General features: G+C 61.4%; 184 protein-coding genes, 5 tRNA genes, 3 rRNA genes, 2 pseudogenes and 2 riboswitches (1 of these 196 cut by a window edge). Of the genes and pseudogenes, 118 read left to right on the top strand and 76 right to left on the bottom strand.

Translation table 11 applies throughout. The annotated features are described in order from the left end of the window. The first annotated feature begins 636 nt into the window (after positions 1-636). The 41 genes from ACQ4LH_RS08525 to bfr all read left to right on the top strand — a co-directional run bounded on the left by ACQ4LH_RS08525 (position 637) and on the right by bfr (position 24,479). Positions 637-2,173: ribosomal RNA gene (locus ACQ4LH_RS08525) — 16S ribosomal RNA — on the top strand. Between the two features lie 65 nt (positions 2,174-2,238). After that, a tRNA-Ile gene (locus ACQ4LH_RS08520) sits at positions 2,239-2,315 on the top strand. 31 nt (positions 2,316-2,346) lie between these two features. Further along, positions 2,347-2,422 (top strand) — tRNA-Ala (locus tag ACQ4LH_RS08515). Positions 2,423-2,668: 246 nt separating this feature from the next. Next, positions 2,669-5,558 (top strand): 23S ribosomal RNA (locus tag ACQ4LH_RS08510). Between the two features lie 136 nt (positions 5,559-5,694). Further along, positions 5,695-5,810, top strand: a 5S ribosomal RNA gene (gene rrf / locus ACQ4LH_RS08505). The 16S, 23S and 5S rRNA genes sit together here with 2 tRNA genes alongside, the layout of an rRNA operon. A 141-nt stretch (positions 5,811-5,951) precedes the next feature. Continuing rightward, positions 5,952-6,917 (top strand): bifunctional biotin--[acetyl-CoA-carboxylase] ligase/biotin operon repressor BirA, encoded by a 966-nt coding sequence (birA, locus tag ACQ4LH_RS08500; RefSeq protein ID WP_430696770.1) that lies wholly within the window; start codon positions 5,952-5,954, stop codon positions 6,915-6,917. Next, positions 6,907-7,653 carry a pantothenate kinase gene (locus ACQ4LH_RS08495; RefSeq protein WP_430696783.1) on the top strand — a complete coding sequence of 249 codons (747 nt, stop codon included), beginning with the start codon at positions 6,907-6,909 and terminating at the stop codon, positions 7,651-7,653. Before birA ends, ACQ4LH_RS08495 begins: the two co-directional genes overlap by 11 nt. 8 nt (positions 7,654-7,661) lie before the next feature. Beyond that, the gene (locus ACQ4LH_RS08490) at positions 7,662-8,333 is read left to right on the top strand and encodes an SPOR domain-containing protein (RefSeq protein ID WP_090256316.1); all 672 of its coding nucleotides are present in this window, start codon (positions 7,662-7,664) and stop codon (positions 8,331-8,333) included. Between the two features lie 141 nt (positions 8,334-8,474). Then, positions 8,475-8,559: transfer RNA gene (locus ACQ4LH_RS08485), tRNA-Tyr, on the top strand. A gap of 24 nt (positions 8,560-8,583) precedes the next feature. Then, a tRNA-Gly gene (locus ACQ4LH_RS08480) sits at positions 8,584-8,657 on the top strand. Positions 8,658-8,682: 25 nt separating this feature from the next. Beyond that, a tRNA-Thr gene (locus tag ACQ4LH_RS08475) sits at positions 8,683-8,758 on the top strand. Between the two features lie 83 nt (positions 8,759-8,841). Beyond that, positions 8,842-10,035 carry an elongation factor Tu gene (gene tuf, locus ACQ4LH_RS08470; protein WP_275963612.1) on the top strand — a complete coding sequence of 398 codons (1,194 nt, stop codon included), beginning with the start codon at positions 8,842-8,844 and terminating at the stop codon, positions 10,033-10,035. 141 nt (positions 10,036-10,176) lie between these two features. After that, positions 10,177-10,488 (top strand): 30S ribosomal protein S10, encoded by a 312-nt coding sequence (gene rpsJ, locus ACQ4LH_RS08465; RefSeq protein ID WP_010486970.1) that lies wholly within the window; start codon positions 10,177-10,179, stop codon positions 10,486-10,488. An 84-nt stretch (positions 10,489-10,572) separates the two neighbouring features. Next, a complete protein-coding gene (gene rplC / locus ACQ4LH_RS08460) occupies positions 10,573-11,208 on the top strand; it encodes a 50S ribosomal protein L3 (RefSeq protein ID WP_090505796.1) in 636 nt (211 codons plus the stop codon). 12 nt (positions 11,209-11,220) lie between these two features. Continuing rightward, on the top strand, positions 11,221-11,823 hold the full coding sequence (rplD, locus tag ACQ4LH_RS08455; RefSeq protein ID WP_430696769.1) for a 50S ribosomal protein L4: 603 nt from the start codon (positions 11,221-11,223) through the stop codon (positions 11,821-11,823). Continuing rightward, a complete protein-coding gene (gene rplW / locus ACQ4LH_RS08450) occupies positions 11,820-12,119 on the top strand; it encodes a 50S ribosomal protein L23 (RefSeq protein WP_160089364.1) in 300 nt (99 codons plus the stop codon). The genes rplD and rplW overlap by 4 nt, the downstream gene beginning before the upstream one ends. 14 nt (positions 12,120-12,133) lie before the next feature. Beyond that, positions 12,134-12,958 (top strand): 50S ribosomal protein L2, encoded by an 825-nt coding sequence (gene rplB, locus ACQ4LH_RS08445; RefSeq protein WP_090255801.1) that lies wholly within the window; start codon positions 12,134-12,136, stop codon positions 12,956-12,958. Positions 12,959-12,974: 16 nt separating this feature from the next. Next, positions 12,975-13,250 carry a 30S ribosomal protein S19 gene (rpsS, locus tag ACQ4LH_RS08440; protein WP_010486981.1) on the top strand — a complete coding sequence of 92 codons (276 nt, stop codon included), beginning with the start codon at positions 12,975-12,977 and terminating at the stop codon, positions 13,248-13,250. Between the two features lie 11 nt (positions 13,251-13,261). Then, a complete protein-coding gene (gene rplV / locus ACQ4LH_RS08435) occupies positions 13,262-13,594 on the top strand; it encodes a 50S ribosomal protein L22 (protein ID WP_003210077.1) in 333 nt (110 codons plus the stop codon). Between the two features lie 13 nt (positions 13,595-13,607). After that, positions 13,608-14,294, top strand: a complete 687-nt coding sequence (gene rpsC, locus ACQ4LH_RS08430; RefSeq protein ID WP_069519907.1) for a 30S ribosomal protein S3 — start codon at positions 13,608-13,610, stop codon at positions 14,292-14,294. A 12-nt stretch (positions 14,295-14,306) separates the two neighbouring features. After that, positions 14,307-14,720: a 50S ribosomal protein L16 gene (gene rplP / locus ACQ4LH_RS08425; protein WP_090255798.1), complete on the top strand. Its 414-nt coding sequence runs from the start codon at positions 14,307-14,309 to the stop codon at positions 14,718-14,720. Further along, positions 14,720-14,911: a 50S ribosomal protein L29 gene (gene rpmC / locus ACQ4LH_RS08420; protein ID WP_002555481.1), complete on the top strand. Its 192-nt coding sequence runs from the start codon at positions 14,720-14,722 to the stop codon at positions 14,909-14,911. The genes rplP and rpmC overlap by 1 nt, the downstream gene beginning before the upstream one ends. A 2-nt stretch (positions 14,912-14,913) precedes the next feature. Further along, positions 14,914-15,180 (top strand): 30S ribosomal protein S17, encoded by a 267-nt coding sequence (gene rpsQ / locus ACQ4LH_RS08415; protein ID WP_090255823.1) that lies wholly within the window; start codon positions 14,914-14,916, stop codon positions 15,178-15,180. A 23-nt stretch (positions 15,181-15,203) separates the two neighbouring features. After that, entirely contained in the window at positions 15,204-15,572 is a 369-nt protein-coding gene (rplN, locus tag ACQ4LH_RS08410) for a 50S ribosomal protein L14 (RefSeq protein ID WP_003281831.1), read from the top strand. A gap of 11 nt (positions 15,573-15,583) precedes the next feature. Then, positions 15,584-15,898 carry a 50S ribosomal protein L24 gene (rplX, locus tag ACQ4LH_RS08405; RefSeq protein ID WP_167147115.1) on the top strand — a complete coding sequence of 105 codons (315 nt, stop codon included), beginning with the start codon at positions 15,584-15,586 and terminating at the stop codon, positions 15,896-15,898. Positions 15,899-15,918: 20 nt separating this feature from the next. Next, positions 15,919-16,458: a 50S ribosomal protein L5 gene (gene rplE / locus ACQ4LH_RS08400; RefSeq protein ID WP_090255796.1), complete on the top strand. Its 540-nt coding sequence runs from the start codon at positions 15,919-15,921 to the stop codon at positions 16,456-16,458. 13 nt (positions 16,459-16,471) lie between these two features. Further along, entirely contained in the window at positions 16,472-16,777 is a 306-nt protein-coding gene (rpsN, locus tag ACQ4LH_RS08395) for a 30S ribosomal protein S14 (protein WP_090243102.1), read from the top strand. Positions 16,778-16,960: 183 nt separating this feature from the next. Continuing rightward, positions 16,961-17,353, top strand: coding sequence for a 30S ribosomal protein S8 (gene rpsH, locus ACQ4LH_RS08390; protein WP_069519903.1), 393 nt, complete (start codon positions 16,961-16,963; stop codon positions 17,351-17,353). 12 nt (positions 17,354-17,365) lie between these two features. Continuing rightward, on the top strand, positions 17,366-17,899 hold the full coding sequence (gene rplF / locus ACQ4LH_RS08385) for a 50S ribosomal protein L6 (RefSeq protein ID WP_160089362.1): 534 nt from the start codon (positions 17,366-17,368) through the stop codon (positions 17,897-17,899). Positions 17,900-17,909: 10 nt separating this feature from the next. Beyond that, positions 17,910-18,260, top strand: a complete 351-nt coding sequence (rplR, locus tag ACQ4LH_RS08380) for a 50S ribosomal protein L18 (protein ID WP_003293038.1) — start codon at positions 17,910-17,912, stop codon at positions 18,258-18,260. A gap of 3 nt (positions 18,261-18,263) precedes the next feature. After that, positions 18,264-18,764, top strand: a complete 501-nt coding sequence (gene rpsE, locus ACQ4LH_RS08375; RefSeq protein WP_090255789.1) for a 30S ribosomal protein S5 — start codon at positions 18,264-18,266, stop codon at positions 18,762-18,764. Between the two features lie 2 nt (positions 18,765-18,766). After that, positions 18,767-18,946, top strand: coding sequence for a 50S ribosomal protein L30 (rpmD, locus tag ACQ4LH_RS08370; protein ID WP_079204534.1), 180 nt, complete (start codon positions 18,767-18,769; stop codon positions 18,944-18,946). A 3-nt stretch (positions 18,947-18,949) separates the two neighbouring features. Then, positions 18,950-19,384 carry a 50S ribosomal protein L15 gene (gene rplO / locus ACQ4LH_RS08365; protein WP_090243121.1) on the top strand — a complete coding sequence of 145 codons (435 nt, stop codon included), beginning with the start codon at positions 18,950-18,952 and terminating at the stop codon, positions 19,382-19,384. Further along, the gene (gene secY / locus ACQ4LH_RS08360) at positions 19,385-20,713 is read left to right on the top strand and encodes a preprotein translocase subunit SecY (protein WP_090255788.1); all 1,329 of its coding nucleotides are present in this window, start codon (positions 19,385-19,387) and stop codon (positions 20,711-20,713) included. 26 nt (positions 20,714-20,739) lie between these two features. Beyond that, positions 20,740-20,856 (top strand): 50S ribosomal protein L36, encoded by a 117-nt coding sequence (gene rpmJ, locus ACQ4LH_RS08355; protein ID WP_046788135.1) that lies wholly within the window; start codon positions 20,740-20,742, stop codon positions 20,854-20,856. Between the two features lie 131 nt (positions 20,857-20,987). Beyond that, positions 20,988-21,344 (top strand): 30S ribosomal protein S13, encoded by a 357-nt coding sequence (rpsM, locus tag ACQ4LH_RS08350; RefSeq protein WP_090377333.1) that lies wholly within the window; start codon positions 20,988-20,990, stop codon positions 21,342-21,344. Between the two features lie 30 nt (positions 21,345-21,374). After that, complete coding sequence (rpsK, locus tag ACQ4LH_RS08345) at positions 21,375-21,764, top strand: 30S ribosomal protein S11 (RefSeq protein WP_013789773.1); 390 nt, start codon at positions 21,375-21,377, stop codon at positions 21,762-21,764. Between the two features lie 17 nt (positions 21,765-21,781). Next, entirely contained in the window at positions 21,782-22,402 is a 621-nt protein-coding gene (rpsD, locus tag ACQ4LH_RS08340; RefSeq protein ID WP_160016246.1) for a 30S ribosomal protein S4, read from the top strand. A 22-nt stretch (positions 22,403-22,424) separates the two neighbouring features. Then, positions 22,425-23,426, top strand: coding sequence for a DNA-directed RNA polymerase subunit alpha (locus tag ACQ4LH_RS08335; protein ID WP_090255780.1), 1,002 nt, complete (start codon positions 22,425-22,427; stop codon positions 23,424-23,426). Positions 23,427-23,468: 42 nt separating this feature from the next. Beyond that, on the top strand, positions 23,469-23,855 hold the full coding sequence (gene rplQ, locus ACQ4LH_RS08330; RefSeq protein ID WP_069519894.1) for a 50S ribosomal protein L17: 387 nt from the start codon (positions 23,469-23,471) through the stop codon (positions 23,853-23,855). 159 nt (positions 23,856-24,014) lie between these two features. Then, entirely contained in the window at positions 24,015-24,479 is a 465-nt protein-coding gene (gene bfr, locus ACQ4LH_RS08325; RefSeq protein WP_430696767.1) for a bacterioferritin, read from the top strand. Between the two features lie 56 nt (positions 24,480-24,535). Here bfr and uvrA read toward each other — a convergent pair whose 3' ends face one another. Further along, positions 24,536-27,370, bottom strand: a complete 2,835-nt coding sequence (uvrA, locus tag ACQ4LH_RS08320) for an excinuclease ABC subunit UvrA (protein WP_430696766.1) — start codon at positions 27,368-27,370, stop codon at positions 24,536-24,538. Positions 27,371-27,504: 134 nt separating this feature from the next. Here uvrA and ACQ4LH_RS08315 point away from each other — a divergent pair, with 134 nt between their 5' ends. From ACQ4LH_RS08315 to ACQ4LH_RS08300, 4 genes are read left to right on the top strand one after another with little or no spacing between them, the layout of a single operon-like run. Beyond that, complete coding sequence (locus tag ACQ4LH_RS08315) at positions 27,505-28,893, top strand: MFS transporter (RefSeq protein WP_430696765.1); 1,389 nt, start codon at positions 27,505-27,507, stop codon at positions 28,891-28,893. Positions 28,894-28,910: 17 nt separating this feature from the next. After that, positions 28,911-29,405: a single-stranded DNA-binding protein gene (locus ACQ4LH_RS08310; protein WP_275962031.1), complete on the top strand. Its 495-nt coding sequence runs from the start codon at positions 28,911-28,913 to the stop codon at positions 29,403-29,405. A gap of 22 nt (positions 29,406-29,427) precedes the next feature. Then, positions 29,428-30,312, top strand: coding sequence for a sugar nucleotide-binding protein (locus ACQ4LH_RS08305; protein ID WP_430696764.1), 885 nt, complete (start codon positions 29,428-29,430; stop codon positions 30,310-30,312). Next, positions 30,305-31,240 (top strand): NAD-dependent epimerase/dehydratase family protein, encoded by a 936-nt coding sequence (locus ACQ4LH_RS08300; RefSeq protein ID WP_430696763.1) that lies wholly within the window; start codon positions 30,305-30,307, stop codon positions 31,238-31,240. Before ACQ4LH_RS08305 ends, ACQ4LH_RS08300 begins: the two co-directional genes overlap by 8 nt. 58 nt (positions 31,241-31,298) lie before the next feature. Here ACQ4LH_RS08300 and ACQ4LH_RS08295 read toward each other — a convergent pair whose 3' ends face one another. After that, positions 31,299-31,985 carry an OmpW/AlkL family protein gene (locus ACQ4LH_RS08295; RefSeq protein ID WP_430696762.1) on the bottom strand — a complete coding sequence of 229 codons (687 nt, stop codon included), beginning with the start codon at positions 31,983-31,985 and terminating at the stop codon, positions 31,299-31,301. A gap of 264 nt (positions 31,986-32,249) precedes the next feature. Between ACQ4LH_RS08295 and ACQ4LH_RS08290 the strand changes: the two genes are divergently transcribed. The 6 genes from ACQ4LH_RS08290 to ACQ4LH_RS08265 are packed head-to-tail and all read left to right on the top strand — an operon-like array spanning position 32,250 to position 37,107. Continuing rightward, complete coding sequence (locus ACQ4LH_RS08290; RefSeq protein WP_430696761.1) at positions 32,250-33,020, top strand: DUF3450 domain-containing protein; 771 nt, start codon at positions 32,250-32,252, stop codon at positions 33,018-33,020. Next, positions 33,017-34,363, top strand: coding sequence for a MotA/TolQ/ExbB proton channel family protein (locus ACQ4LH_RS08285; RefSeq protein ID WP_430696760.1), 1,347 nt, complete (start codon positions 33,017-33,019; stop codon positions 34,361-34,363). The genes ACQ4LH_RS08290 and ACQ4LH_RS08285 overlap by 4 nt, the downstream gene beginning before the upstream one ends. After that, complete coding sequence (locus ACQ4LH_RS08280; protein ID WP_430696759.1) at positions 34,356-34,904, top strand: MotA/TolQ/ExbB proton channel family protein; 549 nt, start codon at positions 34,356-34,358, stop codon at positions 34,902-34,904. Before ACQ4LH_RS08285 ends, ACQ4LH_RS08280 begins: the two co-directional genes overlap by 8 nt. 10 nt (positions 34,905-34,914) lie before the next feature. After that, entirely contained in the window at positions 34,915-35,325 is a 411-nt protein-coding gene (locus ACQ4LH_RS08275) for an ExbD/TolR family protein (protein ID WP_090255761.1), read from the top strand. Next, positions 35,325-36,008: an energy transducer TonB gene (locus ACQ4LH_RS08270; RefSeq protein WP_411177441.1), complete on the top strand. Its 684-nt coding sequence runs from the start codon at positions 35,325-35,327 to the stop codon at positions 36,006-36,008. Before ACQ4LH_RS08275 ends, ACQ4LH_RS08270 begins: the two co-directional genes overlap by 1 nt. Position 36,009: 1 nt before the next feature. Beyond that, positions 36,010-37,107, top strand: a complete 1,098-nt coding sequence (locus tag ACQ4LH_RS08265; RefSeq protein WP_430696758.1) for a hypothetical protein — start codon at positions 36,010-36,012, stop codon at positions 37,105-37,107. A gap of 78 nt (positions 37,108-37,185) precedes the next feature. On the opposite strand, the gene ACQ4LH_RS08260 is transcribed toward ACQ4LH_RS08265, so the two are convergent. From ACQ4LH_RS08260 to ACQ4LH_RS08245, 4 genes are read right to left on the bottom strand one after another with little or no spacing between them, the layout of a single operon-like run. Continuing rightward, positions 37,186-37,707 carry a DUF3299 domain-containing protein gene (locus tag ACQ4LH_RS08260; RefSeq protein WP_090255756.1) on the bottom strand — a complete coding sequence of 174 codons (522 nt, stop codon included), beginning with the start codon at positions 37,705-37,707 and terminating at the stop codon, positions 37,186-37,188. A 9-nt stretch (positions 37,708-37,716) separates the two neighbouring features. After that, entirely contained in the window at positions 37,717-38,982 is a 1,266-nt protein-coding gene (locus ACQ4LH_RS08255; protein WP_430696757.1) for an ABC transporter permease, read from the bottom strand. A 2-nt stretch (positions 38,983-38,984) separates the two neighbouring features. Further along, positions 38,985-39,695 carry an ABC transporter ATP-binding protein gene (locus ACQ4LH_RS08250; protein ID WP_430696756.1) on the bottom strand — a complete coding sequence of 237 codons (711 nt, stop codon included), beginning with the start codon at positions 39,693-39,695 and terminating at the stop codon, positions 38,985-38,987. 47 nt (positions 39,696-39,742) lie between these two features. Continuing rightward, positions 39,743-40,318 carry a DUF2796 domain-containing protein gene (locus ACQ4LH_RS08245; protein ID WP_430696755.1) on the bottom strand — a complete coding sequence of 192 codons (576 nt, stop codon included), beginning with the start codon at positions 40,316-40,318 and terminating at the stop codon, positions 39,743-39,745. Between the two features lie 125 nt (positions 40,319-40,443). Between ACQ4LH_RS08245 and ACQ4LH_RS08240 the strand changes: the two genes are divergently transcribed. Then, complete coding sequence (locus ACQ4LH_RS08240; protein WP_430696782.1) at positions 40,444-40,782, top strand: hypothetical protein; 339 nt, start codon at positions 40,444-40,446, stop codon at positions 40,780-40,782. 39 nt (positions 40,783-40,821) lie between these two features. Here ACQ4LH_RS08240 and trxA read toward each other — a convergent pair whose 3' ends face one another. The 3 genes from trxA to ACQ4LH_RS08225 form a co-directional block, all read right to left on the bottom strand. After that, positions 40,822-41,694, bottom strand: a complete 873-nt coding sequence (gene trxA / locus ACQ4LH_RS08235) for a thioredoxin (RefSeq protein WP_430696754.1) — start codon at positions 41,692-41,694, stop codon at positions 40,822-40,824. A 71-nt stretch (positions 41,695-41,765) separates the two neighbouring features. Beyond that, positions 41,766-42,422, bottom strand: coding sequence for a class I SAM-dependent methyltransferase (locus ACQ4LH_RS08230; RefSeq protein WP_430696753.1), 657 nt, complete (start codon positions 42,420-42,422; stop codon positions 41,766-41,768). Continuing rightward, positions 42,419-42,874, bottom strand: coding sequence for a YbaY family lipoprotein (locus tag ACQ4LH_RS08225; RefSeq protein ID WP_430696752.1), 456 nt, complete (start codon positions 42,872-42,874; stop codon positions 42,419-42,421). The genes ACQ4LH_RS08230 and ACQ4LH_RS08225 overlap by 4 nt, the downstream gene beginning before the upstream one ends. Before the next feature lie 116 nt (positions 42,875-42,990). Between ACQ4LH_RS08225 and nrdR the strand changes: the two genes are divergently transcribed. The 13 genes from nrdR (at position 42,991) to ACQ4LH_RS08160 (ending at position 52,836) form a co-directional block, all read left to right on the top strand. Beyond that, positions 42,991-43,455: a transcriptional regulator NrdR gene (nrdR, locus tag ACQ4LH_RS08220; RefSeq protein WP_275962057.1), complete on the top strand. Its 465-nt coding sequence runs from the start codon at positions 42,991-42,993 to the stop codon at positions 43,453-43,455. A 2-nt stretch (positions 43,456-43,457) separates the two neighbouring features. Further along, a complete protein-coding gene (ribD, locus tag ACQ4LH_RS08215) occupies positions 43,458-44,573 on the top strand; it encodes a bifunctional diaminohydroxyphosphoribosylaminopyrimidine deaminase/5-amino-6-(5-phosphoribosylamino)uracil reductase RibD (RefSeq protein ID WP_430696751.1) in 1,116 nt (371 codons plus the stop codon). Positions 44,574-44,690: 117 nt separating this feature from the next. After that, positions 44,691-44,850: riboswitch (FMN riboswitch) on the top strand. 167 nt (positions 44,851-45,017) lie between these two features. Then, the gene (locus ACQ4LH_RS08210; protein ID WP_430696750.1) at positions 45,018-45,680 is read left to right on the top strand and encodes a riboflavin synthase; all 663 of its coding nucleotides are present in this window, start codon (positions 45,018-45,020) and stop codon (positions 45,678-45,680) included. Between the two features lie 12 nt (positions 45,681-45,692). Further along, complete coding sequence (ribBA, locus tag ACQ4LH_RS08205; RefSeq protein WP_430696749.1) at positions 45,693-46,787, top strand: bifunctional 3,4-dihydroxy-2-butanone-4-phosphate synthase/GTP cyclohydrolase II; 1,095 nt, start codon at positions 45,693-45,695, stop codon at positions 46,785-46,787. A 51-nt stretch (positions 46,788-46,838) separates the two neighbouring features. Beyond that, on the top strand, positions 46,839-47,315 hold the full coding sequence (ribH, locus tag ACQ4LH_RS08200; protein ID WP_087515564.1) for a 6,7-dimethyl-8-ribityllumazine synthase: 477 nt from the start codon (positions 46,839-46,841) through the stop codon (positions 47,313-47,315). Then, positions 47,312-47,803, top strand: a complete 492-nt coding sequence (gene nusB, locus ACQ4LH_RS08195) for a transcription antitermination factor NusB (protein WP_424482167.1) — start codon at positions 47,312-47,314, stop codon at positions 47,801-47,803. The genes ribH and nusB overlap by 4 nt, the downstream gene beginning before the upstream one ends. 177 nt (positions 47,804-47,980) lie before the next feature. Then, positions 47,981-48,949, top strand: a complete 969-nt coding sequence (thiL, locus tag ACQ4LH_RS08190; RefSeq protein WP_430696748.1) for a thiamine-phosphate kinase — start codon at positions 47,981-47,983, stop codon at positions 48,947-48,949. Continuing rightward, positions 48,942-49,472: a phosphatidylglycerophosphatase A family protein gene (locus tag ACQ4LH_RS08185; RefSeq protein ID WP_430696747.1), complete on the top strand. Its 531-nt coding sequence runs from the start codon at positions 48,942-48,944 to the stop codon at positions 49,470-49,472. The genes thiL and ACQ4LH_RS08185 overlap by 8 nt, the downstream gene beginning before the upstream one ends. A gap of 18 nt (positions 49,473-49,490) precedes the next feature. Beyond that, positions 49,491-50,219, top strand: coding sequence for a substrate-binding periplasmic protein (locus tag ACQ4LH_RS08180; protein ID WP_430696746.1), 729 nt, complete (start codon positions 49,491-49,493; stop codon positions 50,217-50,219). Between the two features lie 17 nt (positions 50,220-50,236). Further along, positions 50,237-50,884, top strand: a complete 648-nt coding sequence (locus tag ACQ4LH_RS08175; RefSeq protein WP_430696745.1) for a retropepsin-like aspartic protease family protein — start codon at positions 50,237-50,239, stop codon at positions 50,882-50,884. 121 nt (positions 50,885-51,005) lie between these two features. Continuing rightward, on the top strand, positions 51,006-51,626 hold the full coding sequence (gene ribA / locus ACQ4LH_RS08170; protein WP_430696744.1) for a GTP cyclohydrolase II: 621 nt from the start codon (positions 51,006-51,008) through the stop codon (positions 51,624-51,626). Then, on the top strand, positions 51,623-52,039 hold the full coding sequence (locus ACQ4LH_RS08165; protein ID WP_430696743.1) for an MFS transporter: 417 nt from the start codon (positions 51,623-51,625) through the stop codon (positions 52,037-52,039). The genes ribA and ACQ4LH_RS08165 overlap by 4 nt, the downstream gene beginning before the upstream one ends. Next, entirely contained in the window at positions 52,039-52,836 is a 798-nt protein-coding gene (locus tag ACQ4LH_RS08160) for a cobalamin-binding protein (protein ID WP_430696742.1), read from the top strand. The genes ACQ4LH_RS08165 and ACQ4LH_RS08160 overlap by 1 nt, the downstream gene beginning before the upstream one ends. A gap of 40 nt (positions 52,837-52,876) precedes the next feature. On the opposite strand, the gene ACQ4LH_RS08155 is transcribed toward ACQ4LH_RS08160, so the two are convergent. From ACQ4LH_RS08155 to ACQ4LH_RS08120, 8 genes are all read right to left on the bottom strand, one after another. Then, complete coding sequence (locus ACQ4LH_RS08155; protein WP_430696741.1) at positions 52,877-54,787, bottom strand: TonB-dependent receptor; 1,911 nt, start codon at positions 54,785-54,787, stop codon at positions 52,877-52,879. A 100-nt stretch (positions 54,788-54,887) separates the two neighbouring features. Next, positions 54,888-55,101, bottom strand: a riboswitch (cobalamin riboswitch). A 66-nt stretch (positions 55,102-55,167) separates the two neighbouring features. Then, positions 55,168-57,066: a 1-deoxy-D-xylulose-5-phosphate synthase gene (gene dxs, locus ACQ4LH_RS08150; RefSeq protein ID WP_430696740.1), complete on the bottom strand. Its 1,899-nt coding sequence runs from the start codon at positions 57,064-57,066 to the stop codon at positions 55,168-55,170. 94 nt (positions 57,067-57,160) lie between these two features. Then, complete coding sequence (locus tag ACQ4LH_RS08145) at positions 57,161-60,448, bottom strand: carboxyl transferase domain-containing protein (protein ID WP_430696739.1); 3,288 nt, start codon at positions 60,446-60,448, stop codon at positions 57,161-57,163. A 191-nt stretch (positions 60,449-60,639) separates the two neighbouring features. After that, positions 60,640-61,527, bottom strand: a complete 888-nt coding sequence (gene ispA, locus ACQ4LH_RS08140; RefSeq protein ID WP_430696738.1) for a (2E,6E)-farnesyl diphosphate synthase — start codon at positions 61,525-61,527, stop codon at positions 60,640-60,642. Further along, the gene (locus ACQ4LH_RS08135) at positions 61,524-61,769 is read right to left on the bottom strand and encodes an exodeoxyribonuclease VII small subunit (RefSeq protein ID WP_160016186.1); all 246 of its coding nucleotides are present in this window, start codon (positions 61,767-61,769) and stop codon (positions 61,524-61,526) included. The genes ispA and ACQ4LH_RS08135 overlap by 4 nt, the downstream gene beginning before the upstream one ends. A 100-nt stretch (positions 61,770-61,869) precedes the next feature. Continuing rightward, positions 61,870-62,325, bottom strand: a complete 456-nt coding sequence (locus tag ACQ4LH_RS08130; RefSeq protein WP_430696737.1) for a DUF2214 family protein — start codon at positions 62,323-62,325, stop codon at positions 61,870-61,872. Positions 62,326-62,353: 28 nt separating this feature from the next. Further along, positions 62,354-63,382, bottom strand: a complete 1,029-nt coding sequence (locus ACQ4LH_RS08125; RefSeq protein WP_430696736.1) for a GGDEF domain-containing protein — start codon at positions 63,380-63,382, stop codon at positions 62,354-62,356. Then, complete coding sequence (locus tag ACQ4LH_RS08120; RefSeq protein WP_430696781.1) at positions 63,369-64,739, bottom strand: MATE family efflux transporter; 1,371 nt, start codon at positions 64,737-64,739, stop codon at positions 63,369-63,371. The genes ACQ4LH_RS08125 and ACQ4LH_RS08120 overlap by 14 nt, the downstream gene beginning before the upstream one ends. Positions 64,740-64,927: 188 nt before the next feature. Here ACQ4LH_RS08120 and ACQ4LH_RS08115 point away from each other — a divergent pair, with 188 nt between their 5' ends. After that, positions 64,928-69,850, top strand: a complete 4,923-nt coding sequence (locus ACQ4LH_RS08115) for an alpha-2-macroglobulin family protein (protein ID WP_430696735.1) — start codon at positions 64,928-64,930, stop codon at positions 69,848-69,850. Between the two features lie 51 nt (positions 69,851-69,901). On the opposite strand, the gene ACQ4LH_RS08110 is transcribed toward ACQ4LH_RS08115, so the two are convergent. Then, positions 69,902-70,195, bottom strand: coding sequence for a hypothetical protein (locus ACQ4LH_RS08110; protein WP_090377189.1), 294 nt, complete (start codon positions 70,193-70,195; stop codon positions 69,902-69,904). A 138-nt stretch (positions 70,196-70,333) separates the two neighbouring features. Between ACQ4LH_RS08110 and pbpC the strand changes: the two genes are divergently transcribed. From pbpC to ACQ4LH_RS08090, 4 genes and pseudogenes are all read left to right on the top strand, one after another. After that, a complete protein-coding gene (gene pbpC / locus ACQ4LH_RS08105; RefSeq protein WP_430696734.1) occupies positions 70,334-72,727 on the top strand; it encodes a peptidoglycan glycosyltransferase PbpC in 2,394 nt (797 codons plus the stop codon). A 94-nt stretch (positions 72,728-72,821) separates the two neighbouring features. Next, positions 72,822-73,850, top strand: a complete 1,029-nt coding sequence (locus ACQ4LH_RS08100; protein ID WP_430696733.1) for a substrate-binding domain-containing protein — start codon at positions 72,822-72,824, stop codon at positions 73,848-73,850. Positions 73,851-73,981: 131 nt separating this feature from the next. Next, a pseudogene (locus ACQ4LH_RS08095) lies at positions 73,982-75,043 on the top strand (HAMP domain-containing protein); the annotation flags it as partial. A gap of 132 nt (positions 75,044-75,175) precedes the next feature. After that, on the top strand, positions 75,176-75,913 hold the full coding sequence (locus tag ACQ4LH_RS08090) for a methyl-accepting chemotaxis protein (RefSeq protein ID WP_430696780.1): 738 nt from the start codon (positions 75,176-75,178) through the stop codon (positions 75,911-75,913). Positions 75,914-75,946: 33 nt separating this feature from the next. Here the strand turns inward: ACQ4LH_RS08090 and ACQ4LH_RS08085 are convergent, their stop codons facing one another. Further along, entirely contained in the window at positions 75,947-77,068 is a 1,122-nt protein-coding gene (locus ACQ4LH_RS08085; protein ID WP_430696732.1) for a GGDEF domain-containing protein, read from the bottom strand. A gap of 162 nt (positions 77,069-77,230) precedes the next feature. On the opposite strand from ACQ4LH_RS08085, the gene ACQ4LH_RS08080 reads away from it, so the two are divergent. The 4 genes from ACQ4LH_RS08080 (at position 77,231) to ACQ4LH_RS08065 (ending at position 83,174) form a co-directional block, all read left to right on the top strand. Next, a complete protein-coding gene (locus ACQ4LH_RS08080; protein WP_430696731.1) occupies positions 77,231-78,169 on the top strand; it encodes a Bug family tripartite tricarboxylate transporter substrate binding protein in 939 nt (312 codons plus the stop codon). A gap of 164 nt (positions 78,170-78,333) precedes the next feature. Continuing rightward, positions 78,334-79,278: a Bug family tripartite tricarboxylate transporter substrate binding protein gene (locus tag ACQ4LH_RS08075; protein WP_430696730.1), complete on the top strand. Its 945-nt coding sequence runs from the start codon at positions 78,334-78,336 to the stop codon at positions 79,276-79,278. A gap of 51 nt (positions 79,279-79,329) precedes the next feature. Further along, positions 79,330-82,062: an EAL domain-containing protein gene (locus tag ACQ4LH_RS08070; RefSeq protein WP_430696729.1), complete on the top strand. Its 2,733-nt coding sequence runs from the start codon at positions 79,330-79,332 to the stop codon at positions 82,060-82,062. Between the two features lie 158 nt (positions 82,063-82,220). Continuing rightward, a complete protein-coding gene (locus tag ACQ4LH_RS08065; RefSeq protein WP_430696728.1) occupies positions 82,221-83,174 on the top strand; it encodes an SdiA-regulated domain-containing protein in 954 nt (317 codons plus the stop codon). Here ACQ4LH_RS08065 and ACQ4LH_RS08060 read toward each other — a convergent pair. Beyond that, the gene (locus ACQ4LH_RS08060; protein WP_160089286.1) at positions 83,171-83,620 is read right to left on the bottom strand and encodes a DMT family transporter; all 450 of its coding nucleotides are present in this window, start codon (positions 83,618-83,620) and stop codon (positions 83,171-83,173) included. The two genes, ACQ4LH_RS08065 and ACQ4LH_RS08060, sit on opposite strands and share 4 nt — an antisense overlap. A 159-nt stretch (positions 83,621-83,779) precedes the next feature. After that, a complete protein-coding gene (locus tag ACQ4LH_RS08055) occupies positions 83,780-84,652 on the bottom strand; it encodes an MBL fold metallo-hydrolase (protein ID WP_430696727.1) in 873 nt (290 codons plus the stop codon). A 99-nt stretch (positions 84,653-84,751) separates the two neighbouring features. On the opposite strand from ACQ4LH_RS08055, the gene ACQ4LH_RS08050 reads away from it, so the two are divergent. Further along, positions 84,752-85,651: a LysR family transcriptional regulator gene (locus ACQ4LH_RS08050; protein WP_430696726.1), complete on the top strand. Its 900-nt coding sequence runs from the start codon at positions 84,752-84,754 to the stop codon at positions 85,649-85,651. Positions 85,652-85,658: 7 nt separating this feature from the next. On the opposite strand, the gene ACQ4LH_RS08045 is transcribed toward ACQ4LH_RS08050, so the two are convergent. From ACQ4LH_RS08045 to ACQ4LH_RS08020, 6 genes are all read right to left on the bottom strand, one after another. Continuing rightward, positions 85,659-86,147 (bottom strand): N-acetyltransferase family protein, encoded by a 489-nt coding sequence (locus ACQ4LH_RS08045; RefSeq protein WP_430696725.1) that lies wholly within the window; start codon positions 86,145-86,147, stop codon positions 85,659-85,661. 16 nt (positions 86,148-86,163) lie between these two features. Further along, the gene (locus ACQ4LH_RS08040; protein WP_430696724.1) at positions 86,164-86,727 is read right to left on the bottom strand and encodes a DUF4136 domain-containing protein; all 564 of its coding nucleotides are present in this window, start codon (positions 86,725-86,727) and stop codon (positions 86,164-86,166) included. A 24-nt stretch (positions 86,728-86,751) separates the two neighbouring features. Beyond that, the gene (locus tag ACQ4LH_RS08035) at positions 86,752-87,345 is read right to left on the bottom strand and encodes a DUF4136 domain-containing protein (protein ID WP_430696723.1); all 594 of its coding nucleotides are present in this window, start codon (positions 87,343-87,345) and stop codon (positions 86,752-86,754) included. A gap of 171 nt (positions 87,346-87,516) precedes the next feature. Next, a complete protein-coding gene (locus tag ACQ4LH_RS08030; protein ID WP_430696722.1) occupies positions 87,517-88,266 on the bottom strand; it encodes a methyltransferase in 750 nt (249 codons plus the stop codon). Then, entirely contained in the window at positions 88,263-88,577 is a 315-nt protein-coding gene (locus ACQ4LH_RS08025) for a nucleotide pyrophosphohydrolase (RefSeq protein ID WP_430696721.1), read from the bottom strand. The genes ACQ4LH_RS08030 and ACQ4LH_RS08025 overlap by 4 nt, the downstream gene beginning before the upstream one ends. Positions 88,578-88,682: 105 nt before the next feature. Then, positions 88,683-89,537, bottom strand: coding sequence for a MaoC/PaaZ C-terminal domain-containing protein (locus tag ACQ4LH_RS08020; protein ID WP_430696720.1), 855 nt, complete (start codon positions 89,535-89,537; stop codon positions 88,683-88,685). A gap of 181 nt (positions 89,538-89,718) precedes the next feature. Here ACQ4LH_RS08020 and ACQ4LH_RS08015 point away from each other — a divergent pair, with 181 nt between their 5' ends. Next, a complete protein-coding gene (locus ACQ4LH_RS08015; RefSeq protein ID WP_430696719.1) occupies positions 89,719-90,711 on the top strand; it encodes an AraC family transcriptional regulator in 993 nt (330 codons plus the stop codon). 6 nt (positions 90,712-90,717) lie between these two features. On the opposite strand, the gene ACQ4LH_RS08010 is transcribed toward ACQ4LH_RS08015, so the two are convergent. The 3 genes from ACQ4LH_RS08010 to ACQ4LH_RS08000 form a co-directional block, all read right to left on the bottom strand. Further along, entirely contained in the window at positions 90,718-91,488 is a 771-nt protein-coding gene (locus ACQ4LH_RS08010; RefSeq protein WP_430696718.1) for a sulfite exporter TauE/SafE family protein, read from the bottom strand. Positions 91,489-91,704: 216 nt separating this feature from the next. Then, positions 91,705-92,232, bottom strand: coding sequence for an inorganic diphosphatase (gene ppa / locus ACQ4LH_RS08005; RefSeq protein WP_305592579.1), 528 nt, complete (start codon positions 92,230-92,232; stop codon positions 91,705-91,707). Positions 92,233-92,310: 78 nt separating this feature from the next. Then, positions 92,311-93,150 (bottom strand): zinc-dependent peptidase, encoded by an 840-nt coding sequence (locus ACQ4LH_RS08000; protein ID WP_430696717.1) that lies wholly within the window; start codon positions 93,148-93,150, stop codon positions 92,311-92,313. 111 nt (positions 93,151-93,261) lie between these two features. Here ACQ4LH_RS08000 and ACQ4LH_RS07995 point away from each other — a divergent pair, with 111 nt between their 5' ends. Further along, on the top strand, positions 93,262-94,860 hold the full coding sequence (locus tag ACQ4LH_RS07995; RefSeq protein ID WP_430696716.1) for a protein kinase: 1,599 nt from the start codon (positions 93,262-93,264) through the stop codon (positions 94,858-94,860). 43 nt (positions 94,861-94,903) lie between these two features. On the opposite strand, the gene ACQ4LH_RS07990 is transcribed toward ACQ4LH_RS07995, so the two are convergent. The 5 genes from ACQ4LH_RS07990 to exaC all read right to left on the bottom strand — a co-directional run bounded on the left by ACQ4LH_RS07990 (position 94,904) and on the right by exaC (position 100,942). Further along, a complete protein-coding gene (locus tag ACQ4LH_RS07990; RefSeq protein ID WP_430696715.1) occupies positions 94,904-95,371 on the bottom strand; it encodes an N-acetyltransferase family protein in 468 nt (155 codons plus the stop codon). Positions 95,372-95,508: 137 nt separating this feature from the next. After that, on the bottom strand, positions 95,509-96,321 hold the full coding sequence (gene eutC, locus ACQ4LH_RS07985; RefSeq protein WP_430696714.1) for an ethanolamine ammonia-lyase subunit EutC: 813 nt from the start codon (positions 96,319-96,321) through the stop codon (positions 95,509-95,511). Between the two features lie 14 nt (positions 96,322-96,335). Further along, positions 96,336-97,730, bottom strand: a complete 1,395-nt coding sequence (locus tag ACQ4LH_RS07980; protein WP_430696713.1) for an ethanolamine ammonia-lyase subunit EutB — start codon at positions 97,728-97,730, stop codon at positions 96,336-96,338. A gap of 61 nt (positions 97,731-97,791) precedes the next feature. Then, positions 97,792-99,240: an ethanolamine permease gene (eat, locus tag ACQ4LH_RS07975; RefSeq protein WP_305592591.1), complete on the bottom strand. Its 1,449-nt coding sequence runs from the start codon at positions 99,238-99,240 to the stop codon at positions 97,792-97,794. Between the two features lie 181 nt (positions 99,241-99,421). Continuing rightward, positions 99,422-100,942 carry an acetaldehyde dehydrogenase ExaC gene (exaC, locus tag ACQ4LH_RS07970; protein WP_430696712.1) on the bottom strand — a complete coding sequence of 507 codons (1,521 nt, stop codon included), beginning with the start codon at positions 100,940-100,942 and terminating at the stop codon, positions 99,422-99,424. Between the two features lie 303 nt (positions 100,943-101,245). Between exaC and ACQ4LH_RS07965 the strand changes: the two genes are divergently transcribed. The 4 genes from ACQ4LH_RS07965 (at position 101,246) to ACQ4LH_RS07950 (ending at position 105,557) form a co-directional block, all read left to right on the top strand. After that, a complete protein-coding gene (locus ACQ4LH_RS07965) occupies positions 101,246-103,150 on the top strand; it encodes a sigma-54-dependent Fis family transcriptional regulator (protein WP_430696711.1) in 1,905 nt (634 codons plus the stop codon). Between the two features lie 129 nt (positions 103,151-103,279). Next, a complete protein-coding gene (mpl, locus tag ACQ4LH_RS07960) occupies positions 103,280-104,632 on the top strand; it encodes a UDP-N-acetylmuramate:L-alanyl-gamma-D-glutamyl-meso-diaminopimelate ligase (RefSeq protein ID WP_430696710.1) in 1,353 nt (450 codons plus the stop codon). Further along, positions 104,633-105,265 carry a flavin prenyltransferase UbiX gene (gene ubiX, locus ACQ4LH_RS07955; protein WP_430696709.1) on the top strand — a complete coding sequence of 211 codons (633 nt, stop codon included), beginning with the start codon at positions 104,633-104,635 and terminating at the stop codon, positions 105,263-105,265. Then, positions 105,258-105,557: a YceK/YidQ family lipoprotein gene (locus ACQ4LH_RS07950; RefSeq protein ID WP_430696708.1), complete on the top strand. Its 300-nt coding sequence runs from the start codon at positions 105,258-105,260 to the stop codon at positions 105,555-105,557. Before ubiX ends, ACQ4LH_RS07950 begins: the two co-directional genes overlap by 8 nt. Before the next feature lie 6 nt (positions 105,558-105,563). On the opposite strand, the gene ACQ4LH_RS07945 is transcribed toward ACQ4LH_RS07950, so the two are convergent. From ACQ4LH_RS07945 to ACQ4LH_RS07920, 6 genes are all read right to left on the bottom strand, one after another. Beyond that, positions 105,564-108,188 (bottom strand): EAL domain-containing protein, encoded by a 2,625-nt coding sequence (locus tag ACQ4LH_RS07945; RefSeq protein WP_430696707.1) that lies wholly within the window; start codon positions 108,186-108,188, stop codon positions 105,564-105,566. A 78-nt stretch (positions 108,189-108,266) separates the two neighbouring features. Further along, a complete protein-coding gene (locus ACQ4LH_RS07940; protein ID WP_430696706.1) occupies positions 108,267-108,878 on the bottom strand; it encodes a class I SAM-dependent methyltransferase in 612 nt (203 codons plus the stop codon). 15 nt (positions 108,879-108,893) lie between these two features. Continuing rightward, a complete protein-coding gene (locus ACQ4LH_RS07935) occupies positions 108,894-109,244 on the bottom strand; it encodes a DUF5629 family protein (RefSeq protein WP_430696705.1) in 351 nt (116 codons plus the stop codon). Positions 109,245-109,277: 33 nt separating this feature from the next. Beyond that, positions 109,278-109,919, bottom strand: coding sequence for an oxidoreductase (locus ACQ4LH_RS07930; protein WP_430696704.1), 642 nt, complete (start codon positions 109,917-109,919; stop codon positions 109,278-109,280). Between the two features lie 61 nt (positions 109,920-109,980). Continuing rightward, on the bottom strand, positions 109,981-111,708 hold the full coding sequence (locus ACQ4LH_RS07925) for a C13 family peptidase (protein WP_430696703.1): 1,728 nt from the start codon (positions 111,706-111,708) through the stop codon (positions 109,981-109,983). Between the two features lie 139 nt (positions 111,709-111,847). Continuing rightward, positions 111,848-112,303, bottom strand: coding sequence for a MaoC family dehydratase (locus tag ACQ4LH_RS07920; RefSeq protein ID WP_275961931.1), 456 nt, complete (start codon positions 112,301-112,303; stop codon positions 111,848-111,850). 218 nt (positions 112,304-112,521) lie between these two features. Here ACQ4LH_RS07920 and ACQ4LH_RS07915 point away from each other — a divergent pair, with 218 nt between their 5' ends. Genes ACQ4LH_RS07915 through ACQ4LH_RS07905 form a run of 3 tightly spaced genes read left to right on the top strand, consistent with a single transcriptional unit; the run spans position 112,522 to position 114,192 of the window. Then, positions 112,522-112,881, top strand: coding sequence for a CidA/LrgA family protein (locus tag ACQ4LH_RS07915; RefSeq protein ID WP_160016139.1), 360 nt, complete (start codon positions 112,522-112,524; stop codon positions 112,879-112,881). A 2-nt stretch (positions 112,882-112,883) separates the two neighbouring features. Continuing rightward, on the top strand, positions 112,884-113,594 hold the full coding sequence (locus ACQ4LH_RS07910) for an LrgB family protein (RefSeq protein WP_430696779.1): 711 nt from the start codon (positions 112,884-112,886) through the stop codon (positions 113,592-113,594). A gap of 10 nt (positions 113,595-113,604) precedes the next feature. Further along, positions 113,605-114,192, top strand: coding sequence for an LON peptidase substrate-binding domain-containing protein (locus ACQ4LH_RS07905; RefSeq protein WP_430696702.1), 588 nt, complete (start codon positions 113,605-113,607; stop codon positions 114,190-114,192). Here the strand turns inward: ACQ4LH_RS07905 and ACQ4LH_RS07900 are convergent. Beyond that, positions 114,186-115,502: a bifunctional DedA family/phosphatase PAP2 family protein gene (locus ACQ4LH_RS07900; RefSeq protein WP_430696701.1), complete on the bottom strand. Its 1,317-nt coding sequence runs from the start codon at positions 115,500-115,502 to the stop codon at positions 114,186-114,188. The two genes, ACQ4LH_RS07905 and ACQ4LH_RS07900, sit on opposite strands and share 7 nt — an antisense overlap. Beyond that, positions 115,499-116,201, bottom strand: a pseudogene (locus tag ACQ4LH_RS07895) (DNA-3-methyladenine glycosylase). Before ACQ4LH_RS07895 ends, ACQ4LH_RS07900 begins: the two are co-directional and overlap by 4 nt. Positions 116,202-116,264: 63 nt before the next feature. Here ACQ4LH_RS07895 and ACQ4LH_RS07890 point away from each other — a divergent pair. Then, positions 116,265-117,119, top strand: coding sequence for a class I SAM-dependent methyltransferase (locus ACQ4LH_RS07890; protein ID WP_430696699.1), 855 nt, complete (start codon positions 116,265-116,267; stop codon positions 117,117-117,119). On the opposite strand, the gene ACQ4LH_RS07885 is transcribed toward ACQ4LH_RS07890, so the two are convergent. Continuing rightward, complete coding sequence (locus ACQ4LH_RS07885) at positions 117,116-118,345, bottom strand: alpha/beta fold hydrolase (protein ID WP_430696698.1); 1,230 nt, start codon at positions 118,343-118,345, stop codon at positions 117,116-117,118. The genes ACQ4LH_RS07890 and ACQ4LH_RS07885 overlap by 4 nt on opposite strands. A 264-nt stretch (positions 118,346-118,609) precedes the next feature. On the opposite strand from ACQ4LH_RS07885, the gene ACQ4LH_RS07880 reads away from it, so the two are divergent. The 11 genes from ACQ4LH_RS07880 to lipB all read left to right on the top strand — a co-directional run bounded on the left by ACQ4LH_RS07880 (position 118,610) and on the right by lipB (position 128,836). Then, positions 118,610-119,875, top strand: a complete 1,266-nt coding sequence (locus ACQ4LH_RS07880; RefSeq protein WP_430696697.1) for a glutamate-5-semialdehyde dehydrogenase — start codon at positions 118,610-118,612, stop codon at positions 119,873-119,875. 13 nt (positions 119,876-119,888) lie between these two features. Continuing rightward, positions 119,889-120,563, top strand: coding sequence for a nicotinate-nucleotide adenylyltransferase (gene nadD / locus ACQ4LH_RS07875; RefSeq protein ID WP_430696696.1), 675 nt, complete (start codon positions 119,889-119,891; stop codon positions 120,561-120,563). A 37-nt stretch (positions 120,564-120,600) separates the two neighbouring features. Further along, positions 120,601-120,972, top strand: coding sequence for a ribosome silencing factor (gene rsfS, locus ACQ4LH_RS07870; RefSeq protein WP_160016433.1), 372 nt, complete (start codon positions 120,601-120,603; stop codon positions 120,970-120,972). Between the two features lie 12 nt (positions 120,973-120,984). Next, the gene (gene rlmH / locus ACQ4LH_RS07865; protein ID WP_160016131.1) at positions 120,985-121,452 is read left to right on the top strand and encodes a 23S rRNA (pseudouridine(1915)-N(3))-methyltransferase RlmH; all 468 of its coding nucleotides are present in this window, start codon (positions 120,985-120,987) and stop codon (positions 121,450-121,452) included. A gap of 24 nt (positions 121,453-121,476) precedes the next feature. Then, the gene (gene mrdA, locus ACQ4LH_RS07860; protein WP_430696695.1) at positions 121,477-123,366 is read left to right on the top strand and encodes a penicillin-binding protein 2; all 1,890 of its coding nucleotides are present in this window, start codon (positions 121,477-121,479) and stop codon (positions 123,364-123,366) included. Positions 123,367-123,404: 38 nt separating this feature from the next. After that, complete coding sequence (gene rodA, locus ACQ4LH_RS07855; protein ID WP_430696778.1) at positions 123,405-124,508, top strand: rod shape-determining protein RodA; 1,104 nt, start codon at positions 123,405-123,407, stop codon at positions 124,506-124,508. 17 nt (positions 124,509-124,525) lie between these two features. Next, positions 124,526-125,536 carry a lytic murein transglycosylase B gene (gene mltB / locus ACQ4LH_RS07850; RefSeq protein WP_430696777.1) on the top strand — a complete coding sequence of 337 codons (1,011 nt, stop codon included), beginning with the start codon at positions 124,526-124,528 and terminating at the stop codon, positions 125,534-125,536. Beyond that, positions 125,536-126,543: a septal ring lytic transglycosylase RlpA family protein gene (locus ACQ4LH_RS07845; RefSeq protein ID WP_430696694.1), complete on the top strand. Its 1,008-nt coding sequence runs from the start codon at positions 125,536-125,538 to the stop codon at positions 126,541-126,543. Before mltB ends, ACQ4LH_RS07845 begins: the two co-directional genes overlap by 1 nt. 121 nt (positions 126,544-126,664) lie before the next feature. Further along, positions 126,665-127,840 (top strand): D-alanyl-D-alanine carboxypeptidase family protein, encoded by a 1,176-nt coding sequence (locus tag ACQ4LH_RS07840; RefSeq protein ID WP_430696693.1) that lies wholly within the window; start codon positions 126,665-126,667, stop codon positions 127,838-127,840. Positions 127,841-127,913: 73 nt separating this feature from the next. Beyond that, positions 127,914-128,183: a DUF493 domain-containing protein gene (locus tag ACQ4LH_RS07835; protein ID WP_430696692.1), complete on the top strand. Its 270-nt coding sequence runs from the start codon at positions 127,914-127,916 to the stop codon at positions 128,181-128,183. Further along, entirely contained in the window at positions 128,183-128,836 is a 654-nt protein-coding gene (gene lipB, locus ACQ4LH_RS07830; protein ID WP_430696691.1) for a lipoyl(octanoyl) transferase LipB, read from the top strand. Before ACQ4LH_RS07835 ends, lipB begins: the two co-directional genes overlap by 1 nt. An 82-nt stretch (positions 128,837-128,918) precedes the next feature. On the opposite strand, the gene lipA is transcribed toward lipB, so the two are convergent. The 6 genes from lipA to leuS all read right to left on the bottom strand — a co-directional run bounded on the left by lipA (position 128,919) and on the right by leuS (position 136,092). Beyond that, complete coding sequence (lipA, locus tag ACQ4LH_RS07825; RefSeq protein WP_430696690.1) at positions 128,919-129,971, bottom strand: lipoyl synthase; 1,053 nt, start codon at positions 129,969-129,971, stop codon at positions 128,919-128,921. A 143-nt stretch (positions 129,972-130,114) separates the two neighbouring features. Continuing rightward, the gene (locus tag ACQ4LH_RS07820) at positions 130,115-131,398 is read right to left on the bottom strand and encodes a lytic murein transglycosylase (RefSeq protein WP_430696689.1); all 1,284 of its coding nucleotides are present in this window, start codon (positions 131,396-131,398) and stop codon (positions 130,115-130,117) included. Positions 131,399-131,480: 82 nt separating this feature from the next. Then, complete coding sequence (gene arfA, locus ACQ4LH_RS07815; RefSeq protein ID WP_090381403.1) at positions 131,481-131,639, bottom strand: alternative ribosome rescue factor ArfA; 159 nt, start codon at positions 131,637-131,639, stop codon at positions 131,481-131,483. An 82-nt stretch (positions 131,640-131,721) separates the two neighbouring features. Continuing rightward, entirely contained in the window at positions 131,722-132,756 is a 1,035-nt protein-coding gene (holA, locus tag ACQ4LH_RS07810) for a DNA polymerase III subunit delta (RefSeq protein WP_430696688.1), read from the bottom strand. Between the two features lie 39 nt (positions 132,757-132,795). Beyond that, positions 132,796-133,407, bottom strand: a complete 612-nt coding sequence (gene lptE, locus ACQ4LH_RS07805) for an LPS assembly lipoprotein LptE (protein WP_430696687.1) — start codon at positions 133,405-133,407, stop codon at positions 132,796-132,798. A gap of 72 nt (positions 133,408-133,479) precedes the next feature. Beyond that, entirely contained in the window at positions 133,480-136,092 is a 2,613-nt protein-coding gene (leuS, locus tag ACQ4LH_RS07800) for a leucine--tRNA ligase (RefSeq protein ID WP_430696686.1), read from the bottom strand. Positions 136,093-136,304: 212 nt separating this feature from the next. Here leuS and ACQ4LH_RS07795 point away from each other — a divergent pair, with 212 nt between their 5' ends. Together ACQ4LH_RS07795 and ACQ4LH_RS07790 are read left to right on the top strand one after the other, a co-directional pair. Then, a complete protein-coding gene (locus ACQ4LH_RS07795; RefSeq protein WP_430696685.1) occupies positions 136,305-136,748 on the top strand; it encodes a hypothetical protein in 444 nt (147 codons plus the stop codon). Positions 136,749-136,774: 26 nt separating this feature from the next. Next, positions 136,775-137,551, top strand: coding sequence for a YdcF family protein (locus ACQ4LH_RS07790; protein ID WP_430696684.1), 777 nt, complete (start codon positions 136,775-136,777; stop codon positions 137,549-137,551). Positions 137,552-137,581: 30 nt separating this feature from the next. On the opposite strand, the gene ACQ4LH_RS07785 is transcribed toward ACQ4LH_RS07790, so the two are convergent. The 7 genes from ACQ4LH_RS07785 to ACQ4LH_RS07755 form a co-directional block, all read right to left on the bottom strand. Beyond that, positions 137,582-138,553: a peptide ABC transporter ATP-binding protein gene (locus tag ACQ4LH_RS07785; protein WP_430696683.1), complete on the bottom strand. Its 972-nt coding sequence runs from the start codon at positions 138,551-138,553 to the stop codon at positions 137,582-137,584. Further along, complete coding sequence (locus tag ACQ4LH_RS07780; RefSeq protein ID WP_430696682.1) at positions 138,553-139,527, bottom strand: ABC transporter ATP-binding protein; 975 nt, start codon at positions 139,525-139,527, stop codon at positions 138,553-138,555. The genes ACQ4LH_RS07785 and ACQ4LH_RS07780 overlap by 1 nt, the downstream gene beginning before the upstream one ends. Before the next feature lie 10 nt (positions 139,528-139,537). After that, complete coding sequence (locus tag ACQ4LH_RS07775; protein ID WP_430696680.1) at positions 139,538-140,440, bottom strand: ABC transporter permease subunit; 903 nt, start codon at positions 140,438-140,440, stop codon at positions 139,538-139,540. 10 nt (positions 140,441-140,450) lie between these two features. Continuing rightward, complete coding sequence (locus ACQ4LH_RS07770; RefSeq protein ID WP_275961904.1) at positions 140,451-141,461, bottom strand: ABC transporter permease subunit; 1,011 nt, start codon at positions 141,459-141,461, stop codon at positions 140,451-140,453. Positions 141,462-141,591: 130 nt separating this feature from the next. Beyond that, positions 141,592-143,184, bottom strand: coding sequence for an ABC transporter substrate-binding protein (locus tag ACQ4LH_RS07765; RefSeq protein WP_430696678.1), 1,593 nt, complete (start codon positions 143,182-143,184; stop codon positions 141,592-141,594). A gap of 213 nt (positions 143,185-143,397) precedes the next feature. Beyond that, positions 143,398-144,969: an ABC transporter substrate-binding protein gene (locus ACQ4LH_RS07760; RefSeq protein WP_430696776.1), complete on the bottom strand. Its 1,572-nt coding sequence runs from the start codon at positions 144,967-144,969 to the stop codon at positions 143,398-143,400. 268 nt (positions 144,970-145,237) lie between these two features. Further along, a complete protein-coding gene (locus tag ACQ4LH_RS07755) occupies positions 145,238-145,801 on the bottom strand; it encodes a cupin domain-containing protein (protein WP_430696677.1) in 564 nt (187 codons plus the stop codon). A gap of 168 nt (positions 145,802-145,969) precedes the next feature. Between ACQ4LH_RS07755 and ACQ4LH_RS07750 the strand changes: the two genes are divergently transcribed. Further along, the gene (locus ACQ4LH_RS07750; RefSeq protein ID WP_430696676.1) at positions 145,970-147,196 is read left to right on the top strand and encodes a M24 family metallopeptidase; all 1,227 of its coding nucleotides are present in this window, start codon (positions 145,970-145,972) and stop codon (positions 147,194-147,196) included. 59 nt (positions 147,197-147,255) lie between these two features. On the opposite strand, the gene ACQ4LH_RS07745 is transcribed toward ACQ4LH_RS07750, so the two are convergent. Both ACQ4LH_RS07745 and ACQ4LH_RS07740 read right to left on the bottom strand, forming a co-directional pair. Beyond that, the gene (locus ACQ4LH_RS07745; protein WP_430696675.1) at positions 147,256-148,854 is read right to left on the bottom strand and encodes an ABC transporter substrate-binding protein; all 1,599 of its coding nucleotides are present in this window, start codon (positions 148,852-148,854) and stop codon (positions 147,256-147,258) included. A gap of 221 nt (positions 148,855-149,075) precedes the next feature. Continuing rightward, a complete protein-coding gene (locus ACQ4LH_RS07740; RefSeq protein ID WP_430696673.1) occupies positions 149,076-149,789 on the bottom strand; it encodes an SIMPL domain-containing protein in 714 nt (237 codons plus the stop codon). Between the two features lie 211 nt (positions 149,790-150,000). Here ACQ4LH_RS07740 and ACQ4LH_RS07735 point away from each other — a divergent pair, with 211 nt between their 5' ends. The 3 genes from ACQ4LH_RS07735 (at position 150,001) to ACQ4LH_RS07725 (ending at position 152,935) form a co-directional block, all read left to right on the top strand. After that, entirely contained in the window at positions 150,001-151,254 is a 1,254-nt protein-coding gene (locus ACQ4LH_RS07735; RefSeq protein WP_430696671.1) for an ATP-binding protein, read from the top strand. Positions 151,255-151,266: 12 nt separating this feature from the next. Further along, complete coding sequence (locus tag ACQ4LH_RS07730) at positions 151,267-151,827, top strand: response regulator transcription factor (RefSeq protein ID WP_090243369.1); 561 nt, start codon at positions 151,267-151,269, stop codon at positions 151,825-151,827. Positions 151,828-151,993: 166 nt separating this feature from the next. Beyond that, positions 151,994-152,935: an AEC family transporter gene (locus ACQ4LH_RS07725; RefSeq protein WP_430696669.1), complete on the top strand. Its 942-nt coding sequence runs from the start codon at positions 151,994-151,996 to the stop codon at positions 152,933-152,935. Positions 152,936-152,990: 55 nt separating this feature from the next. Here the strand turns inward: ACQ4LH_RS07725 and ACQ4LH_RS07720 are convergent, their stop codons facing one another. From ACQ4LH_RS07720 to gatC, 6 genes are all read right to left on the bottom strand, one after another. After that, complete coding sequence (locus tag ACQ4LH_RS07720; RefSeq protein WP_430696668.1) at positions 152,991-153,368, bottom strand: carboxymuconolactone decarboxylase family protein; 378 nt, start codon at positions 153,366-153,368, stop codon at positions 152,991-152,993. Positions 153,369-153,370: 2 nt separating this feature from the next. Continuing rightward, positions 153,371-154,468: a calcium/sodium antiporter gene (locus ACQ4LH_RS07715; RefSeq protein WP_430696667.1), complete on the bottom strand. Its 1,098-nt coding sequence runs from the start codon at positions 154,466-154,468 to the stop codon at positions 153,371-153,373. A 100-nt stretch (positions 154,469-154,568) separates the two neighbouring features. Then, the gene (locus ACQ4LH_RS07710; RefSeq protein WP_430696665.1) at positions 154,569-154,940 is read right to left on the bottom strand and encodes a septal ring lytic transglycosylase RlpA family protein; all 372 of its coding nucleotides are present in this window, start codon (positions 154,938-154,940) and stop codon (positions 154,569-154,571) included. Positions 154,941-155,012: 72 nt separating this feature from the next. Next, positions 155,013-156,461 carry an Asp-tRNA(Asn)/Glu-tRNA(Gln) amidotransferase subunit GatB gene (gatB, locus tag ACQ4LH_RS07705; protein ID WP_430696664.1) on the bottom strand — a complete coding sequence of 483 codons (1,449 nt, stop codon included), beginning with the start codon at positions 156,459-156,461 and terminating at the stop codon, positions 155,013-155,015. 11 nt (positions 156,462-156,472) lie between these two features. After that, positions 156,473-157,924 (bottom strand): Asp-tRNA(Asn)/Glu-tRNA(Gln) amidotransferase subunit GatA, encoded by a 1,452-nt coding sequence (gene gatA, locus ACQ4LH_RS07700; protein ID WP_430696663.1) that lies wholly within the window; start codon positions 157,922-157,924, stop codon positions 156,473-156,475. 16 nt (positions 157,925-157,940) lie between these two features. Then, positions 157,941-158,228 (bottom strand): Asp-tRNA(Asn)/Glu-tRNA(Gln) amidotransferase subunit GatC, encoded by a 288-nt coding sequence (gatC, locus tag ACQ4LH_RS07695; protein ID WP_160089142.1) that lies wholly within the window; start codon positions 158,226-158,228, stop codon positions 157,941-157,943. Between the two features lie 266 nt (positions 158,229-158,494). Between gatC and mreB the strand changes: the two genes are divergently transcribed. From mreB to tldD, 8 genes are all read left to right on the top strand, one after another. Further along, positions 158,495-159,532: a rod shape-determining protein MreB gene (mreB, locus tag ACQ4LH_RS07690; protein WP_090255536.1), complete on the top strand. Its 1,038-nt coding sequence runs from the start codon at positions 158,495-158,497 to the stop codon at positions 159,530-159,532. Positions 159,533-159,656: 124 nt separating this feature from the next. Then, positions 159,657-160,580 (top strand): rod shape-determining protein MreC, encoded by a 924-nt coding sequence (gene mreC / locus ACQ4LH_RS07685; RefSeq protein ID WP_430696662.1) that lies wholly within the window; start codon positions 159,657-159,659, stop codon positions 160,578-160,580. Further along, positions 160,580-161,065 (top strand): rod shape-determining protein MreD, encoded by a 486-nt coding sequence (gene mreD, locus ACQ4LH_RS07680; protein ID WP_430696661.1) that lies wholly within the window; start codon positions 160,580-160,582, stop codon positions 161,063-161,065. Before mreC ends, mreD begins: the two co-directional genes overlap by 1 nt. Positions 161,066-161,110: 45 nt before the next feature. Continuing rightward, positions 161,111-161,731 carry a Maf family protein gene (locus ACQ4LH_RS07675; protein WP_430696660.1) on the top strand — a complete coding sequence of 207 codons (621 nt, stop codon included), beginning with the start codon at positions 161,111-161,113 and terminating at the stop codon, positions 161,729-161,731. Between the two features lie 61 nt (positions 161,732-161,792). Further along, positions 161,793-163,250, top strand: coding sequence for a ribonuclease G (rng, locus tag ACQ4LH_RS07670; protein WP_430696659.1), 1,458 nt, complete (start codon positions 161,793-161,795; stop codon positions 163,248-163,250). 31 nt (positions 163,251-163,281) lie between these two features. Beyond that, a complete protein-coding gene (locus ACQ4LH_RS07665; RefSeq protein ID WP_430696658.1) occupies positions 163,282-167,115 on the top strand; it encodes a YhdP family protein in 3,834 nt (1,277 codons plus the stop codon). 85 nt (positions 167,116-167,200) lie between these two features. After that, positions 167,201-168,070 (top strand): carbon-nitrogen hydrolase family protein, encoded by an 870-nt coding sequence (locus ACQ4LH_RS07660; protein ID WP_430696657.1) that lies wholly within the window; start codon positions 167,201-167,203, stop codon positions 168,068-168,070. Then, complete coding sequence (gene tldD / locus ACQ4LH_RS07655; RefSeq protein ID WP_411179310.1) at positions 168,067-169,524, top strand: metalloprotease TldD; 1,458 nt, start codon at positions 168,067-168,069, stop codon at positions 169,522-169,524. Before ACQ4LH_RS07660 ends, tldD begins: the two co-directional genes overlap by 4 nt. 48 nt (positions 169,525-169,572) lie before the next feature. On the opposite strand, the gene yjgA is transcribed toward tldD, so the two are convergent. Continuing rightward, positions 169,573-170,091, bottom strand: coding sequence for a ribosome biogenesis factor YjgA (gene yjgA, locus ACQ4LH_RS07650; RefSeq protein ID WP_430696656.1), 519 nt, complete (start codon positions 170,089-170,091; stop codon positions 169,573-169,575). A gap of 103 nt (positions 170,092-170,194) precedes the next feature. Between yjgA and pmbA the strand changes: the two genes are divergently transcribed. After that, a complete protein-coding gene (gene pmbA / locus ACQ4LH_RS07645; protein WP_430696655.1) occupies positions 170,195-171,541 on the top strand; it encodes a metalloprotease PmbA in 1,347 nt (448 codons plus the stop codon). A 139-nt stretch (positions 171,542-171,680) separates the two neighbouring features. Here pmbA and ACQ4LH_RS07640 read toward each other — a convergent pair whose 3' ends face one another. The 10 genes from ACQ4LH_RS07640 to ACQ4LH_RS07595 all read right to left on the bottom strand — a co-directional run bounded on the left by ACQ4LH_RS07640 (position 171,681) and on the right by ACQ4LH_RS07595 (position 178,817). Further along, positions 171,681-171,953, bottom strand: a complete 273-nt coding sequence (locus ACQ4LH_RS07640; protein WP_430696654.1) for an HPr family phosphocarrier protein — start codon at positions 171,951-171,953, stop codon at positions 171,681-171,683. A gap of 12 nt (positions 171,954-171,965) precedes the next feature. Further along, complete coding sequence (gene rapZ, locus ACQ4LH_RS07635; protein WP_430696653.1) at positions 171,966-172,823, bottom strand: RNase adapter RapZ; 858 nt, start codon at positions 172,821-172,823, stop codon at positions 171,966-171,968. A gap of 2 nt (positions 172,824-172,825) precedes the next feature. Further along, positions 172,826-173,299, bottom strand: a complete 474-nt coding sequence (gene ptsN, locus ACQ4LH_RS07630; protein WP_160016093.1) for a PTS IIA-like nitrogen regulatory protein PtsN — start codon at positions 173,297-173,299, stop codon at positions 172,826-172,828. A 15-nt stretch (positions 173,300-173,314) separates the two neighbouring features. After that, positions 173,315-173,623 carry a ribosome hibernation-promoting factor, HPF/YfiA family gene (hpf, locus tag ACQ4LH_RS07625; protein ID WP_090255510.1) on the bottom strand — a complete coding sequence of 103 codons (309 nt, stop codon included), beginning with the start codon at positions 173,621-173,623 and terminating at the stop codon, positions 173,315-173,317. A 193-nt stretch (positions 173,624-173,816) separates the two neighbouring features. Further along, on the bottom strand, positions 173,817-175,331 hold the full coding sequence (locus tag ACQ4LH_RS07620; protein WP_397494780.1) for an RNA polymerase factor sigma-54: 1,515 nt from the start codon (positions 175,329-175,331) through the stop codon (positions 173,817-173,819). 138 nt (positions 175,332-175,469) lie between these two features. Then, positions 175,470-176,195 (bottom strand): LPS export ABC transporter ATP-binding protein, encoded by a 726-nt coding sequence (gene lptB, locus ACQ4LH_RS07615; protein ID WP_136665423.1) that lies wholly within the window; start codon positions 176,193-176,195, stop codon positions 175,470-175,472. Between the two features lie 2 nt (positions 176,196-176,197). After that, on the bottom strand, positions 176,198-176,740 hold the full coding sequence (gene lptA / locus ACQ4LH_RS07610; RefSeq protein ID WP_090255504.1) for a lipopolysaccharide transport periplasmic protein LptA: 543 nt from the start codon (positions 176,738-176,740) through the stop codon (positions 176,198-176,200). After that, complete coding sequence (gene lptC / locus ACQ4LH_RS07605; protein ID WP_430696652.1) at positions 176,727-177,296, bottom strand: LPS export ABC transporter periplasmic protein LptC; 570 nt, start codon at positions 177,294-177,296, stop codon at positions 176,727-176,729. The genes lptA and lptC overlap by 14 nt, the downstream gene beginning before the upstream one ends. Before the next feature lie 7 nt (positions 177,297-177,303). Next, positions 177,304-177,843, bottom strand: a complete 540-nt coding sequence (locus tag ACQ4LH_RS07600; RefSeq protein ID WP_430696651.1) for a KdsC family phosphatase — start codon at positions 177,841-177,843, stop codon at positions 177,304-177,306. Next, on the bottom strand, positions 177,843-178,817 hold the full coding sequence (locus tag ACQ4LH_RS07595) for a KpsF/GutQ family sugar-phosphate isomerase (RefSeq protein ID WP_430696650.1): 975 nt from the start codon (positions 178,815-178,817) through the stop codon (positions 177,843-177,845). The genes ACQ4LH_RS07600 and ACQ4LH_RS07595 overlap by 1 nt, the downstream gene beginning before the upstream one ends. 246 nt (positions 178,818-179,063) lie before the next feature. On the opposite strand from ACQ4LH_RS07595, the gene ACQ4LH_RS07590 reads away from it, so the two are divergent. The 7 genes from ACQ4LH_RS07590 to murA all read left to right on the top strand — a co-directional run. Continuing rightward, entirely contained in the window at positions 179,064-179,873 is an 810-nt protein-coding gene (locus ACQ4LH_RS07590; protein WP_430696649.1) for an ATP-binding cassette domain-containing protein, read from the top strand. After that, positions 179,873-180,670, top strand: a complete 798-nt coding sequence (mlaE, locus tag ACQ4LH_RS07585; RefSeq protein WP_160016087.1) for a lipid asymmetry maintenance ABC transporter permease subunit MlaE — start codon at positions 179,873-179,875, stop codon at positions 180,668-180,670. The genes ACQ4LH_RS07590 and mlaE overlap by 1 nt, the downstream gene beginning before the upstream one ends. After that, positions 180,670-181,140 carry an outer membrane lipid asymmetry maintenance protein MlaD gene (gene mlaD / locus ACQ4LH_RS07580; RefSeq protein WP_430696648.1) on the top strand — a complete coding sequence of 157 codons (471 nt, stop codon included), beginning with the start codon at positions 180,670-180,672 and terminating at the stop codon, positions 181,138-181,140. Before mlaE ends, mlaD begins: the two co-directional genes overlap by 1 nt. A gap of 14 nt (positions 181,141-181,154) precedes the next feature. Then, positions 181,155-181,787: an MlaC/ttg2D family ABC transporter substrate-binding protein gene (locus ACQ4LH_RS07575; RefSeq protein WP_430696647.1), complete on the top strand. Its 633-nt coding sequence runs from the start codon at positions 181,155-181,157 to the stop codon at positions 181,785-181,787. Further along, positions 181,784-182,092: an STAS domain-containing protein gene (locus tag ACQ4LH_RS07570; protein ID WP_430696646.1), complete on the top strand. Its 309-nt coding sequence runs from the start codon at positions 181,784-181,786 to the stop codon at positions 182,090-182,092. The genes ACQ4LH_RS07575 and ACQ4LH_RS07570 overlap by 4 nt, the downstream gene beginning before the upstream one ends. 121 nt (positions 182,093-182,213) lie before the next feature. Then, the gene (locus tag ACQ4LH_RS07565) at positions 182,214-182,453 is read left to right on the top strand and encodes a BolA family protein (RefSeq protein ID WP_430696645.1); all 240 of its coding nucleotides are present in this window, start codon (positions 182,214-182,216) and stop codon (positions 182,451-182,453) included. 12 nt (positions 182,454-182,465) lie between these two features. Continuing rightward, positions 182,466-182,805: the 5' end (the start) of a UDP-N-acetylglucosamine 1-carboxyvinyltransferase gene (gene murA / locus ACQ4LH_RS07560; protein ID WP_430696644.1), read on the top strand. 926 nt of this gene lie beyond the right edge of the window; only the first 340 of its 1,266 coding nucleotides appear in the window; its start codon is at positions 182,466-182,468; its stop codon lies off the right edge, out of view.

The following is a 182,805-nucleotide window of genomic DNA, read 5'->3' as shown; positions in this document are numbered from 1 at the left end:
GATAGAGCTTCAACGGCTTTGTCGTTTCTGCAGGCGGCGCGCTAGTGGTTCGTGTGGCTACAGCCCTTGAGTTCGTGGGTGTTGCAACAAAAGTATAACAATCGATTGACCTTCGTTCGGCAGTCCCTATAATGCGCAGCTCTTCAGGCGTATGTGGTCCTTTAAACTTCTTATAAAACAAGAAGTTAGATTTAAAAGAAGGGTTGCAAAGCAGCGAAAGCTGCGTAGAATGCGCCTCCTCTTCAGGAGGTGGTGTTTGAGTCTGAAGGAGTTCGGTCGGGTTGATCGGAGGCGGTAAAAGAGGCGGTTGACAGCGGTTTGAAACGCTGTAGAATTCGCCTCCCGCTGACGAGAAGCTTAAGGCTGAATGAAGGCGCAAGTGGTTGAGATTGAAAAGAAATTTTCGAAATCACTTGACGGAAGATGAGGCTGCTGTAGAATGCGCGCCTCGGTTGAGACGAAAGAATCAACCACCCGCTCTTTAACAACTGAATCAAGCAATTCGTGTGGGTGCTTGTGAGGTAAGACTGCTAGTCGCAAGATTATCAGCATCACAAGTTACTCCGCGAGAAATCAAAGATGTAACCAACGATTGCTGAGCTAAGTTTAGGGTTTTCTCAAAACCCAAGCAGTATTGAACTGAAGAGTTTGATCATGGCTCAGATTGAACGCTGGCGGCAGGCCTAACACATGCAAGTCGAGCGGTAGAGAGAAGCTTGCTTCTCTTGAGAGCGGCGGACGGGTGAGTAATGCCTAGGAATCTGCCTAGTGGTGGGGGATAACGTTCGGAAACGGACGCTAATACCGCATACGTCCTACGGGAGAAAGCGGGGGACCTTCGGGCCTCGCGCCATTAGATGAGCCTAGGTCGGATTAGCTAGTTGGTGAGGTAAAGGCTCACCAAGGCGACGATCCGTAACTGGTCTGAGAGGATGATCAGTCACACTGGAACTGAGACACGGTCCAGACTCCTACGGGAGGCAGCAGTGGGGAATATTGGACAATGGGCGAAAGCCTGATCCAGCCATGCCGCGTGTGTGAAGAAGGTCTTCGGATTGTAAAGCACTTTAAGTTGGGAGGAAGGGTAGTAACTTAATACGTTGCTACTTTGACGTTACCGACAGAATAAGCACCGGCTAACTTCGTGCCAGCAGCCGCGGTAATACGAAGGGTGCAAGCGTTAATCGGAATTACTGGGCGTAAAGCGCGCGTAGGTGGTTCAGTAAGTTGGATGTGAAATCCCCGGGCTCAACCTGGGAACTGCATCCAAAACTGCTGAGCTAGAGTACGGTAGAGGGTGGTGGAATTTCCTGTGTAGCGGTGAAATGCGTAGATATAGGAAGGAACACCAGTGGCGAAGGCGACCACCTGGACTGATACTGACACTGAGGTGCGAAAGCGTGGGGAGCAAACAGGATTAGATACCCTGGTAGTCCACGCCGTAAACGATGTCAACTAGCCGTTGGGAGTCTTGAACTCTTAGTGGCGCAGCTAACGCATTAAGTTGACCGCCTGGGGAGTACGGCCGCAAGGTTAAAACTCAAATGAATTGACGGGGGCCCGCACAAGCGGTGGAGCATGTGGTTTAATTCGAAGCAACGCGAAGAACCTTACCTGGCCTTGACATGCTGAGAACTTTCTAGAGATAGATTGGTGCCTTCGGGAACTCAGACACAGGTGCTGCATGGCTGTCGTCAGCTCGTGTCGTGAGATGTTGGGTTAAGTCCCGTAACGAGCGCAACCCTTGTCCTTAGTTACCAGCACGTAATGGTGGGAACTCTAAGGAGACTGCCGGTGACAAACCGGAGGAAGGTGGGGATGACGTCAAGTCATCATGGCCCTTACGGCCAGGGCTACACACGTGCTACAATGGTCGGTACAAAGGGTTGCCAAGCCGCGAGGTGGAGCTAATCCCATAAAACCGATCGTAGTCCGGATCGCAGTCTGCAACTCGACTGCGTGAAGTCGGAATCGCTAGTAATCGTGAATCAGAATGTCACGGTGAATACGTTCCCGGGCCTTGTACACACCGCCCGTCACACCATGGGAGTGGGTTGCACCAGAAGTAGCTAGTCTAACCGCAAGGGGGACGGTTACCACGGTGTGATTCATGACTGGGGTGAAGTCGTAACAAGGTAGCCGTAGGGGAACCTGCGGCTGGATCACCTCCTTAATCGAAGACTTCAGCTTCTTCATAAGTTCCCACACGAATTGCTTGATTCATTGCGAAAGACGATTGGGTCTGTAGCTCAGTTGGTTAGAGCGCACCCCTGATAAGGGTGAGGTCGGCAGTTCGAATCTGCCCAGACCCACCAATTGTTGTGGGGTTTGGCCTTGTAAGAATATGGGGCCATAGCTCAGCTGGGAGAGCGCCTGCCTTGCACGCAGGAGGTCAGCGGTTCGATCCCGCTTGGCTCCACCATATACAGCCTCGTTAAGAGTTCAGAAATGAGCGTTCCTACTACTGGTAGATGAATGTTGATTTCTGGTCTTTGACCAGTAAGAAAATCGTTCTTTAAAAATTTGGGTATGTGATAGAAGTGACTGATTAATTACTTTCACTGGTAATTAATTTGGTCAAGGTAAAATTTGTAGTTCTCAATTGCAAATTTTCGGCGAATGTCGTCTTCACGTTATTAGACAGTAACCAGATTGCTTGGGGTTATATGGTCAAGTGAAGAAGCGCATACGGTGGATGCCTTGGCAGTCAGAGGCGATGAAAGACGTTGTAGCCTGCGATAAGCTCCGGGGAGTCGGCAAACAGACTTTGATCCGGAGATCTCTGAATGGGGGAACCCAGCCAGCATAAGCTGGTTATTACACACTGAATACATAGGTGTGTAAGGCGAACCAGGGGAACTGAAACATCTAAGTACCCTGAGGAATAGAAATCAACCGAGATTCCCTTAGTAGTGGCGAGCGAACGGGGACTAGCCCTTAAGTTGATTTGAGAATAGTGGAAGGCTCTGGAAAGTGCCGCCGTAGTGGGTGATAGCCCCGTACACGAAATTCTCTTATCAATGAAATCGAGTAGGACGGAGCACGAGAAACTTTGTCTGAATATGGGGGGACCATCCTCCAAGGCTAAATACTACTGACTGACCGATAGTGAACTAGTACCGTGAGGGAAAGGCGAAAAGAACCCCGGAGAGGGGAGTGAAATAGATCCTGAAACCGTATGCGTACAAGCAGTGGGAGCCCACTTTGTTGGGTGACTGCGTACCTTTTGTATAATGGGTCAGCGACTTATATTCAGTGGCGAGCTTAACCGAATAGGGGAGGCGTAGCGAAAGCGAGTCTTAATAGGGCGACAGTCGCTGGGTATAGACCCGAAACCGGGCGATCTATCCATGGGCAGGTTGAAGGTTGGGTAACACTAACTGGAGGACCGAACCGACTACCGTTGAAAAGTTAGCGGATGACCTGTGGATCGGAGTGAAAGGCTAATCAAGCTCGGAGATAGCTGGTTCTCCTCGAAAGCTATTTAGGTAGCGCCTCGTGTATCACTGTTGGGGGTAGAGCACTGTTTCGGCTAGGGGGTCATCCCGACTTACCAAACCGATGCAAACTCCGAATACCAACAAGTGTCAGCACGGGAGACACACGGCGGGTGCTAACGTCCGTCGTGAAAAGGGAAACAACCCAGACCGTCAGCTAAGGTCCCAAAGTTATGGTTAAGTGGGAAACGATGTGGGAAGGCTTAGACAGCTAGGAGGTTGGCTTAGAAGCAGCCACCCTTTAAAGAAAGCGTAATAGCTCACTAGTCGAGTCGGCCTGCGCGGAAGATGTAACGGGGCTCAAACCATACACCGAAGCTACGGGTTCATCTTAGGATGAGCGGTAGAGGAGCGTTCTGTAAGCCTGTGAAGGTGAGTTGAGAAGCTTGCTGGAGGTATCAGAAGTGCGAATGCTGACATGAGTAACGACAATGGGAGTGAAAAACTCCCACGCCGAAAGACCAAGGTTTCCTGCGCAACGTTAATCGACGCAGGGTGAGTCGGCCCCTAAGGCGAGGCAGAAATGCGTAGTCGATGGGAAACGGGTTAATATTCCCGTACTTCTAATTACTGCGATGGAGGGACGGAGAAGGCTAGGCCAGCACGGCGTTGGTTGTCCGTGTTTAAGGTGGTAGGCTGATTTCTTAGGTAAATCCGGGAGATCAAGGCCGAGAACTGATGACGAGTTATCTTTTAGATGACGAAGTGGTTGATGCCATGCTTCCAGGAAAAGCTTCTAAGCTTCAGGTAATTAGGAACCGTACCCCAAACCGACACAGGTGGTTAGGTAGAGAATACCAAGGCGCTTGAGAGAACTCGGGTGAAGGAACTAGGCAAAATGGCACCGTAACTTCGGGAGAAGGTGCGCCGGTGAGGGTGAAGCATTTACTGCGTAAGCCCATGCCGGTCGAAGATACCAGGCCGCTGCGACTGTTTATTAAAAACACAGCACTCTGCAAACACGAAAGTGGACGTATAGGGTGTGACGCCTGCCCGGTGCCGGAAGGTTAATTGATGGGGTTAGCTAACGCGAAGCTCTTGATCGAAGCCCCGGTAAACGGCGGCCGTAACTATAACGGTCCTAAGGTAGCGAAATTCCTTGTCGGGTAAGTTCCGACCTGCACGAATGGCGTAACGATGGCGGCGCTGTCTCCACCCGAGACTCAGTGAAATTGAAATCGCTGTGAAGATGCAGTGTATCCGCGGCTAGACGGAAAGACCCCGTGAACCTTTACTATAGCTTTGCACTGGACTTTGAGTTTACTTGTGTAGGATAGGTGGGAGGCTTTGAAGCGTGGACGCCAGTTCGCGTGGAGCCAACCTTGAAATACCACCCTGGTAACCTTGAGGTTCTAACTCTGGTCCGTTATCCGGATCGAGGACAGTGTATGGTGGGTAGTTTGACTGGGGCGGTCTCCTCCTAAAGAGTAACGGAGGAGTACGAAGGTGCGCTCAGACCGGTCGGAAATCGGTCGTAGAGTATAAAGGCAAAAGCGCGCTTGACTGCGAGACAGACACGTCGAGCAGGTACGAAAGTAGGTCTTAGTGATCCGGTGGTTCTGTATGGAAGGGCCATCGCTCAACGGATAAAAGGTACTCCGGGGATAACAGGCTGATACCGCCCAAGAGTTCATATCGACGGCGGTGTTTGGCACCTCGATGTCGGCTCATCACATCCTGGGGCTGAAGCCGGTCCCAAGGGTATGGCTGTTCGCCATTTAAAGTGGTACGCGAGCTGGGTTTAGAACGTCGTGAGACAGTTCGGTCCCTATCTGCCGTGGACGTTTGAGATTTGAGAGGGGCTGCTCCTAGTACGAGAGGACCGGAGTGGACGAACCTCTGGTGTTCCGGTTGTCACGCCAGTGGCATTGCCGGGTAGCTATGTTCGGAAAAGATAACCGCTGAAAGCATCTAAGCGGGAAACTTGCCTCGAGATGAGATCTCACTGGAACCTTGAGTTCCCTAAAGGGCCGTCGAAGACTACGACGTTGATAGGTTGGGTGTGTAAGCGCTGTGAGGCGTTGAGCTAACCAATACTAATTGCCCGTGAGGCTTGACCATATAACACCCAAACAATTTGATGTTTGTGTGTCTAATACAGAAGACCGCAACAGCCGAAAATTTGTAAGCACTGCAAAACCCTTTATCACATACCCAATTCGGAGCAGCGTCTAACGACGATACTCCAGCTGAATCGCTTGACGACCATAGAGCATTGGAACCACCTGATCCCATCCCGAACTCAGTAGTGAAACGATGCATCGCCGATGGTAGTGTGGGGTTTCCCCATGTGAGAGTAGGTCATCGTCAAGCACCTATACCAAAACCCCCGATCGTGAAAACGGTCGGGGGTTTTACTTTGCGCTGCGAAAAAAAACCAAGCAGGTGAGCCTTTGATAGGCAACTAAACAGCGCGTCGTTATCATGCGTGCCTTATTGCTTGGCGGGACTCACATGCTTGCATTGTTAAAGCTTCTTCAAGACGGGCGTTTCCACTCCGGTGAGGCGCTTGGCGCGGCTTTGGGCGTAAGCCGCTCTGCTGTATGGAAGCAGCTGCAGGCTTTGCAGGCTGAATTGTCGTTACCGTTGCACAAGGTGCGCGGGCGCGGCTATCAGCTGGCGACGCCGCTGCAGTTGCTGGATGCTGACTGGCTAAATGCTCAAGTGGATGCTCCGCAGTGGCGAGCGAGCGTTATGCCAAGTGTGGACTCGACCAACGCGGAGGCATTGCGGCTGTTGCCTGCGGCGCAGACTCTTCCGTTCTATGTGATCGCTGAGCGGCAAACCAGTGGGCGAGGGCGGCGGGGGCGTAGTTGGGTAAGTCCCTTCGGCGAGAATCTGTATTACAGCTTGGTTGTTCGTGTGGAAGGTGGCATGCGACAGCTTGAAGGCATGAGCCTCGCTGTCGGCTTGGCGCTGCTGCAGGTTATTCGCGGCTTTGGCGTGGCTGAGGCCGGATTGAAGTGGCCCAACGATGTGCTGGTGGGTGAGCGCAAGCTGGCGGGTATCCTATTAGAGCTGTCTGGCGATCCGGCGGATGTGTGTCATGTGGTCATCGGGATTGGCTTGAATGTGAATATGCTCGCGGCCGATCAGGGGGCTATTGGTCAGCCCTGGACTTCGATGCGTGCTGAGTTGGGGCGTCTGTTAAATCGCAATGAGCTAGTCAGTGAGTTGAATCGGCAGCTGTCGCGCTATCTGGATATTCAGTTGCGTGATGGTTTCGCAGCTTTGCAGGATGAGTGGCAGGCTTGTCACCTTTGGCAGGGGCGGCCGGTTGCGTTAACGGCTGGCGGTGAGCCTATAGAAGGTGAGGTTTTAGGGGTGGATCGTTCTGGGGCCATTCGTCTTCGTGTTGATGGGGCTGAGCGAAGCTTTAGCGGCGGTGAGCTTAGCCTGAGGTTGCGTGATGATTCTTGAGCTCGACTGCGGTAATACCTTTATTAAGTGGCGCTTGCTGGGTGGTGGCAAGGCTACGGCAGACGTAGGCGGTGTCGTTGACTCGGATCAGGCGCTTATAGAGGTTGTCCGCGAGCAGGCTGTGCAGCTACGTGCCTGTCGTCTGGTGAGTGTGCGCAGCGACGAAGAGACTGCGCAGTTAATTTCGCTGCTTGAGCAGGCTTTTGCTGTCGAGTGTCGTGCGGCTCGCTCTGCTGTTTCCTTGTCCGGCGTGCGCAATGGCTATGAGCAGTACGAGCGCCTTGGGCTTGATCGCTGGCTTGCGGTGGTAGGGGCTTATCAGTTATCGGGCAAGGCTGCGCTGGTTATTGACCTGGGCACTGCGGTTACTTCGGATTTTGTGGGTGCAGATGGTGGGCACCAGGGCGGCTTTATTTGCCCGGGTGTGCCGCTGATGCGCACGCAGTTGCGAACCCACACCCGCAGAACGCGCTATGACAGCGATGAGGCGGCCAAGGCGCTTGAAGATTTGGTGCCGGGGCGGGCGACTGCCGAAGCTGTTGAGCGTGGATGCTTGTTGATGCTGCGCGGTTTTGTCAGTGGTCAGGTGGCGATGGCGTCAGAGCTGCTGGGCGGTGACTTTGATGTTTTCCTCACTGGCGGGGATGCCCCGCTGGTGATGGATGTTATTCCGGGTGCGCGGGTTGTGCCGGATCTGGTGTTTATCGGCTTGGCGATCGCTTGCCCCATAGATTGAGGTCATGCATGCGCTGGATGTTCTTGTGGTTGGTTGTACTGAATCTGTTCTATTACGTGTGGCATCAGCAGCAGGCCCCTCTGCGGGTTACTGAGATTGCACCGCTAAATATGGCGCAAGACAGTAAACGCGATATTCGCCTGCTCAGTGAGTCGAGCGCGCCGCCGCGGCGAGAGGTTGCTGTGGCGCAGCCTGCTGAGGCGGTGTGCTTGTTTCTCGGTAGTTTTGAGGTGATGGCGGATGCGTCGGCGGTTGAGCAGCGGTTGTTGAGCCTGGATATTCAGTCGCGCGTGCAAAGCATGGATGCGGCGGCGGGCGTCGATTACTGGGTGTATCTACCGCCGTTGGCTTCGCGGCAGGCTTCATTGCGCCAATTGCGTGAGCTGCAAGCACGCAAGATCGATAGCTACATCATTACTCAGGGCGATTTGGCCAACGGTATCTCCCTGGGTATCTTTCCGCGTAGCGATTCGGCGCAGAGTGTGATGCAGCGATTGCGTGATGCCGGGTACGAGCCGTCCCTGCGTGAGCTGACGCGTGCGCATCGCAGTTTCTGGGTGCGTATTTCGCCGCAAAGTAGGCGTCTGGCGGATGATTCTTTGCTGCAGCGTTTGGCTTTTGACTTCAAAGGCTTAGAGCAGCAATTAATGCCTTGCGAAGGGGTTGCAAGCCCTCAATAGAATGCATAGAATGGCGCCCGCTTCGCAGGGTGGCGCTAACAAGTGTTCTGCGAAGTTGCTGTCAATGTAGCTAACCTCAGGTTTTTTAATGAGAAATTGCTTGACAGTAGGTCGGCATCGAATGAGAATGCCGCCCCGTTTGGAGGGATTCCCGAGTGGCCAAAGGGATCAGACTGTAAATCTGACGTCATCGACTTCGAAGGTTCGAATCCTTCTCCCTCCACCAGATTTAGCGAGAGCTGCAGGCTCCGCGGGTATAGTTCAGTGGTAGAACCTCAGCCTTCCAAGCTGATGATGCGGGTTCGATTCCCGCTACCCGCTCCAGCATTGTTGTTTTCGCAATGTGTTTGCTCATGTAGCTCAGTTGGTAGAGCACACCCTTGGTAAGGGTGAGGTCAGCGGTTCGAGTCCGCTCATGAGCTCCATCTAATAAAGGCAGATATGCAAGTATCTGCCTTTGTTTTATGGCGGTGATACTGAGTCAATTCTTCTCTGGGAGGCAGTCAAAATGGCTAAAGAAAAGTTTGAGCGTAACAAGCCGCACGTCAACGTTGGCACTATCGGTCACGTTGACCACGGTAAAACCACTCTGACCGCTGCTCTGACCCGCGTCTGCTCCGAAGTATTCGGTTCGGCCAAGGTTGACTTCGACAAGATCGACAGCGCCCCAGAGGAAAAAGCTCGCGGTATCACCATCAACACCGCTCACGTTGAATACGATTCGGCCGTGCGTCACTACGCACACGTTGACTGCCCAGGTCACGCCGACTACGTAAAAAACATGATCACCGGTGCTGCGCAGATGGACGGCGCTATCCTGGTTTGCTCCGCTGCTGACGGCCCGATGCCGCAGACTCGCGAGCACATCCTGCTGTCCCGTCAGGTAGGTGTTCCGTACATCGTGGTCTTCCTGAACAAGGCTGACATGGTTGACGACGCCGAGCTGCTGGAGCTGGTGGAAATGGAAGTGCGTGACCTGCTCAGCACTTACGATTTCCCAGGCGACGACACTCCGATCATCATCGGTTCCGCTCTGATGGCTCTGAACGGTCAAGACGACAACGAGATGGGCACCACTGCCGTCAAGAAGCTGGTTGAGACTCTGGACAGCTACATCCCTGAGCCAGTTCGTGCTATCGACAAGCCGTTCCTGATGCCAATCGAAGACGTATTCTCGATCTCCGGTCGTGGCACCGTGGTAACTGGCCGTATCGAGCGCGGTATCGTCAAGATCCAGGAAGAAATCGAGATCGTTGGTCTGCGTGATACCACCAAGACCACCTGTACCGGTGTTGAAATGTTCCGCAAGCTGCTCGACGAAGGTCGTGCTGGTGAGAACTGCGGCGTTCTGCTGCGTGGCACCAAGCGTGATGACGTAGAGCGTGGCCAGGTTCTGGTCAAGCCAGGCTCGGTTAAGCCGCACACCACCTTCACTGCAGAAGTGTATGTGTTGAGCAAAGAAGAAGGCGGTCGTCACACTCCGTTCTTCAAAGGCTACCGTCCTCAGTTCTACTTCCGTACTACTGACGTAACTGGTAACTGCGAACTGCCGGAAGGCGTTGAGATGGTAATGCCAGGTGACAACATCCAGATGACTGTCACTCTGATCAAGACCATCGCAATGGAAGAAGGTCTGCGTTTCGCCATTCGTGAAGGCGGTCGTACCGTCGGCGCCGGCGTCGTAGCCAAAATCATCGCGTAAGTGATGGTTTAAGAAAAAGCCTCCGCTTGCGGGGGCTTTTTTATTGGGTTGACACCTGCTAGGGGCGTCTATAGAATCACGCCTCCTTTTAACGGGCGTATTGCGTCCGTTGGGAATAGCAGCTTGGAATCTGAGGTCAAAATGCAAAACCAACAAATCCGTATTCGGTTGAAGGCTTTTGACCATCGCCTGATCGATCAATCAACCCAGGAAATCGTGGAAACCGCGAAACGTACTGGTGCTCAGGTGCGTGGTCCTATTCCTCTGCCTACCCGCAAAGAGCGGTTCACCGTACTGACCTCGCCACACGTCAACAAAGACGCGCGTGATCAGTTCGAGATCCGTACTCATAAGCGTGTTCTGGACATCGTCCAGCCAACGGATAAAACCGTTGACGCGCTGATGAAGCTTGATCTTGCGGCTGGTGTGGAAGTGCAGATCAGCCTCGGCTAAGACCGCTTTAGGTTTTAGTCGTGTAACGCTCTGAAATGGGCGGCCATAGCGGGTGAAAGCCCCGTACACTCATGAGGTTACAACATGACTATTGGTGTAGTCGGTCGTAAGTGCGGTATGACCCGCATTTTCACCGAAGAAGGTGTCTCCATTCCGGTTACGGTCATTGAGATCGAGCCGAATCGCGTCACCCAGTTCAAAACTGAAGAGTCCGATGGCTATCGTGCAGTGCAAGTCACTGTCGGCGAGCGTCGTGCTTCACGTGTCAGCAAGGCGCAAGCCGGTCACTTCGCTAAGGCGAACGTCGCGGCAGGTCGCACTGTTATGGAATTCCGTCTTGAAGAAGGCGAGTACCAGGCAGGTGATCTGATCAACGCTGAAATATTCCAAGCTGGTCAACTGGTGGATGTCACCGGTCAGTCCAAAGGTAAAGGCTTTGCCGGTACCATCAAGCGTTGGAACTTCCGCGGCCAAGACAACACTCACGGTAACTCCGTGTCCCACCGTGTTCCGGGTTCCATTGGCCAGTGCCAGACTCCGGGTCGCGTATTCAAGGGCAAAAAAATGTCCGGTCATATGGGCGCTGAGCGCGTGACCGTGCAGTCCCTGGAAGTAGTGCGGGTTGACGCTGAACGCAATCTGTTGCTGGTCAAGGGTGCTGTTCCTGGCGCTACTGGCGGCAACCTGGTTGTACGTCCAGCGGCCAAGGCTCGCGGTTAAGGGGAAGCTGACATGCAATTAAATGTAAATGGCGCTCAAGCAATCGAAGTATCCGAAGCCACTTTTGGCGGCGCATACAACGAGACCCTGGTTCACCAAGCAGTTGTGGCCTACATGGCCGGCGGCCGTCAGGGCAGCAAGCAGCAGAAGACTCGTTCCGACGTATCCGGTGGCGGTAAGCGCCCGTGGCGTCAGAAGGGTACCGGTCGTGCTCGTGCAGGTACCACTCGTGGTCCGATCTGGCGTGGCGGTGGTGTGACCTTCGCGGCTCGTCCGCAGAATCACGATCAAAAGCTGAACAAGAAGATGTATCGCGCTGCATTGCGTTCGATTCTTGCCGAGCTGGTTCGTACTGATCGTTTGATCGTCGTCGAAGACTTCAGCGTTGAAGCTCCGAAGACCAAAGAACTGTTGGGCAAGTTGAATGGCATGGGTCTGACCGATGTGCTGATCGTGTCCGATGCTATTGATGAGAATCTGTACCTGGCTGCTCGCAACCTGCCACACGTTGATGTTCGTGACGTGCAAGGTTCCGACCCAGTTAGTCTGATCGCGTATGAAAAGGTGCTGGTCACCATTTCTGCCGTGAAGAAATTCGAGGAGCTGCTGGGATGAACCAGGAACGCGTATTTAAAGTGCTGCTTGGCCCGCACATCTCCGAGAAGGCCACGGTTCTCGCTGACAAGAAAAGTCAGTTCGTTTTCAAGGTTGCAACTGATGCAACCAAGCTGGAAATCAAGAAGGCCGTCGAAAGCCTGTTCAGCGTAAATGTTGCTGCTGTTAATACCGTGAATGTTCTCGGTAAGACCAAGCGCAACGCTCGCGGCCTGGGCAAGCGTAACGACTGGAAGAAAGCGATCATCTCGCTTCAGCCAGGCCAAGATCTCGATTTCGCCAGCAGTGCTGAGTAAGGAAGGGGTGCATCATGGCAATCGTTAAATGCAAACCGACTTCCCCTGGCCGCCGTTTTGTGGTCAAGGTGGTCAATCAGGAGCTGCATAAAGGCGCTCCTTACGCTCCGCTGCTTGAGAAGAAGTCGAAGACTGGCGGTCGTAACAACAATGGTCGTATCACCACCCGTCATATCGGTGGTGGCCACAAGCAGCATTACCGTCTGGTCGATTTCCGTCGCAACGACAAAGATGGCATTCCAGCCACTGTCGAGCGTATTGAATATGATCCGAACCGTACCGCACACATCGCTCTGCTGATGTATGCAGACGGCGAGCGTCGCTACATCATCGCCCCTAAAGGCGTGAGTGCTGGCGATCAGCTGGTAGCTGGCATCATGGCTCCGATCAAGCCGGGCAACAGTCTGCAACTGCGCAATATTCCAGTTGGTAGCACTGTTCACGGTATCGAACTGAAGCCGGGTAAAGGTGCTCAGATCGCTCGTTCCGCTGGTGCTTCGGCTCAGCTGATTGCGCGTGAAGGTGTCTACGTGACCCTGCGTCTGCGTTCCGGTGAGATGCGTAAAGTACTGGCTGAGTGCCGTGCGACCCTGGGCGAAGTCTCGAACTCCGAGCACAGCCTGCGTTCGCTGGGTAAAGCTGGTGCCAAACGCTGGCGTGGCGTTCGCCCAACCGTTCGTGGTGTTGCCATGAACCCGGTTGACCACCCACATGGTGGTGGTGAAGGTCGTACCTCTGGTGGTCGTCATCCGGTGTCTCCATGGGGCTTCCCGACGAAGGGCGCGAAGACTCGTGGTAACAAACGCACCGACAACATGATCGTCCGTCGTCGCAAGTAAATAGAGGGATACGACAGTGCCACGTTCTCTGAAAAAAGGTCCTTTTATTGATCTTCACCTACTGAAGAAGATCGAAGTGGCGGTGGAAAAGAATGATCGCAAGCCGGTGAAAACCTGGTCGCGCCGTTCGATGATCCTGCCACAAATGGTCGGTCTGACCATCGCTGTACATAACGGTCGTCAACATGTCCCAGTTCTCGTGAACGAAGATATGGTCGGTCACAAACTGGGCGAATTTGCCGGCACTCGTACCTATCGTGGGCACGTGGCTGACAAGAAAGCCAAGCGTTAAGGGGTTAGGAAATGGAAGTAGCCGCTAAGTTGTCGGGCGCTCGCATCTCCGCCCAAAAAGCCCGCTTGGTCGCCGACCAGATTCGTGGGAAGAAGGTGGGCGAAGCGCTCAACCTCCTGGCTTTCAGCAGTAAGAAAGCCGCCGAGATCATTAAGAAAGTGCTGGAGTCGGCTGTAGCCAACGCCGAGCACAACGAAGGCGCAGACGTTGATGACTTGAAGGTCAGCACCGTTTTCGTCAACGAAGGGCGTTCGCTGAAGCGCATCATGCCGCGTGCCAAAGGCCGCGCTGATCGCATCGTCAAGCGGTCTTGCCATATCACTGTCAAGGTTGCGGACAAGTAACGGAGTCGATCAGATGGGTCAGAAAGTACATCCCATTGGCATTCGCCTGGGAATCGTCAAGGAGCACACCTCCGTCTGGTACGCCAGCGGTCGGACTTATGCGGACTATTTGTTCGCTGATCTGAAGGTGCGTGAGTATCTCCAAGACAAACTAAAAAGCGCGTCCGTAAGCCGTATCGACATTGCTCGTCCGGCTCAAACCGCACGTATCACCATTCACACCGCTCGTCCCGGTATCGTTATCGGTAAGAAAGGTGAAGATGTTGAGAAACTGCGTCAGGACCTGACCAAGCAAATGGGTGTGCCTGTGCACATCAATATCGAAGAGATCCGCAAGCCGGAGCTCGACGGTATGCTGGTTGCGCAGAGCGTAGCTCAGCAGCTGGAGCGTCGTGTGATGTTCCGTCGCGCTATGAAACGCGCTGTACAGAACGCCATGCGCATTGGTGCCAAGGGCATCAAAATCCAAGTGAGCGGTCGTCTCGGCGGTGCTGAAATTGCACGTACCGAATGGTATCGCGAAGGTCGTGTGCCGTTGCACACCCTGCGTGCCGATATCGACTATGCCACGTACGAAGCGCACACCACTTACGGTGTGATCGGTGTCAAGGTTTGGATCTTCAAAGGCGAAGTTATTGGTGGCCTTAAAGAAGAACTGAAACCCCAAGCGCCTGCGCCTCGTAAAAAAGCTGCTAAGTAAGGAGTACGCAAAATGTTGCAACCAAAGCGTACGAAGTTCCGTAAGCAGATGACCGGCCACAACCGTGGTCTGGCTCAGCGCGGTAGCAAAGTCAGCTTCGGCGAATTTGCTCTGAAGTCTGTTGCCCGTGGTCGTCTCACCGCCCGTCAGATTGAGTCCGCTCGTCGTGCTCTGACTCGTCACGTTAAGCGTGGCGGGAAAATCTGGATTCGCGTCTTCCCGGACAAGCCGATCTCCAAGAAGCCTCTTGAAGTGCGGATGGGTAAAGGGAAGGGTAGCGTTGAATATTGGGTAGCCCAGATCCAGCCAGGCAAAGTCCTGTATGAGATCGAAGGCGTTTCCGAAGAGTTGGCGCGTGAGGCTTTCGCCCTGGCTGCTGCAAAGCTGCCACTCGCCACCACTTTTGTTAAGCGGACGGTGATGTGATGAAGGCGAATGAACTTCGTGAAAAATCAGCACAGCAGCTGAACGAGCAACTGCTCGGCCTGCTGCGCGACCAGTTCAATCTGCGTATGCAGAAAGCAACTGGCCAGTTGGGGCAGTCTCACCTGCTCTCGCAAGTTAAGCGCGACATCGCTCGTGTGAAAACTGTGCTCAACCAGCAGGCAGGTAAGTGATCATGGCTGAAGCCGAAAAAACAGTCCGTACGCTGACCGGCCGTGTCGTCAGCGACAAGATGGACAAGACCATCACCGTATTGATCGAGCGTCGCGTTAAGCACCCGATCTACGGCAAATATGTCAAGCGTTCGACCAAGCTGCACGCACACGACGAAACCAACCAGAGCAAGATCGGTGACAAAGTTTCCATTCGCGAAACTCGTCCCGTTGCCAAGACTAAGTCTTGGGCGCTGGTTGAGATCCTCGAACGCGCAGTGGACGTCTAAGGGCTAAGGGTCGGAGAAATTATATGATTCAGACTCAATCCATGCTCGACGTCGCTGACAACAGCGGTGCTCGTCGCGTTATGTGTATCAAGGTGCTGGGCGGTTCGCACCGCCGTTATGCTGGCATCGGCGACATCATCAAAGTCACCGTTAAGGAAGCAATTCCGCGCGGTAAAGTGAAGAAAGGCCAAGTGATGACTGCTGTTGTAGTCCGCACTCGTCACGGCGTTCGTCGCCCTGATGGCTCGATCATTCGCTTTGATGGCAACGCTGCTGTTCTGCTGAACAACAAGCAAGAGCCAATTGGCACTCGTATTTTTGGGCCAGTGACTCGTGAGCTTCGTACTGAGAAGTTCATGAAGATCGTCTCGCTCGCCCCTGAAGTGCTCTAAGGAGATCCGACATGCAAAAGATTCGTCGTGACGACGAGATCATCGTGATCGCCGGTAAAGACAAAGGTAAGCGTGGCAAGGTGCTCAAGGTTCTCGCTGACGACCGTTTGGTCGTTGGTGGGATCAACCTGGTGAAGCGCCATACCAAGCCGAACCCGATGTCGGGCGTTCAGGGCGGTATCGTCGAGAAAGAAGCGCCAATGCACGCTTCTAACGTGGCCATCTTCAATGGCGAAACCAACAAGGCTGATCGCGTTGGTTTCAAAGTAGAAGAAGGTAAAAAAATTCGTGTCTTCAAGTCGACCCAAAAAGCGGTTGATGCTTGAACACTGCTAGGTAGAAGACCATGGCACGACTAAAAGAGATTTATCGGAAAGAAATCGCTCCCAAGCTTAAGGAAGAACTTAAGCTTGCCAACGTGATGGAAGTTCCGCGTATCACCAAGATCACCCTTAACATGGGCCTGGGCGAAGCAATCGGTGACAAGAAAATCATCGAGCACGCTGTTGCCGACCTGGAAAAGATTACCGGTCAGAAAGTCGTTGTGACTCATGCTCGTAAGTCGATTGCAGGCTTCAAGGTTCGTGAGGGCTGGCCGATCGGCGTTAAAGTAACTCTGCGCCGTGAGCGTATGTACGAGTTCCTGGATCGTCTGCTGTCCATCTCCCTGCCGCGCGTGCGTGACTTCCGCGGCCTGAATGCCAAGTCCTTCGATGGTCGTGGCAACTACAGCATGGGCGTTAAAGAGCAGATCATCTTCCCGGAAATCGACTACGACAAGATCGATGCTCTGCGTGGTCTGGACATTACCCTGACCACCACTGCCCGTACGGATGATGAAGGTCGCGCCTTGCTGCGTGCTTTCAAATTCCCGTTCCGCAACTGATTGGAGTTGGATCATGGCCAAAACCAGCATGAAAAACCGCGAGCTGAAGCGTCAGCAAACGGTAGCCAAGTACGCTAAGAAGCGTGCCGAGCTGAAAGCTACCATCGCCGATCTGAACGCCAGTCCAGAAGCGCGTTGGGAAGCTCAAGTTGCACTGCAGAAGCAGCCGCGTGACGCCAGCGCTTCGCGCCTGCGTAATCGCTGCCGCATTACCGGTCGTCCGCACGGCGTTTATCGCAAGTTCGGTCTGTCCCGTATCAAGCTGCGTGAAGCTGCAATGCGTGGTGATGTACCAGGTCTGGTTAAAGCCAGCTGGTAAAAAACAAAGCCGGCCTAGTGCCGGCTTTGTCTTATCTGTGAATCAGGCCCCTTTGGGGCTTGATTCATTTTTGATCAGTCTCTAGAATGCTCGGCTCGCCTGAGCCTGGGTTCAATTTTTCTCAGAATTCTCAGCGACTGTAGCCGCAAGGCTAATTCTTTTTGTATCAGGAGCGTCTAGCCCATGAGTATGCAGGACCCGTTAGCGGACATGCTAACTCGTATCCGTAATGCCCAGATGGCTGAAAAGTCCGTCGTAAGCATGCCGTCTTCCACGTTGAAGGTGGCTGTAGCCAAAGTTTTGAAAGACGAAGGTTATATTGCGGGTTATCAGATCAGCGGTGAAGTTAAGCCGCAGCTGTCCATCGAGCTGAAATACTTCGAAGGCCGTCCGGTTATCGAAGAAGTTAAGCGCGTGAGCCGTCCAGGCCTTCGCCAATACAAATCCGTCGATGATCTGCCGAAAGTTCGTGGCGGTCTCGGTGTATCCATCGTCTCCACCAACAAGGGTGTGATGACGGACCGCGCTGCGCGCGCTGCCGGTGTCGGCGGCGAAGTGCTTTGCACAGTGTTCTAAGGGGGGATAAGCATGTCTCGCGTTGCTAAGAACCCCGTAAAGCTGCCCGCTGGTGTTGAGATCAAACTCGCCGGCCAACAGCTTTCGGTAAAGGGTGCCAAGGGCACTCTCGAACTGAACGTTCACTCGTCCGTTGAAGTTCTGCAAGAAGCTGGTGAGCTGCGTTTCGCTGCTCGCAATGGCGATCAGCAGACTCGTGCAATGGCCGGTACCACTCGCGCCCTGGTCAACAATATGGTGATCGGTGTTAGCACTGGCTTCGAGCGTAAGCTGCAGCTGGTTGGTGTTGGTTACAAAGCGCAAGCCAAAGGTCAGGTGCTGAACCTCGCTCTCGGCTTCTCCCATCCGATCGACTATGAGTTGCCGGACGGTGTAGTTGCTGAAACCCCGAACCAGACCGAGATCCTGATCAAGGGTGTCGACAAACAACTGGTTGGTCAGGTCGCTGCGGAGATTCGTGACTTCCGTCGTCCTGAACCTTATAAGGGCAAAGGTGTTCGTTACGCTGACGAAGTCGTCCGCCGTAAAGAAGCCAAGAAGAAGTAGGGCATAGCAAATGACCGACAAAAAAGTTACTCGACTGCGTCGCGCTCGCAAAGCACGCCTGAAAATGCACGAGCTCGAAGCCGTGCGTCTCTGCGTGTATCGCTCTTCGCAGCACATCTATGCCCAGGTCATTTCGGCCGACGGCAGCAAGGTTCTGGCCAGCGCCTCTACCTTGGACAAAGCACTGCGTGACGGCGCCACTGGCAACGTCGACGCGGCCAAGAAAGTTGGCGAACTGGTTGCCGAGCGTGCGAAAGCCGCTGGTGTAACTCAGGTTGCATTCGACCGTTCTGGCTTCAAGTACCACGGCCGCGTCAAGGCGCTGGCTGATGCTGCTCGTGAAGGCGGGCTGGAGTTCTAAGTTATGGCAAATAACGACCAAAAGCGCGACGAAGGCTATATCGAGAAGCTGGTACAGGTTAACCGCGTTGCCAAGACCGTTAAGGGTGGCCGTATCTTCACTTTCACCGCGTTGACCGTGGTTGGTGATGGTAAGGGTCGCGTCGGTTTCGGCCGTGGCAAATCCCGTGAAGTGCCTGCTGCTATCCAGAAAGCGATGGAAGCTGCTCGTCGCAATATGATCCAGGTAGACCTGAACGGTACCACCCTGCAGTACGCAATGAAGTCCGCCCATGGCGCTTCGAAGGTGTACATGCAGCCTGCTTCTGAAGGTACCGGCATCATCGCCGGCGGCGCAATGCGTGCCGTTCTGGAAGTAGCTGGCGTGCAGAACGTTCTGGCTAAATGCTACGGCTCGACTAACCCAGTGAACGTGGTTTACGCCACTTTCAAAGGTTTGAAAGCTATGCAGTCGCCAGGTTCTGTTGCGGCCAAGCGTGGCAAGAGCGTCGAGGAGATTCTCTAATCATGGCTAATACCGTAAAAGTCACGCTGATCAAAAGCATGACCGGCCGTATCCCCAACCATAAACTCTGCGTTAAGGGTCTGGGTCTGCGTCGCATCGGTCACACCGTAGAAGTACTGGATACTCCCGAGAATCGCGGGATGATCAACAAGGCTTACTACATGCTGCGAGTCGAGGGTTAATACATGTACCTGAACGATTTGAGTCCTGCGCCGGGTTCCCGTCGCGAGAAGCACCGTCCGGGCCGTGGTATCGGTAGCGGTTTGGGTAAGACTGGTGGCCGCGGCCACAAAGGTCAAACCTCCCGCTCTGGTGGCACCATTGCTCCGGGTTTCGAAGGCGGCCAGCAGCCTCTGCACCGCCGTCTGCCTAAGTTCGGTTTCGTTTCTTTGAAGGCTATGGATCGCGCACAAGTGCGTACTTCCGAGCTGAATAAAATCGAAGGCGGCATTGTTACTCTGCAGTCGCTGAAGGATGCCAACCTGATCAACCAAAACGTACAGCGTGTGAAAGTCATGCTGAGCGGTGAAGTTACTCAGGCAGTCACCCTTAAAGGTATCGCCGTCACCAAAGGTGCGCGTGCGGCTATCGAAGCAGCTGGCGGTAAGTTCGAGGAATAAATGGCTAAGCAAGGTGCTCTCTCAGCGCTCAGCAATGGCGGGTTGTCCGAACTCTGGGCTCGTTTGCGCTTTCTGTTCATGGCGATCATCGTCTATCGGATAGGTGCACACATCCCAGTTCCAGGTATCAACCCGGACCGGCTGGCGGACCTGTTTCGACAGAATGAGGGGACCATTCTTAGCTTGTTCAACATGTTTTCCGGCGGCGCGCTGGAGCGCATGAGCATTTTTGCACTGGGGATCATGCCGTACATTTCGGCGTCGATCATCATGCAGCTCATGACCGCTGTCAGCCCGCAGCTGGAACAGTTGAAGAAGGAAGGTGAAGCTGGCCGTCGCAAGATTAGCCAGTACACCCGCTACGGCACCCTAGTCCTGGCAATTGTCCAAGCAGTCGGCATGTCCGTCGGCCTGGCCAGTCAGGGCGTAGCGTTTACGGTCGATTTCGGCTTCCACTTCGTTGCAGTCACCACGTTTGTGGCGGGTGCGATGTTTATGATGTGGCTAGGCGAGCAAATCACCGAGCGTGGTGTTGGCAACGGTATTTCGATGCTGATCTTTGCAGGCATCGTGGCCGGTCTGCCGTCGGCGATTGGGCAGTCTTTCGAGTCTGCTCGCCAGGGTGATATCAATATCTTCGCCCTGATCGCCATCGGTTTGCTGGCAGTAGCGATTATCGGTTTCGTGGTGTTCATTGAGCGTGGTCAGCGTCGCATTGCGGTGCACTACGCCAAGCGTCAGCAGGGTCGTAAGGTCTTCGCTGCGCAGACTAGCCACTTGCCGTTGAAGGTGAACATGGCGGGGGTTATCCCGGCTATTTTCGCCAGCAGCCTTCTGTTATTCCCGGCTTCGCTGGGTGCCTGGTTTGGTCAGTCTGAAGGTATGGGCTGGCTGCAGGATATTTCACAGGCTATCGCTCCTGGTCAGCCGTTGAACATTTTGCTGTTTAGTGCAGGGATCGTTTTCTTCTGCTTCTTCTATACAGCGTTGATGTTCAACCCGAAAGACGTAGCGGAGAACCTGAAGAAGTCCGGTGCCTTTATTCCGGGTATCCGTCCCGGTGAGCAATCGGCGCGCTATATCGATGGCGTGTTGACTCGCTTGACCATGTTCGGTGCTCTGTACATGACGGCCGTATGCTTGTTGCCCCAGTTCCTGGTGGTGGCTGCCAACGTACCGTTCTATCTTGGCGGGACCTCGTTGCTGATCGTGGTAGTGGTTGTGATGGACTTTATGTCGCAAGTACAATCGCACCTCGTTTCGCACCAGTACGAATCCCTGATGAAGAAAGCCAACCTGAAGGGCTACGGCAGCGGCATGCTGCGCTGAAGTCCATAAGGTTCGAGGAGTTGGTGATGAAAGTTCGTGCATCGGTGAAAAAGCTGTGCCGTAACTGCAAGATTATCCGTCGCGAAGGTGTTGTTCGCGTGATTTGCAGCTCGGAACCGCGTCACAAACAGCGCCAAGGCTGAGTGTGAGTGAAGTTACAAGCCCGGCAGCTAGTGCGCTGCCGGGTTGATTATTTGTTTCTACAGCGTTAATATCTCGCGCCCTATTTCTTGGCTTCCGGGGCGTAGGTAGCTGTCAATTGGAGTTCCACTGAATGGCCCGTATTGCAGGCGTTAACATTCCGGATAACAAGCACACTGTTATCTCGTTGACCTACATCTATGGTGTTGGTCGCACTACTGCACAGAAAGTCTGTGCTGCCGCCGGCGTTAATCCGGCTGCAAAGATCAAAGATCTCTCTGACGAGCAGATCGAGCAGCTGCGTGGCGAAGTAGCCAAGGTGAATACCGAAGGCGACCTGCGTCGTGAAGTGAACATGAAAATCAAGCGCTTGATGGACCTGGGTTGCTACCGCGGCCTGCGTCATCGTCGTGGTCTGCCGGTTCGCGGTCAGCGTACCAAGACCAACGCGCGTACCCGTAAGGGCCCGCGTAAGCCGATCCGCAAGTAATCGCATTCGCGCATCGACAGGAATCTAGTCATGGCAAAACCTGCTGCTCGTACTCGTAAGAAAGTCAAAAAGACGGTGGTTGATGGCATCGCCCACATCCACGCTTCTTTCAACAACACAATCGTGACCATTACTGACCGTCAGGGCAATGCTCTGTCCTGGGCTACCTCTGGTGGTTCGGGTTTCCGCGGCTCGCGTAAAAGCACCCCGTTCGCCGCCCAGGTGGCTGCAGAACGTGCTGGTCAAGCTGCGCTGGAATACGGTCTGAAGAACCTCGACGTTAACGTCAAGGGTCCCGGTCCGGGTCGTGAGTCCGCTGTCCGTGCATTGAACGGCTGTGGCTATAAGATCGCCAGCATCACCGATGTGACGCCAATCCCGCATAACGGGTGCCGTCCTTCGAAGAAGCGTCGCGTGTAATCAGGAGACAGTGAGAAATGGCTCGTTACATTGGTCCCAAATGCAAACTGTCTCGTCGTGAAGGCACAGATCTTTTCCTGAAAAGCGGTGTACGCGCTCTGGAATCGAAGTGCAACATCGAAGCAGCCCCAGGTATTCACGGTCAGCGCCGTGGCCGTCAGTCCGACTACGGCACCCAGCTGCGTGAGAAGCAAAAAGTTCGTCGTATCTACGGTGTGCTTGAGCGTCAATTCAGCGGTTATTACAAAGAAGCTGCCGGCAAGAAAGGCGCTACTGGTGAGAACCTGCTGCAACTGCTCGAATGCCGTCTGGATAACGTGGTTTACCGCATGGGCTACGGCGCTACCCGCGCTGAATCCCGTCAGCTGGTATCGCACAAGTCGATCAGCGTAAACGGTAAAACTGTCAACGTACCGTCCTACCAGGTTAAAGCTGGTGACGTTGTTGCAGTCCGCGAGAAATCGAAGAATCAGCTGCGCATTGTTCAAGCTCTTGAGCTGTGTGCCCAGCGTGGCCGCGTTGAATGGGTAGAAGTAGACACTGAGAAGAAGTCTGGCGTGTTCAAAAACGTCCCGGCGCGCAGTGATCTCTCCGCTGACATCAACGAAAGCCTGATTGTCGAGCTCTACTCCAAGTAAGGGCTAGAAAATAGGTGCATCCATGCAGATTTCGGTAAATGAGTTCCTGACCCCCCGTCACATTGATGTGCAGGTGGTCAGTTCGACCCGCGCCAAGATCACTCTCGAGCCTCTCGAGCGTGGCTTTGGCCATACCCTGGGCAACGCGCTGCGTCGCATCCTGTTGTCCTCCATGCCTGGCTGTGCAGTAGTCGAGGCCGAGATTGACGGTGTACTCCATGAGTACAGCGCCATCGAAGGTGTTCAGGAAGACGTCATTGAAATCCTGCTCAACCTGAAAGGTCTGGCTGTCAAACTGCACGGTCGTGACGAAGTGACGTTGACTCTGGCGAAGAAGGGCTCGGGCGTAGTTACCGCTGCCGATATTCAGCTGGATCACGATGTCGAAATCGTCAATGGCGACCACGTAATCGCCAACCTGGCTTCCACTGGCGCGCTGAACATGAAGCTCACCATAGCTCGTGGTCGCGGCTATGAGCCGGCTGACGCTCGTCAGAGCGATGAAGACGAAAGCCGCAGCATTGGTCGCTTGCAGCTGGATGCTTCGTTCAGCCCGGTACGCCGTGTGTCGTACGTGGTGGAAAACGCTCGTGTTGAGCAGCGTACTAACCTGGACAAGCTGGTTATTGACCTGGAGACCAACGGTACTCTGGATCCTGAAGAGGCTATTCGCCGCGCTGCAACCATTCTGCAACAGCAGTTGGCTGCGTTCGTCGACCTCAAAGGTGACAGTGAGCCTGTTGTTATCGAGCAGGAAGATGAGATCGATCCGATCCTCCTCCGTCCGGTTGATGACCTGGAACTGACTGTACGTTCGGCTAACTGCCTCAAGGCAGAGAACATTTACTACATCGGCGATCTGATTCAGCGCACCGAAGTAGAACTGTTGAAAACGCCGAACCTGGGCAAGAAATCCCTGACCGAAATCAAGGATGTTCTGGCTTCTCGCGGTCTGTCCCTCGGTATGCGCCTCGACAACTGGCCGCCGGCAAGTCTGAAGAAAGACGATAAGGCGACTGCCTGATCGTCATCATCACCGAACGTGAGTTTGGTAAGGAATTGAACCATGCGTCATCGTAAAAGTGGCCGTCACCTCAGCCGCACCAGCGCACACCGCAAGGCCATGTTCCAGAACATGGCGGTATCGCTGTTCGAGCATGAGCTGATCAAAACTACTCTGCCGAAAGCCAAAGAGCTGCGTCGCGTTGCTGAGCCGCTGATTACTCTGGCTAAAGAAGACAGCGTTGCTAACCGTCGTCTGGCCTTCGACCGTACTCGTTCGAAAGCCATCGTCGGCAAGCTGTTCAACGACCTGGGCAAGCGCTACGCCACCCGTCAGGGCGGTTACCTGCGTATTCTCAAGTGCGGTTTCCGCACTGGCGACAATGCTCCAATGGCTTATGTTGAGCTGGTTGACCGTCCGGTCGCTGGTGCAGCTGTAGACGCTGAGTAAGTCGTAGGTTGTATAAGAAACCGGGCCTTGGCCCGGTTTTTTTATGGCTACGATCTAGCGTGCTTTGCTCTCACGCTATCGGCGTATGCATCGCGCTTGACCCATAGGCCGCATGCGGCCAGCATTGATCCTTGTTTGTCGCTTGCTAAGGAAATACCCATGAAAGGCCATATAGAAGTTATCGATTACCTGAAGGTGTTGCTCAAGGGCGAGCTGGCGGCCCGTGATCAGTACTTCGTGCATTCGCGTCTGTATGAGGATTGGGGTTTCAGCAAGCTGTACGAGCGGATCAACCATGAAATGGAAGAGGAGACTCAGCACGCCGATGCCATCCTCAAGCGCATTCTGTTTCTCGAAGGTGCGCCGGATATGGTTCCCGACAGCTTCCGCTTTGGCCAGACGGTACCGGAGATGCTCAAACTCGACCTGGCGCTGGAATATCACGTGCGCGCGGCCTTGAGCAAAGGCATTGCCTTGTGCGAGCAGCATCAGGACTACCAGACCCGCGACATTCTGCTGGTGCAACTCAAGGACACTGAAGAGGATCACGCCTATTGGCTGGAAGTTCAGCTGGGTTTGATCGACCGGATTGGTTTGCAGAACTACCTGCAGACGCAGATGTAAGATTCTGTAGCCAAGAAAAAGCCCCGCATGTGCGGGGCTTTTTCTTGGTCGCGGGCTTAGTCGCGATCACGTTCCAGCAGCGGTTTGAGGAAGTAGCCGGTGTGCGACTGCGGCATTTCGGCGACTTCTTCGGGCGTGCCGACGGCGATGATCTGGCCACCTTTGGAGCCACCTTCCGGGCCGAGATCCACCAGCCAGTCAGCAGTCTTGATCACGTCCAGGTTGTGCTCAATCACCACCACGGTGTTGCCGTGGTCGCGCAGGCGATGCAATACGTCGAGCAGTTGCTGGATATCGGCGAAGTGCAGGCCGGTGGTTGGCTCATCGAGGATATACAGTGTTTTGCCGGTGTCGCGCTTGCTCAGCTCGCGGCTCAGCTTGACTCGCTGCGCCTCGCCGCCGGACAGCGTCGTCGCGCTCTGCCCCAGCTTGATATAGGACAGGCCGACATCCATCAGCGTCTGCAGCTTGCGTGCCAGGGCTGGCACGGCATCGAAGAACACCCGCGCTTCCTCGATGGTCATGTCGAGCACTTCGGTGATGCTCTTGCCCTTGTACTTCACTTCCAGGGTTTCGCGGTTGTAGCGTTTGCTCTTGCACACGTCGCAGGGCACGTAGATGTCAGGCAGAAAGTGCATTTCCACCTTGATCAGGCCATCGCCCTGGCAGGCTTCGCAGCGCCCACCTTTGACATTGAAACTGAAGCGCCCCGGGCCGTAACCGCGCGAGCGCGACTCCGGCACGCCGGCGAACAGCTCGCGGATCGGGGTGAACAGCCCGGTGTAGGTCGCCGGGTTGGAGCGCGGCGTGCGGCCGATCGGGCTCTGGTCGATGTCGACCACCTTGTCCAGATGTTGCAGGCCGTCGATGCTGTCGTGGGCGGCGGCCTCCAGGGTGGTCGCGCCATTCAGCGCGGTGGCGCTGAGCGGAAACAGAGTGTTGTTGATCAGCGTCGATTTGCCCGAGCCGGACACGCCGGTCACGCAGGTGAGCAGGCCGATCGGGATTTCCAGGTCGACATTGCGCAGGTTGTTGCCGCGCGCGCCTTTGATCTTCAGCGAGAGCTTCTTGTCTCGTGGCGTGCGCTTGGCCGGCACTTTGATCTTCACGCGCCCGGAGAGGTATTTGCCGGTCAGCGAGTCCGGGTGAGCCATGACTTCGGCAGCGGTACCCTGGGCGACGATCTGCCCGCCGTGCACACCGGCACCCGGGCCGATATCCACCACGTAGTCGGCCATGCGAATGGCGTCTTCGTCGTGCTCGACCACGATCACCGTGTTACCGATATCGCGCAGGTGGCGCAGGGTGCCGAGCAGGCGCTCGTTGTCACGCTGATGCAGGCCGATGCTCGGCTCGTCGAGGATATACATCACCCCGACCAGCCCGGCGCCGATCTGGCTGGCCAGGCGAATACGTTGCGCTTCCCCGCCAGACAGAGTGTCGGCGCTGCGGTCGAGGGTCAGGTAGTCGAGGCCGACATTGACCAGAAACTGCAGGCGCTCGCGGATTTCCTTGAGGATCTTCTCGGCGATTTCGCCGCGCCGGCCAGGGAGCGCCAGGCTGCCGAAATACTCGGTGGCGTCGCCAATCGGCATGCCGCTAACCGCGGGCAGGGTTTTCTCGCCGACCCACACGTGGCGCGCTTCACGGCGCAGGCGGGTGCCGCGGCAATCCTGGCAGGCCTGGGTGCTGAGAAACTTGGCCAGCTCCTCGCGCACGCTGGTGGATTCGGTTTCGCGGTAACGCCGCTCCAGGTTCGGCACGATGCCTTCGAAAGGGTGCGAGCGCTTGACGATGTCGCCACGGTCGTTGAGGTACTTGAAGTCGACGTTCTGCGTGCCGCTGCCAAAAAGGATGCACTTCTGGTGTTCGGCGCTGAGCTCGTCGAACGGCACTTCCAAGCTGAAACCGTAATGCGCGGCCAAAGAGCCAAGCATTTGGAAGTAATAGACGTTGCGCCGGTCCCAGCCGCGGATCGCCCCCTCGGCCAGGGTCAGCTCGCCATTGACCAGGCGCTTGGTGTCGAAGAATTGCTTAACGCCCAGTCCGTCGCAAGTCGGGCAGGCGCCGGCCGGGTTGTTGAAGGAGAACAGCTTGGGTTCCAGCTCGCTGATCGAATGGCCGCACACCGGGCAGGCGAAGCGCGCGGAGAAAATGATTTCTTCGCCTTCCTCTCCTTCCATTGGCGCGATCAGGGCCAGGCCGTCAGCCAGCTTCAGCGCGGTCTCGAAAGATTCGGCCAGGCGCTGCTGCAGATCGCCGCGCGCCTTGAAGCGGTCGACCACCGCATCAATGCTGTGCTTCTTCTGCTTGTCGAGCTTGGGCAGCTCGTCCAGCTCGTAAATCTTGCCGTTGACCCGCACTCGGACGAAGCCCTGGGCGCGCAGTTCGTCGAAGATCGCCAGGTGTTCGCCTTTGCGTTCACGAATAACCGGGGCCAGCAGCATCAGCTTGCTGCCTTCGGGCAATGCCAGTACCTGATCGACCATCTGGCTGACTGTCTGCGCTTCCAGTGGCAGGTCGTGGTCCGGGCAGCGCGGAATACCGGCGCGGGCGTAGAGCAGGCGCAGGTAGTCGTAGATTTCGGTGATGGTGCCGACGGTGGAGCGCGGGTTGTGCGAGGTGGATTTCTGCTCGATGGAGATCGCCGGCGAGAGGCCTTCGATGGTGTCGACATCGGGCTTTTCCATCATCGACAGAAACTGCCGGGCGTAGGCCGACAGCGACTCGACATAGCGGCGCTGGCCCTCGGCGTAGAGGGTATCGAAGGCCAGGGACGACTTGCCGGAACCGGACAGGCCGGTGATCACGATCAGCTTGTCGCGTGGCAGGGTCAGGTCGATGTTTTTCAGGTTATGGGTGCGTGCACCCCGGATCAGAATCTTGTCCACAAACAACGGCCTCGCATGGCGGGCGGAAAACCACCGAGTATACGGCTCGGGAGGCGGGCGCGGCAAAGCGTCACTGCTGTGCCGTAAGCATGGGTGCTGCTAGAATCGCCGCCTATTTTCACAGAGCGTTTTCCATGCACGATCCGCACAACGAGCGCATGAGCGGCAGTGAAACCCGCGCGGCCGGTGGCCTGGCGCTGGTGTTCGCGTTCCGTATGCTCGGCATGTTTATGGTGCTCCCGGTGCTGGCGACCTATGGCATGGAGTTGCAGGGCAGCACGCCGGCACTGATCGGCCTGGCGATAGGCGCCTACGGTTTGACCCAGGCGTTTCTGCAAATTCCATTTGGCATGCTCAGTGACCGCATCGGCCGACGGCCGGTGATCTATGTCGGCCTGTTGATTTTCGCCGCCGGCAGCCTGTTAGCGGCCAATGCCGACTCCATCTATGGGGTGATTGCCGGGCGCATTCTGCAAGGTGCCGGAGCGATTTCTGCGGCGGTGATGGCGCTGCTCTCCGATCTGACCCGCGAGCAGCACCGAACCAAGGCCATGGCGATGATCGGCATGAGCATCGGTCTGTCGTTTGCCGTGGCGATGGTGGTCGGCCCGTTATTGACCCGTGCCTTTGGCCTATCCGGTCTGTTTCTCGCCACCGCTGCCATGGCGCTGCTCGGCATCGTTATCGTCGCTGGTCTGGTGCCGAGTTCTGCCGGGCCGTTGCAGCATCGCGAGTCCGGGGTGAACAAGCAGGCGTTGCTGCCGACGCTCAAGCATGCGGATCTACTGCGTCTGGATTTCGGCATTCTGGTGCTGCACGCGATTCTGATGGCCAGCTTTATCGCCTTGCCGTTGGCGCTGGTGGAGCAGGGTGGCCTGGCCAAGGAGGAGCACTGGTGGGTCTATCTCACCGCGCTGCTGGTGGGCTTCTTCGGCATGGTGCCGTTCATTATTTACGGCGAGAAAAAACGCCGGATGAAGCATGTGCTGCTCGGCGCGGTCAGCGTGCTGCTGCTGTGTGAGCTGTTCTTCTGGTGGTTCGGCACCAGCCTGCGCGCGCTGGTGCTTGGCACAGTGGTGTTCTTCACCGCATTCAACCTGCTGGAAGCCTCGTTGCCGTCGCTGATCAGCAAGGTCGCGCCGGCTGGCGGCAAAGGCACAGCGATGGGCGTGTATTCCACCAGCCAGTTCCTCGGCGCGGCCATCGGCGGCATTCTCGGTGGCTGGCTCTATCAGCACTACAGCCTGTCGGGAGTGTTTGCCGGCTGCGCGGTGCTGGCTCTTTTTTGGCTGGCCTTTGCTGTTACTATGCGCGAACCGCCGTATGTCACCAGCCTGCGTCTGCCGCTTTCAGCTGCGGCCTTGCAAGAGGTGGGGTTGGCCGAGCGTTTACAGGCTGTGCCCGGAGTGGCGGATGCCGTAGTGGTGCGCGACGAAGCGGCCATCTATATCAAAGTGGATACCCAACAATTGGACCGCACGTCCCTCGAGCGCCTCATAGAGCCGGTGCCGGTGGCGTGCTGAAAGCCTAGGAGAACGTTATGGCCCGTGGGGTTAACAAAGTCATTCTGGTCGGTACCTGCGGACAGGACCCGGAAACACGCTACCTGCCGAGCGGCAACGCGGTCACCAACCTGAGCCTGGCGACCAGCGAGCAGTGGACTGACAAGCAGACCGGTCAGAAGGTCGAGAAAACCGAGTGGCACCGTGTGTCGCTGTTCGGCAAGGTCGCCGAGATTGCCGGCGAATACCTGCGCAAAGGTTCGCAGGTGTATATCGAGGGCAAGCTACAGACCCGCGAGTGGGAAAAAGACGGCGTTAAGCGCTACACCACCGAAATCATCGTCGACATGCAGGGCACCATGCAGCTGCTTGGCGGCCGTCCGGACAACGCCGGTGGCGGCGACTCCGCTCCACGCCAGCAGCGCCCTGCGCCGCAGCGCGAGCCACAGCAGTCGGCACCACGCCCGGCTCCGCAACAAGCGCCTCAGCCAGCGGCGGATTTCGACAGCTTCGATGACGATATTCCTTTCTGATCAGCTGAGTTAGCGCTCGATCATGCGTATGCGGCTGATGCTGCTGGGTGGCGGTAATGCGCTGGGGCAGGCCCTGATCCGCCTCGGCGCCGAGGAAGATATTGGCTTTCTCGCGCCGAAACCGCCGGAGTCGGGCTGGGATCCTGCCAGCCTGACCCAGTTGCTTGATGACACCCGTCCCGATGCCCTGATCAACCTTGCCTACTACTTCGACTGGTTTCAGGCCGAAATGGTGAGCGAGGCGCATTTTGCTGCCCAAGAGCGTTCCGTTGAGCGTCTTGCCGAGCTCTGTCAGCACCATCAGATCCGCCTGCTGCAACCCTCCAGCTACCGCGTATTCGATGGTTCGCGGGCTACTGCCTACAGCGAGAAGGAAGAGCCGGTGCCGCTGGGCGTGCGCGGTCAGGCACTGTGGCGCTTCGAGCAGCGCGTGCGGGCGATCTGCCCACGCCACGTGCTGCTGCGTTTCGGCTGGTTGCTGGATGACAGCGCCAATGGTTTGCTCGGCCGCTTTCTGACTCGCGCTGCGCATGATGAGCCGTTGCTGCTGGCCGATGATCGGCGCGGTAATCCGACCCCGGTCGATGATGCCGCGCGGGTGATTCTCGCCGTGCTCAAGCAGCTGGATTGCCAGACGCCACTGTGGGGCACTTACCACTACGGCGGGCATGAGGCGACCACCTCGCTGGCGCTGGGGCAGGCGGTGTTGAGCGAAGCGCGCAACTTCCGCAGCAATCTGGTCGATGAGGTGAATCCGCAGGCGCACAGCGCGCGTCCGGATGCTGCCGAAGAGCCGCAGCATGCGGTGCTGTCCTGCAAGAAAATTCTGCACACCTTCGGCATCAAGCCGCGTGCCTGGCGCTCGGGCTTGCCGAGCCTATTGGATCGTTATTACCGCCATGTCTGATTCACGCCCTGTTCTGGTTACCGGCGGTGCCGGCTTTATCGGCTCACACCTGGTCGATGCGCTGCTGGCGCAGGGTTACCCCGTGCGGGTGCTGGACAACCTGTCGATGGGCAAGCTGGCCAATCTGCCGCTGAATAATCCGCAGGTGCAGTTTATTCAGGGCGATGTCGCTGATGCGGCGGTGGTGGCGCAGGCGGTTGCTGGTTGCGCGGCTGTGGCGCACCTGGCTGCAGTGGCCTCGGTGCAGGCCTCGGTGGATGATCCAGTGGCTACCCATCAGAGCAACTTCGTCGGCACCCTGAGTGTCTGCGAGGCCATGCGCCTGCATGGCGTCAAACGCGTGCTGTTTGCCTCCAGTGCGGCGGTGTATGGCAACAATGGCGAAGGTCTGGCGATTGATGAGGCCACGCCCAAGGCGCCGTTGACGCCCTATGCGGCGGACAAGCTGGCCAGCGAGCACTACCTGGATTTCTATCGCCGCCAGCATGGTCTGGAGCCGGCGATCTTTCGCTTCTTCAATATCTTCGGTCCGCGGCAGGATCCGTCCTCGCCGTACTCCGGGGTGATCAGCATCTTTACCCAGCGCGTCCAGCAGGGGCTGCCAATCAGCGTGTTCGGTGATGGCGAGCAGACCCGCGACTTCTTCTATATCGAGGACTTGCTGGCACTGCTGACCCAGGCGCTGACTGCGCCGCAGGTGGTGGACGGTGCGGTGAATGTGGGCTGGAGTCAGGCGGTCAGTCTGAATCAGTTACTGGCGCAGATTGGTGAGCTGTGCGGCGGTTTGCCTGCGGTCAATTACCAGGCTGCGCGTGCTGGCGATATTCGTCATTCGCGGGCGGATAACCAGCGCTTGCAGGCGCATTATCAATTGCCCGTTGCGACGCCGATGCGCGAAGGCTTGCGGCGCTTGCTGGCGCAGTCTTGAGTTTTCTCTAGACGACAAAAAACCGGCCATTTAGGCCGGTTTTTTTATTGCTGGGTTCTTAGAACTTGTAACCCAGGCCGACCATATAAACGAACGGATCTACGTCCACATCGACTTTGACCTTGTCGCCAAGGATGTGGGTAGTGCCGGTGGTTTCAATGTCGATATAACGCACCTGGGCGTTGAGCATGATGTTGTCAGTCAGCATGTAGTCCATGCCTACCTGCGCCGCCAGGCCCCAGGAGTCCTTCATGTCTAGGCCGCTAAAGCCTTTGTCTTCCGCATCGCTGCTCAGCTTGGTGTCGAAGAACCAGGTGTAGTTAATGCCTGCGCCGACATAGGGCTGGAAGGCCGAGCTGGCATCCAGCGGGTAATAAACCACGCTCAGGGTCGGCGGCAGGTGCTTGAGTTCGCCGAGTTTGCCGTTCAGGCCAGCAAAGCCGCCGGGCATGCCTTTTACGCCGACGTTATGGCTGAACGGGGTGGCCGCCAGCAGCTCGATGCCGATGTTGTTGGTCAGCATATAAGCGAAGTTCAGGCCCAGCTGGGTGTCGCTGTCCAGGGTCGCCTTGGTGCCGGCCACGTCGGTGCCGAGCGCGCCAACCCAGATGTCGCTGCTGCTTTCCTGTGGGTCAACGGTGATTGCACCGGCGCGCACGATGATGTCGCCAGCCTGGTGCGCGTGCGCCAGTGGGGCGGCAATGGCCAGGGCCAGCAGTGAGGCGGTAAACAGTGAGGTACGCATGGTGTGCTCCCATAAAGCATCGGTTCGTATTGGCTGAGTACGATGTTAGGGGCGCGGGAAAAACGACTGTTGATCCAGCTCAATAAAGTAGCTAGCTATCTAAGATTCGTCGGTTCTGCGCTGACATTGCTCACAGATCAATATGTTATATTGTTTCTTTTTTCGCCCGCATAGGTGAATAACTCTGCGGGCGGGTTGCCTGGAAGGTTGAATGCAGTTGATAATAGTTCTCTTTTTGACGTCTCTCAGTTCAAGGAATGCCCCATGATCCCTCTGCCGAAGCGCCTGCTGGCAGTCGCTCTGGTTCTGGCCAGTGCGCCGCTCGCGGCGACCCCTCTGGATGCCGCGCTGGATGAAAGTCAGCAACTGGCTGCCGATGCTAAGGCCTCGCAGGCGCGCGTCGAGCAACTCGATGACGCCAGCCGGGAGATGCTCACCGAGTACCGCAATGCCTTGCAGCAGGCCGAAGCTTTGCAAGGTTATAACGCTCAATTACGCGAACTGGTGGCGGCGCAGCGCAAGGAGCTGACCGGCTATCAGCAGCAGCTGGATGGCATCGAGCGCACCCAGGAGGCGGTAACGCCACAGATGCGCCGCATGGTCGAGGTGCTGGGTGAATTTATCGCCGCCGATCTGCCGTTCCTGCCGGATGAGCGCAGTGATCGCCTGGCCCAGCTGCAGGACTTGCTTCCGCGTGCGGATGTCAGCCTGGCCGAAAAATACCGACGCATCCTCGAGGCTTATCAAGTGGAGAGCGACTACGGCCGCACCCTGGAAGCCTGGCGCGGTGAGCTGCCGAGTGAAGGCACGTCGCGCAGCGTCGAATTCCTCCGTCTGGGCCGCGTGATGCTGTATTTCCAGACCCTCGATGGCCATGAAAGTGGCTGGTGGAACCCGCAAACTCGCAGCTGGCAGATCCTCGACGGCAGCGCTCGCCGCCCGTTGCGCCAAGCGATTGCGATTGCCCGCCAGGAGCAGGCCCCGGCCGTGCTTGACCTGCCCGTGAAGACCCTGGCGCTGGAGGCCAAGCCATGAATCGTCGCGTTCTCGCTTTTACCCTGGCCCTGCTGCCCGCCCTGGCTGGCGCTGCCGAACCGCTGAGCCCGGACCAACTGCTGCAACGTATTCGCAGCGAGCGCGCAGCGGAAGTCAGCGCCATGCAAAGCCGCGAGCAGGCCTTTATTGCCGAGCGTGGCGAGCGTGCCCAACTGCTGGCTAGCGCACGCAGTGTCCTGGCCACGCAAAAGGCTGAGGCCGAACAGTTGAAGGCCGAATTCGACCGTCAGGAAAGCCTGCTGGCCGAACAGGAAAAGCTCCTCAGCCAGCGCGCCGGTCACCTTGGCGAGTTGTTTGGCGTGGTCCGTCAGAGCGCTGGTGATGTCGCCGGCCAATGGCAGGACAGCCTGCTCAATGCTCAGTACCCCGAGCGCCTGGCGCGTCTCAAGGCGCTGGCCGAAAGCCGTACGCTGCCCTCGGCAGCCGACCTCGATGGCTACTGGATGCTGCTGCTCGAAGACCTGACTGCCAGCGGCCGGGTTGAGCAACTGCAACTGCCGGTAGTGGCTGCCGACGGCACGCGTAATCCGCAGGATGTGCTGCGGGTCGGCGCGTTCTCCGCTTACGGCGCCGATGCCTTCCTGCGTTATGACGCCGATGCCGGCGAGCTGCTGGCGCCGCCGCGTCAGCCGTCTGGTTTGGGCCAGGTTGCGGATTATCTGGATAGCGATGCAACGGTAGCCAGCCTGCCAATAGACCCAAGCCGTGGCACCTTGCTGGCACAGTTGCAGCGTGAGCCAGGCTTCTGGGATCGCCTGCAGCAAGGTGGCCTGGTGGGCTGGGTGATTGTTGCGTTGGGGATATTCGGCCTGCTGCTGGCAGCCTGGCGGATGATTTACCTGGCCCGCGTCGCCCGCAGTGTCAGTGCTCAGATGCATGACCTGAGTGCGCCGCGTGCCGACAACCCGCTGGGGCGGATCATCGGCGTACTGGGGCCGAAACCGCAGCTGGCGGATCTGGAAACCCTGGAGCTGAAGCTCGACGAGGCGATCCTGCAGGAGACCCCACCGCTGGAAACAGGCCAAGGCCTGCTCAAGTTACTGTGTGCCGTGGCGCCGCTGCTCGGTCTGCTCGGCACCGTGACCGGCATGATTGTCACCTTCCAGGCGATCACCCAGGGCGGTGGCGGCGATTCACGACTGATGGCCGACGGTATCTCGCAAGCGCTAGTGACCACGGTGCAGGGTCTGGTAGTAGCGATTCCGCTGCTGTTCCTGCACACCCTGCTGGCCAGCCGTAGCAAGGGCCTGATTCAGCTGCTCGAGCAGCAAAGCGCCGGGTTGATTGCCCTGCACCTGTCCGGGGTGCCGCGTCGTGACTGATTGGCTGGCGCTGTGGTTGCGCCTGGTCGATAGCAGCCATGCCTTGCTCGATTTTATGAGCGCCGGTGGGCTGGCGATGTGGGCGCTGGCGGGCCTATGCGTGGTGTTCTGGACCTTGGTATTCGAGCGTTTCTGGTACATGCGCCGGGTGTTCCCGGAGTGGGTTGCCGAGCGTCGCCAGGCCTGGCAGCAAGTGCTGAGCGACGACACCGGCAACTGGCAGCGCGCGGTGCGCAGTGCCTGGCTGGCGCAGGCGCAGCAGCACCTGCTCGGGCCCTTGCGCCTGAGCAAGACCCTGGTGGCGATGTACCCGCTGCTGGGCTTGCTTGGCACGGTCAGCGGCATGGTCGCGGTGTTCGACGTGCTGGCCATCAACGGCACCGGTAACCCGCGCGGCATGGCGGCTGGCGTCTGGCAGGCGACTCTGCCGACCATGGCCGGCATGGTATTGGCGATTAGTGGATTGTTCAGCCTGGCGCGCCTCGAACGCGATGCACGCCGGGCCCTAGAGCGGCTGGCTGACCAGCTGCGTCACGACTGAGACTCGACACATGAGAATGCGCCGTCACCACCAGCAAGACGAAGACACCGGCATCGACCTGACGCCGATGCTCGACGTGGTCTTTATCATGCTGATCTTCTTTATCGTCACCAGCTCCTTTATCAAGGAAGCCGGCGTCGAAGTGCAGCGGCCCCAGGCGGAAACCGCCAGCCCGCAGGACAAAGGCAATATCCTCATCGCCATCACTGCCGATGGGCAGGTGTGGATGGACAAGAAAGTCGTCGACGTGCGCAGCGTGCGTGCCCATGTCGAGCGCATGCGCGTCGACCAGCCGGACGGCGCCGTGGTGGTCCAGGCGGATCAGGATGCGCGCACCGGCCTGGTGGTGCAGGTGATGGATCAGGCGCGCCTGGCCGGTGTGCATGACGTGGCCCTGGCCGCTACGGCGGGAGCGCTTTGATGCGTTTGCCACTGTCCTTTGTCGCGGCCTGTGTGATGGCGCTGGCGCTGTTCGGCCTGATGCTTTACATGGTCGCGCCGCCCAGCAGCAAGCCGAGTGAGGAACCGCTGACGGTGGCCAATTTCGTCCGTCTCGACGGCGACTCCAGCGACACCGCGACGCGTACCCGCCAGCAGGCACCGCAACCGCCGCAAGCACAAACGCCGCAACCCCCGACACCGCCAACGCCGATGGCGGCTACCCCGAGCGCCAACCTGCCGGCACTGGATCTGCCGGTGCCGAGCCTGAGCAGCGGCATCGCCGTGAATAGCGCGCCGACGCCGAGTTTGACTGGTCTGGCGGCGGGTGCCTCGGCGCCAAGCGCACCGGCCCCGAGCGATGCCGGTGGTCAGCCAGGTGGCCCGGAAAGTGAAGTGATGCCGCTCAACGATGTCAGCCCGGATTACCCGCGCTACGCCTTGCAGCGCGGCATTGAAGGTCACGTGAAACTGGCGTTCACCATCAACCGCGCAGGTGCGGTGGAGAATGTGCGGGTTATCGAAGCCAGCCCGCAGAACGTGTTCGAACGCGAAGCCCGCCGCGCCGCTGTGCGCTGGCGTTTTGCGCCGCGTACCGAGGGCGGCCTGGCGGTAGCCCGTGAAGCGGTGAAAACCCTGTACTTCCGTTTGGAAGGAGCTCGCTGATATGTATCGTCTACTGTTGCTGATCGCGCTGTGTAGCGCTGGTGCCGTGCAGGCTGCTGGGCAGAGTGTTGATCCGGGCGTGTTTCGCGCGCTGGATACGGCGCAGACCGCACAGAAGAAGGGCGACTACGCGGCCGCGCGCCGAGCTCTGGATGCTGCCAAGGGCACGCCGGGTAGCCTGGAAGAGGCGCTGCTGTGGCGCAGCCGCGGTTATCTGGCCTGGGCCGAAGGGCAGAATGCCCAGGCCATCGAGCTGCTGGAAAAGGTACTGAAGAGCGGCAAGCTGGACGCCGAGCTGCAGGCCGCTGAAGAGCTGAACCTGGCCCGCCTAAACCTGGTCGAGCGCCGCTACGCCCAGGTGGTGACCCTGCTCGCACCAGGGCAGGCCAACGCCAATGAAGAGGTGCTGCAGATGCTGGTGCAGGCCTATCAGGGCCTCGGTCAGCCGGCCAAGGCGCTGCCGTTGGCCGAGCGTTATGTGCAGGCTAATCCGCAGGCCGCCGATAGCTGGCTGCAGTTTTTAGTCGCAATGAATGCTGACCTGAAGAAATACGCCGCCGCTGAGCGCTGGCAGCGCCAGTTGCTTGCGCGCCAGCCGAATAACGCCCAGGGCTGGCGTCAGCTGGCTGCCTTGCAGCAGCTGAGCGGCAGCCATGACAAGTCGCTGGCCACCTTGCGCGCGGCGTACCAGAAGGGCCTGCGCTTCAATGAAAGCGAACTGGACAACCTGGTGTTGCTGGCCGGGGCTGCCGATCAACCCTGGCAGGGCGCCAAGCTGCTCGCCGGGATGCTCGACCAAGGCCTGTTGCCGCGCACCGCTGCTCGTGAGGAGCGGCTGGGGCTGCTCTGGTGGCAAGCCCGTGAACGCAGCAAGTCAGCGTTGATCTTCCGTGAACTGGCGCAGCGCTCGGGCAGTGCCAAGCACTGGCTGCACCTGGCCCAGCTGGAGCTGGAACAGGCGCGCTGGCAGGCCGGGCTCGACGCCCTGGCCAAGGCCGAACGAGCTGGCGCTGAGCGCAGCAAAGTGCGCGCCTGGCGCCAGTGGGCGGAGAGTGAGCTGAGTTATCAGCGTGACAAGCGGATTGCCAGCGCCGGCTAATCGCTACCGGCTGGTTACGTCCAATAAAAAAGCCAGACCTTAGGTCTGGCTTTTTCTGCCTGGTTACTGCGCTGTGTCTTAGCTATCCGGCAGCTCATAGGCATAGATCTTTTCCGCCTCCATCTGATAACCGGCTTCGGCCAGCTCGCTGCTGGTCTGCTCGACCTTAAGCGGCCCTTCGATCCAGAAGGGCTGGTACAGCGCATCGAGCAGCACACCCAGCTCGCTGGTGACATGCACGATCTGATTCGATGGCGGTGGCGGCACATGGATGCATGCGCCGAAGTACGGCACCAACAGAAACTCGGTCACCCGGCCTTCATCGGTGACATCCAGCGGCACGATATAGCCCGGCAGTTTTACCGATTGGCCATCCAGCGCCTGCACCACCGGTGCTGCGGGTGATTGCTGCATGGCCGCCGGGCCGGATTCAGCGAGGGCGTCGGCCAGCTGCGAGAGATCATGGATCGGTGCGGGTTCAACGACTTGCGGCGGCGCATCGGCCGGGACCATTTCCGACCAGGTCAGCTCGCGCACCTCGGCAGCCGCCAGGGGCAGGGCCAGGGTGAGCAGCAGGGTGGCGAGCAGGGAGCGGTGCATGCAAAAGCCTCATAAGCGGATCGATAAGCCATCGGCCAGGGATTGGCGATACGCGCGCCAGGCCGGTACACAGCCCATCAACAGGGCGGCACTCAGGATAGCGCCGAGCAGCGTCCACTCATAGCGGGTCGGCAGATTCAGTGGTAGGTACAGGCCGTAATTCGCCTGCACATAGCCCTGCGACCCGGCAATGCCCAGGTACAGCAACAGCAAACCGAGCAGTACACCCGCCAGGGCCAGGGCAAAGGCCTCGACGATCAGCAGGCTGGCGATATGCCAGGGCCGCGCGCCCACCGAGCGCAGAATCGCCATTTCCCGGCGACGTTCGTTAAGGCTGGTGAGAATCGCCGTAAGCATGCCGATCAGTCCGGTCAGCACCACGAACAGCGAAACCACGAACAGCGCTTTTTCGGCGGTGCCCATCAGGCTCCACAGCTCCTGCAGGGCCACGCCGGGCAGGATCGCCAGCAGCGGTTCGCCGCGAAACTCGTTGATCTCCCGTTGCAGGCTAAAGGTGGCGATCTTGCTATTGAGGCCCAGCATAAAGGCGGTGATCTGCTTGGGTTGCAGGTCCATGGCCCGCGCTTGTTCGGCACTGACCTTGGCCGCGCCGCGCGCCGGCATGCCGTTCTGCCAGTCGACGTGCAGGGCCTCCATGCCGGCCAGGGAAATATGCAGGGTGCGGTCCACTGGGGTGCCGGTGCGTTTGAGTATGCCGACCACTTTGAACGGTTTATCGTCATGCTTGAGCAGGCTGATGGTGGCCACGCCATGGGCCAGCACCAGTTCCTGATCGAGCTGGTAGTTGAGGGCCTGGGCTACTTCGGCGCCGAGCACCACCTCGAACGGGTCATCGGCAAAGGCGCGGCCGCTGCTCAGCTGCAGTTGTTGGGTGCGGGCATAGCGATAGTGTTCGAAGTACGCTGGGCTGGTGCCCATCACCCGGTAGCCACGGTGTGAGTCGCCCAAGGAGATCGGGATTGCCCATTTGACCTGACGGTGGTTGGCAAACTGCTCGAAGCTTTCCCAGCGGATATTGTTGGTGGCATTGCCGATGCGAAACACCGAGTACAACAGCAGGTTCACGCTGCCTGAGCGCGCGCCGACAATCAGGTCGGTGCCGCTAATGGTGTTGGCAAAGCTGGCGCGGGCTTCGGTGCGCACCCGCTCGACCGCGAGTAACAAACACACAGAGAGCGCGATGGCGAACACCGTCAGCCACGCAGTAAAGCGGCGGTTGCCCAGGCTGGCCAGGGCGAGACGCAGTAGATACATCGTTAAATCTCCGCCAGACGGGTGGCTTTGTTCAGCTCGGCCAGCGACAGGCTGCGGTCGAACAGCCGCGCCAGGCTCTGGTCGTGGCTGACAAACAGCAGACTAGAGCCCGCCTCGCGGCACTCGGCGAACAGCAGTTCGAGAAAGGCTTCGCGGGCATCGGCATCCAGGGCCGAGGTGGGTTCGTCGGCGATCACCAGTTCAGGCTGACCGATCAGCGCGCGGGCTGCGGCTACACGCTGTTGCTGGCCGATCGACAGGTCGCCAGCGCGGCGTTGCAGCAGTTCCGGCGCCTGCAAACCCAGATGAGCGAGCAGGGCGCTGGTGGCCTTGGCCACGCTGCCATGGCGCTGCGCCGCGCGGCCGGCGCGTAGCGTTGAGAAGTGACAGGGCAGCTCGACGTTTTCGCGTACCGAGAGAAACGGCAGCAGGTTGAACTGTTGGAAAATATAGCCGGTGTGATCGACGCGAAAACGGTCGCGCGCGCTGGCGGACAGTGTGCTGAGGTCCTGTCCAAGCAGTTGAATGCTGCCGCGGTTGGGCTTCTGCACGCCGCCGAGCAGGCCCAGCAAGGTGGTCTTGCCGCTGCCGCTGGGGCCTTTGAGAAACAGGCTTTCGCCGCGTTGCAGGGTGAAACTGTCGATATCCAGTAGCTCGGGTTGGCCGGGCCAGGCAAAGCCGAGGTTGGACAGTTGAATCAGGGCTGAACTCATAAAGTAAGCGGCCGGGTTACCCCGGCCGTTCTGCTGCAAAGTTGTGGTTAGAAACTCAGGGTCGGTTGCGCGGGCGTCAGCTCCAGGCCCTGCTGGCCATTCGGGCCGATCAGTTGTACCTGAATTTTCTCGGTGGTGGGGAAGCGCTTGAACAGTTCGCCCAGGTCAAGTTGTTGCAATTCTTCAGGCTTCTGGCAGTCGAGGCTGTAGTGCGCATGGATATCGCTGTGCTCGCTGTCGTGGGCGTGGTGTTCTTCGTGCTTATGCTCAGCAAACAGCGGGCTTTCCAGCTCCTGCTTGCTGATATTGCAGTCGCCTGCGTTCAGGCCGAACAGCACTTGCGGTTGCGCCAGCTGGCTGCGGGCGGCGGCGACCTTGGCTTTGTCGGCGGCGCTCTTGGCGGCATGCTCGAAGCCCACCAGGTTCATCGCCGGGCTATCCAGTTGCAGGTGTAGCATCTTGCCGTCGAGCACCACATTGAGCTGCGCCGAGCCATGTTCATGGGCATCCAGGCTGCCGTGCTCGGCGTGATCATGCTCGTGGTCGTGTTCATGGCTGTGTTCAGCAGCAATGGCAGCAAAGGGCAGTAGGGCGAAAGGCAGGGCAAGTAGCAGGCGGCGCATGGTGGTCTCCGGTCAGAAATAATTACTTGTTACGTTATAACAACTTTATGGTGAACATGGCCAGCCTTCCTTGGCGACCCGCTGCGGACGTGGGAGCATGGCGGCTGATTAGGGAGGGCAGAATGATGGTGCGAATTCGTGGGCAGATCGGTGCCTGGCCGGTGGACCTGACGATTGAGCTGGATGCGCAGGACTGGGCGCAACTGGCCCAGCACATTCCCCTTGAGACGGCACCTGCGCCGGCAGCAGCTGCCGCGCCAGTGGCTAGCGATGCCTTGTGGCAGACCACGCTGGAGCTGTTGCGTCAGGCCGGGCAGATCGAAGGGCCGCAGTTGCTTGGGCAGCTCGCCGGGCTGGCGGGTGGGGATGCGGCAGGCAAGCGCCTGCTGGTGCGCCTGCGCCATTGTGTGCAGGTGCGGATGGAAACGGGCGCAGATGCGCCGATCTATCACTGGGTGGGATAAACCGCGTCGATGGGGGTTAGCCATCGACGGTTGTTGTGATCAGTAAATCGCCTGATACAACTTGCGCCGGTAGGCAGTGACCAGCGGGTGATCATTGCCGAGCAGATCGAAAACTTGCAGCAGGGTCTTGTGCGGCAGGCCGTCGGCATAGCTACGGTTGCGGATAAACAGCTTGAGCAGGGCGTCGAGCGCCGGCTCGTAGTGCTGGCGCGCCAGTTGCTGGATCGCGAGCTGGTAGCTCGCTTCATCGTCTTCGGCGTTCTGCGCCAGGCGGGTCTTCAGGCTGGCAACATCTGGCAGTTCGGCTGCCTGGCGTAGAAAGGTCAGCTGCGCGCGGGCACCGGCCAGGGCCTGTTTATGTTCATCGCCTTTTACCGCGCCCAGCACCGCTTCGGCTTCGCCCAGCTCACCGCGCTCGGCCAGGCAGCGCGCATAGAGAATCAGCGCGGCGGCGTGTTCATTGTTTTCTGTCAGCAGCACCTTGAGCACCGCTTCGGCATCGGCAAAGCTGCCTTCGCTGAACAGCGCTTGTGCGGCCTCCATCGGGTCGGCGGCCGCCGGTGCCGGTTCGGCCACATGGGGTTTGAGCATTTCGCGAATCGCCGACTCAGGCTGCGCGCCAGCAAAGCCGTCCACCGGCTGGCCATTCTTGAACAGCACCACGGTGGGCAGGCTGCGGATGCCGAAGCGCGCAACGATGTCCTGTTCGATATCGCAGTTGACCTTGGCCAGCAGCAGCTCGCCGTTGTATTCCTCGGTGATCTTCGCCAGCAGCGGCATCAGCGCCTTGCACGGCGCGCACCACTCGGCCCAGAAGTCCACCAGCACCGGCTTTTGGAACGAATTCTCGATCACCAGCTGTTCGAAGCTGGCGCTGCCTGCGATATCAACGATGTAAGGGGACGTGCTCATGATCGGTCTCGGCGATGCGAAAAATGGGATGGACTATAAATGCGGGCTAGGGCTGGCGGATACAAGGGCTGCTAGCTGCGTTCGGCGTGGTACAGGCTGACATGACGAAACTCAGCCGGCTCTGCCAGGTCCGGCCAGGTACAGGCCTCTAGCACGCCGAGGCGCTGATACAGCGGGTGCTGAAAGTCGCGCACGCGTGAATCTGCCACCAGCGCTTCACGTCCACGACTGAGGAACTGGTCGAGCAGCGGCAGGTTGGCGCGGTCGTATAGCACGTCGGCGACGATAATCAGGTCGAAGCGGTCAGCCTCGGCAAAGAAGTCTGCGGAGTAGCTCAGCTGCACATTGTTGAGTGCGGCATTAGCCTGACAGGATGCAAGCGCTAATGGATCAAGGTCACAGGCCACTACTTCCAGCGCGCCGGCTTTGGCTGCCGCAATCGCCGCCACACCTGAGCCCGCACCGAAATCCAGCACGCGCTTGCCGCGCACCCACTCAGGGTGCTCGGCCAGCCAGCGCGCCAGGACCAGCCCGCTGGCCCAGCAGAAGCTCCAGTAGGGCGGTTCTTCGAGGATCAGGCGAGTTTCTTCCGGGCTGAAGCAGCGGTCCATGTTCGCCGGATCGATCAGCCACAGCTTGATCTCCGTGCCGGGCAGGGTTTGCGCGCTGAGCTGGGCGTCACCCAGTAGTTCGCTGAGCGCAGCCTGCAGGGCGGCCGGTGCTGTCATGGCGCAGGTACCAGGCGCAACTCCCCGAGGTTCTGGGTTTCGCCGCGGGCAATCGGTTGCTCGGGCAGGCGCAGAATCAGCCGGCCAGCCTGATTGGCGCGGCCATGCAGCTCGATGCGGCTGTGTTTGTTGAAGGTTTCCGGGTTGAACGGCAGGCGGAACGCTAGCGGATTACCAGTGCCGCGCAGCTGGATATTGCCCAGCAGCGCCTGCGGCCGGCCGCGCTCGTCGACCGCCAGCAGGGCCAGCTCGACATCCGCCTCATTGGGCACATTCAACAAGCTGCCGCTCAGCTCGCGCTGATAGGCCGGCAGCGGCGCGGCTTCGGCCGGGGCCTGAACCGGTGCGGGCGGGGTGGGTTTGGCGGGCGGCGGGCTGTCGCTGGCGCAGGCGGTCAGCAGAGCGATCAGGCTCAGTAAAATCAGCGGTTGTAACGGCGTAGGGTTTTTCATCGTGGCTATCAACTCCGCTGGTTTGCATGGGCGCCTGTATACCGCAAACCCCTCGGCTTGTCTTGCCTGCGGGATGCGCTACCATGGCCTCTTTCGTTCTAAGGCTAGCTTTATTTATGCATTGCCCTTTTTGCGCCGCCAATGACACCAAAGTGATCGACTCGCGCCTGGTAGCCGAGGGTGAGCAGGTGCGTCGTCGGCGTGAATGCCTGGCCTGTGAAGAACGCTTCACCACCTTCGAGACCGCCGAGTTGGTGATGCCGCGTCTGATCAAGCAGGACGGCAGCCGCCAGCCCTTTGATGAAGACAAGCTGCGCGCCGGCATGCAACGTGCGCTGGAGAAGCGCCCGGTGAGCATTGAGCGGCTGGAAGCGGCCATCGCCCATATCAAACACAAGCTGCGCGCCACCGGTGAACGCGAGATCAAATCGCTGGTACTCGGTGAGTTGGTGATGGGCGAGCTGCAGAAGCTCGATGAAGTGGCCTATATCCGTTTCGCTTCGGTGTACAAACGCTTTCAGGACCTCAACGAGTTCCGCGAGGAAATCGACCGTCTGTCCCGCGAACCTGCCAAAGGTTGACGATGAATTCAGATCACGCCTTTATGGCTCGCGCGCTGGAGCTGGCCCGTAAAGGCCTGTACTCCACCCACCCCAATCCGCGCGTTGGCTGCGTGATCGTTCGTGATGGGCGCATCGTTGGCGAAGGCTGGCATGCCCGCGCAGGCGAGCCCCATGCCGAAGTACACGCGCTGCGCCAGGCCGGCGAAAAGGCCCGTGGCGCGACGGCCTACGTCACCCTGGAGCCCTGCAGCCATCACGGGCGCACGCCGCCGTGCGCCGATGCGCTGATCAATGCCGGGATCACTCGCGTCGTAGCCGCCATGCAGGACCCCAACCCGCAGGTTGGCGGTGATGGCCTGCTGCGTTTGATGCACGCGGGTATCGCGGTGCAGAGCGGCGTACTTGAAGCCGAGGCGCGCGCGCTGAATGCTGGGTTTATCAAACGAATGGAACAAGGCCTGCCGTTTGTGCGGGTCAAGCTGGCGATGAGCCTGGATGGGCGTACCGCCATGGCCAGTGGCGAAAGCCAGTGGATTACCGGGCCTGCCGCGCGTGCTGCTGTGCAACGCCTGCGTGCGCGCTCCAGTGTGGTGTTGACCGGTGCCGATACGGTGTTGGCCGATGATGCACGGCTGACCGTGCGCGCCGACGAACTCGGTCTGGGCGCCGAGCTGAGTGCCCTGGCCCAGGCCCGGCCGCCGCTGCGGGTGCTGGTCGATGGACGCTTGCGCGTGCCGCTCAGCGTGCCGTTCTTCCAGGCTGGTGCCGCCATGGTGGCGACCTGCGCGGCGGCCTCGGCACGTGATCGCTATCTGGACGATGGACATGAACTATTGGCCGTGCCGGGCAGCAACGGGCATGTTGACCTGCGTCGGTTGCTGGTCGAGCTGGCCAGTCGTGGCGCTAATGAGGTGCTGGTGGAAGCCGGGCCGCGTCTAGCCGGGGCGTTTGCTCGCCTGGGCCTGGTGGATGAGTACCAGCTGTTTGTTGCGCCCAAACTGCTTGGTTCCAGTGCGCGGCCGTTGCTCGACCTGCCGTTGGCGCGGATGGCCGATGCACCCGCGCTGAAAATCGTCGAGATGCGCGCAGTCGGTGATGACTGGCGGATTATCGCGGTGCCACAGCCGGCTGTTTGATGGGCGACTATGAGCGATGACGAGTCATTAGCGATGGCACGCCATTCATCCTGTCGTTTGCCGATGCAGGGCGTCGGCAATTTGTGGTAAAACGCGTCTCGGCTGCGCAAGTAGCCGTAACGTTCTCAGGGCGGGGTGTGATTCCCCACCGGCGGTAATGGCTGCAAGGCCTAGCCCGCGAGCGCTTGTCAGGGTGGTGTAAGCCGCTTGGCAAGGTCAGCAGACCCGGTGTGATTCCGGGGCCGACGGTTAAAGTCCGGATAAAGAGAGAGCGGGATTGCCTCAACAAGGCGCGTTCAGGCGTGCCTCGAAATCCCTATCGATCAAACGCGCCCTGTTTTTTATAAAACAGGAGTTGGTTTAGATGTCTGATTTTTATTCCGTGCCCCGGGCTTCTGGCGTTGTTCGCCAGTGCTTTGCCGTGGGCGCGACGCAGGGGGTGGCATGTTTACCGGCATAATCGAATCGATTGGCAGCATCCGCGCACTGACGCCCAAGGGTGGCGACGTGCGGGTGTATGTGGCGACCGGCAAGCTGGATCTCGCCGACGTCAAGCTCGGCGACAGCATTGCGGTCAACGGCGTATGCCTGACGGCCGTGGAGCTGCCGGGCGATGGTTTCTGGGCCGATGTCAGCCGCGAAACCCTGGCGCATACCGCTTTTATCAGCTTGAAAGCCGGCAGCAAGGTCAATCTGGAAAAGGCGCTGACGCCTACCAGTCGCCTCGGTGGCCACTTGGTCAGCGGCCATGTGGATGGTGTCGGTGAAGTCATCGCCCGCGCCGATAACGCCCGTGCCGTGCAGTTCACCATTCGCGCGCCGCGCGAGCTGGCCAAGTACATCGCCCACAAAGGCTCGATCACCGTTGATGGCACCAGCCTGACCGTCAATGCGGTCAACGGCGCTGAATTCGAGCTGACCATCGTGCCGCACACCCTGGCCGAGACCATCATGGTCGACTATCGCCCTGGCAGTCAGGTCAACCTCGAAGTGGACCTGCTGGCCCGTTACCTGGAGCGTCTGCTGCTCGGTGACAAGGCTGCCGAACCGAAAGCCTCGGGCATGACCGCAAGTTTTCTCGCCGAACACGGCTACCTGAACAAATAAGGAATCGCCAGCATGGCTCTTAACAGTATTGAAGAACTGGTCGAAGACATCCGCGCCGGCAAGATGGTCATCTTGATGGATGACGAGGACCGCGAGAACGAAGGCGATCTGATCATCGCCTCCGAGTGTGTGACCGCCGAACATATCAATTTTATGGCGCGCTTCGCCCGTGGCCTGATCTGCATGCCGATGACCCGCGAGCGCTGCGAAACCCTCAAGCTGCCGCTGATGGCGCCGCGTAACGGTTCCGGTTTCGGCACCAAGTTCACCGTCTCCATCGAAGCTGCAGAAGGGGTGACCACTGGCATCTCCGCTGCTGACCGCGCGCGTACCGTGCAGGCTGCTGCTGCGAAAAACGCCAAGGCCGACGATATCGTCAGCCCCGGTCATATCTTCCCGCTAATGGCCCAGCCTGGCGGCGTACTGGCGCGTGCCGGCCACACCGAAGCGGCCTGCGACCTGGCGCGCATGGGCGGTTTCGAGCCGAGTGGGGTGATCTGCGAGATCATGAACGACGACGGCACCATGTCGCGTCGCCCTGAGCTGGAAGTGTTCGCCGCCGAGCACGGCATCAAGATCGGTACCATCGCTGATCTGATCCACTACCGGCTGATCCACGAACGCACCGTTGAGCGCGTGAGCGAGCAGGTGCTCGACAGCGAACTGGGCCAGTTCAATCTGGTGACCTATCGTGATTCGGTGGAGAACGACGTGCACATGGCGCTGACCCTGGGCCAAATCTGTGCGGAACAGCCGACCCTGGTGCGGGTGCACAACATGGACCCGCTGCGTGACCTGTTTATGGTCAACCAGCCGGGGCGCTGGAGCCTGCGTGCGGCCATGGCCGAAGTGGCCAAGGATGGTAGCGGCGTGGTGCTGCTGTTGGGCAACCCGCTGACCGGCCCGGACCTGTTGGCCCACCTGGAGCGCCAGCTGGGCGGTGAGGCAAAAGTCGCCAATCCGACCACCTACAGCACCGTCGGTGCCGGTTCGCAGATTCTGCGTGACCTCGGCGTGCGCAAGATGCGCCTGATGAGTTCGCCAATGAAGTTCAATGCAATATCCGGTTTCGACCTGGAAGTTGTAGAATACCTGCCCTCCAAATAATCCCAAGGGTCGCCACTGGCGGCCCGGCTCTTTAAATAGACGAGACGCGTTATGACCCTGAAGACCATCGAAGGTACTTTTATCGCCCCCAAGGGCCGCTTTGCACTGGTCGTCGGCCGCTTTAACAGCTTCGTTGTCGAAAGCCTGGTAAGCGGCGCAGTTGACGCCCTGGTTCGCCACGGCGTGAGCGAAAGCGACATCACCATCATCCGCGCGCCGGGTGCCTTCGAAATCCCGTTGGTCGCGCAGAAAGTCGCTCAGCGTGGCGATTTCGACGCCATCATCGCCCTCGGTGCAGTGATCCGCGGCGGCACTCCGCACTTCGAATACGTTGCTGGCGAATGCACCAAGGGCCTGGCCCAGGTGTCCATGGAGTTCGGCGTACCGGTTGCGTTTGGCGTACTGACTGTCGATTCCATTGAGCAAGCCATTGAGCGTTCCGGCACCAAGGCCGGCAACAAGGGCGCGGAAGCTGCATTGTCCGCCCTGGAAATGGTCAGCCTGCTGGCGCAGTTGGAGGCCAAGTGAGCCAGAACGACGGTAACGGGCAGCAGCCACAAGCGCCGAAAAAAGGTCCCAGCACTAAGACCCTCGCGCGCCGTCAGGCGCGCACCCTGGCCATGCAGGCCCTGTACTCCTGGCACATGGCTGGGCAGCAGTTGAACGAGATCGAAGCGCAGTTCCGCGTCGATAACGATTTCACTGCAGTGGACGGTGCCTACTTCCACGAGATTCTGCACGGTGTGCCGCGGCAGAAGACCGAGATCGATGGCGCGTTCGAGTCGCTGCTTGACCGTCCGCTGGACGAGATCGACCCGGTTGAACTGTCGATCCTGCGTCTGTCGACCTACGAGCTGAAAAACCGCATCGATATTCCCTATCGCGTGGTGATCAACGAAGGTATCGAACTGGCCAAAGTGTTTGGCGCCACTGACGGGCACAAGTTCGTCAATGGTGTGCTGGACAAGCTGGCACCGCGTTTGCGCGCGGACGAAGTTCGCGCTAACAAGCGTTAAGGTCTTTTTGGATGCTTGATTTACGATCTTGCGAGCTAGAGTCCTGCAAGGCGCTACGTAGTAACAGCCTTCGGCTGGTCAAAGCAGGCGAGGAGGCGGAGTGTGCTGTAGCACATGAGCATTCCGAGTCTGCTTTTAACGCAGCAGGGCCGACGCGCAGCAGATCGTTGCCATCTCATGGGTGAGTTCGAGCTGATTAGTCACTACTTCGCCGCTGCGTCCTGTGCGCAGGCTGGCGAAGGCGTGGCATTGGGTATTGGCGACGACTGCGCCCTGCTGCAATTGCCGGCTGGCGAGCAGCTGGCAATTTCTACCGACACCCTGGTCGCTGGGGTGCATTTCCCCGAATCGCCTGATCCGTTTTTGCTGGGCCAACGCGCGCTCGGCGTTTCGGTCAGTGATTTGGCCGCCATGGGCGCTGCGCCTGTCGGCTTTACCCTTGCCTTGACCTTGCCCAGTGCCGAGCCGGATTGGCTGCAGGGCTTTGCCCGTGGCCTGGATCAGATGGCGCAGCACTGCGCGATTCGTCTGATCGGCGGCGATACTACCCGTGGTCCTCTAAGTTTGACCTTGACCGTTTTCGGCCGTGTGCCGACGGGTATGGCGCTGACTCGCAAAGGTGCGCAGGTCGGTGATCTGCTCTGTGTCGGCGGTGAGTTGGGCGATGCCGCAGGCGCTTTGTCGCTGGTGCTCGGGCAACGTCAAACCGAGCCAGCAGTGGCCGAGGCGCTGCTGGCGCGCTACTGGTCGCCTATGCCGCAGCTCGATCTGGGCCTGGCGCTGCGTGGCAAGGCCACAGCCGCGCTGGATATCTCCGATGGCTTGCTGGCTGACTGTGGCCATATCGCCGCAGCGTCTGGTGTGGCGCTGCTGATTGAGCAGGCGCAGGTGCCGATGTCTGCCGCCTTGCTGGCATTTGTCGGGGAGTCGGCGGCGCGCCAGTGCGCATTAAGTGGTGGCGATGATTACCGTCTGGCATTCACTCTGCCGGCAGCGAATCTGGCGGATTTGCAACAGGCGGGCTGGCCTGTGCGAGTTATTGGTCGTGTTGTGGCCGGCCAGGGCGTTACTCTGCTGGACTCGCAAGGCCAGCCCGTGCAGCTGCCACGCAGCGGCTATCAACATTTTGGAAGTGCCAGTGACTGATCATCCCAAGCAAGTCCCCGCCGAGTTCGTACCGCCTTCGGTATGGCGCAATCCCTGGCATTTCCTGGCCTTCGGCTTTGGCTCCGGCACCTTGCCGAAAGCCCCTGGCACCTGGGGGTCTCTGGTGGCGCTGCCGTTTATTCCGCTGTTGCAGATGCTGCCGGACTGGGGCTACTGGCTGATGCTCGGCATCACCATGCTGTTCGGCTTCTGGCTGTGCGGCAAGGTGGCGGATGATCTGCGGGTGCACGACCACGAAGGCATCGTCTGGGATGAAATGGTCGGTATGTGGATCACCCTCTGGCTGGTGCCGGACGGCTGGGGCTGGCTGCTGCTAGGCTTTGTATTGTTCCGTGTGTTCGACATCATCAAACCCTGGCCGATTAGCTGGGTTGATCGACACGTGCATGGCGGTGTCGGCATCATGCTCGATGACGTGCTCGCCGGGGTGTTCGCCTGGATGTCCCTGCAGCTGATTGTCTGGGGCTGGGCCAATGGGCTGGCTGCTGCGCTGGGCTGGTAACTCAGAAAGGGATCGCGAATGGGCCGCTGCTGTCGGTGGGTGCTGTGGTCGGTAATCAGCTTTGCCAGCGGTTTGGTTGGCGCGGCTGAGCTGACGCAGATCCGTATTGCCAGCGAAACCTGGGAAGGGCATACCCATGCCGATGGCAGTGGGATGGCCTGGGAGATTTTTCGCGCGGTATTCGAGCCTGCTGGCGTGCAACTGGATATCCAGAGCGTGCCTTACACTCGCTCCATTGGCCTGGTGCAGCGTGGCGCTGCTGATGCCTGGGCGGGCTCCTACCTTAATGAAGTCGAGCAGGGCGTGTTCTATCCGCGCTGGAACTACGACGCCGACCAGATTGCCGCCCTGGGCTTGCGGGATAAACCCATCCCCAGCCTGGATTCCCTCGGCGAGTACCGCTTGGCCTGGATGCGCGGCTATGAATACCAGCGTTATCTGCCAAATTTGCGCCAGTACCGCGAAGTGCTGCGCCGTAGCGGTATCCTCGGCATGCTGGACATGGGCCATGTCGATTTCTATCTCGATGCCCTGACCGAGGTCGAGGATGTGCTTAGCACGGCCAGTCAGCCTGATCGCTACCGTGTTACCCAGCTGACTAAGCTGCCGATCTACCTGGGCTTTGCCGACACCCCGCGAGGCCGAACTCTGGCTGAGCTGTTCGATAAGCGCATGGATAGCCTGGTGGCGAACGGCAGCCTGCGGCCGATTTTCCAGCGTTGGCAGCAACCTTATCCATTTGACTAACCTGTGCGAGACGTTCCATGTACGCCTTGAAAGTACTGTTATTGAGCCTGCCGCTGCTAATTAGCAGTGGGGCGATGGCGGCCACCCAGGTGCGGGTTGTCGGCCTGTTTCCTGGCGCTGCGGTGTTGAATGTTGACGGTCAGCGCAAGCTGGTTAAAGTCGGCCAGGTTGGCCCAGGCGGCGTGGTGGTGGTCAGTGCCGATAGCCGTGGTGCGGTATTGCGTGTCGATGGCGTGGAGCGCAGCTACAGCCTGAGCCGCGAGTACAGCGAAGGCTTTGCCGAGGCGCAGAAGAAGCAACTCAGTGTGGCCAAAGGCATCGGTGGTCATTACTGGGTGGCGGGCTCAGTCAATGGCCAGTCCATCCAGTTTCTGGTGGATACCGGCGCCACCTCGGTGGCCTTGAATGACGAGCATGCGCGTCGCCTCGGGATCGATTACCGAGTGATCGGCGCGCCCTTGCAGGTCAATACCGCCAGCGGTACCGCTCGCGGCTGGCGCGTAACGTTGGACCGGGTCAAGATCGGTGAACTGGAAGTGCTGGGTGTCGAGGCCGTGGTGCTGGAAGGCGGCTCGCCCACCGAGGCCTTGCTCGGCATGAGCTTCCTTAGCCGCGTTGGCTGGAAGGTCGAGCAGGATGTGCTGGTGCTGGAGTCCAAGTACTAGCGCCTGGGTAACCTCGCGTTGGCTCGATCTTTATCATCAATAATTCAGGCTAAGCGGCTGCCAGGGCCTGCTGTTACAATGCCGGCCTGATTTTCCCTGCCCATTTCTTTAGGAGCATCCGGTGTCCGTCGTGTTTGTCGCCGCCTCCCAGCTGCCTACGCCGTTTGGCGTATTCACCATGCATGGCTTTCTCGAAACGGCCACAGGCAAGGAACATGTAGCCCTGACCTTTGGTGATGTGGCCGATGGCGCCCCCGTGCTGGGCCGTTTGCATTCCGAATGCCTGACCGGCGATGCGCTGTTTAGCCTGCGTTGCGATTGCGGTTTCCAGCTTGAAGCGGCGTTGCGCGCGATTGCCAACGAAGGCCGCGGCGTTCTGCTCTATTTGCGTCAGGAAGGCCGTGGCATTGGCCTGCTGAACAAGATCCGCGCCTATGAGCTGCAGGACGGCGGCGCCGACACCGTTGAGGCCAATGAGCGTCTGGGTTTCGGTGCCGATCAGCGTGACTATGCGATCTGCTTGCCGATGCTCGATCACCTCGGCATCACCCAACTCAAGCTGATGACCAACAACCCGCGCAAGGTCAAGGCGCTGGGCGATATGGGCATCAATGTGGCGACCCGCGTGCCGCTGCAGATCGATCACAACCCGCATAACAAAAAATACCTCGCCACCAAGGCCGGCAAACTCGGGCATATGCTCGGCAGCCTGCACCAGGGCGAGGTTGAGGAAAGCCTGTGACGCGCGGCGAAGTGCGCCGGCGGTTGGCGCTAGAGTGGTGGCGGCAACTGGCCGTGACCCTGGTGCCGCTGTTTGTGCTCAACCTGCTGTTTGGTGCCGAGCAGAAAACCGGCCTGCTGACCATGCCGCTGTTTATCGCCGGCCTCGCCTCGATGTTTGTCAGTCTGCCGCTGTTCAGCGCCTACAAACGTGCGCTGGTGGCCACGGAGAAAGCCCTGGATACAGCAGATGAACACGATGCCTGGCTGGAACTGGCGCGTGTACGCCGCCTGGCCTTTCTCGGCGCGGCGCTGCCGGCCTGGATCGCTGCCATTGCAGTATTTGCCGGGCTGGAGGCGATTCCGCTGATCCTTCTGGCGATTTCCAGCATCGTTCTGCTTTATCTCTACCGCATTCCTCGCCAACTCGGTTGATGCGTACCGCCGCACTCTACCTGCTGCTGTTGCTGGCGTTGCCCGCAACAGCGGTCGAGCGGGTGGTGACCTTGGCACCCTCCCTGACTGAAATCATGCTGGAGCTGGAAGCGGGCGAGCTGCTGGTCGGCCTGCTCGATGGCGGTGAGCGCCCGGCAGCGGTCGCGCAGCTACCTTCTGTTGGCCGTTACGGCCAGCTTGAATTGGAAAGCCTGCTCGAACTGCAACCCGATCTGGTGCTGCTCTGGCCCGACAGCATCAGTGGTGCGCAACGCCAGCAGCTGCAGCGTCTGGGGATTCCCTTGTTGATCGCCGAACCACGCAAGCTTGCCGACCTGGCGGAGAACTTCGTCGAAATCGCCACGCGTATCGGCCGCGCCGAGCAGGGCCGGCAACTACAGCAGCAATTCAATAGCGGCCTGGCTGCGTTGCGTCAGCGCTATCAGCGTGAACAGCCGTTGCGTCTGTTCTATCAGGTCTGGGATACGCCGCTGTACACCATCGGTGGGCAGCAGATCATCAGCGACGCTCTGCGTGTCTGTGGCGCGGCAAATGTCTTTGCCGAGCTCAACTTGCCGGCGCCGCAGGTTAGCGTGGAGGCGGTGCTGCAAGCGAACCCTGAGGTGATACTGGCCGGCGTGCAAGGGCAGCTGGACGCCTGGCGCATCTGGCCGGGTGTTGCGGCGGTTGAGCGTAAGCAGCTGTGGCTGGTGCCGGATGCGGGGCTGGAGCGACCGAGTTTTCAGATGCTTGGGGCTGTGAAGAAACTCTGCCAGCAATTGCAGCGGGCACGCTGATTAAAAAGGGGGCCTATGGGCTAGGCCCCGCTCTTGATGGTCAGAAGCGATAACCCAGGCTGAGCTGTACGTCTTCTTCGGTGGCGGCATAGAGGCCTTTGCCACCCGGTAGCCAGTCGGCATAGGAGGCGTAGCTGTCGTAGCGCTTGCCGGTCAGGTTGTTGACGCGCAGCTTGGCGTTGAACTGCTGGTAGTCGTAGTTCAGGCCAAGATTGAACAGGGTGTAGCCACCTTCGCGGCCCAGGGCATGACCGTCGTCGCCAGCCAGGTAGCGCGGCCCGGTGTAGTTGCTCTCCACGTAGCCTGTCAGTCCTTTCAGCAGTTGATAGCTCAGGCTCATGCCGGCTGTATGTCGCGCGACCCAGGGCACGTCGTGGCCCTCGAATGCGCCGGCGCGGTAGCGGGCGTCGGTGAAGCTGTACTGTCCATTAAGGCTCAAACGCTCAGTGAGCTGGCGCTGGCCTTCCAGCAACAGGCCATCGCGGCGAGTCTGGTCCAGGTTGATGGTGACGAAATTGAGCGGGTCGAACAGCAGCTCATCCTCCAGGTCGAGGCGGTACAGGCTGAGTTGATAGCGTTGAACGCTGTCCTGCCATTCGGCCCCCGTTTCCCAGGATGTTCCGGTTTGTGGTTTGAGGAAGTCGACGTCCGGCAGGGTAAAGGCGTTGTCTTCAACATTGGCGAAGCGCAGTACGTCTTCGCGTTTGAGAAACAGCCGGACGTGGCGGGCGGCTTGCCAGTTGAGGCCGATGCTGCTGCTGTCTTCACGGTCGGTATGGGCGCGCGCCACCGCGCTGTCGCGGTCTTCCGCCTCACTGGTGCGGTAGCCCAGGGTCAGCGTGAGATCCCGATACAACGGTTGGCTCAGTTGGCTGTACCAGTCGCGCAGCGTCTGGCTGGAACGGGTGTCGCCAAACACTGAGCTGAGTTCGTAATCGCTGCTGATGTGGTCGTGGCCCAGCAGCCACTCACCACGGCCGAAGTCACTATTCCAGTGGCCGGTCAGGCGCGGGCTGAGGCTTTCCACCCGAGTGCCTTGGATAAAAGGTGAGGCGAACAGGGCGCCGACGCCATCGCTGTCGCGGTAGCTGTAGTCGAAGTCGGCGGTCCAGTGCGTGCCCAGACTCTGCTGGAAGGCCAGGCGCTGTACTTGGGTCTTGCTGTCGTTGAAATCCTGTGGCGAGCCTGCGGCTTTGCGGTCGGCGCGGCGTTGCGCCTCGGTCAGGCGGCCTGGGTAGCGCAACTCGTCATCGATGCTCTGCTGCTCGTACAGCGCCCAGCCATTGTCATGGTCGTAGCGCAGGCGGCCAAAGGCATTGCTGTAGCTGGCATTGTTGTTGTCGCGATATCCATCAGTATGTCGGGACTCGCCGCTGCCGTAGAGCGAGAAGCCGTGCCCCAGCTGTTGGTTGAAATGCCCACGGTAGGCTTCCAGATCGTGGCTGCCGCGACTGGTCTCAAGGTAGCCTTCATTCTCGCTGGGCTGACGGGTGATGATATTGATCACCCCGCCCACGGCCTGGTCGCCGTACAGCACGCTGCCGGCGCCGCGGATAATCTCGATTCGTTCGATATTGCTCAACGGCACGCTATTGAGGTTGGCGGCTTCCTGGCTGGGGTTGTTCAACCGGCGGCCATCCACCAATACCAGGGTGTTGTTCGCCGCATTGGCACCGAAGCCACGAAAGCTCAAAGAAACCCGATTGCCGTCACCGAGCGTGTCTTGAATCTGCAGCCCCGCCTGGGTGCGCAGCACATCCACCAAGCTGCTGGCAGCGCTGATTTCGATCTGCTCACGGCTGATCACGGCGACGCTGGCCGGTGCCGGGATTTGCAGCGGGGTGGCGCGTGTAATCACCAGCGGCTGGGCTTGATAGGGCTGCGTCGCTTCGGCAGCCAGCGCCAGGCCAGGGGCAAGCGCCACAGCCAGGGCAAGACGGGACAATTTCACGTAGAGAATCCTCAAAAGGTCGAACGACTTTTGAGAAGGGCAGGGGCAAGAACGGGCGCGCGGGCGCAGCCTGAGCTTGACGGTGATGCCCTCCGCAACACCAGTCACATCCAGCAAGGCCGGTCTCCGGGCTCTCGACGTGCGCCGCCTCGCCTTCCCGGGATAACCCAGTGGCGTTGAGGTGACGTGCAGAACGGCTCTGCGGTCGATTACCGTTGCGGGGGCAGCGCCGGGATGGTTCGTAAAGAACGCACCGGCTTCCCGTTTAACGCCGCTTCAACAGGAAGGGGCGCACCTTGGCGGAAGTAAAACGCCGCGCACCTTAATGCGCGGTTGGATGAATTACAAGCAAGCCTGACTCAGCTCTGGATGAGCGGTATTCACGCAGAAAGGCTGGCGAGGCGCGCGCGGATGGCGGCTTCTATGCCGGCGGCATCCAGCCCGCATTCGGCGAGCATTTGCGCCGGTTTGGCGTGTTCAACGTAGTAGTCCGGCAGACCCAGATGCAGCACTGGCTTGAGGATGCCGGCGTGAGCGAGAAACTCGCTGACCGCGCTGCCGGCACCGCCCATCACGCTGTTCTCTTCGATGGTCACCAGCAGCTCGTGGCTGGCGGCCAGCTGGCGTACCAGGGCCTCATCCAGCGGTTTGACAAAGCGCATGTCGACCACAGTGGCATCGAGTGCGTCGCCCACCTTGAACGCTTCACTCAGCTGGACGCCGAATACCAGCAGGGCCGCTTTGCTGCCTTGGCGACGGACGATGCCCTTGCCGATTTCCAGTGGCTCCAGCCCCGGCTCGATGGCCGCATTCGGGCCGCTGCCACGCGGATAGCGCACGGCGGCAGGGCCGTTGAACAGGTGGCCGGTGGTGAGCATACGGCGCAGCTCGTTTTCATCGCTGGGGGTCATCACCAGCATGTCGGGGATGCAGCGCAGGTAGGAAATATCAAAGCTGCCGGCGTGGGTCGGGCCGTCTTCGCCGACCAGGCCGGCGCGGTCAATGGCGAACAGTACGTCGAGGTGCTGCACCGCCACGTCGTGAATCAACTGGTCATAGGCGCGTTGCAGGAAGGTCGAATAGATCGCCACCACTGGCTTGGCGCCGTCGCAGGCCATGCCGGCGGCCAGGGTCACCGCATGCTGTTCGGCGATGGCGACGTCGAAATAGCGCTCGGGGTAACGTTCACTGAACGCCACCAGATCAGAGCCTTCCTTCATTGCCGGGGTAATACCGACCAAGCGCGGGTCCTGTGCGGCCATATCGCACAGCCATTGGCCGAACACGCTGGAGTATTTCGGGCCGCTGGCTTGCTTGGGTTGTGCAGCTGGCGCGTTGATCGGCTCCAGCTTGGTGATCGCGTGATAGCCAATCGGGTCGGCCTCGGCCGGGGCGAAGCCCTTGCCCTTCTTGGTCACCACATGCAGGAACTGTGGGCCGTCGAGGTCGCGCATATTGCGCAGGGTGGCGAGCAGGGTCGGCAGGTCGTGGCCGTCGATCGGGCCGATATAGTTCCAGCCCAGCTCCTCGAACAGGGTGCCCGGTACCAGCATGCCCTTGGCGTGTTCTTCGGTCTTGCGCGCGATTTCCCAGGCACCCGGCAGGCGCGAGAGGATCTTCTTGCTGCCCTCGCGCATGCTGGCGTAGGTGCGGCTGGAGAGGATCTTGGCCAGGTAGTTGGACAGGCCGCCGACGTTCTTGGAGATCGACATGTCGTTGTCGTTGAGGATCACCAGCATATTGGCGTTGACATCGCTGGCGTGGTTCAGGGCCTCGAAAGCCATGCCAGCGGTCAGTGCGCCGTCGCCGATCACCGCTACGCTCTTGCGCTTGCTGCCTTGGATACGTGCCGCGATAGCCATGCCCAGTGCCGCGCTGATGCTGGTGCTGGAGTGGCCGACGCCAAAGGTGTCGTACTCACTCTCGCTGCGTCGTGGGAAGGCGGCGATGCCGTCCTTCTGCCGCAGGCTGCCCATCTGTTCGCGGCGGCCAGTGAGGATCTTATGCGGGTAGGCCTGGTGGCCCACATCCCACACCAGGCGATCATCAGGGGTGTCGAAAACGTAATGCAGGGCCACGGTCAGCTCGATCACGCCGAGGCCCGCGCCGAAATGCCCGCCGGTCTGCCCGACCGTATACAGCAGGTACTGGCGCAGCTCGTCGGCCAGGGTTTCCAGCTCGGCTTCGCCCAGACGGCGCAGCTCGTCCGGCGTATTGGCACGGTCTAGAAGGGGCGTCAGCGGGCGCTCACGGGGAATCTCGTGGAAGGTCGTCGGCATCAGGCAGATCGTTATAGGTGTAAAAGATGCGGCAGTTTACCCGAAGCGCCGGAAACTGCCCAAACATGGTTCGGCCAGTCCAGCATCCTGCGGATTACCAGGTATCGACGCTGCGCTTTTTACCTTCACGCGGCGCGGGCTTGGGCGTGGCGTTGAGGCCGCGCAGCAGCCAGGCGCGGGTTTCCACGGGGTCGATCACCGCATCGATCTCGAGAAAGCTGGCCATATTGATGCCCTTGCCGTTCTGGTAGGCCTTGGCCACCAGCTTGTCGAACAGCTGCTGACGCGCGGCGGGCTCTTCGATGGCCGCCAGTTCCTTGGCAAAGCCTAGGCGAACCGCACCCTCCAGACCCATGGCGCCAAACTCGGCGCTGGGCCAGGCTATGGTAAACAGCGGCGAATGAAAGCTGCCGGCGGCCATGGCCTGGGCACCCAGGCCGTAGCCCTTGCGCAGCACCACGGTAAAGAACGGCACCGTCAGGCTGGCCGCGGCGACAAACATGCGCGACACATGGCGCACCGTGGCCTGTTTCTCCGCCTCTGGGCCGACCATAAAGCCGGGCGTGTCGGACAGCGACAGCAGCGGGATATCGAAGGCGTCGCACAGCTGCATAAAGCGGGCAGCCTTGTCGCCGGCCACTGCGTCGATGGCCCCGCCGAGGTGCGCGGGGTTGTTGGCCAGCAGGCCAAAGGGCTTGCCTTCGATGCGGACAAAGGCAGTGATCAGCCCTGGGGCGAACTGGCGGCGCAGCTCCAGCACCGAGTCGCGGTCGGCCAGGGTAGCGATCACCTGGCGGATGTCATACACGCGCAGGCGGTTTTCCGGAATCAAGTGGCGCAGCTGGCGTTGATCGGCGCAGTCCCACTCGCTTAGCGCGCCCTGGAAGTAGCTTAGGTACTGCTTGGCCACGCGCACCGCCTCGGCTTCGTCGGCCACCTGCACATCGATCACCCCGTTCGGCCCCTGCACGCTGACCGGGCCAACCTGCTCCGGGGTAAAGCTACCGAGGCCGCCGCCTTCGATCATCGCCGGGCCGGCCATGCCGATAGTCGCGTTGTCAGTGGCAATAACCACATCGCAGCAGCCAAGCAGGGCGGCGTTGCCGGCAAAGCAGCGGCCCGAAACCACGCCCACCAACGGCACCAGGCCGGAGAGCTTGGCCATGCCGACAAAGGTGTGGCAGTCCAGCCCGGCCACGCCGACGAAATCGGTATCGCCCGGTCGGCCGCCGCCACCTTCGGCGAACAGCACCAGTGGCAAGCGCCACTGCGCGGCGAGGCCGAGCATGCGGTCGGTCTTCTTATGGTTCATCACGCCCTGGGTGCCGGCGAATACCGTGTAGTCGTAGGCGATGGTCATGCAGCGCGCGGCCTGGCTGCCGAACGCCGCGGCGTTGACCGTGCCGGTGCCGGCAACCAGGCCATCGGCCGGGCTCTGTTCTATCAGCTCTTCCAGCGAACGCCGGCGCCGTTGCGCGGCAATCGCCAGGGCGCCGTACTCGTTGAAACTGCCGTCATCCAGCAAGTCCGCCAGGTTCTCGCGCACGGTGCGTTGGCCGGTCTTGCGTCGTTTGGCCACGGCCAGGGGGCGGCGCTCGTCGCGGGCCACGGCGTGGCGTTCGAGCACTTCGGCCAAGTCCGCACGGATATGATCGAGGTCCAGGCTCTGTTCGCTCTGGCTGGCGGCCGCGTCGACTTCGGCAGGTTCCATAAACAGCAGCGGCTGGCCTTCATTGAGCGCGCTGCCGACCTGCACGGCCAGTTGGCGGACGATGCCGCTATGACTGGCAGTGACGACAAACTCCATCTTCATCGCTTCCAGCACGGCGATGCTCTGGCCGATGGCCACGGCATCGCCTTCGACTACGTCCAGGCTGACCACCACGCCGGTGCTGTGGGTCAGCAGCGGAAGGCAGCCTGGCGGCGCGTCCGCTACCGGCTCGGCGTCTTGGCTGGCCGCCTGCGCACCGACAAAGAAGTGATGCGGGTGAGCCTGGGGCTGTGCGGCCAGCAGCTCGCTTAGCTGGCTTTCGACAAAGCGTGTGGTCAGCTGATAGCTCGCCACCTGCGGCAGGCGCAGCAGGTTCTGCAGCAGATGCAGATTGCTCGCCACACCTTCCAGGCGGAATTCGCAGAGCCCGCGGTAGGCGCGGCGCAGGGCGCTGGGGTAGTCCGGCGCATGGGCGATCAGCTTGGCCAGCAGCGAGTCGTAGCTGGGGCTGACCGGATAGCCGGCGTAGCCATAGCCGTCCACGCGCAGGCCGGGGCCGCTGGGCGGCTGGTAGGCCGTCAGGGTGCCGGCGGCCGGGCGGGTGCTGCCATCGCTGCTCATGCTTTCCAGATTGATCCGCAGTTGCACGGCGCAGCCATTAAGGGCCGGCGGCGTGAGCAAACCCAGCTCGCGCAGGGAGATGCCTGCGGCTAGTTTAAGCTGGGTGTGCAGCAGGTCGATGCCAGTGACCTGCTCGGTGACGGTATGTTCGACCTGAATACGCGGGTTGGCCTCCATAAAGTAGAAGCGCTCGGGCTGCTCGGCATCCAGCAGAAATTCGAAGGTGCCCAGGCCCTGGTACTGCGCCGCGCCGGCTAGCTTCAGCGCGGCCGCGATCATGCGTTCGCGGGTGGCGGCCGGCAGGTCCGGGCTGGGGGCGATTTCCACCAGTTTCTGCTGACGACGTTGCAGGCTGCAGTCGCGTTCCCATAGATGGCTGACCGCGCCTGTGCTGTCGCCCAGTACCTGAATCTCGATATGCCGGGCCTGGCTGACCAGCTGCTCGATATACAGCGCGTTATTGCCAAAGGCGCTGTGAGCCTCGGACTGGCAGCGGGCAAAGGCTTCATCCAGCTCACTGGCAGCGAATACCGGGCGCATGCCACGGCCACCGCCGCCGGCCAGGGCCTTGAGCATGACCGCGCCATGTTCGGCGAGAAAGCCGTGGGCTTCATCCAGGCTGATCGGCCGATTGATCCCCGCCACCAGCGGCACTGCGCAGCGCTCGGCCAGCTCTCGCGCTGCCGCCTTGTCGCCAAATAGCTGCAACACCTCGCTGCTGGGGCCGACGAAGCACAGCCCGGCGGCCTGGCAGCGGCGGGCGAATTCGGCGTTTTCCGCGAGAAAGCCATAGCCCGGATGCACGGCATCGCAGCCCTGAGCTTGAGCGATGGCGATCAGCTGATCCATATCCAGATAGGCCGCCACGCCGCGACCTTTGAGGGCGACGGCGCTATCTGCCTGACGCAGATGCAGGGAGGCGGCATCGTCCTCGGCATATACGGCGACCGAGCGAATACCCAACTCGGCTGCAGCGCGGGCAATACGGATGGCGATTTCGCCACGATTGGCGATCAGCAGGGCGGCAAAGGGCGCGGTAGTAGCGGGCATGGTGGCTCCAGATTTTTATTCTGCAGCCATCTTAGGCGCTCTGCGGGTGAGGTAAACCAAGCCTTAGCGGGTAAGTGTTGAGCTATTGATATGGGTGATAAGGGGCGGAGTGATCTCGGGCATGGCCCGCTCCTACGGAGTGCGGTGATTCGTGTAGAAGCGGGCTTGCCCTCAATGGGCATTGCGCTGCGTTAGCTGCGCCGTTCGACGATATAGCGCGCCAGATCACGCAGCGGTTCGGCGGCCTGGTCGAACGGCCGTAGGGCATGCAGGGCCTGGTCGCGCAGTTCCAGGGCGTAGGCCTTGGCAGCGTCGAGGCCGAGCAGAGCTGGGTAGGTCGGTTTGTCGTGGGCCTGGTCCTTACCTTGGGTTTTGCCCAGGGTGGCGGTGTCGCTTTCCACGTCGAGGATATCGTCCTGCACCTGGAACGCCAGGCCGATGGCGCGGGCGTAGGTGTGCAGGGCTTTGAGTGCGTGGTCGTCGGCCTGGCCGCTGGCCAATGCGCCAAGCTGTACGCTGGCTTCGATCAGCGCGCCGGTCTTGTGTCGGTGCATGATTTCCAGAGCGTTCTGGTCGAGTGTCTGGCCGACTGAGCCGAGGTCGATGGCCTGGCCGCCGACCATGCCGGCCGGGCCAGCCGCGCGGGCCAGGGCGCTGAGCATGGCCAGACGCAGCTCGGCGTCATGCGGGTTGTGCGTGACGTCGGCGAGTACTTCGAAGGCAAGGCTCTGCAGGCCATCGCCGGCGAGAATTGCGCAGGCTTCATCGAAGGCTTTGTGGGTGGTCGGCTGGCCACGGCGTAGGTCGTCATCGTCCATTGCCGGCAGGTCATCGTGAACCAGCGAGTAGGCGTGAATCAGCTCCACCGCGCAGGCCGCTGCATTGGCGCGATCCGGCTCGCCTCCGAGGGCTTCGCAAGCGGCGTAGGCGAGCAGCGGGCGCACGCGCTTGCCACCATTGAACAGGCTGTAGCGCATGGCGGCGTAGAGGCGTTCCAGCTCCGGGCGTGGGCTGCTCAGGAGGGCTTCCAGGGCGGTATCGACGCGGTTCTGGCAGCTGCTCTGGTAGGCCGCAATCATGCCTGCTGGTCCGCGTCGAAGGGGGCTTCCTCCAGCTCGCCGTCGCGCTCCATCAGGATCTGCACTTTCTGTTCGGCCTGGGCCAAGGCAGTCTGGCAATCGCGGGTCAGGCGCACGCCTTGTTCGAAGGCAGTCAGCGAGTCTTCCAGCGACAGCTCGCCGTTTTCCAGACGTTCGACCAGGTTCTGCAGATCGGTCAGGGATTGCTCGAAGTCGAGCGCGGCTTTTTTGCGGGCGGCCATGGCGGATATCTCGAGGTAGATCGGGGAATTGGAACCGGCGCGACACTAGCAGAGCCATGCCGTGCGGGCAAATCAGCGGGGCGTGTGGCAGGTCTGGCTGTCAGCCGATCACGCCATGACCGCGCGCCATCAGTACCGCTAGTAATGGGATGGCGAGCAGCAGCAACAGTTCCAGGCGAATCACCATGATCACCAGGCGCGCCTTGGCTGGGCTGACCTGTGGTACTTCGCCGGCCTTGAGGCTGTTGCGCCAGTTGAGGAAGACAAAGGTCGGCACCACGGAAATCAGCCCGACCAGGATAAACAGGCCGACTTTGGCGTGAAACAGGCTATTGCCCAGGTAGTAGTCCAGACCCTTGCCGTACCACAGCACCCGCGCCAGACCGGTAAACAGCACCACGCCGGCGCAGATGCCGTAGGCGATGTCGGTGATGATCAGGCTGCGTGCGCGGCGCAGGTCCAGCGGCAGTTTGAATTGCACATGCTCGATGCTGAGCAGGGCGAACAGCAGGAAGATCGACAGGTAATGCAGGTAGGCAGCAAGCGCTTGGCCCATGGTGGTGTCCCTTCACGTGGTTGGATGGTCAGTTGGCGAGTTCGACCCGATTGCGGCCATTGCCCTTGGCCTGATACAGCGCCTGGTCGGCGCGGTTCATGGTGGCGCTTGGTGGTTCCTGAGGGGCGCGCAAGGCAGCACCGATGCTGATGGTCAGGTTGAGTTGCAGTTCGTCGATGCTCACCGGCTCCTTGTTTAGCGCGCTGCGAATGCGTTCGGCAATCTGCAGCAGCTCATGCTCATCATGCACCTGCAGCAGCACCACGAACTCCTCGCCACCGCTGCGCGTCACCACATCCTGCGGGCGCACAGCGGCGCTGATGCGTCGTGCGGTTTCCCACAGCACCTGATCGCCCGCGGCGTGGCCGTGGCTGTCGTTGACCTTCTTGAAGTAGTCCAGGTCGCAGAACAGCACGCCGAGCTGCAGGCCCAGATCGTCGGCCTGCTCCTGCTGCCGGGGCAGAAAGTGGTTGAGGCCGGCGCGGTTCCACAGCTGGGTCAGCGGGTCGAGCATGGTCTTGCGCTGTTCACGGCTCAGCGCCGCGCGCAGCTGTGCGGTCTGCTCGCTGACATGGCGCAGTTTCAGGTAGCCCTCGACCAGGGTCGCCATGTCGATAAACAGGCGCACCTGCTGCTCGCTCAGGTGGCCGGGGCGCGGGTCGATCAGGCACAGGGTGCCCAGCGGCTGGCCTTCCTGGGAAAACAGCGGTTGCCCGGCGTAGAAGCGGATCTGCGGGTTGTTGACCACCACCGGGTTGTCGTGAAAACGCAGGTCGTTGTAGGTGTCTTCAACGATCAGTGGCTGGGTGCCGAGAATCGCATGGGCACAGAAGGAAATGGTGCGCGGGGTTTCGGTGATCTCCAGGCCGATGCGCGATTTGAACCACTGGCGGTCATGGTCGATCAGACTGATCAGCACGGTTTTTACCGCGAAGACTTCGCGCACCACGCGCACCAGGGTGTCCAGGTAGGGATCGGCGGGGGTATCGATCAGTTCGTTGTCATCGAGAATCTGCTGACGCAGGACTTCATCGCAGGGCATTTCAGGGCTGAGCATAAGGGGCTCCTGATTGGCTGGGGGCGAACCATTGATCGGCACGGGTCAGGCGGTAAGCATAGCCACCCAGGCAGAGGCTGCGCAGTCCCATAAAACTCAGAAAGGCCAGCCACAAACCCTGGTTGCCCAGCGGTTGCAACGCCCAGGCCAGCGGCAGGCTGAGCAGCAGCGCCAAAAGCATGGCATCGCGCATTTCGCGGGCGCGGGTGGCACCGATAAACAGGCCGTCGAGCAGGTAGCTCCACACGGCAATCAGCGGCAGCAGGGCGAGGTACGGCAGGTAGGCGAACGCCGCCTCGCGCACCACCTCAATGTTGGTCTGCAGGCTGATAAACCAGTGCCCGCCCAGCAGGAAGAACAGCGCAAAGCCCTGGCTGGTAAGCAGCGACCAGCCGCCGGCGACAATCAGCGTGCGGCGCAGCGCGCTGCGATCACGGGCGCCCAGCGCATGCCCGCACAAAGCCTCCAGAGCGTGGGCCAGGCCGTCGAGGGCGTGGGCGGCCAGCAGCAGTCCGTTGAGCAGCAGGGCGTTGGCCGCCACGGTGGCATCGCCCAGGCGGGTGCCCTGCACCGTGATAAGAAAGAACACCGCCTGCAGCGCCAGGGTGCGAATAAAGATGTCGCGGTTTACCGCCAGCAGCGGTCGCCAGTTCAGCCAGCGGCGTAGTGCGGCCCAGTCCAGTGTCCCGGCATAGGCGCGCAGGGCGCGACGGGCCAGGTACAGGCCCAGCAGCGCGCCGCTCCACTCGGCAATCACCGAGGCCCAGGCCGCGCCTGCCACGCCCCAGTGCAGGCCGAGGACAAATAGCAGGTCGAGGGCGACATTCAGCAGGTTGGTGGTCAGCAGAATGGCCAGCGGCCCGCGGGCGTTCTGCGTGCCCAGCAGCCAGCCAACCAGGGCGTAGGTGGCCAGCGCCGCGGGCAGGCCGAGCAGGCGGATATACAGATAGCTGCGCGCCAGTTCATCGAGCTGCGCCGAGGGCTGCATTAGCGCGAGTGCAGCGCTGCTCAGGGGGATGGCCAGACTGATCAGCACGATTGCCAGCAGCACGCCGAGCAGCAAACCCTGCAGCAGCACCTGGCGCAGCGCGCCGCCATCACCGCGCCCCGCCGCCTGGGCGCTAAAGCCGGTGGTGCCCATGCGCAGAAAGCCCACCGCCCAGGTCAGCAAGGTGTACAGGCTGCCGCCCACGGCCACGGCGGCCAATTGGTGGGCGTGCGGCAAGTGACCGATCACCGCGCTGTCGACCAGCGCCACCAGCGGCACCGAAAGGTTGCAGAGGATCATCGGCGCAGCCAGTGCCCACACCCGTTTATGGGTGGGCGTGTGCTGCCAGGCATCGCGTACGGCGTTTATCAAATGCGTTCTCAAACTTGATTAGCGGAGGCTGCAACGAAATGCGCGGGCGCGTGTCACAGGCGGGTTATTAAACACTGATCGACTGGCGTGCGCTGCCAAGCAATTTTGCGTGCGCACACTTAGTTGTCTGCAGGCGGCTCGACTATAGTGTCAGGCCTCTGCACCTACCCTTGTTGGAGCCCGCAATGCCGAAGAATGGACTGCTTCTGGCACTTGTCCTGAGCCTGCTCAGCGCCTGTGATTCATCCACCCCTGGGCCCGCCGAAGTGACGGCGACCCAAGCGACCCCCGTGAGCAGCGAGGCTGCCAAGCCGGCGGTCGACCGCAAGGCGCTGGCCGAGCGTTACGCCGGCCGCGAACTGACCGTGGTGGATGTCTCGGAAGTGCAGCTGGAGGGCGCCAGCACGCTCTCGATCAGCTTCTCGGTGCCGCTTGACCCTGAGCAGAAGCTCGCCGAGCGCCTGCACTTGGTCGATAGCAAAGACGGCAAGGTCGATGGCGCCTGGGAGCTGAGCGACAATCTGATGGAGGTGCGCCTGCGCCATCTGGAGCCGCAGCGCAAACTGGTACTGACCGTGGATGCTGGGTTGCTCGGGCTGAATGGCAAGAGCCTCGCCGCCGAGCAGGTCACCCGCCTGGAAACCCGCGACCTGCAAGCCAGCGTCGGCTTCGCCAGCCGTGGCTCCTTGTTGCCCACACGCCTCGCTGAAGGCCTGCCGGTGATCGCGCTGAACGTCGACAAGATCAATGTCGAGTTCTTCCGCATCAAGCCCGAGTCGCTGCCGGCCTTCCTTAATCGCTGGGGCCGTTCGAGCAATCTGGATAACTGGGAAGCCCGCAGCCTGCTGCCGATGGCTGATCTGGTTTACGGCGGCCGCTTCGACCTGAATCCGGCGCGTAATACCCGCGAAACCTTGCTGCTGCCGATTGCCGGCCTGGAGCCGTTCAAGCAGCCGGGGGTGTACCTGGCGGTAATGCGTGAAGCCGGCAGTTACAACTACGCGCAACCGGCCACGCTATTCACCCTGAGTGATATCGGCCTGTCCGCGCGGCGCTATCAGAACCGTATCGATGTCTTCACCCAGGCCCTGGCCGGCGGTGATGCTCTGGGCGATGTACGCCTGGAAATTCTTGATGCCGAAGGCCAGGTGCTGGCCGAAGGCAAGACCGACAGCGCCGGCCATGGCGAACTGCCGTTGCCGCCCAAAGCCGAAGTGCTGTTGGCCCACCAGGGCGAACAGACCAGCCTGCTGCGTCTGAATACTGCGGCGCTGGATCTGGCCGAGTTCGATATCGCCGGTCCCGTCGCCCACCCGCTGCAGTTCTTCGTGTTCGGCCCGCGTGATCTTTATCGTCCCGGCGAAACCGTGTTGCTCAACGGCCTGCTGCGCGATGCCGATGGCCGCGCGGTAAAAGCCCAGCCGGTGAATGTGGAAGTGCGCCGGCCGGATGAGCAGGTCAGCCGCAAATTCGTCTGGCAGGCCGATGACGCCGGCCTCTATCAGTACCAGCTGCAACTGGCCGATGAAGCGCCGACCGGGCGCTGGCAACTGCTGTTCGACCTCGGCGATGGCCGTCAGCAGCTATATGAATTCTCTGTGGAAGACTTCCTGCCGGAACGCATGGCGCTGGAACTCAAGGGCAGCGATGTGCCTTACAGTCCGGCAGAAAATGCCCAGTTCGACGTGACGGGGCGTTATCTGTATGGCGCGCCAGCGGCAGGCAATCGCCTCAGCGGGCAACTCTATGTGCGTCCGCTGCGTGAGGCGGTGGCGAGTTTGCCCGGCTATCAGTTCGGTTCGGTTACTGAAGAAGAGCTGAGCGAGGATATCGAGCTGGATGAAACCAGCCTCGACGAGCAGGGCAAGGCCAGCCTGGATATCGAAAGCCGCTGGGCTGATGCCAAATCGCCGCTGCGGCTGATCCTTCAGGCCAGCCTGCAGGAATCCGGCGGCCGTGCAATTACCCGGCGGATTATCCAGCCGGTATGGCCGGCTGAACGGCTGCCCGGTTTGCGCGGGCTGTTCGATGGCGAAGAAGTGGACGCCGACAGCCTGGCCGAGTTCGAAGTGCTGGTGGCCGATGCCGAGGGCAACAAGCTGGCCGCTGATCAGCTCAGCGTGCGCCTGATTCGTGAGCGCCGTGACTACTTCTGGAATTTCTCCGAGAGCGATGGCTGGAGCCATAACTACACCGAGAAATTCCTTACCCTCAATGAGGAAACCCTCAAGGTCGCAGCCGGCGGCACCGCCAAGATCAGCTTCCCGGTGGAGTGGGGCCCGTACCGCGTTGAAGTGATTGATGCGCAGACCGGCATGCTCAGCAGCATGCGCTTCTGGGCCGGCTACCGCTGGCAGGACAACGCCGATGGCGGCGCGGTGCGCCCGGATCAGGTCAAGCTGGCGCTGGATAAACCGGCGTACGTCGATGGCGACACCGCTCAGGTCACCGTTACCCCGCCTTCTGCGGGCAAGGGTTACCTGATGGTGGAGTCCAGCGAAGGGCCGTTGTGGTGGGAAGAGATCGACGTGCCGGCCGAGGGCAAGACCTTCGACATCCCGATTGCCAAGGACTGGGCGCGGCATGATCTGTATGTCAGCGCCCTGGTGATCCGCCCCGGCGAGCGCAAGAGCAATGCCACGCCTAAACGTGCGGTCGGCCTGCTGCATCTGCCGCTGGAACGTGCGCCGCGCAAACTGGCGCTGACCCTTACCGCTGCGGAAAAGATGCGTCCTAACCAGCCGCTGAAGGTCAAGGTGCAGGCGCGCAATGCTGACGGCAGTATCCCGAAACAGGCGCAGGTGCTGGTGGCGGCGGTGGATGTCGGCATCCTCAATATCACCGAGTACGCCACGCCCGATCCATTCGCCAACTTCTTCGGCCGTAAGGCCTATGGTGCGGATCAGCTGGATATCTACGGGCAACTGATCGAAGCCGGGCAAGGCCGGGTGGCCAAGCTGGCTTTCGGTGGTGACGCGGCGCTGGCCGGTGGCGGCAAGCGCCCGGATACCAGCGTGCTGATCGTCGCACTGCAGAGCCAACCGCTGGCGCTGAACGAGCAGGGTGAAGGCGAAGTCAGCCTGAATATCCCCGACTTCAACGGCGAGCTACGGCTGATGGCACAAGCCTGGACCGATGAGCATTACGGTATGGGCGAAGGCAAGACGGTGGTCGCTGCGCCGCTGATCGCCGAGCTGTCCGCGCCGCGCTTCCTCGCTGGCGGTGATGAAACCACCCTGGCCCTGGACCTGAGCAACCTGTCCGGGCGCGAGCAGAAACTCGATGTGCAACTGAGCGCCGAAGGCCAGCTGCGTCTGGCGCAGAACCCGGGTGCGGCAGTGGCGCCAATCACCCTGGCCGATGGTCAGCGCACCATTCTGCGTATTCCGGTCACCGCGCTGGGCGGTTACGGACAAGGGCGCTTCAAGGTCAGCGTCAATGGTCTGGCCCTGCCCGGTGAGGATCTACCGCCGTTTAGCCGTGAGTGGACCCTGGGCATTCGCCCGGCCTACCCGGCGCAGCTGCAGCACTTTCGCGCGGTGCTGAAAGACGAACCCTGGTTGCTGCCGGCCAATGCACTCAGTGTTTTTGAAGCTGCAGGCCTGGAGGCGCGTCTGGCGATTTCCAGCCGGCCACCTCTCAACCTGGGCGAGCAGATCCGTGCGCTTAAAGCCTATCCATACGGCTGTTTGGAGCAGACCACCAGTGGTCTATACCCGTCGCTGTACGCCGATGCGGCAACGCTGAAACGTCTGGGCGTGGAAGCCGAGCCGGATGAGCAGCGCAAGCGCTCCATCGAGCTGGGCATCGAGCGTCTGCTGAGCATGCAGCGCTACAACGGCAGCTTCGGTCTGTGGGGCGCGGACAGCGATGAGGAATACTGGCTGACCGCCTACGTCAGCGACTTCCTCCTGCGCGCCCGCGAGCAGGGCTTTGGCGTACCGGAAGAGGCGCTGAAAAAGGCCAACGAACGCCTGCTGCGCTATCTGCAGGAACGTCACCTGATCGAGGTCAACTACAGCGACAACGCCAACCACAGCCGCTTTGCCGTGCAGGCCTACGCCGGTTACGTGCTGGCGCGCAGCCAACAGGCGCCGCTGGGTGCCTTGCGCAGCCTGTACGAGCGGCGCAGCGATGCGCTGTCCGGCTTGCCGCTGGTGCACCTGGCCGTGGCCCTGCAGAAAATGGGCGACCAGCCGCGTGCCGATGAGCTGCTGACCGCCGGCCTGGCTCGTGGTCGTGAGAGCAATAACTGGCTGGCCGACTACGGCAGCCCGCTGCGCGACCAGGCGCTGATTCTGGCGCTGCTAGAGGAGCACGACCTGGCCGGCAACCGCCGTGAAGAGCGGCTGTTCAACCTGGCCGATGAAGTGGCCGGGCAGCAGTGGCTGTCGACCCAGGAACGCAACTCGCTGTACCTGGCCGGGCGCAACCTGCTGAGCAAACCGGAGCCGAGCTGGAGCGCGGCCCTGCAAAGCGGCAGCCTGGCCTTCGAGCTGAGCAATGCCCAGCCGGGACTCAAGCTCGATGGCAGTGATCTTGCTGCGCCGCTGACTATTCGCAACTCGGTGAGCAAGCCGGGCGATACGCCGCTGTATCAGCAGCTGACCCTCTCCGGCTACCCACGTCAGGCCCCTGCGGCCGGTGGCGAGAACCTCAGTATCTACCGTGAATATTTAGGCATGGATGGCCAGGCGCTGGATCTGAACAACCTGCAAAGCGGCGAGCTGGTGCTGGTGCACTTGGCCGTATCCGCCCACCAGCGGGTGCCGGATGCCCTGGTGGTTGATCTGCTGCCGGCGGGCCTGGAGTTGGAAAACCAGAACCTGGCGCAAAGCTCGGCCAGCCTGGACGATGCCAGCAGTGCAGTGAAAGAGTGGCGCGAGTCGATGCAGAACGCGGCGATCAAACACCAGGAGTTCCGTGGTGATCGCTACGTTGCCGCGCTGGATGTAAACGGTTACGACACCACCCACCTGCTGTACCTGGCCCGCGCCGTCACCCCCGGCAGCTACCGCGTGCCGCCACCGCAAGTGGAGTCGATGTACCGACCGAACTGGCAGGCCCTAGGCACCACGCCGGGGCGTCTGGTGGTCAAGGAGCGCTAGAACGCACAAGGCCCGCCAAATTGGCGGGCCTTGTTGTTTAGCCGGTGTGGCTTAGCTGATCAGACCGCTCAGCAACCACAAGCCGAGAACCAGCCAGATCACCCCGGCAATGATCGAGCGGCGGATAAAGGCGCGTACCGCCAGGTACAGCAGCCACAGACCTGCCAGCAAAACCACGATGCTGAGCAATGATGGCGTCACCCCCAAGGCCTTGGACATGCCCGTGATAAAGCTGCTGACCGCGCCGCCGAGCATGCCGAAAAAGCCGCTCAAGCCTTCGACGATAAAGCGGATCACCGAGCCGACTGCCTCGCCAAGGGATTCAAAAAAACCTTCTACACCCATAGTTCTCGTTCCACTCGACCCTGCGTTGATTGCTACTGCGCGCCAGTGTGCCAGTCATTTGGCAGAATGGCAGCGCTGTTGGCCGGTTGGGCCGTTAATTGGGGTTACAGCTCCGCGATGCAAGGAATGGATCAGCGCATGACCCGCGTTAAACAGTTGTATTGGTTGGCTCAGCGCGTGTGGCGTAACCGTCTGTGGCCGTTGCTATGGCGCCCTTGGTTGGGCTTTCCGCTGTGTCTGCTGCTGATTCTGCTAGTGGCCGACCGGCTGTTTCCGTTGCCCTTGCCGGGCGATGACCTGGCCCGGGTGGTGCTGGCCGAAGACGGTGCGCCACTGTGGCGTTTCGCCGACCGTGATGGCGTATGGCGTTATCCGGTCAGCCCCAGTGAGGTGTCGCCCTATTATCTGGAAGCGCTGCTGACCTATGAGGACCGCTGGTTCTATCAGCATCCCGGGGTCAACCCGCTGGCGCTGGGCCGCGCGGCCTGGCAGAACCTCAGCGGCGGGCGCGTGCTCTCTGGAGGCAGCACGCTGTCGATGCAGGTGGCGCGGCTGCTGGATCCGCATGCGCGCAGTTACAGCGGCAAGCTCAAGCAGCTATGGCGCACGCTGCAGCTGGAGTGGCACCTGTCCAAGGACGAAATCCTCACCCTTTACCTCAATCGCGCGCCGTTTGGCGGCACGCTGCAGGGGGTGGCGGCCGCCAGTTGGGCTTATCTGGGTAAGTCGCCGAGCCAGCTGACCCGCGCCGAAGCGGCGTTGCTCGCTGTGCTGCCGCAGGCGCCCAGTCGTTTGCGGCCGGATCGCCATCCTGAGCGGGCCCAAGCCGCGCGGGACAAGGTGCTCAAGCGTCTGGCCAGTTTCGAGGTGTGGCCGCAGTCGGCGATCAACGATGCGCTGGAGGAGCCGGTGTTGCTGGCTCCACGTCAGGAGCCTCGGCTGGCCCCGCTACTGGCGCGGCGCTTGAACACCCGCAGCAGTCCGCCGCTGATTCGCACGACTATCGATGCAGCGTTGCAGCGCCGCCTGGAAGATCTGCTGCTGGGCTGGCGGGCGCGGCTGCCGGAGCGCACCTCGGCGGCGATTCTGGTGGTCGAGCAGCCGAGCATGGCGGTGCGCGCCTACCTGGGCTCGGTGGATATCGGCGACGCCAAGCGCTTTGGCCATGTCGACATGATCAACGCCGTGCGCTCACCCGGCTCGACCCTGAAACCCTTTCTCTACGGCATGGCGCTGGACGAGGGGCTGATCCATTCCGAGTCGCTGCTGCAGGATGTACCGCGACGTTATGGCGATTATCGCCCGGGCAACTTCGCTGCCGGCTTCAGCGGCGCGGTGTCCGCCAGCGAGGCGCTGGCCACCTCACTCAATCTGCCCGCCGTGCAGCTGTTGGAGGCCTACGGGCCGAAGCGTTTTGCCGGCGAGTTGCGCAGTGCTGGCGTGCCGTTGCTGCTGCCACCGCTGGCCGAACCCAACCTGGCGCTGATTCTCGGCGGAGCCGGCAGCCGCCTGGAGGAACTGGTCAGTGGTTACAGCGCCTTTGCCCGTGGCGGCATGGCCGCGCGTCTGCGCTTTCAGCCGCAGGATGGGCTGCATGAGCGGCGGTTGTTATCGCCAGGCTCGGCGTGGATTGTGCGGCGCATTCTCAGCGGTCAGGCCCGACCGGACCGCGACCCGCGTGCGCAACTGGTGCAGCGCCCGAGCCTCGCCTGGAAGACCGGCACCAGTTACGGTTTTCGCGATGCCTGGGCGATTGGCGTAGCACCGCGTTACCTGATCGGCATCTGGATCGGTCGACCGGACGGCACCCCGGTGTCTGGGCAGTTCGGATTGGCCTCGGCCGCGCCGCTGCTGCTGCAGGTGCATGATCTGCTGGTTAACCGCGACAGCCAGCGTGGCATCGCCCTGCCGATTGACCCACAGCCTGCCGAAGTCGGCGTGGCGGCGATCTGCTGGCCGTTGGGCCAGCCGCTGGCCCCGCTATTGGCGGGGCGCGACCCCAACTGCCGGCGTCAGCGCTTTGCCTGGACGCTGGATGGCACCACGCCGCCGACCTTGCCGGCGCAGGATCAGCCGCTGGGTTTGGGGCTGCAGGAAAGCCTCTGGGTGAATGCCGCCGGGTTGCGCGTGGATGCCAGTTGCCCGGGGGCCACGGCACAGAGCCTGGCGTTGTGGCCGGCGCCGCTGGAACCCTGGTTGCCACGCCGTGAGCGGCGCAGTGCGCGTTTGCCGGCGGTTGATTCGCAGTGCCCGCCGCGGCATGTGCCGGTCGCCGCGCCGCTGTCGATTGTCGGCGTGCGTGAGGGAGATCATTTGCGACGCCCGGCTGGCAGTAGCGAAGCGCTGCGTTTGCGCCTGTCCGCACTGGGCGGCAGCGGTCGGCGCTGGTGGTTTGTCGACGGCCAGCCGATTGCCGAAACCAGCGCCGATGCGCTGTTCAATCACGCCTTTGCACGCAACGGGCAGTATCAGCTAAGCGTGCTGGACGAGAGCGGGCAGACCGCGCGGGTTGAGTTCAGCCTGTCGGACTAAGCTGCGGTTCGAGTACGGGCAAGGCCATGAGTGACTACGCTGTTAGACGAAGGTCGGTGCCATGATCTGCCGGCCAGCAGCGCAGGGATATGCGATGTCGAGATATAGCTACGCAACTGCTGTCTGCCTGTGTGGGCTGCTGTTCAGCGCGCTACTCGCAGCGGATCCGTGGACCGGGCCAAAGCAGGCACCGCCCGCGCGCAGTGGCATGCAGGTGAGCTTTATCGCGGCGGATTTTCGTAATGGCGGGGTGGTCGGCGTGTACCGCAGCTTTGAGCGTGCCGCCAAACTGTTGGGCTGGCGGGTGCACGCGGTGGACGGCCGTGGCGATCCGGCGGAGATCAAACGCCTGGCCGCTGAGGTGCTGGAGCGCAAGCCCGATGGCGTGGTGCTGGGCGGCTTCGAGCCGGATTACCTGGGCGAGCTGCACGAAGTCTTTCAGACCCGCGAGATTGCCTTGGTCGGTTGGCACGCCGGGGATCAGCCAGGGCCGACCGACGAACTGTTCAGCAATGTCACCAGCGACCCCTTGCAGGTGGCCGACCTGGCTGCCGAGTACGCCATGCGTGACGGCCAGATTGGCGTGGTGCTGTTCACCGACAGCCAGTTCGCCATCGCCACCGCCAAGACCCAGCGCATGGTGCAGCGCCTGGAAGAGTGTGCGCAGTGCAAGGTGCTGAGCGTCGAAGACCTGGCGATTGCCAATGCCGGCAAGGGCATGGATGAGCGCGTGCGTTCACTGCAGCGGCGCTTTGGCGGCGAATGGAGCCATACCCTGGCGATCAATGACGTGTACTTCGACCATATCAACGTGCCGCTCAATGCCCTGGGGCGTAAGGACATCCGCAATATTTCCGCTGGCGATGGCTCGGCCAAGGCGCTGGGACGCATCCACTCGGGGTTGTCCCAGCAGGTCGCGACCGTCGCCGAACCGCTGGGTATGCAGGGTTGGCAGCTGGTGGATGAGTTGAACCGGGCCTTTGCCGGCCAGCCGCCGAGCCTGTTTGTCACGCCGCCTCTGCTGATCACCACACAGGTGCTGCAGGAGTCGGACGACCTCAGCATCGAACTGGATTTCAGCCATGAAGATGCCTATCTGCGGCTGTGGCGGCAGATGGACTGAGGCATTTGCTGGGCGAGTTAAAGTCGGCAGCCGGGGCGGCCGATAGTTGTTATACGTCGGCGAGCAATTGAGTTTGTATACAAAATTGTATTCAATCGCTGTGTTCAAATAATAATTAGAAGGTAACCTCCATGGGCTTGTGGAAACGCAGCATTCAGTGGCAGCTGATTCTCAGCATGGGCGCAGCCCTGCTCGCCAGTATTCTGATCGTGGTGGGCGTCTACTCGGCGGTGGTCAATCGCCTGACCGAACGCTTTCTGGTTGAAGAGGCTTTGCCCGCCAGAGCGCTGGCGATCAGCAACGACCTGGAGCGGGTACTGACCGCGCCGATCACCGCCAACGCCGGGATTGCCGCTAATACCTTTATTCAGGACTGGCTGGCCGCTGGCGAAGATGAAGGCCAGCGCGACGCCGTGGCGCGTTACCTGGAAGGCGTGCGTGCGCAGCAGAACGCCATGACCACCTCGATTGCCGTGCTGGAAAGCGGCAACTACTTCACCGGCGAGGGCCTGGCCCGGGTGATCAGCCGTGATCAACCGGAAAACCAGTGGTTCTACAAGCTGGTCGACAGCAGCCGCGATCAGGTGCTGGAAATCGATATCGACAAGGGCACGCGCCTGCCAACCCTGTTTATCAATCAGCGGATCAAGCAGGGCGGCAAAACCCTGGGTGTTTCCGGCCTGGGTTTCAGCCTGAAAGCCATGTCGGAAATGATCCGCAATTTTCGCTTCGGCGAGCGCGGTCAGGTATTTCTGATCGATGCCCAGGGCGATATCAAGGTGCATCCGCAAGCCGAGCTGAGCGGCAGTGGTCGCCTCACTGAGTTGTTTGGCAAGGCGCCGGCCGATCAGCTGCTGAGCAGCGGTGGCAAGGCGGTGCGCTTCGAGCGTGATGGTGAAACCTACCTGGCGGTGGCGCAGAAGCTCTCCAGCCTGGACTGGCTGCTGGTCAGCGAGGTGCCGGAAGCGGAAATCTACGCTGAAGCGCGCCAGGCGCTGTTTATGACCAGCGCCATCGGTCTTGGCGTGGCCTTGTTGTTCCTCGGTCTGGTGGTGGTGTTGTCGCGCGGACTGGTGCGGCCGATCCGTCAGGTCACCGCCGCGCTGGTGGAAATTGGCGGTGGCGGTGGCGATCTAACCCGGCGGCTGGATGAGTCCCGCGCGGATGAGTTGGGCGATCTGGCGCGCGGCTTCAACCGCTTTATTGGCGGCCAGCGCAGCCTGATCAGCGATGTGCTGGCGACCAGCGAGCGCTTGCGCGCCTCGGTCAGCCAGGTGGCGCAGGTGGTGGACAACACCGCCGGGCGTTCCAGCCAGCAGCAGGAAATGACCGATATGGTCGCCACCGCGGTGCATGAGATGGGCCTGACCGTGCAGGAGATCGCGCGTAACGCCAGCAGCGCGGCGCAGTCATCGCAAAGCGCACGAGACGAGGCGCAAGGCGCGCGCAATGAGGTGCGCCAATCCATCGGGCATATCGAGAGTATGTCCACTGATATTGGCAATGCCGCCGCCGCAGTCAGCGAACTGGCCAATCAGGTGGCGTCGATCGATCAGGTACTGGCGGTGATTCGCGGTATTTCCGAGCAGACCAATCTGTTGGCGCTTAACGCGGCCATCGAGGCGGCGCGCGCTGGTGAGATGGGCCGTGGTTTTGCCGTGGTGGCCGACGAGGTGCGCACCCTGGCCAGCCGCACGCAGAGCTCTACTGATGAAATCCAGCAGATGATCCAGCGCCTCAAGCAGGGCGCGGAAACTGCTGTGAGCTCCATGCATGCCGGGCAACGTGCCACGGGTACTGGCGTCGAGGCTAGTCAGCGTACGGGGCAGTCGCTTAGCGCGATTACCGAGCAGATTGAACGCATCAGCGATATGAACACCCAGGTGGCCACCGCGACTGAGGAGCAGTCGTCGGTGACCGAAGAGATCAACCGCAACGTGCAGGGCATTGCCGACCTGGCGCATGCCACCGCCGGTGAGGTGCAGGTGTGTAAAGAGGACTGCCAGACCCTGCGCGGTCTGGCCGATGATCTGGCCAAGCAGATGGGCAGCTTCCGCCTTTAGGTGTTATCCGGCGGCACGTTTGTGCCGCCGCATTCAGGCCAGCTCCAGGCGATTGCGCCCGGCCGCCTTGGCTTGATACAGCGCATCGTCGACCCGCTTGAAGAACGCTTCGGCACTGCCGTCGCGCAGCATGTCATAGCAACCCACACCCAGGCTGGCGGTCAGCGGCAGGGTCGCCCCTGGCACGTTGAAGCTCTCACGTTCCAGCTCCAGACGAAACTGCTCGGCCAACAGGCGCGCCTGATCCAGCGGGGTATTGGGCATCAGAATGCCGAACTCCTCACCACCCAGACGCAGCAGGGCGTCGCTGTCGCGGCGGAAGTTCTGCCGCATGCGTTCGGCAAAGTCGCTCAGGCAGCTATCGCCACAGGCGTGCCCGTACTCGTCGTTGATCCGCTTGAAGAAGTCGATATCCAGCAGCACCAGTGACAGCGGCTGGCTCTCGCGCTGGGCATTGGCCACCATCACCGGGAACAGGCTGTTGAACTGATAACGGTTGCCCAGCTGGGTCAGGCTGTCGGTGCGGCTGAGGTGTTCGAGGCGCTCCTGCTGGTCGAGCAGTTGCAGCTCCAGGGCCAGGGTGTTGTGGTACTCGCGGTGGCTGCGGCTCAGCACCAGCAGCAGGTAGCTCAAGTAGAAGCTCAGGGTGATCAGGATGGCGTACTGCTCGCGCCACTCCAGTGCCAGAACCAGCAGCCCAGGCAGATAAATCAGCAGCAGTGCGACCATTGCGCGCTTCTTGCGCATGGCGAAATTGAACGCCAGTGCGGTGCTGAAGGCGATGGTGCTGAGGGTGGCGATAATCACCGAACTGCTGAACAGCGGGTTTTGCTGCGCCACGGCGTGGGCCAGCCCCCAGCTCAGCGCGGTGATCAGAATCAGGCTCCAGTGCAGGTTGAGCCAGCGTTTCAGCGACTCGCTGGTCTGCTCCTGCGGCAGGCGGTGCAGCACGCGTAAGGCCAGCAGCAGGGCAAACACGGCAATGCCGAGTACGCCAGGCACCACCAGTGCGCTTGGATCATTACTGAATAGCCAGGTGAGTAGCCACGCCAGCAGGTAATAAATGCCGCCGAGCGGCGAGCGGATGCGCGTGTCCTGCGCTTCGCGCCAGAGGGCGAAGGCGTGTGGCTGGCGGGGGACTTGGGCTTCAGTCATGGCCTGTGATCACAAAAAATAACGACTAATTGCAGCATAACCCTTTGCTTTTGAAAAAGCTGTCAGATTGCTATCGCGCCTCCGTAGGCTAAAACCAAATGACGGGCCTGCAGCTTTTGCGGCCCTGGGTTGTGGTTTTGCCGGGTGTGCGAGGTGGCGATCATGCGTAGGCGCGGATGTTGGGCAGTGCTGTGCACATTGCTTGCCTTGAGTAGCCAGGCGGCGACTTTCCCGGAGCGGCCGCTGACCATGGTGATCGGCTACGCCGCCGGTGGCAGCACCGATATCCAGGGGCGGGTGCTGGCCGAGGTGCTGGCGGAGCAACTCGGTCAGCCGGTCAAGGTGAGCAATATTCCCGGCGCGGGCGGTGCGGTGGCGGCGGCCATGCTCGCCAGCAGCACTGAGCAGGGCTACGTCTTTCAGTACGGTATCTCTTCGACCATCAGCATTTCGCCATTGCTGGCGCCTGCGTCCTACGACCTCGACAGCTTTACCTATGTGGCCGGCCTGTCGCTGGATCAGTCGGCCTATGTCACCAGCGGGCAGAGCGGCTTCAAGGACTGGCCGAGCCTGCTCCAGCACCTGCGCGACAATCCCGGCCAGGTGTATGTCACGCAAACCGCCGAGGACCGCTTGCTGACGCGCGCCATCGCCAAGCGCGAAGGCTTGCAGCTGCGCATCGTGCCGACTTCCGGTGGCGCGGGCATGGCCCCGCTGGTGATTTCCGGTGAGGTGTTCTTTGCCTACAGCGGTGGCACCCATACCGGCTATACCGACTCGGGGCAAATGCGCGTGCTGGCCAGCCTGGCTGAGGAGCGTCTGCTGGGTTACCCCGATGCGCCAACCCTGCGTGAGCTGGGGTATGACCTGGCCTTGCACGCCGTGCGGATTGTCACTGTGCCGGTCGACACACCGGCTGAGCAGGTGCGCATTCTGGCTGATGCCTTAGCGGCGGCGGTGCGTGACCCGCGTTTTATCGAAGTGACCGAAACGCGCATCCGCCAGCCCATCCGCTTTATGCCGGGCAACGAGATCAAAACCATGCTTAACCAGCAGGTGCAGGATTATCGGCAACTGATCGAGGAAGTTGGCGTGCAATAAGCGCCTGACTGAGCGGCGCGTAAGTTGCATCGCCAGATGAGCGGGTCGTACTCAAGTGATTCTGCCGGTGCTTGGCAGGTGTAAGGGCTGAAGGATGCGCCAAAAAGGTGCTTGCCGTTTACGCGGCCGGGTTTGCAGTGCGTGATCGTTGTATGAGGTGGACCATGGCATTACTGCGTTTTCTACTGTTGGGCTGCTGCCTGAGTTTTTTACCGTGGCAGGTTCAGGCGGCCACCTTTCCCGAGCGACCGCTGACCATGATCATCGGTTATGCCGCAGGCGGCAGCACCGATTTGCAGGGCCGCGTGCTGGCCACGCTGCTGGAGGAGCAGCTGGGGCAGAAGGTCACGGTCAGCAATATCCCCGGTGCCGGCGGCGCTGCCTCCGCGTCGATGCTGGCTAGCAGTATTGAGCAGGGTTATGTATTCCAGTTTGGTGGCTCGTCGGTGGTCAGTATTGCGCCGCTGCTGTCGCCAGCATCCTATGGTCCTGACAGTTTTACCTATGTGGCAGGGCTGTCGCTGGAGCAGCCGGCCTTTGTCACCGGTGCCACTCATGGCATTCAGGATTGGCCAGGGCTGCTGGCCTATCTGCGCGCCACGCCGGGGCAGGTCTATGTCAGCCAGGCAGCGGAGGACCGTCTGATTATCCGCGCCCTGGCCAAACGTGAAGGGCTGGAGCTGCGCACCGTGCCCACCTCGGGCGGCGCGGGCATGGCTCCGCTGGTGATCTCGGGCGATGCGGTGTTTGCCTACAGCGGCGGCACCCATACAGGCTACACCGCGTCCGGCGAAATGCGCGTGCTGGCCAGTCTGGCCGATACCCGCCTGCTGGGTTATCCCGACGCGCCGACCCTGCGTGAGCTCGGTTACGGCCTGGGCCTGCATACCATGCGCATCGTCATGGTGCCGGCCAATACTCCGGCCGAGCAGGTCGAGATACTGGCCGCCGCCCTGGCGGTCGCGGCCAAAGACCCGCGCTTTATCGAGGTGACCGAGCAGCGCATTCGCCAGCCGGTGCTGTTTATGCGCGGTGATGAGATCAAGCCTATGCTGATTAGGCAGATGCAAGAGTACCGAACACTGATTGATGACATCGGATTGCAGTAGGCACCGACAGGGATTAGCTGACTGTGTTGTGACCCTGAGGCGCGAAGGCCGATGAGCAGTAGCAAGAATCACATGCCGAAAGCGGCGCGTTGGGAGCTGAAGTTCTCGACGCGGATTGCTTTGCTATTTGGCATGCTCGGCATGGTGGCGATCACGGTGGTGATGGTTTATGCGCTGCGCACGGCCGAGGCCAACCTGCAAAGTGAAATCCGCAACAGCCTGGCGCAATACCAGCGCACCACCGAAAGCCTGATCAATAACCGCCTGCAACTGCTTGAGGTGTATCTGCACAGCGCCTCGGCGCGGCGCACCGTCAGCGCCTTGTCGGAACAGGTCATGCCGGTTGAGGAAATCGCCGCGGATGTGGCTTTCATGTTCCAGGACGCCAATATTGATGCGCGCCTGGAGGTGTTCTTCCTGCTGGATCCGGCCGGCAAGCTGGTGATGGATGCCGGCTTACCGCTGCATGACATCAAGCCTCTGGTGGCTTCACTGCGCTCGCCGATTCATTACGCCCACGGCTGGACGCTGGTGAAAACGGGGGCGCAGAGTGCCTTGATCAAGGCCACGCCGATCTTCGATCCCGCCACCGTGCAGCTGCGCGGCTACCTGTTCGTCGGCTTGGCCCTGGGGCAGAACCGCACGTTTATTCGCGAGCTGAGTGCCAGCACCAAGCTCGACCTGCTGGTGCTCGGGCATGCCCAGCAGCCGCTGGTCTGGCAGGGCGACAGCGAGCTTGGGCTTAAGGGTGATGCGGCGTTGGATAGCCTGGAGCGCGATGGCCAGGGGCTTTACCTGCAGCGCTTCCCGATCAGCCTGGCGGGCGTTGAAGAACCGTTCTGGCTGGTGCTGGGGGTTTCCGACAGCCGCTTTGCCTCGATCTACGACAGTTACCTGCAGTCGTTTCTGATCCTCAGCGGTGGTTTTCTATTGTTGCTGGCCGCAGCTGCCTGGCTGCTGCGCATCAGCCATGATCGGGCGATCAACCAGCTGCTTAGCTTTATCGAGGCCACCCAGGCCGGCGGCAGGGGGCTGCGCTTTCAGCCAACCGGCATCTATGAATACAACCGCGTTGGCGTGGCGATGCAGCACATGGTCGCGGACCTGCACATTGCCGCCACGGTGTTCGAGTCGGCTGAAGGCATGGTGGTTACCGATGCCCAGCATGTGGTGCTGCGCGCCAACCCGGCGTTTACTCGCATGACTGGCTACAGCGAAAGCGAGGTGGTCGGCAGCACCCTGGATTACATGCTGGCCCAGGGCAGTTTCGATATCGTGCGCGATGCCATGCTTGCGGCCCTGGCTCATCAGGGCGCCTGGCAAGGGGAAATGCCCGGGCGGCGCAAGAACGGTCAGGAATACCCGCAATGGGTGAGCATTGCCGCAGTGCGCGGTGGCGCCGATGGGCGGCTGATCAACTACGTGATCACCCTGACCGATACCACTCAGCGCAAGGCGGCCGAGCAGCGCATCGAACAGCTGGCCTATTACGACCCGCTGACCCATCTGCCCAATCGCCGTTTGCAACGCGAGCGGCTGGAGTGTGCCTTGCTGGCCAGCCAGGACAGCGAGCAACGCGGTGCGGTGCTGTTTATCGACCTGGATGACTTCAAGACGCTCAACGATGCCCGTGGCCATGATATCGGCGACCAGCTGTTGCAGCAGGTCGCCGAGCGCCTGACCAGTTGCGTGCGACAAAGCGACAGCGTGGCGCGCATCGGTGGTGATGAGTTTGTCATCCTGCTGGAAAACCTCGGGCAGGAGCCGGTCAATGCGGCCCAGCAAGCCGAGGCGATTGCCAGCAAGATTCTCCTGGCCCTGCGTCAGCCATTTCGCATGGGCGAGATTGAGCACTTCAGCACCCTGAGCGTCGGCATCGCCATGTTCAACGGCACCGGTGAGCCGCTGGACGATCTGATGAAACAGGCAGACCTGGCCATGTATCAGGCCAAGGCGCTGGGGCGCAACACCTGCTGTTTCTTCGAGCCGCAGATGCAGCAGCGGGTGCTGCAGCGCGCCAGCCTGGAAAGCGACCTGCGCCAGGGCCTGCTGAAAAGCGAGTTCGTGCTCTATTACCAGGCGCAGATTGATCAGCGTGACGGTTTGCAGGGCGCGGAAGTGTTATTGCGTTGGCAGCATCCGGAGCGCGGCCTGCTGGCGCCAGGGGAAATTATTCCGGTGGCCGAGGGCAGCGGGCTGATCCTGCCATTGGGCGAGTGGGTGCTGGAAACCGCCTGCGCCACCCTGGCGCAATGGGGGCGGAGGGCGCAAACCAGGCACCTCAGCCTGTCGGTGAATGTCAGTGCAAAACAGCTGCAGCAGGCCGATTTTGTCGAGCAGGTGCTGCATATCGTGCAGCGCAGCGGCTGCGACCCGAGCCGGCTGAAACTGGAGATTACCGAGAGCATGCTGCTCGATGGCCGCGCGGCAGTGATCGCCAAGATGGCGCGGCTCAAGGCCCACGGCGTGCGCTTTTCCCTGGACGACTTCGGCACCGGCTACTCGTCGCTGTCCTACCTCAAGACCCTGCCGCTGGATCAGCTGAAGATCGACCGCTCCTTTGTTTGCGACCTGTTGAACGATCCGCTGGATGCGGATATTGCCCGCACCATTGTCTCGTTGGCCCATGCGCTGAAACTGGATGTGATTGCCGAAGGCGTAGAAACCCTGGAGCAGTCCGAGCGCTTGAGCAGCTTTGGCTGCACGCGCTTTCAGGGCTACTACTTTGGCCGGCCGGTACCGCTGGAGCAGTTGTTTGCGGCGCAGCCGGTCAAAGCCAGCTAGGCAGGCATCACTGTCGCCATCCCCATTGAACTCATCCGCTGACCTGCACTCATAACCCCGCACCCCTGCTTCCGGCCCGATATCGGCGCCGGCATGCAGGGCTGTCATGTTCACGCAGCACACTGCTGTTTCCCGTAAGCACGCGAGTATGACTATTCATGATGTCCGCTGCGAAAGGGGTGCTAGGACGGCTACCTGATATCAGCCCATGGAAATGGGCGCTGTTGCTGCTGGCGCTGACCCTGGTTTACCAGATTGGCGTGCAGCATCTGGATAACCGCCTGTATTTCTGGATCAAGACCTCCTGGCATGAGACCGAATGGGAAAACCGCAGCCTGTGGTTGCCCGAATACCAAGTGCGCATTGATGCGCTGCCGGTCGCCGGGGTGAGCAACAACCTGTCCGGGCTGACCTACGACGAAGGGCGCGACCAGCTCTGGGCGGTGGTCAATAACCCCGAGGAACTGCTGGCCCTGAGCAAGGATGGCGAGTTGCTGGCGCGTTATCCGCTCAGCGGCTTTAGCGATGTCGAAGGCATCACCTACTTGGGCGATAACCTGCTGTTGCTGGCCGAGGAACGTGACCAGGCGCTGGTGGTGGTCGAGCTACCGGAAAAACCTGGTGCCCTGTTTCGTGAGGATTACCGAGCGCTGACCCTGGGCATCGCAGCCGGCGGTAACAAAGGCTTTGAAGGCGTGGGCTACGACCGTGCCGGCGACCGACTGTATGTGGTCAGGGAGCACTCACCGCGCAAGCTGTATGAGATACGCGGCCTGAAATCCAGCGTCCTCGGCGACTTCAACCTAGAGGTGATCGACCGCCAGGCGTGGATCGAGCACAAGGTTTTTGCCACGGATCTGTCGTCGGTGCACTACGACGAGCAGACCGGGCATTTGGCCCTGCTCAGTGATGAATCCAAGGTGCTGATCGAGCTGGATGCCGAGGATGGCAAGCTGATCAGCTTCCGCTCGCTGCTCAGCGGCTTCGCGGGATTGAAAGACAGCGTGCCGCAGGGCGAGGGCCTGACCCTGGATGATCAGGGCAATCTCTATCTGGTCAGCGAACCCAACCTGTTCTACCGCTTCGAGCGCGAAAGCCGACCGGGTGCTTAACCGCGCCTGATCAGCCAGATGCCGGCGACGATCAGCAGCAGACCGCCGACTTTGCCCGCCGTAATCGGTGCTTCGCGAAAGCCGGCCCAGCCGAAGTGGTCCAGGGTCAGGGCCATGCTCAGTTGCCCGGCGATCACCAGTGCCATAAACAGCACTGCGCCGACCTTGGGCCCGGCAAACGCGGCGGTGGCGATAAACATCACCCCCAGTAGGCCGCCGCTCCAGTGCCACCAGGTTAGGCCTTTGAGTGCGCCAAGGCTGGGAAACTCGCGTTGGGCCAATACCAGAATCAGCAGCGCCAGGGTGCCGACAGCGAAGGAAACCAGCGCTGCGGCCATCACGCTGGAAACCTGTTTAGCCAATTGACCGTTAATTCCCGCTTGCAGCGGCAGGCAGGCGCCGGCAACGAATGGCAGGGCCATCAACCACCAGATCGGGGCAGGCATGGGGCATCTCCAGAGCGGCAAGGGCGGATGAGTATGCCGTAAAAGCTGTCCACCTCGTCAGCCTCAACCAGGCCAGATTGTCGCTGGCCGAATGCAAAAGGCCTGGGTTTTTGACCCAGGCCTTTTGCATGTGAGGCGTTGCTAATCAGCGGCTGTGGCTTACGGCCACTGCATTTCACCCTTGAGCACCTTGGCGCTCAGTTCCAGGCTGCTGGCGTCGAGCAGGGCTGGGTACTTGGCCTTCATCGCTTCGATCAGCGCCTGGCTGTTCTTGGCGTTGGGCAACGCGGCTTCCAGATCATTGAGGTAGTTGCGGGTAAAGCGCAGGTCATCCAGGTTCAGCTTGGGCTGGCCCATAAAGTGGCCCGGCACTAGGGTTTTCGGCTCCAGCGCTTCCAGCTCATACAGGGATTTCAGCCAGGTCTGACGCGCTTGCGGTGTTTGTGCGTCGGCAATCCAGGGGTGGATGTTGGCGTAGGTCAGCACGCCGCCGACCACCGCCTTGATGCTCGGAATCCACAGGCTGGTGTGCTTGGGGTCATGGCCGATCAGTTGCAGGGTCTGGCCTTCCAGCGTCAGGTGGTCGCCTTGCAGCGCTTGCGGCACCAGAGTGCGGGCTGGCGCGGTGTCTTTGAGGATCGGGCCCCAATAAGCCAGCTTCGGTTCGCGGCTTTTCTCGATATAGGCGATGGTCTGCGGCGTGGCCAGGATCTTGGCCTTGGGGAAGGCGCGGGTCAGGGTGTCCAGGCCGAAGTAGAAGTCTGGGTCACCGTGGCTGATAAAAATGGTGGTGAGGTTTTTGCCGCTGGCTTGAATACGCTTGACCAGCTCCTGGGCTTCGCGGGTGGAGAACTGCGCATCGACCAGAATGGCATCGCGCTCGCCGCTGATCAGCGTCGAGGTCACCGGGAAAATCGCCTTTTCGCCTGGGTTGTAGACATCCAGGGTCAGCGGTTGGGCAATGGCGGTGGTGGCAAGGGTGAGCAGGCTGGCGCTGGTGAGCAGGCTGCGCATGTAACCGAGAATCGACATGGTGATCTCCTGTTGAGTAAGTGAGGCGATCTTAGTTGCTTTAAATCGATCAAAAAGCCCCTTAATCTGCGCATATTTGTTGCACTGAATGGGCTAATCATGGACCGGCTGATGGCTACTCGGGTATTTGTCGAAGTGGTGGAGCGCGGCAGCCAGACTGCTGCAGCCGAAGCGCTGGAGATGTCGCGGGCGATGGTTTCGCGCTACCTCGGCGAACTGGAGACCTGGGTCGGTGCGCGCCTGCTGCACCGCACCACGCGCAAGCTGAGCCTGACCGGTGCAGGCGAGCAGTTGCTCGGCCAGTGCCGCGAGATGCTGGCCATGGCCGACGCCATGCAGAGTGTTAGCCGCACCGATGAGGCCGCGCCGCGTGGCACCTTGCGCATCGCCTGCAGCCAGTCGTTGGCCCAGGCCTGGCTGGTGCATGCGTTGGATGACTTTATTCGCCTGTATCCGCAGGTCAGCGTCGATCTGCTGGTGGGCAGCCAGGCGGTCAATCTGGTGGAGGCGCGTATCGACCTGGCCCTGCGCATCACCAATCAGCTCGACCCCAACCTGATCGCCCGCCAGTTGGCGGTGTGCCGTTCGGTGGTGTGCGCCACTCCGGCTTATCTGGCCAAGCACGGCACGCCCCTGCGGCCCGAGGACCTGGCGCAGCACAATTGCCTGAGTTACGCCTATTTTGGCCGCAGCATCTGGGAGTTCACCCGCGCCGGTGAACCACATGCCGTGGCGGTCAGCGGCAACCTCAGCGCCAATGAATCCATGGTGCTGCTGGAAGCGGTGCTGGCCGATATCGGCATCAGCCTGCAGCCACGCTATTCGGTCAGCGCGCACCTGCGCTCCGGGGCGCTGATGCAGTTGCTGCCCGACTATCAGCCGCAGGAGCTGGGCATCCACGCCCTGTACGGCACGCGCCGGCAGATGCCACCCGCGCTGCGGGCGTTGCTGGATTTTCTGATCGAGCGGCTGGCGGATGCGCCGGACTGGGATATGTAGCTGGGGTTCAGAGCGTTTTGCTGAACTGAATCAGTGCCACGCGCTGGCCCTTGGGATCACGCCGCTCGACCACATCGTTCAGGGCATAGCCGAGCTTGGGGTAGAGCAGCAGGCCGGCGCTGTTGGCGTTGAAGCACGACACCTGCATGCGCTTGGCGTGGTAATGCTCGCGCGCCAGCTGCTCCATCACCGCCACCAGATAATGCGCCACGCCGTGGCCGCGGGCCCAGGGGGCGACCATCAGGTTGCCCAGGGCGCAGTGGTCGTCGTAATGCCACTGATAGAAGTTGGCAAAGCCGGCGACCCGGCCATCGAGCAGCACTACGGTACTGTCGCGGCGCTCGGCCATGGCTGCGGCCAGCTGACCGATGCTTAGCGGCCAATCGGCCTTGGGGTAGCAGAAGAACAGCTCGTCGGCGTTCTGCGGAAAGCCGACGATCTCGGCCAGATCAGCCGCCGCAGCGGGGCGATGGCTGAGGTGTGGGGTTGGGCTCATGCAACATTCTTGTCGGTCAGTGGGGCGGATACTGGCTTAGCACTTCGGCGACCGTACTGCGTATTGCTGCCTCGCGCTCGCTGGGGCTGGGTTGGCGGCTGCGCAGCACCTGTTCGGCACTGCCGCGCCAGACCAGCTTGCCGTCCTTGCCGTCGAGCAGGTCGATCTGCAGGGTGCCGACCTGATAGTCCAGGGTGCGGGTTTCCACATAACTTGGGCCACCCCAGAAACCGCCGCGCCACGGGTCGCCCCAGGCTCCGCCAAAGTGGGTGCTGACCTGCTGCTGGCGATTGTCGACGATCATCCACACCTGCACCTTGAGATCGCCCGCCGTGTTTGCCGCTGCCGCGCGCAGGCCACGTTGGTCGAGCTGTTCGCTGACGGCGCTGCGGATGCGCTGGCCGGTGAGGTCGCTGTTAATGCGCGGGTCATCGGGTTTGTACTGCACGGCGGGTTCCTGCCAGCTCCAGCTGCGGTAGGCGGCAAAATCGCGGTTGGGGTCGAAGTCGCGTTCCAGCTGCGGCGTCTGGCAGGCGCTGAGGATCAGCAGCAGGGGCAGTAACAGCAGTGATGCACGCATGGATGCTCTCCTCGGGTTCAGCAATCAGTTTGGCGGATACGCCGCCAGGGCCTGTTGTACCGCATTGCGCAGCGCGGCGGCGCGTTCACTCTGGCTGCCGCTGCTGAGGGTTTCGGCGCTGGCGCTCCAGATCGGCTGGCCATCCTGGCCGTCGAACAGTTCGATGCGCACCACCATGACTTCTTCGGTATAGCTGCGCACCAGCGGCGCGCTACCCCACATGCCGTACTCATCGCCATAGCGACTATGACCGTAATGGCTACCGTAGCGTTCGGTAACCTGGCGCAGGCGTTGCTCCAGCCGTAGCTCGGCGCTGACCTTCAGGTCGCTGGTTTTGCCGGCACGATGTGGGCGCAGGCCGCGTTGGTCGAGGGCATTGCTCAGGGCTTCCTGCACCTGCTCGGAGCTGGCCCAGGCGGTGCCGGCTGGCAGCTGCTGCCAGCTCCAGGTGCGATAGCTGCCATAGTCGCGCGGCGCTGCCGGGTAGGCGCTGCGGTCCAGTTGTTGCGGCGAGTGAGCGGGCGCCGGCGGCAGCGGTTTGCTGTCGGCGACATAAGGGTTCTGGCTCTGACAGGCCGTGAGGGTGGCCAGTAGCAGTAGAACCCAGAGCTGTTTCATGCACTTCTCCTGCTACTCGAATATAAGCGTGGCAGGCCGTTGAGAAACGTAGGCGAGGCCGGCAAGACAAGGCAAAAACAGGCGAGGAAGCGGAGTTTACTGTTGTAAATGAGCATTCCGAGCCTGTTTTTAACGCAGTATTGCCAACGTAGGTAGTTTTTCAACGGCCTGTCAGCGTGGCCGGCAGATCCAGTGTAAGTAACGGCCCAGACCGGCAAAGCTGGGGTGGCGGCGGTAGGCCAGTTCCATTTCCAGCAGGTCGAGCAGCTCGGCCTTGGCCTGGAAGGGTTGCGGCATATAGTCGTGAAACACCCGCACGCCACTCTGGCTTTCGACCTGCCAATTAGCCTCAAGTTGCGCCGCCAGCTCGCGCGGATCAAGCGGCATCTGCGGCGTCAGGCTCTGTTTCTCACCGGCGAACTCGGCCTTGCGCAGTTTGCGGAAGTGGCCCTTGAGCAGGTTGCGGTAGATCAGCGCGTCCTTGTTGTAGAACGCCAGCGACAACCAGCCGCCGGGTGCGCACAGCTGGTGCAGCACCGGCAGGATGCTGTGCGGTTCGGCCAGCCATTCCAGCACTGCGTGGCAGATCACCAGGTCATAGGGTTGCTCGAGCTGGCCGAGCAGGTCCTGCCAGGGCGCCTGGATAAAGGTGGCCTGCTGGCCGGCGGCAGCAAAGCGCTCGCGGGCGCCATTCAGCATCGGTTCAGCGGGTTCGGTCAGCGTCACCTGATGGCCGCGCTCGGCCAGCCACAGCGACATATGGCCAAGGCCCGCGCCAATATCCAGCACCCGCAGCGGGCGCTCGGGCAGGGCTTCGGCCAGGTCGGCCTGGAGCACGGCCAGGCGAATCGCGCCCTTGGCGCCGCCATAGATCTTCTCGGCAAAGCGCGTGGCCAACTCGTCAAAGTGCCGGTCAGTCATGGCGCGTCTCCGAGAAAGCGCCGTTCGTTGTCGGCCAGCTTGGCGCGCACCACCTGCTCCATATCCAGGCCAAGCTCGCCGCACAGCAGCACCAAGTAGAGGACGATATCGCCGATTTCCTGACCGGCATGGGCCAGTTGCTCGGCGGGTAGCTCGCGTGACTGCGCCTCGGTTAGCCACTGGAAGATTTCCACCAGCTCGGCCATTTCCACGCTGGCGGCCATGGCCAGGTTCTTCGGGCTGTGGAATTGCCGCCAGTCGTTGCGATCACGAATGGCGTGCATGCGGGTGGTCAGTTCGGCGAGGTTCATCGGGCGCTCCAGCAAAGAGGAGCATAGCTTCGAGGGTTCATCTGCACTGTGCAAGCAGCTGCCGGGTAGTTACCGGCAGCCGTCTGCTTTATTTCAGGCGAGATTTCACTCGAGTGGCCGCCAGCTGCCGCTCATATGCACCAGTTCATCCTGACCGAGCAGGCTGAACTGGCCGCTGCTGGCCGGCTCGCTGGCCAGCAGGCGCACCTCGGCCGGCAGCAGCACGGGCTTCTGGAAACGCACACTCACTGTATAACCGGCAGCGGGCAGGCGCGGGCCCAGTTCGGCCAGGGCGCGGCCCTTGTTCCACAGGCCATGGGCAATGGCGCGGGGGAAGCCGAACAGTTTGGCGGTGGCGGCAAACATATGGATTGGGTTGTAGTCGCCAGCGATGCGCGCATAACGGCGACCGATATCCGCCGGGGCTTGCCAGTGCGCCAGGGTGGTTTGATCAAGCGCGGTTTCGGCGTCGCGCTCGGCGGGCTGGCCGTCCAGGCGCAGGGCGCGGCAGAGGATGCGGCTATCGCCTTCCCAGAGCAGGCCAAGCTGGTCATGTAGTTGGGTGATCAGGCTAAAGGTCACGCCCTTGTCGTGGGGCTGCAGATCCTGCACTTGCACGCTGACGGTAAACGGCCCGAGGCCGCCGAGTGGACGCAGCACGCGGATATGGTTTTCCAGATGCACCAGGCCGAGCAGCGGGAAGGGGAAGCGCTTGTCGGTGAGCAACTGCATCTGCAGGGCAAACGCCAGGATGTGCGGGTAGGGTGCGGGCAGCAGATGATCATCGCTAAATCCGCAGATCTGTCGATAGCGCGCCAGGTGCTTGGGCTCGACCGTGACCTGGCAACGCACGCCCAGCTCGGGCAGGCTGCGGCCAGTCACACGCCGGCGCAGGGCTGCGCGCAGAAACAGGGCGGGTAGGGCAGGTGGTGCGGGCAGTTCGAGCCAGTCGATGGCCATGGGCAAACTCCTCAGAACGGTGGCAGCAGCTTAGTCGGCCAGCGCCGCCGTGCATTGGCCGCATCGCCTGGCAGTGCGGCAGGCCAGTCAATCGCTCAACCACGCGCGATTCACGCCTTGAGCGCAGGGCCTAAAGCTGCCTAAGATGGCCGCGCCTCGCAAACAATAAGAACTCTTCAATATGCGTGACCTGACTGACGACGTGGCGCTGATGCGCCCGGTGATCGACGCCTTGCGTGCCAGCGGTACCGATCCCGATCGAGTGCTGGCGCGTGTTGGCCTGCCGCCTGGTGGCTTGCCTGCCGGGCGCTTTCCCCATGCGGCCCAGGCACTGTTCTGGAAAGCCGCCATCGATGAGTGCGGCGAAGAGCATGTCGGTCTCTATCTGGCCCAGCACCTGCCGGCATTCCACGGCCTGCTGCTGGAATACCTGTTCCTTTCCAGTGAAACCTTCGGTGAAGGCCTGCGCCATGCCCTGCGCTATGTGCGCCTGCTCTCCGATACCCTGAATGCCAAGCTGGAAGTGCAGGGCGAGCGCGCCGTGCTGGTGCTCGGGCTGATTCCCGGTACGCCACGGCACTTCCCGGAAATGCTCGCCGGTGCGGTAATTCGCCTGTTTGATGCGCTGACCGAAGGCGATTTCACCCCCTATGAAGTGCAGTTTATGCATGCCGAGGGTGCGCCTGCCGAGCGCTATCAGCAGGTCTATGGCTGCCCGGCGCAACTGGGTGGCGAGCGCTACGCGCTGGTGTTCAATGCCTCGGTGCTGGACAAGACCTCACGGCATGCCGCGCCGGAACTGCTGCGCATGCACGAGTCGCTGGCGCGTCGGCAGCTGGCCGAAGTCGAGCGGCTGGACCTGGTGCGCAAGGTGCGCGAATTGATTGGCGAGTTGCTGGTCGACAGCGGCGCCACCCTGGAGCAGGTCGCTGCGCGGCTGAATATGCCGGCGCGGCGGTTGCGCGAGCGTCTGGCCATGGCCGGGGTGCGCTTTAACGACCTGGTCACCGACTACCGCTGCCGTTTGGCTAAGGACCTGCTGCTTAACACCGACGAGCGTATCGAAGTGATAGTCGAGCGCACCGGCTTCTCTGAGCCGAGCACCTTCTACCGCGCCTTCAAGCGCTGGGTCGGCGAGACCCCGGTGGAGTTTCGCAAGCGCGGGAAAAGTTAAGGGTTGTTACTGGGCGAAATAGGTCGCCCAGAAGTAATAAAGCGTCATGCCGCTACCCACGCCGATCACCAGCAGACGCAGAAATTTGGCTGGCAAGCGCTGGCCAAGCGCGCCGCCGACATAGCCGCCCAGGGTGGCACCCACCAGCAGAATCACCAGTTCATACCAACTGACTCGGCCGGCGATGATAAAAGTCGCCGTGGCGACGCTGTAGATCACTGCGGAAATCAGGTTCTTCAGGGCGTTGGCGCGGGCCAGCGGGTGCCCTTCGATGGAAAACGCCGCCAGTTGCAGAATGCCCATGCCGGCGCCGAAGTAACCGCCATAGATCGATACACCGACATGCGCGGCCAGTGACAATGGGCCGTGCGGCGGTTGTGCAGTCTCGGCACGGCGGGCGGCCAACCAGCGACTCAGCCTGGGGCTGGCGGCAAACAGCGCGGTGGCGGCCAGCAGCAGCCAGGGAATCAGCTTGGCAAACACCGCATCACCGCCAACCAGCAGCAACAGCCCACCCAGCAGCCCGCCAGCTAGCCCGGCCGCCAGCAACGGCAGCAGATAGCGTCCCAGCGGGCGCAGCGAATCCCGCGCCGCCCACGCTCCAGCCAGGCTGGCCGGCCACAATGCCACGGCATTGGTGGCATTGGCCGTCACCGGTGGCAGACCCGCAGCGAGCAACGCTGGAAAGGAGAAAAACGTGCCGCCACCGGCCAGGGCATTCATCCCGCCAGCGGCAAAACCGGCAAGTACCAGCAGCAGAATCTCGAACACAGGCATGGCAAAGGCTCGGGCAAAAGGTCAGCAGCTTAACCAGCGCGCGTGGTTGGGCCAAGTCGACCAAGGTCTCTTACTCAGCGCTAGTCAAATCGCAGACATAAAAAACTGTCTGGAGCAGTTTTTAACGTCGCGCAGCGACGGCCCGAAGGGTGGCTGCCATGGATGGCAGGCATAAAAAAACCGGCTTGTGGCCGGTTTTTAGGGGGTGGGCACTACTTATTTTTGGTAAGCAGCGACCGCCTTGATAATCAGGTTGCGGGCCTCGTCGGCGCCAGCCCAACCTTCAACCTTGACCCATTTGCCTTTCTCGAGATCTTTGTAGTTCTCAAAGAAGTGCTTGATCTGCTCGATCAGCAGCGGGGGCAGGTCGGTGTATTCCTGTACGTCTTTGTACAGCACGCTCAATTTGTCGTGCGGTACGGCAACCAGCTTGGCATCGCCACCGGCTTCGTCGCTCATCAGCAGTACGCCAACTGGACGGGCGCGGATAACTGAGCCAGGAGCCACTGGGTACGGGGTCACGACCAGTACGTCGAGGGGATCACCGTCGTCAGCCAGGGTGTGCGGGATAAAACCGTAGTTGGCCGGGTAGAACATCGGGGTGGCCATGAAGCGGTCGACCATCAGGCAATCGGTATCGTGGTCGATTTCGTATTTGATCGGCGCGTGGTTAGCCGGGATCTCGATGGCGACGTAGATGTCGTTTGGCAGGTCTTTACCAGCTGGGATCTTGCTGTAGCTCATGGGGCGACTCCCGAGGGGTGGGCCAAAAAAGTGGCGCGATTATAGGCATATTCCCCCGGGGTTGCTACGCCAGGATGCCTAGCCATTGGTCGCGAACTCACTGTCTTCGGTTCTGACCTGATAGTCCGGATTGCTGGCCTGCAACTGCTGCAGGCGCGCCAGCGGGTCTTGCCGGTAGAACAGTGCCAGCTGTGCGTACACCGCCGGGAAGGCTTCGGCGAGCAGGTCCGGGGCGCTGAAGAAGTATTCGCTGGTAACGGCGAAGAACTCCGCCGGGTTTTCCGCGGCATAAGGGTCGATGGCGGTTTCGGTCTCGGGATCGGCGTCCAGCTCTTGGTTTAGCTGATCGAAGGCGCTCTGCATGGCCTTGGCCCACTCCTGAACGGCCATATTGCTGTGCAGTGGCGGCAGGCCGTTGGCGTCGCCATTCAGCATGTCCAGCTTGTGTGCCAGCTCGTGGATCACCAGGTTGTAGCCATGCCACTGGCCGCTGGCCTGCACGCCGGGCCAGGCGAGAATCACCGGGCCTTGCTGCCAAGCTTCGCCACTGTGCTCGGCGTCCCATTCGTGGACCACGCCGCTGGCATCGCGGTGGCGCTGCGGGCTGACGAAGTCATCCGGGTAGAGGACGATTTCATGGAAGCCCTGATACCAGTTGAGGTCGGCCAGGTGCAGCAGCGGCAGCTCGGCCTGCACCGCCAACAACAGGCGTGCGTGACCGTCCAGTTCGACGCCGGGCAGGGCACTGAGGTGTTTGTGATGCAGAAACAGCACGGCGCGTTCGCGCAGGCGCTGCTGTTCGGCGTCATTCAGGCCGTCGAGGATCGGCAAGTGCTGCAATACGGCCTGCCACTGCGCGCTGCTCACGGGATGACGGGCAAGGATGCGCTGGCGACGCCAGGCGCGGAGCGACCACATGGACTCTGCTCGGACGGTGGAAAGCGCCCACCATAAGCCGGGTGCCAGTGCTGGGCAAGTCGGCACAAAGGCTGCAACGGCATGCTTATCCGCGACCTGGGAGGGCTGCCAATGTCGATCGAGCGTCTGCATCATCCCACCGTGCAATTGCTTTGCGGCCATGGCCTCGACCTGCCAAGTCAGGCTGCACGGGCCCGCGCGACTTGGTTGCCTGGTCGGGAAGGGCGACCGCCGGTGCTGCTGGTGGCGCTACTCTGGGCGCGCGAATGCACTGATGTGGTGCGCACTTTGGAGGCGTACCTGGACGGCCTGCTGGCTGATTGCTGTTGCACCCCCGGCGGCTGGAGCGAAGCCCAGGCGGCGCGGCAGGTGTTGGCGGCGTTCAATCAGCAGCTGTTTCGCCAGCGCCAGGCCGGGCGCAACCTTGCTCAACTGAATGCCGGGCTGCTGTTGCTGCAGAACGGCGATGCGCAGTTTCTCCAGGCTGGGGCCATCGGTTTACGGCGCTATCAGGGCGGCGCGGCACAGAGCCTGATCGGTCGCGATGGCCTGCAGCTGGGCGCGCAGGCCGAGCTGGCGCTGGTGCAGCACAGCCTGACCCTGAGCCCTGGCGAGCTGTTGCTGCTGGCGCCGCAGCCACTGCTGGATGTGGCGGACCTGCGAGGCTTTCGTGGCGCAGGCGAGGCGCTGCAGGGCGATCCATTGCCAGAGCTGCTTGCGCCATTGCTGCAGGCCCCTGGCGCAGCGGTGTTATTGCTGCCGGGTGAAGCCGACAGCTCACCGGCACTGGCCCCGCGTGAGCCCTGGCGGGCGGTGGCTAATGCGCAACCGGGCCTGCAGCTGGATGGCTGGAAGCTGCTCTCGACCTGTCCCTATGGTCCGCCTGGGCGGGTGTTTCGCGCCACTGATCGGCGTGGGCGTGAGGCCATGCTGTGGCTGGCCGAACAGGATGCGGATGAAGCCTTCTGGCAACGCGAGTGGGCGCTACGGCGCAGTCCGGTGGCCAGCCTGGCGCAGGTGATGTCTTCACATCAGTCGCGCGAGCATGCCTTCTGGCTGTTCGAGCCTGCGGGCAAGGGCATGCGCAGCCTGACCGGCTGGGTGGCGGCTCATGGCCCGATCAATGGGTTGACGGTGCTGGCTCTACTTGAACAGCTGATCGCTGCTGTGCGCGGCCTGCAGCGGCGCGGCATGCAGGGGCTGTGGCTGGACCCGCGCAATATTCTGCTGGATGACGGCGGCCGCCTGCTGTTGCTGCCCGAACATGCTGCGCTGTTGCCTGGGGTGCCGCAGCAGGCATTGCCCGCGCAGGCGGTGCCGCTGGCCCCCGAGGCGCGTGGCGGTAAGGTCGTGGATGGCCGAGCTGACCAATTCGCCCTGGCGGCGCTGGCCTACTGGCTATTTTGTGGGCGCTGGCCGGAAGTGGCGCAGGCGGATGCCGACAGCAACAGCCGCTATGTACCGCTGGCGCAGTTCAGTGTGCAGGTGCCTATGGGTTGGGATGGCGTGCTGGCGCGAGCTTTGGCGCCGAGGCCGGAGGCGCGCTTCGAGGCACTGTCGGAATTCGAGCAGGCGTTGCGCCAGCCATTACTGCAGCAGCCGGCAGCCACGCGCCGCACGCGGCACTATCGGCAGAGCTGGCAACTGGCCGCCTTGGGCTTGCTGGTTCTACAGCTTGGGATTGGTTTGTGGCTTAGCCTGGAAGGCTGAGGGGCTGAGCCAGCGGCGCATTGTGCGTCGCTGGCTGGGCAGATTACGGCGCGGTGAAATCTTCGGTGATCGGCAGGACAAAGCTCTTGAACTCGGTGTCTTCCTTGAAACCGATGGATTCGTAGAGCTTGTGCGCCACTTCGTTGTTGATGCTGGAGGCCACACGCAGGCGTACGGCGTTAGTGTCTTTGGCCATCTGCTTGGCGGTCTGGATCAGGCGGTCGGCCACCAGCTGGCGGCGCGCGTCCTGGCAGACGTAGATGTCGTTGAGAATCCACACGCGCTTGAGCGACAGCGAGGAGAAGCTCGAATAGAGCTGGCAGAAGCCGAGAATCTTCTCCTCATCGTCGGCCATGGCCAGGTAGATCACCGATTCCTTGCGGCTGATGCGCTTTTCCAGAAAGGCGCGCGAGGAGTCGGGGTAGGGCAGCTGGCCAAAGTGTTCGCGGTAATTGACGAACAGTGGCGTGAGTTGATCCAAATGCTCCAGGGTCGCTTGGACGATGCGCATGGTGAGCCTCTACTTCAGTCATGTGGATGGCTTCGGCAACACGGCAGCGCTGCCTGCGAACGACCCCGATGCTGCCTAAAGCTTTTGGAAAGTGCAATCCAAACAAGCGTTTGGTTGTAGTTTGCGGAAATTTCCCTTCATCCAAGAAGAAAGTTTTCGCGTTGCGCCCCGCCGGCTATCAGCGGCACTTCGGCCTCATCCTTCAGATTGACCCCCGACAGTTGGCGGCGGCAGGCCTCGCGCATCAGGTACCGCAGGCGATGGCTGGCCATGGCGTAGCTCAGGCCTTCCTGGCGCACATTGGAGATGCAGTTACGGTAGGCGTCTGTCAGGCCGACTTTGGGCGCGTAGGTGAAGTACAGCCCCAGGCTGTCTGGCGAACTCAGGCCTGGCCGTTCGCCGATCAGAATCACCACCATGCGCGCGCCGAGCAGTTCGGCTACTTCATCGGCCACGGCAACGCGACCCTGGCTGACCAGGGCCACGGGCGCCACGCTCCAGCCTTCGGCAGCGGCCTGTTCCTCGATATGCGCCGCCATGGGCAGGGCGTTACGGTGCACGGCCAAGGCAGACAGACCGTCGGCGATGACGATGGCCAGGTCGTAGCCATCCGGATTGTTTTCGCGGTGCTGACCCAGCAGCTCGGCGGATTCGTGACTTAAACGCCGCCCCAGGTCCGGGCGTTGCAGGTAGGTGTCGCGGTCCTTGGCGGCGCTGTGCAGCAGCAGGCTCTGCCGATGCTGGTGGGCCAGGCCAGCGGCCAATGCGCCGTGATCAAACGGCAGGTGCACGGCATCGCGAGCCTGGGCATGGGCGAACTGGAAATCCAGCTGGGCGCGGGTCGGTATGCTGGTGCCGGCGCGGCCCAGAGCAATGCGCGCCGGGGTGAGGTTGCGCAGTTGCTGCCAGGGATTTTCGCTGGCGCCGCTGAGTGGGCTGTCATCGTACATAAGTGACTCCTCTGCTAACCAAGCTGCGCCAGGGCCTGACGAAACGCCGGCGGCAGGCTGTTGCCCATGCGCGGGCGGCCATCGGCCTGGGTGAAGATACCCATGCGCTGCAGCCAGCCTTCGAACTCGGGGGCCGGTTTCAGCCCCAGGCTCTGCCGGGCATACAGCGCGTCGTGAAAGGAGGTGGTCTGGTAATTGAGCATCACATCGTCGGAGCCGGGGATGCCCATGATGAAGTTGATCCCGGCCACGCCCAGCAGCGTCAGCAGCACGTCCATGTCGTCCTGATCGGCTTCGGCGTGGTTGGTGTAGCAGATGTCGCAGCCCATCGGCAGGCCCAGCAGCTTGCCGCAGAAGTGGTCTTCCAGACCGGCGCGGATGATCTGCTTGCCGTTATACAGGTACTCCGGGCCGATAAATCCGACCACGGTATTCACCAGAAATGGTTTGAAATGCCGCGCCACTGCGTAGGCGCGGGTCTCGCAGGTTTGCTGGTCGAGGCCATGGTGGGCGCCGGCGGACAGCGCGCTGCCCTGGCCGGTTTCGAAATACATCAGGTTGTCGCCGAGGGTGCCGCGCTTGAGGCTCAGGCCGGCGTCGTAGCCTTCCTGGAGAATCTGCAGGCTGACGCCAAAGCTGGCGTTGGCTGCCTCGGTGCCAGCAATCGACTGGAACACCAGGTCCAGCGGTACGCCACGGTTGATCGCCTCGATCGAGGTGGTGACGTGGGTCAGCACGCAGGCCTGGGTGGGGATTTCATAACGCTGAATGATGCCGTCGAGCATCTTCAGCATGTCGCAGATCGAACTGATGCTGTCGGTGGCCGGGTTGATGCCGATCATGGCGTCGCCATTGCCGTACAGCAGGCCGTCGAGAATGCTTGCGGCGATGCCGGCCGGCTCATCGGTCGGGTGATTCGGCTGTAGGCGGGTGGACATGCGCCCGCGCAGGCCGACGGTATTGCGAAAACGGCTGACCACGCGGATTTTCTGCGCCACCAGCACCAGATCCTGCACGCGCATGATCTTCGATACCGCTGCGGCCATTTCTGGCGTCAGGCCGGGCGCAAGGGCGCGCAGGCTGGCTTCATCGGCGCTGTCGCCGAGCAGCCAGTCGCGAAAGTCGCCTACGGTGAGGTGGCTGACCGGGGCGAAGGCCGCCAGGTCATGGCTGTCGATGATCAGCCGGGTGACTTCATCGGCTTCGTAGGGAATCAGCGCTTCGCTAAGGAAATGCTTGAGCGGAATATCGGCCAGGGCCATCTGCGCTGCGACCCGTTCGCCGGCATTGCTCGCCGCCACACCGGCGAGAAAGTCGCCGGAGCGCGCCGGGCTGGCCTTGGCCATGACCTCGGCGAGGCTGTCGAAACGGTAGATTTCACCACCTACCGTATGCTGAAAACTGGACATCGCGTGTCTCCCAAACGCCACGCTGGCGCAGCACGATCATGCTGCGCCAGCGCGGCGGGTGTTACTTGAGCGCGGCCTCGGCTTTACCGATGGCGACGAATTCTTCTTCCGGCGTACCGGCCACCAGGTGATGGCGGCTGTACAGGGCGAAGTAGGCTATCAGCACGGCGTAGATAACCGCAGCGCCAATCACCACCCGTGGGTCTACCAGGAAACCAGCAACCACGGCCACGCAGGCCAGCACCAAGGCGATGCCTGAGGTAAGGATGCCGCCTGGGGTGCGATAGGGGCGATGCATCTCCGGACGGCGCACGCGCAGGGTGATGTGCGCGGCCATCATCAGCACGTAGGAGATGGTGGCGCCGAACACTGCCACCAGAATCAGCAGGTCACCCTGGCCAGTCAGCGACAGGGCAAAGCCGATCAGGCCGGGCACGATCAAGGCCAGAACCGGGGCCTTGTTCTTGTTGGTCAGCGACAGCGAACGCGGCAGGTAGCCGGCGCGCGACAGGGCGAAGATCTGCCGGGAGTAGGCGTAGATGATCGAGAAGAAGCTGGCAATCAAACCGGCCAGGCCGATCAGGTTGACGAAGCTGCTCATCCAGGTGGATTCGCCGTAGGCAATGGTCAGCGCTTCCACCAGCGGGTTGCCGGAGGCCATCAGCGCGTTGGCACCGGCGCCGCCTGGGCCCACGACCAGAATCAGCAGAGCAAAGGCCAGCAGCACCAGCATGGCGCCGATCAGCCCGCGCGGCATGTCGCGCTGCGGGTTGCGGGTTTCTTCAGCGGCCAGCGGCACGCCTTCAACTGCGAGGAAGAACCAGATTGCATAGGGGATCGCCGCCCACACGCCGACATAGCCGAACGGCAGGAAGCTGCTGGCGCCGGTGGCTTCGGTTACCGGGATATCGAGCAGGTTGGCCACCGAGAAGTGCGGCACCATCGCGACGATAAATACGCCCAGGGCAATCGCCGCCACGGCGGTGATGATAAACATCAGCTTCAGCGCCTCACCGACGCCGAAGATGTGGATGCCGATAAACAGTACATAGAAGGCCAGGTAGATCGCCCAGCCGCCAATGCCGAACAGCGACTCGCAGTAGGCGCCGATAAACACCGCAATCGCCGCCGGGGCAATGGCGTACTCGATGAGGATCGCCGTACCGGTGAGAAAACCGCCCAAGGGGCCGAAGGCGCTGCGGGCAAAGCCATAGCCACCACCAGCGGTGGGGATCATCGAGGACAGTTCTGCCAGGGAGAAGCACATGCACAGGTACATCAGCGCCATCAGCAGCGTGGCGAGAAACATGCCGCCCCAACCGCCCTGGGCTAGACCGAAGTTCCAGCCGGCGTAATCGCCGGAAATCACGTAGGCAACGCCCAGGCCGACCAGCAATACCCAGCCTGCTGCGCCCTTCTTCAATTGTCTGCTTTGGAAGTAATCGGCATCGACCTGCTCTAAATCGGTGCCTTGCGGTAGACCTACCGCACTGATTTGTTCTGCTGCCATGGGAATTCCTTATCAACAAGCTGGCCGCAGCGCACGCCCGGCCAGGCTTGTAGGTATTTGAGGGAAAAGTGTTACCCAGTGGATCAGCAACCGTTGTGCCAACTACGTCTCTGGTCTAGACCTGGTGCGCGGGCTGGCAGGCCGATGTCGTTTCCGGCATCGGCTGCGGTTGCGCAGGGGCTTAGAAAAAGCCGAGTGGGTTGATGTCGTAGCTGACCAGCAGGTTCTTGGTCTGCTGGTAGTGATCGAGCATCATCTTGTGGGTTTCGCGGCCGACACCGGACTTCTTGTAGCCACCGAAGGCGGCATGCGCCGGGTAGAGGTGGTAGCAGTTGGTCCACACGCGCCCGGCTTTGATCGCCCGGCCCATGCGGTAGGCGCGGTTGATGTCGCGGGTCCACAGGCCGGCGCCGAGGCCGAACTCGGTGTCGTTGGCAATCGCCAGGGCTTCGGCTTCATCCTTGAAGGTGGTGACGCTGACCACCGGGCCGAAGATTTCCTCCTGGAACACGCGCATCTTGTTGTGGCCCTTGAGCAGGGTCGGTTGGATGTAATAGCCGCCGTCCAGGGTGCCGCTGAGTTTTTCCACCGCGCCGCCGGTCAGCAGTTCAGCGCCTTCCTGTTTGGCGATTTCCAGGTAGCTCAAGATCTTGTCGAACTGTTGCTCGGACGCCTGGGCGCCGACCATGGTCTCGGTGTCCAGCGGGTCGCCGCGCTTGATCTGCTCGACCTTCTTCATCACCTCTTTCATAAAGGCTGGGTAGATCGACTCCTGCACCAGGGCGCGCGATGGGCAGGTGCACACCTCACCCTGGTTGAAGAAGGCCAGCACCAGACCTTCGGCGGCCTTTTCGATAAAGCTCGGCTCGGCCTGCATGATGTCTTCGAAGAAGATATTCGGCGATTTACCGCCCAGCTCCACGGTGCTCGGGATGATGTTCTCGGCGGCGCATTTCATGATATGCGCGCCAACCGGGGTGGAACCGGTAAAGGCGATCTTGGCGATACGTTTGCTGGTGGCCAACGCCTCGCCGGCTTCCTTGCCAAAACCTTGCACCACGTTGAGCACGCCCGGCGGCAGCAGGTCGCCGATCAGCTCCATCAGCACGCTGATGCCCAGCGGGGTTTGCTCGGCTGGTTTCAAGACCACGCAGTTGCCGGCGGCCAGGGCCGGGGCGAGTTTCCAGGCGGCCATCAGCAGTGGGAAGTTCCACGGGATGATCTGCCCGACCACGCCCAGCGGTTCATGGATGTGGTAGGCCACGGTGTTGCCGTCGATCTCGGCGGCGCTACCTTCCTGGGCGCGCAGGCAGCCGGCGAAGTAGCGAAAATGGTCGGCGGCCAGGGGAATATCGGCATTCAGGGTTTCGCGTACGGCCTTGCCGTTGTCCCAGGTTTCGGTGATGGCCAACACTTCCAGATTGGCTTCGATGCGGTCGGCGATCTTCAGCAGGGTCAGCGAGCGCTCCTGCACCGAAGTGCGGCCCCAGGCATCGGCGGCGGCATGGGCGGCGTCCAGGGCCTTGTCGATATCCTCGGCGCTGGAGCGCGGGAACTCGGCAATCGGCAGGCCGTTCACCGGCGAGGTATTGGTGAAGTACTGGCCTTTGACCGGCGCGACAAACTCGCCGCCGATGTAGTTGCCATAGCGGGATTTGAAGGAAACGAGGGCACCTTCGGTACCGGGATGGGCGTAACGCATGCTGAATATCTCCTGGTTCTTATGCTTGTTCTGGTGATGCAGCGAGAGGCGCGCTGTGGCGCTTGTCCAGAGACAGAGCAAGGGCTGGGCCAGGAGAGCGTAATGGCCGGGTTAGAGCGGTTACGTGGTGTATAGCGAGGGATTGTGGCTCGCGGGCTGTATCGGCCCTGATACAGGCCGCGTGACACTCTGTACCAGGGTCGATACAGCGCGGTGACTCGCCGGTCAGCGTGTCTTGCAATGGCCGGAAAGCTGGTAGATGCTCGGTCACCACGTGCACCTCCAACGCGGAGAACAATAACAATGCACAACCCTGCAAGCCGCCACGCCCAGCAGGTGCTGACCGTGGCCCAAGGGCGCGGTCAACTCGCCGGTCCGGCTGCCGATTCCTCGGTGGCGCGCTCCTGGCTGCGCTGCCTGCAGCAGCATCACCTCGACCCGGCGCAGAGCATGCCGCCGGCAGTGATCGAGCACGCGCACATGCTCGAGCGGCGCGAACAGCTGCAACAGGTGCTGGAGATTTCCAGTAACGAGATGAACAGCCTGCACCGCCAGTTGGCCGGCTCTGGCCATGCGGTGCTGCTGACTGATGCGCGTGGGGTGATCCTCAACTGCGTCACCGAACAGGCGGAAAAGCGCACCTTCGAGCAGGCCGGGCTGTGGCTGGGTGCCGACTGGAGCGAAGCCTGCGAAGGCACCAACGGCATCGGCACTTGCCTGGTCGAGCGCCAGCCGCTGACCATCCACCAGAACGAACATTTCCGCAGCCGGCATACCGGCCTGACCTGCTCGGCCAGCCCGGTGTTTGACCCGCATGGCGAGCTGCTGGCGGTACTGGATGTGTCCTCGGCGCGGCATGACGTATCGCGGCAGAGCCAGTTCCACACCATGGCCCTGGTCAACCTGTCGGCCAAGGCCATTGAGGGCTGCCACTTTCTGCGCAGCTATGAAGGCGAATGGCTGCTGCGTTTTCATGCCCAGGCTGAATACATCGGCCAGTTCAGCGAAGGGCTGTTGGCTTTCGATGGCGATGGCCGCGTGAGTGCGGTGAATCAGAGTGCGATCAACCTGCTGGGCCTGTCGCGTCGACAGCTGCTCGGGCGCACATTGATCGAGGTATTTGATTGCCGCCTGGATGACCTGCTCGGTCGTGCTTCGGCGCAGCCCAGCGCCAGTTGGCCGCTGTATACCCAGCGTGGCCAGTTACTGTTTGCCATGCTGCGTGGCCAGCCTCGGCGCAGTACTCAGGCACTGGCTGCCGCGAGCTTGGCAACGCCAGGGCTATGCCTGGCCGATCCCGGTTTACAGAGTGATTTTCGCCGTGCGCTGCGGGTTTACGAGCGTGATGTACCGCTGCTGATCGGCGGCGAAACCGGCACCGGCAAAGAAGCCTTTGCCAAGGCCCTGCATCAGGTCAGCTCGCGTGGCGGTAAGCCCTTTGTCGCGCTGAACTGCGCGGCAATTCCCGAGAGCCTGATCGAGAGCGAACTGTTCGGCTATCGCGGCGGCAGCTTTACCGGCGCGCGCAAGGAAGGCATGCGCGGCAAGTTGCAGCAGGCCGATGGCGGCACGCTGTTTCTCGATGAAATCGGCGATATGCCGCTGGCGCTGCAGACCCGTTTGCTGCGGGTATTGGAAGAGCGCCGGGTTGAACCAATTGGCGGCGAATCGCAAGCCATCGATGTGCGGGTGATCAGCGCCAGCCATCGCGACCTCACCCAGCGGGTAGCCAGCGGTGAGTTTCGTCAGGACCTGTTCTACCGCCTCAATGGCCTGGTGATCGAGCTACCGCCTTTGCGTGAACGCAGCGACAAGCTTGCGCTGCTGGAATTTCTGCTGGCCGAAGAGGCGCGTGGGCAATCTGCGCGGCTTGATGATGCGGCCCGCGAGGCGCTGCTTGCCTACCCTTGGCCAGGTAATGTGCGCCAGCTGCGCAATGTGCTGCGCACCCTATGCGCGTTGTGCGAAAACGGCGTGATCAGCCACTCCGAACTGCCCGCCGAGATTCGCCATGCACGCCCCGCGCTTGCCCTGTTGCCCGCCGCCAAACCCGACCAGTTGGGCGACGCCGAACGTCAGGCGCTGCTCGCGGTCCTAGAGGCGCAGCACTGGCAGATGAGCCGCAGCGCCGAACAACTGGGCATCAGCCGCAACACCCTGTACCGCAAGTTGCGTAAACACGGGATCAAGCTGCGCTCAACGCTTTGAACCGCACCTCTTGAACCACGGCCCGCAGCGCGCCGCCAGGCCTCTGCGGGGCGGCGGCGCTGTGCTAATCTGCGGCCAGTTTTTATCCCGCCTTATTCACCGGCTCTGACGACGCCTTCAAGGTAAATCATGCATATCCATATTCTCGGCATCTGCGGCACTTTTATGGGCTCGCTGGCCGTGCTGGCCAAGGAACTCGGCCACCGCGTGACCGGCTCCGACGCCAACGTTTACCCGCCCATGAGCACCCAGCTGGAGGCTCAGGGCATCGAACTGACCCAAGGCTATGACGCCGCCCAGCTCGACCCCGCACCGGATCTGGTGGTGGTCGGTAACGCCCTGTCGCGCGGCAACCCGGCGGTGGAATATGTGCTGAACAAGGGCCTGCCCTATGTCAGTGGCCCGCAGTGGCTGGCCGACCATGTGCTGCAGGGCCGCTGGGTGATGGCGGTGGCCGGCACCCACGGTAAAACCAGCAGCTCGAGCATGCTGGCCTGGGTGCTGGAGCATGCCGGCATGAGCCCGGGCTTTTTGATTGGCGGCGTGCCGCAGAACTTCGGTATCTCCGCGCGCTTGGGCGGTACGCCGTTCTTCGTGGTCGAGGCCGACGAATACGACAGCGCCTTCTTCGACAAGCGCAGCAAGTTTGTTCACTACCGCCCGCGTACCGCGATCCTGAATAACCTGGAGTTCGATCACGCAGATATCTTCCCGGATCTGGCGGCCATCGAGCGGCAATTCCACCATCTGGTGCGCACCATTCCGGGCGACGGCCTGATCATTCATCCGACCACCGAGCCTGCGCTTAAGCGGGTAATCGAGATGGGTTGCTGGACGCCGGTGCAAACCACAGGTGAGGGCGGTCAGTGGCAAGCGCGCCTCCTTAGCGCCGACGGCTCGCGCTTCGAGGTGAGTTTCGAGGGTAAAACCGCAGGCACCGTGGACTGGCAGCTGACCGGCCAGCACAACGTGGCCAATGCCCTGGCGGTACTGGCGGCGGCGCGGCATGTCGGCGTGGTGCCGGAGCTGGGCATCGCCGCGCTGTGCGGCTTTATCAATGCCAAGCGGCGCATGGAGAAGGTCGCCGAAGTGAAGGGCGTGACCATCTTCGACGACTTCGCCCATCACCCAACGGCGATTGCCACCACCCTGGATGGTCTGCGCAAGCGCATCGGCGATGCCAAGCTGATCGCCATCGTCGAGCCTCGCTCCAACTCGATGAAGCTCGGCGCGCACCGCGATGGCCTGTCGGAATCCGTGGTGCAGGCTGACTCTGTGTACTGGTACGCGCCGCCGAATCTCGGTTGGGATCTGGCTGGCACCGTGGCTACGTCGACCGTGCCGACTCAGGTCTGCGATTCCTTGGAAGCGATCATTGCAGGGGTCAAGGCAGAAGCGACACCGGGCACCCAGGTCGTGGTGATGAGCAACGGCGGCTTTGGCGGCTTGCATGGCAAGTTGGCTGCGGCCTTGGAGGCATAAATGTCCGGTCCTGAACGTATTACCTTGGCCATGACGGGTGCCTCCGGCGCTCAGTACGGCCTGCGCCTGCTCGACTGCCTGGTGCAGGAAGAGCGCGAGGTGCACTTTCTGATTTCCAAGGCCGCGCAGTTGGTCATGGCCACCGAAACGGATGTCAGTCTGCCGAGCAAACCGCAGGCCATGCAGGCATTCTTGAGCGAGTACACTGGCGCCGCGCCGGGGCAGATTCGCGTGTTTGGCAAAGAAGACTGGATGGCGCCGGCGGCCTCTGGCTCGGGTGCGCCCACTGCGATGGTGGTGGTGCCCTGCAGCACCGGCTCACTCTCTGCGATTGCCAATGGCGCCTGCAACAACCTTATTGAGCGCGCCGCCGACGTGGCCCTCAAGGAGCGTCGTCAATTGATTCTGGTGCCGCGTGAGGCGCCGTTCTCCAGCATTCATCTGGAGAACATGCTCAAACTGTCGAACATGGGCGCGATTATCCTGCCGGCCGCGCCGGGCTTCTATCACCAGCCGCAGACCATCGATGATCTGATCGACTTCGTCGTGGCGCGCATCCTCAACTGCCTGAATATCCCCCAGGACATGCTGCCGCGCTGGGGCGAGCACCATCAGATCACCCCGGATGAATAAGCCTCTGGCCCGCGCGGCCGTTTGCCTGGTGTTGGGCCTAACACTCAGCGGCTGCGCCACCGTGCGCACCCTGGATGCCGCCAAGCCAGGCGCGCCGGTGGTGTATGCGGGTACCCGATTGAACTTGTATGCGCTGCAGGGCGGTTGCTGCGCCAATGAGCGCTTCGGCGCCGAGGCGCCAGCTTACCCTGCCGCCGACCTGCCGGTTAGCGCGTTGCTGGATACCCTGTTGCTGCCGCTGTCTTTGGCTACTGCCATAGGCCTTAATCTGGGCGTCAGCGGCGGGTTGTAGCGGCGGTCAGGCATCCGGAATGCTGGTGGCCTTGTCCTGCCAGGTGGTCGCCAATGGCCAATGTTCGAGGATGTGCGCCGGCCCTGGCTTGGCAAATAGGTAGCCTTGAAAACGCCTGCAGCCCATGCGCTGCAGGGCATCGTACTGTTCCTGGGTTTCCACCCCTTCGGCGGTGACGGCCAGGTTGAGGTTGGCGCCCAGCGCCAGGATGGTGCGCACGATGGCGGCGTCGCTGGGTTGTTCGAGCAGGTCGCGGACAAAGGACTGGTCGATCTTCAGTTGGTCCAGCGGCAGCCGTTTGAGGTAGTTGAGCGAGGAGTAGCCCGCGCCGAAATCGTCCAGCGCCAGGTGTACGCCGCGGGCTTTCAGCTGGCTCATCTTGCCGATAAGCACTTCCACATCTTCTACCAGCTGGCTTTCGGTCAGCTCCAGTTCCAGGCGTTGCGGGTTGGCGCCGCTTTCCGCGAGGGAGGCGAATACATCTTCAATAAAGTCTGGATGGTGGAACTGCCTTGCACTGACATTGACCGCCAGGGTCAGCTGCGCCAGTTGTGGGTGCGCGGCCCAGGCCACCAGCTGCTGGCAAGCGCTGTGCAGGATCAGGCGACCCAGGGGCAGAATCAGCCCGGTGCTTTCTGCCAGCGGGATAAACTCTCCCGGCGGCACCAGCCCGCGCGTGGGGTGTTGCCAGCGCACCAGAGCCTCGGCGCCGACCAACTGCCCTTGGCCATCCACCTGGGGTTGGTAGTGCAGGATAAAGTCGCGCTGGCCGAGGCTCTGGCGCAGGTCGCTTTCCAGGCTGGCGCGGGCGCTGACTTCGGCCTGCATCTTCGGGTCGAAAAAGCGCATGGCGTTGCGGCCGGCGGCCTTGGCTTGATACATGGCCATGTCGGCGCGCTTGAGCACTTCATCGACCGTGCTTTGCTCGTTGGGAAATAGCGCGATGCCGATGCTGGCGGTGCTGATATGGCTGCGGCCCTGCAGGGCATAAGGCGCTGCCAGTGCCGCGACGATCTTTCTGCCGACGCTTTCGACCTGCTGACCGGCTTGCGCGGGATTCAGGCTGAGGGCTTCGAGCATCAGCACAAACTCATCGCCACCGAGGCGAGCTAGGGTGTCCTGGGCACGCACGTGGCTGCTCAGGCGTTCGGCGACTTGCTGCAACAGCTGGTCGCCCATGTCATGGCCAAGGGTGTCGTTGAGGTCCTTGAAGTTGTCCAGGTCGATAAACAGCAATGCGCCCTGTTGCAGGCCGCGCGCATGCTTGGCCAGTGCCTGTTGCAGGCGATCGAGCAACAGGCGGCGGTTGGGCAGGCCGGTGAGCGGGTCGTAGAAGGCCAGCTGGTTGATCCTTTCCAAGTTCTTCTTGTGTTCGGTGATGTCAGTGGAGATGCCGCACAGCGCGTAGATCTTGCCGTGGCCGTCGCGCAGCGGCAGCTTGACCGAGAGGAAGGCGTGCTGGGTGCTGCCATCCAGGCTGCGGTTGATTTCCTCGGTTTGCACGCGCTCGCCAAGCTTGAGCACGCGGCGGTCGTTCTCGTGCAGGTTGGTGGCGGTGTCGATATCGAAGAACTGCTCATCGGTCTTGCCGATGACCTGCTCGAGGTTCTGGCCGAACAGCTCGCAGACCTTGCGGTTGGCATACTGGTAACGCAGCTGCGCATCCTTGATGTAGATATAGGCCTCGACGCTGTCGAGGATGGTGTTCAGACGCTCTTCGCTGGCCAGCAGATGGCGGGTTTTCTCGCGTACCTGCTGGCGCAGCAGCAGTGCGCCACCCAGGGCGGCAATCAGCAGCAGGGCTAGAGTGGCCAGGCCCCACCAGACGCTGTTCGGGATCAGCAGGCGTGGCCGTTCACCGCCCCAGCGTTGCAGGCTCTGGTAGTAGATCGAGGAGGGCGAGTCCTGCCAGTTCGCCAGGTGCTTGTCGATGGTGGCCAGCAGGTCGGCGTTCTGTCCTTTGCGCGTGGCGTAGAACAGCTGCGCCGGCTGAAACATGATCGAGGAGCTTTGCAGTTGATAGCTCGGCGCATGGAAGTCGCCAAAACGCTGGTTGGCCACCACCGCGTCAGCCTGCCCGGCAGCCACCCGCTCAAAACCCTGGGGCAGGCTGGGTACGCCGATCAACTGGGCTTTCAGGCCAAAACTTGTGAGCAGTCCACGTAGGTATTCTTCCTGCACCGAGCCCTGCAACACGGCAATGCGTAGACCTTTGAGATCGAGTATCGACCTGAGCTGGAGGTCTTCGCTGCTGTAGACCTGCGACCAACTGACCAGTGACGGGACCTTGTGGAAGTCGAGCACTTGGGCGCGGCTGTCGTTGTAGGCCACGTCGGGCATCAGGTCGATTTCACCGCTCTGCGCCAGTTCCAGACACTCTTGCCACTCACAGGGTCTGGGGCGCAGTTGCCAGTCTTCCTGATGAGCGATTTCATTCAGCAGTTCGCCGAGGATGCCGGACAGTTTGCCGTCCTGGCCCAGGAGGATTTTCGGCTCGTTGGCGTAAACCCCCACGCGGACCTCGCGTGACTGCGCGCTGCTTGGCGAGGCAGCCGTAAGGCCCGCAGCAAATAGCAGAAGAGTGCTGAGGTGGCGAAATGACAGGCGCTTCATGCGTGGGCCAACTTCCATACGAGAATCCATGGCCTAACGATAGTCAGGATATGGTGCAGGTGCTGACCGCTAATGGCAATTGGCTATTTATGCGGGCTAATGAGCCCAGCCTTGATAGATATAAGTCATGGGCTTTGGACCTTTGAGATAGCGATTGCTTAGCTCGCCGATTTGAAAACCGCCCGCGGTGATCAGCGCCGTGATATCGCGGTTGAGGTGGCAGCCACCTGCCAGTGGTTTCCATAGCGGCGTCAGGCGGTTCTGCCAGCGCAGTACGGGCAGTTCCGGGGCCAGGCCGTGTTCGCAGAACAGCAGGCGGCCGCCGGGCTTGAGCACGCGGCGCATTTCTTTTAGCGCCGCCACGGCATCGGGGATGGTGCACAGGGTAAAGGTGCAGACGATGCTGTCGAAGCTGGCATCGTCGGCCTGGATCTGCCCCAGTTCGAGGGCAATCATCTCCACAGGGATGCTGATGGCTGCCGCGCGTTGCCGGGCCAGCTTCTGCATATCGGCGCTGGGGTCGACGCCGATAATTACGCTGACCTTTTCAGCATCGTAGAAGGCCAAGTTGAGGCCGCTGCCGATACCGATTTCTAGCACCCGGCCATGGGCCTGGGGCACCAGCTGCGAGCGGGCTTTCATCACCTCGCCCATGCCGCAGGCAAAATCGATCAGATGCGGCAGTAAATAGCGGTCATATAGTCCCACGCGCCTGTCCTCACGCTATTCAGCGTCGTTGCTGGCGTCTTCCGGCAGGTCGCTGTTGTCGCCGCTGACGGCGGCAAAGCACTTGATCAGATGAGTGTCGGCAACACCGCTGATGCTCCAGGCATCGGCTTCGCCGTCGAAACGCGCGGCGATTACCTGGGCCAGGCTGAAGTGCCATTTGCGCAGGGCGCGGCCGTCCATGCATTCGATGCTGAGCAGCGGTGTGTCGCCAGCAGGTGGGTTGCCGGCCTGGTGCTGGGCCAGTTGTTCGGCGTTGAGGCTGAACTGCCAGGCATGCAGCTCGTCGATTTCCAGCATGTCGGCGTTGCTCAGGGCGCTGATCAGGTCGTGCGGGGTGGTGCTCATAGGTCGATGGCTTCTGGTTGTGATTAACGGCAGTTAGCGGCCGAGACGGCGCAGTTGATCTGATTCGATTACCCGGGTGCCGGCGTCTTCTTCCAGCGCCAGACGCCACAGCGCGCGGGCCAGGACGGTGGCTTCGATGCCGCGGTATTTGCCCGGCAGCCAGCGCATAAAGGGCGCGGCCAGGCGCTCACCAAGGCGAAACTCCTGACGGGCGCCGAGCAGTAGCGAAGGACGCACGATGGTCAGCTGCGGCCAGTCCTGCGCACGCAGGGCCTGCTCCATTTCACCTTTGACCTTGTTGTAGAACACCGTGGAATTGGCGTCCGCACCGAGGGCGCTGATCACCAGCAGGTGGCGTGCGCCGAGGGCGCGGGCGCGTTCGGCGAAGGCGATCACCAGGTCATGATCGACCGCACGGAAGGCGTCTTGCGAGCCGGCCTGTTTGATCGTGGTGCCCAGGCAGCAGAAGGCGGTATCGACCTTGCCGGCCAATTGCGGCAGCAGGTCGAGCAGTTCGCCTTGCGGATTTTCCAGGTGCGCGTGGGCAGCCAGCGGTCGGCGGCTGGGGGCCAGTACGCGGGCGACCGTCGGCTCGTTCAGCAAACGGTCCAGCAGATGCTCGCCGGTCAGACCGGTGGCGCCTGCGAGAAGGATGTGCTGGGGCGTCAAATACATAGTGTGAAGTTCTCCGCTAATATCAATCAGCTTATCAGGCTGTCGGGTACGCGCATGGCTGTTATGGGTTGACCGCAGATTGCGCTTCAAGTGCATTATTCAGGGCGCGCTCGGCTTGCTGCTCGCGCAGCTTGCGCCACTGTGCGATCACTGCTTTAGCGGGCCAGATCTGCGGCTCTGACGGCTCGAAACCGTCGGCTTTTTCGCGTTCGGCGACGCTGGCCTGGGCCAGCTTGAAGGCGCGCTGCAGGTCGTCGGTCTGCTGCAGAGCTTCGGCGAACAGCGCGCGGCCGAAGTAGGTGAAGTCGTTCTCTTCCGAGCAGCCGAAGGACACTCGATCTGCCCGTGCGGCGGTGATCACCAGGGTCTTGTCATCCTGCAGTTTGGGGATAAAACCGCCGGAGTAGCAGGCCGAGATCACCAGCACCTTGTGCCGATCCTTCAGCGGTTCGAGCAGGGCTGCCAGTTCGCTGGCGGGCAGGTCGTCGAGTTGCAGGCGCGGCTGGTCGAGGTTCAGCTCATGCTGGGCCGAGCCGTGGCTGGTCAGGTAGATAAAGATCAGGTCTTCCTTGCCGCTGCGCTCGGCCAAAGCCTGAACGCTGCGACCGAGGCTGGCGCTGGTGGCCAGCGGGCGATCCGCCAGGTGATCGCGGTGATTGACCAGGGTAATCAGGCCGTGGGCGGCGAAGCGTTCCTGCAGCAGGTTGCCGACATAATCAGCCTCGCGCATAAACACGCTTTGCTTGCCGTCGCCGGCCAGGGTCAGGGCGTACAGCTCGATGGCTGGCGTCGAGGCGGGCAGCTTGGCGATGGCGGCATCGAGCAGGCGGCCTTGTTCCAGCAGGCCGGTGGCCAGGGCGTCGGGTATGGCTTTGCCTTGGGCGTCACGAATCAGTCGGCCGTTCTGCCAGGTGCCACTTTGCTGGCTGCCATCGACCAGGGTCAGGCTGCCGGTGCCCTGGTATTTGCCGTAGGCAAAGTTGCCCTGATAAACGCTGCCGTCGGCCAGGCTCAGGCGACCTTCGCCGTGGTAGCTCCAGTCGTCGAATTGGCCGGCGTAATGGCTGCCGTCGCTGCCCTTGAACTCACCTTTGCCGGTGAGGCTGCCATGGACGAAACGTCCGCTCCAGACTTCGCCATCGGCGCTCTGATAACGGCCCTTACCGTGGAACTGGTTGTCGCGGAACTGACCGCTGTAGAGGTCGCCGCCAAGGTTCTTGAAGCTGCCCTGGCCATTGAGCTGGCTGTTGTCGAAGGTGCCGGTGTACTCATTGCCTTCGGCGTCGGTCAGTACGCCCTGGCCGTCGGGTTCGCCCTTCTTGAACTGGCCCTGGAAGCTGGCGCCGTTGCTCCACTGCAGTTTGCCCAGACCGTTGTACAGCCCCTTACTGAACTCGCCGCGGTATTCCAGCTGGCTGCCCTTTAAGTGGCCTTCGCCGCTGGGCGATCCGTCAGCAAAGCCGCCTTGGTAATGGCTGCCATCGCTGTAGGTGAGGCTGCCCTGGCCGTGGAAATTACCGCCTTGGAATTCGCCGCTGTAGACCTCGCCATGCTCGCTGCGCCATTCGCCGGGGCCATTGAACAGGCCGTCTTTGAACTGCCCCTGGTAGTAGCTGCCGTTGCTGTAATCCAGACGGCCAGGGCCTTGCAGCAGGCCGTCGACCACTTCGCCACGGTAGCGCCCGCCATCGGGTAGCACGGCATCCGGTGGCAACAAGGGTTCGCCATCGCCACAGGCGACAAGCAGCAGGGCGAGGCTCAGTGGAGCCAGGAGTGAGAGGCGGCGCATGCAGAAAATCCAGGCTGGAAGGTCGTTGCCGAGTATGCCTTAAAGTGCTCGGAGTGCCGTGATTGAGCGCACCGGCGCAAGCATAAAAATAAAAAGGCGCACCGGCAGATGCCTGTGCGCCTTTGTCCGGCGGCTGCGATCAGACGAAGCAGAGCGTCAGCGGCTCGGCGATATAGGCGGGTTTTTCCGAACCTTCGATTTCCAGCACAACCTTGGCCTTGAGCAGCCATTGGCCAGGGTTCTTCTCGTGGGCGTCAGTCAGGCTGACCACCAGGCGGACTTTGGAGTTGACCTTCACCGGCTGGATAAAACGCACACTATCCAGGCCATAGTTGACGGCCATCTTCAGCCCTTTGGGCATGATCATGATGCCTTCCATCAGCTTGGGCACCAGCGACAGCGAGAGGAAGCCGTGGGCGATGGTGCTGCCGAAGGGGGTGAGCTTGGCTTTTTCCGGGTCGACGTGGATGAACTGGTGATCGCCTGTGCATTCGGCGAACTGGTTGATACGTTCCTGGTCGATGGTCAGCCATTCGGAACGACCGAGTTCTTTACCGATATAGCTGGGCAATTCGGCGGCGGGTACTGATGTCATGGTTTCTCCTTGAAGACGCAAGTGTTGTTTTTTTTGGGGCGTAAATCCTTCTGCCCTAAGATCATCATGGGTTTGCCGTAGGGTCAAGTGCCTATTGCGGCCTGCGTCTGTGCCCCGCCTGACTCTGCGCGACCGCTGTAAACCGGCCCTTGCCGGGCGCTTCTGCTTATAATGCGCGGCACTGCGTCTGGGATCATACGATTCGGAGATTACCCATCATGCTGCTACGCGGCCTTTCCTGGCTGGTGCTGTGCCAGTTGCTCGGCACTGCGCTGAACGTCCTGCTGATCCCGATCCTGCCGGGCCCGATCATCGGCATGCTGCTGTTGTTCGGCTTTCTGCTGCTGCGCGGCGAGGTGGGCGAGCCGCTGCACCTGGCCTCCACCAGCCTGTTGAAATACCTGCCGCTGCTGCTGGTGCCGCCGGCGGTCGGGGTGATGGCCTATGCCGAGGATATCTTTGCCGACTTCTGGGCGATTGCCGGGGCGCTGTTGCTGTCGCTGCTGATCTCCATCGTCTTCGCCGGCTGGCTGATGCAGAAGCTGATCGACCGTCAACAACGTCGGGAGGACGCATGACTCTGGAATGGCACGCCGCCTGGCAGGCGCTAATCCATCACCCGCTGTTTGGCGTGGGCATCACCCTCGGCGCCTACCAGCTGGCGATTGCCGCCTATGAGAAAACCCGCTGGGTGTTTCTGCAGCCGGTGCTGGTGTCGATGCTCGCGGTGATCGGCATTCTTCTGGCCTGCGGTTTGACCTTTGCCGAATACAAGGACAGCGCCGCCGCGCTGACGCTGTTTCTCGGGCCGACCACGGTGGCGTTGGCGGTACCGTTGTTCCTTAATCTGCGGCGCATTCGCCAGCTGTTCTGGCCCACTCTGATCACGTTGCTGGTGGCCGGCGTGGTCGCGACTGTGTTGGGGATTACCCTGGCCTGGGCCTTCGGTGCCGAGCAGATCATGCTGATGAGCATGGCGCCGAAATCGGTGACCTCGCCGATTGCCATGCTGGTGGCCAACCAGATTGGCGGGATTGCCGCCCTGGCGGCGGTGTTTGTGATGATCACCGGGATCATCGGCGCCATCATTGGCCCAGCGCTGCTCAAACGCTGTGGCGTGCATCATCCTGCCGCGTTGGGCATGGCCCTGGGCCTGACGGCGCATGCGGTGGGCACCGCCCGGGCGCTGCAGGAAGGCGAGGAATGCGGCGCGTTTTCTGCTCTGGCGATGAGCCTGATGGGCGTGTTCACCGCCGTGCTGCTGCCGCTGGCTATTCTGTTGTGGCTATAAGGAGGCGCCTGTGACCTTACCGCTATTTCCCCTCAATACCGTGCTGTTCCCCGGCTGCATGCTCGATCTGAAGATATTCGAGGCGCGCTACCTGGACATGATCAGTCGCTGCATGAAGCAGAGCCAAGGCTTTGGTGTGGTCTGCATCATCGACGGCGCTGAAGTGGGCGAGGCGGCTGGGCAGTTCTCGGCAATAGGTTGCGAGGCGCTGATTCGCGATTTTCAGCAGCTGCCCAATGGCCTGCTGGGCATTCGTGTGGAGGGCGGTCGGCGTTTTCGCGTGCAGCGCGCTCAGGTGCTGCCGGATCAACTGACCCTGGCCGAGGTCGAGTGGCTGGACGAGCAAACCGAGCGGCCGCTGGAGGCTGAGCATGCCGATCTGGCGGCTCTGCTCGGTGCGCTAAGCGCCCACCCGCTGGTGGCGTCGCTGGGTATGGCAAGTGCGCCGGCAGGTCAGGAAGCATTGGCCAATCAGCTGGCTTATCTGTTGCCGCTGGACGCCGAGCAGAAGCTGCAATTGCTCGAAACCCCCGAGGTGCAGCTGCGTTTGGAGCTGCTGCAACAGCTGCTGGAGCTGTTGCAGGGCGAGCGTCAGTAACGGTATAGCAGCACCCCGGCGGAATACTGCCAGGTGGTGATGCCGCCGAGCAGGGCGGTAACCGCCGGCAGCAACAACCACCAGACTTTTCCCGACAAAGCCGGCAGTGGCGTGCGCCATTGCACCAAGGCCAGGCTCAGCGCGCAGAAACAAGCGGCCAGCACGGCGCCGGCGATAATGTCGCTGGGCCAATGCACCCCCAGGTAAATCCGCGAGCCGGCAATCGCCGCGGCCGGCAGGCTGGCCAGCAGCAACCAGGTCAGGCGCATACGGGTCGGTTGCCCGCGACCGGCCAATACTCCGAGCAGCAGAAAGAAGGCAAAGGCTGCCGAGCTGTGCCCACTGGGAAAGCTGAAACTGTTCAGCGGCTCCAGCAGCACATCGGGGCGGCTACGGGCGAAGAATGCCTTCAGCGCGCCGTTGGCCAGCGCGGTGCCGAGCAGGGTGCCAATCGCCAGGCAGAGCGAGCGCCATTGCTGGGTTGCCAGCAGGATCAGGCACAGCAGCACGGCCGCGGCCAGCTGCGTGTGCATATCGCCGAGGCGGGTGATCAGCACCATCAGGGTGTCCAGCGTTGGGCTGCGATGCTCCTGCACCAGGGTCAACAGGCCTTGATCGAGCTGGCTCAGGTGTGGCCAGCTAAGCATCAGACCCATCAGCAGCGCCAGGCTTGCCGCCGCCGTCAGCAGGCTGGTGTGCCGTTGCCCACGCAGGCTGCCTTGCACGCTAATGCCCGCCACCAGTGCCACACCGGCAGCAATCGCCCCAGCCTGGGTCCAGAACCCTTCCGGCAGCGGCAGGCGCAGGGCTGCGCCCGTGGTCCAGCCGGGCAGCATATAAGCGATGGACCAACCAACCCCGGCCAGCAGGCTGACGGTGAAAAAGCGCACGAAGGGCATGTCGAACATGCCTGCGACCATCGGCAACATGGGCCGCAGTGGGCCGATAAAACGCCCGACCAGCAGGCTGGCGACGCCGTAACGCACAAAGTAACCGTGGGCGCTGTTCAGCCATTGCGGGTGATTACGCAGCACCGGCAGGCGGCCGATGTCCTGATGAAAATAGCGCCCTAGCGCATAGGACAGGCAATCGCCCAGCAGCCCGCCGCAAAACGCCAGCAGCAGGGTTTCACCCAGGCCCAGCGCGCCGTTGCCGGCCAGGGCGGCGACGGCGAATAGCAGCACGGTGCCAGGTACGAGAATGCCGACAATCGCCAGGCACTCGCCGCAAGCCAGCAAAAAAATCGCCAGGCCCAGCCATTCGGGATTGGCGCTCAGCCAGAGGGTCAGGGTGTCGAACCATTGGCTCATTGGTGGTCATCCATGGGCGTTAGCACGTGATAGTCCTGGTCGGCCAGCTGGCCGCGCCGTAAAGGGTTGCGGGTGCAGTGGCGGGCAAAGGTGGCGTCGACAAAACGGTAGGGCAGTTGCTCGTCGCGGCCGTGGGGGATGCCCAGGCGCGTGCATTGCACGATTTGTTGCGGGCGTTCGCCAAGGTCTTCAACAAACAGGTGCTGCTCATCGAATGCTTGCGCATCCCAATCCGGCACTTTCAAACCAAGCGATTTGCACAGCAGGGTCTGCCCGGCACAGAGGGTTTCGCGGCTGCGTATTCTGCCCTGGGCGCCGGGATTATTCCCCTGCATCTGCGCCACTGTGCGTGTCCTGCCAGGGGTAGGCGGATTTGATCAGCACCGCATTGCCGGGGCCCTGGGCGCTGAAGTTCAGCGAGTCGCCGCCCCGGGCGTAATACATATAGATATGCCCGCCATCCATAAACAGCGCGCGGCGTTTGTGGGTGTAGCCGAGGGAGGCATGGCTGCCTTTCTCGCTCAGGTAGTAGGCCTCGGTCTCGATAATTCGCACGCTCAACCAGCGCTCGCCCTGTCTATGACGGATCACCTTGCCGAGCAGCTCGCGGGCCAGCAGGCGCGCGTCGCGGTCGAAGAAGCTGGCCGGCAGTGCGCGGCCTTCGGGCCAGGGCAAACTAAGGTTGGGATCGGCTGACATGCGGTGTCACGTTCACTCGGCAGGGCATAGGCTGGGGCGATCATAACAATAAGAGTCTTAACCATGTCTGAACGTGCCCGCGTCAGCAGCGCCCATATCAGCCCCAGTGCCCATTACACCGGCTATATCTGGTATCGCCATCAGCTGGCGGATGCTGCCTTTGCTACTGGCTTCGGGCGTTTTGTGCATGGTTTGCTCAGCCCGATAACCTGGGGCGCGCGGGTCGGGTTCGGTCTGGATATCGAGCAATTTCTGCTGCAGCGGCATTTGCAGATTGATGCGCAGCTGACTGCCGCGATTGAGCAGGGCGGCGTGTGCCAGGTGGTGGAGATCGCCTGCGGCCTGTCGCCACGCGGTCGCCGTTTTACCGCGCGTTACCCGCAGTTGCGCTATATCGAGGCCGATCTGCCGGTGATGGCCGCGCGTAAACGCCTGCTGTTGAATGCCGAAGGCTGGTTGGGTAGCCAACATCAGGTGCGCGCGGTGGATATCCTCGCCGAGGAGGGCAGCAAAAGCTTGGCGGCGCTGTTCGCCGAGCTGGATCACAGCAAGCCGGTGGTGGTGATTACCGAAGGGCTGGTGAATTACTTCGAGCTGGCGCTGATCGAGTCGTTCTGGACGCGCCTGGCCGAGCAGCTGCGTGAGTTCCCCCAAGCCACCTACCTGACCGAGCTGTACCCCGATCTGCGCGAACACCCGCGTTACCGCCAGCTGCGCTGGGGCGTTGGCCTGATTGGCCGGCTGACCCGTGGCAACTACCCGCTGCATTACCGCAATGATCAGGCGATTGTGCAGGGCTTTGAGAAGTGCGGATTCAGTCAGGTTGCGGTGTTTGACCCGAGCCGAGGGGCCCAGGCGCTTGGTCTGGCGCCATCGCGTAATGCCGGGCTGGTGCGGGTAATCGAGGCGCGAATTTAGGCGCAGGCGGCTGCCGGTAGCGGCTGCATTTGAAATTGGGTGGCCAGCGCCTGGCTGGCCTGCTGATCGCTGTGCGGGAAGACAAAGGCCAGGCCGTTTGGATCCTGGCGCAGAGGTAGTAGAGGCTGGGCGGGCAGGTCCTTGCACAGTAGCTGCCAGCCGCGCACGCCGCGCATAGCCGGCAGATCGCCCCGTAACAGCCCGCCAAAGAAGCCCAGTTCACTGATCTCCACGGTCCATTCGCCGCCCTCGGCATGCTGCAGACGGGCGTTGCGCTGACTGGGCGGCAGGCGGGGCTCGTGGCGTTTTTCCATCTGTAGCAGTTGCGGGTTGGTCAGCAGGCTGCTGCCTGGGCTGCGGTTTGGCAGAGATTCACCGCGCAGAAACGGGCTGTACAGGCTTGCGCAGGCGTCGCGTTGTTCGAATTGCGCGAGGTGATCGGCGTTGTGAATCAGCGCGCAACTGGCCTGGGCGCAGGCAGCGGCAAAGTGCGCGTGCTCCCAGGGTTGGGTGAAATGGTCATATTCGCCGGCCAGCACCAGGGTCGGGCAGCTGGGGTGCACGTGAAAGCCCTGAAAATCTAGCAAGCGCTGGCTGTTCTGCCGGTAACGCTCGATATCGGCGGCTGACAGGCGCTGGATCTGCCGCAGCAGCGCCTTGCGAAAGACTGGGGCAACGCCGGTCTGTTCCAGGCGCAAAGGGTTGAGCAAGCCGGTCAGTGCGCCATGGGCAAAGGCCTCGCAGCGCCCTTCGGCCAACAGCGCCAAGCCTTCCTGCAGCAGCAGGCGCGCGCCGGGGCGGCCGAACGCGGTAATCCCGGCCAGCAGTACGCGGGCGCAGCGCTCTGGATGGCGGGCGGCAAACAGCGCGGCGAGGGCCGAGCCATAGGACAGGCCGATGGGCATCAGCGGCGGTAGATCGAGCTCCTCGGCGAAGGCGGCGATCAGGTCTGCCAGTTGTTCCAGGCTCAGGTCGGGCACCAGTTGCAGGTTGCCGCCCTGGCTGGGCAAGTCGAGCAGGATCACCGGATGTTCGCCGAGCAGCTCGCTGACCTCGGCGGCAAACGAGCGAAAGCTTTGAAATGCGCCGCCCAGCAGCAATACGGGTGGGCGCGGGTCGTGGCTGCGGCAGGCGTAGGCCTGGTAGTGCAGGCGCAGGTCGCCGAGATGCAGCACCTGTGGGGCTTCGCTGAGTTGTGCGGCGCAGTAGTCGGTACGGTAATGCATGCTGATCCCACCCCGGCGGTCGGCCGCCTGTCTTGCTTTTAATGGCAAGGTAAACATTCGGGCGGTTTTTGTTTACCTAACCTTCGGGCGGCAGAGTGGCGCTAGTGTCACTGTTTCTCGGGATGGCCTGCTGGTCGGCCCCTGGCGGCGTTACCGCAGGCTGCGGCGAACGCGCTGTATACCGTCCGCCGCGCAGCGCTGGGCGTGGAGCGGCGCGACCGTTATACTCAGCGACTTTTTTCAACCGCCAGACCTGCCAAGACCATGACTGAGTCCGTGCTCGACTATATGACCCGCCTGGGACAGGCCGCCCGCAGCGCTTCGCGCGTGCTGGCGCGTGCCAGTACTGCGCAGAAGAATCGTGCCCTGCAGGCCGCCGCGGCCGCGCTGGATGCGGCCCGCAGCGATTTGACTGCCGCCAACGAGCTGGATCTGGCCGCCGCTCGCGCCAATGGTCTGGAACCGGCCATGGTTGACCGTCTGGCGCTGACGCCGGCGGTGATCGACTCGATGATCGAAGGTCTGCGTCAGGTCGCGACCTTGCCCGATCCAATCGGCGAGATCCGCGATATGCGTTACCTGCCGTCGGGTATTCAGGTCGGCAAGATGCGCGTACCGCTGGGCGTGATCGGCATCATCTATGAGTCGCGGCCGAACGTGACCATCGACGCCGCCAGCCTGTGCCTGAAGTCCGGCAATGCCACCATCCTGCGTGGCGGATCCGAGGCAATTCATTCCAACCAGGCGATTGCTCGTTGCATTCAGCTCGGTCTGGCCGAAGCCGGTTTGCCTGCCAGCGCCGTGCAGGTGGTGGAAACCACTGATCGTGCCGCCGTTGGTGCGTTGATCACCATGCCGGAATTTGTTGACGTGATCGTGCCGCGCGGCGGCAAGGGCCTGATCGAGCGCATCAGTCGTGACGCCAAGGTGCCGGTGATCAAACACCTGGACGGCGTATGCCACGTCTATATCGACGTCGCCGCCGACCTCGACAAGGCGATTCGCGTTGCCGATAACGCCAAGACCCAGCGCTACTCGCCGTGCAACGCCATGGAAACGCTGCTGGTGCACACCGCCGTTGCCGACAAGGTGTTGCCGCCGCTGGCTGCGATCTACCGCGACAAAGGTGTTGAGCTGCGTGGCGACGCCGCGACCCGCGCGCTGCTGGGCAGCGATGTGCTGGAAGCGAGCGAAGACGACTGGTTTGCCGAGTACAACGCGCCGATCCTGGCGATTCGAATCGTCGATTCGCTGGATGCGGCCATCGAGCACATCAATCATTACGGCTCGCAGCACACCGACGCGATCATCACCGAGAACTTCAGTGATGCGCGGCGTTTCCTCACCGAAGTCGATTCCGCCTCGGTGATGGTCAACGCTTCGACTCGCTTTGCCGATGGTTTTGAATATGGCCTGGGCGCGGAGATCGGTATTTCTACCGACAAACTGCACGCCCGTGGCCCGGTCGGCCTGGATGGGCTGACCAGCGAGAAGTACGTGGTGTTTGGCGACGGGCACATTCGTACCTGATGGGGCGTACCTGATGGCCAAGCGCAGCGGCGCCCGACGTACCGACGCTCGACGCATCGGTCTGCTAGGCGGCACCTTTAATCCGGTGCATATCGGCCATCTGCGCAGCGCCGTGGAAGTGGCGGATGCGCTGCAGTTGGATGAATTGCGCCTGATCCCCAGCGCGCGGCCGCCACACCGCAGTGCGCCAGAGGTCAGTGCGCAGGATCGCCTGGCCATGGTTCGCCTGGCGGTAGCCGATGCCGGGGTGTTGCAGGTGGATGATCGCGAGCTGCAGCGCGACAAGCCGTCCTACAGCATCGACACCCTGGAATCGTTGCGCAGTGAGTTGGCAGTGGACGATCAGCTGTTTCTACTGCTGGGCTGGGATGCCTTCTGCGGTTTACCCAGTTGGCAGCGCTGGGATGAATTACTGCAGCACTGCCATATTCTGGTGTTGCAGCGGCCGGATGCCGACAGTGAAGCGCCCGAGGCGCTGCGTAATCTGTTGGCGGCGCGCAGTGTGAGTGACCCTTCGGCCCTGAGTGGGCCGAGTGGGCAGATTGCTTTTATCTGGCAGACACCCCTGGCGGTGTCGGCTACCCAGATCCGTTCGCTACTGGCGAGCGGAAAGTCGGCACGTTTTCTGGTGCCTGACGCGGTACTGGCCTATATCCATGCCCACGGACTGTACCGTGGCGCGAATTGAACACGAGGCAAATGAGTTACTTATGACTAAGGCAAAAATGCAGAGCGAAGAGTTGGTCAAACTGGCCATCGCAGCCCTGGAAGAGATCAAGGCGCAGGACATCACCACCATCGATGTGCGCGGCAAGACTAGCATCACCGATTTCATGCTTATCGCCAGCGGCACCTCCAGCCGTCACGTCAAGTCGCTGGTCGACAACGTGCTGGAGAAGGTCAAGGAGCAGGGCGTACGCCCAATCGGTACTGAAGGCATGGACACCGGCGAGTGGGCACTGCTCGACCTCGGCGACATCGTGGTTCACGTGATGCTGCCGACTGCCCGCCAGTTCTATGACCTTGAGCGTCTGTGGCAGGGTGCCGAGCAGAGCCGTGCGCAGTTCAGCGCCGAGCCGGGCCCAGAACAGGAATAAGGACGCGCAGCGGTGCGGATCAAACTGATCGCCGTCGGCTCGCGCATGCCGCGCTGGGTGGAAGAGGGCTGGCAGGAATACGCCAAGCGCATGCCCAGCGAGCTGTCCCTGGAACTGGTGGAGATTCCGTTGACCACCCGCGGCAAAAATGCCGATGTGGCGCGGATGATCCGCCAGGAAGGCGAGGCCATGCTGGCCAAGGTTGCACCAGGGGAACGCATCGTTACCCTGGAAGTCGAAGGGCGGCCCTGGAGCACCGAGCAGCTGGCGGTCGAACTGGACAAGTGGCGACTGGATGCACGAACCGTCAACCTGATGGTCGGCGGCCCGGAAGGGCTGGCGCCTGAGGTGCAGGCGCGCAGTGAGCAGCGCTGGTCGTTGTCGCCGCTGACCTTGCCGCACCCCTTGGTGCGGATTCTGATCGGCGAACAGATGTATCGTGCCTGGACTGTATTGTCCGGCCACCCTTACCACAAATAATCAGCCAGTAATCAGCAGCCACCGATGCCGCAACCAATCCGCCTCAAAGACCACGAGAAAGACGGCCGCCTGATCCGCAAACGCGCGGTGGTCGGTGCTGTGGTGGTTTTGTTGCTGACTTCGGTGCTCGTGGCACGCATGTATTACCTGCAGGTGGTGCAGTTCGAGCATCACACCACCCTGGCGGAAAACAACCGCATCCACGTGCAGCCGATCCCGCCGAACCGCGGGCTGATCTACGACCGCAACGGGGTGATCATCGCCGATAACCGGCCCAGCTTCAGCCTGACTCTGACCCGCGAGCGCGCCGGTGACTGGCCGCAGGTGCTGGATGTGATTGTCGAAGTGCTGGAGCTGGGTACGGATGAACGTGCGCTGTTCGAGCGACGTGTGCGTCAGGGGCGGCGGCCGTTTGAGCCGGTGCCGGTGCTGTTCGAGTTATCCGAGGAGCAGATCGCCCGTATCGCGATCAATCAGTTCCGGCTGCCAGGGGTGGAAGTCGTAGCGCAACTGGTGCGGCATTACCCGCTGGGCGAGCATTTTGCTCATTCGGTGGGCTATGTCGGGCGGATCAACGAGAAAGAACTGAAAGAACTCGACCCGGTGGCCTACAGCGGCACGCACCATATCGGCAAGACCGGTATCGAGCGCTTCTATGAAGACGAGCTGCACGGTGAAGTGGGTTACGAGGAAGTCGAAACCAACGCCCGTGGCCGCGTGCTGCGGGTGCTCAAACGCACCGATCCGTTGCCCGGCAAGGACATCGTGCTGAGCCTCGATATCCGCTTGCAGGAGGCCGCCGAAAAGGCCCTGGCTGGTCGCCGTGGCGCGATTGTGGCGATCCAGCCGCAGACCGGCGAGGTGCTGGCAATGGTCAGTCAGCCGAGTTTCGACCCTAACCCCTTCGTTACCGGTATCGGCTTCAAGGCCTACGCCGACCTGCGCGATTCTATCGACCGTCCTCTATACAACCGCGTATTGCGCGGTCTCTATCCGCCCGGCTCGACCATTAAGCCGATGGTCGCGGTGGCGGGATTGGATGCTGGCGTAGTCACGCCGCAGACTCGGGTGTTCGACCCCGGCTTCTATCAGTTGCCCGGTCACAGCCACAAATATCGCAACTGGAACCGCACGGGCGACGGCTCGGTGGATATGGATTACGCGATCATGCGCTCCAACGACACCTACTTTTACTCGCTGGCGCACAAGATGGGCATCGACCGCATGCATGACTACATGACCCGTTTCGGGCTGGGTCAGCGCGTGTCGCTGGACATGTTCGAAGAAACCGCCGGGCTGATGCCGTCGCGGGACTGGAAGCGCGCGCGTTACCGGCAGGCCTGGTACCCGGGCGAGACGCTGATTCTCGGTATCGGTCAGGGCTATATGCAGACCACGCCGCTGCAACTGGCACAGGCCACGGCACTGATGGCCACGCGCGGCAAGTGGATTCGCCCGCACCTGGCCAAGACCATCCAGGGGCTCATCCCCACAGACCCCAACCCAGTACCGGATATCGTGCTCCGTGATCCGAAGTTCTGGGACGCCGGTGTCCAGGGCATGGTGTCGGTCATGCACGGCCCGCGTGGCACCGCGCGCAAGGTGGGTGATGCTGCGCTGTACCGGATTGCCGGCAAGAGCGGTACCGCTCAGGTGGTGGCGATCAAGCAGGGCGAGAAGTACGACCGCAGCAAAGTCGCCGAGCGCCATCGCGACCACGCCTTGTTCGTTGCGTTTGCGCCGGCGGATAACCCGCAGATCGCCGTGTCGGTGATGGTCGAGAACGGCGAGTCCGGCTCCGGCGTTGCCGCGCCGGTGGTCAAGCAGGTGATCGATGCCTGGTTGCTGGATGAAAACGGTCAGTTGAAAGCCGAATATGCTCCGCCTGTGGCGGCTGAGGTCGCTGCGCCATGAACAGTAATTTCGACCGCAACCTGTCCTCCGAAGACCTGATGCGTCGCCGTGCAACCATCCTGCAGCGCCTGCATATCGATGGCATTCTGCTGCTGCTGTTGCTGATTCTGGCCACCGGCAGCCTGTTTATTCTGTATTCGGCCAGCGGCAAGAACGTCGATCTGCTGATGAAGCAGGCCAGCTCCTTCGGTATCGGCCTGGTCGGCATGTTTATCATCGCCCAGTTCGAACCGCGCTTTATGGCGCGCTGGGTGCCGTTGGCCTATGTCGGCGGGGTGGGCTTGCTGGTGGTGGTGGACGTCATGGGCCATAACGCCATGGGCGCCACGCGCTGGATCAATATCCCCGGGGTGATTCGCTTCCAGCCCTCGGAATTTATGAAAATCATCATGCCGGCGACCATCGCCTGGTACCTGTCCAACCGCAGTCTGCCGCCGCGGTTCAAACATATCTGCATCAGCCTGGCGATGATCATCGTGCCCTTTGTGCTGATTCTGCTGCAGCCGGACCTCGGCACTTCGCTACTGATCATCGCCTCGGGCGGCTTCGTGCTGTTTATCGCTGGCCTGCAGTGGCGCTGGGTGATTGGCGCGGTGGCGGCGGTGGTGCCGATTGCCATCGGCATGTGGTTCTTCGTTATGCACCAGTATCAGAAGCAGCGCGTGCTGACCTTCCTCAACCCGGAAAGCGACCCGCTGGGCAGCGGCTGGAACATCATCCAGTCCAAGGCGGCGATTGGTTCGGGCGGGGTGCTCGGTAAGGGCTGGCTGCAAGGCACCCAGTCGCACTTGGATTTTCTTCCTGAGAGCCACACCGACTTCATCATCGCGGTACTGGCCGAGGAATTCGGCCTGGTCGGCGTGTGTTTGTTACTGCTGGTGTACATGCTGTTGATCGCACGCGGCCTGGTGATTACCGTGCAAGCGCAGACGCTGTTCGGTAAGCTTCTCGCCGGCGCGCTGACCATGACCTTCTTCGTTTATGTCTTCGTCAATATCGGTATGGTCAGCGGCCTGCTGCCGGTGGTGGGCGTACCGCTGCCATTTATCAGCTACGGCGGCACCTCGCTGATCACCCTGCTGGCAGGGTTTGGAATTTTGATGTCGATCCACACTCATCGTAAGTGGATGACACAGGCTTGATTGGGATTATGAATTCAATGCAAAACGCGCGTGGTTGGATGGTACGTACTGCACCTTGGCTGGCGTTGGCCGGGGTGTGCGCAGTGGCTCAGCCCGTACTGGCCGGGGATTACCAGCAGTCGCCGCAGGTGGCTGAATTTATTGGCGAAATGACCCGTGATTACGGTTTTGCCGGCGAGCAGCTGGTCGAGTTGTTTGCCCAAGTCGAGCGCAAGCAGGCGATCCTCGATGCCATCTCGCGTCCGGCGGAGAAGGCCAAACCGTGGAAGGATTATCGTCCGATCTTTATCACCGACAAGCGCATCAGCAAGGGCGTCGAGTTCTGGAAGCAGCACGAGGAAACCCTGGCCCGCGCCGAAGCTGAGTACGGCGTGCCGGCCCAGGTAATCGTGGCGATCATCGGTGTGGAAACCTTCTACGGCGGCAATACCGGCAGCTGGCGGGTGATGGATGCACTGTCGACCCTGGCCTTCGATTATCCGCCGCGTGCGCCGTTCTTCCGCAAGGAACTGCGCGAGTTCCTGCTGCTGGCCCGTGAAGAGCAGGTCGAGCCGCTGAACATGACTGGTTCCTACGCCGGGGCCATGGGCCTTCCGCAATTTATGCCAAGCAGCTTCCGCGCCTACGCCGTGGACTTCGATGGCGACGGCCATATCAATATCTGGAACAACCCGGTCGATGCCATCGGCAGCGTCGCCAGTTACTTCAAGCGTCACCACTGGCAGCCTGGGCAGCCTGTGGTTAGCGCCGCTACTGTCACGGGTGAGCAGGCTGAGCAAGGCCTGACTGTGGGGCTGGACCCGGTGAAGAATGTTGCTGAGCTACGTGCGTTGGGCTGGACCAGTGCCGACCCGCTGGCTGACGATTTGCCGGTGACGGCCTTCCGTCTGGAAGGTGCCGACGGCGCCGAGTACTGGCTGGGCCAGCCTAACTTCTTTGTGATCACCCGCTACAATCGCAGTGTGATGTATGCCATGGCGGTCAATCAGCTGGCCGAGTTGCTGGTTGATGCACGGGGTAAGAATTAATGTCGCGTTTGCCTTTCAAATTGGCTGCTTATGGCAGCCTGGCGCTGCTGCTGGCCAGCTGCTCGTCCACCCGTGCGCCGCAGCCGGTTGCACCGGTGCAGCAGCCGGGTGGGGCGATTTCTGGACCGGGTGATTTCAACCGTCCGCACAAGGATGGCGCACCGTGGTGGGATGTTGATGTGTCGCGGATTCCTGATGCGATACCGATGCCGCATTACGGCCCGGTCAAAGCCAGTCCCTACACCGTGTTCGGCAAACAGTACTACCCGATTCCCGATGCACGTCGCTATCAGGCGGTCGGCCCGGCGTCCTGGTACGGCACCAAGTTCCACGGTCAGGCCACCGCTAACGGTGAAACCTACGACCTGTACGGCATGACCGCCGCACATAAGACCCTGCCGCTGCCGAGCTACGTGCGCGTAACCAACCTGGAAAACGGCAAGAGCGCGATTCTGCGGGTCAACGACCGTGGACCGTTCTATTCCGATCGGATTATCGATTTGTCCTTCGCTGCGGCGAAGAAACTCGGCTATGCCGAAAGCGGCACCGCACGGGTCAAGGTTGAAGGCATCGACCCGCACGAATGGTGGGCTCAGCAGGGCCGTCCGGTGCCGATGGTATTAGCTGCGCCGCAGCAAGTAGCCCAGGCCCAGCCGGTGGCACAGCCTATCGCGCAGCCGGTTGAGCAATATTCACCGCCACCGCAGCAGCATGCCGCCGCGGTGCTCCCCGTGCAGATTGACGCAAAAAAAAACGATTCAGTCGGAGCCTCTGGCCTGTATCTCCAAGTGGCCGCCTTCGCCAATCCGGACGCTGCGGAACTCCTCAAGGCCAAGTTGAGCGAGACAGTGGCTGCGCCAGTATTCGTCAGCTCAGTGGTGCGCAACCAACAGATATTGCACCGCGTGCGTCTGGGGCCAGTGAGCAGCCAAAGCGAGGCTGAGCAGCTGCAGAGCAGCGTGCGTCTGGCCAATCTCGGTGAGCCGACCCTGGTCAAGGCAGACTGACAGGGCACTTATGGTTTATCTGCGGGACTAAACAAACAACTCCGGCCAGCCAACGGTTGGCCGGGGGATCAGCAACTTATGCCCACTGGGCCTGTTCACCATCAGCAATCTAGAGAGACGGATGAATATCACCAGCTTTACGCAACGCGTTTTCCTATCACTTTGCCTACTCAGCGCATCGACCGCCTGGGCCAATCAGCCAGCCATTCCTTCGGCGCCAAAGTTGGCGGCCAAATCCTATGTGCTACTGGATGCCGCCAGCGGCAAGGTGCTGGTGGAAAACAATGGTGATCAGCGTCTGCCGCCGGCCAGCCTGACCAAACTGATGACCGCCTACATCGCCACCCTGGAAATCCGCAAGGGCAAGATCGGCGAGCAGGACCTGGTGCCAATCAGTGAGCACGCCTGGCGTACCGGTGGTGCCGCATCCGGTGGTTCGACCATGTTCCTGCCGCTGAACAGCCAGGCGACTGTGGATGACTTGCTGCACGGCGTAATCATCCAGTCCGGCAACGACGCCAGCATTGCCCTGGCCGAGTACATCGCCGGCAGCGAAGATGCCTTCGCCGACATGATGAACGAGACCGCTGCGCGTCTGGGCATGAGCAACAGCCACTTTATGAACGCCACTGGTCTGCCGCATCCGGAGCATTACTCCAGCGCCCATGACATGGCCATTCTGGCTCGCGCCATCATCAACGAAGACCAAGAGCACTATGCGATCTATGCGCAGAAGGAGTTTCTCTGGAACAACATCAAACAGGGCAACCGCAACTTGCTGCTGTGGCGTGACAAGACCGTCGACGGTCTGAAAACCGGCCACACCGAAGAAGCCGGTTACTGCCTGGTGGCTTCGGCCGTACGTGATGGCGCGCGGATGATCACCTCGGTATTCGGCACCGTCAGCGAGTCGGCCCGTGCTGCAGAAACCCAGAAGCTGCTGACCTATGGTTTCCGCTTCTTTGAAACCCGCACCTTCTACAAGCAAGGCCAGGAGCTGGCCCAGGCCCAGGTGTGGAAAGGCGCTGTGCGCCAGGTCAAAGCCGGCCTCGGTGCTGATCTGAGCCTGACTCTGCCGAAGGGGCAGCTGGAAAAATTGCAAGCCGGCATGATCCTCAACCCGCAGCTCACCGCCCCGATTGCTCAGGGTGAGGTGATCGGTAAAGTGGAAGTGAAGCTGGGTGAGGAAGTGGTGCACAGCGCCGATCTGATCGCCCTGGAGGCCGTTGAGGAAGGTAGTTTCTTCCGCCGCCTGTGGGATAGCGTCAGCCTGTTCTTCTTCGGATTGTTCAACTGATAGCGTGACCAGCACGCCCCCGCCGACCCGCAGGGGCGTTGTTGTTGCCACGGCTTACGAGGCCGTTACTGCCATGACCGACGTCAAATCGCACAAAATCGAATTCCCTTGCGCCGACTACCCGATCAAGGTGGTTGGCGACAGTGGTGCCAATTACAAAGACATGGTGATCGAAATCCTCAGCAAGCATGCCAAGGTCGATCTCAGTACCCTGGCCGAGCGCCAGAGCACTAATGGCAAGTACACCACTGTGCAGCTGCACATCGAGGCAACCGGTGAAGACCAGTTGCGCGATATCAATAGCGCCCTGCGCGCGACCGGCATCGTGCACATGGTGCTCTGATGAGCCTGCCGCTCGGCTTTCGTGAGCTGGGCCAGGTCGACTATCAGCCTACCTGGCATGCGATGCAGCGCTTTACCGATACCCGTGGCGCGGATACGCCGGACGAAATCTGGCTGCTCGAACACTCCCCCGTATTTACCCAGGGTCAGGCCGGCAAGGCCGAGCATGTGCTGTTTCCGGGCGATATTCCGGTGGTGCAGGTCGATCGCGGCGGTCAAGTGACCTACCACGGCCCCGGCCAGCTGGTGGCTTACTTGCTGTTGGATGTGCGTCGTAGTGGTATCGGCGTGCGTGAGCTGGTTAGCCGTATCGAGCGCAGTCTGATTGATCTGCTCGCCAGCTATGGCGTCAGCGCCAACGCCAAGCCGGATGCTCCGGGGGTTTATGTAGACGGCGCGAAGATCGCTTCGCTCGGCCTGCGTATCCGCAATGGTCGTAGCTTCCATGGTCTGGCGCTGAATGTGGATATGGACCTGCAGCCGTTCCAACGCATCAATCCCTGTGGCTATGCCGGCATGGCCATGACCCAGTTAGCCGATCAGGTGGCGGGGCCGATAGCGCTGTCCGAAGTCAGTGCGCGGCTGCGTGAGCAACTGGTCAAGCATCTCGACTACGCGCAGCAGCAGAGCCTGGCGGGCGCAATAGACTGCTAGAGCGGGCAGAGCAGATAGGCAGAGCAGATACACAAACGCCTGACCCCAGGCAAAGCCTAAGGTCAGGCGTTGTGTGGCTCAATCAGTTCAGATTGAGGGCAGGAATCAGACTGTTATCGAGTTGTTGGCCCGGCACGGGCACCGGGGCGGCCAGGCCCAGGTTGTTCTTCTCGAACACCTTGTCGGCGCGGTAGCTGGAGCGTACCAGCGGGCCGGCGGCGACCTCCATAAAGCCTTTCTGCAGACCAATTTCGCGGAAACGATTGAACTCTTCCGGGCTGACCCAGCGCTGCACCTTCAGGTGGTTGCGCGTGGGTTGCAGGTATTGGCCGAGGGTGAGGATGTCGACGTTGATGGCGCGCAGGTCATCCATGGTCTGGATAATCTCTTCGTCAGTCTCGCCCAGGCCGAGCATCAGGCTGGTCTTGGTCAACACGTCCGGGCGGTGGCGTTTGGCGTGGGCTAATACGTTCAGGGTCTTTTCATAGCCAGCACGTGGATCACGTACCACGTGAGTGAGGCGCTTGACCGTCTCGACGTTCTGCGCAAATACCTCAAGACCGGAATCCACCACACGCTCGATGGCCAGCAGGTCGCCGTCGAAGTCCGGGGTCAGGGCTTCTACCACCACCTGCGGGGTGTTGTCCTTGATCGCCCGTACGCAGGCGGCGTAGTGCGCGGCGCCGCCGTCGTCTAGGTCATCGCGGTCTACCGAGGTCAGCACGATATAGCGCAGCGCCATCAGCTCCACCGACTTTGCGGTGTTCTGCGGCTCTTCCAGGTCCAACCAGCCGTTGGGGTTGCCGGTGTCCACCGCGCAGAAGCGGCAGGCGCGGGTACATACCGAACCCATCAGCATGATGGTGGCAGTGCCGTTGGACCAGCATTCACCCATGTTCGGGCAGTGGGATTCCTGGCACACGGTGCTCAGGCGGTGTTCGCTGACATTGCGCTTAACCGCCTCGAAGCGACTGCCGCCAGGCGCCTTGACTCGCAGCCACTTGGGTTTGGGCTCGAACACCTGAGGCTCACTGGAGGCGCGGCGCTTTTGCCCGTCCTTGATCGCGGTGATGCCTTGGGTGGTGCGGAATTTTTCGCCGCTGGCGACGGTTTTAGGCGGGGAGATATCGGACATCGGCAATCTGGGCTCCGTGGACGAGGCGGCTTGTGGCCGCCGCGCAGTTTATCACAGGCGCTGACTGTTCAGTCCGGTTGGCGCCGTGCGGTCAGGCTGATCGCTGGAGTGAAACGCGCAGCGTTTGGGCGCTGCGCGGTCGCTCATCGGAGTTGCTGCAACAGCTCATGGCTGGGGTAGCCATCAGCAGGTTGGCCCAGGCTCTGCTGGAAGGCGCGTACGGCCTTGCGCGTGTTGGCACCGATGATGCCGTCCGCTGGACCTGGCTCGTAGCCTTTGCTGGCCAGCAGTTCCTGCAGTTCGATGCGCTCGCTGCGGCCTAGTTGGCGATCGCTGCGCGGCCATGCAGCCTGCACGCCAGGGTTGCCATCCAGCGCGTCGCTGAGCAGGCCGATGGCCAGGGCGTAGGCGGTGGAGTTGTTGTACTTGAGGATGCTGCGGAAATTGTTTAGCAGCAGGAACGCTGGGCCGCGATGGCCGGCGGGTAGAAACAGCGTCGCCAGGCTTTGCTCATTGGCATCGATGGCTCGGACCGGATTGATCCCGAGGATGCGCCACTGCGCCAGACTGCGGCGTACTTCCGGATCGGCCAAAGCGTAATCGAAGCCCTGCGGCAGATTCACTTCAAAGCCCCAGGGTTGGCCGTTTTCCCAGCCCGAGGCTTGCAGGTAATGCGCGGCAGAGGCGAGAGCGTCAGGCGTTGAGGCCCACAGGTCGCGGCGGCCATCGCCATCAAAATCCACAGCATGCTGATTGAAGGTGGTCGGCATAAATTGGGTCTGCCCCATGGCGCCCGCCCATGAGCCGATCAGCCCCTGCGCAGGGCCGTCACCGGCTTGCAGGATTTGCAGCGCGGCCAGCAACTGGCTGCGCCAGAACACCTGGCGGCGGCCATCGTAGGCCAGGGTGGCGAGGGAGCGGATGACGTTATGGTTGCCGATATTGCTGCCGTAATTGCTTTCCATGCCCCAGATCGCGATCAGCACTTCATGGTCGACAGCGTAGGTGCTGCGAATGGCTTTCAGGGTCGGCCGATGCTGCGCCTTGAGTAGGCGGCCCTGGGCGATGCGCGAGACGGAAACGGCGCCGTCAATGTATTCCCACACTGGGCGGGTGAACTCCGGTTGGCTGTTATCAGCCTTGACCACGTTCGGGTCCAGAGTGATGCCGGCAAAGGTGCGATCGAACAGCTCGGCATCGATACCTGCGGCGATGGCATCGCTGCGCAGCAGAATGCGCCATTCGTCGAAACTGATTAACGGGCTTGGATCGCTGACCACGCTGACGGCTGGGCTGGCGGGGGCGGTGCTGGCTGTGACGGGCGCAGCGGCAAGCGGCTGGGCAGGCGCTTCGGCGCAGGCAGTCAGAAGCAGCAGGAGGCAGGCGGTGGCGCTATGGGACAGGCCCCGAAGAAGCAGGTAAGGCATGGTGATCTCGGCACATTTTGCAGGCCGTAACCTTAGCATGATTGAGCTGGTGTGCGGGTGCTGGCGGGCTGTGGCGGGCTTTTCAGGCAGCCAGAAAGTATGAAGCCTCCCAGTTTTGCTGGGAGGCTTCGCGGCGGTAGCTGCCTTTGCCTTTGCTGGGTGTTTCCTGGCGTGAGCGAAACAGTGGCTGGGCTATCAGGGATTTGGCCTTGTTCGGGCCGCGTTTGGCTTTCTTCGCCATGACGTTTCCTCGGGAAATGACCTGCACGTCGCAGGCGGGCGAAGCATGATCCGCACTTGGTTAAAAGTCCAGAGTCTGGTGTCTATCGGGTCAGGCCTAAACGCTGGCCGCAAATGCTTAGAGTCAGCAGGCTCAGGCCGCTCCAGGGATCGCCGGCCGCTTGGCCTTTGATCTGCGCATCGATCTGCTGGGCATCCTGCAGCAGTGCTGCCCAGCGGGCGGCGGACAGGCGTTGCAGAGCTTTGCTGACCAGCGGGCGGCGCTTGTCCCAGACCGGCGGGCGGGCGGAGCTGAAGGCTTTTTCCAGTGGTGTGCCCTGGCTGTACTGCTGGGCGATGGTGGCCAGTAGGCGGATTTCCCGGGCCAGGGCCCAGAGAATCACCGGTGGCTCGACGCCTTCACCGCGCAGGCCTTCGAGCATGCGCAGGGCGTGGGCGGCTTCGCCATTGAGGGCCGCATCGATCAGGCCAAAGACATCGAAGCGCGCGCTATCGGCAACCGAGGCATGCACGGTGTCGACGTCGATCTGCGTGCCTTCGGCGAGCAGCTTGAGCTTTTCGATTTCCTGGGCAGCGGCGAGCAGGTTGCCTTCGACGCGCACGGCAATCATGTCAACGGCTTCGGCGCTGGCGCTGAGGCCCGATTGCGCCAGGCGCTGGCGAATCCATTGCGGCAGTTGGTTGGCATCGACTGGCCAGATCTGCACGAACTGTGTCTGCGTGCCGTCGATCAGCGCCTTGCCCCATTTGGTTTTCTGCGCGCTGCCGTCGAGTTTCGGCAGGCTGATCAGCAGCACGGTGTCTTCGGCGGGGCGGGCGAGGTATTCGAGCAATGCCGCAGCGCCCTTGTCGCCGGGCTTGCCGTTGGGCAGGCGCAGCTCCAGCAGGCGCTTGTCGGCAAACAGCGACAGGCTGGCACCGGCTTGCAACAGGTTACCCCAGTCGAAGTTGTTGTCGGCGTTGAATACCTGGCGCTCGCTGAAACCCTGCTGGCGGGTCGCGGCGCGAATGGCGTCGGTGGCTTCCTGGCAGAGCAGCGGCTCATCGCCACTGACCACATACACCGGGCTCAGGTTGCCCTGCAGGTGTTTGCCGAGTTGTGCAGAGTTAAGTTTCATGGGGTCGCAGAGCTGGGCCGCTGGCGCGGCCCGGCGAGCTTACTGGGCGGGAATCGGCAGCTGGATCGGCGACTGCTGCGGTTGCGCGGCCTGTTGCTGGCGGGCGGCTTCCAGCGCATCGGCTTCGGCCTGGGCCTTGGCTTCTGCGGTTTGCTGCAGTTGGTCCAGTTGCGCTGGGCTGATCTGCTGCAGGCGCTGGACTAGTTGCTGGATCAGTTCGCGGTTCATTTCCTGGCGGATCTGCGCGGCTTCCTGGTCACCACCAATCAGGTTGTTACCGTCCTGGGTGTAGAAACTCTGGGCTTCCAGCTTGTCGCTCATCAGCAGCAGGTCTTTGCTGCCACGGATCTCGTATTCCAGGGTCTTGGTCAGCTCGTACTCGGCGGTGCGGGCCGAGCTGGTAAAGCTGGCGGCGCGGCGATTTTCCTGCTCGTTGCTCAGTACCAGGCTGTACGGCGCGCCCGGATAGACCTTGACGCCGTTGTTCTGCAGCACTTCACGCACTTCGTTGACGGTTTCGCCATAGGCGTTGCGAGCGCTGACATCCAGTTCCTTGAGGGCGAACTGCACGTCACCGGTGCCGCGCAGCTGGAAGCCGCAAGCGCTGAGCAGGGTGGCCAGGCCAATTACCAACAGATTCCGTTTGATCATCTTTTATCCCCTTGGCGTGTCTTGCGGCGCGCCGTTGTGCGGTCGCGCCGAGCTTAATCAGTTGGCGACTAGTCAGTTGGCAACAATGTTGACCAGTTTGCCTGGCACCACGATGACCTTGCGAATGCTCAGGCCTTCGGTAAAGCGCAGCACATTCTCGTTGCTGCGGGCGCTGGCCTCGACATCTTCGCGGCTGGCGCTGGCCGGCACTTCAATCTGTCCGCGCAGCTTGCCGTTGACCTGGATCACCAGGGTCAGGCTGTCCTGTACTAAGGCAGACTCATCCACCTGTGGCCAGGATGCATCGATGATGGCTTCTTCATGGCCCAGTTCCTGCCACAGCTGATGGCTGATATGCGGCGTGATTGGCGCCAGCAGCAGCGCCACCGCTTCCAGACCTTCCTGCAACAGGGCGCGGTCTTGAGCTGTAGTTTGTGCGGCTTTTTCCAGCACGTTCATCAGCGTCATCACCTGGGCGATGGCGGTGTTGAATTTGTGGTGCTGGCCAATATCGAAGCTCGACTGCTTGATCGCCAGATGAATCGCGCGGCGCACGGTCTTCTGCTCGTCATCCAGGCTGGCCAGGTCAAGTGCGCCGGTGATGCCCTGGTTGACGTGGTTTTGCGCCAGGCGCCAGACGCGGCGCAGGAAGCGGTTGGCGCCTTCAACACCGGCGTCAGACCATTCGCAGCTCATGTCAGGCGGCGAGGCGAACATCATAAATAGGCGGCAAGTGTCGGCGCCGAACTGATCGATCATCGACTGTGGGTCGACGCCGTTGTTCTTCGACTTGGACATCTTCTCGGTGCCGCCGATTTCCACCAGCAGGCCGTCGCTTTTCAGTTTGGCGCTGATGACCTTGGCTTTCGCGTCACGCTCCAGCTCGACATCGGCTGGGTTGAACCAGTCCTTACCGCCGTTTTCCAAGGTGCGGTAGTAGGTATCTGCCACCACCATGCCCTGGGTCAGCAGGTTCTTGAATGGCTCATTCGATGACACCAGGCCTTCGTCACGCATCAGCTTGTGGAAGAAGCGTGCGTACAGCAGGTGCAGGATCGCGTGTTCGATACCGCCGATGTATTGATCCACCGGCAGCCAGTGGTTGGCTGCTTCAGGGTCGACCATGCCGCCGGTGTAATGTGGCGAGGCGTAACGGGCGTAATACCAGGACGACTCAACGAAGGTGTCCATGGTGTCGGTTTCGCGCTTGGCTGCGCCGCCGCATTTCGGGCAGCTGCATTGGTAGAACTCGGGCATGCGCGCCAATGGGCTGCCAGCGCCATCCGGCACCACGTCTTCCGGCAGCACGACGGGCAGCTGGTCTTCCGGCACCGGTACGTCGCCACAGCTATCGCAATGGATGATCGGGATCGGGCAGCCCCAGTAGCGCTGACGGCTGATGCCCCAGTCGCGCAGGCGGAACTGGGTTTTGCGCGCGCCATGGGCGTTGGCTTCCAGGTCCGCGACGATGGCGTCGAAGGCGGCGGTGAAATCCAGATTATCGTATTTGCCGGAGCCAATGGTGCTCAGGCCGGTTTTTTCGCCGTACCAGTCCTGCCATTGAGTGGCGTTGTATTCTTTGCCTTCGCCGGCGTAGACCTGCTTGATCGGCAGGTCGTACTTACTGGCGAATTCGAAATCACGCTCGTCGTGCGCAGGCACGGCCATCACTGCGCCTTCGCCGTAGCCCCACAACACGTAGTTGGCGACGAATACCGGCAGCTTGTCGCCGGAGAGCGGATGAATAACGAATTGTCCGGTGGCAACGCCCTTCTTCTCCATGGTGGCCATGTCGGCCTCGGCCACGGAGCCGGCTTTACATTCGGCGATAAACGCGGCGATAGCTGGATTGCTCGCAGCGGCGCGCTGCGCCAGCGGATGCTCGGCGGCGACGGCGACGTAGGTCGCGCCCATCAGGGTGTCGGGGCGGGTGGTGTAGACCTTGAGCTGGCCGTCGATACCGATGCTGGCCTGGTCATAGTCGAATACCACGTCGGCGCCGAAGCTCTTGCCGATCCAGTTGCGCTGCATGGTCTTGACCTGTTCCGGCCAGCCATCCAGTTCGTCCAGGCTACTCAGCAGCTCTTCCGCGTAGGCGGTGATCTTGAAGTAGTACATGGGGATTTCGCGCTTCTCGATGAGCGCGCCGGAACGCCAGCCGCGGCCGTCGATGACCTGCTCGTTGGCCAGTACGGTCTGGTCGACCGGGTCCCAGTTGACGGTACCGTTCTTGCGGTAGATCACGCCCTTCTCGAACAGCTTGGTGAACAGCCACTGTTCCCAGCGGTAGTAGTCCGGCTTGCAGGTGGTGACTTCACGGGTCCAGTCGATGGCCAGGCCCAGCGATTTCAGCTGGGTCTTCATGTAATCGATGTTTTCGTAGGTCCACTTGGCGGGCGCGACCTTGTTCTTCATCGCGGCGTTCTCGGCCGGCATGCCGAAGGCGTCCCAGCCCATCGGCTGCAGCACGTTCTTGCCCTGCATACGCTGGTAGCGGGCGATCACGTCACCGATGGTGTAGTTGCGCACGTGCCCCATGTGCAGCTTGCCGCTGGGGTAGGGGAACATCGACAGGCAATAGAAGGTTTCCTTGCCCGGCTGCTCACTCACGACAAAGGATTTCTGCGCGTCCCAGTGGGACTGCGCGGCGGCTTCGATTTCACGGGGCGAGTACTGTTCTTGCATGGCTACCGGCGCTGGGAATAAGGGCTTGCGGGAAACGCCGTAGCATACATGAGCCCCGCTTATTCAGGGAAACCCTGATTGCGCCGCGCTCCAGCTACTGCGGCGCGGCCACGCCTAGCGGCCGCGCCGTCTGTCGCCAGGTACTGCTGGTTAAAGCGCGAACGCTAAGCTTGCTATATGGAGCAGCAGCCTGCTCCGGCGCGAGGTGCAGGATGGCGGAGTTTCGGCGTGGTGCAGCTGGGGGCGGGCTCTATGAGCGGCTGCTGCAACGCCTCGCCATGGCGTTGGATGAGGCGGACAACCTCAGTGCGCTGTCTGCGCAGCCGCCACTGGAGCTGGAGTTGCGCGGCCTGACGGCGGCGGAAATGGAGCTGATTCGCGCCTACCTGGATCGCGACCTGGACTGGCTGCGCGGCTGGCATGCGGCGGCGCAGGAAATGGCGCAGATCGAGCAGCTACCAAGCTCACGCAAGGTCGGCCGCTCCGGCCACAAACCCACCGCGGCGCTGCCCGGCAAGATCAAACCGCTACTTAAACGCCGATTACAGCTGTGCTGCGCCCTGTGCGGCACCCTGGCGGGCTGGCAGTCCGGCAATGGCGTGCAGGCCTGCAAAGCCTGTGGCTCGCAGTTGTTTAGGGCGAGCAATCATCGGTAGGCTGCGCGCACCCAGGGAGGTGCCCAATGCCGATTCGCTACATCCTCAAACAGTTCTTCCTTCCGCCAGGCCTGTTCCTGCTTTTGCTGCTGGCCGCCTGGTGGCTGCGTCGGCGTTTTCCACGCTTGGCGGCGGGCTGCCTGGTTGCCGGGCTTGGCGGTATGTGGCTGTTTAGTCTGCCGGTGGTGGTCGAGTATTCGGCGCGAGTGTTGGAAAGCGAGTCCGCTTTGAGCGAGGCGCAGTGGGCCACCTTGGCGCAGCAGGCCGATGTAATCGTAGTTCTTGGTAATGGCAGTGAACTTGGCGATCCCGGCTGGGGCGCTGATCAGCCCAGCCTGATGGCGTTGGAACGGGTGCGTTTCGCTGCGCGGCTGGCCAAGGCCTCGGGTTTGCCGCTGCTAACCAGTGGTGGGTTGCACTATGGCGTACCGCCCAGCGAGGCGGCGTTGATGGCTGAGGTGCTGGCGCGTGATTACGACGTGCCGGTGCGTTGGCAGGAAGGCTTGAGCCGCACCACCTGGGAGAATGCGACCCACAGCGCTGAACTGCTGAAGCAAGCGGGGATTACCCGCGTGGTGCTGGTGACCCAGGCCTGGCATATGCCCAGGTCACGCTGGAGTTTCGAACAGGCCGGTTTACAGGTGGTCAGCGCGCCGATGGGCTTTCTCGGTACGCCCAATGGCCGGCCTGCTGGCGGCTGGTTGCCGGAAAGCAAGGCAGTCTGGCAGAACGGCCTGCTGCTTAACGAGGCCGTTGGCCTGCTGGGCTATCGGCTGTTCTACCCAGGTACGGCTGCGCCATAGCGAGCCCCAGCCGGCCGGGGCTCACATCCTTTAGCTATTGATCTGCTCTGCATGGTGGCAAGCCACTTGCCGCGCATCGAGCAGACGCAGCGCCGGCTGTTCAACCTGACAGCGTTCACTGGCATGCGGGCAGCGTTGATGGAAGGCGCAGCCACTGGGGGGCGACAGCGGGTTGGGCAGCTCGCCACTGATCTTGATCTTCGGTTTGCTCGGATCGGGATGAATGGTCGGCGTCGCCGACAGCAGCGCCTGGGTGTAAGGGTGCAGCGGGCGGTTGTAGATCAACTCGCTGGGTCCCATTTCCACCGGGCGGCCGAGGTACATCACCAGCACATCGTCGGCGACATGGCGCACCACCGAGAGGTTGTGCGATATAAATACGTAGCCGGTGTTGAACTGCTCCTGCAGGTCCATAAACAGGTTGAGCACCTGGGCCTGGATGGATACGTCCAGCGCCGAAGTTGGTTCGTCCGCCACCAGCACCTTGGGTTGCAGCATCATCGCCCGGGCCAGGGCGATGCGCTGGCGCTGGCCGCCGGAGAACATATGCGGGTAGCGCTGGTAATGCTCGGGGCGCAGACCTACCTGCTGCATCATTGCCTGCACCCGCTCGCGCCTTTCCAGGCGCGACAGACCGGTATTGATCAGCAGCGGCTCGCCCAGCTGATCGCCGACCTTCTGCCGCGGGTTGAGCGAGGCGTAGGGATTCTGAAAGACCATCTGTACATCACGGCGCAGCTGTTTGCGCTGCGCCTTGTTGGCGCCGGTCACTTCCTGTCCGGCGATCTGCAGCGAGCCTGAGCTGGGCTCCTCGATCAGCGTCAGGGCGCGGGCCAGGGTGGATTTGCCGCAGCCGGACTCGCCGACCACCGCCAGGGTCTTGCCCGCCTGTAAGTCAAAGGAAACGCCATTCAGCGCCTGCACCTGGGCATTGGGCTGAAACAGGCCACGGGAGATTTCGTAGTGACGGGTGAGGTCGCGAGCAGTCAGGACGGCGCTCATCAGGCCACCTCCGCAGTCAGGTTGAGCGGGTAGAAGCAGCGCGCCGCGCCACGTTCATGGGCATCCAGGGTCGGCCGTTGTTCACGGCAATGCGCCTGGGCGTAGGGGCAGCGTGGTGACAGCAGGCAGCCTGCCGGGCGGTCATAGCGCCCAGGAACGATGCCGGGCAGGGTGGTCAGGCGGCGCTGGCCCTGACTGTGCTCGGGAATCGCCTTGAGCAGCGCCTCGGTGTAGGGATGGCTGGGGGCGGTGAACAGCTGCGGCACGCTGCCTATCTCCACCGCTTGCCCGGCATACATCACGCAGACCCGTTGCGCGGTTTCGGCGACCACGGCCAGGTCATGGGTGATTAGCACCAGGCCCATGTTCTGTTCGCGTTGCAGGCCCACCAGCAAGTCCATGATCTGCGCCTGAATGGTCACATCCAGCGCCGTGGTTGGTTCGTCGGCGATCAGCAGTTTGGGTTCGGCGGCAATTGCCATGGCAATCGCCACCCGTTGGCTCATGCCACCGGACAGCTGGTGCGGGTAGGCATTCAGGCGGCTGGCGGCGGCGGGGATTTCCACCCGGTCGAGCAGTTGCAGCGCGCGTTGGCGGGCGGCCTGGCCTTTGAGGTTCAGGTGTTGGCGCAGCACTTCCTCAATCTGGAAACCCACGGTAAAGCTGGGGTTGAGTGCGGTCATCGGATCCTGAAAGACCATCGACAGGTCCTTGCCGACGATATGCCGCCGCTGGCGACCTTTGAGGCGTAGCATGTCGGTGCCGTCGAACTGCAGGCTGTCGGCCGTGACGATGCCGGGGGCGTCGATCAGACCCATCAGCGCCATCATGGTCACCGATTTACCGGAGCCGGATTCGCCGACAATCGCCAACACTTCGCCCTTTTCTACGCACAGGTCGAGGCCGTCGACTACCGGGATGGCGCTGGCGTCGCCGAAGCGCACGCTGAGGTTTTTGATATCCAACAGGCTCATGCGGGGTTCCTCACTGCGCATTCTTGAGTTTCGGGTCGAGTGCATCGCGCAGCCCGTCGCCCATCAGATTGATCGCCAGCACGCTGAGCAGAATGGTCAGGCCTGGCAAGCTGACCACCCACCAGGCGCGCTCGATATAGTCGCGCGCCGAGGCCAGCATGGTGCCCCACTCAGGCGTCGGCGGTTGTACGCCAAGGCCGAGAAAACCCAGGGCGGCGGCATCGAGAATCGCCGAGGAAAAGCTCAGGGTGGCCTGCACGATCAGCGGTGCCATGCAGTTGGGCAGTACGGTGATAAACATCAGCCGCGGCAGGCTGGCGCCTGCCAGGCGTGCGGCGGTGACGTAGTCGCGGTTCAGCTCGCCCATCACTGCGGCGCGGGTCAGGCGCACATAGGACGGCAGCGAGACGATGGCGATGGCGAAGATGGTGTTGATCAGGCCTGGGCCGAGGATGGCGACGATGGCCACCGCCAGCAGCAGCGAGGGCAGGGCCAGCATGATGTCCATCAGGCGCATGATCGACGGGCCGAGCAGGCGCGGAAAGAAGCCGGCGACCAGCCCCAGCAGGATGCCGGGAATCAACGACATCAGCACCGAGGCCAGACCGATCAGCAGCGACAGCCGCGCGCCATGGATTAATCGCGACAGCAGGTCGCGGCCCACTTCATCGGTGCCCAGCAAAAATTGCAGCTGGCCACCTTCCAGCCAGGCCGGTGGGGTGAGCAGAAACTCGCGGTATTGCTCGCTGGGGTCGTGCGGGGCGATCCACGGCGCAAACAGCGCGCAGATCACCAGCAGGATCATAAACGCCAGTCCGGCGACTGCGCCCTTGTTGTGGGCGAAGGCCTGCCAGAACTCCTTGAGCGGTGAGGGGTAGAACAGCGATTGGTCGAGTGTGGCGTGCGTGGTCATTGGGCTCTCCTTAGCGCTGATGGCGAATGCGTGGGTTGGCCAGGCCGTAGAGGATGTCCACCACGAAGTTGACCAGAATCACCAGGCAGGCGATCAGCAGAATGCCGTTCTGCACCACCGGGTAGTCACGCGCGCCGATCGACTCGATCAGCCATTTGCCGATACCCGGCCAGGAGAAGATGGTTTCGGTCAGTACCGCGCCCGCCAGCAGCGCGCCGACCTGCAGGCCGAACACCGTGAGCACCGGGATCAGTGCATTGCGCAGGCCGTGTACAAACACCACGCGGGCCGGCGACAGGCCCTTGGCGCGGGCGGTGCGCACATAGTCTTCGCGCAGCACTTCGAGCATCGCCGAGCGGGTCATCCGCGCGATCACCGCGAGTGGAATGGTGCCGAGCACGATGGCCGGCAGGATAAGGTGGCGCAGGGCGTCGACAAATGCGCCCTCTTCGCCGCTGAGCAAGGTGTCGATCAGCATAAAACCGGTGACTGGCGGGATGTCGTAGAGCAGATCGATGCGTCCGGACACTGGCGTCCAGCCCAGCCACACCGAGAAGAACATGATCAGCAGCAGGCCCCACCAGAAAATCGGCATCGAATAGCCGGCCAGCGAGATGCCCATCACCCCATGGTCGAACAGCGAGCCCCGTTTCAGTGCAGCAATCACCCCGGCGATCAGCCCCAGGGTGCCGGCGAACAGCAGGGCGGCGAGGGACAATTCCAGGGTGGCGGGAAACAGCGTGGTGAACTCATCCCAGACGCTGGTGCGGGTGCGCAGCGACTCACCCAGGTCGCCCTGGGCCAGCTTGCCGATATAGTCGAAATACTGTGCATACAGCGGCTTGTTCAACCCCAGGCGCTCCATGGCCTGGGCGTGCATTTCCGGGTCGACGCGGCGTTCGCCCATCATCACTTCCACCGGGTCGCCGGGGATCATGCGGATCAACGCAAAGGTCAGCAAGGTAACGCCGAAGAAGGTGGGAATCAGCAATCCCAGGCGGCGTGCGATAAAAGCAAACATGGGGTTTTGTTACTCCGCATCAGTTCATTCGCGCCACCGGCTACGTGGGCCGCTGGCATATTGTGTCGATCTGCCACTGGCGCGCGGCTGGTGCGCGGCAGTAGCCCTGTTTTGAGTGCTGCTTGCAGAATCAGTGCCGCTTTACCTTGGCGTAATTATTCGAGCCCATGGGGCTGAGGGTAAAACCCTCGACATCACGGCTGACTGCGCTGAACTGCTTGGGGTGGGCCTGGGGAATCCACGGCGCCTGCTCATGGAAAATCGCCAGCGCCTGGCGGTAGAGCACGGTGCGCTGCTGCGGGTCGGTGGTCTCCCTGGCTTGGGTGATCAGCCTGTCGAATGCCGCATCACACCAGCCAGCCTGGTTTTCGCCGCTCTGCGCAGCGGCGCAGGACAGGTTGGGGCTGAGGAAGTTATCCGGGTCACCGTTGTCGCCGGCCCAACCCATAAACACCAGGTCATGCTCGCCATTTTTCGCCCGTTTGATCAGCTCGCCCCACTCCATCACGCGGATGTCGGTTTTGATGCCGACCGCTGCCAGGTCGGCTTGCAGCATCTGTGCGCCGAGTGACGGATTTGGGTTGGTTGGGCCGCCGCCTGGTCGGGTCCAGATCGACAGATTGATGCCGTTTGCGTGGCCAGCTTCTGCGAGCAACTGACGGGCGCGCTGTGGGTCGTGGGGCCAGCCTTGCAGCTGACTGTCGTAGCCGAGCAGGGTTGACGGGTAGGGCGCGATGGCGGGGCTGGCACCGTCTGCGCCGAACTGCGCGCCGAGGTAGGCCTGCTTGTCGAACGCCAGGTTGATCGCCTGGCGCACGCGCACATCGTCCAGCGGTTTATGGCGCACGTTGAGGGCTACGTAGGCGGTCAGCAGCGAGTCGAGTTCCAGCACCTTCAGATGGTCATCGGCCTTGAGCGCCGGAATATCGAAGGGGCGTGGATACAGGGCAATGTTGCAGGCTCCGGAACGCAGTTTCTGGATACGCACATTGGGATCGGTGGTGATGGCAAACAGCAGTTTTTCCGATGCCGGCTCGCCATCCCAGTAGTCCGGGTGGCTGGTGTAGCGCACCTGGGCATCCTTGGCGTAGCGCTGCAGTACGAACGGCCCGGTGCCGACCGGTTGGCTGTTGAGCAGTTCCTGCTTGCCGGCCTTGAGCAGCTGCTCGGCATACTCGGCGGAATAGATCGAGGTAAAGCCCATGGCCATATCGGCGAGGAAGGGCGCCTGCGGCTGGTTGAGCACGAAGCGAACACGGTGGCTGTCGAGCTTTTCGATACGGGCTATCAGCTTGCCGAACTCCATGGCTTCGAAGTACGGGAAGCCGCGACCAGACTGGGCATGCCAGGGGTGTTTGGGGTCGTGCTGGCGCTGGATGCTCCAGAGCACGTCATCGGCATTCATTTCGCGGCTGGGGGTAAACCAGGGCGTGCTGTGGAATTTCACCCCTTTGCGCAGGTAGAAGGTGTAGCTCAGCCCATCGGGGCTGATGTCCCAGCGCTCGGCCAGGGCCGGTTCGATTTCGGTGGTGCCGGGTTTGAAACGCACCAGGCGATCAAACAGTGCTTCAGACGCCGCATCTGCGGTCACCGCTGTGGTGTATTGCACGATATCGAAGCCTTCCGGCGCCGCCTCGGTGCACACTACCAGTGGTTTTGCCTGGATGGCTGTGCAGCTGAAGGCGAGGCTCAAAACAATGCTGGCGCGAAGGGCGAAGGTCATCTGTTGGCTCCTGTAACGGCTTTATTATCAGGCAAGGAGTGCTTATACGGACTATTGCCGCCGGGGCTAAACAGCCTCGGCAACATTCGAAAAGCGCGTTCTTGCTAACGTTTTGGCAGCTACGAAACACTCAGCCGGTGGTTACCGGGGGAGGAATACAGTCGTTTTTATTAGGTGTTCGGCGGGCGCTCAGGCCCGCCGGTGATGCCGCTCTCAGCGTGTGTTGCTGACGCCGTAGAAGCTGTTGCGCCCGAAGGGGCTGATCTCGAAGCCTTTTACGCTGTTGCGCATGGGCTGGTAGACCGTTGAGTGCGCGATCGGGGAGATCGGCAGTTGTTGCTGGATGATCTGCTGCGCCTGCTGATACAGCTCGCTCCGGGCGTCGCGATCAGTAATCGCCTTGGCCTGTTTGACGATCTTGTCGTAGCCGGCATCGCACCATTTGGAGAAGTTGTTGCCGTTGACCGAGTCGCAGCCGTACAGGGTGCCCAGCCAGTTGTCCGGGTCGCCATTGTCGCCAGTCCAGCCAATCAGCATGGCGTCGTGCTCGCCGGCATGGGCGCGCTTGATGTACTCGCCCCACTCGTAGCTGACGATCTCTGCCTGAATGCCCACCTTGGCCCAGTCGGCCTGGAGCATTTCGGCCATCAGTTTGGCGTTGGGGTTATACGGGCGCTGTACGGGCATGGCCCACAGGGTGATCTTGGTGCCTTCGGCAACGCCAGCCTGCTTGAGCAGAGCCTTGGCTTTCTCGATGTCTTGCGGGATGGCGCTGATGCTTTCGTCATAGGACCACTGGGTCGGCGGCATGGCGTTGACCGCCAGTTGCCCGGCGCCCTGGTAGACCGCACTGATGATCGCCGGTTTATCGATGGCCATGTCCAGCGCCTGACGCACTTCGACTTTGTCGAAGGGGGCGCGGGTCACGTTGTAGGCGATGTAACCCAGGTTGAAGCCAGGCTGGCTGGGCACCTGCAGGTTAGGGTCTTTCTGCAGCGCGGCGAGATCAGCTGGGCGCGGGTTCAGGGTGATCTGGCATTCGCCGGCCTTGAGCTTCTGCGCGCGTACCGAGGCGTCGGTGTTGATGGCGAAGATCAGGTTGTCGATCTGCACATCTTCCGGCAGCCAGTAGTCCTTGTTGCCCTTGAAGCGAATCTGCGCATCTTTCTGGTAGCGGTTGAAGACAAAGGGGCCGGTGCCGATTGGCTTCTGGTTGATGTCGGCGGCTTTGCCGGTCTTGAGCAGGTGGTCTGCGTATTCGGCGGAGTGGATGGCGGCGAAGTTCATCGCCAGGTTCTGGATAAAGGCCGCGTCCACGCTATTGAGGGTGAAGCGCACGGTGAGGTCGTCGACCTTCTCCACCTTGGCAATGTTCTTGTCCAGGCCCATGTCGGTGAAGTAAGGGAACTCGGTCGGGTAGGCCTTGCGGAACGGGTGGTCCTTGTCGAGCATGCGCTGGAAGGTGAAAACCACGTCATCAGCGTTGAAGGTGCGGCTAGGGGTGAAGTACTCGGTGCTGTGGAATTTCACCCCGGGACGCAGTTTGAAGGTGTAGCTGAGGCCGTCTTCACTGGCCTGCCATTCAGTCGCCAGGGCCGGTACGGCCAGGGTGCTGCCGCGCTCGAACTGGGCGAGGCGGTTGAACAGGGTTTCCGAGGCTGCGTCAAAATCGGTGCCGGTGGTGTATTGGCCCGGGTCGAAGCCGCCGGGGCTGCCTTCGGAGCAGTACACGAGGTTGCTGGCGGATGCGTATGTCGAGCCAAGAAACAGTCCGGCGACGAGCATGGCCTGGATGGACGTGTGAGTGCGCATGAGTACCTCATTTATTCTTTTTTTGGGCGTCATTGAGGGTCAGCCTCGTGGGCTGTGATCAGCACCGCTGCGTTCCGGCCTGTCGGGTGAAGAGGCCGGCCCAGAGCTGTGGTGGAGCGAAAACGCTCAGCAACCTGTCGCGCTCGAAATTAAGTCATGCTGAAATTGAGGTCAACAAAAATTAAGCGCTACTAACATTGGTTGTCGCCGCATTGTGCTAAAGCAGTGCCGATGTACCAGGTCAGGGCGTGCTGTGGTCGTCGAACAGGCTCAGGGTGGTGATGGCCAGCATTTCCGCTACGTCGTTGCCGACATTGGCCAGGCGGTGGGCCTTGCCGGCATCGAAATGCACCGAGTCGCCGGCGCTCAATGGGTATTGGCGGCCGTCGATGGTGTAGAGAATCTTGCCGGATAACACGTAGGCAAATTCGGCACCTTCATGGGCGATCAGTTCGGATTGATAGCCGACCGGCATGCTCATTTTTACCGCGTTCAACTGGTTGCCCGGAAAGCTGCTGGACAGGCGCTCGTAGGCCAGGGGCTGGCCTTCGATGGTGTAGCGCACCCGCTCGCCCTGGTGGGAGTCGGGCTCAGGTTGCGGCGGTTGATCGAACAGCACGTTGAGCGGGATGTCGAGCGACTTGGCGATGCTGGCCAGTGAGGAAATCGAGATGCCGGTCAGGTTGCGCTCGGCCTGGGAGAGAAAGCTGGCGGTGAGCCCCGACTCGCTCGCGACTTCATTCAGGGTCTTCTTCGCGGCCCGCCGATAGCGGCGCAAACGTTCTCCGATGCGATCTGCGGTCATAACCCTGGCTCATGCTGAAAGAGCGCCAGTATACCGTTCGGCGTCGTGCAGAAAAGTCGTCGGACAATGCCTGTGAATTTAAGTATCACTAAAATAATCATTGCACTCTATTTAAGTCAGGCTTAAATTTCACGCAAGCAAATCACCAGCCATACAAAGGAGCGCGAGATGACTGTCGGTGTCGGAGGTTGTACGCCGCAACAGGCGCTTGCCGGGCTGCGCAATATGATGGACGGCGCGCAACCTATCGCGCTTGGCGAATACCAGGCGCGGGTGAGTCGCGCCCAGGCGCGGATGCAGGCCGAAGGTATTGCTGCGATGTTTATCAACGCCGGCAGCAACCTGCAGTATTTCACCGGCGTGCGCTGGCATCCCAGTGAACGCATGGTGGGGGCCATTCTCCCGGCTGATGGGCCGTTGGAATATCTCGCCCCGGCGTTCGAGGTCGGCACGATTCGCGATTTCCAGGTGCTCGCTGGCGCTATCAATACCTGGCAGGAACACGAAAGCCCCTATCAGTTGCTGCTCGATACCCTACAGCGGATGGGCATCACGGCCGATCCAGAGCAGCCAGTGAAAATCGGCCTCTGTCCGACGCTGGCGTTTTTTATGGTCGATGGCATACGCCGCCTGGCCCGGGGCTACGAGTTTGTCGATGGCGCGGTGATCAGCGCTTACTGCCGGCAGCGCAAATCAGCGGCGGAGCTGGCCCTGATGCAGCGCGCCAAGGACATGACCCTCGAGGTGCACAAGGCCGTCGCCAGTGTGCTGCACGAAGGCATCAGCACCACGGCGGTCGCCGAGTTTATCCAGCAGGCGCATCGCGCCGTCGGGGCTGCAGGCTCGACGTTCTGCATCGTGTTGTTTGGCCCAGCCAGTGCATTTCCCCATGGCGTCAAACACGCGCAGATCCTCAAACAGGGCGATATGGTGCTGATCGACACCGGTTGCCAGGTGCACGGCTATCTGTCGGACATCACCCGCAGCTATGTCTTCGGCGAGCCCAGTCAGCGTCAACGCGACTTCTGGAACATCGAGAAAGCCGCGCAGCTGGCTGCATTCGAGGCCGCACAACTCGGTCAGCCCTGCCAGGCGGTGGATGCTGCGGCGCGGCGCACTCTGGAAGCGGCGGGCCTGGGCCCGGATTACAAGTTGCCAGGTCTGCCGCATCGCACCGGCCACGGTATCGGTCTGGATATCCATGAGGGGCCGTATCTGGTGCGTGGCGATCTGACGCCGCTGGCCGAGGGCATGTGCTTCAGCAATGAGCCGATGATCTGCGTGCCGGGCGAGTTCGGCGTACGTCTGGAGGATCACTTCTACATGAGCGCCGATGGGCCGCGCTGGTTCACCGCGCCAAGCCATTCGCTGGACGATCCGTTCGGTCTGGGATAAGTGCTGTTGCAGTAAATAAAACGGCGGCCATTGGCCGCTGTTTTTTATTGCCAGGGTGGTTACTTGACGCCGACGCCGTAGAACGAGTTCAGCGCGAACGGGCTGATGCGGAAGTCTTCGACCTTCTTGCTCATTGGCTGGTAGACCGTGGAGTGGGCGATCGGGGTGATCGGCACTTCGCGCTTGAGTATCACCTGAGCCTGTTTGTACAGCTCGGTGCGTTCGGCGGTGTCGGTCACGCGCTTGGCGGCTTTCACCAGCTTGTCGTAGTCGGCATGGCACCACTTGGAGAAGTTGTTGCCGTCCACTGCGTCGCAGCCGTACAGGGTGCCCAACCAGTTGTCCGGGTCACCGTTGTCGCCGCTCCAGCCGATCAGCATCGCGTCGTGCTCGCCGGCCTTGGCGCGCTTGAGGTACTCGCCCCATTCGTAGCTGACGATCTTGGCCTTGATGCCGACCTTGGCCCAGTCGCTTTGCAGCATTTCGGCCATCAGCTTGGCGTTGGGGTTGTAGGGGCGCTGCACGGGCATGGCCCACAGGGTGATTTCGGTGCCTTCCTTGATGCCGGCGGCCTTGAGCAGTTCCTTGGCTTTTTCCGGGTTGTAGGCAGGGTCCTTGATGCTCTCGTCATACGACCACTGGGTTGGCGGCATGCCGTTGGTCGCCAGCTGACCGGCGCTCTGGTACACCGCGTCGATGATGCCTTGCTTGTTCACCGCCATGTCCAGCGCCTGGCGCACTTCGAGCTTGTCGAACGGCGGGTGGGTGACGTTGTAGGCGATATAGCCGACGTTGAAGCCGGCCTGCTCAGGCATGTCCAGGTTCGGGTCTTTTTTCAGTGCGTCCAGATCCGCCGGGCGCGGGAACAGGGTGACCTGGCATTCGCCGGCCTTGAGCTTCTGCATGCGCACCGAGGCGTCGGTGTTGATGGCGAAGATCAGGTTGTCGATCTTCACCTCATCGGGTTGCCAGTATTCCTTGTTGCCCTTGAAGCGGATCACCGCATCTTTTTGGTAGCGGCTGAACACGAATGGGCCGGTGCCGATGGGCTTCTGGTTGATATCGGCGGCCTTGCCGGCCTTGAGCAGGCTATCGGCGTATTCGGCGGACTGGATCGAGGCGAAGCTCATCGCCAGGTTCTGGATAAACGCTGCGTCGACTTCGTTGAGGCTGAACTTGACGGTCATGTCGTCGAGTTTGTCGATCTTGGCGATATTCGCGTCCATGCCCATGTCGGTGAAGTAGGGAAATTCCGACGGGTAGGCTTTGCGGAACGGATGCTCTTTATCGAGCATGCGCTGGAAGGTGAACAGCACGTCATCGGCGTTGAAGCTGCGGCTCGGCTTGAAGTATTCGGTGGTATGGAACTTCACGTTCGGGCGCAGGTGAAAGGTGTAGCTCAGACCGTCTTCGCTGATGTCCCACTTCTCGGCAAGGCCGGGGATCACTTTGGTGCCGCCACGTTCGAACTGGCTCAAACGGTTGAATACGGTTTCCGCAGCAGCATCGAAATCGGTGCCGGTGGTGTACAGACCCGGGTCGAACCCGGCGGGGCTGCCTTCGGAGCAGAACACCAGGTTGCCGGCGGCGCTGGCAAGTGGGGTGCTGGCGATCAGCCCTGCGGCGAGTAGAGCCTGGATGGCGGCGTTCTTACGCATAGTGACCTCATGTTTATTGTGGTTGTGATCCTGAGGGGCCTCTTATGGAGACCTTGGGAGAAGCTATGCAGGGCGTATGCCGTAGGCAAGTGGCATGTCGCAGAGAGAACAGGAATGACGATGCAGCTGTACGTGGTGTCGCATTTCTATAAGTGGGCGAGAAAACATGGCAAAACGCCGTTATCGTCGGATAACGGCGCTGCTTCTGTTTGTAGCAGTTTTTACGGCATCTGCACTTCGATCACGCCATCGGCGTTGATATTGACCTGGCTGGTGCCGGCTTCGATCTCCGGAGTCACGGCCGCATCCATCATCGCCGCGCCTTTCATGGCCTCCATGCGCATTGGCATCGGTGGCTGGAAGCCGCCGGTATTCAGGCTCAGGCTAACCAGCTTGTAACCGCTGCCGCCGAGGGCTTCGGTGGCCAGTTGTGCACGGGCCTTGAAGGCTGCCACGGCGTCCTTGAGCAGGGCGTCTTCGTGGGTCTTGCGGGTGTCTGAGGCGATGCTGAAGTTCATCCCGCCCATCTTCAGGGTTTGCAGCATTTCCCCGGTGAGCTTGGACAGCGCGCTGAAGTCGGCGCTTTCCAGACGCAGCTCGGCGCGCTCACGCCAGGCGGTGATTTTCTGGCCCTTGTCATCGTAAACCGGGTAGCTGTTACGGCTACCGGAGGCGACGCTGACGCCTTTAACCTTGCGCGCCTGGGCGATGCTGGCGTTGAGAGTCTTGCTGATCTGCGCGGCGAGGGCGGCTGGGTCGCTGTCCTGGGCTTCGCTGTAGAGGGTGACGTGCATCAGGTCGTGAGCGATTTCCTGATTGACCTCGGCGCGCAGCGCGACCTGGTTATAGCGAGCTTCTTCGGCTATGGCCGTGGCGCTCAACAGAGTGGTGGTGCTCAGCAGCAGGGCGGTGGCGAGGCGGGACAATGGCAGCATGACGATTCCTTTATATGTTGGGCGCATGGGGTATGCGCGGCTTTCCAGAGGGTAGACGTAGCGATCAGACTAAACGGGTTAAATCCGGTTCCAGAATTTATTCCAGGATCATTGATGAGGGTGACATTGGCTGCGGCGCGTTGCCGCAGTTGGCCGTACAGAGGCTTGGTTATACTCCTGCGGCTCGCTAAATGAGCATCTTGGAGATTCTATGCTCGCACCTGTGCAGCTACTGTCGGCGAGCCGGCAAAACCTCTGGCGCCTGACCCTGATCCGTATTCTGGTGCTGGCAGCGCAGGCTGGCTCCGTGGGCCTGGCGTACAAGTCTGGCGCGCTGCCGCTGCCCTGGCTGGAACTGAGCATCACCCTTGGGATTTCCCTGGTGCTGTGCCTGCTCACTGCGCTGCGCCTGCGCGGACCCTGGCCGGTGACCGAGCAGGAATATGCGGTGCAACTGGCCTGCGACCTGATTATCCATAGCCTGCTGCTGTATTACTCGGGCGGTTCGACCAACCCCTTTGTCTCTTATTACCTGGTGCCGCTGACTATCGCGGCGGCGACCTTGCCCTGGCTGTACACCATCACTCTGTCTGGCCTGGCGCTAGGCGGTTACACCTTTCTGCTGGTCTGGTCGCATCCGCTGGAGTTGCCGGCGGGGCCACGGGAAAGCCTGCTTATCTACGGCATGTGGCTGAGCTTTGCCCTGGCCGCCGGTTTGATCACCTTCTTCGTGGCGAAGATGGCCGAGGAGCTGCGCCATCAGGAAGAGCTGCGTGCCGAGCGTCGCGAAGAGGGCTTGCGTGACCAGCAGCTGCTCGCTGTGGCGACCCAGGCGGCTGGTGCTGCGCATGAGTTGGGTACACCGCTGGCGACCATGAGTGTGCTGATCAAGGAGCTGCGCCGCGAGCATCAGGAGCCGACCCTGCAAGAGGACCTGGCGGTGTTGCAGGAGCAGGTCAAGCTGTGCAAGGAAACCCTGCAGCATCTGGTGCGCGCCGCCGAAGCGGATCGCCGTCAGGCGGTGATCGAGCTGTCTTCGGTGGAATGGCTGGAAACCACTCTCAACCGCTGGCACCTGATGCGCCCCGAGGCCAGCTATCGCTATCAATGCCTGGGTCGTGGCGCGTCGCCCCGCATGATGCCGCCGGCCGACCTGACTCAGGCGCTGCTCAACCTGCTGAACAACGCCGCCGATGCCTGCCCGGACAAGCTGGATATCCGCCTGGACTGGGACCACCAGTGGCTACGCCTGAGCATTCGCGACTTCGGCGCGGGTGTGCCGCTGGCGATTGCCGAGCAGTTGGGGCGGCCGTTTTTCACCACCAAAGGCAAGGGTTTCGGCCTGGGTTTGTTCCTCAGCCAGGCCAGCGTCACCCGTGCCGGCGGCACGGTTAAACTGTATAACCACGAAGAAGGCGGCACGCTCACCGAGCTGAAGTTGCCGCGCGCCTATGGCCGAAGCTAAGGAAATACCCGAATGAGCGATGAAGTGCTGTTCGAAGGCGAAGAACAACCACACCTGCTGCTGGTCGATGACGATCCGACCTTCACCCGCGTGATGGCCCGAGCTATGAGCCGTCGTGGCCTGCGGGTTTCCACCGCTGGCTCGGCCGAAGAGGGCTTGGCCCTGGCTGAGCAGGATCTGCCGGACTACGCCGTGGTCGACCTGAAGATGGAAGGCGATTCCGGCCTGGTGTTGCTGCCCAAGTTGCTGGAGCTGGACGCCGAGATGCGGGTGGTGATTCTCACCGGCTATTCGAGCATTGCCACGGCGGTGGAGGCGATCAAGCGTGGTGCCTGCAACTACCTGTGCAAGCCGGCCGATGCCGATGATGTGCTGGCGGCGCTGCTAACCCAACATGCCGACCTGGATACCCTGGTGCCGGAAAACCCGATGTCGGTGGACCGCCTGCAGTGGGAGCACATCCAGCGCGTGCTCAGCGAGCATGAAGGCAATATCTCCGCCACGGCCCGCGCCTTGGGCATGCATCGGCGCACCTTGCAGCGCAAATTGCAGAAGCGCCCGGTACGCCGCTAACGGTTATTTTTATGGCCTGCCATCCGTGGCGGCCACCCTGCGGGCCGTCGCTGTGCGACGTTAAAAAACGCTCCCGGCGTTTTTTCCCGCATGAAAGGCTGCTGAAAGCTTTCCGCCAGGCAGCCTTGCTATCATTAGCCCCCTATCTAAGTGGTCAGGGGCTGTCATGCTCGCCGTCGTTCAGCAAACCATCAGCGTTACCGCTCCGGTGTTCTCCATGCTGTTTCTCGGCGTGGCGCTCAAGCGCTTGGGGCTAATTGATGCGGCCTTTATCAACACCGCATCGGCGCTGGTGTTTCGCGGCACGCTGCCCACCCTGCTGTTTCTCGGCATCGTCCAGGCGGATCTGCGCACCGCCTTGCAGCCAGCCTTGCTGGTGTATTTTGTGCTGGCGACTCTGGGCTGCTTTCTGCTGGCTTGGGGCTGGGCGATCTTGCGTTGCCCGGAGGCGGATCGCGGCATCTACACCCAGGGTGCTTTTCGCGGCAACAACGGCATTATCGGCCTGGCGCTGGCCACCAGCATGTACGGTGATTACGGCCTGTCGGTCGGTGCGGTGCTCGGTGGTGTGGTTATCCTCAGCTACAACACCCTGTCGGCGATTGTTCTGGCGATCTACAGCCCAGAGGCCAAGACCGATGTCTGGAGTCTGACCAAGAACATCCTCAGCAATCCGCTGATCATCGGCGTGCTGGCGGCCATTCCCTTTGCCGCCTGGCAGATTCCGCTGCCGGCCTGGTTGCTGACCTCCGGGGAGTATTTTGCACAGATGAGTCTGCCGCTGGCACTGATCTGCATTGGTGGCACCCTGACCTTGGAGTCGCTGCGCGAGAGCAGTGGCATGGCGATCAGCTCAAGTCTGATGAAGGTACTCTGGCTGCCGTTGCTGGCAACCCTGGGCGCCTGGCTGTGGGGTTTTCGCGATGCCGATCTGGCGATTCTCTTTCTCTACTTTGCCAGTCCCACGGCGGCGGCCAGTTTCGTCATGGCCAAGGCGGTGGGCGGTAATCATCAGTTGGCGGCGGCGATCATCGTGTTGACCACCCTGGCCACGGTGGTGACCACTAACCTCGGGCTGTTCGTGCTGCAGTGGGCGGGTTGGATCTAGCCGCCGCGCGGGCATAAAAAAGCCGGGCAATGCCCGGCTTTTTGTTGTGTTGCGCTCAGGCTGGCTGGACGTCGTCGATCACTTCCTGTGCCGCGCGAAAAGCATCGATGGCCGCCGGCACGCCGGCGTACACCGCGCAGTGCAGCAGGGTTTCGCGGATTTCTTCTACGCTGCAGCCATTGTTCAGTGCGCCGCGTACGTGGCCCTTAAGCTCCTGCGGGCATTTCAGCGCAGTAAGCGCCGACAGGGTGATCAGGCTGCGGGTCTTGCGATCCAGCCCTTCGCGGGTCCACACGCCGCCCCAGGCGTGCTGGTTAACGAAGTCCTGCAGCGGCTGGGTAAAGTCAGTGGCGTTACCCAGGGCGCGGTCGACGAAAGCATCGCCCATCACTTCGCGGCGGACTTTCAGGCCCTGCTCGTGGCTATCGCTCATGGCTAAACCTCCTCGCCACGCTGCTTGTGCCAGGCGCGACCGGCAATGATCACCAGGGTCACGGCAGTCAGCGGCAGGGCGTAGCCGAGCATGGCGTCACCGAAGACTTCGGCGAACGGTCGGCCGGTCGATGACAGCACCAGGTAGACCGTATAGGCCACGTAGTAGGCGAGGAACAGCAGGCCTTCCCAGCGGTTGATGCGATAACCAGCGAAGAAGATCGGCAGGCAGGCCACGGCCACGGCGATCATCACCGGGAAGTCGAAGGCCAGGGCATTGGCGGCCACGCTGATGGCTTGCGGCGAGACCATCGAGGCCAGGCCGAGCACGCAGAGCAGGTTGAAGATATTGCTGCCGACGATGTTGCCCACGGCGATATCGCGCTCGCCCTTGATGGCGGCCATGATCGATGTGGCCAGTTCCGGCAGCGAGGTGCCGATGGCGACCACGGTCAGGCCGATCACCAGTTCCGAGATGCCCAAGGCGCGGGCCATGGTGACGGCGCTCTCAACCAGGAAGTTGGAGCCGCTGACCAGCAGCACCAGGCCGGCAATGATCAGCCCCAGATTGATCGCCCAGGCGTAGGGTTTAACCGGCTCATTAAGGCCGAATTCCTTGGTGAATTCGTCGTCCTCGCTGGCGGTCTTGTCGCGACGCGAGCTGATAATCAGGAAGCCGGTGTAGGCAAGTACGCCGGCAAACAGCAGCGCGCCGTCGAGGCGGCTAAGGCTGCCATCCCAGGCCAGGGCGTAAACCACCAGGCTGGCGCCGATCATGATCGGCACATCCAGGCGGATCAGCTGGCGCGAGACGATCAGCGGTGCAACCACAGCGGTCAGACCGAGAATCAGCAGCACGTTGGCGATATTGCTGCCGATTACGTTGCCGATGGCCAGGTCGCCGCTGCCATTCAAGGCCGCTTGTACGCTGACGGCGGTTTCCGGCGCGCTGGTGCCGAATGCCACCACGGTCAGGCCGATGATCAGCGGTGGAATGCCGAATTGCGCGGCCAGTTTGGCGGCTCCGCGTACCAGTACCTCGGCGCCGGCAACCAGCAGCACCAGGCCGGCGATCAGATAAACAAAGGTCATCAGGGTCATTGCAAGGGGCTCCATAAAAGTGGCGCTAGTTTAATCATCGGCTTGCGTGGCGCCAGAGGCTGAGCGGGGCTATCTACGGCTTCTTTGTAAACAGCTGTGTTCAGTCGGCCAGTTGTTCTACGCGCACCGGCACTACGCCGTCGCGCAGCATATCCAGCTGTTCGGCGGCCTTTTGCGAGAGGTCGATGATGCGCTTCTTGGCGTAGGGGCCGCGGTCGTTGATGCGCACCACAACGCGCTTGTCGTTGCGCAGGTTGGTCACTTGTACCCGGCTGCCAAACGGCAGGCTGCGGTGCGCGGCGGTCAGGGCGTTCTGATCGAAGCGTTCGCCACTGGCGGTCTTGTTGCCGTGGTGGCGCGCGCCGTAGTAGGACGCCTGGCCCTCGGCGCGGTAACCCTGCGGGTCGACCTGGCCCTGGCTGGCGCAGGCGCTGAGCAACAGGCTGGTTATGGCGGTTAATAGAAGGCGCATGGCGGCTCCTTGGTGGGTTGCGGCGGACAAAACAACGCCGGGCTGGCCCGGCGTTGTGTGTTACGGCGATGCTCAGCCTTCGAGCTTTTTCTTCAGCAGTTCGTTCACTTGGCCGGGGTTGGCTTTGCCTTTCGAGGCCTTCATGGCCTGACCGACAAAGAAACCGAACATCTTGCCGCGCTTGGCTTCATCAGCGGCGCGGTATTGTTCGACCTGCTCGGCGTTAGCCGCCAGCACTTCGTCGAGCATCGCTTCGATGGCGCCGGAGTCGGTGACCTGCTTGAGGCCCTTGTTCTCGATCACTTCATCGGCGCTTGCGCCTTCACCGGCGGCCAAGGCTTCGAAGACCATCTTGGCGATCTTGCCGCTGATGGTGTTGTCCTTGATGCGCAGGATCATCCCGCCCAGCTGCTCGGCGCTAACCGGCGACTGCTCAATCTCCAGATTGTCTTTGTTGAGCAGGCTGGACAGTTCACCCATCACCCAGTTGGCGGCCAGCTTGGCGTCACCACACACGGCATTGACCGCCTCGAAGTAGTTGGCCATCTCGCGGCTGGCGGCCAGCACGTCTGCGTCATAGGTGGACAGGCCGAACTCACGCTCGAAACGCGCGCGTTTCTCGACTGGCAACTCTGGCAGGCTGGCGCGGATTTCATCGAGGAAGCTTTGCTCGATCACCACCGGCAGCAAGTCAGGGCAGGGGAAGTAACGGTAGTCGTTGGCTTCTTCCTTGCTGCGCATGGAGCGCGTCTGGTCCTTGTTCGGGTCGTATAGGCGGGTTTCCTGCACCACCTTGCCGCCGTCTTCGATCAGCTCGATCTGCCGCTGTACTTCGTGGTTGATGGCTTTTTCGATAAAGCGGAACGAGTTGACGTTCTTGATCTCGGCGCGGGTGCCGAACTCGGCCTGGCCGACCGGGCGCACCGAGACGTTGCAGTCGCAGCGCAGCGAGCCTTCGGCCATGTTGCCATCGCAGATGCCCAGGTAGCGCACCAGGGCGTGGATGGCTTTGACGTAGGCCACGGCTTCTTTCGCCGAGCGGATGTCCGGCTCGGAAACGATCTCCAGTAGCGGCGTACCGGCGCGGTTGAGGTCGATGCCGCTCATACCGTGGAAGTCTTCGTGCAGGCTTTTGCCGGCGTCTTCTTCCAGGTGCGCACGGGTGATGCCGATGCGCTTCTGCGTGCCGTCTTCCAGGGTGATGTCGAGGAAGCCCTTGCCGACGATGGGGTCATCCATCTGGCTGGTCTGGTAGCCCTTGGGCAGGTCCGGGTAGAAGTAGTTCTTGCGGGCGAAGATGTTCTTGCCGGCGATTTCGGCATCGATGGCCAGGCCGAACTTGCAGGCCATGCGCACGGCTTCGGCATTCAGCACCGGCAATGTGCCGGGCATGCCCAGATCAACCAGGCTGGCCTGGGTGTTGGGCTCGGCACCGAAGGCGATGGCGCTGGCGGAGAAAATCTTCGATTGGGTGCTGAGCTGGGCGTGAATCTCCAGCCCGATTACGGTTTCCCATTGCATATCAGTCGTCCTCAGAATCCAGCCGGAGCTTGTGTGTGCCAGTCAGTGACCTGTTGGTACTGATGGGCGACGTTGAGCAGGCGGCCTTCCTGGAAGTAAGGGGCGAGCAGTTGCACACCGACCGGCAAACCATCGACGAAGCCAGCAGGCATCGACAGGCCGGGGATGCCGGCGAGGTTGGCGGTGATGGTGTAGATGTCTTCCAGGTAGGCGGCGACCGGATCGTTGTTCTTCTCGCCGAGCTTCCAGGCCAGGTTCGGCGTGGTTGGGCCGAGGATCACGTCGACGTCATTGAAGGCGGCGACAAAATCATTCTTGATCAGCCGGCGGATCTTCTGCGCCTTGAGGTAGTAAGCGTCGTAGTAACCGGCGGACAGCGCGTAGGTGCCGACCATAATGCGGCGCTTCACTTCCGCACCGAAGCCTTCGCCGCGCGAGCGCTTGTACAGGTCCTCCAGATTCACCGGGTTTTCGCAGCGATAGCCGAAGCGCACGCCGTCAAAGCGCGACAGGTTGGAGCTGGCTTCTGCCGGGGCGATCACATAGTAGGCGGGAATCGCGTGCTGCATATTGGGCAGGCTGATTTCCTTGACGGTTGCGCCAAGCTTTTTCAGCTCTTCCACCACAGCCATCACCTTCTCACCGATGCGTGCGTCCAGGCCGGCGCCGAAGTATTCCTTCGGCAGGCCGATGCGCAGGCCATTCAACGGCTGGTTGAGGGCGGCCAGGTAGTCGTCGACCGGTTGATCGACGCTGGTGCTGTCCTTGGTATCGAAACCGGCCATGGCTTGCAGCATCAGTGCACAGTCTTCTGCAGTGCGGGCCAATGGGCCGCCCTGATCGAGGCTGGAGGCATAGGCGATCATGCCCCAGCGCGAGACGCGGCCGTAGGTCGGCTTGATCCCGGTGAGGTTGGTCAGCGCCGCTGGCTGGCGGATTGAGCCTCCGGTGTCGGTGCCGGTCGCGGCAGGCAGTAGGCGTGCGGCCACAGCGGCGGCCGAGCCACCCGAAGAACCGCCGGGTACGCGGGTCAGATCCCAGGGGTTTTTTACCGCGCCGTAGTGGCTGGATTCGTTGGCCGAGCCCATGGCGAATTCGTCCATGTTCAGCTTGCCCAGGGTCACGGCACCGGCGCTGGCGAGCTTTTCGACCACGGTAGCGTTATACGGGGCTTTGAAACCGGTAAGGATTTTCGAGCCGCAGCTGGTCAGTACGTTCTCGGTGCAGAACAGGTCCTTGTGACCGATCGGTGCGCCGAGCAGGGCGCCGCTCTCACCAGCCGCGCGGCGCGCGTCGGCCGCTTTGGCCTGGTTCAGGGCCAGGTCTTCGGTGACGGTGATAAAACTGTTGAGCTGCGGGTCGAGTTGGGCGATGCGCGCCAACAGGCTGCGGGTCAGTTCTTCGGCGGAAAACTGCTTGTCGGCGAGTCCGCGGGCGATCTCGGCCAGGGTAAATTGATGCATGGCTAGGCTTTTTCCCTTACTCGATGACTTTCGGAACCAGATACAGGCCGTTTTCCACGGCCGGGGCGATGGCCTGATAGGCTTCGCGCTGGTTGCGTTCGGTGACCTGGTCGGCGCGCAGGCGCTGAGTGGCTTCCAGCGGGTGAGCCAGCGGTTCGATACCGTCGGTATTGACCGCCTGCATCTGGTCAATCAGGCCGAGAATGTTGTTAAGGGTCTCGGTGGTACCCGGGATATCGGCTTCATTCAGGCCCAGTCGAGCCAGATGAGCGATTTTCTCCACGTCGGAGCGTTCAAGCGCCATCAGGTTTCTCCCTATATAAAGCAGCGCATTTGCTGGCCGCCTTTGGAAATGTGAACGAGTCGCCATGCACGGGTGCGCAGGGAACAGATAGTGACAGGTGGCGGTCAAAGGCCGCGATGATGGGCCTTAAAGCCCGGAAAAACCGGCAATCTAACATATTGGTGCCTTGCTCAAAATCCCTGCCGTTGTTAGAGTTTGCCGCACTTTTTAGCAGCGCCTTTACCGCGCTTCGCCTTTACCCACGCGTTGCCTAGGGTCCCTATCCCATGTTCAAAAAACTGCGTGGCATGTTTTCCAGCGATCTGTCGATTGACCTGGGCACTGCCAATACCCTGATTTATGTTCGCGAGCGCGGCATCGTCCTGAACGAGCCGTCGGTCGTTGCTATCCGTACCCACGGTAACCAGAAGAGCGTGGTGGCGGTCGGAACCGAAGCCAAACGCATGCTCGGCCGTACGCCTGGCAACATTGCTGCCATCCGTCCGATGAAAGACGGCGTGATCGCCGACTTCAGCGTCTGCGAGAAGATGCTGCAGTACTTCATCAACAAAGTTCACGAAAACAGCTTCCTGCAGCCGTCGCCGCGCGTGCTGATCTGCGTGCCGTGCAAATCCACCCAGGTGGAGCGCCGCGCCATCCGTGAATCGGCCCTCGGTGCCGGTGCTCGCGAAGTGTTCCTGATCGAAGAGCCAATGGCTGCTGCCATCGGTGCCGGCTTGCCGGTAGAAGAAGCCCGCGGTTCGATGGTTGTCGATATCGGTGGTGGTACCACTGAAATCGCCCTGATCTCCTTGAACGGTGTGGTTTACGCCGAATCCGTGCGCGTTGGCGGCGACCGTTTCGACGAAGCGATCATCACCTACGTGCGCCGCAACTACGGTTCACTGATCGGTGAATCCACCGCTGAGCGGATCAAGCAGGAAATCGGCACCGCATACGCTGGTGGCGAACTGCGTGAAGTTGACGTACGTGGCCGCAACCTGGCCGAAGGCGTACCGCGCAGCTTCACCCTGAACTCCAACGAAGTGCTCGAAGCGCTGCAGGAATCCCTGGCGACCATCGTCCAGGCGGTGAAAAGCGCGCTGGAGCAATCGCCGCCAGAACTGGCTTCCGACATTGCCGAACGTGGCCTGGTGCTCACCGGTGGTGGCGCGCTGCTGCGTGATCTGGACAAACTGCTGTCGCAGGAAACCGGCCTGCCGGTTATCGTCGCCGAAGACCCGCTGACCTGCGTTGCACGCGGGGGCGGCAAGGCTCTGGAAATGATGGATCGCCACACCATGGACTTGCTGTCCTCGGAATAAGCGCGACCGCTCCAAGTCTTGAGCTGCAAGCCGGGTTTCACCCGCTTGCAGCTTTTGTTTTGCTGCCTGACGCTGTGAGGAGCTGCCGATCAAACCGCTATTTGCCAAAGGTCCTTCGCTGGGTGTGCGCCTGCTGGTGTTCACCGTGTTGTCGGCTGCGCTGATGGTGGTCGATGCGCGCTTCACCCTGCTGCAGCCGTTGCGCGCGCAGCTGGGCCTGATTGTCGAGCCGGTCTACTGGGTCGGTCGCCTACCGGTGCGGGTGTGGGAGAGCGCGACTCAGGAACTGAGCACGCGCAACGAGCTGACTGCCGAGAACGAGAAGCTCAAGGCCGAACAGCTGATGATGCAGCGTCGCCTGCAGAAGCTCGCCGCGCTCACCGAGCAGAACGTGCGTCTGCGCGAGCTGCTCAACTCGGCCGCGCTGGTTGACGACGAGGTGCTGGCCACCGAGCTAATCGGTATCGACCCCAACCCCTTTACTCACCGCATCCTGATCGACAAGGGTGAAAAAGACGGCGTGGTCCTAGGCCAACCGGTACTGGATGCCCGCGGCCTGATGGGCCAGGTGGTCGAGGTCATGCCCTACACCTCGCGTGTGCTGCTGCTGACGGACACCACCCACAGCATTCCCGTGCAGGTCAATCGCAATGGTCTGCGCGCCATCGCCAGTGGCACCGGTAACCCGGAGCGTCTGGAGTTGCGCCATGTCGCCGATACGGCGGATATCAAGGAAGGCGATCTGCTGGTCAGCTCCGGTCTCGGCCAGCGGTTCCCGGCCGGTTATCCGGTAGCCATGGTTTCCGAGGTGATCCACGACTCCGGTCAGCCTTTTGCGATTGTCCGTGCGGTGCCTACAGCTACGCTGAACCGCAGCCGCTATATGCTGCTGGTGTTTACCGATCCGCGTACCCCGGAAGAGCGCGCCACCGAGTCGGCGCAGGCTCAGGAAGCGCTGGATCGTGAAATTCTGCAGCAGGCGCAACCCGCGCAACCTGCGGCCGACGCGCCAGTGGCGCCCGCCAATCCGCCGGAGGCAGCGCAATAATGGCCGCACGTGCAAATAATATTTGGGTGGTCTGGCTGACGTTCGCCCTGGCGCTGTTGCTCAGTGTGTCGAGCATGCCGAAATTTATGGAGCTAGGTCGGCCGCTGTGGCTGGCGCTGTTTCTGACCTACTGGGTGCTGGCCTTGCCGCATCGCGTGGGCATGACCACGGCCTGGGCCATCGGTTTGTTGGCTGATATGCTGAATGGCACCTTGCTCGGCCAGAATGCGCTGATCCTGACCCTGATTACCTTCCTGGTGCTGACCCTGCATCAGCGTTTGCGCATGTTCCCGATGTGGCAGCAAAGCACCGTGCTGCTGGTTGTGTTCGGGCTGGCGCAGCTGGTGCAGCTGTGGCTGAACGCCTTGACCGGCAGCCGTCCGCCAACCCTGGCGTTTGTCTTGCCAGCCTTGGTCAGTGCCTTGCTCTGGCCCTGGGTGTGCACCTTGTTACGCGGGCTGCATCAGCGTCTGGGCGTCAATTAAGCAAGGCCGCTCGGCCTTGGGTTTATCCGACAGGGAGAAGTCAGCATGGCCACCCTCTATCTCGCCTCCGGATCGCCGCGTCGGCGTGAACTGCTGACGCAAATTGCGGTGCCCTTCCTCACGCAAATCGCCCCCATCGATGAAAATGCATTGCCAGGTGAGTCGCCAATCGCCTATGTAGAGCGTCTGGCTCGCGCCAAGGCGCAGGCTGGACTGGCTGCATTGAGCGATACTGCGGATGCCGTGGTGCTCGGCGCCGATACGGCGGTGGTGCTCAATGGGCGGATTCTCGGCAAGCCTGCCGACCGCGACGATGCGTTGGCGACCTTGAGTGCTCTGTCCGGACGCAGCCATCAGGTGCTGACGGCAGTGGCGCTGGTCAGTCGCGAACGGCTGGAGTCGCGGGTGGTCACAAGCCAGGTAACCTTCCGCGCGTTGAGTCAGGCCGAAATCGAGGCCTACTGGGCTAGCGGCGAGCCGCAGGACAAAGCCGGGTGTTACGGTATTCAGGGCCTGGCCGCGGTGTTTGTCAGCCAGTTGCAAGGCAGTTATTCGGCAGTGGTGGGTTTGCCTCTGTGTGAAACTGCCGCGTTGCTCGCAGAATTTGCTATTCCGTGCTGGCAGTCGCTGCCAGATCACAGTCAAGAGGTTGCGGGTCGCGGGTGAGTGACCGCCATTATCGGCGCAGTCCCTGGGCTTTCAGCTTTATCTCAGAAGAGATGAGCGCATGAGTGAAGAGATCCTGATCAACATCACGCCGATGGAATCGCGCGTGGCGGTGGTGGAAAACGGCGTACTGCAGGAAGTGCACGTCGAGCGCACGCAGAAGCGTGGCATCGTCGGCAATATCTACAAGGGCAAGGTGGTGCGCGTGCTGCCGGGCATGCAGGCGGCCTTTATCGATATCGGTCTGGAGCGTGCTGCGTTTATTCATGCCGCGGAAATCTCCAGCCGCGAAGGCCCCGCCGTGGAAAGCATCAGCGCCCTGGTGCATGAAGGCCAGAGCCTGGTGGTGCAGGTCACCAAGGACCCGATTGGCAGCAAGGGCGCGCGCCTGACCACTCAGCTGTCGATCCCTTCGCGCTACCTGGTGTATATGCCGCGCACGGCCCACGTCGGCATCTCGCTGAAGATCGAGGACGAAGCCGAGCGCGAGCGTTTGAAGCAGGTGGTCGCCGATTGCGTGGCCGCCGAAGGTATCGAGGAATCCGGCGGTTTTATCCTGCGCACCGCAGCTGACGGTGCCGGGGCCGATGAAATCCTCGCCGACATCCGTTATCTGCGCCGCCTGTGGGAACAGATTGCCACGCAGATGAAGGTCGGCCCGACACCGCTGGTGATCTATGAAGATCTGTCCCTGGCGCTGCGGACCTTGCGTGACCTGGTCAACCCGAAGATCGAGAAGATCCGCGTCGATTCGCGCGAGACCTTCGGCAAGATCACCCAGTTCGTCGATGAGCTGATGCCGGAAATCGCCGACCGCCTGGAGCATTACCCCGGTGAGCGGCCGATCTTCGATCTGTATGGCGTCGAGGACGAAATCCAGAAGGCGCTGGAGCGCAAGGTGCCGCTCAAGTCCGGCGGTTACCTGATCATCGATCCGGCCGAGGCGATGAGCACCATTGATGTGAATACCGGCGCGTTCGTCGGCCATCGCACGCTGGAAGAGACCATCTTCAAGACCAACCTGGAAGCCGCCACCGCGATTGCTCGCCAGCTGCGCCTGCGCAATATCGGCGGGATCATCATCATCGACTTTATCGATATGGAAGATGAGGAGCATCAGCGCCAGGTGCTTCGCACCCTGGAGAAGCAGTTGGAGCGCGACCACGCCAAGACCAATATCATCGGCATCACCGAGCTGGGCCTGGTGCAGATGACCCGCAAGCGCACCCGCGAAAGCCTTGAGCAGGTGCTGTGCGAGCCGTGCAGCTGCTGTCAGGGGCGCGGCAAGCTGAAGACTGCAGAAACCACCTGCTACGAAATCTTCCGCGAGATTCTCCGTGAGGCACGGGCCTATCAACCGGAAGGTTATCGCGTGCTGGCCAATCAGAAAGTCGTCGACCGTCTGCTCGATGAAGAGTCGGGTAATGTCGCCGATCTCGAAGCCTTTATCGGTCGCACCATCAAATTCCAGGTCGAGACCATGTATTCCCAGGAGCAATACGATGTGGTGCTGCTCTGATATGCGCGCTTATCGCCTGGGCGTGAACTGAATGACGGTATTGGCGCGCTGGGTTGCCCTGCTGCTGCGTACGGCGCTGGGGCTGTGCGCCCTGGCGCTGGTGTTGGCGGCGCTGTATGTCAGCCTCGGTCGCGAGCTGGTGCCGCTGGTCGCCGAATACCGCCTGGAAGCCGAAGACAAAGCTCGTGAAGCATTGGCCATGCCGGTGCAGATCGGTGCGCTGGAAGGCCTCTGGCAAGGTTTTTCACCGGTACTGACCGCCCACGACGTGGCGCTCGGTGAGGGCGCTGGGGCCTTGCAGCTGGATCAGGTGCGCGTGGTCCCCGATGTGCTGGCCAGCCTGTTGGCGCGGCAGTTGCGTATTGCTCGGCTTGAGTTGGATGGCGTGCAGCTGGTGGTGCAGCAGGCTGAAGACGGTCGCTGGACGCTCAAAGGGCTGCCGCAACGCAGCGATCCGGCGCCGCTCGATCTGGCTCAGGTACTGACGCAGTCGCAGATGGCCAAGCGCCTATCGCTGTTCAACAGCCAAGTGACCGTGCAAGCCTTTGAGCAACCGGCACGGACTCTGACCTATGTGAACCTCACTTTGCGCAACGGCAGCGCGCGCCAGCGTCTGGACGGCCGCCTGCTGTTGCCCGATGGCCAACCGCTGGCTCTGCAGTTGCGTACGCGGATGAGCGCCAAGCGCTGGAAAGAGGTTGAAGCCGAGCTGTACCTGAGTCTGCCGCAGAGCGATTGGGCGGCCTGGGTGCCGGCGAGCCTGTTGGCGCAATGGCGGCTTGAGCAGTTGCAGCTGGGTGGCGAGGTCTGGCTGAGCTGGGCCAATGGCGGCGTGCAGCGGGCGGTCAGCCGCCTGCATGTGCCGCAGCTCAAGGCCGGCTATGCCAAGCGCGAATCGGTGGCGCTGAATAATCTGGCGCTGAATGCCTATTTCACCCGCACCGAGCTGGGTTTCAAGTTACTGCTGGATGACCTGGCCTTCAGTCGTGACGACAAGCGTTGGGGCGAAGTGCGGGTGGCGCTGACCCAGCAGGCGGAAAGCGCAGAGGTCGAGGAACAGTGGTTGCTGAGTGCCGATCGCCTCGACCTGGCACCGCTGCAACCTCTGGTGGCGGGGCTTGCGCCGTTACCGGACAAAGGCCTGGCGCTGCTTGAGCAACTCAAGCCGCATGGCGCGCTGCGCAATATTCAGCTCGATTACCGGCCGCAGCTGACCGACAGCAAGCGTCTGCAGTTCTCGGCCAATCTCGAGCGCGTCGGCTTTGCCGCGTACCTCGGCTCGCCGGCTGCGGAGAACGTCAGCGGCAGTATCAGTGGTGATCTGGGCCAGGGTGAGCTGCGGGTCGATAGCGAAAACTTTTCCCTGCACCTCGACACTCTGTTCCCCAAGCCCTGGCATTACCAGAAGGCCAATGCCCTGCTGACCTGGCAGATTGATGAGCAGGCGTTCACCCTGCGCAGCCCGTATCTGCAGGTGCTGGGTGAGGAAGGCCCGGCCGCCGGTGATTTCCTCATTCGTCTGCGCTTCGACCCGACGCAAGAAGACTATATGGACCTGCGAGTCGGCCTGCGTAATGGCGATGCGCGCTTTACCGAGAAATACCTGCCAAGCCGGGCGCCGGGCATGAGCGCTGATCTGGATGCCTGGCTGAAAAGTGCCATCCGCGGTGGCGCGGTCGATGAAGGCTATTTCCAGTACCAGGGCTCGCTGAACAAGGGCGCGGAAAATACCTCGCGCAGCATCAGCCTGTTCTTCGCTGTGCATGATGCCGAGCTGGCCTTTCAGCCCGGTTGGCCGTCGCTGCGCGAGGGGCGTGGCAAGGTGTTGATCGAAGACAGCGGCGTGCGCGTCGAACTGGCTGAAGGGCGCATCCTTGATAGCCAGGTGAGCAATGCCCAGGCGCTGATCGCCACTTCATTGCCGGGTCAGCCGCCGCGTCTGTTGTTGACCAGCGACCTGAGCAGCAATGTCGATGACGCCCTGCATATCCTGCAGCAGACGCCGATAGGCACCGCAGAAACCTTCGCTGGCTGGACTGGCGCGGGGGCGCTGGCCGGCAAGCTCAAACTCGACCTGCCGCTGCGCAAGGGCATGGCCCCGGCAGTGGTGGTGGATTTTGCCACGGAAGGCGCGCAGCTCAGCCTGCCTAATCCACCGCTGCAGTTCAGCCAATTGCAGGGCGCATTTCGCTACAACACCGCCAGTGGCCTCAGTGCCCCGGACATTCGTGCCCAGGTGCTCGGTCATGCGGTACGTGGCAAAGCCTTGGCCGAGGGCGCGCGCGGCAAGGCGCGTAGCCGCATCGAGGCCAGCGGGCAGATCGCCGTCAGTGAGCTGAGCGCCTGGCTGGGCGTGACCCAGCCGCTGCCCATTAGCGGCAATCTGCCTTATCGCCTCAATCTGACCTTGGATGGCGTCGACAGTCAGCTGCGTGTGAGTTCTACCCTCAAAGGCGCGACGGTGGCGCTGCCGGCACCGTTCGGCAAGACCGCTGCTGAGGAGCGCGCGACGCAGTGGCGCATGACTCTGGGCGGGCGTGAGCAGCGTTACTGGCTGGATTACGCCGAGTTGCTGAGCCTGACCTTCGCCGCCAGCCCAGGTCAGTTCAACCAGGGCCGTGGCGAGATTCGCCTGGCTGACGGTACGGCCACTCTGCCCACCAGCCAGGGTTTGCGTCTGCGCGGGCGGGTGGCGGAGCTGGACTGGTCGGCCTGGCAGCAGGTGTTGCAGCCCTATGCCAGCGTGCCAATCGGTGATGCGCAGCGGCTGTTCAAGGATGCCCAGCTGCGTATCGGCCGCTTCACCGGCTTTGGCATCAGCCTGGATGCACTGGAAGTGGCGGTTAAGCGCGATGCCGCAACCTGGGCGGTCAGCCTCGACAGCCCGCAGCTCAAAGGCCAGGTCGGCTTGCCGGATGCCAGTGAGGTACCGATTGCCCTGACGCTCGACTACCTGCGCTTCCCGGCGGCAGAGAAGAAGACTGCAGAAGAGGCTGCGGTGGATGCACCAGATCCACTGGCAAGCGTTGACCCGAGCAGCTTTCCTGCCTTGGATGTGCGTATTGCCGAGGTTTATCAGGGCATCGAGCCTCTGGGCAGCTGGTCGCTCAAGGCGCGTCCGGTCAGCGCCGGTGTGCATTTCAACGAGCTGGATCTCAACCTCAAAGGCCTGAAAATTAGCGGTCGGGCCACCTGGCTAAACGCCGCAAGCGGTGTGCGCACGAGCTACAAAGGACGCATGGGCGGCGCCGATCTGGCTGATGTACTGATCGCCTGGGGCTTTGCTCCCACCGCCAGCAGCCGTGACTTTCATATGGATGTTGACGGTGACTGGCCCGGCTCGCCGGCCTGGTTCGGCTTGAAACGTTTCAGCGGTACGCTGGATGCCTCGCTGCGTAAAGGCCAGTTCTCCGAGGTGGAAGGGCCGGCGTCGGCGCTACGCGTATTCGGTCTGTTGAACTTCAACTCGATTGGCCGGCGTCTGCGCCTGGACTTCTCCGATCTGCTCGGCAAAGGCCTGAGCTATGACCGGGTTAAGGGATTGTTGGTGGCCGATAACGGCGTGTTTGTTACCCGCGAGCCGATCACCCTTACCGGACCATCGAGCAATCTGGAACTCAATGGCACCCTGGATATGGCCAATGATCGGATTGATGCCAAGTTATTGGTGACCTTGCCGGTGACCAATAACCTGCCTTTGGCCGCGTTGATAGTCGGTGCGCCGGCCATCGGTGGGGCGCTGTTTATCGCCGATAAGCTGCTGGGTGACCGCGTGGCGCGCTTTGCCAGTGTGCAGTACGACGTCAAGGGCTCCTGGCAGAACCCGAATATCAGCTTCGACAAACCCTTCGAAAAACCTCAGTAATCCCCGCACGGCTGATATGCAGCCGTGCAGTCTGCCGGTATGGCTTGTAAGCTGAAGCCATACCGGCATTGAGATAAAGGCAGTCATGACCTTCGCAGTCATTCAAATGGTCAGCCAGGCCGATGTCCTGGCCAATCTGGCGCAGGCTCGGCAGTTGCTCGAACAGGCCGCTGCGCAAGGTGCACGGCTGGCGGTGCTGCCGGAAAATTTCGCCGCCATGGGCCGGCGTGACCAGGCCGCTCTGGGCCGTGCCGAAGCGCTGGGTGAGGGGCCGATTCTGTCCTGGTTGCAACAGGCCGCCCGCGACCTGGGCTTGTGGATAGTCGCCGGTACCTTGCCCTTACCGCCGGATGGCCAGCCCGACGCCAAGGCTCATGCCTGCTCCCTGCTGATCGATAATGCCGGCCAACGCGTGGCCCGCTATGACAAGCTGCACCTGTTTGATGTGGATGTCAGCGACAGTCACGGCCGTTACCGCGAGTCTGACGATTACGCCTTCGGCGGCCAGGTGGTGGTGGCCGATACCCCGGTTGGGCGGTTGGGCATGACGGTGTGTTATGACCTGCGCTTCCCCGAGCTGTACAGCGCTTTGCGCGCTGCGGGAGCGGAGTTGATCAGCGTGCCGGCGGCCTTTACTGCGGTTACCGGCGCGGCGCATTGGCAAATACTCACCCGCGCGCGGGCCATCGAAACCCAGTGTTATGTACTGGCGGCCGGGCAGGGCGGTACTCATCCAGGCGGGCGCGAGACCTTTGGCCATTCGGCGCTTGTCGACCCCTGGGGCCGCATACTCGCTGAGCTGCCGCAGGGGCCGGGCGTGCTGCTGGCCGAGCGGGATGCGGCCGAGCAGGCGGCGATCCGTCAGCGCATGCCGGTGGCGCGGCATAAACGATTTTTTGCGGCAGCCGAACCACGGCTGCCAGGTGCAACAGTCATAAACGAGATTGAGCAATGAACAATATGTTGGTGTCCGTCAGTGAACATCTGCTGGGACCGGGCGGTTTGACCATTGAGCATCTGCCCGCGGTCCTGGCTGACTTGGCTGGGCCGGGAATCGATGCGGCCGACCTGTACTTCCAGAGCCAAGTCTCGGAAACCTGGGCGCTGGAGGATGGCATCGTCAAGGAAGGCAGTTTCAACCTTGATCAGGGCGTCGGCGTGCGCGCCCAGTCGGGTGAGAAAACCGGTTTTGCCTACAGCAATGCGATCACCGCCGATGCTTTGAGCCAGGCGGCACGTGCGGCTCGTTCGATTGCCCGCGCTGGGCAGAATGGCCGCGTGCAAGCGTTCAGCAGTCCGCTGGTCAAGCCGCTGTATGCCCAGGACAACCCGCTGGATGTGCTGGGACGGGCGGAAAAGGTCGAGCTGCTCAAGCGCATCGACGTCGCCACCCGCGCCCTGGATTCACGGATCAAGCAGGTTTCTGTCAGCCTGGCTGGGGTCTGGGATCGCATTCTGGTAGCCGCTAACGACGGCAGCCTGGGCGCGGATATCCGCCCACTGGTGCGTTTCAACGTCAGCGTGATCGTCGAGCAGAACGGGCGCCGTGAGCGCGGCAGCCATGGTGGCGGCGGGCGTACCGATTACCGCTACTTCCTCGAACAGACCAGCAATAACGAAGAGCGCGCCATGGGCTATGCCCGTGAGGCCCTGCGTCAGGCGCTGGTCAACCTCGAAGCGATTCCGGCACCGGCAGGCACTATGCCGGTGGTGATGGGCGCGGGCTGGTCTGGCGTGCTGCTGCACGAAGCAGTCGGCCATGGCCTGGAAGGTGACTTCAACCGCAAGGGCAGTTCGGCCTACAGCGGGCGGATGGGCGAGCAGGTGGCCTCCAGTCTGTGCACCATCGTCGATGACGGCACCCTGGCCGAGCGCCGCGGCTCCCTGAGCATGGACGATGAAGGCACGCAGACCCAGTGCACCACGCTGATCGAGAACGGCGTGCTCAAGGGCTATATGCAGGACAAGCTGAATGCCCGCCTGATGGGCGTGGCCTGCACCGGCAATGGTCGCCGTGAGTCCTACGCGCACCTGCCGATGCCGCGCATGACCAATACCTACATGCTGGCCGGCGAAAGCGACCCGGAAGAAATCATCCGCTCGGTAAAGAAAGGCATCTACTGCGCCAACCTCGGCGGCGGTCAGGTCGATATCACCAGCGGCAAGTTCGTGTTTTCTACCAGCGAGGCTTACTTGATCGAGGACGGCAAGATCACCGCCCCGGTCAAAGGCGCAACCCTGATCGGCAATGGCCCGGAAGCCATGAGCAAGGTTTCGATGGTCGGTAACGACCTGGCGTTGGACAGCGGCGTCGGTACCTGCGGCAAGGACGGCCAGTCGGTGCCGGTTGGCGTGGGTCAGCCGACGCTGAAGATCGATGCGATTACTGTGGGCGGGACGGGTAGCTAAAAAGCGTCGATTGGGTTGAGCGTTGCGCAGCCCAATCGATGTACTGGTTTAACGCAAGCCGCGCTGGCTTTCGTCCAGCTCGCGGATGTATTTGAAGATTTTGCGGGATGCGGCAGGCGCTTTGTTCTGCGCCAGTTCGTGCTGGCCCTGACGGATCAGCTGGCGCAGGTGCTGGCGGTCGGCGTCGGGGTATTCGACGACAAATTTTTCCAGGGTGTCGTCGTCGCCGTTGAGCAAGCGGTCGCGCCAACGCTCCAGGTTATGAAAGCGTTCGTTGTACTGGCGGGTGGAGGCATCCAGCTGGTCGAGCAGGGTCAGGATGGCGGGGATGTCCTGATCGCGCATCAAACGGCCGATAAACTGCACATGGCGCTTCTTCGCGGCATTGGCAGTGTGCTTGGGCGCTTCGGCCAGCGCGCGGCGCAGCTCGTCGGTCAGCGGCAGCTTGTTCAGCAGATCGAGTTTCAGGGTAGTCAGGCGTTGCCCCAGATCTTGTAGCGCATGAAACTCGCGCTTGACCTGGGTTTTGCTCTTCTCGCCGGAGAAGTCGTCAAGGTATTCAGACATGGTGGCGGTCCAGTGGAAAACGCCGACATGATAGCAGCAAGTTTCCAGCTGTAAGCGTCTGGCCTGTGTGGCCGCGTTTGCCGCTTATCGTTCAGGAGTTCTTATGAGTGCAGTAGACATCGTCGGCCCCCAGGCTGTGCCGCATTTGCAGGCGCAGGTGGAGCAGATTATTGCCGAGGCCAGAAAGCAGGGTGCGAGTGCCTGCGAGGTGGCGGTATCGGTGGAGCAGGGCTTGTCCACCACGGTGCGTCAGGGTGAAGTGGAAACGGTCGAGTTCAACCGCGACCAGGGTTTCGGTATCACCCTGTATGTCGGTCAGCGCAAGGGGTCGGCCAGCACCTCTGCCAGCGGCGAAGCGGCGATTCGCGAAACCGTCGCGGCGGCCCTGGCGATTGCCAAGCATGCGTCCGAAGATGAGTGCGCCGGGTTGGCCGATGCCGCGCTGATGGCTCGTGAGCTGCCGCAGCTGGATCTCTACCATGCCTGGTCGATCACCCCCGAACAGGCCATCGAGCAGGCCTTGAGCTGCGAGGCCGCGGCCTTTGCCGCAGATCAGCGGATCAAGAATGCCGATGGCACTACGCTCAATACCCATCAGGGTTGCCGGGTTTATGGCAACAGCCATGGCTTTATCAGCGGTTACGCCAGCACGCGGCACAGCCTGAGCTGCGTGATGATCGCCGAAGACGGCGGGCAGATGCAGCGCGACTACTGGTACGACGTTAATCGCCAGGGCGAGTTGCTGGCCGATGCCGGCAGCATCGGTCGCCGCGCCGCCGAACGGGCGGTAAGCCGTTTGGGTGCGCGTCCAGTGCCAACCTGCGAAGTGCCGGTGCTGTTCGCCGCCGAGTTGGCCACCGGTTTGTTTGGCAGCTTCCTGGCGGCTATTTCCGGCGGCAATCTGTACCGCAAGTCATCGTTTCTCGAGGGCTCCCTCGGCCAACAGCTGTTCCCCGAGTGGCTGAAGATCGATGAGCGCCCGCATATCCCGCGTGCCTTGGGCAGTGCTGCCTTCGATGGTGACGGTCTGGCGACTTACGCCAAATCCTTTGTCGAGCGCGGCGAGCTGTTGTCCTACGTGCTCGGCACCTATTCTGGTCGCAAGCTAGGCATGCCCAGCACCGCCAACTCCGGCGGCGTGCATAACCTGTTTGTCAGCCATGGCGATGAAGACCAGAAGGCGCTGCTCAAGCGTATGGGGCGTGGCCTGCTGGTCACCGAGCTTATGGGCCAGGGCCTGAATATGGTCACCGGTGACTATTCGCGCGGTGCCGGTGGTTACTGGGTGGAGAACGGCGAGATCCAGTTTCCGGTGCAGGAAGTGACCATCGCCGGGAATATGCGCGACATGTTCAAGCAGATTGTTGCAGTCGGTAATGATCTGGAGCTGCGCAGCAATATCCGCACCGGTTCGGTGCTGATCGAGCGCATGACGGTGGCGGGTAGTTGATTCCGCTTGTATGAAAAAAGGGGCTGTCGCTTAAGCGTTCAGCCCCTTTTTATTGCCTGCCATCCATGGCGGCAACCCTACGGGCCGTCGCTACGCGACGTTAAAAATGTCTCCCGGACATTTTTTATTGCCTACGGTTTTACTCGCCTTCGTCGAAGTAGTTGTTGATCAGCTCGCTCAGGGCCTGCAAGGCTTCGGTGTCCTGCTCGCCTTCGGTGTGCAGGTGTACGGCAGTGCCTTTACCGGCGGCGAGCATCATCACCGCCATGATGCTCTTGCCGTCGACTAGGCTCTCCGCGCTGCGGCCAACCCTGACCTGGCAGGGGAAACGCCCGGCGACGCCGACAAACTTGGCCGCAGCGCGGGCGTGCAGGCCAAGCTTGTTGATAATGGTGATTTCGCAGGCGGGCATCGCGGCAATTCCTTAACTGAGGTCGCGGTGGCGAGTCTGAACGTTTTTCAGGATGGGTTTGAGGGTTTCACCTAGGCGGTTGGCCAGGTACACCGAGCGGTGATGGCCGCCGGTACAGCCAATCGCCACCGTGACATAGGCGCGGTTGCTGGCGGCAAAGCGTGGTAGCCATTTGGTCAGGTAAGCGAGGATGTCCTGGTACATGTCTTCTACATCGGCCTGGGCCGAGAGGTAGTCAACTACCGGCTGGTCGAGGCCGGAGAAGTCGCGCAAGTCCGGTTTCCAGTAGGGGTTGGGCAGGCAGCGCACATCGAAGACCAGATCAGCATCCACCGGCATGCCGCGCTTGAAACCAAAGGACTCGACCAGAAACGCGGTACCCGGCTCGGGCTGGTTAAGCAGGCGCAGTTTGAGGCTGTCGCGCAGCTGATACAGGTTGAGGTGAGTGGTGTCGATCTTCAGGTCGGCCAGGTCAATGATCGGCCCGAGCAGCAGCGCTTCATCGGCGATGGCTTCAGCCAGTGAGCGACTCTCGTTGGTCAGCGGATGGCGTCGACGGGTTTCCGAGAAGCGCTTGAGCAGGGTTTCTTCGTCGGCATCCAGGTAGATCACATCGCACTTGATGTGCCGTGCGCGGACTTCTTCAAGCAGCTCGGGAAAGCGCTTGAGGTGGCTCGGCAGGTTGCGTGCATCAATCGACACCGCGACCTGCGGATGCAGCAGTTCGGTGTGCAACAGGGCACGCTCGGCCAGTTCAGGCAGCAAGCCGGCAGGCAGGTTGTCGATGCAGTAGAAGCCGTTGTCCTCAAGCACATCGAGGGCGGTGCTCTTCCCGGAGCCGGAGCGACCGCTAACGATGATCAGGCGCATGCTCAGGCTCGGTTGAGTTGGCTTTGTACGTCCACTACCACCTGATACAGGGCTTCGCTGCTCTCGGCTTGGCGCAGGCTGGCGCGCACATCGCTGCGGTCGAGCATGCTAGCGATCTGCCGGAGCAGTTCCAGGTGAGCGTCGGTGGCAGCTTCGGGCACCAGCAGGACAAACAGCAGGTCCACTGGCGCGCCGTCGATGGCGTCGAAGTCTACGGCGGAGTCCAGGCGCAGCAAGGCGCTGATCGGCGCGGTACAACCCGGCAGGCGACAGTGCGGAATGGCAATGCCATTGCCGAAACCGGTCGACCCGAGTTTTTCCCGGGCAATCAGGCTTTCGAAGATGTCTTGGCCGTCCAAGTCAGGCAGCTCACGGGCCACCAGGTTGGCAATCTGTTCGAGGACACGTTTTTTGCTGCCGCCCGGCACGTTCACTAAAGAACGGCCGGGGGTCAGGATAGTTTCAAGTCGGATCATAGGAGATAGACGATGTCAGCGGGCCATAGCGCCCTGTTGACGTTCGAGCTGTTTTTCCTTGTGTTTGATGAGTTGTCGGTCGAGTTTATCAGTCAGTAAATCGATGGCTGCGTACATGTCTTCATGTTCGGCATTGGCGACGACTTCACCGCCAGCAATGTGCAGGGTCGCTTCGATTTTCTGTTTGAGCTTCTCGACCTCCATGGTGACTTGCACGTTGGTAATCTTGTCGAAGTGGCGCTCTAATCGGCCGAGTTTTTCGGCGATGTAGTCGCGCAGGGCGTCGGTCACATCCAGCTGGTGTCCACTGATGTTGACTTGCATACCGCTTTCTCCTTGTTGCCGTGTGTAAGAGGCAGGCGAGAGGCCTGCCGCCGGAACACTGTGGCGTGGAAGACTCTGACAAAACGAGCCTGGCACGGTCGCTGATTGCTTGTTGGCAGTATGGCTGCTTTTGCGAAAAGGCGAGGCCTAGGTGTGTTCTGTGTGGGTCGTCGTCTTCCTTCTTCATGCCGCCTTAGATCAATCGTTTGCGCTCACTGGAAGGCGCTATTCCGAGGGATTCACGGTACTTGGCGACCGTGCGGCGAGCGACTTGAATGCCTTGTGCTTCCAGTAAACCAGCGATCTTGCTGTCACTCAACGGCTTTTTCGCATTTTCCGCCGCGACCAGTTTTTTGATGATGGCGCGGATCGCGGTGGACGAGCATTCACCGCCTTCGGAGGTGCTGACATGGCTTGAGAAGAAGTATTTCAGCTCGTAAATGCCACGTGGAGTGTGCATGAATTTCTGTGTGGTCACCCGCGAGATGGTCGATTCGTGCATCCCCACCGCTTCGGCAATATCGTGCAGCACCAGGGGTTTCATGGCCTCGTCGCCATAATCGAGGAAACCGCGCTGATGTTCGACGATCTGCGTGGCAACCTTCATCAGGGTTTCGTTGCGGCTTTGCAGGCTTTTGATAAACCAGCGCGCTTCTTGCAGCTGGTTACGCATAAAGGTGTTGTCGGCGCTGGAGTCGGCGCGCTTCACAAAACCGGCGTATTGCGCGTTGACCCGCAGGCGCGGCATGGCTTCCTGGTTCAGCTCGACCAGCCAGCGCTCGTTGTGTTTGCGCACGATTACATCGGGTACCACGTATTCCGGCTCGCTGGATTCGATCTGTGAGCCAGGGCGTGGGTTGAGGCTCTGGATCAGGTCGATAACCTGGCGCAGCTCATCTTCCTTGAGCTTCATGCGGCGCATCAGCTGGCTGTAGTCGCGGCTGCCAAGCAGGTCGAGGTAGTCACTGGCCAGGCGCTGGGCTTCGCTCAGCCATGGGGTTTTCGCCGGCAGCTGACGCAGTTGCAGGAGCAGGCACTCGCCCAGGTTGCGCGCGGCGATACCGGTAGGCTCGAACTGCTGGATGCGGTGCAGCACGGCTTCGACTTCGTCGAGCTCGATGTCCAGTTCCGGGTCGAAGGCTTCGACCACCTCTTCCAGGGTTTCTTCCAGATAGCCCTGTTGGTTGATGCAGTCGATCAGGGTGACGCCGATCAGGCGATCCTTGTCCGACATCGGGGCCAGATTGAGCTGCCAAAGCAGGTGGCTTTGCAGGCTCTCGCCGCTGGAAGTGCGGGTGGTGAAATCCCACTCGTCGTCATCGTTAGTACTGCTCGGCAGGCTGCTGGCGCTGGTCTGGTAGATATCTTCCCAGGCGGTATCGACGGGCAGCTCATTGGGAATGCGCTCGCCCCAATCGCCTTCTTCCAGGTTGTCCACGGTCTGCGTGGCTTCCTGGTAGTTGGTTTCCTGATAGGGCGCTTCGGGCTGTTCGCTGGGGCTGGCGCTTTCTGCGCCATCGGCCATAGGGTCCGAATTGTCGAAATCATCGCCATCTTCCTGGCGTTCGAGCATCGGGTTGGACTCCAAGGCCTCCTGGATCTCTTGTTGCAGATCCAGGGTCGACAGTTGGAGCAGGCGGATGGCCTGTTGCAGCTGCGGTGTCATCGTCAGCTGCTGGCCCATTCTCAGGACTAGCGATGGTTTCATTGCAGACCTTATTTACCGGCGTCTGTGCGCAATCCACTACAGGGCGTTTTCAAAAAGCGCCACTAGGAAGCAAATTATATGCCTGACTTTAAGGGTTTTGCCTAGCCTTGGCTGCAGTCGGCTTGAGAAAAGCTGTGGTTACAGCCGGAACTCATGCCCCAGGTAAACTTCTTTCACTGTCTGGTTGGCCAGAATGGTCTCGGCATCACCCTCGGCGATCAGTTGGCCATCGCTGACGATATAGGCGGTTTCGCAAATATCCAGGGTCTCGCGCACGTTGTGGTCGGTGATCAATACACCGATGCCTTTGGCTTTGAGGTGATGGATGATCTGTTTGATGTCGCCCACGGAAATTGGGTCAACGCCGGCGAACGGTTCGTCGAGCAGGATGAACTTGGGGTTGGTTGCCAGGGCGCGGGCAATTTCCACGCGGCGGCGCTCACCACCGGACAGGCTCATGCCGAGGTTGTCGCGGATATGGCTGATATGGAATTCCTGCAGCAGGCCCTCAAGCTCCTTGCGGCGAGCAGCGCCGTCGAGGTCTTTGCGGGTTTCCAGGATGGCCATGATGTTGTCGGCTACGCTGAGCTTGCGGAAAATCGAGGCTTCCTGCGGCAGATAGCCGATTCCGGCGCGGGCGCGGCCATGCATGGGCTGATGGCTGACGTCGAGATCATCGATCATCACGCGGCCCTGATCGGCCTGGACCAAGCCGACGATCATGTAGAAGCAGGTGGTCTTGCCGGCCCCGTTGGGGCCAAGCAGGCCGACGATCTGCCCGCTGTCGATGCTCAGGCTGACGTCGCGCACGACCTGGCGGCCTTTGTAGCTCTTGGCCAGGTGTTGGGCTTTCAATGTGGCCATTATTACTGCGCCTGCTGGTCGGCTGGTTTGTTCTTCGGCTGGATCACCATGTCGATGCGCGGACGTGGCGCAGTGACGTTGGTGCCTGTGGCGCGGCCGGCGTTGACGATCTGGCGCTGGGTGTCATAGACGATTTTCTCGCCTTCGAAGGTGTTGCCTTCCTGAATCACCTTGGCCTGGTCGATCAGTACCACACGCTCGTTGGCCATAAAGTACTGGATGGTCAGACCATAGGCCTTGACGATCTGCTTGTCGGCTGACGGCAGTTGCTCGTAGTAGGCCGGCTTGCCGACCGAGGTAAATACCTCGACATCGCCCTGGGCATTCTGGGTGATGGTCACGGTGTCGCCGGTGACCTTCATGGTGCCCTGGGTGATGACTACGTCGCCGCGATAAACGGCAACGCCTTGTTTGTCATCGAGTTCCGCGCTGTCAGCCTGGATACGGATCGGCTGTTCGCGGTCGGATGGCAGGGCCCAGGCGCTGACACTTCCGAGTGCGGCGCTGAGGCTGAGTAGTAGGGGGAGGGTGTTAACGAGCCTCATGCTGACCTCTTACGTTGGACAGCAGGAGCATCCTGCCGTCATTCATGTACGCTTTCATTCCTTGTGCCGTGGTCACCCCATTGGCCGCGTCGATTCTAACGGCTTGCTGAGTCTGCGCATATTCCTTCTCGGGGAATACGGTCAGGCGGCTGGTGGTGAGGATGGTCGGGCGGCCTTTGGCGTCGGTACGCTCGACGCGCACCTTGTCGATCAGTTCGACCTCAACGCCGCCTGGCGATACTTCACCGCGCTCACTACGGACTTTCCAAGGCAGCTCGGTGCCGCGGAACAGGTTCATGTTCGGGCCGGTCATCAGGGTGATGTCACTGGCCTTGACGTGTTCGACCTTGTCGGCGGTCAGCTCGTAGTGCAGCTTGCCGTCGGCCTGGTATTGCACGGTGTAGGTGTTGGTGGCGTAAAAGTCGATGGCGTTATCGGCCTCGCCTGTGCCGGATTGCTCGTTAAAGCTGTCCGGGCTGAGGTTCCAGTAGCCGAGCGCCGCCACCAGCAGGGCGACAACGGCGAACAGAGCAATATTGAATAACTTGCGGGGCATGGTTGGCCTATAGGTAAGCGGCTTGAGCGGCTTCAAGGGTGCCTTGGGCGTGCATGATCAGTTCGCAGAACTCACGTGCGGCGCCTTCGCCACCGCGAGCACGGGTAATCCCGTGGGCATGTTGGCGAACAAAGCCGTCGGCGCTGGCGACTGCCATGCCCAGGCCTACGCGGCGGATCACCGGCAGATCGGGCAGGTCGTCACCGAGGTATGCGACCTGGGCATAGTCTAGGCCCAGTTCGCCGAGCAGCTCATCAAGAACTACCAGCTTGTCTTCCCGGCCCTGGTACAGGTGTTGAATCCCCAGGTTCTGCGCCCGGCGCTCGACCACTGGGGTTTTGCGGCCGCTGATAATGGCGGTGCGCACACCGGAGTTGATCAGCATCTTGATGCCATGGCCGTCCAGGGTGTTGAAGGTTTTGAATTCGCTGCCGTCGACCAGAAAGTACAGCTTGCCGTCGGTGAGTACGCCGTCGACGTCGAAAATGGCCAGTTTGACGGCTTTGGCGCGTTGTAGCAGGTCTGGGTTGATTACGTTGATGCTCATCACATCACCCCGGCGCGGAGCAGATCGTGCATGTTCAGCGCGCCGATGGGCAGGTCGTTGTCGTCGATCACCACCAGCGAGCTGATCTTGTGGTCTTCCATGATTTTCAAAGCCTCTGCCGCGAGCATTTCCGCGCGCGCGGTCTTGCCTTTGGCGGTCATTACGTCATCGATAATGGATTGGCGTACGTCGATGTTGCGGTCCAGGGTGCGGCGCAAATCGCCGTCGGTGAAGATCCCGGCCAGGCGGCCGTCGCTCTCGGTTACCACGGTCATGCCCAGGCCTTTCTGAGTCATTTCTAGCAGCGCGTCGCGCAGCGAGGTGCCGCGTTTGACGTGCGGCAAGCTGTCGCCGGCGTGCATAACGTTTTCCACCTTGAGCAGCAGGCGTCGGCCCAATGCGCCGCCCGGGTGAGAGAAAGCGAAATCTTCGGCGGTAAAGCCGCGGGCTTCCAACAGGGCAATAGCCAGGGCGTCGCCGAGTACCAGGGATACCGTGGTGGAAGAGGTTGGGGCCAGGTTCAACGGACAGGCTTCCTGGGATACGCGGGCGTCCAGGTTGACTTCGGCGGCCTTGGCCAGCGGTGATTCCGGGTTGCCGGTCATGCTGATCAGGCGGATGCCGAGGCGTTTGATCAGTGGCAGCAGGGTAACGATTTCTGCGGTGGAGCCCGAATTGGACAGGGCCAGCACTACGTCATCGCGGGTGATCATACCCATATCGCCATGGCTCGCTTCGGCCGGGTGGACAAAGAAAGCCGTGGTGCCGGTGCTGGCCAGGGTGGCGGCAATCTTGTTGCCGACGTGGCCGGATTTGCCCATGCCGACCACGACCACACGGCCTTTGCTGGCGAGAATCAACTCACAGGCACGTACGAAATCACCGTTGATGCGCGCCAGCAGATCCTGGATGGCTTCGAGCTCCAGGCGGATGGTGCGCTGTGCTGACTGGATCAGATCGGTTGACTGGCTCATGACTTCTCTGCGGCGTACGGGCTAAAAGCTGCCGATTATAACGGTAAAGGTGCGCCTGCCCAGTGTTTCCAGTGGCGAGTTGGTTGCAGGAACTGTGCGGCGCTTATCTTCGGCAACACCTTCAGTCTTGGGCGAGGAATGCCGCGATGGTATAGTTCGCGGCCATTTTCGGTACGTTCGACGACCAGTAGTGCCCTTTGTTCAGGGCGGTACGTCAGTCAGGCAAGCGTTGAGCAAGGAGTCCAGATGAGCGCCGAGAACCCGTATGCGGTTGAGCTGAAGAACGTCAGCTTTAAACGCGGCGAGCGGGATATTTTCCAAAACATCGATATCCGCATTCCCCGTGGCAAGGTCACCGGGATTATGGGGCCGTCTGGCTGTGGCAAAACCACGCTGCTGCGCCTGATCGCTGCCGAACTCAAGCCGAGCCAGGGTGAAGTCTGGGTCAATGGCTTGGATTTGCCGACGCTGTCGCGCAGCGAACTGTTCGACATGCGCAAGCAGATGGGCGTGCTGTTCCAGAGTGGTGCGCTGTTTACCGACCTGGACGTGTTCGAGAACGTTGCCTTTCCGCTGCGGGTGCACACCAAGCTGCCGGAAGAAATGATTCGCGACATCGTGCTGATGAAGTTGCAGGCGGTGGGGCTGCGTGGCGCCTTAGAGCTGATGCCGGACGAGCTGTCGGGCGGCATGAAGCGTCGTGTGGCATTGGCCCGGGCGATTGCCCTGGACCCGCAAATACTCATGTATGACGAACCTTTCGTCGGCCAGGACCCGATTGCCATGGGTGTTCTGGTGCGTCTGATTCGCCTGCTCAGCGATGCGCTGGGGATCACCAGCATTGTGGTGTCCCATGACCTGGCAGAAACCGCGAGCATTGCCGACTACATCTATGTCGTGGGTGACACTCAGGTGCTGGGGCAGGGTACGCCGGCCGAGTTGATGGATTCGGATAACCCGCGCGTGCGTCAGTTTATGCAGGGCATTCCGGATGGCCCGGTACCGTTTCACTTTCCTGCGGCCAATTACCGCGACGATCTTCTGGGGGGGCGCTGATGCGCAAGACATCTGTGCTCGAGCGGGTGCGCCTGTTCGGGCGCGCCGGTATTGATGTGGTGGCCACGCTGGGGCGCTCGGGGCTGTTTCTGCTGCGCGCGCTGTTTGGCCGTGGCTCGACCGGTAACAGCTTTCAGCTACTGATCAAGCAACTGTATTCGGTTGGGGTGATGTCCCTGGCCATCATCGTCGTATCCGGCATCTTTATTGGCATGGTGCTGTCGCTGCAGGGCTTCAGCATTCTGGCCAAATACGGCTCCGAACAGGCGGTTGGGCAGATGGTTGCCCTGACTCTGCTACGTGAGCTGGGGCCGGTGGTCACCGCCTTGCTGTTTGCTGGCCGTGCCGGTTCGGCGTTGACTGCGGAAATCGGCAATATGAAATCCACCGAGCAGTTGTCGAGCCTGGCGATGATCGGCGTTGACCCGCTCAAATATATTGTCGCGCCGCGGCTGTGGGCAGGTTTTATCTCGATGCCGTTGCTGGCAATGATCTTCAGCGTGGTCGGTATCTGGGGCGGCGCTATGGTCGCCGTCGACTGGCTGGGGGTTTATGAAGGCTCGTTCTGGGCCAATATGCAAAGCAGTGTTTCGTTTCGCGAAGATGTGCTCAATGGTGTGATCAAGAGCGTGGTCTTTGCGTTTGTCGTGACTTGGATCGCCGTGTTCCAGGGCTATGACTGTGAGCCGACTTCGGAAGGGATTAGTCGTGCCACCACGAAAACCGTGGTGTACGCCTCGCTCGCCGTATTGGGGCTGGACTTTATTCTGACCGCTTTGATGTTTGGAGATTTCTGATGCAGAACCGCACGCTGGAAATTGGTGTCGGCTTGTTCCTGTTGGCCGGGTTGTTGGCCTTGTTGCTGCTGGCCTTGCGCGTCAGCGGCCTGACTGTCGGCAGCAGCGACAATACCTACAAGGTGTACGCGCACTTTGAGAATATCGCCGGTTTGACGGTCAGATCGAAAGTGACCATGGCCGGTGTGACAATCGGCAAGGTCACCGCCATCGATTTGGATCGCAACAGCTATATGGGGCGCGTCACTATGGTCTTGGATGATGCTGTGGATAATCTGCCAGCAGATTCCACCGCGTCGATTCTGACTGCGGGCCTGCTGGGCGAGAAATACATTGGGCTTAGCGTGGGCGGCGAAGAAGAAGTGCTGCGCGATGGCGGCACCATTCACGACACGCAGTCGTCATTGGTACTGGAAGACCTGATTGGCAAGTTTCTGCTCAATTCGGTCAATAAAGACCAGGCTAATTAATAGAGGTGCTGAACATGTTCAAAACGCTGCGTAACGGTTTGTTTATTTGCCTGGCCGCCATGTCCCTACCGTTGCTTGCGGCTCCGGCGGCCCATGAAGTGGTGCAGCAGACCACCACCACGCTACTGGCCGACCTCAAAGCCAACAAAGAGCAGTACCGCACCGATCCGGGCGCGTTTTACAACGCCCTGAACAACATTCTCGGCCCGGTTGTGGATGCTGATGGTATGTCTCGTGGCGTGATGACTGTGCGCTACTCGCGCCAGGCCTCGCCTGAGCAGATGCAGCGCTTTCAGGAAAACTTCAAGCGCAGCCTGATGCAGTTCTATGGTAATGCCCTGCTCGAATACAACAACCAGGATATTCGCGTCCTACCAGTTGCGGGGCAGCAGGACCCAGAGCGTACAGCAGTTAATATGGAAATCAGGGACGGCAAGGGCACGGTCTACCCGCTGTCCTACACCATGGTCAGCCTCGATGGCACCTGGAAGATGCGCAACGTGATCATCAACGGCATCAACGTCGGCAAGCTGTTCCGTGACCAGTTCGCCCAGGCCATGCAGGACAATCGCAATGACCTGGACAAGGTCATCGACAACTGGACCGAGACCGTTGCCAAAGCCCGTCAGGGGGCGAATGCATCGTGAGTCAGGCCAGCATCAGCGAGGCGTCGCCCGGCGTTTTCAGCCTGGTCGGCGTGCTCGATTACCTAAATGCCCCGGCGCTGCGTGAGCAAGGTGCGCGCCTTCTCAAGGTCAGCCCGGCGGCTGCTTGCGTGCTTGATTGCGCTGGTGTTGAGAGGTCCAGCAGCGTCGGCCTGTCGCTGTTGCTGGCGTTTATGCGTGACGCCAGTGCGTTCGGCAAGACCCTGAGTGTGAGCAACCTGCCCAAGGATATGCGTGAAATCGCTGGAGTCTGCGGTCTGCTGGAGATTCTTCCGCTGCAAGCCTGAGCAGGGCTTCGGTCGGCTGGCGGTAATGCGGGGTTCGCAGGCGGGGGGCTTTTTTGTATGATGCTCGGCCCGCGAGCGTCTGCTCGGCAGTCGTTTATTCATGCATTGATCGAGGTTGAGCATGCAAGCCTTAGAAGTAAAGAGTCTCCTTGAGGCTAAATTGCCGGATACCCAAGTGGAAGTCGAAGGCGAAGGCTGCAACTTTCAGCTGAACCTGATCAGTGACGAGCTGGCCGCTCTTAGCCCGGTCAAGCGTCAGCAGCAGATCTACGCTCACCTCAATGCCTGGATCGCTGATGGCAGCATCCACGCCGTGAGTATGAAATTCTATAGCCGTGCCGATTGGGCCGCGCGCTCCTAAACCGAGAGAGTCATGGACAAACTGATTATTACCGGCGGTGTGCGCCTTGATGGCGAAATCCGCATTTCCGGGGCGAAGAACTCTGCCCTGCCGATTCTCGCCGCCACCCTGCTCGGTGACGCGCCTGTCACCATCTGCAACCTGCCGCACCTGCACGACATCACCACCATGATCGAGCTGTTCGGTCGCATGGGTATCGAGCCGATCATCGACGAGAAGCTCAGCGTGGAAGTCGACGCACGGGCGATCAAGACCCTGGTTGCACCCTATGAGCTGGTGAAAACCATGCGTGCATCGATCCTGGTGCTCGGCCCGATGGTCGCGCGCTTCGGTTATGCCGAAGTGGCTCTGC

The organism is Pseudomonas peli, assembly GCF_050563605.1.
In the GTDB taxonomy this organism is placed as follows: Bacteria; Pseudomonadota; Gammaproteobacteria; order Pseudomonadales; family Pseudomonadaceae; genus Aquipseudomonas; species Aquipseudomonas peli_A.
This window is presented reverse-complemented; position numbering and strand designations above follow the sequence as displayed.

Coding starts and splice junctions, on each gene's coding strand:
- lptA (WP_090255504.1), bottom strand. CDS start 176,740: ATGAGGCTCGTTAACACCCTCCCCCTACTACTCAGCCTCAGCGCCGCA.
- ppa (WP_305592579.1), bottom strand. CDS start 92,232: ATGAGCTACAGCAAGATCCCAGCTGGTAAAGACCTGCCAAACGACATC.
- ACQ4LH_RS08230 (WP_430696753.1), bottom strand. CDS start 42,422: ATGACAGCACCGGCCGCCCTGCAGGCTGCGCTCAGCGAACTACTGGGT.
- ACQ4LH_RS07950 (WP_430696708.1), top strand. CDS start 105,258: ATGAATAAGCCTCTGGCCCGCGCGGCCGTTTGCCTGGTGTTGGGCCTA.
- ACQ4LH_RS08050 (WP_430696726.1), top strand. CDS start 84,752: ATGGACCGGCTGATGGCTACTCGGGTATTTGTCGAAGTGGTGGAGCGC.
- mltB (WP_430696777.1), top strand. CDS start 124,526: ATGCAAAACGCGCGTGGTTGGATGGTACGTACTGCACCTTGGCTGGCG.
- ACQ4LH_RS07760 (WP_430696776.1), bottom strand. CDS start 144,969: ATGCTCGTCGCCGGACTGTTTCTTGGCTCGACATACGCATCCGCCAGC.
- rsfS (WP_160016433.1), top strand. CDS start 120,601: ATGCAGAGCGAAGAGTTGGTCAAACTGGCCATCGCAGCCCTGGAAGAG.
- mlaE (WP_160016087.1), top strand. CDS start 179,873: ATGCGCAAGACATCTGTGCTCGAGCGGGTGCGCCTGTTCGGGCGCGCC.
- ACQ4LH_RS08065 (WP_430696728.1), top strand. CDS start 82,221: ATGATGTCCGCTGCGAAAGGGGTGCTAGGACGGCTACCTGATATCAGC.
- arfA (WP_090381403.1), bottom strand. CDS start 131,639: ATGGCGAAGAAAGCCAAACGCGGCCCGAACAAGGCCAAATCCCTGATA.
- ACQ4LH_RS07835 (WP_430696692.1), top strand. CDS start 127,914: ATGACCGACGTCAAATCGCACAAAATCGAATTCCCTTGCGCCGACTAC.
- ACQ4LH_RS07620 (WP_397494780.1), bottom strand. CDS start 175,331: ATGAAACCATCGCTAGTCCTGAGAATGGGCCAGCAGCTGACGATGACA.
- rplQ (WP_069519894.1), top strand. CDS start 23,469: ATGCGTCATCGTAAAAGTGGCCGTCACCTCAGCCGCACCAGCGCACAC.
- lipA (WP_430696690.1), bottom strand. CDS start 129,971: ATGTCCGATATCTCCCCGCCTAAAACCGTCGCCAGCGGCGAAAAATTC.
- ACQ4LH_RS08020 (WP_430696720.1), bottom strand. CDS start 89,537: ATGGCCATCGACTGGCTCGAACTGCCCGCACCACCTGCCCTACCCGCC.
- pmbA (WP_430696655.1), top strand. CDS start 170,195: ATGAGTGCAGTAGACATCGTCGGCCCCCAGGCTGTGCCGCATTTGCAG.
- ACQ4LH_RS07900 (WP_430696701.1), bottom strand. CDS start 115,502: ATGAGCCAATGGTTCGACACCCTGACCCTCTGGCTGAGCGCCAATCCC.
- ACQ4LH_RS08335 (WP_090255780.1), top strand. CDS start 22,425: ATGCAGATTTCGGTAAATGAGTTCCTGACCCCCCGTCACATTGATGTG.
- nrdR (WP_275962057.1), top strand. CDS start 42,991: ATGCATTGCCCTTTTTGCGCCGCCAATGACACCAAAGTGATCGACTCG.
- ACQ4LH_RS07790 (WP_430696684.1), top strand. CDS start 136,775: ATGCCGATTCGCTACATCCTCAAACAGTTCTTCCTTCCGCCAGGCCTG.
- nadD (WP_430696696.1), top strand. CDS start 119,889: ATGGCCAAGCGCAGCGGCGCCCGACGTACCGACGCTCGACGCATCGGT.
- ACQ4LH_RS07935 (WP_430696705.1), bottom strand. CDS start 109,244: ATGAGCACCACCCCGCACGACCTGATCAGCGCCCTGAGCAACGCCGAC.
- rng (WP_430696659.1), top strand. CDS start 161,793: ATGAGTGAAGAGATCCTGATCAACATCACGCCGATGGAATCGCGCGTG.
- ACQ4LH_RS07980 (WP_430696713.1), bottom strand. CDS start 97,730: ATGTCCAGTTTTCAGCATACGGTAGGTGGTGAAATCTACCGTTTCGAC.
- ACQ4LH_RS08160 (WP_430696742.1), top strand. CDS start 52,039: ATGCGTACCGCCGCACTCTACCTGCTGCTGTTGCTGGCGTTGCCCGCA.
- mlaD (WP_430696648.1), top strand. CDS start 180,670: ATGCAGAACCGCACGCTGGAAATTGGTGTCGGCTTGTTCCTGTTGGCC.
- ribD (WP_430696751.1), top strand. CDS start 43,458: ATGAATTCAGATCACGCCTTTATGGCTCGCGCGCTGGAGCTGGCCCGT.
- ubiX (WP_430696709.1), top strand. CDS start 104,633: ATGTCCGGTCCTGAACGTATTACCTTGGCCATGACGGGTGCCTCCGGC.
- trxA (WP_430696754.1), bottom strand. CDS start 41,694: ATGAGCACGTCCCCTTACATCGTTGATATCGCAGGCAGCGCCAGCTTC.
- lptB (WP_136665423.1), bottom strand. CDS start 176,195: ATGGCCACATTGAAAGCCCAACACCTGGCCAAGAGCTACAAAGGCCGC.
- hpf (WP_090255510.1), bottom strand. CDS start 173,623: ATGCAAGTCAACATCAGTGGACACCAGCTGGATGTGACCGACGCCCTG.
- ACQ4LH_RS08035 (WP_430696723.1), bottom strand. CDS start 87,345: ATGAAACAGCTCTGGGTTCTACTGCTACTGGCCACCCTCACGGCCTGT.
- ACQ4LH_RS07925 (WP_430696703.1), bottom strand. CDS start 111,708: ATGCGCCGCCTCTCACTCCTGGCTCCACTGAGCCTCGCCCTGCTGCTT.
- rplP (WP_090255798.1), top strand. CDS start 14,307: ATGTTGCAACCAAAGCGTACGAAGTTCCGTAAGCAGATGACCGGCCAC.
- ACQ4LH_RS07740 (WP_430696673.1), bottom strand. CDS start 149,789: ATGCTGCCATTGTCCCGCCTCGCCACCGCCCTGCTGCTGAGCACCACC.
- thiL (WP_430696748.1), top strand. CDS start 47,981: ATGGGTGAGTTCGAGCTGATTAGTCACTACTTCGCCGCTGCGTCCTGT.
- ACQ4LH_RS08030 (WP_430696722.1), bottom strand. CDS start 88,266: ATGACTGACCGGCACTTTGACGAGTTGGCCACGCGCTTTGCCGAGAAG.
- rpmJ (WP_046788135.1), top strand. CDS start 20,740: ATGAAAGTTCGTGCATCGGTGAAAAAGCTGTGCCGTAACTGCAAGATT.
- birA (WP_430696770.1), top strand. CDS start 5,952: ATGCTTGCATTGTTAAAGCTTCTTCAAGACGGGCGTTTCCACTCCGGT.
- ACQ4LH_RS07930 (WP_430696704.1), bottom strand. CDS start 109,919: ATGTATTTGACGCCCCAGCACATCCTTCTCGCAGGCGCCACCGGTCTG.
- ACQ4LH_RS07770 (WP_275961904.1), bottom strand. CDS start 141,461: ATGTTTGCTTTTATCGCACGCCGCCTGGGATTGCTGATTCCCACCTTC.
- ACQ4LH_RS08070 (WP_430696729.1), top strand. CDS start 79,330: ATGAGCAGTAGCAAGAATCACATGCCGAAAGCGGCGCGTTGGGAGCTG.
- ACQ4LH_RS07745 (WP_430696675.1), bottom strand. CDS start 148,854: ATGCGTAAGAACGCCGCCATCCAGGCTCTACTCGCCGCAGGGCTGATC.
- ACQ4LH_RS08100 (WP_430696733.1), top strand. CDS start 72,822: ATGTCGAGATATAGCTACGCAACTGCTGTCTGCCTGTGTGGGCTGCTG.
- rpsH (WP_069519903.1), top strand. CDS start 16,961: ATGAGTATGCAGGACCCGTTAGCGGACATGCTAACTCGTATCCGTAAT.
- ACQ4LH_RS08275 (WP_090255761.1), top strand. CDS start 34,915: ATGAGAATGCGCCGTCACCACCAGCAAGACGAAGACACCGGCATCGAC.
- ACQ4LH_RS08055 (WP_430696727.1), bottom strand. CDS start 84,652: ATGTCGATTCTCGGTTACATGCGCAGCCTGCTCACCAGCGCCAGCCTG.
- rpsK (WP_013789773.1), top strand. CDS start 21,375: ATGGCAAAACCTGCTGCTCGTACTCGTAAGAAAGTCAAAAAGACGGTG.
- ACQ4LH_RS08010 (WP_430696718.1), bottom strand. CDS start 91,488: ATGCCTGTGTTCGAGATTCTGCTGCTGGTACTTGCCGGTTTTGCCGCT.
- ACQ4LH_RS08075 (WP_430696730.1), top strand. CDS start 78,334: ATGGCATTACTGCGTTTTCTACTGTTGGGCTGCTGCCTGAGTTTTTTA.
- ACQ4LH_RS08060 (WP_160089286.1), bottom strand. CDS start 83,620: ATGCCTGCCCCGATCTGGTGGTTGATGGCCCTGCCATTCGTTGCCGGC.
- ACQ4LH_RS07845 (WP_430696694.1), top strand. CDS start 125,536: ATGTCGCGTTTGCCTTTCAAATTGGCTGCTTATGGCAGCCTGGCGCTG.
- rplR (WP_003293038.1), top strand. CDS start 17,910: ATGACCGACAAAAAAGTTACTCGACTGCGTCGCGCTCGCAAAGCACGC.
- gatB (WP_430696664.1), bottom strand. CDS start 156,461: ATGCAATGGGAAACCGTAATCGGGCTGGAGATTCACGCCCAGCTCAGC.
- ACQ4LH_RS07890 (WP_430696699.1), top strand. CDS start 116,265: ATGTCTGAACGTGCCCGCGTCAGCAGCGCCCATATCAGCCCCAGTGCC.
- ACQ4LH_RS07765 (WP_430696678.1), bottom strand. CDS start 143,184: ATGACCTTCGCCCTTCGCGCCAGCATTGTTTTGAGCCTCGCCTTCAGC.
- ACQ4LH_RS07755 (WP_430696677.1), bottom strand. CDS start 145,801: ATGACCGCAGATCGCATCGGAGAACGTTTGCGCCGCTATCGGCGGGCC.
- rpsM (WP_090377333.1), top strand. CDS start 20,988: ATGGCCCGTATTGCAGGCGTTAACATTCCGGATAACAAGCACACTGTT.
- ACQ4LH_RS07915 (WP_160016139.1), top strand. CDS start 112,522: ATGCTGCTACGCGGCCTTTCCTGGCTGGTGCTGTGCCAGTTGCTCGGC.
- ACQ4LH_RS07990 (WP_430696715.1), bottom strand. CDS start 95,371: ATGCGCATCGTCCAAGCGACCCTGGAGCATTTGGATCAACTCACGCCA.
- rplB (WP_090255801.1), top strand. CDS start 12,134: ATGGCAATCGTTAAATGCAAACCGACTTCCCCTGGCCGCCGTTTTGTG.
- ACQ4LH_RS08315 (WP_430696765.1), top strand. CDS start 27,505: ATGCACGATCCGCACAACGAGCGCATGAGCGGCAGTGAAACCCGCGCG.
- rpsQ (WP_090255823.1), top strand. CDS start 14,914: ATGGCTGAAGCCGAAAAAACAGTCCGTACGCTGACCGGCCGTGTCGTC.
- lptE (WP_430696687.1), bottom strand. CDS start 133,407: ATGATCAAACGGAATCTGTTGGTAATTGGCCTGGCCACCCTGCTCAGC.
- rpsJ (WP_010486970.1), top strand. CDS start 10,177: ATGCAAAACCAACAAATCCGTATTCGGTTGAAGGCTTTTGACCATCGC.
- ptsN (WP_160016093.1), bottom strand. CDS start 173,299: ATGATCCGACTTGAAACTATCCTGACCCCCGGCCGTTCTTTAGTGAAC.
- holA (WP_430696688.1), bottom strand. CDS start 132,756: ATGAAACTTAACTCTGCACAACTCGGCAAACACCTGCAGGGCAACCTG.
- rpmC (WP_002555481.1), top strand. CDS start 14,720: ATGAAGGCGAATGAACTTCGTGAAAAATCAGCACAGCAGCTGAACGAG.
- ACQ4LH_RS08175 (WP_430696745.1), top strand. CDS start 50,237: ATGTACGCCTTGAAAGTACTGTTATTGAGCCTGCCGCTGCTAATTAGC.
- ACQ4LH_RS08250 (WP_430696756.1), bottom strand. CDS start 39,695: ATGAGTTCAGCCCTGATTCAACTGTCCAACCTCGGCTTTGCCTGGCCC.
- rplV (WP_003210077.1), top strand. CDS start 13,262: ATGGAAGTAGCCGCTAAGTTGTCGGGCGCTCGCATCTCCGCCCAAAAA.
- ACQ4LH_RS07965 (WP_430696711.1), top strand. CDS start 101,246: ATGCACAACCCTGCAAGCCGCCACGCCCAGCAGGTGCTGACCGTGGCC.
- ribBA (WP_430696749.1), top strand. CDS start 45,693: ATGGCTCTTAACAGTATTGAAGAACTGGTCGAAGACATCCGCGCCGGC.
- ACQ4LH_RS07640 (WP_430696654.1), bottom strand. CDS start 171,953: ATGCCCGCCTGCGAAATCACCATTATCAACAAGCTTGGCCTGCACGCC.
- rpsD (WP_160016246.1), top strand. CDS start 21,782: ATGGCTCGTTACATTGGTCCCAAATGCAAACTGTCTCGTCGTGAAGGC.
- ispA (WP_430696738.1), bottom strand. CDS start 61,527: ATGATTGCGGCCTACCAGAGCAGCTGCCAGAACCGCGTCGATACCGCC.
- ACQ4LH_RS07840 (WP_430696693.1), top strand. CDS start 126,665: ATGAATATCACCAGCTTTACGCAACGCGTTTTCCTATCACTTTGCCTA.
- eat (WP_305592591.1), bottom strand. CDS start 99,240: ATGGCAGCAGAACAAATCAGTGCGGTAGGTCTACCGCAAGGCACCGAT.
- rpmD (WP_079204534.1), top strand. CDS start 18,767: ATGGCTAATACCGTAAAAGTCACGCTGATCAAAAGCATGACCGGCCGT.
- dxs (WP_430696740.1), bottom strand. CDS start 57,066: ATGCCGACGACCTTCCACGAGATTCCCCGTGAGCGCCCGCTGACGCCC.
- tuf (WP_275963612.1), top strand. CDS start 8,842: ATGGCTAAAGAAAAGTTTGAGCGTAACAAGCCGCACGTCAACGTTGGC.
- ACQ4LH_RS08085 (WP_430696732.1), bottom strand. CDS start 77,068: ATGACTGAAGCCCAAGTCCCCCGCCAGCCACACGCCTTCGCCCTCTGG.
- mpl (WP_430696710.1), top strand. CDS start 103,280: ATGCATATCCATATTCTCGGCATCTGCGGCACTTTTATGGGCTCGCTG.
- rpsC (WP_069519907.1), top strand. CDS start 13,608: ATGGGTCAGAAAGTACATCCCATTGGCATTCGCCTGGGAATCGTCAAG.
- ACQ4LH_RS08110 (WP_090377189.1), bottom strand. CDS start 70,195: ATGGGTGTAGAAGGTTTTTTTGAATCCCTTGGCGAGGCAGTCGGCTCG.
- ACQ4LH_RS08270 (WP_411177441.1), top strand. CDS start 35,325: ATGCGTTTGCCACTGTCCTTTGTCGCGGCCTGTGTGATGGCGCTGGCG.
- ACQ4LH_RS07720 (WP_430696668.1), bottom strand. CDS start 153,368: ATGAGCGATAGCCACGAGCAGGGCCTGAAAGTCCGCCGCGAAGTGATG.
- lipB (WP_430696691.1), top strand. CDS start 128,183: ATGAGCCTGCCGCTCGGCTTTCGTGAGCTGGGCCAGGTCGACTATCAG.
- ACQ4LH_RS07595 (WP_430696650.1), bottom strand. CDS start 178,817: ATGAGCCAGTCAACCGATCTGATCCAGTCAGCACAGCGCACCATCCGC.
- ACQ4LH_RS07600 (WP_430696651.1), bottom strand. CDS start 177,843: ATGAGCATCAACGTAATCAACCCAGACCTGCTACAACGCGCCAAAGCC.
- ACQ4LH_RS08115 (WP_430696735.1), top strand. CDS start 64,928: ATGCCGAAGAATGGACTGCTTCTGGCACTTGTCCTGAGCCTGCTCAGC.
- ACQ4LH_RS07565 (WP_430696645.1), top strand. CDS start 182,214: ATGCAAGCCTTAGAAGTAAAGAGTCTCCTTGAGGCTAAATTGCCGGAT.
- ACQ4LH_RS08135 (WP_160016186.1), bottom strand. CDS start 61,769: ATGGCCGCCCGCAAAAAAGCCGCGCTCGACTTCGAGCAATCCCTGACC.
- yjgA (WP_430696656.1), bottom strand. CDS start 170,091: ATGTCTGAATACCTTGACGACTTCTCCGGCGAGAAGAGCAAAACCCAG.
- rplC (WP_090505796.1), top strand. CDS start 10,573: ATGACTATTGGTGTAGTCGGTCGTAAGTGCGGTATGACCCGCATTTTC.
- ACQ4LH_RS07735 (WP_430696671.1), top strand. CDS start 150,001: ATGCTCGCACCTGTGCAGCTACTGTCGGCGAGCCGGCAAAACCTCTGG.
- gatA (WP_430696663.1), bottom strand. CDS start 157,924: ATGCATCAATTTACCCTGGCCGAGATCGCCCGCGGACTCGCCGACAAG.
- ACQ4LH_RS08045 (WP_430696725.1), bottom strand. CDS start 86,147: ATGAGCCCAACCCCACACCTCAGCCATCGCCCCGCTGCGGCGGCTGAT.
- ACQ4LH_RS07820 (WP_430696689.1), bottom strand. CDS start 131,398: ATGCCTTACCTGCTTCTTCGGGGCCTGTCCCATAGCGCCACCGCCTGC.
- gatC (WP_160089142.1), bottom strand. CDS start 158,228: ATGGCGCTTGAACGCTCCGACGTGGAGAAAATCGCTCATCTGGCTCGA.
- ACQ4LH_RS08255 (WP_430696757.1), bottom strand. CDS start 38,982: ATGTATCTACTGCGTCTCGCCCTGGCCAGCCTGGGCAACCGCCGCTTT.
- ACQ4LH_RS08495 (WP_430696783.1), top strand. CDS start 6,907: ATGATTCTTGAGCTCGACTGCGGTAATACCTTTATTAAGTGGCGCTTG.
- ACQ4LH_RS08130 (WP_430696737.1), bottom strand. CDS start 62,325: ATGGGCCAAGCGCTTGCTGCCTACCTGCATTACCTGTCGATCTTCCTG.
- ACQ4LH_RS08295 (WP_430696762.1), bottom strand. CDS start 31,985: ATGCGTACCTCACTGTTTACCGCCTCACTGCTGGCCCTGGCCATTGCC.
- ACQ4LH_RS08260 (WP_090255756.1), bottom strand. CDS start 37,707: ATGCACCGCTCCCTGCTCGCCACCCTGCTGCTCACCCTGGCCCTGCCC.
- pbpC (WP_430696734.1), top strand. CDS start 70,334: ATGACCCGCGTTAAACAGTTGTATTGGTTGGCTCAGCGCGTGTGGCGT.
- ribH (WP_087515564.1), top strand. CDS start 46,839: ATGACCCTGAAGACCATCGAAGGTACTTTTATCGCCCCCAAGGGCCGC.
- ACQ4LH_RS07710 (WP_430696665.1), bottom strand. CDS start 154,940: ATGCGCCTTCTATTAACCGCCATAACCAGCCTGTTGCTCAGCGCCTGC.
- ACQ4LH_RS08025 (WP_430696721.1), bottom strand. CDS start 88,577: ATGAACCTCGCCGAACTGACCACCCGCATGCACGCCATTCGTGATCGC.
- lptC (WP_430696652.1), bottom strand. CDS start 177,296: ATGCCCCGCAAGTTATTCAATATTGCTCTGTTCGCCGTTGTCGCCCTG.
- ACQ4LH_RS07945 (WP_430696707.1), bottom strand. CDS start 108,188: ATGGAAGTTGGCCCACGCATGAAGCGCCTGTCATTTCGCCACCTCAGC.
- rpsN (WP_090243102.1), top strand. CDS start 16,472: ATGGCCAAAACCAGCATGAAAAACCGCGAGCTGAAGCGTCAGCAAACG.
- ACQ4LH_RS08290 (WP_430696761.1), top strand. CDS start 32,250: ATGATCCCTCTGCCGAAGCGCCTGCTGGCAGTCGCTCTGGTTCTGGCC.
- ACQ4LH_RS08090 (WP_430696780.1), top strand. CDS start 75,176: ATGACCGATATGGTCGCCACCGCGGTGCATGAGATGGGCCTGACCGTG.
- ACQ4LH_RS08225 (WP_430696752.1), bottom strand. CDS start 42,874: ATGAAAAACCCTACGCCGTTACAACCGCTGATTTTACTGAGCCTGATC.
- rplN (WP_003281831.1), top strand. CDS start 15,204: ATGATTCAGACTCAATCCATGCTCGACGTCGCTGACAACAGCGGTGCT.
- exaC (WP_430696712.1), bottom strand. CDS start 100,942: ATGCGTTACGCCCATCCCGGTACCGAAGGTGCCCTCGTTTCCTTCAAA.
- rodA (WP_430696778.1), top strand. CDS start 123,405: ATGCGTCGCCGTGCAACCATCCTGCAGCGCCTGCATATCGATGGCATT.
- ACQ4LH_RS08145 (WP_430696739.1), bottom strand. CDS start 60,448: ATGCCCGCTACTACCGCGCCCTTTGCCGCCCTGCTGATCGCCAATCGT.
- ACQ4LH_RS08080 (WP_430696731.1), top strand. CDS start 77,231: ATGCGTAGGCGCGGATGTTGGGCAGTGCTGTGCACATTGCTTGCCTTG.
- rplX (WP_167147115.1), top strand. CDS start 15,584: ATGCAAAAGATTCGTCGTGACGACGAGATCATCGTGATCGCCGGTAAA.
- mreD (WP_430696661.1), top strand. CDS start 160,580: ATGGCCGCACGTGCAAATAATATTTGGGTGGTCTGGCTGACGTTCGCC.
- ACQ4LH_RS08300 (WP_430696763.1), top strand. CDS start 30,305: ATGTCTGATTCACGCCCTGTTCTGGTTACCGGCGGTGCCGGCTTTATC.
- rplO (WP_090243121.1), top strand. CDS start 18,950: ATGTACCTGAACGATTTGAGTCCTGCGCCGGGTTCCCGTCGCGAGAAG.
- mreB (WP_090255536.1), top strand. CDS start 158,495: ATGTTCAAAAAACTGCGTGGCATGTTTTCCAGCGATCTGTCGATTGAC.
- ACQ4LH_RS07780 (WP_430696682.1), bottom strand. CDS start 139,527: ATGAGCCTGTTGGATATCAAAAACCTCAGCGTGCGCTTCGGCGACGCC.
- ACQ4LH_RS08240 (WP_430696782.1), top strand. CDS start 40,444: ATGGTGCGAATTCGTGGGCAGATCGGTGCCTGGCCGGTGGACCTGACG.
- rplD (WP_430696769.1), top strand. CDS start 11,221: ATGCAATTAAATGTAAATGGCGCTCAAGCAATCGAAGTATCCGAAGCC.
- mrdA (WP_430696695.1), top strand. CDS start 121,477: ATGCCGCAACCAATCCGCCTCAAAGACCACGAGAAAGACGGCCGCCTG.
- ACQ4LH_RS08015 (WP_430696719.1), top strand. CDS start 89,719: ATGCGTGACCTGACTGACGACGTGGCGCTGATGCGCCCGGTGATCGAC.
- bfr (WP_430696767.1), top strand. CDS start 24,015: ATGAAAGGCCATATAGAAGTTATCGATTACCTGAAGGTGTTGCTCAAG.
- ACQ4LH_RS07675 (WP_430696660.1), top strand. CDS start 161,111: ATGGCCACCCTCTATCTCGCCTCCGGATCGCCGCGTCGGCGTGAACTG.
- ACQ4LH_RS08180 (WP_430696746.1), top strand. CDS start 49,491: ATGGGCCGCTGCTGTCGGTGGGTGCTGTGGTCGGTAATCAGCTTTGCC.
- ACQ4LH_RS07995 (WP_430696716.1), top strand. CDS start 93,262: ATGTCGATCGAGCGTCTGCATCATCCCACCGTGCAATTGCTTTGCGGC.
- ACQ4LH_RS08210 (WP_430696750.1), top strand. CDS start 45,018: ATGTTTACCGGCATAATCGAATCGATTGGCAGCATCCGCGCACTGACG.
- ACQ4LH_RS08490 (WP_090256316.1), top strand. CDS start 7,662: ATGCGCTGGATGTTCTTGTGGTTGGTTGTACTGAATCTGTTCTATTAC.
- ACQ4LH_RS07880 (WP_430696697.1), top strand. CDS start 118,610: ATGACTGAGTCCGTGCTCGACTATATGACCCGCCTGGGACAGGCCGCC.
- tldD (WP_411179310.1), top strand. CDS start 168,067: ATGAACAATATGTTGGTGTCCGTCAGTGAACATCTGCTGGGACCGGGC.
- ACQ4LH_RS07750 (WP_430696676.1), top strand. CDS start 145,970: ATGACTGTCGGTGTCGGAGGTTGTACGCCGCAACAGGCGCTTGCCGGG.
- ACQ4LH_RS07715 (WP_430696667.1), bottom strand. CDS start 154,468: ATGACCCTGATGACCTTTGTTTATCTGATCGCCGGCCTGGTGCTGCTG.
- ACQ4LH_RS07785 (WP_430696683.1), bottom strand. CDS start 138,553: ATGAGCGCCGTCCTGACTGCTCGCGACCTCACCCGTCACTACGAAATC.
- ACQ4LH_RS08265 (WP_430696758.1), top strand. CDS start 36,010: ATGTATCGTCTACTGTTGCTGATCGCGCTGTGTAGCGCTGGTGCCGTG.
- ACQ4LH_RS08305 (WP_430696764.1), top strand. CDS start 29,428: ATGCGTATGCGGCTGATGCTGCTGGGTGGCGGTAATGCGCTGGGGCAG.
- ACQ4LH_RS07775 (WP_430696680.1), bottom strand. CDS start 140,440: ATGACCACGCACGCCACACTCGACCAATCGCTGTTCTACCCCTCACCG.
- ACQ4LH_RS08040 (WP_430696724.1), bottom strand. CDS start 86,727: ATGCGTGCATCACTGCTGTTACTGCCCCTGCTGCTGATCCTCAGCGCC.
- ACQ4LH_RS07590 (WP_430696649.1), top strand. CDS start 179,064: ATGAGCGCCGAGAACCCGTATGCGGTTGAGCTGAAGAACGTCAGCTTT.
- ACQ4LH_RS07730 (WP_090243369.1), top strand. CDS start 151,267: ATGAGCGATGAAGTGCTGTTCGAAGGCGAAGAACAACCACACCTGCTG.
- ACQ4LH_RS07725 (WP_430696669.1), top strand. CDS start 151,994: ATGCTCGCCGTCGTTCAGCAAACCATCAGCGTTACCGCTCCGGTGTTC.
- ACQ4LH_RS07795 (WP_430696685.1), top strand. CDS start 136,305: ATGGCGGAGTTTCGGCGTGGTGCAGCTGGGGGCGGGCTCTATGAGCGG.
- ACQ4LH_RS08000 (WP_430696717.1), bottom strand. CDS start 93,150: ATGTGGTCGCTCCGCGCCTGGCGTCGCCAGCGCATCCTTGCCCGTCAT.
- rplE (WP_090255796.1), top strand. CDS start 15,919: ATGGCACGACTAAAAGAGATTTATCGGAAAGAAATCGCTCCCAAGCTT.
- rplF (WP_160089362.1), top strand. CDS start 17,366: ATGTCTCGCGTTGCTAAGAACCCCGTAAAGCTGCCCGCTGGTGTTGAG.
- ACQ4LH_RS07920 (WP_275961931.1), bottom strand. CDS start 112,303: ATGACATCAGTACCCGCCGCCGAATTGCCCAGCTATATCGGTAAAGAA.
- leuS (WP_430696686.1), bottom strand. CDS start 136,092: ATGCAAGAACAGTACTCGCCCCGTGAAATCGAAGCCGCCGCGCAGTCC.
- ACQ4LH_RS07665 (WP_430696658.1), top strand. CDS start 163,282: ATGACGGTATTGGCGCGCTGGGTTGCCCTGCTGCTGCGTACGGCGCTG.
- rapZ (WP_430696653.1), bottom strand. CDS start 172,823: ATGCGCCTGATCATCGTTAGCGGTCGCTCCGGCTCCGGGAAGAGCACC.
- ACQ4LH_RS08285 (WP_430696760.1), top strand. CDS start 33,017: ATGAATCGTCGCGTTCTCGCTTTTACCCTGGCCCTGCTGCCCGCCCTG.
- ACQ4LH_RS08310 (WP_275962031.1), top strand. CDS start 28,911: ATGGCCCGTGGGGTTAACAAAGTCATTCTGGTCGGTACCTGCGGACAG.
- rpsE (WP_090255789.1), top strand. CDS start 18,264: ATGGCAAATAACGACCAAAAGCGCGACGAAGGCTATATCGAGAAGCTG.
- eutC (WP_430696714.1), bottom strand. CDS start 96,321: ATGTACGATGACAGCCCACTCAGCGGCGCCAGCGAAAATCCCTGGCAG.
- ACQ4LH_RS07660 (WP_430696657.1), top strand. CDS start 167,201: ATGACCTTCGCAGTCATTCAAATGGTCAGCCAGGCCGATGTCCTGGCC.
- secY (WP_090255788.1), top strand. CDS start 19,385: ATGGCTAAGCAAGGTGCTCTCTCAGCGCTCAGCAATGGCGGGTTGTCC.
- ACQ4LH_RS07575 (WP_430696647.1), top strand. CDS start 181,155: ATGTTCAAAACGCTGCGTAACGGTTTGTTTATTTGCCTGGCCGCCATG.
- ACQ4LH_RS08125 (WP_430696736.1), bottom strand. CDS start 63,382: ATGCTCAGCCCTGAAATGCCCTGCGATGAAGTCCTGCGTCAGCAGATT.
- rplW (WP_160089364.1), top strand. CDS start 11,820: ATGAACCAGGAACGCGTATTTAAAGTGCTGCTTGGCCCGCACATCTCC.
- ACQ4LH_RS07885 (WP_430696698.1), bottom strand. CDS start 118,345: ATGCATTACCGTACCGACTACTGCGCCGCACAACTCAGCGAAGCCCCA.
- ACQ4LH_RS08245 (WP_430696755.1), bottom strand. CDS start 40,318: ATGCGCCGCCTGCTACTTGCCCTGCCTTTCGCCCTACTGCCCTTTGCT.